Genomic DNA, 230,686 nt, shown 5'->3' with positions numbered 1-230,686 from the left:
TTATCCTTTTCCATCAAAACAACTCTGTCACGCTGAACTCGGGGCAGTTTCCTGCTCCAGCCAGCTCAATCGCTCAAACGCCTCCTGGTCCGTGCTGCCACACATCTCTTCCGAAGCCTGCAACCCGCTGCATACATCGGGGCGCTCTTTCTGACCAAAGATTCCGCAACGATTGTCCTCCGTCAGCTGTACACAGCGCACACCTGCGGGCTTGCCATTAGCCATCCCGGGTATCGGCGATGAGATGGAAATCGCGATACAGCATGCGGCACAGCCTGTCCTGCATTCCATAATTATTGTCCTCCCTTCATATCTGACATTTAACTTGATCCACGATTCACCCACGTCCACGTTCGAGCCAAACCCTGTGCAATTCTCCGATTCATGGTTCCATTCGAGAAATATCCACCATGACTCAACGGATTCCAGCTCCCAATTACACCGCCAGAGTTAATTTCCACGTCTTCGTTGACCGCTGCCTCATAGGCCGGATCAATAGGTCGCAGCGGGTAACCCAGAATATCATCCCGATCATAAAAGTTAATCCATTCCCCTTCAAGCCCAGGAAAGTACTGCCCTGCCAACGGTGAAGGTACCTGAATCGGCCGGCTAAAATCATGATACCGTAAGCTCCATAATGGCAATGTCGTTCCAAAGGAATAAAAGCTCGTTAAGGTATCTCCCCGTTCCAATGCGGAAGTAACATCCACGATGGAGGGCGTGCGACTAGACGGATATTGCAGATCATAGAAGAAATTACTTGCAATCACAGCTCCCAAACTATGTGCAATGATACAGAGTGGAGCTTCTGGCCCATTTCGTTGTGCAAGTGCGTGCATCGCCCGATTCAGCGTATAATGTACCGCATCATAGTTATGCCCTTGATTTTCCACAGGTTGATACGCGACGGCATCAGCCAGATAATGTATAACAAATCGACGCAACACTTGATAGTTCAATCCCTGAGAGCTGACAAGCTGCTGAAACAGCGCCTCTTCCCGATCCTCAAATACGTCAGCCCAAAATACGGGCTCAATATCCAGCATCTGTTTGGCTGCTCCCGGCAACACCATAACCTGATCCAATTCCTTATGCAATCGCGAAATCAGTGTATCCGCATAATTTTCCTTTTGCATACCCAGACCATGAATGACCATTACCGCAACACGAGTCATGGCTCTCCTCCTCCGTCCATTGACTAGCCACTCTCTTTGAACCATATGAACTTCTCAACCTGAACATGCATAGTCCTAATGAACAAGCTTTCCGATCGTTGCAAACATGAGATTTTGCCACATGTATCCTAGATACAGTTTACCACGTAACCAATAAAAAAAACGAAATCCATAAAGAGTAAACCCATACAAATTGGTATGTGATCAGCTTGGTCTCGGTATCGAGATGAAAAAAGAAGCTGCGAATATCGCAGCTCCCCATTTGTTCGTGTACTTAACCTTTCAGATGTACCTTAAGCACACCGTTCTGATTGGATGTAACATCACCTGTAGTGACCTCCACCCGATCAACCATGTCCTGACCGTCCGGAATAATGATTGGCGTAATGAGCGGATATCCCGCAGCTTCAATCACTTTACGGTCGAATTCAAGCAACGTTTGCCCGGCTCTTACCTTCTCTCCAGTTTCAACATGCATGTTAAAACCTTCGCCTTTGAGCGATACCGTATTAATTCCGACATGAATCAGAATCTGCAAGCCACTCGCGTGCTCAAGAATGACAGCATGTTTGCTCTTGATGACATGGGCAACCTGAGCATCAAACGGGGCAACAACCTGATTGCCAGAAGGTTCAATGGCAACCCCTTCACCCATTTGTTTTTCCGCAAACGCCGGATCAGGTACTTGTTCAAGCGGAACAGCTATACCAGTTAATGGTGCCATGATTTCCAGTGTATTCACAGGCTCATCCGCCACCTGAGCAATACTGCGTGTGCGTGGCTCTGCAACTGCATTTGTTGTAGTTGTGCTAGAAGCTGATTTCGCTGTAGGTGTTTGACCACCAGCTACAGTAGCTTGATCTGCGTTGCGGTCTTCTTTTCTCAACTTCGCTCTTCCGAAAATAACAGTCAATACGAACGGAACAACCAGTACAATCGCCATACCGATGAAGAATACTCCCCATTTGTTCGGGAAAATGGACAAGAATCCAGGTACGCCACCTACACCGATAGAGGTTGCCTGAACATTATTCATCGTAAGCAGTACACCGCCGATCGCAGAACCGACCATACCGAAGATAAACGGATAACGATAACGGATATTCACCCCGAAGATCGCCGGCTCGGTTACCCCGAGGAAGGCTGAAACGGATGAAGTTGCCGCAAGTCCTCTCATTTTCTTCTCACGAAGCACGAGCATCATAGCAAGTGCGGCAGAACCTTGCGCGATATTGGACAGTGCCAGCATCGGCCACAGGAACGTTCCGCCTTGGCTACCAATCAGCTGTACGTCTACCGCTAGGAACGTATGGTGCATTCCTGTAATAACGAGCAATGCGTACAGTCCACCGTAGATCAGACCGCCCAGAGCCGCATATGAATCGTAAATATAGATCAAGCCGGATGTAATTCCATTCGCAATGGCAAATGTAACTGGACCAATGATTGTAAATGCTAGGAATCCGGTAATCAATAAAGTGACAGGTGCAACTACAAGCAGTTTGATCGAATCATGCACCCTTTTGTTCAGGAAAATCTCCAGCTTAGCAAGCAGATATGCGGATACCAATACCGGCAGAACCTGCCCCTGATAACCGATCTTCTCAATATGCCAGCCGAACAGATTCCACGTAGGCACGGTGCCTTCGTTGACTGCATTGGCGTAGCCATAAGCACTCAGCAGATCGGGATGAACCAGGATCAGACCAAGTACAATCCCGAGCAACGGACTGCCGCCGAACCTTGTTACAGCGGACCAACCAATTAACGCAGGCAGGAAGGTAAAGGCTGTGCTCGCAATGGTATTAATAATAGATGCGAGATCCTTCCATGCCGGATATACATCCACCAGTGATTTTCCATCAAAGAATATGCCTGGTCCTGTCAGAATGTTATTAATACCGAGCAAGAGACCGGCCGTGATGATGGCTGGCAGGATCGGGATGAAAATGTCCGATAGCGTTTTGATCGCACGCTGAATCGGGTTTTGCTTTTTACCCGCAACAGCCTTCACGTCATCCTTGGAAGCACGTTCGCCCCCGGTAATCTGAATCATTTCATCATACACTTTATCCACAAGCCCAGGTCCGATGACCACCTGGAATTGTCCTTGTGAGGAGAACTGGCCTTTGACCAGATCGTTCTGTTCCAGACTTTCCGTATCTACTTTACTTTCGTCGTATAGGGCGAACCGGAGGCGTGTGACACAATGCGTTGCAGCTTCAATATTATCTTTGCCGCCGACCGCGCGAACGATCTCCTCAACCTGTTTTTTATCAATTGCCATATTGTCACTTCCCATTTATATAATGTGAATTAGTCCTGTTGCGGTACAAGCCACATATAGGATGAATACGGGCTCAGGGAGATTTCTTGCTCAAGTGCAGGCGATACTTCCGTATTGCCAATCAGCAGCTCTGCGGATTTACCCGCAATGTGGTCATTCCAGACGGCTTCAGAGAAAGCAAATTTTACGTCCCGCTTGCTGAAGTTGGATACCACAAGCAGCGTCTCGCTTCCATTGGTCCGCGCATATGCGAATACGTCTGGGTGTGCATCGTCCAAACGTTCATACAGACCGTCGGTCAGCACACCAACCTGTTTGCGCAGAGCAATCAGCTTGCGATAATGATAATAGATCGAATTCGGGTCTGCCATCTGCTGGGCCACATGAATCGACGGATATCGTTCGTCCACTTTGATCCACGGTGTACCCGTTGTAAATCCGGCATTTTCGCTTCCATCCCATTGCATCGGTGTCCGGGAATTGTCCCGGGAACGCTCTTTCACAATTTGGAATGCCTCCTCAGCGGATTTGCCCCGTTCTTCCTGAAGCAGTCGGTACATATTGGTCGATTCAATATCACGGAACTCGCTAACGTCATTCCAGACTGGATTCGGCATCCCGATCTCTTCGCCTTGGTATACGTAAGGTGTTCCCTGCATGCCATGAATGGTCGTAGCGAGCATTTTGGCACTCTCAGCACGGTAATCGCCATCATCTGCGAAACGAGACAACGCCCGCGGTTGATCATGGTTGTTCAAGAACAACGCATTCCATCCCCCACCTGCCTGCATTCCTGTCTGCCACTCACTAAATAACTGTTTCATCGCTTCAAAATCGTAAGGCATCAGTTCCCACTTCTGTCCATTCGGATAATCCACTTTCAGATGGTGGAAGTTAAACGTCATGGAGAATTCCCGGGAAGCAGGGTTTGAATATTTGATGCAATGCTCCAGCGTAGTGGAGGACATCTCCCCAACCGTTACCATATTGTGTGGTCCAAACACCTCTTCATACATCTCTGTAATGTACTCATGCACACGTGGTCCATCGGTGTAGAACTTACGTCCGTCGCCTGGGGAAACGCTACCATCATCGTCGGGGAAACGCTGGTCCTTGGAGATCAGATTGATGACGTCCATACGGAAACCATCTACACCCTTCTCCGCCCAGAACTTGATCATGTCCCGTACTGCCTTGCGTACTTGCTCATTCTCCCAATTCAAATCAGCCTGTGTTTTGTCAAACAACGTCAGGAAATATTGTCCTGTCTGCTCATCATACTGCCATGCAGGTCCGCCGAACTTGGATTGCCAGTTATTCGGCACACCGCCGTCCGGAGCAGGGTCCTTCCAAATATAATAATCACGATATGGGTTATCCTTGGAAGAACGTGATTGCTGGAACCACTCATGATCCGTAGAAGAGTGATTCACCACGATATCAATCATCAGCTTCATGTCACGTGCCTTCAGACCTTTAAGCAGTTCGTCAAAATCTTCCATCGTACCAAAATCAGGATTAATCCGATAATAGTCCGCTACGTCATAACCGTTATCATGCTGTGGAGAAACATATACGGGCTGCAGCCACACGATATCAATACCGAGATGTTGCAAGTAATCCAGCTTTTCGGTCAATCCCCGAATGTCTCCGGTACCCGATCCAGTTGTATCGTTGAAACTCTTGGGATATACCTGATACACCGTGGAAGTCTTCCACCACGATGATGAAGTTGTGTTGGTTGAACTCATGTTAACGCCTCCAATAAATTGTATTGCTTATGTGGTTCTCTTGGCCTAACTCCATTTATATATTACATAACTAAACATGTATATACAAGTTGAAACTTCAATATGCTATCTTTTTCCTCTTCTACACATTCCCCATTAATGATTCCTCTGTAACAATTATTTTGCTGTTTGCGTTCGAGAACTCCATGATATCTGTATCTTAAACGAAAAAACCGTCTGTTATCCCATGATTTCATGCGGGTAAACAGACGGTTCATATTCAAAGATATGATGTGTTAAAAATTCATACGGATCTCGTTTAATTCCTGTTTCTTACAGTATGTCCGTTGAAACCATTCCTTTTCCCTGTTCCCTTTTGTTCAACTTCACCGAGGACAAGGATGCTTGTTCTTCTCTCTCCAGCTCTTCTGCACTAATCTCCCCGGAAAGCACCGCCCGCATACGTTTTTGGTCCAACAGCCCTTCCCATTTCGCCACGACAAATGCCGCAACACAGTTGCCCATCAAATTCGTGAATACTCTCATGGTATCCATGAAGCGGTCTGCACCTAGCAGTAAGGCAACAGCCGCTACTGGGAATGCATTCAGGGCTGCAGCTGTAGCAGACAGAGCAAGGAATGCGGAGCCAGGTACACCCGCCATACCTTTGGAGCTAAGCATTAACACCAGTAAAATCGTAATCTCTTGTCCCAGTGTCAGATCAATGCCAACCGCCTGAGCCAGAAAAACCGTCGCTAGCGATAGGTAGATCGAGGCTCCGTCCAGATTGAACGAGTACCCTGTCGGGACAACGAGACCGACGACAGCACGGTCACATCCTGCCTTGGTCAACTTGTCCATCATGCGGGGCATAACGACTTCCGAGGAACCTGTACCAATCGCAAGCATCACTTCGGAACGTGTATATTTTACAAATTGCAGAAAGTTCAGCCCTGTGATCCACCAGGCAGCCAGTGCAAGCATCACCAGAAACAGTAACGCTGCTCCGTAACAGGCAATAATCAGCAAACCGAAGGAGGAGAGTGTGGATGCCCCATACGCTCCAACCGTGTACGCCATGGCGCCGAATGCTCCGATTGGTGCCAGTTTCATAATGTACCCAATAATGCGGAACAAGATTCCCAATACATTTTCAATCAACGTCAGTACATTCTCCTTCGCCTTACTTTCCGTTGCTGCCAAGGCTACCCCAAACAAACAGGCAACGAGCAGCACTTGCAACAATGCATTTTGTGCAAAAGCATCTACAACACTTGTTGGAATAATATTCATAATAAAGTCGACCACATGTGGCAGTTCAGAGCCATTGGTTTTGGCTTCGATGCCACTTGCATCAAGGGTCGAGGGGTCCACATTCATGCTTGCACCCGGACGAAGCAGATTGGCTGTGCCAAGTCCAAGGACGAGGGCAACCGTCGTTGCGATTTCAAACCACAGAATGGCTTTGAATCCAATGCGTCCAACCGATTTCAGATCACCGATTTTGGCAATGCCTGTCACGATAACCATAAAGATTAATGGAGCAATGATCATTTTGATCAACTTGATAAAACCTGTTCCGAGCGGCTGCAGCAGACTACCCAGATCAGGCCACAAAATGCCTACACCAATCCCGATGATAACCGCTACAATAATTTGAAAAAACAATGATTTCACGAATGACATGAACGCTCCCCCTGTTTTTAGGTCAATTCGGATTTCCATTTGGTTTCCGTGTAATTTTTTATAACATTTGAGCATGAACTTCAACAATGGGATTTCACGGTTTTTGTTATTCAGACCAACTATGGAGTACTAAATTGAACTTGAAACCGAAAAAAAGACGAATATCACGTCAGTTATCTTGACGTGATATTCGTCTTTAGCTTTGTATACCTTTTATGATTGAACAGTGATTAATAGAGCATTACAGGGTAAGGGATTGTCCCGGTGCCAGCACACGGCCTTCCAGACCTTTGGAAGCAAGCTGCTCCACAAACTTCTCGGCATCTTGACGAATAACCGGGAACGTATCATAATGCACCGGAATCGTCAGCTTGGCATTGAACCATTCAGCAGCCTGCAGTGCATCCTCCGGTCCCATGGTGAAATGTCCACCAATAGGCAATAGTGCTACGTCGATATCATGGCGGTCACCAATCATTTTCATATCACCGAACAGGCTAGTATCTCCGGCATGCAAAACGGTTTTGCCACCAATGTTAATAATATATCCTGCAGGCAATCCTGCGTACATGATCCGTTGTTCCTCTTCCAGTACGATACCGGACGTATGGAAAGCCTGAATCATTTTGGCTTGCGCAAAGCCAAGATCCACCGTTCCACCCATGTTCATGCCAAGGGTGTCCAGGCCTTTCCATGACATATATGTAGCCAGTTCCACAATCGCAACCACCTTAGCATTGTTAGCCTTGGCGATGGGTTCAGCATCCAAAATGTGATCCATATGTGCATGTGTCAGTAAAACGGCATCGGTCTTGATGTCTTCCGGTTTGGTGACAGCAAGTTCATTGCCACGCAGGAAAGGATCAATGATCAACGACTTCTCTTCTGTGCCCAGTTGTACACTGGAGTGTCCGTGGTAAGTAATATTCAACAACTTGGTATCCTCCTGACATATGCGTTCGTTTGGTTTGATTTTCAACCCATATTATAATTCAAAACTCTTCGCCAAAGCAAAATGATGTCTCATCTCTGCATTCGATAAACCCTTGCTTCATATGGCTGAAGAAGTATCGCACCCTTATCGGTGGAATATCGTCTGCTGACATTGCTAATGACCGTCTTGGCATTTTCATCGTTCCAACCCTCAGGCCATTGCATCTCAGGCTCATGTTCACGGAAATTCAGAATAACAAGCATCTGCTCATCATCCAGCGTCCGGGTATAGGCATAAATATCGGGATCATTGGGCAAAAGCAGCTCGTATTCCCCATAGATAAGTACTTTATGTTGTTTGCGAAGAGCGATTAGTTTACGGTAATAATGCAAAATGGACTGGGGATCACGTTCGGCATCCTCCACATTAATCTCAGGATAATTCGCATTCACCTGAATCCATGGCTCACCATCGGTAAATCCGGCATGTTTCGTATCATCCCACTGCATCGGTGTACGGGCATTATCACGACTCTTGCGCCAGATCGCTTGCATGACTTCATGTTTCGCTCGCCCTTGTCCAATATGCTGCCGATAATAATTCATCGTTTCAATATCCCGATAATCCTCAATATTAGGGAAAGCAACATTGGTCATGCCGATTTCTTCCCCTTGATAAATGTAAGGCGTACCCTCAAGGGTGAGCATCCAAGTAGCCAGCATCTGGGCAGAGCGCACCCTGTACTTTCCATCATCACCGAAACGGGATACCGGACGCGGCTGGTCATGATTGCCCATATAATTGGCATTCCAGCCTCTGTCATGCAGCACGGTTTGCCAGCGGCTCATAATTTCTTTCAGCTCGGGCAGCTTCCACTCTCGATAGTTCCATTTGCCGATTCCAGATGATTGAGCGTCCACAAACATATGCTCAAACTGGAACACCATATTGAGCTCATTCCGATCTGTCCCAACATAAGCCAGCGCCTGTTCCGGTCCAAGCCCGGAAGTCTCTCCAACAGTCATTGGACCATACGGCTTCAGGATCATGTCGTTAAGTTTATTCAGAATCGAATGCACCTGCTCGAGGTTGGAAAAAAGCTGGTACGCAGGAACGACCGGCAGATTATCCGGATTATGTGCGCTGGGTAACCCCTCCGCCTTGCCGATATGCGCCACCGCATCGAAACGGAAACCATCCACACCCTTTTGCAACCACCAATGCACCATCTCATACATCTCTTCTGCCATCTGTGGATTGTTCCAATTCAGGTCAGGCTGGTGTTCTGTATAGAGATGCAAATAATATTCATTCGTCTCCGGATCAAGCTTCCACACAGATCCCCCAAAGTAGGACTCCCAGTTGTTTGGAACCTGACCATTTTTGCCTGAACGCCAAATATAATAGTCCCGTTTCGGGTTCACTTTCGATGAACGTGACTCGGCAAACCACGCATGTTCATCCGACGTATGATTCAGCACCAGATCCATCATGATCTTGAGACCGCGCTTGTGCGCCTCAGCCAGCAAACGGTCAAAATCCTCCATCGTGCCATACTTACGTAAAATGGAGTAATAATCACGGATATCGTATCCGTTATCATGACCAGGTGAATCGTAGATTGGACAAATCCAAATTACATCCACGCCCAGATCAGTCAAATAATCGAGCTTGTCATATATCCCCTGCAAGTCACCCTGACCGTCCCCATCCGAATCTTTGAAGCTGTTGGGATAGATCTGGTACACCACACTCTCTTTCCACCAAACGATATAGACCACCTCGCTTTCATCACTCTTTACTATATAACCCGTTAGTATGTTTTATCCGAAATGTCCCTCTTATAAACAGAAAAGATCCATGAACACAAAAAGACCCGATCATTAACTGCTATTCGCAGTTCATTTTCGAGTCCTTCTCTGTGAGAAGATGAATAAGGCAAACCCTATGTATCCAATCCAGGCACCCACTGTATTCAAAATAATGTCATCGACATCAAACGAACCAACACGGGTAATCAATTGCATAATCTCAACAGCTAACAAAAGTAAGACGACAATACCTGTAAATGGTAAAAACTTTCGGCACCTGCGGAATAACCAGGGAATCCATATCCCAAGCGGGATGAACAAAACAATGTTCCCGAACAGATTCTTCACCCAGGCTTCCGTATGGTATCTGTTCTTCTGAAAAAGAAGAGGCTTGATTGTCTCTAATGGTACCAGATTATATTGATAATTCACGCCAGGCGTTCTCCCGCTGACAAAGAGCAAGTTACCCATAATCAACACATATAACAATGCCATACATGCGACGATTGTGAGCATCCACCTGGAGTGGAGCCACGAACGTTCGTTCATTGTCTGAATTCCTCCGACCTTTTTTCCCGCGGAGCGGTAAGGTCTATTTTAAAGGGATATAGATCTTCATGTCCAGCTGCTCAGGCGTGGAGTTCCATACATCCACCGTGAACCCGGCATATAAACCGCCAGGAATTTCAATGGGAAAATAGCTAGGCTTCAGTACTTTTTTTGTCATTTTCCATGCTGTTCATCAAGAGAGGAAATATAATATGTTTTTTTTACTAGAGCAAGCCCTTCAACTGTCTGCCTCATCCTACCCCATCGTTACCTAAACAGAACCTAAACTACAGCAGTGAAAATTTAGCTGGTTTTTATCCATTTCGTTAGCTTCTATTTAACTTGGGCAACTAGAATTGTAAATGAGGCAGCTGTCGGCACTGTTTCCAAAGACTTAGCGGGACTATATCTTGACTTAATCGAAGTTAAAATCATAAGAAAACAAGAGCAAATGAAAAAAATATTAATGTATAGTGGGAGTGTTTATCATGTCAATTAATAGGGACAAGCTGCAAGAAACTTTGGACCCTGCCCTTCGGGTTCGTCCCCGCGTAGGATGGGCAGTTCTCACATATTTCCTCTACAGCGCAGTTTTCTACGCGATCTTCTTGCTCAACGGCATCGACTACACGCGAGTGGGTGAGAGTGAGCAGACCCTTCTTCTCTGGTATATAGCACCGCTGTCCGGCGGTGCAGTGCTGACCATCACAATGGTCACGATCTACGGATGGTGGCGTCCTAGCCTAGTTGAAAGGCGGCGTCTTTCTCGATGGACAATGACTCTGCCGATCATCATGATGGTCATCGCGATCGTGAATATGCTGACCGGCGATTTCAGCCGGGTCACCCCCCTCATGTGGCTGTATCTCATTTTCGGCAGTATCATGGTTGGCTTCAATGAGGAGATGATCAACCGAGGTCAGTTAATTGTTGCTCTGCGCAGCCGATTCGGCGAAACCGGGGTCTGGCTGCTCTCAACAGCGATGTTCGCAGTCTTCCACCTGCCGAACATGTTCTGGGGTATCGGAGCGGGTGCCCTGTTCCAGGTAGTGATCGCTTTTGGCCTTGGTTCGATCTTCTATCTTGCTCGGCGGTCTACCGGATCACTCGTGGCCTCCATATTCCTGCACGGGTTCTGGGACTTGAGCGTCTTCTCAGCGAATGGCGCATCGGCGTTACCCATCGCTGGTTTACTAGCTCCGTTGTTGGTGATCGCTGCAGTGATCATGGTTCCGATCATCCTTCGTCGTGAAAAGCGGCGCGATAACGCACAAAGTGTGTCACGACCAGTCGGCTGATTCATACAAAAATCCCCTTGTGCAATAAGGAGTGATCTCTGATGAAGGTATATGAACTCAACAGAGATCAACCTAATGTACAAGGGGATTTCATTGTTAAATACTACTTATTTAAGCTTTCCAGTGTCCGGACACCGGATGGATGCCCCAGATATCAGTCGCATACTCACTGATGGTACGATCACTGGAGAAAATGCCGGAATGAGCCGTATTCAGCACTGCCTTGCGTGTCCAGCCCGATACATCGCGGTACGCCGAATCAATGGCAGCATGCGCATCGGCATAGGCAGCAAAGTCACGTAACACAAAGTACTCGTCACCATGAGCCAGCAAGGAATCATAGATATCCCAGAATTCACCATCACGCTCACAGAACACTCCTGGGTGTACCAGCTGCTCCACGACCTCACGAATTCGTTCATCCTGCTGTACAATCTCATTCGGCCGATAACTGCCGGATCGGTAATATTCAAGCACCTCGTCTGCACTCAGACCAAAGATAAACATATTGTCTTGACCAACCTGCTCTGCCATCTCGACATTCGCGCCGTCCATGGTACCAATAGTTAACGCACCGTTCATCATAAACTTCATGTTCCCCGTACCGGAGGCTTCCTTACCTGCGGTTGAAATCTGTTCGCTGACGTCCGCGGCTGGAATGATTTTCTCGGCAAGAGAAACCGAGTAGTTTTCCAGGAAAAATACCTGTAGACGATCTTTCACGGCCGCATCGCGATTAACCGTATCTGCCACCGTGTTAATCAATTTGATAATTTTTTTGGCAAAATAATAACTCGGCGCTGCCTTTGCTCCAAAAATAAATGTACGTGGCACGATATCAAACGAAGCATCGCTCTTGAGACGGTTATACAAATGCATAACATGCAGAATGTTCAGCAGCTGCCGTTTGTATCCATGCAGCCTTTTCACCTGTACGTCAAAGATGGAATCCGGATTGACCGCCTTTCCGGTATGATCCAGGATGTACGTGGCCAGTCGCTCCTTATTATTACGTTTAATGGAATGGAACTGCTGCTGGAATGAAGCATCGTCCGCAACGCCTACCAGCTCATTCAGTCTGCCCGGCTCCCTAATCCACTCACTTCCAATCGTATCTGTGATCAGATTCGACAGCTTCGGATTGGCATGCATCAGCCAGCGGCGATGGGTAATGCCATTGGTTTTGTTATTGAAGCGCTCGGGATATAGAGCATAGAACGGAGCCATCTCCCGTTCCTTCAATATTTCGGTATGCAATGCCGCGACACCGTTGACGCTATGACTGCCCACAATCGCCAGATGAGCCATTCGCACCTGATCATTCGCAACAATCGCCAAATGCTGGATACGATCCTGGTCTCCGGGAAAACGTTCGAGCAGCATGCCACAGAAGCGTTTGTTTATCTCTTCAATAATCATGTAAATGCGCGGCAGCAGCTTGCTGATCATGGCTACAGGCCACTTTTCAAGCGCCTCACTTAGCGTTGTATGGTTGGTATATGATACGGTGCGGGTCGTAATATCCCATGCTTCATCCCATCCGTAGCCTTTGACATCGATCAGAATGCGCATCAGTTCGGGAATCACGAGTGTTGGATGCGTATCGTTGATATGGAACGCCACTTTATCCGGCAATCGATCATACGAAAGCTCCAGCTTATTAAATGTACGCAAAGCACTCTGTACGCCTGCCGAGCACATGAAATATTGCTGTTTCAGACGGAGCAGCTTGCCCTCGTATTGGGAATCATCCGGGTACAAGAACTCCGAGATCGATTCTACCGAACGACTGTAATCCAGATATCCGTAATAGTTCGAAGGGGTATCGAGTGAAGTCTCCCGCTTGGGCTCCGCACTCCACAATCGCAAGGTGTTTACATGGGGCTGGCCATAACCAATCACAGGCACATCATATGGTACAGCTACCACTGATTCGGCATCCTTCGTGACAAATTGATAATGCCCATCCTGTTCATAAGCCTCCACACGGCCCCAGAACTGCACTTCCACCTTTTTGTCCGGACGACGCACTTCCCATTCATTGCCCTTCTCAAGCCAATTATCGGGTAATTCCACCTGATTGCCGTTAATAATTTTTTGCTCAAACAAGCCATATTTATATCGGATTCCGCATCCATGTCCTGCATAGCCAAGGGAAGCCAGTGAATCCAGAAAACAGGCCGCGAGTCTTCCCAGACCTCCGTTGCCGAGCCCTGCGTCCGCTTCCTGTTCTTCCACTTCTTCCAAAGAGAAACCCAATTCAGCCAGACTGTCACGAACGAGTTCCAATTCATTCACATTTAACAGGTTGTTGCCGAGCAGACGTCCAATCAGGAATTCCAGCGAGAAGTAATAGACCTGTTTATCCTGGCGCTGCTTAAACCCCTGATTCGACGCCGCCCAATCTTGACCCGCATATTCGCGGATCATGCTTCCAAGTACGTGATAGACATCTTCCTGCGTTGCTTCTGCTAGTGGTTTGCCCAATTTGCTGACCAGATTGCGTCTAAAAATACTCTTGAACGTTTCCTTGTTGTCAAACAAAAGAAGGTTCCTCCCGGTGAAATCCTGTAGGATGTGGCGGTTCATACACCAAGTGCTCAACGTTCTGCAAAGTGGCCGTTCCGGTTACGAATCGTTCTTCCGATCGCTGTTGTCTCTCAATTTCTTGATGAACCTTATACATGGTTGAAATTTGGAGACAAAGGCGAACGCTACGCTTCTCCAGAATCGATTTCGTTCCCTCTACTACGTTTGCACGTTGGCAAGCACAATCGAAGTTGCATTTCAACTTTCGCTCATGAACCTTAAATCCATCCTACAGGATTTTTATTTTATATATATTTATAGATGATATCGGTTAAGTGTTGATATTAGATAATAGTACTCTTCGCCAGAATATAAGGGTTCGACGGATCGCCGATCAGCGTCTGGCCGCCGCTTAGCTTCACATCTTTGTCGAGAATGACGTTCTCCAGAACGGCACCTTCTCCGATGTAGCATTTTTGCATAATAATGGAGCCTTTAATTTTGGCACCTTTCGCCACATGTACCCCACGGAACAGGATGCTGTCCTCCACTTCCCCACCCACAATACAGCCGTTCGCGAGCAAGGAATGTTTAACCTCAGCAGAGTCCAGGTATTTGGCAGGTGCCTCATATTTAATCTTGGTTTGAACAGGCTGTTCCTTGAACAGCTGCTCATACAATCCGCTATTCAACAATTCCAGACTGTTGCGGTAATAGCTATCAATCGAATTGATCACGGCGTGATAGCCATCATAGGCATATGCAGCAATGTTCAAGCCATCCGGATTTTTCTGAATCACATCACGGAAGAAATGGCTTTCGCCATGAGCGATGCAGCGCTGCACCTGGCGCAGGAACAGTTCTTTTTCCATAATGAAAATTTCTGTATATATATTCGGGTGATCGGCGCTTTGGTGAATGTCCACCACATTACCGTTCCCGTCATCTTCAACTTTGACACAGGCGTCATGTTCAGGCAGCAGTTTATCCACTTTTTTGCAGACCAGCGTTACATCCGCGCCCTTGCTCATATGGTACCTGTACACATCCTGCAGATCTGCTTTGGTTACGTGCCGACTACCTGCATGGACAACATATTGCCCTGAACCCCGGCGGAAAAAATCGAGATTATTGTGAAAATGCTGCAAATCCCCTTGTGACGTATCGGTCGGATCGTTCCAGTCCGGTGGCAAAATAAACATGCCGCCATGCTTGCGATCCAAATCCCACGGCTTACCGTCTCCCAGATGATCCATGAGTGAACGGTACTTGCGACGCACAAATACACCGATACTCTCAATGCCAGCATTCATCATATTGGATAATACAAAATCAATCAGACGGTAACGCCCGGCATAAGGCACCGCGGCTCCGCAGCGAAAGTACGTCAATTCCTTCAATTCCTCAAGCTCATGGTCAAGGTTAATAACTCCGATCAATGGTTTCATCGCATGCACCGTCCTTTGGGGTTTAGATTAGGCTTTACTTGTCATTCCCTCGAGAAGCTGACGTTCCAGCTCTTCCTGATCGACCAGTAATATATCACTCTCATCCTCAGGGGCGGGTGACAGATGTACTCCATCCGGGATCACCAATCCTTCGGCAATAATAGCTTTGTGAATGCGTACATTTTGACCGATCTTCACTTTTGGCATGATCACTGAATCGGTTACGGAACTGTTCTCTCCCACCTCAATACCGTAGAACAATACCGAGTGTTTAACCTCACCATGTACCACACTACCTTCACTGATGATGCAATTCCGTACCTTCGCCGATGGTGAAATATATTGCGCAGGCTGATTCGGATTACGAGTATAGATACGCCAATCCGGATCGTTCAGGTTAAACGGCGTTTCCTCATCCAGCAGGTCCATATTGGATTCCCACAGACTGTGGATTGTACCGACGTCCTTCCAATACCCTTCAAATGGATAAGCGTATAGTGATTTTTCATTTTCAAGCAGCAAGGGAATGATATCTTTGCCAAAATCATAGGAGGTGGATGCCTGCTGTTCGTCCTGGATCAGGAAGCGTTTCAGTACATCCCACTTGAAGAGATAGATACCCATGGAAGCAAGCGTGCTCTTGGGTTCAGGAGGTTTTTCTTCGAATTCATAGATGCGATAATCATCGTGGGTGTTGAGCAACCCGAACCGGCTGGCTTCTTCCAACGGAACGTCAATGACCGATATGGTGCAATCTGCATCCTTTTCTTTATGGTATTGAAGCATTTTCTCGTAATCCATTTTATAGATATGATCCCCTGACAAGATGAGCACATGCTCAGGATCGAATTGTTCGATAAAATTCAGGTTACGGTATATCGCATCCGCCGTACCGCGGTACCAGCTACTGCCGTCTTCACGTTCATGAGGAGGAAGTACATATACCCCGCCATTTTTGCGGTCCAGATCCCAATCACTGCCAATGCCGATATAAGAGTGCAGCACCAGTGGTTCGTATTGGGTCAATACACCGACCGTGTCGATGCCAGAATTGGAGCAATTACTTAGAGGAAAATCAATGATGCGGTAGGTTCCGCCAAAATAAACAGCAGGCTTGGCCAGTGATTTGGTCAGTCCCTTTAATCTTTTGCCTTGCCCTCCAGCGAGCAGCATCGCTACAACTTCTTTTTTTGCCATCATTACAGCCTCCTCCATGTGCATTCGTTCTAAATCATTTCAGAGCCCATAATCCGATATGCTGTTGTGTGGACACTTTTGTCATGATTAGGAGCATGCTGTACAGACTATGTTGCTCGGAAATTCCAGCCAAACGTTATTCTTTGTAATGTCTGAAAGTAGATGATACATGCAGAATTGCCTGTACTTGTTGTGTAGAGGTGATAGGTGGATGTAAAAATCAAGGTGTACCCCGTGTAAAATGCAATACACTACTCCTATATAACATTAAACACGAAACGGGCTGAGGAATCTTGCTGGAAAACTTCGACAACAAGTTACGGGTGAGATTACCCTTTCTCGTGCCGCTGTTATTTATATTGTATTCGATAAAAGGGAATCAAACTCCTTTTTGGAAAATTCATGGTAAAAATGCAAGGCTCATGGATCTATATACCTAGAAAATTGTACAAAAAGGGCATTTGTATCAAAAATTATAATGATTTTTGTAAATTTTTAGAGGAATACATAGAAATGTGTCGAATGATTGATGTGGTATAAAAGTAGGACTTAGAATTGCATTGAGCAATCAATTGAGAAATACATACTAATAACTATAAATTATTTGGAGGTTTTGTTATGGAAGAAGTTGAGAATTTGATTAAATTTTATAATGATATGGATAATATGAAAAAATATCCTGATATCATGTGTGTTGTATTCGTTTTCAACAGCATAGATACTTATCAAAATGATATACATAAATCTGAGTGTATCACTAGTTATGAGCAATCTGAGATCGTCAATGCCTTTCGTTCTGTGTCGGATTATGTAATTTCATTCAATAGTGAGGACAAATTTATTGCAGATATTCATAATCTCAAACAAAAGTTCAAGTATGTATTAGTTTATTCAATGGCCCAGAATACTAATGGTATAGGAAGAAGATGTCTTGTTCCATTAATTTGTGAGCATTATGAAGTTTACAATATTGGCGCAGATTTTTATTCTTCTGTTTTGGGTGGTAATAAATCGCTTATGTATGAAAAGATCGAAGATAAACTCGGAGTGTATTTTCCGATTACATATATATTCAAAAATGAAGAGGATTTTAGCAATATTCAGGATTTTTATCAAAATAAGAAGGATTTTTTGCTGAAACCTAATTCAGAGTCAGCTAGCATTGGGGTTGTTAAAATTGATGTGCAAGAAACCACATATAAGAAAGCAATTGAACTGATACATTCTCATTATGAGATGTATGGGACATTGTTAATTCAACAATACATTGAAGGCAAGGAGGTAGAGGTCCCCGTTATTCATCATAATAATGCATACTTCGCTCCAGAAGTTGTAGAAATCGTTTTTCTAAACGATGAAAAATATCTTGATTATCAAACGATTGCAAATGAAAATTATGACTTTGATATTTACAAGGGACCTCATGCCAAGATTATTGCATCAGTTGCCTGTCGATGTGCAGAAATACTAGGATTCTCAGCTATAAGTCGAATTGATTTTAGAGTGAATGAAACAGATATTTATATTATTGATATCACACCAAACCCGACAATTTCTTCTAAAAGTTCGGCTCATCTTTTGTTTCAACATGTTTTTAATGGAGATGAAGAAGCTGCATATAGAATGCTTGTTTTTGAAGCAATTAAGAAACATCGATTACTCGAACCACCGCTCTATGCCTCCAAATAATATTAATTGCTTATAATGTGTGTAAGTTTTTTCAGGATACTTTGAATTCAATTCGTTAACTAACAGCTCTACCATTTCGCTAAATTGCAGGTCCTGTGCAAGTAATATTCTCATTGCAGAAAATTTATTATTAAAAAATTGAAAATACGGCTTTAATAATTTCGGGAATTTTCTCTGCCAGTCACTTTTATAAAACGAATCAAATAATTTTAAGTTTCTTTCTTTAAAATATAAATAAAGGATATTATGAAAAGCGAAGAAACTATGATAATGATCTGGATCATTTAGTATAGAGCCTAAAGATTGCAACGCAGTTTCTCGGTGAATATCAAGTTGTGCAGCTGCCAAATTGTTTTTAATAATTGTTGCATCACTTGAAGCTTTACTATCTATTTGATTTAATAGATTTTCAAATTTTTTCATAGCCTTTTTATTCGTTATCTTACCTGATAAAATTTGAGCAATAGTATAATTGTTGTGATAAGAAAGGTACGTATCTTTATTTATGATGTTTAAGTCAAAGGAACTTTTTTCACCTAGCACCTTATTTGCGGTTTTGTAACATCCCAAGTAAATCAGGGAGAAGCTGTAATTGATCTTGGCAAGTTCATATTCATAAGGATAGTTTTTGGATTCCCAGTAAGCTTTCTCTGTTAACTTGATTCCTTCCTCAGTATTTTCGATATAGATTGTGTTCCCTACACGCAAAAATTTGAGATAATTAGAGTCTTTATGACCGCTATTTTGTTTAAAAGTTCTTAGTAAGTGTTCTATTTGATTCTGTGAATTTCGTATTGATTTGCCTCTCAAACGGGAAGGAGGGTCATCAAAGGATGCTGCTAAAAGGATTTGATTGATATAGAACTCATTCTGCCAGTAAAGAAAACTATTACAATTTTCATCATTCAAATTTTGAAGTTCTAAAGATATTTCAGAATATAGCTTATATAGATTATTTAGAATTTTTTCATTTTCAAATAAGTAGCTCGCTAAAACGGAGTAGCAACAAAGTTTGGCAAGAGTACTTAAATTACTTTTTTTTGTTTCGTAAAAAAGTCCGGTTATTTCTGGATCAAGATATGTTGAGTCTTGAAAATTATTAATTCTCACAAGTTCCATTTTGTTGACATAATATTCACCAATATTATTCTTTTGCATTACAGAAACTATTTGATTGAGTTGTGTCTCCATCCCTTCTTTCTTAGAAAAATAATATGCAACAATATAAGCAGAAGTAACATCATCTTTATTTCTGCTGAAATGTTGTTGCAGCTCCGCTAAATAAAAATATTCGTGAGGATAAAGTTTGTTTAAATAAGAATAAATTCTTTTAATTACAGGGCTCTGGAGCGTGTTTTTTGCTTCATTATAAAAATAGTTTCGTATTGCAACTTCCAAAAAACTATACTTATTTTCTTGAATTTTCCCAATAAGTTTTGCACTCATGGCGGGTGCAATAAATTCAAGCATGGAAGGATCTATACCATCTTCTATATCAAATTTTGTGAATTGAATCATAAAAAGACTACACTGATACAAAAAGAGATTCAATTGTTTTCTGTAATCGGGGTTGTCACTCGATGTAGATAGTGTTTCATCTATTATTTTTTTGATAATTTTTTCTACGTTTTCGAGCTCAATTTGATTCGATTGAATAATAATTTCTCTGTACTCTTTAAAGAAGTCTATTCCTAATGATTTTGTGAGACTAACAACATGTTCTCCATAATTTGTGTTTTTCTGAAATACAGATTGTAAATCAACTTCAGTTATATCAAAATGTCTAGAAGTAATATTCGAAAATTTTGATTCATTTGATTTTAGATCAATAAAATGAATCACGACAATCGTATCGTTTATTTTTTTGGACTGTACATAGCTAACAATTAATTTTAGAAGTGATTGTTCCTGATTTGTTAGAGCCAAATAATCTTCAACTACAATGATTCTTTTCGTTTTTTTATATTTCTTGTAAGATTTTTTTCGAGGTTTTAGAGAGTTAATTACCGGATTAAACTCTTTTTCCCAGTTAACAGCTATTTCCGGTGTGACTCCGGTAATCTCTTTTAAATCTAGAGCGAGCGGAGAGACACCACCATTTACAAGAGAAAATATCGATTGGAATATTTTAAAAAAATCAAGTTTAATACCTCCTGAAATTTTCAGTTTGGCAATAGCAGGAGTCATACCTAACATCTCTTTGAACTCAATTTGATTATAACCATCCAGTTGACTCGAATAACTTGCTTTGATATCAAAACGACTGTTCGTAATGATACCTATAATGTTGCTCGTTCTATTACTGGATAGTGCTTCAGTTACAAAACTCTTAATTTCTTTTTGAACTGGTAACTCCACTGGTCTATTCAACCTCCAAATAATTTATAGTTATTTGGAGGTCTTACTCTACACCTTTAAGTTATTTCTCGGATTGAACCTCGACAACACATCCTTCTTCCTTTCCACAGATACTTCTGTATATATTTGCGTCGTGCTGACATTGGTGTGTCCAAGAATCTCCTGCACTGAGCGCAAATCTGCCCCGTTGTTCAGTAGGTGTGTAGCAAAGCTATGTCTGAGGTAATGAGGTGTTGATTTTTTACTGACTTTAGATAAGTCCCTGTATTTCGAGTAAATATCTTCTATGGAATATATCGAAAGGCGATCGCCATATTTGTTAATAAACAGCGCATTGGAATTGGGATCGAAATGCTCACGTTGATGCAACCAGGCTTTAATCTTGAGGATCACCTCATTACTGGAAATATACAATAAACGCTCTTTACGACCTTTACCAAAGATCAATACCGTTTTTTCCTCCAGATCTATATGTTCAATATCGATACCCACTAATTCGCCGATACGAATTCCGATCACGTAAAGCAACTCGATAATAGCATCATTGCGCAGGTTAATTCGTTTCCTAAACTCTGTACGTAATTGCTTCATATGTTCTTGTGGAGCGTTTAACAACCTTTCAACCTCATTCACAGAGAGAGTCTTCGGAATACGTTTTGCTGTTTTGAAATTTCTTCCGAAACCAAAAATAGGGGATTCAGCAATATCCCCTTCCTGTACCAAATAATTAAAAAATGCTTTAAAGCATATGTATTTTCTTTTAATGGTAGAGTCTTTAAGCGTTTGCTCACTTGTTAATTGTTCTAGATACTTTCTTAAATTATCTCTGTTAACATCACATATGTGATTATCATTAAACCATTCAACGAGTCTGTTGAGGTCAGACAGATAAGCTTTTATCGATTTTTGGGAAAGGTTTCGTTCTACACTTAAATAGATTTCATATTGCTTGATGTATGTATTCAAATCATGATTGCCGAGTTTCATAGTGCCTCCTGATGTAGATATAATATGTCGCATGGCTCGACCTACATTATTACGCATGCCAGCTTATTTGTGAAGATGTCCAAAGTGCTATAGACTGGTTAATACTGATTTTCTTGCAAAAAGAAAAAACGCAGAAACCAAGTTATGGTTTCTGCGCTCCAATAATTACGGATACGATGCTCTCCTGCAGCTGATCTGCATTTTCCGTTTGATACGGATCGGCATTGAAAATAATAGCATCGGCAATATAGCCTTCTGCAATCTGTCCCAATTCGTTGCCACGACCCAGAATATCAGCAGCGTTTGACGTCGCAGATTGCCACGCCTCTGCCCGGGTCAGGCCATAATCGATCAGCGTATCCAGTTCTTGCAGATTATAGCCATGCAGTGAAGGTGTGGCGTAATCGGTACCGAAACCGAAACGGACTCCTGCTCTTTTGGCATATCCGATGGCTGTAGAATGAGCTTCAGCAGCGCGCGCTGCACGATCACTGATGACAGTAGGCAACGCCAGCACGCCTTTTGGATCTGCGGCAATACGATATATCGATGTGGTCGGCACAAAGGCCGTTCGGGACTGCGCAAGCCTGCCCGCCTGATCCTCCGATAAGAACATTCCATGTTCCACCGATTCCACCCCGGTCTGAATAGACCAGTCTATCGTCACTCCACCCCAGGTATGAACCAGCACCTTTTTATGGTTGGCATGGGCATGTCGAACGATGAACGCAAACTCTTCCTCCGAAAATACAGGATCTAGCACTTGTTCCGTAGGGGCTCCCAGTCCACCTGTCGCCATGATTTTAACCCATCCTGCGCCTGTATCAAAAATTCCGTTCAGCCGTTGTTCTAGATGCTTCACACCACGGGCATCTGCCGCTCCCAGCATTTCACTGCTGGTTTCAACTCTTAAGGGGTGTTGATAGTGCTGAGCGAGATGCCGAGCGGTGCTTGGTAGCATTCCACCTGCATCACGAGCCGTAGTTACTCCCGTCCGGAGGGTGGCTGCAAAAGCTTGCGCCTGCATCACTTCGATCTCATGGCTGTCACGCTTTAATTGATCCGCATGGTCAAAGTCTGTCCAGGCCAGATGTGTATGAAGATCAATAACTCCGGGACTTATCCATATATCTGTACCCGGAAGCGATGCGTTATCATTCTGCGGCACGGATTCTGTAACAGATGCAAACCGGCCATTCTGAATCGAGATATCGAACCGTTTGCCTTTAATGCCTGCTATAAAGATATGTTTGAAGCTTTGCTCTTCCGATTTTACCTGGGTCATATTCATTTCCCCCAAACGAGGCGAACAGCCTGGACTGCATGCTCATGGTCCTCATTCAATAATGCCGCAATGGTCGCAACAGCTTCCTCCACTCCTGCCAAGGACGCATTAACTCCAAAATGATTAATTCGCAGAAGCTGACCAAAAAGTTCTCCATCCCCCGGAGCAACGATGCCGATCGGCTGATCGATATGCAACTTCTCCTCCCCGGAAATTCGAACCGTGGTTGTGAGAGTCGAATAAGTTCTGTTATCTTTTTGCCAAGGCTCCAGACCCAGGGCCTGAATTCCCGCTATAGCAGATAACGCAGCCTGTTCATGACGCTTGATCACCTGCTCCAAGCCTTCAGACTCAATAGCTGTCAAAGCCAAAATCAGTGCTCTGGCTTCCAGCGTTGGAATGTTGGGAGGAACGCGGACGGGTGCAGCCCCATCGCCTGGTGGCTTCAGATCAAGCAAAGACAGGATGGAGTTGCGCGGTGCATGTGCATTGGATTCGAGAAATTCCCATCCACGCGGCGAAATGCTTACTGCGCTGATGCCGTTAGGCCCGGCCAGGGCTTTTTGTGCACCCACAGCTACAAAATCAACGCCCCATTCATCTACCAGCAGAGGCTCTCCCCCAATCGCTGATACAGAGTCACTCACCGTAATCAGGTTATGGGCACGCGCAATCTTTATAATTTTTTCTGCGGGATTCGATCCACCTGTAACCACCTCTGCTTGAACAAAGGATAGTGCGGACGGTTGATACTTTTCAATCGCAGCAGCTACCTTCTCCACAGGTACAACTTCATCAAAAGGAACTTTGACTTCAATAACCGTTGCCCCTCCACGTTCAAGCCACTGACCAAACAAACTGCCATAAGGCCCTGTTACGACATTAACTATCGTACGACCCGGTGCAGATATTCCAGCTGCCACGGCCTCTATGCCCAAGATGGCCTCACCCGGGATGATCACCGGAGGATACTTTGTATTCAAAAGGTTGGAGAGCAATTGCGTAAGTGTATCGTATTCCGACAGGGTAAGGGGTATGTTTCCTTTATATTGTTGGCTCATATAAACCTCCTATAGAACTTGATTTCGGCATCTTTGGAACTGCGGACAGCAGCTCTCGGCTGTATGCCGTTTCAGGTCGTGTGAAGAATTGATCTTTGGGACTAATCTCCACCAGCTGACCCTGCCACATGACTGCTACCGTATCGCTAATGGCATGGATAACTCCAAGATCATGAGAAATGAACAGAAACGTAAGATTAAGTTCCCTCTTAAGTAAATTGAACAAATCGAGCACACTCCGCTGCACAGAAACATCCAGTGCACTTGTCGGCTCATCCGCAATTAGCAGACTCGGCTCTACGCTTAAAGCGCGTGCAATGGCGATCCGTTGGCGCTGACCGCCGGAGAATTCATGCGGATACTTGTCCAGTGCCCTGCTTTCCAACTGAACACGGGCCAAGAGATCTCTCGATCTTTTCTCCACCTGTGAACGGTCTACAATGCGATGAAACAACAGCGCTTCAGCAAGAATCTGCCGAATGGAATGTTTGGGATTCAGTGAAGCATCCGGATTTTGGAAAATCATCTGTATGCTTTTATACTGCTCACGACTTCTCTTCTTCTTTAATTGCTGATCTCCCAGCAAAATCTGCCCCTCATCTGGCGTAATTAACCCGGCAATGACTCTCGCAAGGGTAGATTTGCCCGAACCGGACTCACCAACAAGACCAAGCGTGGTATGCCTCTGAAGATTTAGTGTGATGTTATCCAGCGCAGTAAAGTCACCATATTGAACCGTTACATTCTGAACCTGCAAAGCTAGTTCCATAGTTATTCGCTCCCTTCTAGCTTCGGTAAAGGAAGCACCGAGTTAATAAGCATCTCGGTGTAAGGATCTTGCGGGTTTTGCAAAAGGCCAAGCGAATCCCCGTGCTCCACGATCCGCCCTTGCTTCATCACGCACAGCTTCGAGCACAGCGTCGCTGCAATCGCCAGATTATGTGTTACAAACACCATGGCGAATCCCAGTTCACGCTGCAAACGTTGGATCGTTTCTATAATTTGACGCTGCACAGTAACGTCCAGTGCCGTTGTTGGCTCATCACAGAGCAGAATGCCTGGCTTGCACGCCAGAGCCAATGCAATGACTACCCGCTGACACTGCCCACCTGACAGCTGGCTAGGGTATCGATCCTCACGCTTCAATGAGTCGGGAAGCCCCAACAGTTCAAGTAATTCCAGCGCTGCTACCCTGGAGGCCTTCCTGCTTACCTTTTGCCTGTAATAGACAACTTCCGCCAGCTGTTTAACAACGGGACAGAGCGGATCGAGCGCACCTCTCGGGTCTTGAAACACCATGGCGCTGTTCACATCACTCCGAATGGTTCCACCCGTCTGCTCCACACCGCTTGGTAACAGTCCCAGAATGGAACGAAGAGTTAGTGATTTACCGGAGCCGGATTCACCTACTAATCCCAGGCTCTCCCCTCGCCCAAGCGAGAAATGTACATCTTGAACTAATTTTTGATTTGACTTGGTTGACAGAGATAGTGCCTTGACTTCAAGAATCGGTTCAGTGGACATTATTTTTTCCTCCATACATCGGCCAATCCATCACCGACAAGCGACAAAGCAATTCCCGTGTAAACGACTGCAAATCCCGGAACTGCCGAGAGCCACCAGGCTGTCGTGATAAAGGATTGTCCATCCGAGATCATCGTGCCCCAATCCGGGGTCGGTGGTGCGATGCCAATGCCCAGGTATCCAAGTGTAACAATCGCCACCAGCAGCCCCACCATATCCGTCATGAGGACAACGATCGCCTGAGGTAATACATTGGGCAGGAGATGACGAAGGATAATCCGTATTCCCGGCAAGCCCAACGTCTGTGCGGATGCGATCCATTCCTGCTTGCGGTACGATGCACTCAGCCCCCTGACGACACGTGCAAAGACAATCCAGCCAACGAGCATAAACGTAATATAAATCCCCCGCTCACCTGCTCCACTGGCAAAAGCCACGATAATGACGATGAGATAAAAAGGGAAAGCGATAAATGTATCGGTGACCAACGATATGATCTTATCAGTCCATTTTCCGTAATACCCTGCGAGCATCCCTAGAAATACGCCCATGCAAAAAGGTACAATTTCCGCCAGCACCATAATGCTCAAATCGGTTCGCGCGGCATAAATCAGTCTAGTGAACAAATCGCGTCCCAGTTGGTCTGTGCCCAACCAATGTTCAGCAGATGGAGGTTGCAAAAAGGCACTCAAATTTTGCTCCGAAGGGTCATAAGGACTAATCCACGGTATGATTACAGTCAAGATGATCAGCACGGCAAACATCACACTTCCCACAAGAAGGGAAGGAGTTTTCAATATACGATTCATGAGACTGGTGTTTTGGCTGTCTTCATATAACTGAGGTTCTATTTGTATCGTTTTCATGGTTTTCCTTTCGTTCTGGGATCAAGCCACCTGGAAAGAAGCTCTATCAGGAGACTGATGATCACGACAGATACAGCACAGTAAAGGGCTATGCCTTGAATGACCGGGAAATCCCGTTTGGAAATGGAACTAAACAAAAGACTGCCAATTCCTTTGATACCAAATACCTGTTCAACGACCAATGTGCCGCCAATGAGATAAGAGATATTAACGCCAAGAAGAATCAGCGTCGGAAGCGCCGCATTGCGCAGGACATGTTTGAATAGAATGACCCGGCTCGGTAATCTCGCAGCCTTCAATGTAACTACAAAATCAGATTCCAGTACTTCAAGCATCTGGGCTCTCAATGAACGGACCAATGTCGGAATCTGTGAAAAAGCCACGGTTATGGCGGGAAGTGTCAAACTGTATAAGGTGCCCCACCACCCTTCCCCAACTCCACCAACGGGAAACCAGTGAAGATGAACACTCAGCAGCAGAATCAAAAGGATGCCAACCCAGAAGATTGGCATACCTAGCGTTACCGTAGGAAAAATACGTATCAAATGATCCAGCAGCTTATCCTTGTGTGTAGCGGCCAATGTAGCAAGCACGAGTGCAATGACAATTGACAATGCACATGCCATGCCAATGAGCAGCAAGGTAACGGGTGCCCGATCAGCAATCAACTCTCTAGTCGAGGTTCCGTTAATAATGGAATTGCCGGTATCCCCCTGAGTGAACAGTGTCTTCACAAACCGTATAAATTGTTCCCCCAGCGGCAGATCCAACCCGAGAGCATGGTGCATGCTCTCCACGGCCTCGGGGGTGCTGTACTCGCCAAGAATCATTTTAGCAGGATCTCCTGGTACCATTCTGATGAGAAAAAAGACTGCTGTCATCACACAAAGGATCACTGCCAACGCTCTTCCCACAGTACTGATCAACCAGAACTTATTCATTTCTGAATACGAACGTCTTCAAAACGCACACTGCCATTAGGCAAAACAACAATGCCATCTACTGAAGAACGAACGCCAATCAGAATATCCGGATAATAAAGCGGAATGTAAGGCACTTCATCGGCAAGCGTTTGAAGCAATTTGGAGTATATTTCGGCACGGCCATCGCCGTCCGGTGTTTGTTGACCTTTATACAGAAGCTTGGTTACTTCATCATTGGTGTAATGCGTCCAGTAAGATTTGCTGAAGCCATCAGGGTCAGTCTGGAACGCAACGATTGAGTTCGCTTCCGGAGAATCGGCTTGCCCACTGTTCAGCATCGCTGCGAAATCATAAGCAAAGAATCGTTCACGGAAGGTAGCCAGTTCAATCGATTCAATCTCGATATTAATGCCAATTTGTTTTCCCGCTGCCTGAATGATTTGCGCTTCTTGCGCTCTGGTGCTGTTGCCGGAAGCTACAAGCAGTTTTGTAGTGAATCCATCAGGGAAGGCCGATTTGGCCAGTTCCGCTTTGGCTGCATTTACATCAAAATTTAATGCCTTGAGAGTATCATTCGAATTGTAAGGAATCGTTGTAGGCAGCAATGAATTAGCAGTCTGTGCGTAACCAAAGGTAAGCGCCTTAGTCAGACCGTCACGATCAAGTGCCAGAGCCAATGCCCGGCGAACATGCACATCGGAAAAATGCTTATCCAACGTATTAAAGAACAATTGCTCTGTCACCCAGCTGCCGTTGGTTACAACGGTTGTATCCGCGCCATTTTTGATTTCATCAGCATTTTGCAGAGCCAGCGACTCAATCGCATCTACTTCTCCCGCCTTCAACTGGTTGATTGCTTGGCTGTCATCTTCTATCAGCTTGTAAACCAGCTTATCAACCGATGGCTTTCCTTCTTGCCAGTAGTGAGTGTTCTTCGTAAAGGTCACATCGCCTGCAGGGTCCCACTGTTCAACCACGAACGGTCCAGTACCTACCGGCTTCTTGAAAAATTCTTCCTCGGTAACTCCGCCAAAATTGTTCGGAATAATACCGTTCGAGAAGTTGGAAAGCTCAGAGATAAATGGCGTATACGGCTCTTTAAGCGTAATCACCAATGTATGGCTATCCGTTGCTTTGACAGTGTCTACCTTGGCCGATATTGCCAATGGGCCACCAACCTTCAAGTGCCGCTCCAGCGAGAATACGGCATCCTCTGCCGTAACATCTGTGCCGTTGGAGAACTTCAAGCCATCACGCAACACAAACGTATACGTCAAACCGTCATCACTGATGTTATGCGACTTGGCAAGCCAGTCCACAATCTCGCCCTTGTTGTCAAAAGCAACCAAAGGTTCAAATACTTTATCAATGGCAAAAGCATTGTTCGATGTAATCTGATTATGCAAATCAAACGAGGTTACGGAAGCCGGCCGACCATATACAAAAGTCCCCCCGTTGCAGTCTCGTCCGTCTTTGAATTTTCATCCGTACCTTGGCTCGTGCCTGGCTGGGCTGCTGCATTGGGAGCAGGATCATTGGTCGATCCGGAGCAACCGCTAACGATTACCAATAATAGAACGGCTAACGCTCCTACCCATAATGACTTTCTCGTTGATGATTTAAACTGTGACATGACTGACTCTCCCCTTCCAATAAAGCTTATGTGTTTAGTATGGATTGATTATGGATTAAAGCACCCCCTCTGTCAAACAAAAAATAATGACTATTGCGAGATAAAACTATTTTATCCAATGAAGGAAATGAATCCGTATTTATAAGGCTCAGAAGCACGTGACACATCAAAAAAGCCAGAATATATTCTGGCTCTCTCTTTGTTCTTAACTTTATATGATTTTGCGGAATAGCTCCATCACTTCATCCCTGGAAGGTTGATACGGATTGCACGGTGCACAAGCATCTTTCATGGCATTATCCGCCAGCAATTCAACATCAGGGTCTTTCACACCCAATTCTGACAGTTTCTCAGGAATGCCTACCTCCTTGGAAAGCTGACGAATGGCTTCGATCACGTACTCCGAGCACTCCTCATCCCGTTTTCCTTTTACATCCATACCGATTGCCTTGGCAATATGACGGAATTTACCTGGTACATGCTTTGCATTCAATTCCTCTACATAAGGGAGCAACATCGCGTTACATACCCCATGCGGAAGGTCATAGACTCCACCAAGTTGATGGGCCATCGCATGTACATAGCCCAAGCCTGCATTGTTAAAAGCAATCCCGCCAAGAAAACACGCATACGTCATATGCTCTCTTGCTTCCAGATCACTACCATCCCTGACCGCTCTGGGCAAATATTCAAAGATCAGCTCAACGGCAGCAGCCGCTGTAGCGCTCGTCACCGTGAACCCTCCAGGCGTCACCATGGCTTCCACCGCATGGGTCAATGCATCCATGCCCGTGGCCGCTGTAAGATTGGCTGGCTTGCTCAGCATCAGTTCCGGGTCATTCACCGACAAGTCAACGAGACTGTTTCGATCCACCATCACCATTTTCACCTTACGTTCCTCATCTGTAATCACGTAGTTCATGGTCACCTCACTCGACGTGCCAGCCGTTGTATTAATGGCAACAAGCGGCACGGACTTGTGTTTCGATTGATGCAAACCTTCATAATCACGGATATGCCCACCGTTAGTTGCTACAATACCAATCCCTTTGGCAGCATCCTGAGGTGAACCTCCGCCTATCGATATAATGGCGTCACAGCCATGATCCTGAAATACCTGAAGTCCGTCATCTACATTCTGACAGGTGGGATTGGGCTGAACCTCATCATATACCACATAGTCTAACCCTGATTTTCTTAGTATAGACAGCACTTGTTCAGCAACGCCGGAAGAGATCAATCGACGATCAGTTACGACAAGCGCTTTGCGAATACCCATATTCTCAATCATCTTGCCTGCTTCGTGTAAACATCCTCTGCCTATCAAGTTCACGGGCGGAACATAATAAGCGTGTGTTGCCATCTGAACCAGCCTCCTGTTACACCTGATTTACTGTCTTTATTGTAACTGAATCCGTTTTCAGATATAGTGAAATAAATCACAACCGAGTTGATAAATGTTTCATTTGGACGGAATTATCTAAGAATTATCCAATAATCATGAATGCTCTTCAGTAACTTGCTTATCTGTGCTTGAATTAAAAAGGGCAAGTTGATCTTGGATTCACAGGTTTCACAAATCCAATCAAAAAAACAGGGGCCGCCCCAGGTCATTTTCATGACTTCGGGACAGCCCCTACAGATATTCAGTAATTTAGAAGCTCCTGAATCGGCATGTAATAGACGGGATAAGCTCTGCCTTGATCGAAACCAAGCTTACCCGCTATCGCGATGGAATCATGACGGAATTCCTCTGTCGTCCAGTGTGGAACACAATTCCGTTCTAGAACGGATTGCACATAAGCGCTTGCCATGGCCGTAGCCAGGCCCTTGCCACGGTGTATCGAATCGTAGGTGTTGATGCCTGTTTCATGGTGAATGTCACTGACAAACACTGAGATACATGTACCTACAACCTGCCCTTCATATACCGTGCATGTGCCTGCTCCGTATCGGAAGAAGTCCTCCACCGAATGCCAGAATTTCAAAATTTCCTGTTCAATGATACAGCTTTTGTCGTCCTCCAGCATTACAGCTCGATCGATAATTTGAAGCTTATATCCCGGAGGAACGAACAAGGAGCTGGAACTGCGTTCCATCCACTGTTCATACTTCGCAAGATTGAATTGAAAAGGAACTCGCAATCCTTCTCGCAAACGCCCATTGAACATGTGATCCAGGACGGGAGACCAATCTGAGCCGGGCTCGGGGTAAACTTCAAGATTCAGCATGTCTTCGCCAGCATCTAACGCTTCAGGTAATAGCTCCTGAACAAGTACCTCCCTAACAAGGCTATTGAACTGTTCATTATCCGATCTTCCGATCAGATAAAACATTTCGTTTTCGGCCCAAATCAGGGCGCTTTTCGGCGCATGAAGCTGGTCTGCATAGACACGGCCGCGTTGAAGTCCCGCAATCACTCCACCCATAACCACATGCCCGTACGTTCCCGTGATGAAGGGCGCTAATTGCTTCCTTTGGGACGGTTGATCCAGTAAAACCAACATGGTATAACCTCGCATTCTTTGTATAGGTAGGGAAATGAATACATTCAAATCCGCCCTGCCTCAGAATGCTGTAACGTCAGGTTTTTTCCTCGTTCCCTTTCACCTCTTCGACCTTTATTTTTATTTTTCGCTTACAGTGCTTTATCGTCTACTGCGTCCAACCAGGCTTCGATATCGCCGATGACGGAGGATACGCAGCCGTCTTCAAACGGAGAATTCAAACCTGCCAGTTCTACCAATCCTGTGAAGGACAGGCTTCCTCCGGCTTTACATAATGTCAGATAGTCAGCCCATGCGGACTTCATATCCTGGTTACTGCGTTTCCAGAACTGGAATGCACAGATTTGTGCCAGTGTGTAGTCAATGTAATAGAACGGCGACGAGAAGATATGACCCTGTTTGTGCCAGAATCCGCCTTGTTCCAAATAGGCGTTATCTTTGTAATTGATGTGCGGCAGATAAGTCTTCTCAATATTGCGCCATGCCTGTTTGCGCTCCGCTGGTGTTGCATCCTGGTTTGCATAGACAAAATGCTGGAATTCATCGACTGCTACGCCATAAGGAATAAAGAGCAATCCGGAAGACAGGTGATCAAATTTGTATTTGTCCGTATCTTCCTTGAAGAACAATTCCATCCACGGCCATGTAAAGAATTCCATGCTCATGGAATGGATCTCTGCGGATTCATACGTCGGCCAGTTGTACTCAGGTACTTCGAAGTGACGACTCTCATATACCTGGAACGCGTGACCTGCTTCGTGTGTCAATACGTCGATATCGCCTGATGTACCGTTAAAGTTGGAGAAAATAAACGGCACTTTGTAATCGTTCAGGAAGGTGCAATAGCCCCCGCCCTGCTTGCCTTTTTTGCTCACCAAATCCATCAATTCATTGTCGGTCATCATCTGGAAAAACGTATCCGTTTCCGGTGACAATTCAGCGTACATTTTCTTACCATTGTCAATGATCCAGTCTGCATCGCCTTTAGGTGTCGGGTTCCCTGTCTTAAAGCTGAAGCCCTGATCATAAAAATAGAGGGTATCCACATCAATCCGGCTGCGCTGACGCTCTCTGAGCTTCGTCGCTACAGGCACGATATAATCACGGACTTGTGCTCTGAAATTGGACACCATCTCCGCGTTGTAATCCGTACGGTTCATACGGTCATAACCGAGTTCCACATACGTTGGATATCCCAGCTTCTTCGCGATCTGTGTACGCACTTTCACCAAATCGTCGTAAATGCGATCGAATTCAGCCTCATGTTCAGCCATGAACGTATATCTTGCTTCCGATGCACGTTCCCGCATGGAGCGATCCGTGGACAACTCAAAAGGATGCAACTGCGGCAATGTGCGTTCTTCACCTTCAAACGGAATTTTGGCCGAAGCAATCAGCTGGTTGTATTCCGTGGAAAGTTTGTTCTCTTTCTGAAGGTCCTCGATAATTTCAGGGCTGAATGTTTTCAGGGACAGATCCGCCAGCTGGAACAGCTGTGAACCCCATTTTTGTTCCAGTTCAGCACGAAATTTGGAGTTTACCAATGCCCGATAATAATCGGTGATGTATTCTTGAATGATTGGAGAGCTTTCATCCAGAAATTCATTTTCTTCTTTGTAAAATGTATCATTGGTATCAATCGAATGACGGATGTAGACCAATTGTGCCTGAGTCTCAAAGTCACTTCGCAAAGCGTTAATCTTGTCCATATATCCACTCTGCTCTTCAACCGTAGTCGCGGCTTCAAAACCACTCAGAAGCTCACGGAATGACGTTTTGATTTGTTCCAGATCGGGACGTGTATACGTATACTCACTAAATTTCATTTATGTACACCCTTTCCTGTTAGGCATATTTCGGGATTCCCCGAGTTGAACTAAACCCTATTATACAAAAGAGCAGCCTAAAAATCCCAACTTTACGAAAAATATTTGTCCATCGGTCAAATGCAGCTACATCACTCGTTACCTATGTTACGCATGAATGTTAGGTCCAATACACAAGTAAAAGATGCTGCGTCAGCAGGAAATGGGTTTTCCTCCGAGCAGCATCTCATTAAATCAGGAATAAGCGTATAAACAGAGCCGTTACTGCACGTTCACATACCAGTTAGAGTAATTGATCTGGCCGCTGCCTTTCGTAATTTCGGTTCCATACTCAACACTGCTTACATATTTGCTGTTGGTAAAGTAACTTTTGGAGATCAGATAATCAGTGAAGTTTTTGACGTTGATGCTAAAGTTGTTAGGGGATTTTGACTTCTTCAGGAACGAGTATACCCACCATTGATGCACTCCGTTGTCGGTAATCTCGCCGCGATACAGATCATAGGTTTGTCCACCAATGGATACATCCGAGAACACTTTGGAACCAATAGGACCTACACCGGAAGTCCAATCGTTCCAGATCATAATCTCCTCGGTGGGTGTGCTTGACCAGGTCGCATTGCCGATGTCATGCAGCCAGATATCATACGCATTATTATATTCCCCTGTAGTGTTGGACGCCTTAGAATAACTTACTCCGGTATTGATACTTTTGTTCGCAGACAATCGCGTTGGCAGCCCACTGCCTGGCGTGAAACCCTCAGTCCAGTGCCAGCCGCTGACAAGAGAAGGATAAGCTTTGACTCCACCGGCAGTCGTTGGCCAGTTCCAAACGTAACCCAGATCAGTATTACTGTTCACATACACGGACTGGGACCAGCCACTGACACTTGAGCTACCCCAGCTATTGTTGAATATATAATACTTGTTGTTGCTGAAATTAAGTTTGGCATACGCTGTGGAATCCGATGCTGCGCTGGCTGTAATTGGAACGGCCGCAATCAGTAATGACATGACCAGCAGCATCCATGCTTTCTTGCCTGATCTTTTTTTCATCTTCAAACCCATAATGTTAGCCTCCCGTAAATTTTAATGTAAACGCTTACAGATGTAAGTGTAAAACATTTCCATGTACAAGCATACCACTTAAATCCGACATTTTTTCATGCTATATTTAGACTTTTTGGCATTATATACAAATAAGCCCGCCTCGCATCCATTGCGAAGCCAGCTTATAGGCTTGTCTTTTCACGTTTCTTTTCAATATACCCTAGTGTTGATCGTTGTCCATAATCTTGTAGAACCAGCCCATTCCGACCATTCCCACAACCATAATGATACCCATAATAATGATATATGTCATGAATGTAACCCCCCTGCTCCGTATTTCTTCACACTACTATCAGTTTACACGGTGAAACCCATTTTGAATTGACTGAACATTGACAAAAATACGAAATCTTCATTTCCACTCCATATATCGTGTCCTTTTTCATTGTAATTCCAACCGGTTTGTCATTCATTCGATTATTCCACATCACCGGATCTGCATCCAAATGTTCACTTGCTGTCATTATCCAATCTCTCCTTTAATGCTTCGGAGCCTACTTTTTTACTCTAATTTTATAGATATATCATATCATAGCGTACGATCTACCTTGCTCTTATAGTGAACAAAGTTTCATCCGCCATCCTTACGGTGTATACTATACTTCTATGAATTGGAATTGGATCATACGCAGAAAGGTTTGAACTGAATGTCGACTCGCATACCCTATTATCGTCAGCTATTACTCGCTTTTTTACTAACTCTTATGCTGTTTATACTATCCGCCTGCGCTGATGGTGAAGCACATGTCACGGTTAATATGGACGGTTCATCCGATCTGGCCCTGAATCTCAGCGTAACCGACTCAGCCCTGGGAATGATGGGACAAGACAATCTCATGACAATGCTCGCAAATACGTTGAAGCAGAATAATTTCCAGGCCGAAGTTTCGGACCAGGGAGATCGGACACAACTCAAAGCGACGACCCATTATGAGAAAAGTAATACCGTCTCTACCTTCAGCACGTCGGATCTGCCTGATGGAATCAAAATGGAGCAATCCACTACACCTGGATTTTTCACTTCCAAATTGCATATTGCTGCGGAAGCAGACCTGATGCAGACCATACCCGATGGTGAGGTCAAAGACCAAATTAATAAGGTCCCCGGATTTCTCAAAAACCTGCTACTGAAAGATGTCAATTTTGATTTCAAGCTGACGCTGCCAATCAAAGTGCAGGATTCCAATGCAGATCTGGTCGAAGATCACGGAAAAACCCTAATTTGGCACGTCTCACCACTGAATACGAATAAGCTAGATTTGACCGTACAGGTCCCGAATATTCGGAACATCATAATTACGGGGGGCATTGCCTTGGTGCTGATCATTGCATTACTTATCTGGTTCATGGTCCGTCGCAGACGAACCCGACAGAGTCGGAATGTATAACTAACTTAACTAACCACAGCGCAAGAAGCTTGGAGGAGATGACTACTATTTCATTTCTGACTTGCCAAATGGTGTTATGGATAGTAGAATACATCCGTACTGTGTGAACGGTTAACTTAACTATGGAAAAGCTAAAGAGGTGACAGGTTTCATGAATATCCGGGAATGCCCATTGCCTGGTATCGGAGTGAAGTACCAGTTTGATACAAAAAGCGGTAATAAGTTGGTCATTATTGTCCACGAAGACGGACGCCGTGAATTATTCTCGGTGGACCCCAATGACAACGAAAAACTTACCCTAATTGCAGAACTGGAAGATGACGAGTGTGTAACCCTTTCGGGATTAATTGGAGGATGGTCCTGACATCTGTCAGGCTACTACCAACACCCACGGAAGACCAAAATAACCTGCCCTTGAATTTCAGAGGCAGGTTATTTTTTTTGATAACTTGAGACATGCAGCCCATCAGCGCTCATGCTGGGAGCGTATGTACGGAACCCATGTGTTTAGCACACGACTTATTTCCGTAGAGCTGAACGGTTTGCTGATAAAGTCCTGCATACCGCATTTCAGACAAGCTTCACGGTCGTTCGCTCCTGCAAATGCCGTGATGGCAGCAATGACCGGAATTTCAGGGTGGGTTTGCCTAATCCGGCAGGTCGCTTCAATCCCATCCATAACAGGCATTTGGATATCCATAAAGAGAAGGTCGTATGTTTCCCTTTCCAATGCTTTCACCGCTTCTGCACCGTTCTCCACGATATCACATAGACCGCCGTGCTTACGAAGCATTTCCTCCAGCAAATGGCTGTTGAATGACTGATCCTCAGCTATAAGAATTTTGATCCCCGCTGCCAGACTTGTTCGATCCAGCTTCAGGTTGTGATCAGCCACCTCTTCAATCTGATCCGTGGACTCATCTTGCCATCGTTCAAGTAACAGGGTGAAGTGGAAATCCGCCCCCTCACCTGTCTCACTCTGTACACCAATGGCGCCGCCCATCAGTTCCACCAGCTTCTTGCTGATGGCCAGCCCCAGACCTGTGCCTCCATATTTGCGATTGATAGCCGGATCGAGCTGTGAGAAAGACTGGAACAGTTGATGCTGCTTATTGAACGGAATGCCAATCCCCGTATCTTTGACCGAAACGGACAAGATCAGATGATTCTCATTGTAAAATTCCGCTGGCTTAACGTTCACGTGAACCTGAATGCTTCCCTTCTCCGTGAATTTGATGGCATTGCCTACTAGATTAATCAGAATCTGACGAATGCGAGTTTCATCGCCTCGTACGCGTTCGGGAATCTGCTCTGACATTTCACAGTATAGTTCAATATTCTTTTCGGAAGCTCTAAGCGCAAATAGTTCCATGACCCCGCCAAGAACCGATTTAATATCCACTGGCTGGCGTTCAAGATCCATTTTTCCTGCTTCAATCTTACTGAAATCCAAGATCTCATTCAGAATGTGCAGCAGTGATTCACCACTGTCGATGATGATATCGGCGAAGCCGTTCTGCTCCTCATCCAACTCTGTTTCTTTTAACAGATGGGCCATGCCCATAATTCCATTCAGAGGTGTACGAAGCTCATGACTCATAATCGCCAGGAACTCGGACTTGGCTCGGTCCGCATGTTCTGCCACTTCCTTGGCACGAATGATGTCCTTCACCGATGTCATATCGCGGAAAACCAGTACAGCTCCACGATTCTCCCCCTGCTCCATTATCGGTTTCAGTTGGAACTCCGCCAGGAAGCTGGAGCCATCCTGCTTCCAAAATACAGACTCAGATCGCGGCAGGCTTCGCCCTTCACGTACAGCTTGAAGAATAGGAGTGCTATTGGACGGATAAGGTATACCCTCACTTTGCATTTGTAACATGATCTCTTCAAGTGGCTTGCCATTCATCTCAGACGGACAGAAATCCATCATCTCCGTTGCAATCGGATTGGCAAATATCAGGTTACCATTCTGATCGAGGCCAATGACTCCCTCAGACATGGCATTGAGAATCAATGCTCTTTCGTAACTGAGATTTTCAATTTCCTCTACATACCTTTTAGACTCCGTAATATCACTAGTTATTCCATAGACGCCCACGACACGATCCTCGAGCAAAATCGGAACATTAATCACACTTGTTTCAATGCGCTGTCCGTCTTTGTGAATCAACCCCACTTCATAGCTCTGTGCGGTTCCTTTTACGGTCTCTTCAAAATGATACCTCGTCTTATCCAGGTCCACCGGGTCAATGAGATGATCAAAGGATGAACTAAGAAGTTCCTCCTTGGTATGGCCTGTCAATTGCTCTTGACCTGCATTGGCCTTAAGCAGGTTTCCGTCCAAATCCAATGAAGCAACTCCAAGAGGGTTACTGTCGAACAATGATTGGTACTCCTGAAGACTTAATTGCTGCTGCTTGCTCGCTGTAATATCACGGGTCACTCCAATCATTTCCTGCAGATTTCCCTGTATGTCATATACATAATGAGTGATGGTATCCGCCCATATAACAGAACCATCCTTATGCTGGAGCCGATAGCTAATTCGATCAGGTGCAAGGCCCTGGATTTGACCAGCCACGAAAGCTTCAACTAGACGCACGTCGTCGGGGTGAATGCAGAACAAGCCAGGTTGACCAACAACTTCTTCTGGATCATATCCCAACATACTTTTGCTGGCTGGAGATACGTACTTGAACGTCCGCTCCGGATCGGCATGGTGTATGGCAATCAGATCAAGCGAGGATTCGGCCAGCAATCTTGAGATTCGACTGCTCTCCTCCAACTGCTTGCGCTTTATAATCAGTCGATTCTCCGCGTCCTTCTGCTTCGAAATATCCGCTGCCTGAACAAGCAAATAAAGCGGCTCGCCGCTCACTTCATCCCTGACGATGCAGGCTCTTACCGTCGCCCAGAGAAGAGAATCATCCTTACGCTTAAGCCGTAACTCAGTTTCATACATCAGACTTAATCCATTGGTCATATCCCAGAAATGGGATCTGAACTCCTCCATCTCTAAGTCTTCCTCATAGATCATATGTACAATTGGTGAGTCAATCAATTCATCTTCACTGTATCCCAGCATTTCACAAAATGCCGGATTAAGCTGAAGCCAACGTCCGTTCACATGCGAAGTAACAGCAATGCCGATCGGTGCATGTGTATATAACTGCTCGAACAGAGAGCGATTCTCTGCAATTGGATTCGACACCACATATCCTCCTTTATGGGGAATCTGAATATATTCCGTATGAACAGATCGACCTGAACATAACTTCATCTATAAGAGTAGTACCCCAAATGTCATGATTTATAAACGAGATCAACAAAAATTCCAGGCAATAATCGACATTCTTATCGTGTGTTCATGCTGTCTGTACTTGTAGACATACAAAATCGCATAAGTGTCGTCATATACTACAGAATACGCGTGCATACCGGTTTGTACAAGGCTGAACATCCAAATGATACTGGAGGTTATGATTATGATCATTGTTGCGAATCAACCGATTGAGCTGGTACGTTCGGATTGGTCTGCTTTTGCATGGCATTGGTTACAGCAACTACAGAACAGTCCAACAGTATACACATATCAATCCATGGATCATCTTCACTTTGAATGGACGTTGCGCGAGTCTCTGGTGGATGCAGCAGAAGCACTCGATCGAAGCGGGGTCAGCTTTGCCTCGTTCGAGAAATCCAGATGTAATCCTGCCTATTGGAACCGAAATGCTGAAGGTGGCTTTGAACTAAGATCTGAGGTAACGCCTGCGGAAGGAATCCGGGACATATGGAAGAATGGTCATTTGTATGCCTTTGAATGTGCAACAGCGACTGTGATTGTCCTTTATGGCGGAGTATTGAACAGTATTCGGGAAGATGATTTCAATTCACTGTTCCGCAACCTGCTGCTCTACGACTGGCACTATGACAGCGATCTGCGATTAACGGAGAAGAACGGCAGCGACTCTGCGCTTCCTGGAGACGTATTGTACTTCAAAAATCCGGACGTTTCCCCTGAAACACCAGAGTGGCAGGGAGAGAATACCATTATGCTGCGTGAAGACGTATATTATGGTCATGGAATCGGGATTGCAAGCGGGGAAGAAATCATTCGTTCACTGAATCAAAACCGCATTCCTGGAAGTACAGTGTCAGCCTATTTGATGGATACGGTAATTTATCCGGACTTTCTATATCTATCCCGCTACGCCAAGAACAGTAACTCGAATTCACAAACAGCCTCATCTACTCCGGTCTTGCCGGGACAGTTGTATGTACGCATCGGCGGCAGCCGTTACTTGCGAGTCTAAACAGCTTGAAGCGTGAGTATCATTAGGAGTACAGAATTGCTATAACGATATTTCATGCTGAAAACCCCGTAGAGCAGCAGGTCAACTGTTGCTCTACGGGGTTTTTAGAACATTAGGAAAAGCCAACCTAATAACAACCGGATTGTCCCACAGTTCCTTGTTATTTAGCTGAATTCGTTCATCTTTGTTATCCAATGGGGTCTAACTGTACAACGACCTGTTTGCCGCTCACCTGAATACCTGTCGTTTTACTGCCATACTCAGCCAGAGATTTGCACAGCTGTTCTGCCCATTCCTTGCCTGCTGTTCCTTCCTTGGTTCCATGCACCTGGATGACGAGCTTCACCGAGTCCCCCTTCGTCAGGATACGCTCTGCCTGAGATTGCTTGGTCTCCCGATCGTGGTCTTCCATCTGCAGGTTCAGTCGGATCTCCTTCACTTTACGTTTATCCGGGGATTTTACCGCCTTCTTCTTCTCTTGCTGCTTTTCCTGTCTCGCTGCTCCAGCGCCCATCAGTTTGCATGGTGGCGGGCTGGTCATTAGAGACATACAGATCAGATCCACCTTATGCTGCTTCGCAAGTGCAAGTGCGTCACGAGTAGACATGATGCCGAGATCTTCACCGTTCAGGCCGGTCAGCTGGACTTCAGTCGCTTTAATTTTTTCATTTTTGATCATGGTACATCCTCCTCTACAACAAAAGCCTGTCCTGACCTATGACAGATCAAGAGCAGGCTTGGATGTTGTAACTGAATATTCATCATATATCTGGACGTAATGGTTATACGTCGGTTTTGTGCATCTTACAACGAGTTGAACGCTTCGGTCAGAACTGGAACAATTTGCGATTTGCGGGATACTACGCCTTTGAGCAACGCTCTGCTATCCGACAATGTTACATTGTACGCTTTTTCTACAGCTTTGGTGGAAGCACCATAAGCCAATGCAACGGAATCGTTGTTCAGGATGTCGGTTACGACAAATACGAACAGGTCGAGACCTTTGCTGGAAATAATTGCTTCAATCGCTGCTTCAAGCTCAGGTTGTTTCACAAGCACATCATTCACGTCAATCGCGTTCACTTGTGCAATTTCCACTTTTGCTTGGCCCATAGCGAATTCTTTCGCATCCAGGGAAATCAGTTCAGCAATCGTTTTCTGACTCAGGTCCGCGCCCGCTTTCAGCATCTCCAGACCATAGCTATCTGCATCCACACCAGCAATGGCAGCCAGTTCACGTGCTGCTGCTACATCTTGCTCTGTGCATGTTGGGGATTTGAACAACAGGGAGTCGGAAATGATTGCGGACAGCATCAGACCAGCAATCGGTGCGCTGATTTCCACACCGTTTTCTTTGTACAATTTATTCAAAATGGTTGCTGTACAACCTACAGGTTCTGCACGGAAATACAGAGGCTGGCTTGTCTCAAAGTTCGCGATCCGGTGATGGTCGATAACTTCAACAACAGTCACTTCCTCAATATCGCTGACACTTTGTTGACGCTCATTGTGGTCAACCAGGATGACCTTGTTCACTTCGTTAGCTGCTGTTTTGATCAGACGTGGCGCTGCCACTTTGAATTGGTCCAATGCAAATTGAGTTTCGCCGTTTACTTCGCCGAGACGAACAGCTTCAACGTCCTGACCCAATTTTGTTTTCAAGTCTGCATAGGCAATGGCCGAGCAGATCGTATCCGTATCGGGATTTTTGTGACCGAAGATTAATGCTTTTTCCATATTAATAGCCCTCCGTCAATTCTGATTTAGATTAATAAAATGTAATAATTCAAGCATACCCTTACTGATTATAGCGTTAATAAGGCTTAATTCCAATCCCTTTACAGCGAATTAATTACAAAATCATGTCAGGGTCTTGCCTTTATACTCCGTAAACCAATGCACAACTCTGCCGTTCCGCCAGCTTCGATCCATTGTCGGTATGTATACCAATCCACATTCTCAAGAAAGTAAAAGGTTAGAGCTTCAACGGGATTTAATTTATACTTTTGTTTAAAGAGATTTATTTGAAATTCGCCGCGTGGATTAAACCTCGGGACCCTGACGGGTCTCTCCTCTTTTCACAAAAAGAGTCTGTAGACTCCCGTCTTCGCTGATCTCCAGCAAGTTCAATCGAGCACCATAAGCACATCCGCCATCAATGCCAATCTTGTCTCCACTGGGGTCAAACCAGACACCTGGCTCGTTATGCAAATTTTTGACTGGAGTATGACCGAATACCACGGTCTCCTTGAGCGATGTTGGTCTTGAATAGAACGGCTCCCGAATCCAAATGAAGTCACGCTCTGACTGAGTCCGCCAATCCTCCACATCCGGATTAATCCCGGCATGTACAAAGATATAACCAGGAATTTCGTATACAAGGGGAAGCTGTTCCAAAAAACGAAGATGATGCTCATAGTGTGTACGGAGCCACTGTTTGGCTTCAGTATAAACATCCCAGTCCAACTGCTCATCATCCAAAGAAACCTCAACATAGCTGGCCAGCGTCTGTAAACCTCCATTACGAATCCAGTGTTTGTCATAGTCCTCGACATCATGGTTCAGCGCCTTGACCATCATCGCATCATGATTTCCTTTGATCGCAATAATGTTGTACTGCTCGTGCATCTGCATAATCTGTTCCACGACCTCTTTACTCTTCGGTCCGCGGTCGACATAATCACCTAACAAAATCAGCTCGTCCTGCTCCGGATCGTATGCTGCCTGCTCAAGCAGAGCATTGAATTCGTCGTAACAGCCATGAATATCACTAATGACACATCTGCGAATGTGAATCTCTCCTCTCCCTGATCACGCAAGAGTATAACCGGAACCTTGCTAAGCAAGGCTCCAGCCATTTCAGAATACTAATTCCCGTTCAGTACCGATTAATCCTGCTTTATACCAAAGGCTTCCGCTATCAGGCTGAATGAACGCAAACGATCCTCGAATGAGTGAATCGCTGATGCAATAATAACTTCATCCGCTTCATAACGTTCAGCCATTGCCGTAATTTTGTCTTTTACCTGATCCGGTGTACCTGCAATAGAAAAAGAACGGCGTTGACGGATCTGTTCCATCTCCATGGCCGTAAATGGATAGTTGTTCACCGTTTCCAGGGATGGGAATGAGTTCTGCTCCAGACCCCGGCCAAGCCGCAGGAAGAATAATTCATTGCTGCGAGCCAGTTCAGCGGCCGCTTCTTCAGTATCTGCACAGAATGCCGACACCGCAATCATGGAGTGTGGTTTGTCATTCAGGATAGAAGGCTTGAAATGTCTGCGATAATGCTTCATCGCTTCCTCTCCACCCGGCGTTCCGAAAAATTGGGCAAACGCGTAAGCGGTCCCTTGTGCTGCAGCAATTCGTGCACCTTCGGAACTGGAGCCGAGAAGCCATACTTCGGGAACAGTTGGTACGGATGGTCCGGCTACTAAGGATGCAAAACGATGATCTTCCGGCAGCTGTTCATGAAAGTATCCACCCAGATCGGCAATCTGCTGCGGGAAGAATTGCACATTCGATGACTTTCCTTCATTCAGAGCCCTGCTGGCAATCGGCATGCCGCCCGGTGCTCTACCAATGCCAAGATCGATTCGGCCAGGGTGTAGTGCTTCCAGCAAACGAAAGTTCTCGGCAACTTTATATGCACTGTAATGGGGCAGCATAATGCCTCCCGAACCTACGCGAATTCGATCGGTATGTGCTGCAACGTGTGCAATCATAACTTCCGGACTGGAAAATGACAGTGCCCCGCTGCCATGATGCTCCGACATCCAGAAGCGGGAGAAGCCCAGTTCATCCGCATGTTTGGCAAGAGTTACCGTCTCCCGAAGGGTATCCTGTACCGTCCGTCCTTCATTAATATGTCCATGTTCAAGTACACTAAGTTTCATCTATATTCATTCCTTTCGTCATCTGCGTTAGTGGCTGCATCTTCCATTGTAACATTATTGATTACAGTTTCAAAGGATATCTGCTTCTCAGTTACACGTTCATTACACGTTTCGATTTACGATGAATAAACAAATAACGCCACCAGCTCGTGAGCCAGTGACGTTATAGTATTTCATACATTTAAAAATTCAATTACGGTGCACGTTTGGGTAACAGCTTCACATACTCGTCAGACAGCTTCATCAAGCTGAGCACGTGCTCATAGTCAGAACGATACGGTTCAAGATCCGTGACGGGTTCATACGTTTTTAACGAGTAGGCTGTTCCATCATCAAAGCCCGCACCCGGAATAAACATAATGTCATTGTTCACAAATGAACCTGTCGGCAAGTAATACCGGATACCGAACGCATTATGGTCCATGTTAAGCAAATCGTGTCCAAAGGCTGTGAATTTCTCTTCCTTCAAAGAGACACCCATCAAGTTCATCACCGTTGGCAAAATATCCAACTGACCACCAGGCTGTTCTATGACTTGACCTTTCGCCTGTTTCGGTGTGTGGATCAAGAGCGGGATGTTGAAACGACTAACTTTACCGTCATAGGGCACGCCCAGATTGGTCTGAATCTGCTGAGTAATCTCATCGTTTGCCGGCAGACCAAAATGGTCACCATATATAACAAGTGTTGTGTTGTCCCATAACCCGTTTGCCTTGAGTTCATCGATCAGCTGACCTACTGCATAATCCGTATAATTGATCGCTTGCAGGTAATCATGCAGTAACGTATTGGTGATTGTGGCCGGGATGGTAATTCTCGCCCGGTCCGCAGGAACCGTGAACGGTGAGTGGCTGGATGCTGTAATGAACTGAGCATAGAACGGCTGATTAGCAGCCTGATGCGCAGCCATTTTTTCCACACCTACACGATATAGTTCCTCATCCGATGGTCCAAAATCATTAAACTTATCATTCTTGAAGCTGGGTTTGTCGAAGTACCGATTGAATCCAAGCGCAGGATACATTTTGTTCCGGTTCCAGAAGGTGACGTCATTAACGTGGAACGTTTCAGATTCATATCCTTCTTTCCCAAGCAGTTTTGGAAGACTTGGCAGATCACGGTCACTATACCCTGCTGACATAGGTACAACTCCGGTTGGATAGATGGATGTGTTCGACATGAACTCTGCATCCGATGTATTTCCCTGTCCGATCTGTTGGAAAAAATGAGAGAAATAATAGCTTTCTTTGGCCAGATCATTCAGAACCGGGGTTAGTACTTGACCGTCGAGAGAAGCATTAATCGGGAAGTTTTGAAATGACTCCAGTTGGAGGACAATCAGGTTGCTTCCTTTGGCCTGACCAAAATATTTGGTTTTGATAGCTGTGCCTTGACTCGACTTATCCTGATACGGATACTTGCTAACCAGTTGATTAATCTTGTCGATGGTTTCGTTAATGTTGCCATTCGCAATGGCTTCATTCTCTTTGCTCGTCAGGATCGCCGATGACACCTGGTAATTCAGAAAGCCCAGATTTTCGGCACGAACCAGTTCATTATCAATGGTTTCCCCTTTGACAATGAAGCTGCCGGACAGCACGATGCAAAAAGCAGCCGTAAGGGCTACACCCAACTTGCCCCAATACCGTCTCCGGCTTCTGCCGAAATGGAGTCCACTGTCACGATAGCTGCTGTTACGAGCTGAGGCACGTCGACTGCGCAAGATAAACCATACGGGCAGAGCGAGTACGATATCCACAAAAAACAGGAAGTGCTCAGGTCGCACCAAAGGCCCGATACTGCCCCTCACTTGGGCGACTTGGCCCAGTTCGCTGAGTGCCGTATATGTGGGAACCGAACTGAAATGTACGTTATAAAGTGTCGCCGCGAACAATACCAGCGAGAACAACACATTAAAACCTGCGTACACTGAACGCTTCCACCCTTTGGGCACGATCAGATCGAGGATGCATACCACTGTCAGGGCCCCCAATGCGTCAGTAACGAAACCGATGCCAGACAGACCCTGGAAAAAGAAATACCGCAAAAGCGACAGCTTCAGCAGCATAAGAATAAATAACACGGCAAATAAAGTCCGTGATGAGGTCCGCTCATTTTTGGAATTAAACATGGTCGCTTTCAACCCTTATCTGAAATTTTTACGTTCCTTTTACAAAACGCATATTTCAGTATAACAGTTTTAGGGTTGGTATTCCATGAGGGGATATGGAAACATTACGCAATCGTCGATATATCGCCGTCCTGCCTGTTTTCGTTTGGGTCCTGCTTCTGAGCAAGGAGTGCCGCCTGTGCGGCAGCGATACGGGCAAGCGGTACCTGTTCTGGCAGACAGCTCACATAATCCAGACCAATCCGGTGGCAAAAAGCAATGGAAGCCGGATCGGCTGCATTCTCGCCACAGATGCCTGCTTTTAGATGAGGTTTCCGAATTCGGCCCTGAACGAGGGCCATCTCCACCAACTGCCCCACTCCGTCAATATCCAGTACCTGAAATGGATTGCTGGGCAGTGAGCGTTGTGACTCAATAAAATGAAGGAAAGGCTTCTCCGTATTATGACGACTGTAACCAAACGTCATCTGTGTCAGCTCATCGGTGCCAAACGAGAAGAAGTCCGCATGACGCGCGATAGGAGCTGCAGTCAATGCCGCTCGAGGAACTTCAATTCGTGCTCCCACTCTGTAAAGACAGTGACGCTTCTCCTCTCCAAGCACCTGGTCCGCTACATGATCCACCAGATCTCTCATGACTTGAAGTTCATTGGCATTGCCCACCAAAGGAATCATAATCTCAGGCCGCACCCATAACCCTTGGCGGATGCCCTTCACCGCTGCACGAAAAATGGCTTCAAGCTGCATATCGTAGATTTCCGGGAACACAGTTCCCAGTCGACAGTCCTGCTGTCCTAGCAACGGATATTGTTCATGCAATTCCAGCACCCTGTGAATGACACGCTCAAGCTCCTGCACTTCGGTGTTATTTTCCTCTAATTTCCTGAGAGCCAACTGCTCACGTCGTTCTTTTAACCTTTCAATATCAGGCAGCAGCTCATGCAGCGGCGGATCAAGCAATCGAATGGTTACCGGATAACCATCCATCGCTTCGAAGAGTTGTTCAAAATCAGCCTGTTGCATCGGCAACAGACGTTCCAGTCCACGTTTGCGCTCTGCTTCGCTGTCTGCCAGAATCATTTTCTGTACAAAAGGAAATCTCGAAGCAGACAACAACAGTTGTTCTGTCCGACACAATCCAATGCCCTCAGCCCCTAACGAGCGAGCCTTCACGGCGTCCTTTGGATGATCCACATTCGAAAGTATTGTAAGCCCCTTCATTTCATCTGCCCATTCAAGTAGGAGCTGTAACTCGGATGATAAATTTGAAGATGCTTTCAGCAATTCCGTCACATGCCAAGGCTGGATACGTAATATGGCATCCTCTTTGGTGATTACCTCTTCATCCACAAGATCTACAGTACTCCTCAGCGTCGCCTGTGAGGTTAACCTTGCTTCACTAATTTCCACAAGATACAAGATCCCAGAATCCACAACAAATTGAATCTCCTGTACTTCTCTCGTGTGAGACTCCAGATAACCGCAAGCATCCTGCAAAAGACCATACAGTTCAGACTCTTCATTCCGCAGTTGATCCAGTCCTTCATTCGAACGCCGAGAAGCATCAGTTGAAATGTAATCCCCTGTCATACCTCGTTCCCCGGTACCTGGATGACGAGAATATACCGTTCCGAACCCGCTGCGGTCACCACGCTCGCCATTGACCATCACCTGTATAAGAACAGCTGCTCCTTGAGTTTCATCGGAGAAATGAGAAGGATTACGAAGAAGTTCTTGTTGGGAGTTGGGCCTTATAACACGTTGTGAATCAGAAACTGCACGCATCACTTGTTTTAACTGTAACTGCACATCCTGAGGGAACGGATGACGTCCTCTCTCTTCTATTAAACGTTTATATTCCGCGATGGTGAATTCTAGATTCGCTTCATCGAGTATCGAGATGTCTTCCAATTTTTCTTCAAATAGATCATACGGAATGTCGTACACCAGTTGACCATAATCTTGTAATAAAATTCGATAACAATTAAGGGCATACTGACGATCATTCGTTTGCTTAGCGAGCCCCTCCACCGTCACATCATTCAGTCCTACATGAAGCAAAGCATGGGATGCCGTATTACGGGAACTCGATTCACTTGACCGGACGGAAAGCAGCAGCGGTGTTAAGGAATCGCCGAAGAATTTGCCGGATTGCTGCTCAAGATGCTGAATTGCGCTGCCAATCTCTTGGGTTCCTTCAGCTGAAAGATGTGCAAGACGGGTACAGAATGCGCGACAGCCTTCCTTTGTTACAATGAATCCGGCCGGAACGGGCCAACCTGCCTGGAGCAACTCCGCAAGTTCAGCCCCTTTAATACCCATTAGCCCTTTCATCTCTGCCGTACCTTCTTCCAATAGAACTACCCGTTTCGTCATTACAGCGCTCCCATCTGCCATTACATGGCTGTGCTTAAAAGGCAATTCGTTCGCTCGAATTGTCCTTTATCTAATGGTATGTCGCAATGCGGCAGTCAAGGACATATGCTTCCTCTTTTTGTGCTTGAATTGAAGTTGTATGACAGGTGCTCATATATGGTAATATAAAGCTTGACTCTATCTAAAAAGATACATCCCAAGGCATACCTGCTTCAACCATGATCAACTACGTATATAAGGAGTGTAAATCAATGTTTACTCAAGTCGGACAAATTATGTTGTATGTAAATGATCAGGATAAGGCTCTTCAATTTTGGACAGAAAAAGCAGGTTTCCATATCGTTAACGAAGTCAATGGGAATGGAATGCGCTGGATCGAGATTGCTCCTGTGAAGGATGCTCAAACCACCATTATCCTGCACGACAAAGAATTCGTTGCCAAAATGTCCCCTGATTTAAACCTTGGCACACCATCTCTTATGCTTTTCACAGATAACCTGGATCAACTTTACACTCACTTATCCAATAAACAAGTTACGGTTGGCGAGATTGTAACGATGCCTGGCGGAAGAGTATTCAACTTTGCAGATGATGAAAACAATTACTTTGCTGTTATGGAGAAAAACTAAATCTCCTGGATCACCTGAGTAATACCACACCAAAAAGCCCGTTCAGTAGTGAACAGGCTTTTTTCTATATATTTTGCTCATATGCAAACCTGCCTGCATACGTTGCTGTTTTCCCATGTTGTTTCGCATAAACTCCACATATTACCCGTTTCTAACGTTAAAGATTTGAGTTAAATTACATACTATAGCGTTTTAAAGGAGGCTTCGATATGTGCGGAAGATTCACGATTACAGATCCAATTGAAGAAATTATGGAGAGGTACTATGCTTCTATTGCTGAAGGATTTGAGTACAAACCTAATTACAACGCTGCGCCTATGCAATTCATCCCGACAATTATCGGTAGCAAAGACGGTAATCGATTGGGGTCGCTCCGATGGGGTCTAGTTCCTAATTGGGCCAAGGATGAAAAAATAGGCAATAAGATGATTAACGCCCGTGCAGAGACACTCACAGAGAAACCAGCCTTTAAACGCCTCATCAGTTCCAAGCGTTGTATTATCCCATGCTCGGGATTTTATGAATGGAAAAAGGATGGATCCGTAAAGCAACCAATGCGGATTTTAATGAAAGATGACTCCATCTTCTCGCTTGCTGGCCTATACGATACTTGGATTGATCCAGAAGGTAACAAGCTTTCAACTTGCACTATCATTACTACGGAACCTAACAGTCTTATGGCGGACATCCACGATCGTATGCCAGTCATTCTCCGGCCGCAAGATGAAGCGGATTGGCTAAACAAGGAATCAGACAAGGAAAGCGTTCTGAGGCTTCTCAGCCCGCATGATGCCGATGAAATGATAGCATACAAGGTGGATTCTGCAGTAGGTAATGTGAGAAATAATAACGAGGAATTGATCAATGAGGTCAGTTAAGAATAAAAAGAAGCAGCGAGATTATCCCTCTGCTCCTTTTCATAATGAATTAATTGAGATATATCATTAAGCTCTAATGCTTCCATAATCTTATTCTGGTTGTCAGGCGACCACGCCTTTGATTTATTCTCAGCCATGTCAGCGATTATGTGCGATCGAAAACAAGACAACTGCCTTCGTCAATTCGCTAAATGCTGTTAAGAGCAAGAAAAAGAAAAAAATGAAATAAAAGGATTGGGAATGCAACTACCTTGGAAGTATAGTGGTTCAGGAGATTTTACATTACTCAAGTCTAATTCAGGCCATAAATCGCAATATATCATCGATCTTCTTCCCATGGGATATAACACCATAATTCATCCAGGTCATAAAATCCACCTCATATACGTGACCACTTTTTACTGCAGGCAGCCGTTCCCACTCCTCTCTCTCCAGGAGCTTCCGTTCCTCTCCGGGGTAGGCAGAATCCATATTATCAAATGTGATAAAGAGATGATCTGCCTCAAGCTGACATAGCTTCTCAAGCCCAATACCGACTCTTCTACTTTGACTCGCCCATTGCTGAACACGAACATGCGGGGTTAATCCGAGATCCTGATACAGCACAGGTCCTACGTAACCGTACTGATTTCCATAGAGTGTAATTTCCGATGCAGAAATACGCAAAAAAGCGACGGTTTGGCCACGCATATGACGTGTCAAACGTTTCTTGGCTTCCTGCGCCTTTTCTTCATAATCACCTATTACATCCTGCACCCGACTTACCTTTCCCAGCACATCCGCTGTGGATTTCAAAATGGAACGCCAGTCCTCACCCTCGTGCTCCATATAAAACGTCGGTGCTACTTGCTCAAACCGATCCAGATTCCAGCGTTTATACCCGTCGTTCAACATAATAAATTCAGGCACATTCGTTTCATTAAAACCTGCATCTATCCGAGTAACATCGAATTCAGGGATATCTTCCATTCCCAAATAATGCTGCCTGCCCCATGAGCGATGGGAGCACTGCAACACGGGTTTTATTCCAAGAGCCAGAACAAAATCCTCTAGATACGGTGCAAACACACGTACTTCTTGACGGTAATGGCGCCGATATACCCCTGGTGAAACACCTGCATATTGCTTGAATCGGCGGCCGAAATAATACTCGTTATTAAATCCCACATTCTGTGCAATATCATGCAAGCGATCATCGGTCATCTGTAACAGCAGTTTGGAATGCTCCAATCGTACAGCATTTACATAATCAAGCGGAAGCTTGCCTGTGATCTCCTTGAATCGTCGGGTATAACTGGATCTGGTAAGCCGGATCTCTGCTGCCAGATCATCAACTGTTATGGGCTGATCGTAGTGTTCGCGAATATAACGAATCGAGCTTTGAAGCCGAGCACGGTCATCCGGCGATTCAATCTCGGGATCATTTTGCCGAAGCAGCACTCGGAACCACTCCTGAAAACGCAGTTGCATCTCCCATTGATCCAGCCAATCATGAGCAGTCTGCCCACGCGATATCTGTTCTACTGATTTCAGACAGGAACTCCATGGACTATAATTCAGCTCAATAAGAGGCAACCGATCTGGATCTGAAATCAAGACTGGAAGCCCTTGTTGCGCCGTTTCGTCTTTTATACTCAACCTACTGGACGTATCTTCTTTTACCTCAGCTACCATCAGTTCAAGTCTGTAATATTGCAACTCACTGGAGCCTTCAATCACAATGGTACGTCCAGCCGGAACAAACAGAATCATCCCTTTTTCCAGGCGAGTGTCCCTATTATCCAAAGAATCTATTGAGCCATGCCCACCCGTCACTACGAAAAGAGCGTGTGATGATGTCATGTTATATGTCTGCCTATTGGCGATATTGACTTGGCTATAATCCATGTATTTCATATGTTGAAGCATGCATAACCAGGGCTTGGGAATCAGTTGTACAATCGTGGGACACATATTCATCTTCCTTAATTGAGAATTGTTATCATTTACAATAGTGTAAACGAAAAAAGAAAGCTCTTCAACCCTGAGGGAAGAACTTTCTTATGGAAAAGGCTTATGGCGTCATTTTTTGCAAGAGATCATCAATCTTCAATGTGTTTGCCGTAATCGCACCTGATTGCCAATACGATCTTTCCATCATGTATACATGGTTGTTTTTGACTGCCGGGAGAGATTTCCACAACTTGCTATCCAGCACCTTCAAAGCTTCCTTGTTCTCTGGAGATGACCACTCTCCATTGGATGGAAATACAATAATGTGATCCGCATCAAGCTCTGGAAAAGCCTCTTCGGACAGGATTTCCTGATATTCTTCCATGTTGCCGACCAGTGGATGAGGTGTTAGACCAAGCTCCGAATAAATAAATCCGGTAAATCGATTTTTCACACCGAACAATGCCAATGTATTATTGCTGATATTCAGTCGGACAACCGCTACGGTCTCATCCCCAACGGCTTCCTGAAGCTTCGCCTTAGCGTCTGCAATCTTGGCTTCAAATGCCGCAACAACTTCTTTACCCTTGTCCGGTTTACCAACAACATCCGCAATGGTCGTTAAAATTTTATTGGAATCCTGTAGAATATCTTCAGGCAGGCGATACGTCGGTGCCACCTTTGAATACATCTCATATTTCTCCATGTCCACTCCGCCATCCACAATGATGAGATCTGGATCATATTGCAACAAAGCCTCAATGCTTCCTGTAGTATCAAATTGAGGCACATCCAGATCCAGATATTCCTGCACTCCCCACAACGGGTGATACCATTGAACTACAGGTGTAATATCTAGTGCTTTCAGATAATCCTCCACATAGATACCAGCAATCCGCTGCGGATGCACCGGAATCGTCACATCGCCGAATTCATCCTGAACGACACGTGTCTCAGCTTCTTTTTCTGTTGTTTCAGATGTACTGCCATTTGATACTGCGGTCCCAGATGCAGGAGCCTGTTCTGCTTTTGACTCAGAATTTGCACTACAGCCCGATATAACTACAACCATGAGTAGCAGTATGATCGTCAACCCTTTGAAGCCTTTACTGAACCTTACCATGATACCCTTCACCCCTATGTAATCTGTTGTTGTATCGGTGAGAACATGTTTTATAAATAATGATTATCATTCTCACTCAATGCTTAGATGAATTGTACCTTATGCTGTGCAAAACTCACAATACACATTCGAAGCTATTTTTTTATACAAACGAAAAGAATATACAACCGTCACCCCCGCTTAACGCAGGGGTAATGTACCTTGTTGATAACGTTCAAGTAATTGCTTAACAAATAAATTCTGCATTTCATCCTGTAATAGAGCAGCACCAATCAAACCAATATCATCACTGACATATCCCGCTAGTTCCGGATCGCCCGCAAGAGCAATCGTTCGTTTGAAAGCCAGTTCCCTGCAAACACGAAGCAATTCTTCTTCCACGACGTCAGAATTCTGAGCAATCCGTTCAAATGCCTGCATCCACTCATCGGCAAATTCGGAAGCATCCCGTTGATCCAGATAGGCTTCCACTTCCAGTCCTTCGAATGTCTGCTGATTAATCATCAGCCCCGCATTCAAATCAGCCAGCAATTTATCTGCATCCACTCTACTCATCTGGCTTCCCTCCTCCATTCGACGCTGTCAAATACATCTCAGGAATCACAAAACGCTTCATCACATGTTTCCCATCCGCAGTAAAATGATCCAATTCAAGAGCCTGATATTCATTCAGGACATGTTCGAAAATACGAGCAATCACACCACAATCGGCCAAGGCATTGTGCCTGTGAATTCCGTCTGTATTCAGTTCATAATACCGGATCAGGAAATCGGTAGAGATGACCTCGGAGATTTCAGGATGAATATATGTAAACATCGCTTTTGTATCCAACACCGGATTGGAAAACATCATCAGCCCATTCATATCACAATGTCGTTTCAATATGGGCAAATCATACTCATAACCCGCCTGCGTGACTAATACCTTATCCCCGATGAATTCCAGAAAAGCCTGGTATGCTTCTGCAAATGAGGGAGCCTGGATCATATCCTCATTTGAAATACCCGTTAACTTCGTGACCGCTTCCGGAATCGGCCTAGAGGCGCGTACAAGTGAAGTGAACGTTGAATCTAATGATTCTCCTTTTTTGTAGTTCATTGCACCAAATTGGGTCACACTCTCCTCTGCCGGGTTAATTCCTGTGCCCTCTAGATCAATTATGCAGTACATCCTATCTTGCGAGTTAGGGACTTTTAGCTCTTCAACAGTGTACGTATCCGGCATAAACGCAATCTTCATTTGGCTCTCCCCCTTTTTCATCTAGTCCAGCCGTGTAATTCGCGTCATTTGCTGTGTTGGTGTTATCCAGCTTCGACATACAAAGTACTGGGGAAGTTGATTTACGAATGACTCTATGAAAGGAACACTCGGCGCATAGTAGAAGGAACCTCCTGGTTTTAGCGCTCTTAAAAGCTCCATATATTTCTGAGCGTATACTTCCGGTTCGCCGTCTGCCTTGAGATGATGATGTGTAAAATGGTTGGAGAATGCCAAATGGGATATTATTGTCCCCCACTGTTCTTGTTCAAAAGAAGATTCCATCCAGCACACACGTCGCAAAAACGGCCGCTCTTCCGATTCCTCCACCTGTCTGTCCATCCCATAAGCTTCTATCTTTTTTCCACGTAAAAATTGGACCAAATTGGCCTGCGGGCCGCAGCCAAGATCAAGCACCGGCGGATGCAGGTGCTCTATATCCAAGCCGAGCCAGGATACCTGCAGATCCGCCGAATACTCCTCACAAGGCACCCAGAACAGAAGTGGATCAATTGTATATTTTTTAAACAATTCCTCGCCATTGGTCTGTATTAGAAATGTTCTTAACTGTTGATAATGCTTCTGGAAAAATTGCTGTAATACCTCTTCCTCTGCCCTCTCATTCTGCAAAAGAGACCAGATCCGCATAAATTGATCTTTATATAATTCTGCCAATTGCAACTTGTCATTGCTCGTAAACTGCATAAACTGGTTCACCTGGATAAAATGGCGGACTCCTTGCTCTGCTAGTTTAATTGTAAAATGATTCAATAATCCATCTGTAAAAATACGTTCTAATGCTTTTGCCACTTGAGCGCGATATTCCATTAGCCAGCACAACGTTCGCGGAGATGGCCCTAATGTAGACTTGCCTCCATTATAAAATAAACTTTTATTGTCATTAAAACGGATTTGTTGCTCCATAAAGGACTCTACCAACTTGAGGTTCAGTATCATCGCCTCCTAACGTCGTTAGAACGTGTTACCTAGAGAAACTACACCTGCTCTTCCCACAATCGTGTTACCTGAACCAACCTACCTTCACGATCAAACTCCAGCTTGTAGATGTCCGGCATCGTTGTATTTGCCCAGAAGTCATAACCGTAGGACGAATCAAAATAATTGAAAATCAACGTCATGATATCCCCATGGGTGCCAATCACTATTTTTTGTCCCGGATGCCTATCCAGAATTCGCTGTATAACAGCAATTGCCCGCGCCCCAGCGACTTCGCCGGATTCTCCACCTGAATAAGCGAATGCAGGATCATCATAGAGCCTTTGTTTGGCTTCCCGAAAATGTTCATGCTTCACTTCAGGACCTGACAGCTTACGCTCACGCAAATCCTCTTCGGTGACCACAATGCCACCTGACACTTCGGCCAACCCCTGAATCGTATCCACGGCCCGTCTATACGGACTGGAATAAAACAGCTCGATCTGCTCCCGATGGAGCAAACCCGCGACGGTCGCCGCATCCCTTTTTCCTTGTTCCGTCAGACCTCGCTCACGTTCCTGCCCTTCCATATATTCAGATTCCGCGTGCCTTACAAAATATAAAGCCGTGTTGGCTTCATTCGTCATCTGTCCGCCATTCCTTTCTTCTTTTCAATCACAATCAGGCAGGTGCTGTCTGGCAAAGGTGCAGGTTGACCCTGTTCATCCATAAATATAATTCGTTCTCCAAGCGCCTCCGTATATCCTTCTTGAAGAAAGTGTCTAAATGTAATAATCTCGGCTTGCTCACCCAGCGCTTCGCGAATACTTTGCTCATATGCCGATGGGGTAAATATGCCGAATTGTTCCTGAATCTCATGGACATATGCTTCTTCGCCCCATGTATAGGTGTACAGAAATTCCATCGCATCGTTGATATCCAGCAGCGCTTCGTCCTCAGAGATTCGCTCGAATTCAATGATGCGTCCCTGGAAATCCTGCGTATACCGCTCCAGCCATCGCATCCCATCCGGTTCAAGGAAACGAATTCGACGCTTTTGCGCTTCGGGTTCAGTCATGATGCCATCCCTGATCAGAATTCGGCCCCCGGGGGATAACACGTTAAATGAACTTCTTAGCGCAGCAACGACCGTATCCCTGTTAAATCTTCGTCCGTCACGTTCAATATACGAATACAGTTCATGCAGAATGGATGAAAAAATAACCGTATCCACCGTGCCTGGCTGCACGTATTGATCCAGTTGGAGAGCATCTCCCTTCAATACTTGCCAGCGATGTGCCTCCCGCTGCTTTTTGCGCTCCAACGCCTCAATAACATTCGCTGAAATATCAATGCCGATTGATTCCATCTCAGGTCGTTCCTGCTCAATCAGATCGAGCAATATTCCACCGCCGGGACCGATATCGAGCACACGTTTGCCAACCATGTAATCCAGCAGTACTTTCTTGTAATCACCTGAGCTGTTCATGTCGGCCAGATACGTCTCTTCATTATGGAACCGATCATACGCATCCCGACGGAGTCCAAATAGGTCAAATAACAACAGCACAGCCTTTTCGTATAACGGAGACTTTTCTGCTTCAATACAAAATGCAATTAGCTTCTCGGCCGCCGGGGAAAATTCAAATGTCACAAATACCGTATCCCGCAAATCCGGGTGCCGCTCAATCCGATGTGTCAGATGGGGGTAAGTAATCGTCTCACCTGCTTCAATCTGCTCCCACGAATATTGCTCCAAATACTTTTCAATCATTCGTTTCTTGTAAACATTCAGTTTCTTGACACCTTTATAATCGTAATACATCGTGTTCATTAATGGTTCGAAGCTGATATGCCTTACCATATCCCCTTGTTGCTCCTGTGAAGTCGAGTTCAAGCCCACTCCTTCTTCTTCGGTTACTCTGCCTATGCCTGTGCTGTTCATCGTCAAATCATCTACAGATAACATTCCCTCACTGTGTAGCGTCAAAAGGAAGATCTTAACCATCTCCTGCAATGAAAAATCATGCATCGCTGACTCCACATACCATAAGGTCCGATGAGCCAGAGGAGCGAGAAGTTTCTCTATCTCAAGCTGAGCTTGAAGTTTCGCATATGCTTCATCCATCGCTTCTCCCTGACGTATAGATGAGCTCCGTAAGCGTGACAGCCGCTCCTTCACATTCCAGTCTGTATGATCCGGCTTTGTAATAATCCAACCTACGATACGCTGCACTTCAGCCTGAACTTGATTCCACAACGCTGGATCAACACCAGCAATGATACATTCATTTAATGCGATCAGGATGGCCTGCATTTCATTTGCGGTCAGCCACCCTTGCGTTATGAACGAGTGCAGTGGGGCATTTTCGGCAAATGGAATTTCTCCTCTTATGTACTGACCAATAAGTCCGTGTGTGGCAATAAGGGTACGAATGATCTCATGCCGAGGTGTGGGTGAACCATATGCAGTTTGCGCATTTTGTGTATTACCGCTTGGATCATCATTTGATAAATCACGTGAGGATTCTGATCGAGATGAATGTTCCTCCTCACGATGGCCTTGCTTGCCATGCAAATTTCCAACACTTCCATACATGTCATATAGCTGTGCTGAACCGACATTGTGCACGAACAGGTTAACCCCCTGTTTCTGCCATTTTCGCCGCTGTTTCGGTGATCCTGCCTTGGCCGTTTCCGACCAGACCAACACATCCTCCAGAATTTCTCGCATCCAAAAAGAAACCTGAAGTTGCTCCAGCACCAAGATTGTACGTTCTACGTAATCCAGTACCGGATTCGTGCCTTTCAGTTCAGCTATAGAATGAATGCGTTCCAGGTTAATATTCGGCTGCTCTGCCGCTGCCAGCAGCTGCAGCCACAGTGGCTGCTCCCCCTCCGGGAGATGGCCTGACTTGTAAGATTGTATGGCCTTTAATGCGTTCAGCATGAATTTCTTCACCTCGTTATCCTTGTTAGTTACACTAAATATGTCATTTCAGCAGACGAATACGATCCTGCACAAGCTTGATTAACTGATCCGCTTCCACTGCAGGTAACCTCTCGTCTAGACGTGCAGCCGCGACAGGCAAAATCCAGGCATCCAGCTCCTGGCGAGATATCCCGGAAATCTGGATGTAATGTTGGATATAATGATCCAGCATTACATTGCGAGCCAATTCAAATCCCTTATGAACAGCCGGGTCTGTATCCTCCGGCAACGTGCCGCTCATTAATATTACCCAGCTTCGTGCCACATCACCCGCTGGATCACCCGACATGCCTGTCATCCAGTCTATAACCCAATATTGATCTCTCATTTCATTTAACATGACATTATCGGGATGAAAGTCGCCATGACAAATTTGCTTTCGCTCCGGAAGCGACGACATATAATTGATAACCTGCACCTTATCTTCTTCCGGCAATAGAGAGGTATTGCGAATGGCCCCAGTAAGAATCTGCTTTTGTGTGGGGAGTGCTCCTTCATCATCCTGTTGGGCGTGAAGGCTATGATGACAGACTGCCATTTGACGCGATAGTTCTTCGATCAACACGGGCTCCTGAATCATGAGGGATAACATCGTGTTGCCTTCAATCCGTTCAAATATAATCCCTTTACGCGATTCATCATCCATATACAATCTTGCCTGTGGCACAGGTAGGCCCTTTTGGAATACTGCCTCGGTAATTCGAAACTCATTCTGGACAGCTTCGGTTGAAAAATCCGCATGGTATAATTTCATAATCTGATTTGATGGGTACTCATAGATCTCAGCCGTTCTTCCTTGCCCAATCCGTCTCATTCTTCACTCTCCCTAACATGAGTAGACTACCTATTGCAGTACGATCCCTGTTGAACACTACATATTCAACGCTGTTTATCGCTGCTGATGTTCACCCACGGCTGCCATCAATTCATTCATGATTCGTTGTCTCCCCAGTGGAGTCCAGCTCATTACAAACCAATTGGGAATACGCTTAACTTTTCCATCCTTCACCGCCGGAATCTGGGGCCATGCTGCCGTTCTGGTCAACTGGTCATACATTTTGTCACTACCGGCGAGAATATGATGATGATGAATTAACAAATGTTCCGTCTCCAATACAGGCATGGCCTCCGGTTGCAGCTCCATACGCCACAGTTCTGCTGGAGCCTGATTACCCGGGCGCAGACCAAGCTCGCCGTATACCAATTCATTGAGCGGATGATTCACCCTGCCCTGAATGCCAATCGTCCGGTGGCTCACTTGCATGATGGTCATCCGTTCCTGGCCCAGTATCCGGCGCAATGTCTGGCCTGTTGTCTCAGTCTGCACATCCAGACGAGTCAGCATCTCCGCAGCCTCACGTTCCCGGTTCACCAACTCGGCAATTTTCTCAAAGTTTCCTTTCCAGTCCCACACAGAGAAATCCAGAAATACAGGCGCAGCCGTTTGTTTAAACTGCTCTCTGAACTCTGTATGATAATGATCGGCAATGATCATATCTGGATTGGACTGCTCCAATTCCAGCAGTTGGCTGTGCAATTGTTCCGCATACTGTTCATTGCTCTGTCCTGGATACTGGAATAAATCCACCACACAGACCGGCTCGATTCCAACAGATTTCAGATGGTCGTCGAAACCGAGCGAGGATGCTACAGCCACCTTTAACTTGCCTCGCTTCATATATAATGTAGGGGATACACCCACCATGCGCTGAAACATGCGGCTAAAGTAAAATTCACTACGAAACCCGACTGCAGCTGCCACTTCCTTCACTCGACTGTTCTTCGTATTCAGCATCTGCTTGGCCCGGGTCATGCGCACATTGCTCAGGTACTCGACTGGTGGCAGACCTGTTTCACTTCGGAACAAACGTGAAAAAGCAACCGGCGGCATGCCACCTGCTGCTTCAGCCAGCTGTTCAATGCTTACTTTGTCCGTATAGTGCTGCTCCATATAAAGGATGCTGCGTTCAACCCGTTCATCCATTACGGTAGTCGGCTGTTCCGTTTCATTTTTCATAATATTCTGGATCAATTGCTCTAACTGAATTCTCAAATTCAATGAATCCCGATTTCGTTCCTGCCGACTGTGATGATACAACTGCACGATCTGTTGGAGGATCTGTTGTGGATGATGCACGAGAATATGTCCTGGTGAGAGTGCTCCGGATAAGGATAAGGAAGGCAATGCTTCATATCTACCTCTGGTCTTAGTTAGCCGGATCGGTTCAAACCATATGCCATAGTATTCAAACGTGCTGCCTTGTTCCGGGAATTCCACAATCATGCCGGGTACAAGCAAATATAACTGGAGAGGACGAACCTTCTGGAGCGCACCATCCAGTACAACAACTCCTTCGCCCTCTGTAATAAAGCATAATATGTATACAGGGACCCGAACATGTTTGGCTTGTCGGGTCATGGGAAACTTTCGTTTACGTACTGAAGATAAAAGATAGATTAGATTGGCTTCGTTCACATATGATGGCATGAAAAAATGCACCAGCCTTTCTTGCATTCTGAATCCTTTTCTTCATTATATCCCTCTGCGTCGTAACAGCAAATACATCATATATGGAGCCCCGATAATCGCCGTAATTAATCCGGCTGGAATTTCATACGGAGTGAAACATGTCCGTCCGGCGAGATCTGCGAGCATGACGATCAGTCCTCCAAGCAACGCTGCAATCGGTAAACGAACGAGACTCCGGCTTCCTGCCAGATGTTTTGCCATGTGAGGAGCCATTAAGCCAACAAAGCCAATCGTTCCTGCCATCGACACCGCGGACCCGGCGAGCCCTACACTCATCAGAAGGAACAACACCCGCATAGTCTCTACCCGCAGACCCAGTCCAGTTGCCGACTGGACATCGAGCAGAAACATATCCAGCCGTCTGGACATCCATATTAATAGAAGAAACAGGAGCAGCATCCACGGCAATAAAGGCCAAAAGTGTCCCCACGTTCGTCCGTATAGACTGCCTGCCATCCACACGGAAGCCTGAGAGATCCGGAATATTTTGCCCACCGTCAGCAAATAGGTGATTAATGCGCCAGCCATTGCAGAGATGCCCACACCAATCAGCAGCATGCGAACCGTGGAACTCGCCTCTCCTTTTCTCCATGACAATCCATAGATTACCGTGGCCGCGAGAAAGGCTCCAACGAATGCAATCCAAGGCATATGCCGCATTGGAAAGGTAGGAACCAGCACCATGACGGCAACCACCGCAGCAGCCGCACCCGAATTCAGCCCAATTACGCCAGGTGATGCCAGAGGATTCCTTGTAATGACCTGTAGGATTGTACCCGCCAATGCCAGACCGCACCCAACCAGAAAACCGGTCAGTACCCGGGGCAGCCTTAACTGATGAATGGTGAAGTGATATTCCTGATCTCCCCTTCCCATCAAGCTACGCAATACTTCTCCCGGAGGGATGGAGCGATCTCCTAACATCACATTAAGCACAAGCACCCCCACATTCAATAACAACAGGATCAGAATAAGGGTGATTGCACGTTTCTTTATAATAGAAGAAATCATATCGATCTCTCCTTTCTTTGGGCCAAATAGATGAGGAAAGGAGCACCGAAGAAGGCTGTAACCACCCCAACAGGAATTTCCTGCCCAGGCAACACAAATCTCGCTCCAATATCTGCTGTGAGCAGCAGTAGTGCCCCCAGAACAGCAGAGTACGGAACTACCCAGCGATAATCACTGCCTGTTATTGATCTTGCAATATGCGGAACGGCTAACCCGATAAATCCGATTGGTCCGGCAAGTGCCACGGCACTGCCAGCCAGCAGAACAATCGAGATAATACAGATGATCCTAATCATCTTCATTCGCTGTCCTAATCCTTGAGCCACTTCATCACCTAATCCAAAAATGTTCAATTGACTGCTTAATGCAAACGAACCGACGATGCCAAGGATCAGATAAGGCAGAATTTGAATAAACAGATCGAGATCTCTGCCTGTCAATGAACCCGCCAACCAGAAACGCATCGCATCCAAAGACTGCTCATTCAGGATAAGAATGCCTTGTGTCAGTGAAGCAAATAACAAATTTAATGTAGCCCCTGCCAGAACTAGTTTTACGGAAGTTAAGGGTTGTCTGCCCGTGGAACTAAGAAGGAAAACCAGCACGCCTGCAACCGCCGCCCCCAACAGCGCAGACCATGCAAATAATTGTAGAGACGTCGTTCCCAGCCAAAAGGAAGCAAGCACCGCGGTAAGTGCCGCGCCATAATTAATACCGAACAGTTCAGGACCTGCGAGGGCATTGCGGCTAATCGCCTGCATCAGGCACCCGGCCACAGCCAGTGAGCTGCCAACCACTGCGGCAATAACCGCTCTTGGCAGCCTGACGGTTTGAATGATCAGGTGTTCACGCGAGCCATCAAAGGCATAGAACGTATCCACAACAGAACGCAATGGAATCTGTACGATGCCATACATGATGCTGAATAGAAACGCGAGAAGTGTCAACACGATGATGGTTGCTAAACCAGTGATTTTAAACCTGGTGTTTGTGTTCATTTTTCTACGCCTCCAACCTGCATGCTGCTTGATTTATGTACTTCAATATGTTGTATAAATCACTTGAAAAAACGAACTGTCAAAATTTTTCCTTCTATTATATAAGAACAAATATAGAGCACGAATATAACATGGAACGAACCCTATGCAGAAAAATCAGAAAAATTGGATCGTCACATTCGACGACCCAATTTTACAGTTAAGCTATGACCACTTGGAAGCATAATTGCAATTGATAAGTGCTGAATCCCAATCCATTGCCGCTAGAAAAGGTCCAGCATGTTTTGTGTTTAGTTGGCTACATAGGTGTTCAGGTCATCCACGACCTTGTTTACAGCCTGAATGCCCAGGCCACTCATCCAGTACTCCCAGTCAACCGGGTGCACAGCTTCATTTTGGACTCCTTTCAACGTTGCCCACAATTTACTTTTCTCCAGTTTGGCGAATGCATCCGGCTCACGGTTAAACCAGAAGACTACGTCACCATCAAGATCAGCAATCTGTTCTTCCGTAATATCCTTGGAGAAGCCTGCATCCTGCTGTGCTGCGGGACGAACAATTCCGGAATCTTCCATAATCGTACCTGCAAATGTTTCTTTCAGATAGACCTGAATTTTGTCTTCACGGGGACGGAACAGCGATACTTCCTTGGCATCTTTGCCTGCAAGCGTAGATTTCAATTCCTCAATGCGCTGCTGATATGTATCCAACAGCTTCTTGCCATCTTCCAGCTTGTTTACAGCATCGGCATGAAGCTGCAGATTTTCTTTCCAGGTAACCCCAAGTGTTTCTACAAACACCGTAGGCGCGATTTGTTTTAACTGATCATGGATAGCATCGTGTGTATCTTTATTACCAATGATCAAGTCCGGCTTCAGTGCATCGATAGCCTCCAGGCTTGGTTCATTCACCGATCCGATATTCTCAATGCCTTCTGTGCCTTTTAGATAAGCCGGATACGGATCGCCTGCTGCCAGGATGGAAGGTGCGCCTATAGGTTTAATGCCCAACTCGAGCAAATTATCCAAGGCCCCAATGTCCAGTACCACAATTCGACTTGCATTGGTTGGAACCTGTACCTCACCATATGCATCTTTGACGGTACGTGTATCGCCAGTATTGGCTACGGTTTCTTCTTGCTTTGGTTCGGTTGGAGCGGTTTCCGCTGCTGAACCATTGGCTGCACCCGATCCCGAATTTCCACAACCCGCTAGCACCAGCATCAGTACCGCCAGCATAGCAAAATGTACCCATGATTTCATTCCAATCCTCTTTCTCTCTACTTGCATCCCATCCAACCCCCTGATCCTATTTAATAACCTAATCAATAATGATTATCATTATTAAAACAATATCCCACAATTCCAGTTTCTGTCCATGCAATATTCTTTTGATCTCATATACTATTTTTTAATTCATCCTCATTAGACCCATATTTATCCATAATCGTGTGCTCCAGTGGATTCGGAACTTGATGAATACGCAATTCATGATCTGGAAACAAGCGCCGCTTCGTCAATTGCTCTACTCCGATCTCAGGATCAAACAAGGAATACAATTCGTACCGTTCATGAAATTCAGGGAAACGCTGTTGATAGTCGGTAATGATCTTACGAACACTGTTCCAGAAGGTCTGCTCTCTGATCTGGTAATGCTCCTGCATGAACAAAGCCAGCTCTCCAAGATTGATAAAGAAAAAGGCATCATGTATGAAATCCCGAACTTCTGTCGGTTCTTCCGTCTCCAGGAATGAATTACGGTTCACACGACGATGATATTCCGGCACCTCGACAAGCGCTGGACAGAGCTTTGGATCGGCAAGTGCCTCTCTTGTAAATCGAATTCCATCGTGAAAATCCTTCAGCGCAACGCGTGAGGGTCTGCCTTCCCGGTGAATTAGCAGCATATTCTGTGCATGAGACTCTAGCGCAATCCCATGAGCGAATAACCAGTGAATGAGCGGTCGTACCGCAGTTAGCAACAGCTCGGACAGCCATTCATCAGCACCCAACTTTTTCACCCAAGGATCAATCACCGGGCGCCCCGCATAGTCCAGTGTAGACAATGCATTAAACGGAATCGCTGATTCACCCGGTTCCAGCCGGGAATGTACACTTTCTCTCCAAACGCAGGACAACACACCATACGAGAGTGGCTTCAAAACATCCGGTATCTGATGATTGTCGTATGCAACGCCAGCAATCTCTCCCAAAAGAATGACACGCAGTTCATCCCTCAAGTAGGGATCTTGCTTGCTAATTCCCTGCAGCCAGTCGGTAATGCGAGGTCCATTCTCAACCGTATGTGGGGCGATCACCCTACCAGTTGATGTGTTGATCATACTCAGCGAAAGCTTCAAGTACGGTGAATTGGGACGTGATCGGTTAGCTAGCGTGCGAATCGACTGTTGAGCAGTATATCGGTCTTCGCTGCTGCCAAGCGGTACGATGCTTCCGTTACGAATATCTTCTGCAAGTACAGAACTGATCGTTGTTCGCCATTGCCACGGATGGACTGGCATCATCACATACTCTGCCGGATCAGCACCCATTTCCTGTAGTGCCGTGAGGAAGCGTTCCAACACTTGTTCGCTAAGTTGATCCTGAAGCCATTCCCTTGTAGCCGGTCCATGTTCATTCGTGCCATGACTTATCCGTGCGTTTTGCTTATGAATTCCGACCCATATCGGTTTAATACATCCGCCGAACTCGGGGCCATATTCAAGCTGATCTTCAATTCGGAAGCCGATACGGGATTTATAACTTGGATGGTATGGGTGACCCTCGATAATTCCACTTTCCCAGTCTTCATCGGGAAGAGCATGTAGATCAGTCTGCCGCTCAGCCCGTACATATCGCGCCAGTGTATCATTGATCAGCGTCTGCTCCAGTTCTTTAACAAAATGTAGCAGCTTCCCTTCATCGGCGCCTATCGCTGGTCCAACTTCCAGCAAAAATAGAGAAATCGACTCCGCTTCTTGGCCGGCTGTAGTTCCAGGCAGAATAGGTTCTCTCTTTTGAATGCTGTTACTTTTCGAAGCCGGAGCCTCATCCACATAGACACGTCTTGTAATGGGTTCATGGTTCAACCGCAAACGACCAAAGGTAAGATGCCCTGTTCCCTTGCATGCGTAGATGACCCGTTCACCATTCAGCCCTGTACCCTCCATTTCCCAAACGTTGAACCCCTGCTCCTCCCTTGAGGTATATTCCATAACACCTTCGTACATCAAAGATTCAACCAACTGTCTGAATATGCGTCTGCGTGCATCGGTATAGTGGTATGAAGACAGCGCTGCGGTGTACAGTTTTCTTTGTTGATTTTGCCAATGCTCCTTCTCCACTCCAAGTCTAGAACTTGCAACAACATTTTCTGGATGGCTAAAGGAGTCCTCTTTGCAAAACGGTTGCCTCTCCTGATCCTTATCATGGCTCTGATATTCAGATATTCTCGTACTTTCCATGCGCATGCTCTCCTCCCCCCTGATTAATTCTGCCGAACTGGCCTGTAGACATGCAGTGGATTACTTACCCGATGCACACAATCCCCCGGCCCTTCATGAATTCGCCGTCTAGTCAGCTGTTCCACTTCGATCTCGGGTGCAAAAACGTCAAACTGTTCAAATCGCGCCAGTAACTCCGGGAACCGCTCCTGGTAATTCAAAATCACTTCGGCAGCCATGCGCCACCATTGCTTTTCGCTCAGGTCAAAGTGCTTCTCCAGAAAAAATGCCACTTCGGTCAGATTGATAAAAAGTAACGCGTCCAATATAAAGTCTTTCACCTCGGAAGGGTCTTCTTTCTCCACAAACGAATTGCGATTCACCCGCTGATGGTTGGCAGGTGGATATTCAATTTCCGGGTAGCCAAACGGGTGAGGAATGGATGGGCAGTAACGGATACCGTCATGAAAATCCTTAAGCGCAATCCGGCTGGGCCATCCTTCTTTCAGCACGATGATCATATTTTGCGCATGTGATTCCAGCGCCGCCCCATGTGCGTACAGCAGATGTATCAGCGGTACCACCGCAACATTTAGCAATTGCCGGGCCCAGCGATCCAGGCCATATTCGTTTATCCACGGTTTAATGACCGGAGTGCCCTGCTGATCGAGATGACACAGAGCATTGAATGGCAAAGCCTCTTCTCCTGCCATTAAGCGCGGATGCAGACTTTCCCGCCAGATAGCCCCGAGTGATCCGTATATTTTTTGCTCCAGCATATTGGGCAGTTTCTGGTGATGGTACGATACCCCCGCAATCTCCTTCAGCACAATCAGACCAAGCTCATCCTGTAAAAACGAATCTTCTGCCACCACACGACCAAGCCAATCAGAGATACGGGCCGCATTCATGATTGTGTGCTGTGCGAGAATTCGTCCGGATGATGTATTCACCATATTCAGCGGCAGTTTGACATACGGTTTATCGCGATGACTCACATTCGTCAATGTGCGAATGGATTGTTGAGGACGGTAGGTGTCACCTGCTTGACCCAGATACACAATCTCCCCTGTTCGAAGTTGCTCCGCACACGCCACCGATATGATTCGCTTCCACTGCCAGGGATGCACAGGAACAAATACATATTCATCCACACTTGCATCCCCATCCGTATTCAACTTCACCTCGGCATCAGCAGCCGAGTTCAATTTCAAGTTCGCAGATGATATAACTTCCTGCAAAATCAACTTGAATGTCTGTAGCTCCTGCCCCAGCTCGTTATGGATAAACTCAGCATACATGTCCAGTGAAGACGAAATAGATATTTGGGCTGCATCCTGTTTAATCGCAATCCAGACCAGCTTGAATTCCGGTCCGAACTCCGGTCCATAGGCTTCATTGTCAGAGAGCGTGAATCCAACTCTGGATTTGTAACAAGGATGATACGGATGCCCTTCAATCAGGGCAGATTCCCACTCGTCATATTCCGATACCCGAGGTTCGGGCTGACCAGCACGCCATCGCACAGACAGCGTGTCCTTCAGATGGGTTTGCTGAAGCTCATCCATGAATTGCCCCAGCTGAGCTTCGGATGTGGCAATATGCGCAGCCATCTCCAGTAAAAAACGAGGAATGGAATCTGCTTCCGCTCGATCTTTCGATGTTACCCGCATAATTGGTTTATCTGACAACCGAATGCGGTTAAAGCTCTCTTTTCGTACAGCCCAAAAGGTGTATTCCACCTTCTCTCCTGTCTCCGTCTCCCCTCGCAGTGTATACTCTGCCTCCGCATAAGGCCCGATCACCGGTTCATTCAAGATTTGCTCATACAGAAACGACTCCACCAATTGCCTGAAAATACGTCGCCGCACCATTATCCACTCATCGGACCTGACCAATGCTGCTGTTAGACCGTTCATATGACACCTCCCATGATTGCACTGCCTCAAACCGTTTACGTGTTAATGCAAATAAATGTGCTGCGGATGTGGATGACTCAAAAAGTCATGATGCGAGATCGCCCAGCCATAAGCACCCGCATATTGGAACAGCAAAATATCTCCTGCCCGAACCCCGCTTGACGTAATATCACTTGCCAAAATATCTTTCGGAGTACATAGCTGGCCTGCCACTGTAAAAGCGTTTTGCTTCACCTCGGGTCTGTCATACGGATGCGTCCAGTTCTCCACCTCAATCACCTCGAACGGATGACTGTGCTGCCAAGAAACGGGTAGGCGAAAATGATGTGTACCGCCACGCACGATGACATATGTTTTGCCGTGGTTGACTTTAACGTCCAGCACCTCGGTTGCATAATACCCACTCGATGCCGTAAGGTAACGCCCACATTCGAACAACAAAGTCGTTTCCGAAGGCAGTTCCTTTTGCAATACCGGTGCAATACCATTCACAAATGTGTTCCAGTCGAACTGTTGCTCCAGATGCGCATAGTTCACACCAATTCCACCCCCGGCATTCAAATACCGAAGCGTGAAACCATATTGCCTCGCCCAATCCCGCGCGATGGTGCAGTAATACTCAATCAGTTTCACATGCTGCTCCGCATCTAGATTGTTCGAAAGGGAGTGAAAATGAAACCCTTCCACCTGAATATGTGGCAAGTGTCGGAGCTGGTTCATGACTTGTGGCAGCATGACCTCGTCGATTCCGAACTGGGTCGGACGACCGCCCATCGCCAGTGTCGCCTGAGGCAGTGGACCTTTCAGGTTAATCCGCAGCAATACGGATACCCGAACGTCATTTTGACTCGCAATCTCGTTCAGCTTGTTTATCTCATGCATACTTTCCACATGAATAAGCTGCACTTTATGATCTATCGCTCCCCGAAGCTCTGCTTCTGTCTTGCCTGGTCCACCAAACAGAATCGGAATATCCGCTGAGACTTGTCTCACCTTCACCATCTCGCCCAAAGATGCCACTTCAAAGCCATGAACTACAGGGGCCAGCGCTCGAAGCACCTCTTCTTCCGAGTTGGCTTTGATGGCATAGAACAGCTGACTAGATTCCGGCATGGATTGTACACGCTGATGCACATGAGCGACGAGTGCTGTTACATCCCGGATGTAGGCACATACCGGTTCGGTCTGTTGTTCTTTCAGTGCCAATAAATGCTCACGGACTCTTGCAACCTGAGGCATACGCCCTGTATTCAGCTCTATAGCCATAAACGTGTGCCCTTTCCTTGTTCAACGGCTCTTGCATACATCTCTGCCGCACTGGAAATATCCTCAATCGCCATCCCCATCGGGTTCAGCACAATAATCTCATCCTCATGTTCGCGTCCTGGCTTTTCCCCTATCAGGATCTCGCCGAGTTCAGCGTGAAGCTGCTCACGGGAGAATTTGCCCTCCAGCACCAGCTGATTAATAATCTTTTTCTCCCGGTTGGATTGATCCCAATCGTCCACGACTACTTTGTCTGCCTGCGTAAATACATCCTTGTGCAAATCCATAATCGAGATGTTGCTGACAAATGTACCTTTGGCAATCCATTCATACGGAATATGCGGCGATGAGGCTACCGTAGCTGTTACGAGTACTTCCGCTTGTCGTACCGCTTGTTCTGACGAATCTTCCACCCGTACTTCAACCTGATCAAAACGCGAACCAATTTCATCGGCAAGCTGGCGGGCCGTATCGGCATTCAGGTCATACAAATGGATGGTCCGAATGGAGTCAAATTGTTCAAGCAGCGAGGTGATCTGCATTCTGGCGATCACCCCGCAGCCAATCACGCTCACTGTGCGGAAACCTTCTCTGGCTAAATACCTTGCCCCGATAGCTGTAACTGCCGCCGTACGCATCCCGCTGATCACGCTGCCTTCCATCACCGCCACCGGATAGTTGCTTTCCGGATCATTGAGGATAATAAGAGCGCTTGCACGTTCCTTATGACGCTTGGCCGGATTATCATGTTTGCTCCCAATCCACTTGAGACCACTGATCGCTACATCGCCACCCACATACGCAGGCATCGCAATAATGCGATCGGCAATATGACCGCTCTCCTCGTTAACCCGCAGATAAGGCTTCAACGGTTGCACGATATCCCGCTTGGCATGAAGCTCCAGTGCACGGGTTACTGCTTTGACATATGGCTGTGAATACAGCCCTCCCAGATCTATAATATCCTGTTTACTCATATACAAAAGGCTATGATCCTGAACGGTACTCATATCTGATCTCTCCTCCGAGATAATTTTTTATATACTCTTGATCGTTTGGCTTGGCGGCAATTGATTAACCCATTGCTCGTCATACACACTGTCCAGATAACGTTCTCCACGATCTGCGAAAACAGTAACCACCTTGGCTGAAGGCCGCAAGGTTGGAACCAGTTTTTCCAGTGCAGCAACCAGTGATCCGGACGAACCTCCTGCAAAAATGCCTTCCCGTTCCAGCAGCTTCTGGCAGCCCAGCACAGATTCCCGATCGTCCACATGAATAACTTGGTCAATCTCGTTCGGGCTGAATAACTCAGGGACACGGTTGGCGCCGATACCCGGCAATTCACGCTGACGTGATGGTGTGCCAAAAATGATCGAGCCAACTGCATCAACGGCTACGATTAGCGCATGCGGATTTGCCTCTTTCACACGGCGGGATATGCCCAGAATACTTCCAGTCGTACTCACTGCACACACTAGTACGTCTATCTGTCCATCCATCTGCTCCACAATCTCCTGACCTGCACCATGATAGTGAGCTTGCCAGTTCAAAGGGTTGGCATACTGGTTGATCCAGTAACCTGCCGGGTCCTGACTGGCTAACTCCTTGACCCTGCGAATACGGGATTGCAAATAACTTCCGTGTTCGTCCGGTTCAGTAACCATGTCAACCTGTGCCCCGAGGTAGGTTATCATTCTCAGATTCGTTGATGTGATTTTTGGATCAACCACACAGGTGAATTTCAGGCCATATCGTTTGGCGGTTAATGCGAGACCGATTCCCAAGTTTCCTGAAGTGCTCTCGATAAGATGCGTATCCGGTTTGATCGTTCCGTCTCGCAGACCCTGCTCGATAATGTATCTTGCAGGTCGATCTTTCATGCTGCCGCCGGGGTTCATCATTTCCAGCTTGGCATACACCGATGCTCCTGAAGATCCGAACAGGGAATTCAAGCGAACCAGTGGTGTTTGACCAATACAATCGATAATGGAATCCGCAACTTTAAGCGAGCGATCCTTGATTTGCAGGGTACTTTGTTCCATGTGTTTACACCAGCTTTCTGGGCATATTGTTGTCCAAAATCGCTTTATTGATAATGATTATCATTTTCACATTTGGACACAGGGCCTATTATGCATATCCTTTTTTTTCCTGTCAACACTAAAATTTTTGGAAAGTTTTTGAAAAAAATAAGATTGACATTGAGAATCATTCTTGATAATCTGATCAGCAATTGGTTTCAAATTGCCAAAATCAAGGTGGTGAAGTGGACACATGATGTCTCAAATGGCATGGAAACAGAGCGTCCGCATTTTGTGGGGTGGGCGCTTTCTTTCCAGTGCCGGGCTGACTGGAATCAGCCCTTTTATACCGTACTACATGGAGCATCTGAACGCGGGAACGCCGGAAGAAGTGCTGATGTGGACAGGTCTGTCCGTATCTGCACCTGCTCTATCCTACGCACTGCTAACCCCTTTTTGGGGTAAGATCGGAGATCGTTGGAGTCGAAAATGGATGGTTGTCAGAGCGCTGGTCGGACTGGCCCTTAGCATGTTTCTGATGGGCATTGCCCAGACGCCCTTTCAATTCTTTTTGTTCCGTCTCTGCCAGGGGGCTTTCGGTGGCATATCTGATGCGAGCAGTGCGTTTGTGGGAACCCATGCCCCTGACCAAAAACAGGGTTCTGCGCTCGGACAGTTGGAGCGGGCATCGGCAGCAGGTCTGCTCGTGGGACCACTGCTAGGAAGCATATGTGTAAACACATGGGGAAGTCGTCCGCTATTGTTCATTACGGCCTCGTTGACGTTGAGTTTTGCTGTGCTTGCCGCAATCGTATTAACGGGGGCGACGACGCATCGGACTCGTACGGCCAAGAACAATACTCAAGTATCTCCTGTGGAACAGCACCAGCCTTCGGTCGCTATGTTGAACAACCATAGAAAAAACAAAAACAAGAGCGGAATTATCCATGCCTTCGTTTCGCTGATTACACATCCGATTGCCCGAAGACTCGTTATCGCAGGCATCATTTTCAAGCTCGCAGATTTTGCAACATTTACGATGTTTACTCCGTTTATTCGTGAAATCGTCCCTTCCTCAGGTGCAGCTGCACTTACCGTCGGGGTTCTGCTCGCGATGTCTTCGGTTGGTGAATTGGTTGGCGCATCGTGGTGGGGTAAGCGAAACGATCGTTACTTACCCGAACGCAATCTCCGGCTGGCTGGTTTGTTATGCGGCTTGTGCCTGCTTGCACATACACTTCCACTCGGGGTGGCCTGGCTGCTGGTTGTACGTTTTCTGCAAGGATTCTTCTACAGCGCCCTATTGCAGACGGTCATGCTCAACGTGCTCAAATCCTCCACCGATCAGGATCGGGGCGTGCGCATCGGAGCTACCAACAGCATGTTAATGGCTGGTCAGATTGCCGGTCCGTCCATTGGGGTTCTAATCGGAGGTATCTGGGGAATTCCAGCTGTATTTCTTGTCATGGGGACAGTCATGCTCGCCGCTTCGCTTGCTGTACGCCGCCCAGCGGTTCATGAGCCAAAAGCTCCCGTACAACTGCCACTCCAATAATTTGTGAAAGGATGATAATCAATCATGACCAAGGATAACGTCACCATCGATCCATTCCAGCAGACTGTTCATCCCTCTTTAGTATCGCCGAGCGGAATTGCCCGTCAGGAGATGCTAAGCCGTATATTGAACGCCTATCTTCGAGAAACCGAACAGCATGATCCTTATGTTCGAATTGCCACGCGGCCAGACCTTTCGCTTGTTATTGAGCTTCCGCGTACTGGTCAGAGGATATATGGAAATCTGCTTCATCGTTCCGCCGCTGGACATCATGTCTATGGCGACAAGTTTCACATTGCAGAATCAGGCGGGGCACAGCCCGATGGTTGGAGAGAAGTTTCTTTTGAACAAATAACGACGCTGTTGCTCGATGAAATATCATCTGTAGAACCCAATCTAGAAGCCCGAATGTTGAAAAGAGTAGAGCTGGAGCAGATGGTTTACAACAGTTTGGAGCATATGACCTCCTATTTGGAGCACGCGCTGAACACAACCTCTCCTGTAACATTGGATTTTCGCTATCTGGAACAGGCACTGCTATGTGGTCATCCATTTCATCCAACTCCGAAAAGTCTGGAGGGCTTCAGTTCTTCGGATTCGCATGCCTATTCGCCAGAATTTGGCGTTAGCTTTCCTCTCAGCTGTTTTGCGGTCACACCTGAACTCGTGTTGGAGGATTGGCTGGATACCGTGGACTATGGCAGTGAAGCACCATGGGTTCCTGCGGAAATGGCCGAGGCCGCTTGGAAGCACCTCTCTCTGGAAAGCAAACAGTATGTCCTGCTCCCTTGTCATCCTTGGCAGGCTGCCTATTTGCGGACACTTGAACCTGTAAAATCCTTATTACAACAAGGTACCTTGATTGATCTGGGCACTACCGGGCCTTCCGTGTATCCTACCTCATCGGTGCGCACGGTCTGGAATCCGAAGGAAGGTTGTTTCTACAAGCTGTCTCTTCATATTCGAATTACAAACTTTATTCGCGAGAACAATGAAGAGCAGTTGCTGCGCACACTGGATGCATCCAGAATAGTACAGCAGATTCAGGATCGCTGGACGTCAGAGAAATTTCAAATTTTGCTGGAAAAAGGCTACCGTAGCTTGAAGGTTCCAGAGATACCTTCGTCTACTCAGGATGCGCTGATCTCGGGATTCTCCATGATCCTGCGTGAAGCACCAGAGTCTTGCCGCTCTGCTTCAGGGGCGCCTTATGTTGTGGCCTCTCTCATGGAGGTGCTTCCCGGAGAAACTGAACCGCTGTTGTTCCGGGCTGTCCGGGAAAGTCTCCAATCATCTTCGTCGCCGGATCGTGTAAATGATACGAGGGTGCAGACAGACTGGTATGAATGGCTTCGTCAATATTTGGAGTTGTCCATGGTTCCACTTGTGGAACTGTATGCCGAGACAGGCATTAGTCTGGAAGCTCATGTACAGAATTCCATGCTGCGTCTTGAAGACGGCATGCCTGCCACATTTGTGGTTAGGGATCTGGAGGGCATCAGTGTCAATCGAGCCTTAGCGGAACAGCAAGGTTGGATCGATCAGGTTGTCAATGCCAACAGTCCTGTTTTGTATACCGAAAAAGAATCACGGCATCGATTGAAATATTATTTTTTTGTCAATCACCTCAGTCATGTGGTCCAACGTCTGGCATACTATACTGGTCAACAGGAGCAGCCATACTGGAGGGTGGTGAGAAATACGTTGGAGGAGCTTCGGAAAAAGACAGCCGAGTCCTCGCACATCAACGACGTCATTCGTGATCTGTTGACCACCGAGACCTTACCGGCCAAAGCCAATCTGCTCAGCCGGTTCCATCAGCGTGGTGAGACGCCGCTATACGTCAACATTCCCAATCCAATGAGGTAAGGAGGTTCCTTTTATCTGCTCCAATTCATTCAGCTATTAAGTACCTCCCAGCCTCCAATATTTGCACACCAAAAAACGGCCCTGGAGAACAACACAACGTGTTCTTCCAGGAGCCGTTTCTTTCTTTTTTCTTTCAAATCATTTTCCGATTCATTTCTTATCTCAATTCAAACATTCTATTCGAACTCATCGCCTCTTACTTTGGCATACACCATCATATCTACTAACGTACCTGTACTGTCACGCCGCATCTTGCGCAGTACACCTTCAAGCGTATAACCTGCGCGCTCAGCCACTTTGGCACTTCGCACATTGCGGGCATCACAGCGAATTTCCAGCCGATTCGCCTCCAGATAAGATATTGCGAACCGCTCTATACCTCTGACTGCTTCCGTCATGAGACCCTCACCGGCACGAGAAGTTCTGACCCATTAACCAATCTCGAAACAACAGGCATTCCAGTCGATTCGATGCAGTCCACTGCTGCCCACGAATTCATCCGTAAATCGGTCACGTAAATGAAGCATCATGTCGGTACGCTCCAGAAATTGCAGTCTGGCTTTGCGAGCATTCGTTTCCGATTCCTCCAGTGAAGGTATGTTCTCGGCAAAAGGCAGCCACAAACGTAATTGCTCCGCACTTTCACGAATGGCCTCATTCACTGCCGCTCCATCTCCCCACCTCGGGGCACGAATAGTCAAACGCGGTGTTTCGAAACTTTCGGGAAAAGACAGCATTAACGGATTAATCGAAGCTGGATTGGTCATGAATTCTACTCCTCCACCTGGAATATCGAGTCAATGATCAGCGGCAAGTTATCCCTTATGGATACAGCACCAAATACGGAACGGGCGTGTACTCCCTGTTCTCCGAACACATCCAGCATGAGATCCGAGAACCCGTTTAACACTTTATGGTGCTCCTCGTACGAGGCAGTGGCATTGATGAACCCCTGCACTTTAACCACCCGTTTCACCCGATCCAGCGAACCAAGCACTTCCTGAACAACAGCCAACACCTCGATGGCAGCATTTCGGGCAAATTCATATCCCTGCTCCGTCGTAAACTGCTCCCCGAGTTTGCCACGCTCTCGCGTATCCGGCCCTTTACCGGACACATACATGATTCCATTTACAATCACCGCATTGGTATACTTTGCTGCCGGCGTACTTGCTTGGGGCAATACAATGCCCAATTCGTCCAATCTGGTCTGTATCATCGGCTTCTCCTTTATGTACAAAAATGTCTTTACAAGCTATCAGTCTTTCAAATTATTCCTAATTTAGTTAAATCTCAATATACGCCGGTTGCTCCTGAACCGCAAGATGTAAAATGGGCTGAATAGATATTTTCCTACTATATAAGTAATTAATTACATTCCAGATTTCGATCAGCATTAAATGCTCCAAACTAGAACACAGGGTACAGTTTACGATGTAAGATTTTTAATTGAAAGATTTAAATGAATTAACAAATATATAATTCCTTAAATATTGAAAACGTTATATTGTAATTTCAAATCATTTCTTTTACGATAGAAGCAATAACTCTCAAAATCAATGGGATTGAATATAAGGAGGAATCATCATGAGTGCACCATTGTTTCGTGATCCCATCTTTGATGGAGCTGCTGATCCGGTCGTTGTATGGAATCGTTCCGAGCAAACCTGGTGGATGATCTATACCAATCGCAGAGCCACAGCCGGAGGGCCAAAGTTCGCCTGGGTGCATGGCACGGATTTGGGCGTAGCTTCTTCAGCTGACGGTGGACAGTCTTGGACTTATCGCGGTACGTTAACCGGGTTGGAGCATGAATGGGGACATAATACGTTCTGGGCTCCAGAAATTTTCTGGCATGAAGGCAAGTATCACATGTATGTCAGTTACATTCAAGGGGTGCCCCATGACTGGGCGGGCCATGATCGGCACATTTTGCATTACACCAGTACGGATCTGATATGTTGGACTTTTCACGGCAAACTGGAGCTTAGCTCGGATCGTGTGATTGATGCGTGTATTTACCCGCTGCCGAACGGAAAATTCCGGATGTGGTACAAGGATGAAGCTAATTCGTCCCATACGTATGCAGCAGATAGCCCGGATCTCTATCAATGGGATGTGATTGGACCGGTTATTGCAGGACGTGCGCATGAAGGGCCGAACGTATTTCGTTTCGGTGATTCGTATTGGATGATTGTTGACGAATGGAGAGGACAGGCCGTTTACAAATCGGATGACCTGGAGAATTGGGAATGGAACAGTCTGATTCTCGATCAGCCAGGAAATCGTGAGGATGATGGTGTAATCGGTTTGCATGCAGATGTCGTCGTACAGGATGATGAAGCCTATATCTTTTATTTTACCCACCCGGATCGGTTCGAAGGTATCGATCATGCCAGCGAACCCGCACGTCGTTCCTCCATTCAGGCCGCACGTCTCGATGTCATTGATGGTGTGTTGGTCTGTCCACGGAATGAAGAGTTACAGATGAAGTTGCGACCTGAGAACGATACAAGTAATATTTCGGTTTGAGCTGCGTTGTTCCTAAAGTGAGATTTAAACACTGTTTTACAACGTCATAATAAAGGACCTGAACCAATGTCTGCGCACGCAGGATTGCTCAGGTTCTTTTTTTTTTTTTACATGTTCGACTTTGGATCGCGTGTCTTCAAGAATTTCCTTCCTGTATTTACCTATAGGTTTAAGTGTCGTTACATGTTATTATGTAGAACTCTATTTTCAAAATGGGGAACATACTAAATACATAAACAAGGACGTATTTATGAGTACAAAAACACGACATATTATTCTGATTTTATTTACTATCATTCTGATTATTGCATCCATCTTTTTTCATAAGTATCGTGAACTCAAACATCGTATCGAGTCTTCTGCCGACTCAGCTTACCGCAGTGTTATTCTGGAAAGTATACATTATAAAAAAGAGCTGGATCGATACATCAAAAGCAACAAAACAACAGATGAAACAAACCTGAGCATCTATACGAACAATATTAAGAACGCTTTCGAATATTATGGGCTCATTACTAATATGGTCGATGGAACTGCCCAAAGGTTATATACTGAACGAAGTGACCTTTTCCATCAGTACTGGCATGTGGTCCCTCCAGCCTATGCGAAGCTTTCATTGAAAGAATTACAAAAGGTAAGTGATAAAACAAACATCATTATTAAGGGACTCCAACGTTTGAAATAAACCCACCCTATCTCAGCACTCTCGTCGAACCTACTTCTCTAAACTCCTGTCGATATGTCCTCGGTGACACCTGAACCGTACGCTTGAACATCTTCCCGAAATGTGAAAAATTGCTGAATCCCGCTCTCAGAGCGATCTCGGTTATTGAATCCTCGCTTTCACGCAGCAACCGCTGTGCCTCCTTCACCCGAAGCAGATTGAGGTAATCGCTGAACGTGAAACCTGTGGTCTGTTTGAACAGACGGCTGAGGTAATGGGGACTAATTCGAAATAATTCAGCAACCTCCGGCAGCGCTAAATCCTGATGATAGTTATCGTTGAGATAACGCACCACTGCCTGTGCCTTGGGATGCAGAACCGGCTCACTATCGGCCGAGTGCACGGTGCCCAAATGTTTATTGCGGTAAGCAAACAACAGGAGTTCAACGGATCGGTGACGCAGCAGCAGGCTGCTTCCAGCTCTGTTATGGACCATCTCATCAATCATTTCACTGACCATTCGTTCCGCTGTTTCACTTACCTGTGAAGGAAGCCTCAGAATGGGAATATTCCAGCCGAATGGCTCCTTAAGGCCCTCTGCCAGCTCAGGTAAAATGGCCAATTCGGTGAACAGTTCTGGCTTGATATACAGAACAATTCGATCATGATCTGGCCTTCCACTCTCCATCGTTTTATGAACGGTATTCCGGTTAATGAATACGAAATCTCCGGCTTGGACCCGGTAAGTTCGATCCTTGATGAAGTATATACGCTCACCCGATAGCAGGTAGTACAGCTCATAATGGTCATGCAGATGGTCATCCGTCATGGAAAAATATCCAATGCGGCGATCATATTCGATATTCAAATATCCGGTGGGATCATGGTAATCCGCTCGAAATGTCTGTATCATGCAGCTGCCCCCTTTAGTTGAATTATAGCAAAATAAGCGGCATTTGAAAGCGATTACGCACAAAAAGCGGCGAAAGAAGTGCTTCCTTGTTATAGTCTAGAGCTATATTCAAGGAGGCGATAGACATGAGTAACAAAAAACGCTATGTATTGGTCGGAACAGGCGGCCGTGCTGAATTTTTCTATGGAGCATTAGCCCAAAATTTCAGGAAAACATCCGAACTTGCAGCTTTTTGCGATATTAACCAGATACGCATGAATTACGCCAATCAGTTGCTGAGGGAAAAATATAAATACAATGAGGTGCCAACCTATACTGCAGATCAGTTCGATCAGATGATTGAGAACGAGAAGCCGGACTTCGTCATTGTAACCAGTATCGACCGCACCCACCACAAATACATCATTCGAGCAATGGAGCTTGGCTGTGATGTTGTGACTGAGAAGCCCATGACCATCGATGAGCATAAATGTCAGGATATTCTTGATGCCGTCAAACGGACTGGACAAAACATACGCGTCACCTTTAACTACCGCTATGCGCCGCACCATACCAAAATACGGGAATTGATTCAGAATGACACGATCGGAAAAGTGACTTCGGTCCACTTCGAATGGCTGTTGAATACGCGCCATGGCGCAGATTACTTCCGCCGCTGGCACCGGGACAAGCGTAATAGTGGCGGACTGCTCGTACACAAATCCACGCATCACTTCGACTTGGTCAATTTCTGGATCGGTTCGCAGCCTGAGACCGTCTTCGCATTCGGCGATCTCATGTATTATGGTAGAGAGAACGCAGAGGAACGAGGCGTGACCCAGTTTTACACTCGTGCAACAGGCAACCCGCTTGCGCAAGAAGATCCTTTTGCCCTGCACCTGGATTCGGATGCATATCTCAAAGCCATGTATCTGGATGCTGAGCCGGAAGACGGCTACCAGCGGGATCAAAGCGTATTCGGAGATGGCATCAACATCGAGGATACGATGGGCGTTCTTGTCCAGTATCAGAATAAAGCCATATTGACCTATTCACTGGTTGCATACCAGCCGTGGGAAGGTTATCGCATCGCCATTAACGGCACCAAAGGCCGGATCGAAATGAATATTGTGGAACAATCCTATGTTAACTCGCTGGGTGACAAAAATCTTGAAGGTGCATTGATTGGGAAAACACTGCGAGTCCTTCCCATGTTCGATGCTCCATACGAGGTTCAGGTCGAGGAAAAAGAAGGCGGCCATGGCGGAGGTGATCCTGTACTTCTGAATGATCTGTTTGGAGAGCCAGCGGAAGATCCCTACCACCGCGCTGCCAACCAATTCGACGGAGCAAGATCCATCCTCACCGGAATTGCAGCCAATCGCGCTATCGCAACTGGTTTACCTGTTCGCATCAACAATCTGGTTCGTTTCTAGGAACGCAAGGCAGCTCCAACCACATTTAATTCAAAGACTGCGTATAATACGCAGTCTTTTTCCCATTTTGACGACGGTCTTGAAGTCTATTCGCTTAAGGAGGAACCCATGTTTTTCTCATTAAAAAGCCGCCTGATCGCCTTTATCGTTGTGCTCTTCGTTCTTTGTTTTGGCACACTCTCCTTCCTACTCTTTAAGGAATCACGTACCGTGATCCGCTCTTACATTGAATCCTCTGCTCTTGAGAAGATGGAGGAATACGGCTCCTATGTCGATATGGTTCAAATGCAGATCTATGATGTAGCTTCTCTTGTTTTCAACAGCGATATCGCCAAGAACTGGGATAACGCGATGAGTGACCCCAACCTTCCTGAAGGGGAAAAGATGCTTGTCAATCTGGCGATGAGCCGTTTTCTGACCCAGGCTACGAACAGCTACACCAGTATCTCCGATGTATCCATCTATCGACGAAACGGGCTGAGGATTGGCAGTGAAAATCAAGTAACGACCGACCCTCTCTTCTTGCAAGAATTATGGTACAAAAATTTCTTTATCTCAGGGAATCACTGGCTGCCTGCACATACCGATCAACATGAAAATATAAGGGATCACGGCAACCCGGTAGTTAGCCTGCTGATGCCCATTGGGACCTTTCACCATGCTACAGCCCAAAATGTGATGAAAATTAATGTCAGCGAATCTTACTTTCTGGAACCGCTTAACCGAATCCATCTGGCCGAAAGCAGCACTATTTTTCTGCTGGGCGAACAAGGAGGCCCTATTCTTTCCCAACAGGCCAATCAGCTTGGTGCCGAAGCTTTAGCAGAAATCGATCAGATTCGGAACAACTCGCTCAAATCGGGTGTGGTGTACCTGAACAATGATGAAGGACAGCGTGACATTCTGGTATACAAAAAGCTAGGGCGTACGGGCTGGATGCTAGCGGGTCTGGCACCGGAAAAAGAGCTATATTCTTCTCTTCACAAACTTCAGAGTACCATTCTGGTGGTCACCATTGTTCTCATTCTCGTCTCTTTGTTTGCCGCTGCCTGGCTCTCTTATGGCGTCACCAAACCTTTAACACGACTGGTATTGGCCATGAGACAGGTACAACGCGGCGCATTCGATCAAGCAGAGTCCCTTCTACCTCCGGACAAAAATGTAAAAAGCGAAGTCAGTTATGTCATCTCCACTTTCCGCTACATGATCAGCCGATTGCGACAGCACATCCAGAATGAATTCGAGTTGAAGCTGCTCCGCCAGCAAGCTGAGTATAAAGCGCTGCTCATGCAGATTAATCCCCATTTTATGTTTAACACGCTGGAACTGGTGAGCAGTCTCGCCATGCAGCGCCGAACAGATGATACAGTTCAGGTCATTGAGGATCTGGGCAAAATGATGCGATTCTCCATGAATACAAGTGACGACAGGGTACAGCTTGCAGAGGAACTGGCTTATATCCGGCACTATATCTCCATTCTGCAAACCCGTTTCGGTCATAAGCAGGACATTACTCTGACACAGGAAGGCAGGCTGGATTCCCTGGTCATCATCAAATTTATTCTTCAGCCGCTTATTGAGAATGCCGTCAAATACAGCTTCCAGCATCAGACGACGGCAGAAGTACACATCCAGATCTCCAGACGGAATAACCGCCTGCATTTCAACATTTCAGACAATGGGCCCGGGATTCCAGCCGAAATCATCCAGAAAATTCATGATCCTGTTGAAGCATCTCAGCTCGAACCCCTATTGCGAAGCCAAAGCTGGCACATTGGGCTCGGTAATGTGGTTGCACGCTGCCGCTTGCATTACGGAAGTCTGTTTAACATTCAGATCGAGAACGGAGAGCATAACGGCACGTCTATTGAACTGATTCTACCCGCACAGGAGGAATATGATGTACAACGTATTGATCGCAGATGACGAGATCGAGGTTCGCGAAGGACTAAAATTGAAAGTGAACTGGCAAGACATGGGCTTTATCATTTCAGGTGAAGCAGCAAACGGCATCGAAGCGGAAGAGCTTCTGAAAGCTGAACATTTTGACTTGTTAATTACAGACATGAACATGCCTGTCATGGATGGCGTCCAATTACTGGACGTTTGCCGAAGCCTTAATCCTTCCATTCAAATTATGATCATCACTGGATATGAAGATTTCCACTATGCCAGAGCAGGTGTGCGCAGCCAGGCCATGGACTATTTGCTGAAGCCTGTAACCCGGGATGAACTGAAAACCACTTTAAATAAAATCAAAGATGAGTTGGATAAAAAGAAACAGCTTCACGGCGATTCCGAAATGATGCAATGGCGTCTCTCCCAGTATTACAAAGAAATGAAGCAACGTTTCCTGCTTGATCTTGTTAGGGGGCATCGCCTCCCACCTTCTTCACTGCCAGAGCGGATGCGGCTGTTTCATCTGGAATCCTGGCAGGATCACAGCGTCTGTTTCATCACCGCTGGCATGCGAGACTCCGGTATACAGACTGCCTCAGTGGAACGTATTCCCGAAAAGCTCTACCTTGCCTTTGAGCTGCTTTGTCACGAAATGGCCCAGTCCTATCCAGATAATGTGCAAGTGTTCCATGACGGAGCCCACCCTGGAATTATGCATTTCATAACATTGGAAGGTATTCAGCACGAATTTGCTCAGCAGATCACAGCACAGACCCGCTCTGTTTTAACGATGGATGTACAAGTTGGATTGGGATTGTCCGTGTCTGGGTTTGAGCGCTGGAAAGAAGGCTATATTCATTCCCTATTGGCATGGAACTCTGCTGGACGCAAAGGTGCACAGGACCGTGTACCCGAAGTAGATCATAGTCCATTACTGCCTGAGGAAACCAGTCGCATGCTGCATCGTTGCCTCATTCGTGGAGAGCTGGATACCTTCCGCAGCGTGATTCGAAAGGAGCTTGCTTACTCATTTCGGATATCCACTTCCCATATGATCCGAAGCCTTTTTCAAATTTCATTATTGTTCGAACAGGAATCCTCGTGGATTTCCCCGGAATGGGTGCTTTGGCTAAAGACTCCAGACCAGGCAGAACTGCTGCTGATGCATTGGGCGGAAGATTTTGTGAATCAACAGCAGCCATCCGAGGTTGGAGAAGATACGGTCATTGAATCGGCCAAACGATATATCGAGGAAAATTACATGCTGGAACTGACATTAACTTCGTTAGCTGAGCAATATAACTACAACTCTACCTATTTTTCAGAGATATTCAAAGAAGCTGCCGGCATCTCTTTTATTCAATATGTAACCGAGGTGCGAATGAAACATGCCATACGTTTACTGAAGGAAACCCAACTAACCGTTTGGGATGTTACAGAGCTGACAGGCTTCCGTTCCCCAAGCTATTTCAGTTCAAAATTCAAAAAAATGTTCAACATAAGTCCTTCGGATTATCGTTTGCTGCATTCCGAAAAAATTGATAATCATGATCCGAAGAAATGAGATTCCGGCTTCTCCCTCTCCCCGGTATGATGAATTTACCAAGAGAATCACCGTAAATATTGTAAGCGGATTCAATTCTGCGGTGATCACGAATTCACATCCAACCCTGAAGGGAGGCCTATGATGAGAAAGCTGTCCAAGCCGTTATACGGCCAGCAGAATATGACTGCCTATTTGTTTCTGCTGCCCTGGCTCATCGGACTTTTCTGTCTGACACTCGGACCGATGGTTGCGTCGCTCTACCTGTCCTTGACGAAATTTAATTTGTTAACATCACCAACGTGGACGGGGCTCAGCAACTATGTCCAGATTTTTACCGAAGACGATACCTTTCGCAGATCTTTGGGGCTAACGTTTTATTATGTATTTCTATCCGTTCCGCTAAGGCTTGCCTTCGCCCTGCTTGTAGCGATGGCGCTGAACAAAGGGATTCGGGGACTTGGCTTATACCGGACCGTGTATTACATCCCTTCCCTATTGGGAGGCAGCGTCGCTATTGCGATCGTCTGGCGTCAGATTTTTGAGGGAAGTGGTTTGGTCAATCAGTTTCTGAGCTGGTTCGGAATTACCGGACCCGCCTGGATTGCCCATCCCGATTATGTGGTCTATACGATCGTCACACTCTCTGTATGGCAGTTTGGTTCGGCCATGGTTATCTTCCTGGCTGGCCTAAAGCAAATTCCAGCCGATTTATATGAAGCTTCGGACGTCGACGGGGCAGGAAAGGTACGCCAATTCTTCGGCATCACACTTCCGATGCTCTCGCCTGTTATTTTTTTCAACCTGATCATGAGCATGATCAATTCGTTTCAAGCCTTTACACCCGCTTATGTGATCGGGGATGGACGTGGAGGCCCGCTCGACGCCACAATGTTCTATACCTTGTATCTGTATCTGAAAGGCTTCTCGTTCTTTGATATGGGTTATGCTTCTGCCCTGGCGTGGATCATGCTGGTCATTATCGGGGTATTCACCGCAATCGTCTTCCTCACCTCGAAATTCTGGGTGTTCTACGGCGACAATCAGGAAGGGAGATAGTACACATGCCACTAAAGCGACGTTTGGTTCAAGCCGGGAGGCATGTCGCCATTATCCTCTTCGGTCTATTGATGTTGTATCCGGTGTTATGGTTAATTCTCAGTTCATTTAAACCGAATCATCTCATCTTCACCAATAGCAGCCTGATTCCAACCAGCTTCACCCTGGATCATTTTGTGAATGGCTGGAAAGGATTGCAAGGGGTGTCGTTTGGCCGCTTCTTCGGCAACTCGGCACTGATCTCAGTCATGAGTGTGTTGGGAAATGTGATTTCTTGTTCCCTTGCAGCCTACGCCTTTTCCAGATTGAAGTTCAAGTTCAAAGGCCTGTGGTTCAGCATTATGCTGGTCACCATCATGCTTCCTTACCATGTAACCCTGGTACCTCAGTACATTCTGTATAACGAGCTGCATTGGATTAATACGTATTTCCCGCTCATTCTGCCCAAGTGGCTGGCACAAGATTCCTTCTTCATTCTGCTCATGGTTCAATTCATCCGTGGAATCCCACGGGAGCTGGACGAGAGTGCAACCATTGACGGTTGCGGGCAATCCCAGATTTTTTTCAGAATCGTGATGCCTCTTCTCGTTCCTGCACTGATCACAACAGCGATCTTCACCTTCATCTGGAGCTGGGATGACTTCTTTAGCCAGATGATCTACCTGAGCAAAATTGATCTGTTTACCGTACAGCTTGGGATTCGGTCATTGTTTGATCCATCGGGACAATCGGATTGGGGCGCACTGCTCGCCATGTCCACGCTGTCTCTGCTGCCTGTGACCATCATCTTTCTGGTATTTCAGCGTTATTTTCTAGAGGGAATTGCAACGACTGGGCTGAAGTGATTACGAAATTACGAAAATACCTGTCCAGACGCAATACGTGTACAACAGATATTATTTTTTTCATTATCCATTGTCAGGGGGATTTCTCATGTTCAAACGATTAATGATCACTGTTATAGCTTCACTCCTGTTATTGGTGACTGCCTGCTCTGGAACGGATCATACCGGCGCTGATGAGCAGACAGGAACAAAGACCGCTGAAGACGGGCAAGTCGAACTGCGCATGATGTGGTGGGGCGATCAAAAACGGGCAGATATTACGAACGAAGCCCTGAAGGTTTTTCAGGAGAAACATCCGAATATTAAAATTGTAGGTGAATTTGCCCCTTCCTCCGGATATTTCGACAAGTTGAATACACAGCTGGCGTCAGGCACAGCACCGGATATTTTCTTCCTTGGGGGTAATGTGGTTGACTACGCCAAAAAGGATGTGCTTTTGAACCTGGACCCTTATGTCGGTAGTGAACTGAATCTGGATGGCATGGATGCCACCATGGTTGAATATGGGCGTCTTGATGGGAAGCTGCAGCATATTTCCGCAGGTGCGAATGCACGGGGTATTGTCGTTAATCAAGCGCTATTCGATCAAGCGGGAATCCCTTTGCCAGCTTCGGATTGGACTTGGGAAGATTATGCTGCAATCAGCAAAGAGCTGTCCGACAAGCTCGGTAAGGGCTTTTATGGAACCTATAATTTCACAGTTGACGGTATGGACATCTTTTTGAAACAACGCGGCAAACAGCTATATGATATGAAGAATGGCACGCTCGGATTTGCAAAAGAAGACATTTTGGAATGGTTCACTTACTGGGAGCAGGCTTCCAAATCCGGAGGTGTGGTCACGCCTGAATTGCAGGTTTCCAACCCACCGGATGATACGAGTAAATCCTTGCTTATTACGGGCAAGGCGGCTATGAGCCTGCTTCCTTCGAATCAACTGGCTGCTTTCCAGAGTCTCACGGAAGATAAGTTAATTCTTTTGCCTGTACCACGGGGTCCAAAAGGAACTGGGGTTGTATTTGAATCCAGTCAGGGGTTGTCCGGTTATGCGAATACCAAACATGCAAAAGAAGTCGCGATCCTGATGGATTTCTGGATTAATGATCCGGACGCAGCCAAAATTCTCGGCAACGACCGCGGCGTGCCCGTTACGGAAGCCAACCGCAATCTGCTTCAGCAAGAAGCGGGACCTGTTGAGGAGATTGTATATAATTACACCAGCTTTGTATCTGAAGCTACAAAAACGGAGCCTTTTGACGTGAGCTATAATCCACCGGGATTCGCTGAATTCTCCAAGCTGGCCCAGACAACCAACCAGGAAATCGGCTTTGGCCGAAAAAGTGTGGAGCAAGCCGTGACTGACTTCTATAATGGCACCGTACGAATTTTTGAATCCAATCAATAATTAACCGCTTCAAGGAGGTCAACATGACAGAAGCCCTGCTGAACAAGCTGCGGCAGATCTCGATCCACGATCATGTGCAGCCAGGTAAACCGGAAGATCAAAAGTTAATACAGGAATGGCAGGCGTCGGGTGTTCAATTCGCGGCAACTGGTGGAAGACTGGAAGCAACTTATTATTCCGCATTGGAGAAGTTACTGACTTGCATTGTGCCCCTGAACGGCATTGAGCCCATTCTTCAGGAAGGTGGCATCTATCTGGGTTGCTGGCTGGAGAGTACGGGCACCATTAATGCGGAACTGCTGTCACGTCTGATTCCTTCCGTATCGGAAACGACCTATCTTGCTTTTGCCCGACACCAAAGAGAAGATGGATTGCTACCTTATAAGCTAACGGAGAACGGTCCATCCTTTCGCCAGATTCAGCTCGTTACACCATTGGCACGAAGCGTATGGAACCACTACCTGCTTCATGGAAAGAACCGTTCCTTCCTGAAGACCATGTACAAGGCCATGGTACAATACGACGAATGGATTGCAACGTATCGCAATACCCGAGGGACCGGCTGTGTGGAGGCATTTAGTACCTTTGATACCGGGCATGATCTGTCCCCACGGTTCTGGCATGTCCCGGATACACCTTATATGAATGATGCTGCGTCCTACCATCCGGACTCTCCGGTCCTGCCTTTTTTGGCACCAGACTTAACCGCCAATATATATTGCCAGCGCATGTATTTATCCCGAATGGCTGAGGAACTTGGGGAGTCTGGTGGTGATTGGAAAGCAAAAGCTGAAGCCAGTCTGGAAAGTCTCTTCCGCTACTGTTATGACGAAGAGGATATGTTCTTCTACGACAGGGATCGCAATGACGAATTCGTCAGGGTACAGTCCGATGTGCTGCTGCGCGTGATGGCCTGCGAGGTGGGCGACCGTGAATTGTTTGATAACATGCTGCGCCGGTATTTGCTGAATACAAGTAAGTTTTTTGCCAAATACCCGTTCACCTCCATGTCGATGGATGATCCACGGTTCGATCCGTTCTCCTCTTATAACAGCTGGGGTGGAGCATCTAACTTCCTGAGTCTGATCCGTGCACCACATGCTTTTGAATATCACCATCGCTATGTGGAATTGACCTGGGTACTGCAACCCATCTTGTCGTCCCTTTCCAAAGCAACGCGCTTTGCGCAGGCTTTAAGCCCATGGACCGGGGAGGAGGGTTTTACGGAAACCTATTCCCCCTCCATTCTTTGCCTGCTTGATTATGTGGAACGGTTATGCGGCATCATGCCGGTTGGATCGGACCAACTGTGGTTTACCGGTCTTCTCCCCATCGACATGGATCATGGCGAAGAAGTCGCTGGTCATACGGCGTACAGCCGTACGGTGAATGGGCTGCATTTTGAATTGGTGAACACGCCAGAACGGGTAACGGTATATCAGGATGGTAAGATTCTTATGGAGGGGCCAGCAGGAATTCGGTTAATTACGGATCAGGGTGGACATTTGGAAGGCGTCATCGGAATGAGCGTGCGCACGATTGAGGGTGAACTGATCTATCGAGGGAATTCCATTCCGATTCGAATCAAAGGAAATGAACTCCAGCGGTATATAGAGGGAAGCTTGAAAACAGAACGAGATATCGGCATCATCTATCCTTCCTATCGATAGTGCGTTTCCCGATGAATAGTTGCAACGCCAAAAGCGCAAGTGGCAAGGGTAGCTCCCCTGTACTTGCGCTTTTACGATTTTACTATCCTAATGGACTGTCCACGAAAATGAGCCTTCGCTTATGCTTTCCGCTCCCACGCAGGGTGGCGATAGAACTCAATCGTATCTATATAGTTCACCGTGTACTTCTGTTCAACTTCCGAAAGCTCCAGCAGCTTTCTGTCCATTTGTTTCAAACCCATGACCACATCATGCCGGAGAAGGTCCATTGCAATTTTGCCTACAAAGCCGCCTTCCATCTCTTTATGTTTATTACGAAATTCTTCATTATAGATCAGTTCCGGTGTAAACGATGCTTCAACAAATGCGTTGACAAGCGTAAGCTCATTACCCTCTATCTGTACCGCGATATAATAGTTGCCACGTTCATCCCGAATGAGGTCTTTATACATTTCCACGTCCATCTGAATCACTCCCTATATCTTAAGTTGTACCTTATCATGAGTAACATGGGCGCCATTTCGCTCACCTCTTGCCTTCGTCCATTCATATAGTAGGTATAAATGGCGAACGGAGGATTGCTTATGAATTGGCACCAACTTCATACAGGAAAAACACTTCAACAGCGTCTGGCCGAGTTCCAGGGACATCTGGCAGAATTGAATGCTCCATTGTCTGGTCTGGAACCTGGAATAATTAGAAAAGTATTTCCGCGCAATTTCATCAAAGTCAATCGGCAGTTATTTATTCCACTCAGTTTGTTTTCCATTCGTGTATTTGATGTACCACGAGCACGGCGAGGCATACGGGTAGGCATCCGCACGGTATTCCCATCCGGAAACGCATTTAACAATATCCGACTTGTTGGTGTTGGACTGGATTACATTGAGCTGCAGGGAAAAGGTAAATTCTCCTCACGTATTCTCTTTCCGCTAACTCAGGTCGAATCGATCTATCGTCCAACGAATAAAAAGAAGAAATAATGAGACCAGACATCGCTGAATTCATATCTGTGCCAGCAATCGCCCAATGAGAGAAACGATCCATGCCCTGGGTCAACCCCATGTCATGATATGCATATTTCTATTCCCTAGTATAACTCATACCTGCATTGGTCTGCTCGGATATTGTGCCATAGCAAAAAGCGGTGAGCACAGAACCTTTCTGTGTCTCACCGCGCAGATGCCTATCAATAATCATTGGAATCAGGAACGTATCACTCAGATGCCTGTCCACACATCCTTGGCATAACGACCTTCCTGCTGCAAACGTTCTAACCACGCATCGGCTTCCTCTGTGGAGTTGCCGCTGACATCAGTGTACGCTTTCTTGAGTGTTGCTTCAACATCAGGTGCCATCTTGCTGCCATCGCCGCAAACATACAGATGTCCACCCTGTTCGAGCAGAGGAATCAGTTTGTGGGCATCATCTCTCATTAGATGCTGCACGTAACATTTCTCTTCCCCGTCCACGCGGGAGAAGGCGGTATGAAGCTGGACAAGGCCCTCTTGCTCCGCAGTTTCGAGTTCATTTTTATATAAATAATCATGTTCAGGGTTGCGACATCCAAAATACAGATGGGCCTCGCCAACCTTCTCACCCTGTTCCTTCAGTACACGTCTTGCCTGCAGGAAACCACGGAATGGAGCTACGCCCGTCCCCGGACCAACCATAATGATCGGAGCCTCTGCATTTTCTGGCAGTTCGAACCCGGACTCAGGCGTGCGTATGAACATGACAACCTCTTCACCCGGCTTCAAGTTCGCCAGATAGTTGGACGCTATACCTTTATATTCTCCCTGACCACTCCACGCCGGAGCACGCACTACGCTGACGGTTATGCTGGCCTGCTCAGGCTGCACTCGCGGTGAACTGGAGATTGAATAATATCGGGCTTTCAGGGAAGGCAGCAGTTCCAAAAACCGTTCGAAAGGCAGCTCACATGCTTCGTATTTCACCAAATAATCCAGCATGGATATGCGTTTCTTACGCACTTCTTCCATGTAAACAGACTCATCAAGAAGCGCTTCGAGCTCCTTCTTATGCGGTGGGCACACCGTGTACGCCGCCAGCTCCCTCAGTTGGGCCCGAGTTGCCGCTTCCTGAAGCTCCACACTGTGACTGAGCAGATCGACCAGACTAACCGGTTGGTGCAATGGCAGATGAGCTGCGCTGCGACCAGAGGCATCCAGAACCAGATGTTCCGTACCTGTGAATCCATATCGTTTCAGTACTCGTTCTACGAGCTCAGACGGGTTTTGCGGCAAAATGCCCAGGTGATCGCCTTCTTTATACGTTGCGCCTTCAGGCAGTTTAATCTCCAGATGACGTGTGCTTCGTTCACTGCCCGCATCATGAAGTTCCCGATTCTCAAGCACTTCAGCAACATGTGCATCATACGTATCCGCGAGCGGCGTTACCGCCAGTCCGCTGACAAACTGTACTGACAAGGAACTGCGCTCACTACCTGAGCTTGTGTTCAACTTGAGGCCCAGAGTTCGTGCCAAATCCGGCCATAGTTGCTCGGTCCAGTCTCCAACCTGTTTCTCAAAGTCCCCGCTGGCATCACTTTCTCCGATCGGTGATAACCGTTCTGCTCCTTTGGAAGATAACTGCTCATCAATCAAACGCGGGATACGCTGGTACGTGCTGGCCCAGTTGTGATCCCCACATCCGAGAACGGAGAATCGAACGCCTTGGAATTCCCCTGCATCCGCATGTTCAATCCACTCGACGAAATCCTTGGCATTGCTTGGTGGCTGACCATTGTAGGATGCGCTCACAATGATGACGACGCCTTCCTTCGGAAGTTTGCCTACACGATCATCCAGGGTAGCCACCTCGCTACGGAAGCCCTGGTATCTTGCGGTATCTGCGATTTCACGCGCAATGCCTTCCGCTGTCCCGAGATTGGATCCATACAGGACAAGCATCGGGGTGTGATGGGCATTTGCTGTATCCGGCTCTTGTCTTTTGGCAACCGGAGTCGGTTCCTCCACGGCAACACCCGGCACAGCCATGACCGGTTGACCCCCGCGTGCACGAACACGAATCGTGAAGTTATCGGGTTTGAGCGTCAACGTTTCTTTCACTTTCAACTGATAGTCCGCATGATCGATGAATTCAAAATGCTTCAGGACCATTCCTAGCACAAGTGTTGCTTCCTGAAGGGCGAACTGCTGACCGATGCAGGCCCGCTGGCCATTACCAAATGGTTTATAGGCGTCATGTGGTACCTTGCTCGGATCTTCGAACCGTTCCGGTCGGAATTCCTCCACATCGTCACCCCACGCGTCGCGGTCCCGATGCAGCTTGGGAATGAGTACACTGACACTATCCCCTTTTTGCAAAGGATATTTCCCGTCCAGAATAAGGTCTTTCTTCGCGTATAAGGAGAATGCCGGAGCCGTAGGCCACAACCGCAATGCTTCGTTCAGAACCATGCGAACATATTTCAGATTGCGGACCTGATTGTATGTTGGAACCGGATCTTTCAGAATCTGATCTGCTTCAGCTTGAGCCTTGGCAAGGGTATCCGGGTTTTTCATTAAATAATAGATGGCAAAGGACAACAGGCCACTCGTCGTCTCATGTCCAGCAATCAGGAAGGTGATGATCTGGTAACGGATATTTTCATCGTCCAGCGTTTCCCCGGTTTCCGGGTCCTTGCCACTAAGCATATGGGACAACAGATCGTCCGCCCCTTCCTGGGGCTGCTCCTTGCGCTCCGCAATAATATGATCCACCAGAGAGTACATCGAACGGATATCCTGCTCAAACTGTTTCTTTTTGGTGATCATCAGCTTGTCTTGCAGACGCAAACGCTGCAACGAACTCATCGATTCGTCTAGTGCTCGAACCATACTGGTAATGAAGGGATGCGGTTCTTCCCGGTAAAAGCTGTTAAATCGGTAGTTGAATCCACACAATCCAATCGTATCCAGGGTGAGACGAGTCATATCATCAGGTACGTTAACCGTCTCATCCGGGTTTAATCTGGACCACTTCTGTACGAGCTGTACAGCGAGATCAATCATTTTGTTGTGATATCCCTGCATTGCACGCTGGCTGAAGCTGGGCAGCAACACATTGTGAGCTTTTTTCCAATTCGGTTCTTGAGTCCAACTCGTAAACAGGCCATCTCCGGCAAATGCACGTACCTTCTCCAGCGGTGCCCATACACGTTTATCGAATTTGGATTCGTCGGTTACCTCGGCTACCAGTTCGTGACCTGAAATATACAATTCACTTCGGCCAGGATAATCCATTCGAAAAATGGGGCCATACTCTTCAGCGAGTTTCACCAGGGATTGTACAGGCTCATCGGTATTTAACTGTGGTAAGTTTCCTAAAGGCCCAAAAGTTTTGGGTTGGGGAACTGAAATTTGCGCCATAATACTCACTCCTCTTCCAAGTGTTACGTTCGACTAAAAAATAATACTTTTGTTCAATTACGACTTCAGATCAACAGACATGACTACATTTTCTGCAAATTTTCATATTTCATCCAGATAACCTGAAATTCATACCGGAACCAACTGACCAAAACGGTATATTGGTCAGTTTAGATTAAAAAAAATGGGTTCCTTCGTTATCTTTCTTTTACCCTAACATTTCCAGTCCTAATCTTCAACAGTCTCAAAGTCTTAGGACCAATGGGTATCCATCCGAATTGGCATGAGTAAATTTCCCCTTTGGTCCCTCCATATAGAGATTATTTGGCTCTGAACGTAAACTAGAATTTCGAAGATACACAGTTCATTAAACTCCAACTAGGCCTGTCTCAGCAGGTTCCGAATCGCTGACTCCATCTCTATCGGTGCAACCGTAGTCTCATAGCGACCACTCACTTCCCCGGTTCGATTAATCAGAAATTTGGTAAAATTCCATTTGATCCCGTCTCCCCGGTATAATTCGGGATGTTTCTCCTCTAGGAATTGATCCATCCACCGACCTTCTTCCGATTCCATGTCATAACCCTCAAATGGGGCTGTATCGACCAGATAGCGAAACAAAGGATGTATGGACTGTCCGGTAACCTCGATCTTCTCAAAAATCGGAAAGGATATATGAAAATGATTCCTACAATACTGAGCTATCTCATCATTGTTGCCCGGCTCCTTCTGATTAAACTGATCACAGGGAAACGCCAGGATCTCCAGTCCTTGATCACGATACTGCTCATACAGGTGTTGAAGCTCCGTAAATTGTCGAGAGTAACTGCACTTGCTGGCTGTATTCACGATAAGTAGCACTTTCCCCTCAAAAACAGATAAATCGCCCACGTGTCCATCCATGAATGGAACCTGATAAGAAAATATACTCATTCATAACGCCTCCTTGGTCGGTTCTCACATGAACCTATCTTGAAATGGATTATACGCCGCTTCTCTTGATAGGTTAAATATATAATAATTATAATATTAATAGTTTTTATCTATAGAATATTTTTATCTACTGCCATATGATTGAATGGCTCATTATCCCTTTCATAATGGACATACTAGACATAGAAAAAACTGCCCTTCGCAGACAAAAAGCTGCTTTTGGACAGTCATTCGTGAGGTTATGCATTTAGAAATGGTGTTATCCCATAATAAGACCATATACAATCCCCGGTCCATGTACCCCAATGGTCAAATCATTTTCAATATCAGAAGAACGACTAGGACCGGAAATAAAATGTATGCCTGCCGGAAGATTCTCTCTTCCCGCTTCATCGAATCGATCAAGCGTTTCACCAAGTCTGGTGTAGAGCCGTTCAATTGGAATAATAATGATGAGTACGGTCGGCAATAGACTCACTGAGCGCCCTTTTTCTGGCGAAGAAAGCACCGTGACGGAACCCGTATATGCTGTGGCATAATCCGCCATCACTACACCGATATCTGCCTCGGCTGCCCGTGCCTTCCAGTTCTCCTCTGCTTGGCTATTCCATACAGAAATCTGCACATCGGGAAGTTGCTCTTCTAATCCAAGATCCGTAAGCGCCTGTTCATTCTGGCGTATGATATATTTCGCACTCAATTCATGAGATTTATTAGCGATAAAGTCCGAAGCTTCGCCAATGTCTCTTACCCGTGCAATATGAGCACCTACACTCACAAAATTATCGGTAAATGCCTGTATGCGTTTATCTATGTCCCAGTCCAGATCCTTCCAGAATGCGGGTGCACCTCGAAAAGGTTGGGTCGGAGCATGTGTCTGCCGTGGTCTTCTCAATTTGGACGCAATGTCATTCATAAAGTGTTCCTGCTTCGCACGAGATTTTTTCTCCAATTGCTCCAGCCATTCCTGATGTTCAGTGTTCATGTTGACCACCCCCCCCCTCGCGCTCACGCAGAATCTGTTCCATTCGATCCCGAACGGAAGAATCCATTTCTTTCTTCTCCTGATTCAGCTCCTGATCCAACTTGTTCCATTGCTGCCGGAAGGAACGCTTCGCGAGGCTTGGCGCAACCCGATAGCTGTTCCAGCCTTTGAGGGGCCCAAGTTTAAGTGAAATTCCGTTATTCCGAACAATGACTTTCTGACCAATCTGTCCGAGACGTATAGCCGCTCCGAATCGTTTAGAATTGGATACAACCGCTGCAAAACCTTTCATACCAGCGCTCTCAAGCTTATTGCCATGGCCCTTTTCCACCTTGCGTCTACGTAAATATACGAGCATATCATGCAGCGGAATTTTGACAGGACAGGCTTCATAACAGGCTCCGCACAGACTGGAAGCACCCGCGATGTCGTTCCATTCATCGATGTTGCCATTGAGTGCAGGTGTAAGTACCGCTCCAATCGGTCCACTGTAGGTTCCACCATAGGCATGCCCGCCGATATGACGATATACCGGACAAGCGTTCAGACAGGCTCCACAGCGAATACAGTTCAACAGCTCCTGAAACTCGGGATCACCCAACTGAAGTGAACGTCCATTATCCACGATAATAATGTGCATTTCATCTGGCCCGTCCCCGTCTTCTGTTCGGCGAGGGCCGGTTATACCTGACATATACATCGTCAATTTTTGACCTGTCGCGGAGCGTGGCAGTAAGGTTGCCATCACCTCGAGATCCGTCCAGGATGGAATGATACGCTCCATGCCCATTAAGGTAATCTGTGTTTTTGGCACGGTGGATACCATACGGGCATTGCCTTCATTTTCGAATAGGACCATGGAACCCGTTTCCGCAATCGCAAAATTGCAGCCGGTCATGCCTATATCTGCTTCAAGAAACTTCTCACGCAGCTTTTTGCGTACAAATCCGGCAAGTACGGTGGTGTCCGGTTCCAGAATTTCTCCCGCTTCCTTGGACAACAGGTCCGCAATCTGGTATCGATTTTTGTGAATAGCCGGAATGACGATATGGGATGGGGCTTCACCCGCCAATTGAATGATATATTCGCCCAGATCGGTCTCTATTGCTTCAATACCTGCGGATTCCAATACATGGTTGAGATGCACTTCCTCGGACACCATGGACTTGGATTTTACCACGGTAGAAGCCTGCTTGTGAGCCGCAATATCAAGTGCAATCGCTGCTGCCTCTACCGAAGTATCCGCAAAATGAATATGAACCCCATTGGCACGTGCATTATTGACGAATTCATTCAGGTAATAATCCAGATGTGCGATCGTATGCAGACGAATCTGACGTCCACGTTCGCGCCATTCTTCCCAGTTGCCATGTTCTTCGGATGCGGACTTCTTGCCATTACGCAATCGCTCTGTCGTAAACTTGACGGCTTTCCGCAGGAAGTCATCATTCAAAGCCAGTTCTGCACGTTCTTTGACGGTAACATCCATTACACCGGGTTGACTCATCCTGTTTGCACCCCCTCATAGAGCAGTTCGGCCAAATGCATCACACGCACTGGTTCATTCCGATACCGCAGATTACCTGCGATATTCATTAGACAGGCCATATCCAGTCCTACCAATACTTCAGCTTCCGTTTCTTTGATGTGATCTACCTTTTCTGTGACCATGGCACCAGATATATCCGGCATTTTGATGGCAAAGGTACCACCAAAGCCGCAGCAATCCTCTCCGTAAGGAAGGGGAACAAATTCCAAACCTTTTACTGCCGAAAGTAATGCCATAGGCTCATCCTTTACGCCTAACAAACGGCTGCCATGACAGGAGGGATGGTATGTAACCTTATGCGGAAAATGTGCACCCAAATCCGTGATGCCAAGCACCTGAACGAGGAACTGCGTGAATTCGTAGGCTTTGGCTTCCAAACGTTTAGCCTTCTCCAGCCACACAGGTTCATCGACAAACAGCTCGGGATAATGATGAATCATGTACGTACAGGAGCCCGAGGGACAGACGACAAAATCACTATCATCAAAGGCTTCCAGAATCGTTTTGGCGGCTACCCGTGTCTCATCCCAATACCCGCTGTTGTAGGAAGGCTGACCGCAGCAGGTCTGCACGGGCGGGAAATCCAACCGAACGCCATGAGCGGCGAGCAATCTCACCATCGCCTCCCCCACGCGGGGATATATGGCATCGCTGAGGCAGGTAATGAATAAGGAGACCTTCATGATTACACGCTCCTATAACTGATGAATTGTTGTTATAACGCATATAAGTATCAAATACCGTATTGTTTTATACCCTTGTGATTGAGATATCATAGCTGTTCAGTCGTTCTATCAAATCATCATCAAGCGACTGATCTGTGATCACCGCATGAACCGCATTTAACCCGGTTACCCGGGCAAATGCACGAACTCCAAACTTGCTCGTATCTGCAAGCAAAATGACCTGGTCGGATATACCGACCATTTTCTGCTTCAACCGTGCCTGAAGCTCATTGGATTCACTGATTCCGCCACCTTCCAGATGCACACCTTTACAAGACAGGAACAATTTATCGACATGATATGTCTCCAGAGAACGTTCGGCGAGCGGTCCAACAAAAGACAGAGATCGTTGGGCCAACTGGCCACCAGTCGAAATGACTTCAATCTTGTCCCTGCTGCTAAGTTCAGTGGCTACCTGTATGGAATTGGTTAATACAGTCAATGGCATATCCGGCATATTGGCCGCCATATACCCTGCTGTCGTGCTGGCATCCAGTAGAACTCGGTCACCCGGACGAATCATGGATAGAGCCGATTGGGCAATTCTTTTCTTTTCCTCTGCATGTGTTGTTTCCCTTACCCGGTAAGGGATCTCCGGCTGCTCTTCCTTCACGCTGACAGCGCCACCATGGGAACGGCGCAGTCGCCCTGCTTGCTCCAGCCGGTCGAGATCACGCCGAATGGTCTCTTCTGTTACCCGGCAGAGCTCACTAAGCTCGGATACACGCATGCTGCCCTTAACATTAACCATCTCCACAATCCGGTCATAGCGCTCTGCTGCCAGCATGCTACACCTCGCTCCCGGCTTGTGATTTGGGCGAAGCCGTCAACCTTAGGAATCTGCCGTAGGCCTCTTCCCAGATGGGTCTGTCCTTTGGTTCATAATCAGTAACTGGGAATGAATCACGAATGACCTTGCGGGCTTCCCATATATCCTTAAAGGCTCCGCTTGCCATCCACTGTACAGCCATGTTCCCGATCGCACTACCTTCTGCTGGCCCCGCCCATACCGGTTTGCCAATGGAATTGGCTGTCCACTGACATAACAAGCGATTCTGAATGCCACCACCGACCATATGCAATCCATTAAAAGACTGTCTGGACAGTTGTTCTGTCCATTCCAGCACTCGCCGATACTTCAGTGCAAGGCTCTCCAGAATAGAACGGGCAATAGCCCCCTGATCTTGCGGCTCAGTCTGCCCTGTATCACGGCAATATTGTTGTATGCGAGAGGTCATATCCCCTGCTGGCATAAACCGCTCATCATCGGGATCAAACAGACTCGCAAATGGAGGAGCAAGTTCCGCCCTGCTCAGTAACTCCGCATAGCTAATTCCCTGTCCCTTCCGTTCCCATTCACGCATGCATTCCTGCAAAATCCACAAGCCCATGATGTTCTTGAGCAAACGGAACGTACCGCCTGCCCCGCCCTCATTCGTAAAGTTGAGCGCCAGACTCTCGGAACTGATGGCGGGCTGATTAATCTCCGTTCCCATAAGTGACCAGGTTCCGCAGCTTAGGTAAGCAAATGAACGCTCTGTTGCCGGAACAGCCACAACCGCCGAACCTGTGTCATGCTCTGCAACCGCAATAACCGGAATGGCAGATAAGCCAAGATCACTGCAAATGCTGCTGCGCAGCTGCCCCACTCGAGTACCTGGCATGACTGCTTCTCCGAACAGTGTCTCCGAAATACCGATATGTGCAAGCAGTTCACTGTCCCAATGCCCTATGGTTGGATTGTATAGCTGTGTTGTGGTGGCGTTGGTAAACTCATTCACCGCTTCACCGGTCAGAAAGTAACGAAGCAGATCGGGGATCATGAGGAAACGCTCCGCTTCGTTAAGCAGTGGGGAGCCTTTCCGCTTAAGCGTAGCCAACTGGTACAGTGTGTTAAAGCTAAGAAACTGGATGCCTGTGCGTTCGAAAATTCGCTGAGAGGTCAATTCCTTACGCACCTGATCCATCATGCCGTTAAATTGTGCATCACGGTAATGATATGGATTGCCCAACAATTCACCATGACTCCCAAGTAGTCCAAAATCAACCGCCCAGGAATCAATCCCCAGACTTTCAGGCTGCTCTCCCTTTTGTTTAACAAGGTTCAGCCCTTCCAGCAATTCATGGTGCAGCCTCAATATATCCCAGTGCAGCCGCTCCCCCGCTTTTACCGGTTCATTCTTGAACCGATGGATCTCCATCGTTTCCATTCCCCGATCATTCAGATGACCCAGCAGTGCTCTCCCGCTTCCAGCACCCAAATCATACGCCAGCACACTCACCGCTCTTCACCAGCCCTTCATCCCATACTATATTTTCGCTCTTGAATATTTCTTGATTTTAATCATAGCTGCTCTGCACTTTATTCTTTATTTTGTTGTTTGTTTATTTTTGTTTTATACTGTTTTGCTTTATTTTACGAGTATATCATCATTGTAAGCGTTTGAATACCCTGTGATTGGTTTCTTTTACCCATACCAAAAACGACTCTCTCCACTCGGGAGGAGCCGCCTTCCTGTTATTTTACGTATAAAAGCTGTTTTTACTAACACCGGACTGGGGCTGCACATCTCTTTCAAAATGCTTAAACCTGGTCCCCTGATATGTCAGCATGCCTCGGTCATGTTCCACAAGCATACCGTAGTCACTCCCACCTACGTTCAGTTCTACCCGTTCACCGTTGTCGAGCTCAAATGTAATGTAATAGTAAGTGGAAGCCCTGCTGTCCCCTGTTCCCCCGCTAACTCTAGTTCGCTTTGCCACAATCGTTGAATGCAAGGTTAACAGCGCTGATGCATTATTCGATGACCATGTGCGTACCCCTGAAATAATGGCATAAACAATGACACCAGCAATGATGAGAAAAACGCCACCGATAAAAATGGATCCAAACGCACTCATTGCTCCAAACTCATTGAATCCAGCAAAAAAACCACTCTGATTGCCCTCAAATCCCGGAACATCATTCATGTCATCAAAAATACCGAAGCCATCCATGCTTAACCAGCCCAGTGATGAAGATATGCTCAATGACGTCATTCATCATCGTTCCCTTCTCCCTGCAAATTAAGATGCACCGCCCCCTGCCAAGGAGACGGTGCACGCAGACAACCCTACAAGCCTTGTCCGTATACTATATGAACCTGATTACGAATACAGACGTTCAAGTTCATCGACCAGACTGCCAACATAGGCAACAGCAGCACGAATCGGCCCAGGTCCAGACATGTCCACACCCGCAAGCTTCATCAGCTCTTGCGGATCAAGGCTTCCTCCCGCTTTCAATGCATCAAGCCAGCGATCCACGGCAGGCTGCCCCTCTTCCCGAATCAGCTGTGCAGCAGCGGTAGATGCCGTCAGACCTGCTGCATAGGTATATGGATACAATCCCATATAATAATGAGGCTGTCTCATCCAGGTCAATTTCGCCCCTTCATCAATCACCAGATCAGGCCCCCAGAACTCGGAGAGAATGTTGCCTTTCAGCTGACTTAACGTCTTCGCTGTGATAGGTTCATCCTTAGTTGCGAGTGCGTACACCTGACGCTGCAATTCACCTTCAAGCAGATGCGTAACAAAGTTATGGTAATACGTATTGAGCAATTGCAAAATGACCCAACGACGCATTCTCGGATTATCAGAACGTTTCAACAAATGATCTGCCAGCAGCATTTCATTCATTGTCGAAGGCGCCTCTATGAAATAGAGGGACGGTCGTGTATTCGTAAGACGTTGGTAATGCCCGGCAAGCATGAAATGTCCAGCATGTCCCACTTCATGGGCAAGTGTAAATGCTCCGCGCATATTGTTTGCCCATGAGATCAGGATATAGGAATGAGAACCATATATGGACGAACAAAAAGCTCCTGTCGATTTGCCCGCATTATCTGCGTAATCTACCCAGCGCTCACTAAATGCACGCTCCACAATGTCGCCATATTCCGGTCCCATCACGGCAAGAGCTTCACGAATGAGCGTGCAGGCTTCCTCATATGTAATGGCAGGGCTGAATTCAGGGTCCAGTGGTGCTTTCAGATCACAGAACATCAGCTTGTCCAGACCTAACTCACGTTTCTTGAGAGCTGCCAGTCTGCGCATGTGAGGTGCGAGTTCCTGCTGGATGATGTCCAGTACATTGTTATACATCTCTTTGCTTACCTGCTGCGGGCTGAGCAGCATATCTGTAACATCATCATATCCACGCAGCCTGGACATGACGACCTGTTTCTTCACTTCGGTTGCGTAACCTTCAGCAAACGTATTTTTGTAATCATTCAGCTTGGAGCTGAATGCAGCATACGCAGAGCGGCGCAGCTTTGTATCCGATGACATTTCATAATTATTCTCATAGAATGACCAGGACAGCGGGCGGTTATTGTCATCGCCATCAAGTGCATCGTCAAACGTCATGTCTGCTAATTTACCACGCAGATAGATCCGGTATGGCGAGTCCAGCACTTCCCCGAGGGAAGCGAGTACCTTCTCCGTTTCGGGCGAAAGACGATGTGCCTTTTCCTGAATTAGACGATCCAAACTGCGGGCATACGGCTGCAAACCCGGAAGTTCTTCAATATAACGTTTAACCGTTCCATCCGGAAGATCCACGATCTCGGAATTCACAAAAGACAAGGACGACGACAAATTCGATAAGATGTCTCCCGCCTTGGCTGAATTCTCAATATTCACGGGATTGGTACTGTCCTCCGACTGTTTCAGCCGGGCATATGAAGCTGTTTTGCTAATGCGTTCCTGCAAAGCTTCGCGGGCATCCAGACAGGCCAGCAGCTGCTCAGCGCCTTCGCCCAGATGTCCTTTAAATGTTTCGATATGGGCAGCAGCTTCAGGCAGTGATCTAAGCTCCTGCTCCCACTCTGCGTCTGTCCCAAACAAGTCTCGCAAGTCCCAGGTAGTCTCTTGGTTTACTTCATCGCGTGTACGTATTTTTTCCATCGTTAAATGTCCTCCTCCTTGCATTTCCAATATCTCTCATCGTATCATATTCGGAGCATTTATGCCTTACATATCCTAAAATGAGCCTTTTGGTTCAAGGGATTATACATTGGACTAAAAAATATTCACACTTACCACTCCGACGGAAGAATAACCTTCCGATCGCTGTTATCCCCAGATTTTTTGATCCCTTTTCTAAAGGGGAAATCCGGGGATAAGCATATGCTTCCGATGCAGCTTTCTTTCAGAAAGCTTTTAGGCGAACGCTTCGCTTCTTCAGGCTATTTCTGCCTTCTACGTTTCAAGAAAACTTTTTTAAAACTGTCAGTGAATTAGAAGGAAAGAAAAACCGCCAGGTAATGGAAGTGTCCATTTACCAGGCGGTTCGTCTGACTATAACTTATTCTGATTTCCAAATTACATTTTCACCATAGTTTTTACCCCAGTTATACATCGCATGCAGCACGGGCATCAGGCTCTGTCCGTGATCCGTCATCGTATATTCCACACGAGGAGGTACTTCTGCATACACCTTGCGCTCAATTAGCTTGTCTTCCTCCAGCTCACGCAACTGGTTGGTCAGCATCTTTTGGGTAATATGAGGAATCAATCGCTTCAATTCACTGAAACGTTTGGTGCCTTCAAGACCCAGATGCCATAAAATAATCAGTTTCCATTTGCCGCCAATAACAGCAAGGGTCAATTCTTTCTCACAGTTGATCTCTTTCAAGTTGATGCGTTCCTTGACTTCGGTTGCCATGGCTCCGAGCCCCCTTTTCTTCCACTCAATATTATATCGCTAAAATGCATTTCGCATATCACAAGAACACTCCGCAACAGGAGAACTTGCCGCTCCCTTGTATCATATAACGGGTTCATTGGTTCGATACAGCTTGTATACATTCTACTACAGCAAGACTCTGATGTTAAGCAAACCCCGAATCAGACCACAAACAACGATAGCAGAAAAGACCGGAACTCCCTCTTGTTTAAGGGTATTCCGGTCTTCCATCTATAAGTTGAACTAATGAATATTTACACTAGCCACTCCGATGACAGAACAATCTTCCGATCGCTGTTATGCCCAGATTTTTTCATCCTCTTTATCAAAAGTGAAAATCTGGTCATAAAGGCGAACGCTCCGCTTCTCCAGCTTATTTCTGTCCTCTACGTTGTTGTGTAAATGTTTAGTTCAACTTATATATTCTACTTCATCAAGTTTATGACATATGGTCTATTCCAGGTTGGCATGACGCCCAAACATGTCTGCTCCAGTCATACTCTTCAATTCCATCATGGTGAGCACCAGTGCATCCATGCTCAGCAGCAGCCCCTGTTCAAACAGAGAGCCCATCGGCTGAATGGTCACTTCGGTTCCGGCGGTCGCCGTATCCTCTTTGGCAGAGGCAGGGAGACGAACCACGGTATCGGACAGCTGTCCAATGGTGGACTCTGGTTTAATTGTGATCAGACCCACAGGAGCACCTGCTTTACTGGCCTTCTGAGCCATCGCTGCCAGACTGCCTGTCTCCCCTGAGCCTGAGCATAACAAGAGGAAGTCTTTCGGAGAGATCCCTGGCGTAACGGTCTCCCCAACTACATATACCCGCAGACCCATCTGCATCAATCTCATCGCAAAAGCCTTTCCCATCAGACCGGATCGGCCTGCGCCTGCCACAAAAATCTGTTCGGCAGCCAGAATATGTTCCGCCATGGCCTGCATCTCCGAGTCGTCGATCTGGCTTAGCGTACGTTCCAGCTCCTTCAAGATGTCCACTGCGTATTGTCGGCTGCTCATCTGTCTTACCCTTGTTGAACCAAACGTTGCATCTCAGCTGCTACTTTAGCTTTGTCTGCTTGTCCAGTGATACCGCCACCCACAATCACCAGATCCGGTTGTGCTTTGATCACTTCAGGCAATGTTTCCAGCTTGATGCCACCAGCTACAGCTGTTTTTGCATTTTTCACGGCTTGTTTGATCGTTTGCAGATCTTCGAACGGGCTTTGTCCTTCAGCTTGCAGGTCATAACCTGTGTGTACACAGATGTAATCTACGCCAAGCGAATCAACTTCTCGAGCACGCTGTTCAAGATTAGGCACGTTTATCATGTCCACAAGAACTTGTTTGTTTTGTTTCTTCGCTTCTGCTACTGCACCTTTGATCGTACTATCATTGGTTGCCCCAAGCACAGTGATCAGATCCGCACCAGCTTCAGCTGCTTTCATGATTTCATAACCACCAGCGTCCATAATTTTAAGGTCTGCAAGAACTTGCAGATTAGGGAATGCTTCTTTCATCGCTTTTACCGCGTGCAAACCTTCATTAATAACGATTGGCGTACCAATCTCAACGATATCGATATATTGTTCAACTTCTTTAACAAGTGCAATACCTTCAGGGATGTTTACCAAGTCCAATGCCAATTGCAATTTCACGATTCATTTCTCCTTTTGCTGTTCGAGTATGAGTATATCCTGTAAAGGATGTTAAAAGATTTAGCCTGCACCGTTCAGCCAGTTCAGATGCATGCAATGTTTGTCATGGCTACTCATTCATTGTAGAACCTGACTATCCGTTAAGGAAGTACGCACTTTGAAGTCAGGTAGTTACTTGCACGATACTATTGATTGAATTACATTGTTATATGAACTTAAATTTGAAAATAAGTTGTCGTTCACAATCCACATATGTGGTTATCTGCGAATTCATGCGCTCCTCTTCTCATCAAAAAAGACCCCGCCACAAGGACAGGGTCTTTCCAAAGTATCAAGTCAACAAGATTATACAAATTGATCCTGAAAACGTATTTAAACCTCTCGGTTAATCATTCAAATCTTGGATTTACAGATAAACAGGTTTCACGCATACCGGCTTGGATACACCTGTGCTGTGGCCTGTGTATTTCAGACGCCCGCTCTCCTGATCCACTGTAAAGGAAACGATATTGTTGGTATCGCGGTTAGCTGCGATCAGCAGTTTGCCATTCGGAGTCAAAGCAAAGTGACGTGGGTGTTCACCCTCAGCAGATACATGCTCAACCAGTTTCAAATGTCCTGTTTCAGCGTCTACTGCAAATACCACGATGCTGTCATGCCCGCGGTTCGAACCGTATACGAAACGACCATCGTTTGATACGGCAATTTCAGCTGTTGTGTTTTCACTGCCATCATAGCCGTCAGGCAATGTGGACACGGTGGAAACCTCTGTCAATGTGCCTGCTGCTGCATCATAACGGAAAGTCGTAATGGAAGAATCCACTTCGTTAATAACATAGGCGAATTGACCGTTCGGATGAAATGCCAAGTGACGAGGTCCTGCACCCGGATGTGTTTTGGTTTCACTGTGCAGTACGAGTTCATTCTTGCCTGCATCAATGGAGTAGATTGCGATTTTGTCCGCACCCAGATCCTGTACCATCATGTATTTGCCATCCGGGCTGAAGAATGCAGAATGCACATGCGGCTTGTCCTGACGTTCAGGATGCGCACCTTTGCCTTCATGTTTCTTCTCATCCAGAAGCACGCCAACTTCACCGTTATCCGTCAGGGCTTGCAGACCCACCAGACCACCGTGGTAGCTGGAAAGGATCAAGTAACGTCCGGAAGGATCACGTTGGATATGACATGGTGGAGCCGAAATGGAGTCATGACGATTCAGCAATGACAATTTTCCTGTTGAAGGATCAATGCTCAGAGCTACAGCTTCAGACATTTTATTGCCTTCGGCAGACGCCGTCTCACCGATCGCATACAGTTTATTACCTTCAGCATCCACGTTTACAAACGTTGGATTTTTCACGCCCGCGATGCCGTCAAGCTTGGAGAGGTTACCTGTATCCTCATTCAATTCATATGCGTAAATGCCCTCATTTTCCGCTTCGGCATAAGAGCCGACCAATACGAGCAAGCGTTTTGATTCACTCATTACAGTTTCCTCCTCTATGTGTATGTAATCTGGTTGCACCTCTTCTATAATAAATCTGCCATATCAAAATAGCAATCCACCGCCCCTGCGCATCCATCAAAGAAGTGGCCTCAAACATATGCTCATTATGCAAGTCAATACCAAAATCCATTCCCGACAAAGGTCAACTTCTGCTATGATAAAATAGGTTTTTCATCCAGAAAGGACTGAATTTCGATTGTTTAATTCATTTCTGCTCACGTTATATCATGTATTTCTGCCCATATCGCTTCCCGTAATCGGAGGCATATTGTTAAAACGGTTCAAAAATTGGGATACTCGGCCGCTGTCGACCTTTTCCCTCTATATTTTGAGCCCTGCGCTTATCTTTGATACACTGCTGCATGCTGATATTACATGGACAGACGTAACCGGCACATTCTGGTTCTCCATCATCAATCTGATCGCCCTGTGGGCACTTGCTGAACTGCTGAGCCGAATATTCCATCTTGGGGCAAGCGAAAAAGCGGGACTTACCCTTGTCTCCACGTTTACGAACTGCGTGAATTATGGGCTCCCGCTTGTGTTGCTTGCCTTTGGACAGCTTGGATTGGATAAGGCTTCGGTATATGTCATCGGACAGATGATCATTGTAAACACAGTAGGTATCTTTTTTGCCGCCAGATCTGAATTCACGGTCAAAAATGCGATTCTGTCCGTCTTCCGTATGCCTTCCATCTATGCTGCTTCGATAGCCATCATCCTGCGTGCATCCAATCTGAGCTTGCCAGTGGCACTGGATGGAGGCATCTCCATGCTCGCAGCCGGTTACTCCCCTGTCGTACTAGCCATTCTCGGTGCACAGATGCTCAGAGCGCGTGGTTCCGTCGAACCTTGGAAACCCAACGTCCGCAAAGCGTTCTGGACCGGACTTATAGTACGGCTTGCTGCAGCGCCAGTACTCTCATATCTAATCCTGACTGCACTTCAGATTGAAGGAACGTTATTCAGTGTGCTGCTGATCCTAGCGTCCATGCCGACCGCAGTGAACGCCGTAATTTTGGCCGAGCAATTCAATGCGTCTCCGCAGTTTGTGTCCCGCTGTATTCTGTGGACAACTGCTGCGTCCATGGTCATTCTGCCGATCATGATTGTGATGTCTTCCTGATCAGCACGGAAGCTGAAGTTGGAGACATCGCTGCCTGCTTGCGTTTCTCCAACCGACGTTCAAAGCGACGTTTGAGTGCTCTGACATAGAAGAACTTGACGACAAAGTAAGAAATCACACCCAGGATGACCCCAAAGACGGACATGCCTGCCAGAATATCCAGACCACCCCGCAATAGTTCACTTAGCGCGGACCAGTTACCGCGAAACAGCTCCATAAAGGCACTCTCATGAACAAGCCCCTGCCCCATGCTGTGCGCCGGCAATATCCAGGAACCAATTTGCTTGGCAAGTGGCATCAATATGATAGGCAGGAAAGTTAGCTTGCCGACCACGTTGCCCACAATAGCCGCTGGCAGTGAACCACCGGACAAACGTACAATCGGATAGAACACGAGATATACCAGTGATGCTGTGGAAATGACGATCAATTCCAAACCAAAACCCAAAGCAAATCCGGTAGATACTTTATGTGCCCCGCCGGGAGCACGTAACAATTTGAGAAAATTAAGCTTCAAAGCACGTGTTAAACGCGCAAAACGTGAGTTTTTGCTTTTCTGTAGGTTCATACCGAACTTCCCCTTATCTTACACAAATGACGGCTGAAGCCGCCTACTCTTCAGTATATCACACCGCGTTAACGCCTGCTGTTATAATCACTGGCTGTGTCTCAATGGCGACGTTACCTGCTACCGCTCTGGAGATCATGCAGGACTCTTCAGCTTTATGTGCCAAGCGCTCCGCCTTCGTTACATCAGCATCAGATGCATCCGCTTTGAGCACAATGCGAGGTCTGTGTGTGATCCGTTCGTACGTAAATACGTTATTGGTAACATCCACCGTCGCTTCAGACTCCAGTGTCAGTTCATCTGGTGTAATATCCGATCGCTCCAGCATTGCTGCCAGTGTAATCAAATAACAGGTGGACGCTGCACCCAGCAGCATTTCATCCGGATTGGTTCCAGTACCCGGACCACCCATCTCCTGTGGAATCGAAATGACTGTTTTTAACCCGCCTGCATCAATATGCCCTTCACTGTTACGTCCACCATTCCAAGTAGCTTTCAGGTGAAAAGGATGTTTCATTATATTCATTCCTTTCTAATTAGACACGGACACATGCTATGGATTGTTCATTCAGTGCGCTAACCTGCTCTTCCTCTAAGCCCAGATCCGTTATTACTTTTGCCACACTACTGAGTTCAGCCACTCTTGTAAAAGCCTGCACGCCAAACTTGCTCGAATCCGCCAGCAATATAACTTCATCAGCGATGCTGATCATCTTCTGCTTCACCAGCGCCTGCAATTCATTCGACTCACTGATGCCCTTGGTCAAATGTACACCTTTGCAGGATAAGAAAACTTTATCCACATGATACGCATCAAGCGACCGTTCAGCTAGCGGCCCTACAAACGATAGGGACTTCGAAGCAAGCTGCCCGCCTGTCGCGATTACACGGATCTGTTCCTTGTTACTCAGCTCCGCTGCGACCTTAATGGAGTTGGTCAACACGGTGAGTGGTATGTTCGGCAGTCCAGCCGCCATATACCACGCAGTTGTACTGGCATCCAGCGCTATCCGGTCACCGTGCTCTACCATTTTCAACGCTTCGTCCGCAATTCTGCGTTTCTCTTCTGCATGAGTTACAGCCCGCTCCGGATAAGGGATCTCCGACTGCCCCTCTTCTTTATATTTTACGCTGACAGCCCCGCCGTGGGAACGTCTGAGCCTTCCCGCCTGCTCCAGCTTGTCCAGATCACGACGGATCGTCTCTTCCGTCACACCGCAGCGCTCACTCAGCTCGGTTACGCGCATACTTCCCTGGGAATCTACCCATTCCACAATTTTCTCATAACGTTCAGCCACGAGCATCTTCATTCACTCCAAACCGTTGATTATCCAAGATGAATCCTGTTCATCCCATCATACCACAGTGCCCCCGGAAGTAGAATTTCATCAAGGGCGCAGAGGGTGCAAAAAAGAGGGAGCTTACGCTCCCTCCATTTCGAATGAAATTGTGTCTTATTTATCGTCAGCCATAGGGAACCAGCCCGGTGTGTGAATAATTGCATTCCACAGACCGTCAGGGATAACCAGACGTTCCTGATCCGATTTGGTGAGAATCGTCTCAATATCTTCTTCACGTCCGCTTTCGATTTTCTCAACCCAGTCAGGCTCGATAATCAGCTCACGGCCAATCGCAAGCAATGGCACACCACTCTGAAGAGCTTCGGCTGCCTCATCTGCCGTATGGATGGCCCCTACACCAATGACAGGCAGTTTACCGTCCACGCGATCAATGATAAATTCAATTCTGGAGCGAGTATCTGCTTCACCACGTCTTGGCTTGGACCAGAACTCGTTGACGGATACATGCAGGTAATCCAGATTTTTATCTTTCAGCGCATCAACCAATGCATACGTCTCTTCCATGGTCAGTCCCGGTGTTTCCGGCTCTTCTGGGGAGAAACGGTATCCAACGATAAACGGCAATTTCGTATGTGTAGCTACAGCCTTCTGGACCTCATCCACCACAGCCAGTGGGAATGTGAGACGTTTCTCGATGCTTCCACCCCAACGATCTTCACGTCGGTTGGAATGCGGAGAGAAGAACTGCTGAATCAGATAACCGTTCGCACCATGAATCTCAACACCGTCGAAGCCAGCTTCAATGGCGCGGCGGGTTGCTTCTCCAAAGTCCTTGATGATGGACGTAATTTCGTCATCAGACAACTCTCTTGGTACAGGAGATCCCGGACGCTCACTGGCAACAGCGCTTGGAGCAGCGACTTGACCCGCTGGCACCGCTTGTTCTGGCGTGAGACGACCTGCATGGAAAATTTGCAGTACGGCTTTGGAACCTTGCTGCTTAATCGTATCGGCCAGACGTTTCAGACCGGGAATAAAGCTATCGTCATAACTTCCAAATTGAGCCGGAAAACCAATTCCATTCGCAGTTACATGGGTTACCGCTGTAACAGACATACCAGCACCGCCAGTACGACGTGCATAATAAGCAAGTTCAGCGTCTGATACAGTACCATCGGGATTTGAGGACATATGAGTCATTGGAGCGAGCACGATCCGGTTTTTCAGCGTAATGCCGCTTGGCAGTGAAACTTGTTCAAACATTGGGCTATACTTTGGATTCATTCGTGGTTCCCTCCTGATTTAATATCTCTTTTAATAGATATATGAATATATGCGTTCGCTTTCTGTAATGATTATAGTTACGTTTCACTCACATTGCAACTTTTCATTTTCACCCCTTATCCATTCGATGCTTAAAGCTCACTGCTCCATTCACTCTCCGCCTTTTGTCCATTACACTTTTTTCTTCTTTCTCAACCCAAAAAGACGGAGTGTCTTACAACTCTCCGCCTCATAAAACTGCTTGGTTAGCTTAGAAACTGCGTACGTATGCCAGCTTCTGGTCCATTTCTTCCACACATTCATAGCAGTCATGCTCATCATTGGCTACCATCGGAGTAACCGGATACAGATTCATCTCTGTACTGTTGTAGGATTTCAACAACGGCAGCAGCTGTGTCACGCGTGTGTTCGCCGGATCCAGCCAGGTATTGATTTCTTCTTCAGACAGAATCGCCGGCATTTTGCTTCCAAACTCCCGTGTAACCATGTTCGCTCCCGCCATCAGCATCGTGCAGGTACGCAGTGGCTGTTTGCGCGTATCTTTCCATACCTCGTATAATCCCGCTATGCCAAACAATCCGCGATCCGGCATAACCACTCGGACTGCATAGCTTTTCTTGCCTTCTTGACGCCAGTAATACAAACCATTGCATGGGATAACACAACGCTTCGTCTCTACCAGCTTGTAGTAGGCTGGATTCTCATGCACCGTCATGAGATTGGCATTGACTGCATCGCGTCCCCAGAACGGAATGAATCCCCATCGGAACTCGTCCAATACCCGCTCACCATCCTGATGCAAAATAATCGGTGTATGCTGGGTTGGGCTGATATTGTAACGGTTTTTGTAATAATACATCACCCGTTGAATCTTAAAATGATCCCTGACCTCATCCAAATCGGCTGCCAATGAAAAACGGTTACACATGCTCAGGCACTTCCTTTCCCTGCTTGAATTGAATTTGATTGTATTGTTTGTAATAGCAGGGAAATTATGCATGCTTGTATGGACAGCAATCGACTTTTTCAGACGAAAAGAAGGTCTTATCCAGCAAAATCCTTTGTTTTTAACACGAAAAAAAGACTTAAGACTCATTTCAATCGCTCTATTCCTTGTTACTATAATAGAGAAAAAATACAATTATTGGAGGTTTTAAGTATGAAAAGGAAGTTTTTAATGAGCATCATGTTGTTTTCAGCCATCGCGATGTTCGGCGGTACCATCTATGCGGCAACTTTTCTAACCTACGGCTACCCGAGCTCCACCATCCCGATTCGAACTTACAACTACGCCTCCGCGTGGCAAACCCCAATGGATGCCTCCCTCAGCAACTGGAACAATGCCGGTGCCAAAGTACAGTTCACCAAAACGAGCAGTTCCCCCAACACCATTACGGCCGGAAACTTCAATAACACGGCCTATGGTGTCAACTACGCCTCGGTATCTGGCAGTCAGGTCGTGAGCTTCCGCATTGAATTGAATGCAACCACCATTACGGCTGATGCAACCAACTTGTCCAACTTTATTCAAAGCGTATTCGTTCATGAGCTCGGACACTCCGTTTGGCTCGGGGACAACCCATCCACCACCAGCCCTTCCATCATGCTCTACTCCCGTAACCGGAACACAATGACACAACCTCAAACCTTCGATATCAACAACGTCAGATCCAAGTACTAATCCACTATTCTCAAATCCCTAAATCCAAGGAGGATTCCTGCCCATGAAAAAAATTCGAGTATTGACGATGCTTGCCTCTTCCATTTTCATTTTATCTGCCCTAGGCTGCTCTTCAGCAACGACAAATACGGCTGCCACCAATAATGAACCAATCACGATGATTGCTTCCGAGGACTTCCCGAGTTACTCAAGTATCGGTGATCTCTCCGAGCGAGCAAACACCATCGTTAGAGGCAGTGTAATCCAAACACGCGTTGAAGCATTGAATGATATGGTACAAGCCCCTGCTGTAAATGAAAGTGCTCTGGATGAGCAAACGAACCCGGGCGGTGAGGATATTGTTCCTTTTGATAAAATCTATACGATTTATACCATTAAGGTTACTGAATCCTTCAAGGGAATTCATGCTGCCGGGGACACCATTGAAGTGAAACAGCTTGGCGGACAGCTGGGCAATACCGAGATTATTAACGATGACAATATCAAATTCATTCCCACCAAAGATTATGTACTCTTCCTGGAAACCTATGAGGACACCCCCGCCAGCCTGCTGAATTCCGTGCAAAGCTTGTATGTGATCAAACCCGCAGCTAAATCCACTCAACCAGGTGAGCAGCAATCGAAGTCCGACGTTATTGTGAGCGCGAACCCCGAGAATGATCTCAAGTTAAGCATTGATGAGCTGCAGGAAATCCAAAGCGAAGATCAGAACAAATAACCTCGTTGGACATGCATCTATCCACCCCCTCCTACTGTTCAGTCATATAGCAAAAACGTGCCGCTCAGTAGCAACTGGGCAGTACGTTTTTTTTGATTATTAATTTAGACTATGCCTGTTTGGTTCGTGATAACTTATTCACATATTTATTGAGATCATATTTATTTATGCCCCACTTATCCCTCTTATCCCCCGCTTCCCGAACTGTACAATGATCTGAATTGCTGCGGGGTCATCCCGATATAGGTCCGAAACATGCGAATAAAATAACTGCTGTATGTAAATCCACACTGAGAAGCAATTTGTTTCACGGATAGTTCCGAGTCTACGAGCATTTTCTTCGCGGCCAGAATGCGGCAGTCCAGCAGATACCTGCCGGGCGGAACACCCATGATACTCTTGAACATGCGATTAAAATAATACACGCTGTATCCCGCTATATCCGCCATTTCAGCAAGACTTAGCGGTTGTGTGCAGTGACGACGAATATAATCGGCTGTTGAGCGGATTGTATCCTGATGGTTCAGTAATGACGTCCCTTCGATTGACTCCGAATTTCGTGCCAATTCAACTAGCAACTCATACAGTACCGCCGACAACTTCGGTTCATGCACACTCTCATAACCTTCACCGAGCTGGCATAATTGTTCATGCAACTCCTCGAAACGTTCCTCGCCAGAGAATGAAAAGAGCCACACTTTATCCGGATTCCGCAAGCCTAGCAGCCGCTCCAGATCGTGGGCTTGCAGATGAATCCATCTGATATCCCAGGGATCAGATGGATCGGCATAATACTGTTGCGCCTGTCCCGGCGCATATAGAAAACCTTGTCCAGCCGTTAATCGAACGCTACCCTGCTCGGTTCTCACTTCACCCTGTCCGTTGAAAACCAGATGCAAATTATACTCTCGTATTCCGTGCGGACGATGTTCCTTGTGCTCTGGATCGAGATATCTTCCGTAGGCTACTGGATAACATGCATACCCTGCATGCCCGAGCTCCGGCATAAACCAATGGTTTCGCATATGTTCTCCCCCCAAAAATAGCAAGATCATGATACCCTATCGCAACATGTTATTATATTCCCCTCTCATTATCCATTATAAAATGAAATAGACTCGACACTCTTCCACAAGATGATGATAGTGGAGTCATTAAGCACTGGCTTGAGCGTGCATGAAAATCATTATGTTCCAGACCAAAGGAGATTAGCATACATGAACCAAAACCGACCTATTCAAATGGGTGTTGATTATTATCCTGAACATTGGGACCCTAATCTGTGGGAGCAGGATGCCCGATTAATGGCCGATAGTGGTGTACGTATTGTACGTGTGGGTGAATTTGCCTGGAGTCGAATGGAGCCTGCCGATGGACAATTCGATTGGACATGGCTTGATCAGGCGCTCGATACCCTTCATCGCAATGGGCTCCAGGTGGTGATCGGTACACCAACGATGACACCACCACGGTGGCTCACCAAAAAATGTCCTGATATTCTGCCAGTGCTGCCAAGTGGACAGTTGTACCATGAAGGAGTCCGCGGCCACCGCTGTTATAACAGTTCGAGCATGCGGACGTACAGTGCACGAATGGTTCAGAAGCTGAGCGAGCGATATGCAGGACATCCGGCTGTGATTGGCTGGCAGACTGATAATGAATTCAGTTTCACGGATTGTCAGTGTACTGCTTGTTCAGAGGCTTTTCGCGAGTGGGTTCGAGCCCGTTACATTTCACTAGGGCAGCTCAACCAGGCTTGGGGTACTGTTGTCTGGAGTGGAGAATACAGCGATTGGGAACAGGTGACGCCACCATATGGCGGCTCTCCGTTTCAGAATCCTTCGTTCCTGCTGGACTACTCCCGTTTTCAGTCGGATTCCATTGTGGCTTTTCAAAGCATCCAAATCGAGATCATTCGGCATAACTGTCCCGATCATTTTGTCACTCATAATTTTCATAGCTATCCGCAAAAGGCAGATCAATATAAAATCGGTCAGGATCTGGATTTCGCTTCTTTTGATTACTATCCCAACCCTTCACCTAACAAAACGGACACCGCACCTTACAGTGGCGCTTTGTCGCTAGATCTAACACGTGGCATCAAACGCCGCAATTTCTGGATTATGGAGCAGCTTAGCGGACCTCCAGGATGCTGGTTTCCGATGTGGCGTACACCCCAGCCCGGCTTCTTGCGTGCTTACTCATGGCAGACTATTGCCCGTGGAGCGGATGCGGTCGTGCATTTCCGCTGGCGCAGTGCCACTATAGGAGCAGAACAGTTCTGGCACGGACTGATTGATCACAGCAATGTTCCAGGGCGACGGTTCAAGGAGTTTCAGCAACTGTGTACCGAAGTGAACAGTCTGGGTGAACGTCTGCAAGGCTCAACATTGCAGAACGAAGTCGCCATCCTGCATTCGCATGATCAGTTAAACGCTCTACGAATTCAGCCACAGGCGGAAGGACTGGAGTACTACGAAAATATAAAAGTATGGCATCGTGCCCTAACCAAATGGGGAATTAGTACAGATGTTATCCATTCCTCGGAAGCGCTCGATGGCTACAAAATCATCATCGCACCGCACTTGTATCTGCTGGACGAGAGCACCACGGAACGTCTGCAAGCTTTTGCAGCGGATGGTGGCATGTTGGTCTTAACGCATCGCACCGGTGTCAAAAACGATAACAACGTCTGTGTCATGGAGCCACTTCCAGGTATGTTATCTGCTTGCTCGGGCGTGCGTGTTACCGAATATGACCCCATCGGTGGTGACCAAATTCAGATTCGGGATGAGAAGGGCAATACATATGCTGCCTCACAATGGGCTGATGTGTTGGAACTGGACACGGCACAGGCGATTGCGGTTTATGCGGATCAATTTTATGCCGAAAGTGCGGCTGTCACCCAAAACAACTGGGGTAAAGGCGCTGTCTATTATGTAGCGACCCAGCCGGATGAAGCTTATCTGAGCCAGTTACTGCAAAACATCGCTGAACAATGTGGCCTGTCCGGGATTCAAACTCTGCCAGACGGTGTCCAGGTGACAACCCGCTCAGGACCGAATGGAACGTTTCGTTTCATCCTGAATTTAAGTCCTGAATCTGTCTCCATTCCGTTGCAAGCATCATACAAAAGTGCATTGGATGGAACTATGAAAGGACCTCGATTGGAACTGGAGCCGTATGATATCGAAATCTTGGAGATTCAATAATATGTAACATCTCTGCGCTTAAAACAAAATGAACCATGAAAAGGCCCGGGTATGCACATCAAGTGCATCCGGGCCTTAAAGAATTGGGCGTTAACAACGTAAACCAATCTTACTTGATTACAATTTGATAAAGTCGGCCATGGAACGAACCTGGATGGCCCCCCCCCTTGGAGACAGCACCAACAGATCCTTGCAATTCCCCTCTGGCGGTGAACTTGACCTTCACAGGAATACCCGGAATGAGGTCGAAGAAATTGTCCGAGAACACCCCTTCTGCCTCAGTAGAAATCCATACTTGTTTTGCAAGTACATCGCTTTCCAGGACCAGATGCACGCCATCATTCTCGGTAACTTCGGTTACCTTAATTTGCGCTGGTTGCAATGCAATATCCTTTGAAGGTGCAAAATAATGTTCCTGTGTGATGTCGGATGCCCCATCCTGCTTCAGATCAATACGCAGCAATGTTGTTGCAGCATCGCGACCTTCCAGCCATTCCGCCTGGCTCAATGACAGCACCTGTTGACCAGAGTTGGATGCCAGAGCAACTTCATGCTCTTCCTCACGATATATTGTGCCATCAAAGCCAATCAGGCGTACCTGGAGTTTGCCTTTCACAGGTTCAAGCTGATCCGAGACCAAATAAATGTCTGTCACGTCATCCTTCGTACCATCTACCGATACCAAGATATCGCTGAAGCTGCGTTTGGCGTAATATTGCAACGCTTTCCAACGTCCAAAGTAATCCATCCCCGCCCATGAAGCCACCGGCCAGCAATCGTTCATCTGCCAGTAGAGCGTTCCCATACAGAACGGTTTGCGACGACGGTGAGCCTCAATGGCTGTTTTCATCGCCTCAGCCTGAAGCACTTGGCTCATATAGAGGAAGGATGGGAAATCTTTCGGTTCATGCATGTACATATCCATGTATTGTTTGATCAGACGATTACCTGCCCCGTTCTTCTGATGCGCCAGCATGACTTCAGACTCCAATGCCAGATCCTCTTCCTCCGCATACTTGCGAACCGAATCGTATTCAGGGAAGGACTGGAAGCCATACTCACTCATGAAGCGACCAACATGAACGTTGTAGTTCTCAAAGGGCTCCACATTATGCCACACACCCCAATAGTGGATATCCCCTTCTGATGTGGATGGGTGAGCATGCTGTTTCTCGTCTCCCGACAGTGATACCAGTGGTGAAGAAGGCCAATAATCCACACCAGGAGCATAGGCTTCCACCACTTCCGGCAAAAGATCATGGAAAATAGCTTCGTAATCCGCCCAAATGCGTTCTCTTTGCTCCGCGTTGTAATCTTTTTTCCAACCCCAGCCGCCATCCTCAATGTAATGTGCCCACGCTGAATCAATCTCGTTATTACCACACCACAGCACAATGCTTGGATGATTACGCAGACGTTTCACATTATCAATCGCCTCATGCTTCACACTATTTAGGAAAGCCTCGTCTCCAGGATACATGCTGCATGCAAACATAAAGTCCTGCCATACGAGCAAACCATATTCGTCACACAACTCGTAGAATACGTTTTCTTCATAGAAGCCACCACCCCATACACGGAGCATATTCATGTTCGACTCGGCAGCAGATACAATCTCATGCAGATAGCGCTCACGTGTCACTTCTGTTATGAAGCTGTCATTGGGAATGTGGTTCGCACCTTTGGCAAACACAGCAACTCCGTTTAACTCAAAATAAAAGGATGCTCCCGCTTTATCTTTGTCACGAACCAGACGAATGGACCGAATACCCGTTTTGACTGTAGACTCAGCCACAGCCTGTTCGCCCTGAATCACTTCCGTATGGAAAGAATACATATGCGCGTCACCCAATCCGCGGCTCCACCACAACTTCGGCTCAACAATAGAGATTGGAACCTCCACAGTTTGGACGCCCGGTTTCAGGGTTACAGCCTGCTCCCAACTCTGTTCATCCGTTCCTACTCGAATAACTGTTTCTATCGATTGCGTAGACTCCACTTCCACGACCGCAGTGAGCGAAGCGGAAGCAGCGGTTACTTCATTTTGTTGAATGAATACATCATTAATTCGTACGTCCGTCCAGCCTTCAAGGCGTGCTTCGCGCCAGATTCCGCTGGTTACAAAACGTGGACCCCAGTCCCAACCATAGTGGTACGGGGCTTTCCGTGCAAAAATACTCACTCTTTTATCGCCTAATCCCCCCACGTCAGATTGATCATTCGATGCAGGCAGGGCATATCCTAGTTTCTCCAGCTTCGGCAGATCTTCATTGATCGGAGAACGAAAACGTATTCGGAGTACGTTGCCACTTGCCTTTACAACAGATTTCACGTCGACTGTCCACACCCGGAACATATTGTCTGCCGACAACAGATGTTGTTCATTCACATACACATCTGCATATGTATCCAGACCATCAAAGACCAGCTCCAGATGCTGCGACGACAATAGTGCCTCATTCACATCAAATTCCGTGCGATATTCCCAGTCTTTCTTATCGACCCATTGAATTTCTTTTTCGTTAGTTCCATAGAAAGGGTCCGGTATTTTACCCAGTTTCAGCAAATCCGTATGCACACAGCCGGGTACGTGAGCCGGCATCCATTCCTGATCCTCACAAGCCTTGAACGTCCAATTCTGAAAAGTCTGCGATTGTATTTTGCTCATGACAGCCTCCGTTATCATTGAAGTATTTTTCAAAAAAACATTTTGTTATGTTTTGTTATTATAAAAACAAATAACTTACAAAACAAAATTAACATGATATGCTCAATTCAGTCAATCTGTTTTGTGGATTATTTCAAAAAAACATATCCGATAACAAAAAAAAAGACATGAAGCCCAATCTCTCCATGTCTTTTCACCCCAAGTTTATAGCGTCCTGGCGTGTGTTATTATTAACATTTCTAAATTCACGTTCGATAGCTTCACGGTAAAATAGCATTGTACTCATCACGAATGATTAATTCCGAATAGATCAGTTTTCTTTCAAAAGGCCCGTCCGGATGCTCCAACCGCCATAATAACTGGTCCACCGCACGTCTGCCCAGATTCTCCTTATTGATATGCACCGTAGCAAGAATCGGCTCTTCTGCACGGGTATTATCAAACCCGGTTACTGCACAGCGCTCTGGCACCTCGATGCCCCTGCTTTGGAGTGCACCAATCACAACAGCGGCCATGTGGTCGTTGGCACATACCATCACTTCGGGGATATCCTCCATCTTCATGGCGATAATCGATTCCCGAATGTGATCCAGATCAGGTCCCAGCAAATCTGCTTGCTGCGAGACTTGCAGCTGCATCTCTTCCAGTACCGAACGATAGCCGAGCCATCGTTCTCTGAAACTGGCTGCATCAGGCAATTCGCCAGCAAACTGTAGCCGTCTGTAGCCCTTTCCAACGAGCATCAACACCAGTTCCTGCATACATTTCATGTTATCTGTAAACACCGTATCTCCATGAATTGCCGGGTCTTCATGATCAACCATCACAAGTGGAATATGCAGTCGATAAATCTCGAGCAATACGGATGTGGAAATGGAACCGACAGTTATAATACCGCTGATGGCTTCAGGATTCAGCACCGAAAACATGCGATCTGAGGAAGGTTCCGTCAAGGTAAGGATATCCATGCCCTTCTCATTCAGGCGTGCAGATATTCCGTCAAAGATGGGACCCCAGTACAGGGAGGATCGATTCTGCGAACGAATGTTAGGAAACAAGATCAGAATAGTCCCCTGTCTGTCTATCTTCATCTCCTGTTCAGCAGGGGTTTCCACTAGGAAACGTTTCGGTTCAGCTTTGAAATATCCGAGCTGTCCTGCCGTTCTGACAATCATCTCCCGGGTATGTTCACTGACACCGGGTTTACCGGTCAACGCACGAGAAACTGCGAATTTGGATACCCCCGCAGCATCGGCAATTTGCTGCATGGTTACTCTTTTGGCCATCTTTCTCACCCGTTTTTCCTTTATTTTTCATTTAGTGTAGCATAAAAAAAGGGATTCAACAAAACAAGTTATGAAAAGTTTCATTTTGTTAGGTTGAGGATTTGCTATAGATTCTGAATCTCTGCTGGATAAATAACAAAAAAGTTCCTCCACCTGCTTCACAATGAAGTTGATGGAAGAACTCTTGCTTTATTTCAAAGTTATACGCCCGGTGCTCCCTGATCTCCCAGTTCAGTCTGTAATGCTGTCCGCTTTCTGCGCCAGAATAACGGATAAGGGACTCTGATCTCTGTAATCAGAACACCAATGAGCATAAGTGCTGCACCCGCATACCCTTGCAGAGTAAGGGACTCCCCTTGAAAGGTAAACGCAAATGCTGCTGCAAACAGTGGTTCAAGTGAAAAGATCAGACTCGTTCTCGTTGGTGAAGCATGCCGCTGGGCAAGAGTCTGTAAAATGTAGCCAATGCCGCTGCACAGTACTCCCAGACCCAGAATGGCCGCCCAAGATTGAGGTGTGTCAGGTAAACGTGGTGTCTCCAGCACAAATGTAGCAGCCAGCCCCCACAGGGCTGCAACGCCCAGTTGCACCGTTCCCAGCGTTAGTGGATCATGCTTCGGCGTATACTTGCCAGCAATCATAATGTAGATCGCGTACATTAATGCTGCGAGAATGCAAAGGATATCCCCCATATGCAGGCTAAGCTCATGTTGGAGTGTCAACAATGCGAGCCCAATTACCGCCACGAGAATACTTATCGTTAACCGCAAGTCTGGCATTCTGCGATGCAGAATTGTCGTCAGGATGGGCACAAAGATCACTGCCAAACTGATCAAAAATCCTGCCTGGGAAGCCGTTGTGCGCTGTACTCCATAAGTGATAAATACAAAGGCCGCAAATAACGCTGTTCCCATAATAGCCCCTGCTACAAGCGTTCCTCGATCCATTCTGAACAGTCGCCGATGGAAAAGGACAGCTGCCGCGATAAAGGCAATTCCAAACCGGAAAGCGACCAGATTCAATTCCTGCATGGACTCCAGTCCTGATTTCATAAATAGATAGGATGATCCCCATATTACCGTTGCGAGCAGCATCTGCAAATCTGCTCTTCTTGATGCCTGACCTTGTGGTGCACGTACTCCGTTCATCTTGCTTCTACCTTCATTCTATGTATTGTAATCTAACCGAGGCTCTATCGAACTAACTCGCCTTGGCAAGTATAAACGATCTCTTTGCATTATAAAAATGAATATTTATAATAGTTAATATGAAATAAACTCATGTATTAAATGAAGAGAGGAACGGAATCTTTCATGTCATTGGTCAAATACGAAATTTTGAATGCCGTAGTGGAATACGGCAGCCTCACCAAAGCAGCAGAAGCATTGAATATTACCCAATCAGCGGTCAGTCATGCGATCGCCAGTCTGGAGACCGAGTGTGGTTTTTCGCTGCTGAATCGAGGCCGCTCTGGTGTACGACTTACTGCTGAAGGGGAACGTATTCTGGGCTATACTCGTGAAATTTTGCGTTGGACGGAACTGATGAACCAGGAAATTTCATTAATTCGCGGCGCCGAGATTGGAACCGTTCGTATTGGCACATTCGCCAGTGTATCCACGCAGTGGCTGCCTGGCATCCTGAAGCAATTTCGCCTCGGTCATCCCGGAATAGAGATTAAGCTGTGGGAAGGGGACTACGCAGAAATTGAAGGCTGGCTGGCTGGAGGCGCCATCGATCTTGGCTTTCTGTCCCTTGGCGATTCTTCGCCTTTTGAGACAATTCCATTACAAAAAGACAGGATGATGTGCATCCTGCCTCTGGAACATCCACTCGCTACGGAGAAGTCTGTCTCATTTGATGTATTGCTGGAACAGCCCTTTATTTTGCCTAAATGGGGTGGTGATAACGAGATCGAACGGTTGATCCGACAGCATGCGGCCAAGCTGAATGTGGTCTATGAGGTCGCCGAAGATCAGGCCATCATGGCGATGGTTCGAAACGGTCTTGGCATCAGTCTTTTGCCTGAAATGGTTCTTCAACACCATACGAACGAGCTCGCTCTTGTTCCACTCACTGGAGATCCTTATCGTACCATTGGCATCGCTTGCCCGTCTCTCACCAATCTGTCCCCCGCTTCGCGTCGTTTTATTGAAGCGGTACAGGAATGGCTAGCTCCATCGTTATAATCGGTCCTCCGTTGACTCAACTGCCACTACTAATAAACTGTATAATGCCAATGACCAGCATGAGAATAAATACAACGGCAATCACAATTGCAAAACCAATCAGAAAGCGTACACCGGGTGAGCGTCTGTTCGCCTGTTGAGCTTCTGCTAGGTAATCCAGCTTCTGCTCAAGCCGGTCAAGTCTTTCGTGCACCTGTTCTTGTTCGTGATTCGAATTCATCCAATCATCTCCTTTAGATTAGGTGTTATCGCTCGAATACATTAGGTTTAATCCCATACCCGATCCAGCTGGTCTGCATAGAAACGGATGGCTCTGCAGTAGTCGGTTATTCCCTTATCCTTTGATGTATCAGCCAGTTGTACCAGCAACCGCTTCATTGCCTCCGCATGCTCGCCCAGATTGTAGAGCACCATGGCAAGAAAAACTTCAAATTCCCGGTTCTCCGGGAATTCACTTAATCCCTTTTCAAACCAGGCCTTCGCCTGCTCATACTGCCCCAGAGTCCGATATGTGCTGCCAAGTCCGAGTATGGCACCTGTCCTGTCCTCAACCGAAAGCCCTAGACTTAGAGCCTTCTCATAATGCGGTACCGCTGCCCGCTCCAGTCCAAGTGAATCATGAGCCCAAGCCAGCTGGTACCAAACCTGTGCATTGTCTGGTTCCTGTAACGCCAGTTCCTGCAGCAGCTCTATCGCCTCCTGCATTTCCCCCTCCGTTCTCAAGAGGATAGCCTGCTGTAAATCCTTCATCTACTCCACTTCCCATTCTTCCAAAATCATTTTCCAAAGTATAATTATAGCAAAAAAACACCCCGAGAAGTATGCCGGAACAACCACAGGTTGTCCAAGCCTATTCTACAGCGTGCTTTTTCGTAAGGTGCCAGCTAACCTGGCACCTTCATATTCGAATATTTTACAAAAGTGATGTTTCGCTCAGGACCAGGTTGTGTTTGCTACCATGACAATGAATACAACCATGAGATAATTGACGGAGATCAGAAAGTTAACTTTGGCCCATTTCTCATCATCCTGAGTTTTCAATCCGCTTAGTGTATGGACAAACCAGATCAGACCACCAATGACGGATACAAGCAGAAACACAAGCCCAACGTAGTTGTAGTAATACAACAGAAATACAGCAGGAAGCAACAGAAATACATAAGGAATCATCTGCACCTTTGTGCGCTTCACACCTTTGACTACCGGCAACAGTGGGAAACCGGCTGCACGATATTCTTCCACTCTGCGAATCCCGAGTGACCAGAAGTGAGGTGGCTGCCACAGAAATAACAGCGCAAACAGCAACCAGGCACCTGCGTCAATCTGATTGGTTACCGCACAATAACCGATTACAGGCGGCATCGCCCCCGCAATTCCACCCAATGATGTACTCCAGGTCGAGCTGCGTTTGAGCCACATCGTGTAGATCACGATATAAGCAAACCATCCGAGCAGTGCCATCCAACCGGATAACGGATTGACCAGGAAGTACAGCAGCACAAAACCAACTACACCAAGAACAATTCCATACCCCAATACAAATTTGGGTTTAAGATGATTGATGTAATCAATCCGTTTTTTGGTGCGCTCCATCTTCTGATCCAACTCACGATCCCAGTAGTTGTTAATAACACATGCCGAAGCGATGACCAAGGTTGATCCAATCAACACCATGAGTAGAGATATCCACGAGATATCCCATTTTGAAGCGACCCAGAACCCTACCGCTACCGCAAACACATTCAGCCGCAAAAGTCCGGGTTTCGTTAATGCAATCATGTCTTTAAGCATGAGAAGCCTCCTGAACTATGTAAAAACACCATTCCTATAATGATACATGTACATACCATGAATTACAATCTCCTTTATGAATTTGTCATAACCAAAAAGCATCCCTGCCAGTTCAATGGAACCGGAGGAATGCTTAACCGTTGCATTTTGATCTAATTTTATGGAATGTATTGCTGTACAATTTTGATCACTTTTCCATCCTGTACAGTGAGGTGATACGGGAATACGGACAGATCAAGAATATTGGTATTGTCATACAAAGATTCGAATTTGCTGAGCGCCACTGACTCATTCCATTGAATAGTGGTGCCCGAAACTGTACCATCACGATCATATAACTGCATCAACACTTCAGCATTAGCACTTACTTCTACCTTTTCCTGCTCTTTGCTGTCATTGACAATATAATAACCATCAGGAGCACCATCTATACCAGAGCCCGGATTGCGTTGTTCAAAAACTTTATCAGCCTCTGCACCTTGGTACCAGCCAATCTTGTCTACAATCAAGTACAATTTACCATTCTCATGCTGTATGTCTTCCACATACGCTGTAAACATCTCGGAGTTTGCAGCCTGCGCTTTGGCAGAAGCCTGTACAGAGTCCGTGCTCTCCTCAGCGTTCGCTGGTGTAAGTAAATATGTAGCAAGCACAATCATGCCAAGCAAGGCAACAGCCGCACCCAGCATTCGTAATTTCCATTGTTTCGCCGCGTTCTTCATAGGCAGCATCTCTCCTTATTATGAACGTTACTATTCCTTAACCGGAAGGCTTTCTCTTCAAACGCTCATATAAATATTTAATCTTTCTTTTACTCTCCCTATCATACTGGGTGTACACACTGCAAAAGTATCAGCCAGATGAAAAATAGTTACAATAGGTGTCATCAAAAAGAAACCCTGAATGCCATGGCATCCAGAGTCTCTATTGGCTTAGCTTTTAATTTCAGCTCAATCTTAATGATTCGGGGTTGAACCTTGTGCCAGACGCACTAGCATATGAGCCAGCATATGGCGCTCTTCCTCTTTCCCGACATTCCACAGTTCTTGCAACAACTTCTCTTCACGGTTACGCGGCTCTTCCCGGGCTGCCAAATAGTCGGCTACTTTCTCAGCGATTTTGGCCATCTGCTCCTCACCCAGTCCAATCGATTCTCCCATTGCAATTCGTTTGCCCAGATATCCTTTAAAGGCATCAAAGTTCTGTAAAATCTGTTCCCGTTCCTCCGGCGCAATCTTATCAATCGCATTGTCTACCTTGTCGGTTGAAACTTCTCCATCTTTATGGATAACATGATTTTGTTCATTCATCTGAAAAACCTCCTTGAGAATACTCGCTTTGTGGAATGTAAGCAAAATGCTTAATCATACCAGGTTATCTATAATATAAACTTCTCGCTGGAGATTAATCAGACCATTTCTATCCTTTAGCCATCAGCTGCTTCCTCAGAAATGCTTCGTAATCGCCATACTGCCAGAGCTCCCCACATATACAGCATGGCACTCAGATAAAATAATACATCGATCGTCAGCCAATCAATCAGCACACCGCCAACAATAACCGCAAATCCTGAAGCAGCAGATGTCCAGAAATGATAGTTACCTACAGCTGGGCCCCGTTGCCCAGCCACCGTATAATCGGCGAGCAGCACCCGTTCACTCATTCGCTGCATCGCATTGCATGTCCCCATCATCATTTGCAGCAGCAGCACCCAGATGTAGGAAATGACCCACGGAAATGCAATCATGGCTGCGGCCATCCCCACCGAACTTACAATGAGCCACTGCTTGGCGTGTCGATCCATCCGGGGAGCGAGCCATTGCGAAGCAGCAGCCGAACTGATTGTAAATACGGCAAAGGCAAGCCCATATTTGGAGAAGCTGTTACCCAGATTTTTGAGAAACAAAAGATAATACGGATAAATCATGCCCGAAGCGAGCGTAACGATACTTTGAGATCGAACAAGCCACTTGATATTCATGGATGATTTCCTCCATACTGCTCCATAAAATAGTTCATAAATAAATGATTTGGATCCACCTTTTCTTTGGCTGCAAAAAACTCATTCTTCCGAGGATAAGCCTGTTCGAATTGCTCTGAAGTTGCATAACCTGCATAGGGCAGATAATATGTTCCGTTATATCGAAGGACTGCATCTATCAGTTGCTGCATACTACCCTTGAACTTCTCTTGTTCTGCCTCGGATAATGAAGCGTGAAATAAACAGACGAGACCGAACATATCCTGCGTCGCATAGGAAAGCACAGCTTCTTCATCATGTTTCACAAACCTGACTGTAATGTTGAGCAAATCCAATTGCTCCTGGGATACAATCTCTCCCATCTCCTGAACAAATGCGGGGAAGACATCCACCGGAATAAAATATTCCTGCAGCAGATCATTTTCACCCGGCTGATGATACTCCATGAAGGCAGACGCAGAAGCCATCGCATTGTTGCGGCTGAGCCTCTTTCCATCCTGTGACTCGAAATACCGCTGTTGCAGCGGCCAAAACCAGGCCCGCCCCCATTGGAACTCACGGTTCAGGTTGAACAGAAGTTTGCTGGTAAGCACGCCTCTTTCACGTTCATCCAGACGATCATAATCATCCAGTGAAGCCATTGGATCAGAGGCATAATTCAATGCGTACATCTCGCGAAAATAGCCTTCACCGGGCTGAACTGAAATTCGGACCAGATGCATACGCATCATCGAGCCTCCCAGGACATTCTTTTGAAAATAAGTCGGGTAGTCCTCAACCTGCACCTGCTCAGTTGTGAGACGATAGACTTCGTCATCCGTTAACGTCAACGTAACGTCCAAAATCACGCCAAACAGTCCGTAACCCCCAAGCACAAGCGGGAAAAGCTCTGCATTCTCTGTGCGACTCACTTGCCGAATCTGACCATCTGCCGTCAAGAGACGAAAGGAATCGACACTTTCAATCAAGGAACCCTGATGAAGCTCCCGACCATGTGCATTTACACTGATAGATCCGCCTACGGTGAAAATATTCTGGGACTGCATATTTTTGACGGCCAGTCCATATGGGTTAATGGCTCGCTGTACGTCAGCCCAGGTCGCCCCAGCCTGCACACGTACCTTTTTGGCATCGTTTTTGACTTCCAGCACTTTGTTATACGAGGTCATGTCTATGACAATGCCGTCTTTATAATAGGTGTGTCCTCCCTGACTATGGCGCTGCCCAGCAATCGATATCGTCAGATTCTGCTCTCGGGCTTCTTTGAGCAGTTCAACGAGCTGCTGCTCTTCATGACCCTCGACCACACGTTCAACCTTAACCGGATGAAGGCGGCTGTAGTCGGTAATCAAATACGGATTCTGATCATCGCTATCCGTTCTCCAATATGTCCACACACATAAAATCAGAAGTAACAGGAGCATGCTCGTTTTTTTGAACAGATGAACTCCTCCTCCCCTAACACCTAGCGTTTCAATTTGATTTGATTGGTTAATCGTTTACATATACATCACAAGGATTGGATATGTTAAGGAACACCTTAAACATACCCGAATAAGGAGGAATTTTCCATGAATGAACATAAAAAAGAACGAAAAAACAAAGATCTGCAACCTGGTGTGAATACAATTATTCAACCCGACCCGAACAACCCCGGCCCAACGGACATGATTGAAGAAGCCGTAGGAGAAATCGTAGACAACATCACCCACCCTCACAAAGCCAAAACAACAGAGACCCGCAATACAAACAGCAAATAATTTCAGACCATACTTTTGTAAACAGCTTGCGTACAACGCAAAAAGTCCTCCAACCTTAGTCACAACGGTCGGGGGACTTTAAAATTGTTTTTTCTATGAATGGGGCTGTTCACCATCTGCATTTTAATTTGCGTTTAGATCTGCTTCACTTTGTTTTCCTTTTTCATCTGTTGCAATGCCTTGTGAATCCAGATCGCGGCAATCGAACCTTCGCCCATGGCAACCGTAGCTTGTTCCGCGTGCAGGCCCAGGTCCCCGGCAATCCATACATTAGGCGCAGCTTGCATGTTTCGCGCGTTGGCCTCCACGTGTTTATTATCCGCGATGACGGCTCCAAGCTGCTCTGCCAGTTCATAATGTACACGATTGCCTCCAAACGCAACAAATCCACGCTCTGACTCAAAAATCTGTCCATCTTCCGTCAGCACACCCGTAATATGGCCATCTTCCATCTGTTGCACTTCTTGGACGGCGGCCTCAAGGTAACGAACTCCTGCCTCTTTCATGCTTCGATGAAGCTCAGCGGAGATTGGCGACTGCTCATGGTTGATGTACAACAACTCATTGGTACGTTGAATCAAAACCATAGCCATGTTTGCACCGGCTTCGCCTGCACCCAGCAATATGGTGCGCTGATCCTGAATCTCATATCCATCGCAATCCGGGCACACATATACTGTTCTTCCCAACGTAGGCCTTAATCCCGGAATCGCCGGTATCCTGTCCGTTAGTCCAGTTGCCAGTAAGACTGTTTTCGCCATATATTCAGAGCCGGAAGAACCGAACAATTGAATCTGTTCTCCCCGGCGTCCTGCCTTAATGATACGGTCTTTCTCAAAATTTACTCCAGTCTGCTCAGCCTGCATTCTGCCTTTGGAGCGCAGCTCTTCACCGGATACTCCATCGGGGAAACCAAGAATATTATGATAGGTTCGGCATAACGTTGATCTGCCTTCTCCTGCGTCCACTACCAACACCCGATGAGAAGAGTAACGCCCCATCTGAATAGCTGCCTGAAGTCCTGCGAGTCCTCCACCTACTATAATGCAATCATACTCTCGCATGCTCCATCTCCCTCCTATGCTTCTATCTCTTATATTTTATTGGACAGTTCACTATCCTTCTATCCATTTACACCGTTCAACCAAAATCAAACGTAATCCGTTACAACTTAGCTTTTACCAAAATAAAATAACCCAAACCATCCGTCTGAATAACGGTGTGTTTGGGTCGGTTTAAGAAAGAATTATAATTTCGGAATTTAGAAAATGTATGATTCAAATCGTGAAGCGTTCGAAATGGCATTCCATACATCTGCCGTCTCTCCGCCCATATACCAGTAGGCCAATCCGGCAATATTACGCTCTCCGCTCATCATTACTTTCGCGGACAATGAACGACTGTCCTCTGCCCATATATATCTCGGCGTACCGTTACTGTTATAGCCGATGACATATTGGACCAGATCTGCATCCCATCGTCTCACGGAACCTGAAGCTCGTGCACGAGTTCCCTGTTCTGCCAGGGTTATATCCCATGAACTGGCTGCCGGATTAGCGGAAGACCAATCCCGTGTATATAAGGGTAGAGCCAGAATTGTTTTGGCGCGAACTACCTCAGCGAGCATCGTATCCAAAGCCCTTTCAACCCAAGGAAGAGATGCCACAGACCCTGCTTGCGGATCGCCGTTCCAATGTTCCTCATATCCCATCAGTACCATGTAATCCGATACAGCGCCTAATTGCGCATAATCAAATGCATCGGTCCAATCTGTCCCCAGATCGGGTGATACATCTACAGACACAACAGCGCCTAGCGCATGCAGAGCCGTTGCCAGGGAAGTAATAAATGCGGTCATTCCTTCACGATCAGCTGGCAGTACGTTCTCAAAATCCACGTTAATACCATCCAGTTTATATGTTTTCACCAAAGAGGTGACCTGTGAGATCACCGACGCCCGGTTGGCTGTACTCGATAACATCTGGTGGGTAAGGTCCGGGTTCGAACGATTGCCAAGCAACGGCCATACCTGTCTGTTCGTAGCAGATGCCCATGATAATAACGATGTGTCCGTGAGATCCGTGACTTTCATGCTACTATTCAGGAAGAACCAACGGGGAACCAGTGTGTTGGCTTCCGATTGTTCGATCTGTTTCTTGAACTCAGCTGTAGAGGCGTTATATTGCCATCCCAGCTGAATACCGAGCTGATCCTCACCTTTCAGCTGGTCTGACCAGGTTTTCTTTTGCAAAATGGCATCCAGCATCACTGCTGCCTCTTCTCTAGTCACTTGGTCATGCGGGCGAAACTTGCCATCACTGCCGCGCATCAATCCAAGCTGATATACGGTCTGCACATAAGGACGTGCCCATTCAGATATCTCAGCTGCATCGTCATATGTGGATGAAAGAAGGTTCGTTGATTTGGAAGATTGTTTCAGCATCCTCACCAGCAGTGCAGCCGCTTCTTCCCGAGTAATGGAGGCGTTTGGCTGGAACACGCCCTGACTCTTGCCCTCAAGAATGGAAAGATTGGTCATGGCTGCAACGTTGCCGTAATACCAAGCGTTCATGCTGACATCGTTATAGGGATTAATATTGTTTTTAACGGGCTTCAAACCTAGCAGTCTCACGGCAAATGTTGCAAATTCAGCACGAGTGACTGCCTTTTTGGGTTCAAACGTATTCTCGGAGGTTCCGGCAGCAATTCCCGCCTTTACCAGATGTGCAATGGCATCCTTGGCATAACTGGAGGTTGTATCCTTGAACACCTGCTGAGCCGATGCTGCCTGAGCTGTGGAGTCACCGATGGTGATTGATCCTATCGCCAGTACGCCGCACAAAATAGCATTCCATAGCTTTCGGCGGGTACGTTTGTATATTCTATTATTCACATCAAAAAGCCTCGCTTCATTGGAGTACGATCTACATCATCGTATCAAATTGAAGCGAGGCCGTATGTGGTTAAATAATGGGAAATTCGCTGAAACGAGGCACCTCAATCTTTTCAATTAAGGTCGACGTTCGATCCAGGTAAAAGTCTTACTTGTGTACTTTTACACGTTGTTCAATCGGTTGGAATTCTTTCTCGCCTGGTGTTGCTGTTGGTTTGCCGAATGGCATTTGAGCGATCAGTCTCCAGTTCTCCGGAATGTTCCATTCCTGTTTGACTTTCTCATCAATCAGCGGGTTATAGTGCTGCAGGGAGGCGCCCAGACCTTCTTGTTCCAAAGCAGTCCAGATCACCAGTTGCAACATACCGTTAGATTGGTTCGCCCAGATCGGGAAGTTATCCGCATAAGCTGCAAAATTTTGTTGTAGCTGCGCAATCACATTGTTGTCTTCGAAAAAGAGTACTGTACCATATCCGCTGCGGAATCCAGCCATTTTTTCAGCTGTAGATTGGAAAGCTTCTGCATTGCCAACCACTTCACGCAAAATTTCTTCCGTGTGATTCCACAGTTTATCGTGTTGTTCACCGAGCAATACTACGGCACGAGATGTTTGTGAGTTGAATGAAGTCGGAGTGTATTTTACCGCTTCTTCCACGATTTCCTGGATTTTAGCATCCGAGATTGTGGATTCCTTGCTGATTCCATAATAAGATCTTCTGTTTTTCAACGCTTCAAAGAAAGATTTAGACATAAATATTCGCCTCCCAAAATGGTATTTCCTAAATTGCCAACATAGTAACTATAATATAGTAACATACATTAGTCAACAAACTATTTTATTTTCACTAAATGTACATTTAGTCATTCCCTTTTGAATAGGGGGAATTAAGTACTCATTTTTAACAGCAATTGAATGAATATGATCACTGCGATTCGCGATAATCTGCTCGATACTTCTCTTCCGATGACGAATTGCTCTTGGTCTGATCCTTATTCTTCTCTTCCTGCTTCTCCATATTCAGATCTTCCATTGGAATGGGGTCCACCGTCTGCTCTTCTTCATGCCGGTCAAGCAAACTTTCCTGCTCTGTTGGATACTGCTCCGGATTATCATGGGAACGATCCTTATGTGCATCCTTGTTATTTTGATCCGGTGTGTGCTGTTTCATTCGTGATTCCTCCTCAGTTTTCATTTACCCTTCTTTTACCTTTTCTGTCTGGCTTCTAAACACGAGCGAATTATGAGATGAACGTAACAGGTGCATCTATATCTGCATCAGGAGGTAAAAATAGAAAAAAGCCAACCAGAACGGACTGGTTGACTTCATCTACTTGTATTCAGTTCCATTTCATTGATCAATGGGCGAGTCAGTTGAGTCTCCGAGACTTAATTTGGCTTCAAAAATAATGCTCTCATTCTCTTCAGCCAATCTTCCTCGAACCCACACAGCTCCCTCTGTAACCTCTGAACGCTCAACAATCATTAACTCCTGCATACGAATCTCACGATGATATGAAATTTGCAGACGGATCATACCTACAGCCAGTTCATCCAGTGTTAATGCATCACAACAGACGTCTGCATACCGGGCGTTGTTCATATGCCCATTACTGTCTGTGCTGCTGTATTGTACAGTTAAACGATATTGTTCCTGCAAGCTGAGTTCAGAAGGGACCGTCACTTTAGCAGGGGCTTCACCTAAGGATAAATCAGGATGCGATTTCACTTCAAAAGGTAAAGCTGATGGTCTGACGACTCTGCGTCTCTTCAGATCGACCAACGCCCAAGCTGTACGAGCCTCAGCCAGATGTGTTCCCTCTCGATCTGTAAGGATATAATCCCTTAACCATGTCACACCTTTATTTTCTTTATGCCACGTCTGCAAGGATACTTCTTCTTCCAATCGGGCTGGGCGCATGATTGTGACATCTGTCGTTAATAGCATCCAGCCCAATCCCTGATTCAGTATCTGCGATACGGTAACTCCCATACCTGCTAAATCACGGTCTGCTGCCAGCTGCATATGCTCCAGTAAAGCAGATGCACGACATTGTGATTTGTAATCGGCATCGGCTGATCCAATTCGGTAATCAAGCTTGAATGGTTGTTCTGATTGCATTCAGTAACCTCCTCAGGCTGTGCAGCATGTAAAATTTTTGATCCGTAACGCTACATTAATCAAACGAACGATGTAATCGACTACGGTACAGATCTGGTGCACACCCTACACTTTGTTTGAACATTCGACTGAAATGGGATAAACGTTTGAACCCTGCCAACCGGCTGGCCTCTGTCACACTGATATCCGGCTGGAACTGGAATAACAGCTTGGCCTGATTAATGCGACGGTCATACACATATTTAAATATGGTGCTACCCGTCATTTCTTTAAACAATCCGGCCAGATAAGGCTTGGACAGATGAAGCTCACTTGCCAGATCATCCAGCCCAATGTCCTCCATATAATGAGTTTCGACATAAGCAATGATATGCTGTACATGCCGCTCCTTCTCGGAAGAAGGAAGGTGGTCCTCGACCCTGCCTCGGCAGATTCCAGCTATAACATACAGCAGGTCACATAAACGAACGTTCATGCGTTCCTCTTTGAAATCCCCCGAATTCACGGTAAGCTGATGCAGACTCAACAGCAAGGCTTCGAATTCAGAGCGGATATTGCCTGTCAGATTGATCCGGCAGTTTCTCAGTTCTTCGAACGGCTTTAACACCTCGCTCACTCGGTCCGGATGCAGACTGCTGCGGATGGCCGAGGGATCGAAGTGCAGCGTCGTTCGCACATACGGTCTGCCTGGCATGGGATGTGGCCGATGAAGGGTCATGCCATGCATCAGGACCAGATCACCCGGTTCAAGGTTGTACACTCGATCTCCAATCAGATAGGTGCATTCGCCCTCATGAAAATAGTACACCTCATATTGTGGATGCGAATGAAATCCGTCCGATGCTCCAGGGTCGTACGTGCTGGTGGAGCGATAGCTATATTCCAATGGACCACTAAATTGCATTACACTTGGCACGTTCAAGTACCTCCTGTTCTGGAGAGGTTTCATACCATTTTACCCGTTTCACATCATGTCGGATAGTACTGGATAGACTTTTGAAATATAGAAGGCCATGCACATATCCGTTTGTTTGCACGGTACGTGTCATGGCCTTTTAGGAATGTGAAAGATAAATTACAGTAGCTGTTCAATACTCGCCTGGATCTCGTCAATCGAATCAACAGGTTCAAAACGTTTAACCACATGCCCTTCGGCATCAATCAGAAACTTAGTAAAGTTCCACTTGATCGCATCACCATGCAACCATTCCGGTGCTTTGTCCGCCACCATCAGCTTTAGCAGTTTCGCTTGCACATCTGACTCATCAAAGCCTGCAAAAGGTCCCGACTTTTTCAAAAAGTCATACAGCGGATGCGCCGCTTCTCCATTGACATCCATTTTGGAGAACATGGGGAATTTCACACCATAGTTAATCTGACAAAAGGACTCCGCCTCTTCACTGCTTCCCGGCTCTTGCTCCGCAAACTGATTACACGGGAAACCAATGATCTGAAGCCCTTGCTCTTTATACCGATCATAAAGCTTCTGCATATCGTCGAACTGATGTGTGTACTTGCACTTGCTCGCTGTATTTACGATCAGTACAGGTTTTCCTTCGTATTGATAGAGTGGGAAACGTTCTCCACTCGTTTTGGTTACGCTAAAGTCATAGATGGTTGGCATAAGATTGGTGCACCTCGCGATGTTATGTAGTTATACAGACTCATATGAATTTCTATTATATACGAAATAGCAGATTCTGTATCGTAAAAAAAGCCTATAACTACCATAGCGCTACAAGTACATCCATCTCCTTTTCGAATTGATATCGTTCATCACAAATTTTAAAATCATTCATCTCAACATCCGTTCCAACACTCTCGCAACTCCGTCAGAATCATTCGTATCAGTGATCTCTTTCGAGAGAATCTTCAACTCTTCAATTGCATTACCCATGGCTACCGACCAGCCACATATTTCAAAAAGCCCGATATCATTAAAATCATCACCAAAAACCATTACATCTTCAACTTTTATTTTCATTGCCTTACACAAAATTTTCAATGCATTTTCTTTGGAGGCTTTGATTGATGAGATTTGAACAAGATTACCACCGTCTGTAACCAAAACATTTAATCTAGATGCAAACTTCTCTCTGAGAAAATCTATATCCTTGAAACCCGTAAAAAGTACTTTTGTTGCAGCAATACCTTTGAGCTCTTCTAATGATTTTATCGTTGGGTTTTCTTTAACTCTCATAAGCGTTGTATAATCATATTCTTTGAAACTAATCCATTGATCCTCCACTTCAAGGCTTAAACCCAGTTCCTTGTTATTCTCCATGCCAAAATTTATTAATTCAGCAGTGATCACAGGGTCTATGTGTTCATATTGTTGAATACCAGTGTAATTGCAGTGGATATAGGCTCCATTGTAATATATAAAAGAACCGCTATGGAGCAATTCCTCAGGTAAAAGCAACCTTACTGCTCTTGGTGGACGTGCTGTAGCATAGATGAATCTGATCCCTTGTTTAGAGCATGTCACTATTGCCTCATAATTCCGTTTCGAAATTTGTTTATCTGTGTTGAGTAATGTTCCATCCAAATCTAATACTACTATTGGATACTGTATAGAAATCCCCCCTATGCCACTCAAGTTCGCTCTATACTTTCGTTGCGTTATTGAATCTATGTATTCCAAATTCTTTGAAATCCGATGTAAGTATCGCCTCTCTCAGTGGGTACAGATTTGGAGTAAATCTGAGTTCAATTCCTTTTTCAAATAATCTCTCTATTAAACCCTCCATGCGGTCTATATGTAGAGGCTTTGTAACCTGATAAGAAATATAGTAGCCCGCCGTTGGATCAAAGAGTTCAAAATTGGTGTCATCGAAATGGTACCTGTATATAACCTGATTCATAATCCTCGGATACCATGAACTTTCAACCGTAACGATGATATCCGCATTAGAATGTTTAAAAAACTTCTCATTATTCTCATCACTTATCGTGTCAGTCTTTTTACAAACGATTCTTGGGCAATCTCTTGGAAAGTAATATGAATATTCATGCTCTTCATCAATGGCCCACACCACTGCTGGAAATTCAGCTCTGTTTTGTTTCTCTCTTGGAATAAAAACTTGGATATCTGAAACCTCGCTAAAATGATAAAGCATTCAGGCACCCCACATCATTTAGTGATTTTTAAGCTTCGGAAAAAATACTCTTACATTCCAACAGCGCCCCACTTCCCGTCACATAAAACGACAGAGGTTTCGATTTGTCTTTCGGGGACGTTCCAGTATCGAGTTAATAACTGCTTCTTCTCATCCGATGAAACTAGGGTAAAACCATTTTTCAAATAGAATTTTATAGCCCATTCTGCGGAATCCCAGGTTCCTATTAATATCGGTTTATCGGTTGATGCCACCAGATGAGCCAACAGCTTTGTGCCTATTCCGCTCCCCCGTTGGTGAGTTCTTACATATGCGTGCCTGATTAAAGCAACATCACCTTTATCCTGAATTCCCATAACGCCCCATAATCTATTATTTTCTTCAAAGCCCCAGAATACGACGCCATCACGGATTTCCTGATTCAATTCTTGCAATGGCATATAGGGTTCATGATAACGATCCTCAGGAATTACACCCTGGTATGCCTTTGCTGCATCATTAATGATCTCAACCATTGCATCTGCGTCCATACTGTTGCACAATCTGATCATGGAACAAGCCTCCTGAAAGTTATAGTCTATTAATTGAACTATCGTAATGGATATACCAATTCAATAGGTTCATTGATCAATTCCTCTTTGAAAATATAATTATGATCTGCTCCCACAACACATAAAATTTTCTTACCCGGATTCGAATGATACGTGTTCTTCACACGTTGAATCATGATCTGATTTCGTACGATCCATCTAAAGTTATTTGCTTTTGGATTAATCTGATCCATCCATTCATATTTTTGTTTGGTCATAGTATCAAACGCAACCGAATTAAAGGGAATCGCTCCAACGTCATGTGTATTCATTTGTTTAGCAAACCATTCATCATCGATCTTCTCCAACGCTTTTCGCTGCTCTTCTAAGAAGCCGTTAAATGGATCAAAATCATTCCAGACATCTAACTCAAACCAGTCAATAGGCACAAACTCTATATTCCGTTCTTCGCATAATGGAAAGATAAGCTCCCAATACTCACTGGCTGGCTCCCCCCAATATCCCTTATCCTGTTTATCCTTGATATACTTCATCCAACTCTGGGGATGCACTTCACCGCAGATAATATCCGGGTTGAATTCTGTAATCAGATCCTCATACAAGGTAAGAGAACTATTATATTTTCCTCTTAATTCTTGATTATGAATTGTCCCCAATATTCCAACGACCGTCATATCATTTCTCCTTTATATATGTTATATGATATTTTTGAGATTCCTATGTAAGTCTATAATCTTTTCTTCAGGAAGTACTGAATAATCCCTTCCGGGTATTCATCTATCATTCCAAACACTTCATAACCCATCTTCTTGTAAAATTCAGGAGACTGATAAGAAAATGTACTTGTATGTGAAAGTTTGCAGCCCTCACTAACAGCAATGCTCTCTGCTTGCATGATTAATGATTTCCCATACCCATATTCTCTGTATTCTTCATCAATCCAAAAGTTATCAATATATAATGTATAGCAGTACGTAGCACAGAAGATCCCACCTACTGCTTTGCCAGTCTTATCCCTTAGAAACAAATTGATGCTTTTTCCAGGTTTTTTTAACAAACCCTTTTTTTCTCTTAAATTGTATTGATACAGATTGCTACATACAGCATGGTAATCCTGTTCATGATCTTCAAATACAATTTTCAATTCATCGTTAACAGCAGGGTTATTCATTTTCAACATCCTCACGATTTCATAGTATTTGTCTTCACTTCTTCAATAAGAGCCTAGCTAAGAGCCTAGCTCCAACGTTATTTGAGTTTAAATGATCTGTATATAAAGAAACCTATGGAACTAAATAAAACGATAATGAATATGACAACGGGCAACCAATTATGATGAGTGACTTTATCCGCACTTGAAAACTCAATAATCATCCAACTGATATAAATAAAAAATATAGATATCTCCGTCTTCATCAGATTAATCATGAGCCGTGCATTTTTATATTGTCTCTCCGCATTCTCCATATTCAAATTGAGGTAATTATACGTATGAGGATACTTCTCCAGTTGCGAAAGTCCAATCCATAAAATAAGCCCAATGACTAAGGGCAGCCATACTCCCCACTTTCCTCCCCAGCCATCAGGCTCCCCCTTCATATTAAAATGAATCGGTATCTGATCCGGTAAGGTCATCCATTGTTGCAAGCAGTATATAATGCCAATAATAAATAAAATGATGGTTGTGATATCTAAAGTTTTTTCCAGTAACGTTTTTGGGATTGTTATCTTCGGACGATCTTTGATTTCCAATTTCCTACCTCTTCTCCATTTACACACCGTATGATTACATGTTAACAATTATCAACCTCTTTTTCCAATGATTTCTGAGTATCCTTGAGGAATGAAAGCATAAGCAAAAAAGGCCGCCTTTGCAGGCAGCCTTTACTTAATATAACCTTATTTACGAACGGAGAGAATGAACTTCTCCAGCGATTCTGTATTGGTAATGCTGTGATTACATCCTTGGTTCTCCATGCATACGTATTGACCAATCGCAGAATAATTATCCGGTAAAGCGTTCTTGGTCTTGACCGTGAAGAATGCAAGCTCTTGATGCCGATTACAGAATAGGCAGTACCCCTTCTTGTGTGTCGGCGTTATTCTTCCCTCAATACCGATAAACTGTCCTTCGAACGGATATACAACGAATAATTTGTTCGTCGCAATATCTACCCAGCTCAGGTACGTTACATATCGAAAATCAATGGATGGTAGATCAGGCATTTTCATCTTTTTGTTCTTCGGAAATAACTTCTGAATTTGTTTCAACGTAATCGATGGATACAACTCCAGATATGGTTCCAATGCTTTCATATACCGTTGAAAATCGTCTGTTGTCTCCAGCGACGAGATTTGCTCCAGCATTTGCTGCTGGTTCTCTGTCAGATCCGTAAATGCTTCAACGATGTTTGTTGCAGCACTGTATCTAACAGTCTCCAGGACCCTGCGATCCGAGGCGGATTGCACGGTTTTGCGAACAAATTCCGCTTGTTTTTTAATCAAATTATATTGGTGGTTTCTAATAAATGGTGTACTCATAGCTTTCAGCTCCTTATTTTTCATAGAAAAAAATCAATAAGGGCAAAGCCTGTTATTAGAAACGATAAAATTAAGTATGGGCGAAAGAATCTAAGCTATCGCGCCCCACGCAAAGTATCGCCCCCGATCAGGCTTTGCATGAGTTATTTCTAGCTAACGAGCAATTCAGCATTGCCATCTGAGTAACCCCCAATCAAATATCATGCGAAAAGTATATCAGAGAACTTCACATGGATCAATTGAAATGGGTTTTCATGGATGTTCTTTTATTCCGTTGCTTTTGATTGTAATATCTGATCATTCACGAATCCTTGTAAGAAGAAAAGCTCATTGTCATTGGCTGTTCGATTATTGGCTGCTTCAAAACGCTCGATAGCTGCTTCTAATGACGTCGATTTCACAGCATCATTGGCTGAGATGAGCTCTCTCCAAAACGTATCCATCTCCTCCACGTCACAGATCGACTCATGACCAAGCAAGAAATGAACGGCATCATATTGCTGAATGTCCTCAATCATAGGCAATAACTTGTCTTGCTTAATATGATATAGCGAATTGGTAGTTGTATTGTAAGCACTATCGCCCAGAAAAATGACCTTTTCATCCGGAATATATACAATGGTTGAATCATCGGTATGGGTGCTACGAATGGTTTCAAGCACACAAACTTTATTGCCCAAGTCCAAATGGAGTGACTTTTCAAAAATAATATCCGGAGGACATAACTGAAATGTGTCTCTCTCCGGTATTTCATTTTGTATCGTCTCCATACAATGTGAAGTCATCTTCTTGGAATCCACATACTCCTGTAGAGAGCGATCATTATAAGAATAGTTCCGCCAATCATTCATCTTTTGGCTAGTTAGACTATTCATAATAATCGTAGCTCCGTATTCATTCATTCCTAAAAAATGATCCCAATGGGCATGAGTAATGACCACATATTTAACAGGCGGAACATTTAACTTCTCTATCTCATGTAAGAAATCCCTGGCATGTTGAACCGAATTTCCAGCGTCAACGACAAGGCTGTAATTATCACCGCAAACTAACCCCAATGTTGGTCTTTCTTTATCATTTTGGTTAGATAGATAATAGATCGTTTCACTTAATTGATTTAGCATGTTCATTCTCCTCTATGATAAATTCTTGATCCATAAGAGAGAAAATCTGCATGCTTATTTAAATCAACATTTAGATTTTCTCATTTTATTTGTTTACCAATGGAATCACCTCCTTTGTTTTTCACATGAACTGAATGTTCCTCATCTCACCGGGTGCTCATTCTTCTTTTGTATTAAAAAATGTATCATTGTTGATCTGAATTATTCTGTCTATTGCCTCATGGTTTATCGGATCCCTGACCAACATACTAAATATTTCTCTAAGTTCTTCTATTCGTGATAAGACTTTGTCTTTGGATCTTTCCTCTCTAAGTGAGATATATAATTGGTACAAACTAATATCTAAATCATCATTCAGTTTCCCGAAAGAAGTTAGTTCCGATATCGCAGCTGCATTAGACACACTTGATATGATTGATCTATACGTGTAATCATTAACAACCATACTAAAGCTGTGCTGGACATTACTTATTTCATATCTGAATGAATTATCAATAGAATTCTGAAGCTCTTTTCTTTGATTTTGAGATTCAACAAATTTAGAACCAAGAATGATTAAACTCAATGTTAATAAAACTATAATATAAGTACTTATTTTCTTCATTATTGAATAGCTCCTAATAACCGAAATTTTAACGATGCTATATATTAGACGCTCTTCCAATGTTATAAGTTCGGCTTTTTCTATGAGCTGTTAGCTGTTCAAAGGCAAATGCAATACGAATACCGCTTTCTCATCATTCTTTAGTAAGCTTCTTGATACCATCTTCGAAGTTGATTAATGTGAGCTTGATGATAACGACTGTGGTCAGCGATATGCCACATACCCCAGCATACGGTTGCTTGCTTCTCATTTTCATGCCCAAAAGTGACAATCCTCGCTAGATCATCATCCGTTAATTGTGTACACGCGTCCTTCAACATGGTTATGACACCTTCATATGTCGACATAAGTGTACTCAAAGATATTCCTTGAACCATCGGAAGACTGCCATTTTCATCAATCATAGGGCCATGTTGCTCTTTTAAGTTTTGAGGAAGTGGTAATCCCTTTATTCGATAAGCCCAATTCAGATCGACGTAGGTGATATGTTTTATTAATTGAGCGGTACTATTGAAGTTGTTATTAGGTCCTTTATAATCTATTTCTTCTTGCGACATACCTTCCGTGATTCGTTGGAGTCGTTGGCTGTTTTCTATAACCGCAGCAAATAACAACCCAACAACAGGTGACATATTGGCTTCGCCTTTTAAATCATAAAGCACCCTAACGCCTCCTTGAGGTTGTCTTCATCGTTCTTCCCTTAGAATCTCCTTGATTTCTCTTAATTCTTGCAATATTTCTTTGTTGTACTGATTACTCTTGGAATTATCCATTCCGATTTTCACAACAAAAATACCAAAAAACAAAGACACTACCAACATTAATATAGTCCCAATAATAACCATCCTTTCCTCAAGCAACAGAAACCCGAGAGATTAGAAACAGCGATGCTGCCCCATTCCAAAAGATCCACTCGGGTTAATAGTTGATTAATTTAACTGTGACTACTCATGTACTGGAACATACATCGTTTGTATCTCTTGAACGCCAGGAACAAATCCAAGATTAAAATAAACTGATTCGGCATCATTGCCTTCCATGACATATAACCTTAGAACTGAATACTTGTCTTTAAGAGAAGTCAGTGCTCTTTGCAGCATGCGTGTAGCTAGTCCTTTTCCTCTGTAAGCAGAGTTGACTCCGATGCTATATACTGCTGCTTGATTATCCTGCAAACATAGGCGACAGTTGGCTATGAGCTGTCCAGTAACCTTATCATATACAAGCGTAGAAGCTTGAGTTAGGTTCTCATTGGTAAAATAGATTTCTTCGTTCGGGATAAAGTCTTCAAGGGATGTTTTCTTTCTGCGTAAGGCTTCAAAACCTCCTACAAAGCTGTCAAAGTCACACTGAGCGATTTCATCTTCATTAATGTATTGCTTAGCACCTGTTTCATTCTCGATAATTTCGGGGCTCTTAACTATAAAATCATGATCCCAATGCACATTGAAATGATCTGTCGGGCGCTGCATCCAGCGACATCTGAACTCATCTGGCCAGAATCCAGCCCTCGTAAATAAATGTACTTGATCGGGGAGAATTTCATATATCTTGATACGTTGAGTTGCATCAGACCATTTTATGAGTATTGTTTTAAGAAGTTTCAGTACCTCAAATGAATCATTGAATGGGGGCATAAAGAATAGATGATATAACGTATTGGGTGCCATCCTTACCCCACCGATTTTTGACTCTCCTTTATAAATCCAAAAAGAGTTATTCCGCGAAACATTGAAGTAGCCTTCCTCTCTAAAAAATCCAGTATAGGCCATATTATAATAGACTGAACAATACAGTCCCCATTCTTCGGGCTCAGCCTTTTGAATGGAATACTCATTTGATAAATCATAAGAATTAAGTTCCTCAGACCAATTATTTAATTCCATGCGTCATTCCTCCTCATCAATGCTAACTACCTATAAAATATTTAAGGCGTGTGTTATCTAAACATTTCTAGTCCCCCTCATTAAATAACATGTCCTTTACTATTTACTTGATCGATTCCATCATTAATCTTATTTTTCAGCAGCTCATGAAATTTACTTTCTTCCTTCTTTAAATGTTTCTCAAGGAAAGCAGAGATATACTTATTAATAGTGGAATGCTTGTGTTCTATCCCATCTTCGTTGTAATGTATCGGGATATCGCTAAAAGTCATATGATGAGCACCGTTTAATTTAATAAATGGACTATTCAGATCACTCGAGTTAAACAAAGACTCATACCCAGTCAGCAACAAAGGCAATAGGTCTGGAGAGATTTCATTTTCCAGTTCTTCAAACGAGCATTTCTCTTGCCGAGCTACCAATAACGGCACAGATACTCCCTCTTCCTTATTCGTGGTCATTAAATGGAAACTAGGATCTAATAGAATGCTAGCCTTAATTCTCTTTTCTCTTTTAAGCAATTCATAAGCAGCAGCCCCACCTAATGAATGACCAATGATCCCCATTTCATTCACATCGACTATGGCCCTAAGATCCTTATCTGAATCCAAGACCTTATCTACGTTTTTCATAACCAAACTCATATCTTCTACTCTAAGCTTCAATAATTGTTTCCAAGAATGAATATCTAAGCTGTCTATTTCAGATATCACATTGGATTGCTGGACAAAACGTCTGTCAGGAAAAATGGAAAATATAGATTCATGAGTGGCTCCTATAGTAATGACAACAAATCCGCACCCCACTAAATGTTCTACACAAAAGGAATACATATCTCTAACTACACCAAAAGCCGGGGCTACAAAAATAATGGGACAGTTTTTAGCCGTAATATCAACACTCTCATCATTATGTATTTTTGTATCCAGATTACAAATATAATTCCTATCCACTCCCATACTTGAGAGCATATCAACAGCGGAAGAGATATTAGGTTCAAATAACGAAATATACTTCGACTCATGCTCCACTGGATTGGAAGGATAGTATATACTAATGAGCACTTCTCTGGTTTCATTACTTATCGGATCAATACGTGATTTTTCCTTTAAAACAAAAACCTTTCTTCCAACAGTCATCGCGTTCACCCTTATACTATTTTTTCGTCACTACAACGCATGTAGATTGAATTGAATATACGCTGCCTCCAAAACTTATCGATTTCCGAGGTTGCGTATTACGTTTGTGAATCCTTGCCCTCACCAGTTTATTCTTCAAAGAAACGGCAACGATGCTTTTAAGCGGTGAGGGCAGCTTAATATTTTCACCTTATGCTTCTGGATAAAGGTCTGTTGATAAATATCGTTCCCCTGTATCCGGGAATAGTACAACTATACTTTTATTTTTATTCTCTGGCCTTTTTGCAATTTGCACTGCTGCATATGCAGCAGCACCAGACGAAATACCGACTAATAATCCTTCGGATTTAGCTAAAAAACGAGCTGTTTCAAATGCATCTTCATTTCTCACCTGTACGATCTCATCAACTACAGATCTATTAAAATTGTCGGGAACAAACCCGGCACCAATTCCTTGAATGGTATGCACTCCTTTAGTTCCTCCAGAAAGTACCGGGGAATCCGAAGGCTCTACAGCTATAATTTCCACATTTTCTTTTCTTTGTTTAAGTGCTTCGCCAACTCCTGATATGGTTCCGCCTGTACCAACACCACCAATAAAAATATCCACTTTACCTTCAGTATCTCTCCAAATCTCCTCTGCGGTTGTTACCTTATGTACTTGTGGATTTGCTGGATTTTTAAACTGTTGAGGTATAAATGAATTAGGGATTGTAGCCGCAATTTCTTCAGCCTTTTTGATGGCTCCAGACATTCCTTCTGTGGCGGGTGTAAGAACTAGTTCTGCTCCCAGAGCGATCAACAGCTTCCTACGTTCTACACTGAAACTCTCAGGTAGTGTTATGATTAATCTGTATCCTAATGCTGCAGCTGCAAAAGCAAGTCCTACACCTGTATTTCCGCTAGTCGGTTCTATTATCACTGAATTTTGGTTAATTAACCCCTTCTCTTCAGCATCTTTAATCATTCCATATCCGATTCTATCTTTTACACTACCTGCTGGATTAAAGTATTCCAATTTAGCAATGATCTTCGCCTCGACTTGATACTTTCTCGCAAAATTAGAAAGCTCCAATAGCGGTGTATTTCCAATCAGATCTGTGAGATTCTTTGCGATATTAGTCATGATCATACCTCCAAAATACATTTCCAACTAAATTAGTTGGTTTTAATATCACGTTATCATGTATGGTAAAATAATACAACTATTGAACTTCTATTTTACGACATAGGAAAGCAAAAGCTATTAGATTGAGCGTGAATCTTTGTTATAAAGTCCCCCTCTAAAAATAGAATTCAAAGTTCCAATACTGTTATGAGCTCGTCATGGCACACTTCACCATTTTCATGGAATCCTAAGCTCTCATATACCTTTTTGGCAGCCAAGTTATCAGGACTATATGGAATCCAACAATAACGTGCAGGTCCAGCTGGGAAAGTTCGAATAAACTCCAATATTTTCTTTAATGCTTCCCGGCCATAGCCCATGCTTTGGTGCTGCTTGTCAATCATCAGTCGCAAAATACAATAGCTATTGTCAGCAATCACAGGAAGATCATAACCCGTGATTCCGTAAGTTATCATTACAAAACCTACAGGCTGCTCATCTGCGTAAATGGCAAGTGGAAACGGTGAGCCGCCATTGGTTGCAAGAATATAACACGATGCAACACTTGAAAGGTTTGATGCAACATATTGTCGCTGCTCTTCTGAAACTTCCAGGTTAAATATAGAACGTCGGTTATCCAGTGTTATTTTTCTGAGCGTTATCATGCAGACTCTCTCCTCACCAAACATCATAGATTTAAGCGGTTTCAAGATAATACCTAGATACTCTGTTTGATCTTCTTTCTCATATACAAAGCTATTTCTTCGTTTTGGCTATGATTATTTGAATATAGTGATACATCAATTCCTTCAATTTGATAACCACATTGCATGTAAAAATGAATGGCTGGAACGTTCGTATTCTGGGTTTCTAACGTGATCGCTCTGAAGCCTTGTTCCTGGGCAATCTCATTCACTTTATTGATCAACAATCTTCCATATCCTTTTCTTATGTATTTTTCATTAACCTGAAGATGCCATATCATCAGCGTATTATTCCAAGTTTGTGGTTCACAAATTGCGAGCGCTATGATTTTCCCATCTATATATATTCCATAAGAAAATCCCAGTTGTATGATTTCTTCATATCGTTCCAAATCATCTGTGCTGTTCAATTCTTCTTTTTCGTAGATGTCATCTAGATTTATTAACGTTAAAAGCATACTAAAGGAACCTTGTGTCTCCTGTTTGGTAAGCTCATATTTTTGAGTGGATTTATATCCAAAGCTTCCAAGTTGAAGCCAATCATCATTGGATAGATTCTGTATTTTTTTGATCTCCATTACTTCACCCCAGAAATAATATACTTTGCGACTTGTTTATAAGGTTATTGAATTCTTGCTTATATCTCTTCTTTCGACCTTAATTTCCATATTCCTGCATCCTTACTTATTGTTTCCTATCCACAAAATTATGGACTGTCAAAGAAAATAATAATAATCCCGACAGGACAAACCTGGCGGGATTTCGTTTGAATAGATATCGAAAGACGTTTTTAGTTATTACGTAGCAACCACATGCTTCATCTCTTCACTTGCCATAAAGTCAGAACAATTCACGTAATACAAATCATAAATTTGTTCCGTATTGTTTATCAACTTATACACTTCGTGGTATATATCAGTGGCTAATTTGACATAAGGCAATTTCCCAACCGCTTTCTTGGATCGAATGTTTTGTTTTCGAATTTTAAGAAAGACTGTTTCAATTTCACGTTGAAGAAACAACTCAGCGAAAAAGGCTTCCTTTGCTCGTTGATTGTAACCTTTTCCGAAATAAGGGGCTCCAATCCATGTCGCAAGAAAACCTGTCTTATGTTCCATGTGATATAAATCAATGGTTCCGATGGGATGTCCCAGCTCATTAAGGATCGTTCTGGAAATACATGTGTTTTGCTCTTCTTCATCAATCACCTGTTTAGTTGCAAATAAATATTCCTCATAAGATCGGCACTTATGACGAACGTATGGAAAAACAGCGGGGTCCACCATCAAATCATACAGTGAGTGGCATTCGTGCAAGTCTCGTTTTTTCAACATTTAAACGACCACCTAGTCCTTTTAGTTCGCTGAGTCAAACAAACTAAGTATATAAAAGGACGTGTGGAATTTAATGAATTCTATATTGCTTTTATGTAAAATTCATCATAGAAATGTTTTCCAGATTACTTGACTGAACGTAACGAATATCGCCTGTTTACTGTGTGATTTTTGGAATCATTGACCCATCGAAACAACCTCACTATCATCGGTTTAGCTGGTCCACTCATCTTCGCTAACATCATTTCATGCCCATGGATAAATTTTTTGGTTCGAGGAAACATTAATCATACTACTTATCCTTGGGAGTGATGTTATGCTGTACCTTATCAGCTTTGTGCTCATGTTTGCTGGCTTAGCCTGTATCAACATTATTTTTTCATATCAAAGCAAGCATATTGACACTCAGTTCTGGTCCACATTTAAATTCCATCTTTGGATGCTGCCTTTATTTCTAGCCGCTAATCTGAGCGTAGGATACGGCGTCAAGTTTGGAATGAAAGCTGTCAGTCAACTGGGCTATGTCCTGGTCATTGCCAAATGCATAGAAGTGCTCATCTCCATATGGATGGGATACTGGTTCATGAAGGAAGTTCCTTCTTGGAAAACGTGGATTGGACTTGTGGTCATCATCATCGGTGTTGTACTGGTTAAGCAGAAGTAGGAGTAAGTTAAAATGCTTTTTAAAAAACGAATCGATATACAATTTCATCATCATATACTTCTCCGGTCTCTGAAAAACCCATTTTATCATAAAGCTTCCTGGCAACTTCATTCTCTGCACATACCGTTAAATTCAAACACTTGCTATGGACATAGTTCTCTTTTATATAGCTAATTACTGCATCTATCGCTGCTCTTCCATATCCTTTACCTTGATAGCTTACATCGATCATAAAACCATTCAACCAATAGGACCAAGCTGTTGTTTCATCGACTGTGATCATGACAAAACCAACTAAGCTATCCTCCGTGTTATATATGCAAAATGGCATATACTTGTACTCATCCCCATCTGGAAGAATGTGCACCTTCGCTAGGGACTCGGCTACTGATGGAACATAATGATTTTGATTGGCTTGAACTTGTAAGTTTAATGCATCTTTCCAGTTCTCTCTTGTAGTAGGTATTAATCTGATCACAATAATATCACTCGTTCCGTTTCGTTTTTTTAAGATCCGATGGAAGTTCATTTTTAGTTACATTTTGAACAGGATAATCAAGGCTGGCCCACAGCCTGTTAATGATGTTGTCACTGGTTATTCTACCTTTAAATCCGGTGGAAGTTGTGAGTGTTCCTTGCTCATACATATATACAAGTTTGGAGCCATCATTCTTATTAAATATAATGGAATAATCTCCATCCAAAGATAATCCTTTGTCCTTCGGCTTTATTTCACTTAAGTTGGTTAATACGTGGGCGATATCTTTTGTCTCAGTTACATTAATCATTTGGAGATCACCTTCATTAGAAGGTAAAACAAAATTATATATTTCAGCATTAACAACTTCGTCAGGCTTAATTGATATAGTGATTTCCTCTCTTGCTTCAGTTAAAGAAACAATGAAAACAACAATAGCAATACATAAACCAAGTATTAAATAACGCTTTTTCATACTACTTCACCTCTAACGACCACAGCTTGATTCAAGCTGAATCATCTTTCCCATAATTACTTCTATAGCATAAAACGTTCAATTAACTCCAATCACCGAAATGCTTCTCAAGGAACCTTACTTCCTTCTCATAATGAGCCAAATGACCCTCTTCAATCATTTTGATAAAAGCTGTTTCTCCAGACACCGCCCGATCAGATAGTGTGGTACACATGAAATGAATTCGAGAAATCACCCATTCCTTCAGATCTGTCGGCACATCCATACCATAAGCGTTAAAAAATAACGCTATACGTCTTTTCCGCTCAGATGCATGATCCTGTTTATTATATGGACCAACTTCTCTTTCATCTTTACCCGGTGAAAAACCTGCTAATGGGACAGAGGTATACAAGCTGTAAACAATATCCCATAGACGCGGACCAGGCCCTGCCATGTCAAAATCAATGATTCCTACAGGAAGCCGATCTTTAAACACAACGTTATACAATGCAAAATCGTTATGGCAGACTACTTCTTCCTTTGAAGATACCTTTGGGCAGTTATTTAAAGAAACCGTAGATGAAACAAAATCCATTGTAGCATCATGATAGCTTTTTAAAAGCCTCGCTACTTTGTCTAAGGTCTCATCAGACCACATATAACTTTCAATCTCAGGATAGTCATTTCCCGAAACCACACCATTCAGGTAAGAAAGGATTTCTCTGTCCTGCTCATCTACTCCCAAATATCTAGGGGAATGCGCATAGCCCACCTTTTCAAGGTGCTTAAGCAATTCATATACATACGGATTCGGTATAGCGTCACGACGAACTGTGCTACCTACTTTTACAACCTTATTCACATTGCCTCCGTTTAGGGCTTCTTCGTACTCAGGCAAAATGAACCCCTCCTAAGATCTGTTTTGTGTGTACCTATTTGTTTTATCCTTTCTGGGATTCCCAGGGAATCCAGCAATCAATAACACAAATCCGACGAAAAATAAGAAATATACGAGAAAACCCGTGAAACCATTATCACTTGCTGGGATTATCTCGCGTGTTTTCCCACCTGAAGCGTAACCCGCTTCCACTATGGCTGTAGATATTCTCACGGAAATTCTATCTAAGGTTGAAATAAAAATACTGCTAATCATGAGAACCGCACCCAGGATTTTATTGGTATTGTTCATGAGCTGCCTCCTAATTCAAATTGATTCTTATCTTTCAGTCCATGCTGTTCGGATATATCCCAATTTCATGCCAACATGCTCCATATTTCGATGGCTTTGAGATAAAAATGAACATTGCCCTACCACCAGATTACATTCCTTATTCAAGGCTTCCGTTATTCTTCTATTCAAAAGCTGCTGATGTACACCCTGATTTCTAAACTCAGGTAATGTTGCTGCAAAGGTTAAGGATGCCTTTTGATTTTTAATAAACAGAACACTTACCGCTGCAGGGATGTCATTGACATATGCGATGTAAAATTTCCAACCTGGACGGTGATAAAGAACCTTATTATTCTGGGCGACGTAAGGGATACCGTCATCCGACAAACCGGCCCCCCTGCAATGAATGGTCGCGTATAGCTCGAATTGATCCTCTTCAAGTTCTTGAATTTGGATATGATCTGAGTGATTCTTTTTTTCTTCTGGTTTGATGATCAGAGATGAATGAAATCCCGATGTATACATGCCTAAGTCGGTTAAACGTTTCAAGAAGTTCTGATCCACCACAGATGGAATAACTTCGAACTGAACCTTTCGATCACGCTGTCTATAAAAATCAATGATTGCATCCAGGTGTTCCAGATCATTATTTGTTAAGCCCTTCACCGTATTAAACGTGGGCCATGGCATGGTCTTACTGTAGAAACAGACGGCATTTCCAAACTGCTGAATATCAATTCCTTCTGGATTTTTGTCCCGACTCTGTATAGCAAGCATGCGATCTGTCATATAATCGATTTCAGAGAGTTCAATTTCTTTAATTAAATCTATGGATGGAATCAGTCGATTCATGTCTTTACCTCCAAATAAAAGTACGGGAACTCCATTTTAATTCCCATCAAAATAATTCATTACATGGCCTATACTTTACAATGGTTAGATGCTCCCACTCCCTATACAGCTGCTCTTTAGAGAGTATCTTCCACGGGTTGAATATCGTTTGCCCATCTTTATTGAAATATAGTTCTTCTCCCAGATGATATGCTGCATGTTGAATGATCCCATTCTCATCTGTCCATAGGACAACGTCCCCATGATGTAGTTCGTCAGTTAATAACTCCTCGTATTGATACTGTTTTAATTTCTCAAGAAACGTTTTTTGATGTACCCATTCATAGATAAACCACTCCTGTTTCCCTTTGGAGATTGCAAACAAAACTGCTGCGAGGCAATTTGCACCTTGGAAACTAGCAAACGAATTGGCATATGGTTTTAGAAAATCAGGTAGCGACTCAGGTGGCTTCTCACATTCCCCTTTATCCCACCATTCGTAAACCAATGTCGTAAGTATCTGTTCTTTATATGATTTGTTCAGCTTCTCCCACATGAAGCGCTGAAGGATAACATGTCCATCAATCAAATAGCTTGCAGGTATTTCCGTCAAATCATGTACAAATGTAACAGGGAAAACAAGCCCTCTTCCACTTTGCACTTGTGCATTTAATAAAAATCGTTTCTTATCTTCAGGAATGGTTTCTATCCATTCTTTATCCGCAATGATTACATAATCAACGTTCTTAATATTCCAGTACTCATAACCATTCACATAATTCACTTGCCTATAAGTGCTGTGGTTATAGAACTCCTCTTTTGGCATTAATAGTACATCGGTAAAGTCAAATTCATAATCAAGATGTTCTTTTGATAGGAAAAACAAATCTTTGTCCGGCACATAACAATTCATCCACGAAAGTAAAACTTTTTTACTCGGTTTAATTATCAATATGTATTCCTCCACGTTGGGTTTGAAATTTATTCTTTCACCTTATTTCTCACTACTCCGTAGTAAATCAGATCTTCATACCAGTCTTCTTTCTTGACATGATCCATCAGTACTCCTTCTTGTATCATGCCAATTTTCTGTATAACTTGTCCGGACGCCGGGTTAGAAGCAAAGTGCCGCGCGTATACCTTATGATATTTTTTCACATCAAAAGCGAAGTCTAACATGGCTTTAGCTGCTTCCGTTGCATAACCTTTTCCCCAAAACGGCTGACCTACCCAATAAGATAACTCCCCGTTATCGTAACGTTGTTGATTAGATAATGCTATTGCCCCGTATAAATCACCTGTTTCCCTATCACAAATAGCAAATTCATATAATTTATCCGCATTAAAATTTTCTTTATGTTGCTCTATCCAAGACACTGCACAATCTAATGTATATGGGTAGGATAATGTGAGTGTGCTCTTATAAATGTTGTAGTCATTACATAGTCTGGTAACGGTTTCAGCATCTGATTTCGTAAATAATCTTAACAGCAGCCTTTCTGTGGTCATCGTTGTAGTGAGATCGTTGTACACCATACTATCCCCGCCTTTTACATGAAAATGGATCATTGCACCTTCAAAATGACCGATTTCTGTTTATTTCAATTTCATTTTATATACGACTTCACCATCCTGATTTTCCAATTCCTGATCAATAAATCCTATCTTCTCATATAAGGCTCTTGCATGTGCATTATTTTTTTCTACAGTTAGTGAGATGATTTGGCATTGTGGGTGCTTGTTCTTGATGCATTCAAGTATCGTATAAAGTGATTTACTTCCTAATCCTTTTCCTTGATAGTTCTTATCTATTTGAAATCCTCCAATCCAATAATTATCCGTACTAGCTGGTGTGTACGATAAATAGAAAAAACCGAAAGCTTTATCGCCTTCACGCAAAAGATATGGATCAAAAGCTGCATCCCACGGCTTCACGTAGGCATATGCTAAAGATTCGATGACCGTCGGTACAAGATTTACTTGCGTTTCAAGTAAAGATATTGCGATCGCCTCTTCCCAATTCGTTTTATCGATTGGTTCTATAGTAATTGGGTTCATTCAAATATCCCTTTCGTTTGCCGAATTATATTTCGTTGGAGTAGATTAATGAGTTACTTGAGTCCATATTGTTTAGCTATGATTTCAACTGTATCGATTACGTTATATTTTTTAAAATCATTTAAAATAGTTTGTGGTAAATAGTCATATAAATCTGATCTGGTTGCCCACATATACTCGCTATGTTCTTCTGAAAGTATCACTCGGTCATATATTGCTCTGCACAAATATGTCAGTAATACGATCTGTCTATGCGGATCCGTAAAAAAAGTAGTAGCAAATAGTAACTTCTCAACACTCACTTTAAGCCCAGCTTCTTCTTTCACTTCACGAGCCAAAGATTCTTCTAATTCTTCTCCAAAATCGATCTTTCCACCAACGGTTTCCCAGGTCCCAGCGGCAACTTCATCTGCACCTGAACGTTTTAATATCAATACCCTGCCTTTATTTTCAATGACTCCCTTAACCACAACAACGATGTTGTTTTTCAAGATACCTTCATGTGAACCCACAGTTTTTATCACCCATCTCTACGGACCGTTCCAAATGAAATCTTCATGCTGGCTGCATAAGTCAACCAAGATTCATTAACAAATACTTTGGAAAATGTTAATTCCGCTTCATACTGCGCCTTTGCTTCATTTTGCGTTAAGCCCCGAGTTGATAATCGTTTGGTTACCTCTACTGAATCGCCAGGATCCTGTCCTATACCATCTTCTTTAATTGAGTGATAGAGAATGTTTTTTTGGGTAGAGTCCATGTTTTGATCTAGAAAGTTGACCTTATCACTCATTCTACATTCCACATTCGTTAATCCCAATTGACTCATTAATATAGGTAATCGCATTCCAATATTTCCATCTTTACCTGTACGTATATGATCTTGTTCAAATAATCTCTGTAAAACGCCTAGTTTAATGATTTCACTTTGTTCAACGCCCTCCACATGATAGTTCGCCATACTCCCAATCCAATGAGGTTCAAAACAGATGATTCTTCCACCCTCCAGTACACTTTCAATCATCTTTTGGAGTATTTTCACAGAGTCATCCATATGTAATAAAAAAGCATGACTCAATGCAATGTCATACTTCCTCTTCAATACAACGTCTTCTATATCCCAAGTAATAAACTCTGTTTCATAGGGAAGTTGGGAGAAGATCGTCTTAGCTTCATTGATTAATGTTTCACCCTTATCTACTCCAGTGTAGGTTGACCCTTTTGGTAACAAAGGCAGCAGTTTAAGACCCAAATAACCAAACCCACACCCATAATCGATAACGCTTACAGGTTTATCTATCTTCCAAACAAAATGCACTAAAAATTGAAGGTAATCGTCATTATAGTAAAGCCATCTCGTATTTTTAAGGTATTCAATTTTATTATCCCAATAATATTCAGACATTCGATTATGCTCCTTATAGTTTCTTTTGTAGCAATACTTCTTCCGTTCTGGCATAGTTTGATTTTTCGTATGTCTTTATAGCCCTTTCATTACTTTGGCCTGTCAGAATTTTTACACTGGTAACACCTCGTGCTTTGAGTTCCTCCTCTATAAAAGCAATTAGTAACGTAGCTAATCCTCTTCTCCGGGCAACTTCGGTAATATACATTTCTGTGATTTCTCCCTGGAGTGCACGATAACAAAAAGATTTAAAATATTGAGCACAAGCGAATCCAACTGCCTGATCGTCAATCACAGCTAGAGCAATCAACTCATTAGATAAAGCAAGGCTATCTATTACTTCTTCTACGGATGTACCTATGCCATTAAAAGCATCATTGAGCTTAAGAAGGTCCTCTGCATCATTTTCGTTCGCCCAACGTATATGAATGTTCTCTTCTTTCATCACGTGACCTCCAATAATAACAGTGTACAGAAATTAATGATCCGGATAGGTTTCTTTCAAGAACTTGATGGATTGGTTGATCAACGCTTGTAATACATCTAAATTGATATCTGCAACTTTATTGACGTATACACATGCTTTTCCTGTCGTATGTTTTCCAAAGTCCTTTAATAGATTCTCTCGTTCTGCATCACCTGTAGCAAAATACAAACTGATTTTTGCTTTTCGAGGAGAAAAGCCCACCAGTGGTGCATCTCCTTCATGACCAGATTCATATTTATAATGATAGGAGCCGAATCCAATAATACTCGGTCCCCACATCTTTGCTTTATACCCTGTTGTTTCAGTGAAAATATCCAATAGTTGATACGCGTCTTCACGCTTTTTGGGATTCTCAACACTTTCAATAAATTCAATGACACTTTTGTCTGTTTCTTTTGTTTTAAGTTTATACATTGATAAAATCCCCCTTCATGTCTTTCGTAGCTTTGACGCAGGAAAAAGACTTAATATCAGACCAACAATCAGAAACAATATCCATTGTGCGTAACTAATGATTAGAATCAGTTCCCAAAAGCTTGCTGGCCCGGAGTTTGGTTCATCACTGTAGGGATAGTCAAAAATAGCTGGTATTACTCCAAGGGCTATAAAAATTATCCCGATGATCAAAGAAAGAAAATAAACAGCTCTCTTCAATGTCATCACGCCCTCAAATAATCAGGAAGTCTTATCATGAAGCGTTCACTATTTCTATTAAATTGATATTGTTCATATAATTCATGTGCATCCAATGTTCCGAGTAACCCCATTAAATCTTTAAAGCGATCCGATTGTGTAATCACTTCAATTAGTTTCTTACCAAATCCTTGGCCCCTATATTCCTCATGAATAAAAACATCACAAAGCCAATACATTGTCGCATCATCTGTGACAACCCTTGCAAAACCAACTTGAATTTCTTCCTTATAAATCCCAAAACGTACTGAAGAATGTATGGACTTCTCAATTTTTTCATCGGATCTCTTATTGGCCCAATAGCTTCTAGCTAAGAAACCCTTTACCGCATGGATATCCATAAGTTCTTTGTTTTCACTGATAAGATATTCTCCATATATAAAATCCATCAATCCCAGCTCCTCTCAAAATCCTTGATGATTCAAGTAATACTTAATTCCAGCACGATCAACATCAGAAAAATCTAATGGATTCTCCATTAATAAATCTCAACTGCTCATCAGTTTCAATGTTTTGACCTTTTTTTGATAACCTAAGTCATTCGTTTTTCATAAATCACAATTGTCATCTTGTCGTTAATTTGTTTCGTATCTCCCTTCTGTCTATATCCTAATTTCTCATAAAGGTAACAATTCCTCTGCTCTTCTGAGATTGTAGCCAACTCCCATATTCTCGCATCGCTATACCTATCTTCAATTATTGAAAATACTTTTTGTGCAATCCCTCTCCCTTGATAGTCGGGTAAAATAAATATAGGGCTTACTCGATAGATTTTATTCTCTTTTTTTACTATTCTAATGGCCCCCACAGGAATATTTGCTTCTCTTATTAGGTAATAATCTGTATAGCTTTGATTTATTCGATCTTCTATTTGTTCTACCGTTTGATTTGCTGGGCTTGTTTCATAGTCTTTATATTTATTTAAAAGAGGCATGAATGCTTCTATTTGCATTTCGTGAATGATTGAAGCTTCTTTAAGTCCTGCTTTGGATAATGAGATTTCCATTTCATATCATCCTCCGTTATTAAAGCTAATTTAGTGTTTTGCTTCTATGTTAGTTCCCAACAATACACGTATAATATGCGGTTTCGTTCTTCTTGAATGCATTCTAAATCTTTAACTTCATTTGTATAGTTATTATTTTTTGTTCATCTAAATTCGTTATTCGCATATCGATGGGTTCAAATCCTTGCTTGTGATAAAATGCTAGTCCTCTTGAATTCGTGCTATGACATGATAATAATAAGTGTTTAACTTTATAAATCGATTTTGCCTTCATTATCATCGTTTCCAACAAATAATTAGCAGCACCTTTTCCTCTAAAATCCTTGGATACAATAACGTTGTCTAACCAACATACTTCTTTCTTTATTTCTAGAGTTACGACTGTCGAATTTTTTTTAAAGCGTTTGCATTTTTTCTAATTAGATCTTCGATTTCACGACACATCACTTATTCTTCATCAATATAATTTAAAACGTTATTTAAATACATCTCTATAGGTTGTGACGAATCAACACGCAAACATTGAATATCATTAGGTCTCTTACTTTCATTAACATTATTTTTAAACTCTTCTTCAGATGTATCCGAAATCTGACTTATAATCCGTTCTCGATTTTGTAATCTTTTACTTATTTCCTGATAGTCATTCAGGTAACATTCAACGTACTTATAATTAGCATTATACTTCTTACTTAATGACGAACCTCTTTCAATCATCTCAGAATAAAAGCATGGACTATCGAATATTACGTCATAGCCTTGGGAGAGATAAAACTCTATCAGGGCCCAATCAATATTATATGAAGTCATACCTAAAACTTTTAATTCTAAATTACTATCCCCAATGGATTTTAATATGGAAGACTTTGAGATATCATGATCAATAATTATGGCACCTGTTATTTTAGCTATCCGTCTTGAAAGTGTTGACTTACCAGAACCAGGAAATCCCGACATTTGAAGAAAAAACATCTATGAAACCACCTTTCCCTTGGAGATTTCCAATTCATATTTAACTTGCGTTTTACTGTGCCCTTCTATGGTTTCAATCATTTCTTCTATTTCTTTAAATCCACTTTTCTCATAAAATGCCCTTCCTCTATGATTCTCTTTTCCTACCCAGGCAAACAGTTTATTTATTGGGTTTAAAACTTGAATGAATCTCTTAATGAACTCTTTACCTATTCCCATTTTGTGATATTCAGGTCGTATATAGATTCTTAGCAATTCGTATTCTTCTTCATTCACTTGTCTTGTTTGAGCATATCCAACGACTTCGCCATTATATTCAGCTATTAAAAAACTCCGTTTGGCACTTTGAAGCTCTCTCTCGACTGTTCGACTTAAATTCTCAATTGAATATGCTCTACTTAGAAAGTTTTGAATGTAAGCTTCAGAGTATATGCCTTTATAAGTATAATTCCATGTTTCATGAGCTATGGATTGAATGTGTGGGATATCCTCATTTGAAACAAATCTAATTGTAATCATCTGGTTATCCTTCTTTCGATATTAATTAATGAACTTTAAAATCTTGCTTAAGAAATGCATAAATGGCATTATCAACAAATCGATTCTTCCAATAATAATTCCCCTTCAATATGCCTTCTTCTTTGAAGCCGATTTTCTCAAGAACCTTTCTTGATCCCACATTCTCTGGTTCTACAAATGCTTCAATTCGGTTTAAGCCAAGCTTATTGAAGCCATATTCAATTACCTTTTCAACCACCTCAGTCATATAACCTTGATGCCAATATTCTGGTGTTAGTTCATATCCAATGACAGCTTTATAATGATTTTTCATCCATCCATGAAAGCCACATGTTCCAATTACTTTGTTTTCCGACTTCAAAGTGATTCCCCAACGAATAGCTTGACCTGATTCAAATCTTTCATTCCAACTTTGAATTAATTCTTCTGCTTGTTTAATGGTTGTAAAACTCTCCACATCATAAAACTTCGTAACTTCATCCAATGAAAAAGATTGAAATATATCTCTGGAATCATTCTGTGTTAGTTCTCTTAATACAAACCTTTTTGTTTCTAACTTGGGAAACTGCGACATTTAGTTCTCCTTAATGGTTTAAGTAGTTCACTCAGCATCTCTAGGATTCAAATAAATATAATCCATAGAAACTAGGCATCCATCATGTCCTTTAATCAGCAAATTATATGCACTAAGTACTAACCATATTATTACATATATGAAGTAAATCAAGCAAAAAAAAGCAGATGGTTTCTCATCTGCCCTGAAATATGGAGAAAGTCGTGCAACTGATTTAAAATCCCCCTCCATGCTCTTGATCTTAATTTTCCTCGACTGCCAATCTCCAGTCGTTACATCGTATGATATTCCCAATAGGATATTCAAAATCACACTCGCCAATATACGAAAAGCCCAGCTTGCGACAAATGGCATTTGAAGCGGGATTCTTGGTTTTAGGAAAAGCGTGAATGAATTTATGTTTCTTCTTTTCAGAACGGATAGAAGCTATGGCTTTTGCTGTTGCTTCTGTTGCTATTCCTCTACCTTGATAATCCGATAAAACACTCCAACCTATCTCGTAAATAGATTCTTCTTTCCAGGTCTGATCCCAATACCCTACACTACCCACGACTTCAAGATGCGGAAGCAAGAGGATCTTAAACATTTTCCCTGTTCCATTTTGTGCGATTTCATAATAGCGCTTATGACGATCTAGGATTTTCTCCTCAGTCTCTGGTCCTCCGAAGTGTACTGTCATCTCAGGCGAATTTAATTGGCGAAGCAAATCTAAATCTCCTTCGTCCCATAGTTCAATTCTTACCTCTGGCGCATTCCTTTGTTCCATCTCACTCACCTCACTGTTTTTATTTGTAACCAAATTTAGAGGAAGAGACTTACTATTCTCAGTTCAATTATATCAGAACATATATTCTTATTCAGTAAAAATTTATCATTATCTTTTAAATGGAATGCCTGATATCTTTTAAGCCAAGTTCACGGTTTATAGATCTTCTATGTACTTACAGACCAAATCCCCAAATGTTTTGATATCCTCAAGATAGTCGTACCCTAACGGATTTTGTCCAGTCTGATTATACATTCTTACCGCAACAGTTTTACACTTAGGAATGACAAGACAGGCACATCCAGTGGCGCCCAGAGACTGGAAAGAACCGTGTGGAAGTTTATCACCTAATTCTGTAAAAGACCGTGGTTGATCTTGCACAAACCAAAAAAAACCGTTTCTCGGCAATTGTTGTTCCAGATCAGGAGGACTAATTATAGTGGTTGTCTGCTCAAATATTTCTTTAGGAAGTATCTGATTCCCGTTTATAGCTCCCTTATTCAAATGCAGATAACCCCAATATGCTAGTTCCTTTGTGCTCATAAATAAGTTGGCCTGGTTACCTTGATCATCCTTATATTGTTCATTGAGCCATACTAATTTTTCATTATTTTCCTTCCTCCATCCTGTTTGGTTAAAGCCCATAGGTGAGAATAAACGCTCTTCGAGTAATTGTGATACAGGGATTTTATATAATTTCCGAATAATCTCGATTAGCAGATTAACACCAGTATTATTGTACTTCCAGTCGGTTCCTTGAAGAAACATTCTATTATGCAGATCACCTAAACCATGAGTGTGGGTTAACAATTGTCGTATTGTTATATGCCTTAGTGCTTCCCTATCTAACTCATTCAAGTAGTCCACAACAAGATCATCTATACTTCTGACCTTACCTTCATGTAATGCAAGACTAATAGCAAATCCTAAAAATGTTTTTCGAACTGAAGCAACATTAAATTGTGATTCCTCATCAACTAATCGACTAGGTTTAGAATTGTCATGTACTCCTGAGTACCATTCATTCACGATACGATCATTATGAATAATATATGTCGCAGCAGCGGTAGCAGATATTTTATTCTTTACCTGTAAGACATAATCATTCAGTTCAATGAATGCTTTATTATTTGATATTTTTAGGTTAAACAATGAAAGGTGCACCTTCTTCACTATGTTTATTGTTGTTGTTTTTTCTTCATGAAATTTTCAAGTTCTTCCCTCGTCTTTGGGTGTAATATTATACTTTCAGATGTCATCATTCTTTCTGGTAAATTAGTTTCTTTAACTTTACGCCCCCATTTTCTTGAGAAAGCCCGCCAGTCACATACCATTTCTATCAAATATTTCTTTGGCATTGGTAAGGCTTCTCTAGTATTTTTATTTACTATCCAATACTCCCAGTGGTGTTTATTATGATTTTGATGGTGCAGCCACGCATTCTTCCATCTCAGCTCGGTATCCTCGTCCTTCTGATTTGAATAGAATTTACGTGCATAAGGAAAAAATTCGTGAGGAGAGAATTTAGACATGTCATGGATTATCCCCTGAAGATATAATCCTTCTTTCCAACATTCGATAAGAACGTTTAATTTATGATCCAAAACATAAAGATAATACCGCAAATATACTAGGAGTATAGTGACCATCTCCTTCGGTTTTAAAGTTTTTTACTCAATTTAGAAACAATTGGTATATATCCCCTTCAAAATGAAATTGATAGCTGTTGTCTATACGTATATATCCGTAAATACAATGTTCTCTATTCCTGTAAACAACGCTGGAGAAGTTTTTATTGTCTTTGTTACCTTCTGCAACCAATAATCGGTTTCCCTCACATGCCAAAACAATTCCAATATGATCATGAGAATTATCGGATAGAAGCTTTTCAAAAATGACAATATCGCCACGCTTTGGTTTAAAACCCTGGTATCCATCTTGATATAAAAAATTTGTTTCAGGTAGCTGAGCCCAATCTAACCAGGCGCCAACCCCAGCTAATCGATAACTGTGATTCGGGTATCGAATAGGGAGTATGATGCCAGCCTGCATACAGCAATGATATACGAATGCGGCACACCAATTTGATTCCAGTACTTTATAGATATCCGAGTCAGGCCAGTACTTGCATATTTCCCGATAGCCTTCATCCTCTGGAATTCCCATAACCCTTTGAACTGCAAGCGTTTCCGCAATTTCAGCCAACTTAAGACGTCTATCTTCAGTTCCTTTGATTATCGTTTCTCTGTTAATCTTGTGCTTTGCCTCTACGTGTTCTATTGGAATCCCTAATTCAACAAGACCTTTTTGTAATCTATTTATCTCAATATCAGAAAAAAACTCTCCTCCGGATTCTGAACGTACATCTGTATAAGTATGGCATCTTTAATAATTTCTTCATATGGTCCATGGACCTGATGTTTATCGTTTTGATAAAAGATCGATCGAAGAATGACATTTAGCTCTTCGTTGGTAAAGATTTGGGTGCTACGCAAAATCGGTCTTACCGAATCTGCACTGTTAAGGCCAGGGAAGTATTTTATGCCGGTTTTATAGAAATAAAAATCATGGAGCAACCCTGCGATCGCAGCAATTTCCGAATTTTGTTCTCTTCGTATGGCAAGTAAAGAAGCCAAGCTAGAAACCCCGAAAAGATTAAACAATGCTTCTTCATTCTTGGAGGTTTTCTCTATAGTATGTAGCGTTTCAAGAACAAGAGTACGAACAAGTTCAACCCGTTTAAGCTTTTTATGTGAAATCAAACTTTCGCCTCCTGTCACTATATTAGATTTAGATAGCTACTATCTAAGGTCGGCTCGCATGTCGTCAGAGTCAACTTCCCTGATTGTTCATTGAATGAAAAGGGGCATAAGCACCGCTGTAAAAAGTTTAATCTCGGATGATATCATATACTTTCTATAAAAAGTACTAATCCAATATCCATTCATTGGCTTTCAATCCATAGATTATTCTATCTAGAAACCTTCCATTGATATACTCGTAATCTCTTAGTTCACCTTCACGTTTAAACCCTAATTTCTCAGGAATTGCACGGCTCTTTAAATTGTTTGTAGCTACTCCTATTTCAATTTTATTTAATTTCAGTTCGTCAAAAGCATGATTTATTAATACTTTAATAGATTTAGTAATTAATCCCTTACCCTCATATTCTTTACCTAGCCAATATCCAATTTCAGTTTTTTTGTTCTCTTGATCTAAATATAAGTAACCAACAGAACCCACAAGTTTATCCTCACTCCATATTCCTAACCAGTAACCTTCTTCCTTGGCATATCTTATCCGTGTTCTTTCTATAAAGGTTTTTGAATCATCCGCTTCTACAGTAATACTAGGAAACTTCAGCCACTCACCTATATGCTCCCTATTACTGTTAATCAAATTATATAATTGTTCTGCATCTTTAATTTTCAATAGCGATAAATAAGAAGAATCATCCATTTCGTATTTAAACATTGTCGCATTCTCCCTTATTCCTAAGTAAGTACCCATCTTCTTTGAATAAATATTTTAATTCCCTTGATTCTTATAATGCATTACAATTTGCTTTGTCCGTTTAAAACCTGACAATTCGTAAAAACCACCCAAATCCTCTGTACAAAACAAACTAATAACGTCAATATCTTTTAACTCATCTAAAAGTCTTTTGACCATTAGTTCTCCTATTCCTTTATTTCTGTACATACTTAATACAACAACATCTTCTACATAAGCCCGATATATTCCGTCTGAAATAGACCTACAGAAACCAACTAATATATCATCTTTCCAAGCTCCTACTGCAACACCACTAACAAGTAGCTGTAATATTCCATTCTCATCTCGGTTAGGCCACCAACCAGCATCTTGATAAAGACCCATTAGTTCAGATTGTAGAATCGGTTTCTCTGTATGTAATTTTATCGTTAACATGAGTAACCCCCATAGACTCAAAGTTTTCTTGCTTTGATAACGAAGGTTACAGGAAACATCTTCGCTCTTTTTACGAGATCATTATTTTCATCATGCAATTGGATTATTTCCTGTTCGGTTTCTTCAATCATTTGTTCAATAACAAACCCTGCTTTCGCTAACGCATTTATATAGGTTGATAGTTTACGATCAGACAAAGTTAGCTCGCCTTGAACAAAATCAGGAGCGACCGAATACCAAGATTCATCAAAATAAGACTTTTTAAAAACCAATCTATTATTCTCTTCAACAACACATTTGTGAATTGGATGAGACCAACTAAAAATAAATATGCCATCTTTTTTTAAATATGAAGCGATCCGACAAAAGGTACCTTCTAGGTCTGTTGTCCAGCCTATGGCGTAAATCGAATAAACAAAATCAAAATAATCCACAGGGATGTTAGATTCTTCTTCCATAGGAGAACAAATTAATTTTGCTGAAAGACCACACGTTGTCAGATGTTGCTTCGCCTTTTCAATTTGATTTTCTGATATATCCATGCCCCATAGTTCAGCAGCCTTACGCTCTCCCTGATATTGCAAAGATTGACCATCTCCACAGCCGATCTCTAACATCTTTTTTCCTGAGACATCGCCAAAAAGTTGGCATTTTTCCTCTGTTACAAATGCTCCATAAAAAGGAAGCACGATTGCTCCTAAAAAGTCATTTCCTTTCGTATCCCAATAGGAGCTGTTTGTTTCATAAACACGGTGTTTGTTCATCCTGATAACCCCCTCTTTTGTTCGCTGCTCATTCGTTTTACTAATGCCCTTTGTAAGCACGATCTTGCAGTCAGCATTCCTTGACCAACAAATATTATGTTTTAATTGTTGGGACAATAAATTAATTTACGAAATTCTTCTCTAATCTCATAATTCAAACATGTCCCGTTATTTAAACAGGCTACCTTATATCGGTAGCCTGACCCGTATTAAATATAAATTAACAAAAGATGCTCATATCATAATTCAAAATGCTCACAAACTAATCTGAATTGTTCTTCTATACCCAAGTCAGGTGTTCTTTCAAGTGTTTTGATATTGTTATTAACGCAGGCATTTCTAATTTCATTGGAGAATTTCACCATTGTTTTGTTGCCATGTTTAATCGTTTCCGCTGGATCTGATGTAAGGTTAATAACATCCAAAATCATCTTATGGTCTTCTCTAAAGTAATATAGCTTTTCTATTTCATCATCAGATGTATAAAGACACATCATTTTTTCTTTAGGAATAAAGGGTAAAATGTGTTCAGGCATTATTCCTAAATCGATAATGATTGGTTTATCCGTTGGCATCTTTAATAAATCAATAACGAAAAATTCCATCATTTCTACAACAATTTCACAAAGCCATGGAAAAGACACATCAGTAGGCCTATTAAACCACTCTTCCCAGTTTAAACCAGGATGGGGATATTGAAGAGCAGGATATTCAGTCGAATTAGTGAATGGTCTATACTTCAAGACATTATCGCTCAATGTTTGAAATCCTAACTCTGCAACAAATTTCTTTGTCATCGTTGTCTTTCCCGCGCAACAACCACCATTTAACCAATACACATGCTTTAATTGTTCTTTTAAATAATTGTTATTTATTCTCATTTTATTTCTCCTCAATTTTTAATATTGAGGGTGATTACGGATTCTTATCGGTTTTTTATACACACAACAAAACCACATAATATAATCCTCCTTTTCTTATTTATACCTAAATAGTATTCGGTGAATTATAGTTCACTCCTTCATTTACCATTAATCTGTCCGTTAGAGCCACATGACATTGCGGGTTGACTTGCTCTCATATCTTTAGATCGAACAGCTACCATGCGGGTGCGATACGTGGATGCATTGTTAAGGGACACCTCAGACTTCACAAAATTATTTACAAATTGTACTTTATCTTTATATACTTCATATTCAATATTCCCATATCGACTGATGTCTCTATGTATCCAATGATCTGCTCAAAAGTAAAAACATTAAGGGTTTCATTTAAAATTTCTTTGTCATAATTCAAATCGTCAGATACATATGGCACAAACTTTTCGACATCTGTAGATTTAACTTCCTCTAAATCCGGTATTGTTGGAATGTGATTGAGCCTGTTTCTTAATTCCTCTTTATATCCATAATGTTCAAGCAACTTCCCATTCATTAATCTAAAGTCGTTATGATAATGTTTATATAATTCCTTATTAGCTTCCATTCTGTTCCTTAACCAAGGTAAATTAAAACCTTTCAACCATATATCATCTGCAATTAAATGTGTGAAATAACCTAGAACATAAAGGTCTTCTGCCTGTGATCGATACTTATGTAAAAATCCTTTATAGTCTACGTTCCTTGAATAATCCTGAATTTCACCAGCAAAAAAATGTGATGAATCTTTTGTTGTAACAGCATCCGGTGCAATATTTCCAAGTAAAAAAGGCGTTTTATCTACTATAGATAAGGAATTTGCGATTCTATTTGCCACAATCAGATGCATTATTCTTGAACCCATACTTCTTCCTCCCCTTAATGAAAGTTTGAAGTCTGTTTACCTGATTCTGCTTCCTTGAACTGATATTTTCAATCATTAAATTATTTTTTAAATACTGATGTGATAATCATTTCTGCACATTCTTCCGGCGTATTCAAACTCGTATCGACTGAAAAACTATAGTGAATGTGTTGGGACATTATTTTATTTTGCTCATCGGATTGATCTTCTCTTCTGTCACCACGTTCTATATTTCGCTTACGACAAAGAACTAATGGGCAGTACACCTCAACGATATCCAAAGGATATCCATCAAATATATCTTGGACTTTATCATAATGCGGCTTTAATTCCGGTCTTTCAACAATTATCCCATCGATTAAAACATTCTTTCCATGATCCGAAAATAATTTTGCTGTATGATACATTATCATGATCGCTTCACTTAAATACTTCCAGTAGTCTGTTTGCAAATGTTTATCACCAATCGTATTTTCAAAAAGATCATTGGCCACAACATAAAAAAAGGGTTCATCGTAATTTTGCATCGCTTCTACGATTGAAGTTTTACCTGAACTGGTTACGCCATTCAAAAATATAATTTTCCCTTTATCCATTTTCTTATCTTCCTTTGCACGAGTTATATTTAAAGTGTCTATGATTCTTATGATCTCCACTAAAAATGTACTTCCGAACCCCGCCTTCACTGATTCAACCAGTATTTCCAGTAAAAATTAATTACTCTGGTCAGCAATCGATTTACCATATCGAACGAGTATATGCCACATGTATTTTAATTCCTGAAGCACTTCTTCGTAATTACCTCTGTCAGACCAAAGATCAGGATTGCATTTCAAATCGTTGACAGCATTCCCGATCACACTTACGTCGATGTGACCATTCCTTGCAATTCGCTTCGCTAATGATGGCATGTTTGGACCCTAAAATCAGAGGGCACTTCCTCTGCACGCATCGCAAATCCCATATGCCAAAATAGTTCAATGGAATATTTGATGCAGATTTGCTCTAAATAATTCCCTATTTCCGTTCCTTTGAACGATGGGTCAGCTACTAAAATTTCCACATCATCTTCAAGATATATATATCCATGAATTTGAGTTTCGATAAAATGGTTAAGATTCCGATGTGGGGCCATTTTTGACGGATCCTCTAACGGACGTTCCAGATTGTACAATAGCTGATCTATCAATTTTTTAGGAGTAAGCTCTCTTTCTCCAATAGCATAATCCCGAAAGAAAGCATCCGTAAAAAGCGCAGATAAAATATCGTCTAATTCCTCATACGTCCCCTTTTCCTTTGGAGCATCTTGAGAGCCACCGTAAGTGAACGTACAGCGATATGAAGCATTCGGTTTTAAAAGAAAATAACAAGAGCCGAATCGTGGAGACGGTCCATCCGGATGTAACAACAAATGAAGAGCACCATACTTTGGCCGTTCAAAGTTGGTTGCACCTTCTAACTGATATGCTCCGCCAAATAGTTCTTCCTCCCAAAGATCTCTTGCACCACCTACGTATGCAGATACGCTCCCATTGGATATGAAAGTCTCGAACTGACTTTTATAGATTCCCTGCTCTAATAAAGATTGAGCTACACTTTTCATATCTAAAACCGGACGATCCGGATGAAAATGCAAAGCCACCCTTGCATGGGATTTAATCTTATGAACTGCTTCTTCAAAGGTATTCCAAGGAATATTCGAAAAACGAAAAATTTCTTTGAGTGATGCTTGAGCTTCTCTTTTTTGGGATCTTGCGTCATTACTTATATATTCAATCGCTGCGTTCTGAGATCTTGTAAGTTGTCTGTTGTTCGACACAAGAAACACCATCCTTTTCTAAAATTAAGACCTCAACCTACTTTTAAAAACAAGGCTATTAGGAGCATCATCATTCCCTGCAGTAACGCATAATTTCATAGCCTTTATGTAAGCGTTCGCAGTTTTTTTAAGTCGCAATGTTTAAGTGGCTTTAGGCAATTAGTGACAGGTGGCTTTGCCAATTAGCAGGTTGAAAGTGTCCGGTGAATCTGCTCTTCCGGACCACGAACCCTGCTGCCCATTAGATGATGTCACTCATTTCTTCGAGTTACATTCAGAGTAATTTTATTCTTGTTTCCATTTATGTAATTCGAGCAGTTTTCCGGTTTCATAAAAATACTTTATGGCTTCAAGCATGGGAATTAATTCTATACAAATGTTATCACAATAATTGCCTAACTGACCACCAACAACCAGGGGAATTTCACAGTTATCCTGTTTATCGTTCATAAGAGTATATATAGTATCATCAATTGTAATAGACACAATGAAATATTCAGGTCGCCCCCAACTAATGCTGAATCGGTGTCTGATACCTCAAAAAATACTAATGTAAATTTATCTCCATCGAGTTTTCTTAAAAAACTTAAAGTGTCCGTCCATGTAGGATTCACAATGACTTCTTCCTTAAATGTGGTCCCATTCCATGCATCAATACTAATAGATTTTATCATTTTTTCTTTTTACTCTTCTTAGATGTTTTTATTTTATTTGGATGCTTTCATCTAACGTTCCTGTACTCACGACGCCGAGAGGCTTAAGGACCAAAAAATCCGGCTGCGCTTGCTCAGTTTGCCTCTCAGTGTTGTCTTCCTGCTCACACTTCACCGAATTGCTTCCAGCAAGACCAAGGCAGCGTGAATACTCTGACATGTAATGTCACATTTTTCTTTATATACCTTAGGAAATCTAATCATTCCACATTCTTGTTACTTCTTCTAATTCTAAGTCCTCGAATTGCATTTTATAAATATCTGGTTTCTTTAATTGATTCAAAAACTCCAAACCAAAAGCTGAATCAAAATGATTCATCATCAAAGTCATCACAAGACCATGAGTCCCGATTGCTATTTTCTTCCCTCTGTTCTCTTTTAGTAAGGGTTTTAGAACTGAGAGTGCTCTTTTCTGACAATCAGCATTGGACTCTCCACCCGGCAAGGTATAATCAAAATCATTAAAACTCTCTCTGATACTAGACATTAACTCTGCATTTTCAATATTATAAGATGCAAAATGTCGTTCTCTAAGATCTTCAAATGCTTTAATATCTAACTTTAAGTGCTTGGCCAATCCTTCAACACTCAGAATTGCTCGAGTATAAGGACTTGATATAATCATGTCTATTCCTTCACCTATAAGTAACTTCGTTACTTTTTCAATATCGATCTTTCCTTTTGGGGTAAGCCCTCTTGTTCTTTCATTTCCTTCGTTGTATGGTGATTCTCCATGCCTAACCATATAGATAATTGTCTTCATACAAGCCTCCTTTAGATGCTTTCATTAAATATCACACTATGATTTCACATAAAGTTGATATATTCGCGACGTCCATTCACTTGTGTTTTACTACCCAGCGTATGCTCCGACTCCTTTCGGAACCAGGGCGAATACCCGCAGCGTGAATATAATGTTATACGCAGTAACTGACCTCTTTGAATTAACTTTCAAAAGATTGTTCAAATATGGTTATATTCCTGTTCCCTACTTCTGACAGCTCAATCTTCACTAAACTCATTCTTTCTATGATCCCATCCATAGGTTCAAATTCCTTTACTACATCATGAATTCCCTTAGCTATCGCTTCTCTACTTAATTGTGTTCCCAGGGTACAATGTGGATTCCATTGATCTGGACTATAATATATACTCGCTTGATTATTATATTTGTCTAACTTATTATAATAATCCTTATGTAAACGTTGAAGTTCCTCCGTCATGGTTGGAGCTAAAAATATCGTTCCCGAGGTCGGAAAGGTAGCTACGATATCAAATCGTAAACGAAGAGGAGAAACATTATCAAAATAGATTTCCAGTTGTTCTTTAAATCCTTTCAAATCGGAAATATCCGTATATACGGCAAGTGTTATATGAGGACTTAAGTTCTCGAATCTATTCATAAAATAACTGATTCCCTTTTTGTCAAAGTGCATCCATACTTTTCTGACGTACTCATCGAATTCTTTGTTGAAGAATAATTCTACAGCAAACAAACGAACCACATCCTTTCTTTTGTATTCTTATTCATTGGAAAATCGTATGACTAATCTTACATTTTTGCTTGGTTCTCCTTAATGATGAGTTGAGACCACTAAACATTAAAATCATGAAAGATATTCATATGTGTTTTCTTTATTTCAGGTACTGAGCTGCATTCGAATCACTTCAAAATTCCATGTGGGAGACAGGCATGTACCCCTTTAACCCCATTTACAATTTGCGTTATACGTAGATCAACAACAGAACTCCCTAAAGCAATAGCTTCAACACGATTTAAACCATACAACTCACCCATCAAGGTAAGCATTCCATCTAAAGCTTGAACGGTTGCTTCATTAAGATCTTCATGAAACCCAAAAGTAATCCACCCTGCGGGAGTATTAGCTCGGGGGTTTAACAAATCTATGCCTTCAATCAAATTTACAGTTATATCAACAACTTCCATCGGACATTCAATAGCCTGGCAACTGATTTCTCCATCCCCTTGCAAAGCATGACCATCTCCAATAGCAAGGTAACCCCCATCGACAGAAATAGGAAGATACAATTTGCTGCCTTTCACAAGCTCTTTACAATCAATATTTCCACCACAATATCGTGGCGGCCAAGTAGAGTGAATTCCTATGTCATCTGGAGGCATTCCAATAACGCCCATGAAAGGTCGTAATGAAACCGAGAAGGAGTTGCCGTTGATTTCACATACTCCCACCATGGATTTATTATCGAGTTTCCAATCAAGGCTAATTTCCTTAAATTCGGTCAAATGTAACTTCTGGTTTTGCCAATTAGGATATTGACCTGCAGCAGTAAAACCATATTGCCCAGGTATAATATCATTAAACTCAATCTCTAAAGTCATGCCTTTCTTAGCACCTTCAATATAAATAGGTCCCACCAAGGCGTGGCCTCCATCAATTTTTTCTTTTCTTGAAAATGGTTTCCTTCTCTCACTATTACTTCTCCCAGTACCCCAACCTGCGTCTAATGTTTCAAAACATATGGAATCACCAGATGACACTGAAATGATTGGAGTTACTTCTTTAGTAAATGAACCAATTAATATTTCTTGGGATAATTCAATTTTGTGTACCACCATAATATCGCCTCCAATGCGGTATTATCTTTATGCCAATTTTGTATAACGTTTCGTATTCGCGACGTCACCGACTTAAGTCTCCGTCAGGAGCTGGCCGCGAAGCAGTTAGTCGGTGAAGATGTGTCCGACTGCTTTCATTTCCCCGAAATGCATCTGCCGTATCAAAGGCCGAATGGCGCGAAACTTAATATTTTGTTATACGAAGCACTTCTCATCATTGAATTACATTCAGAATCTCAATTACTAAAATTGCTTCTTCTTAATATCCTTCAAGATCGTTTAGATTAATCCACTCAGGTTCATTATCCCTAGATTGATTGATAGAATCTAATTACCACATCTTCTCCTTGGATTGTAGAACTTAGAATCAAGATACAATTATCCCATTCAATAAAATTGGGATTTAATAAATCCGAATTTATGAATTTATTTGATTGAGATAACTCATCCAATAAATTCTTCATTGCCTTATTTGTTTTCATGTTATTCCCGCTTTCGAAGTGTTTCGTATATGGTTCGGGTATTCACGACGTCCTATCGACTTTAGACAGCAAAGCTGCCGGGTACACATCAGCGCACTTAATCGATTGGATGTGTCCGGCTGATTCCACTTCCTTGCTACTGAAAAACTAGCCCCGAATATTCCTCTAACTTCTGCCGGACCGAGGGGCAAATGCCCCGAAGCTTGAATATCGTGTTATCAGATGGTTTAGCCTTCTTTGATATTAAATTATATATTTGCGTATTTTCCGATAACGTTTCTGTATTCATGAACCCTGCGAACCTTAAGGCAGCTTCAGCTGCCTTAAGGTTCGCAGGGTTATCCGCCTGATTCTGCTTCTCTGTCAAAACATTATGACGGATCAAGGTTCGGCTACAGCCGAGCCGCGGCATGAATATAATGTTAGCTGATGTTCCTGCCTTCTTAGAAATACTAATAATCACATTTCCTAAAGAAACCACTCATACATTCTATCTTTCATTTTTTTAGCTGTATCTCGATCTCTTCGATAAATCCATTCAAAAAGTCGCTTATCAATGAAATCTTTCAAATCATATTTGGATTTCTCAAGACAAGATAAAATTTCTTCAAACTCAAAATCAATATGGAAAACGTCCGATCTATCACTAGAATCTGGATCATCAGACCAGACGATGGCCATGTTACCCTTATAAGTTATTCCCGGTGAGGGATCATGTCCAAGCCAAGGACTCTCTCTATTAAGAATAGAATTATAAATCTCCCTAAATTGTTCTAGACCACAGCAACAACTTGGCATAATAAATTTTTCTTCACTTTCATAAAAAGCAACACCACCCAAAATAGCTACAGAGTCATTTGCAAATAGTTCATTGAAAGTGTCTTCCATTGATTGATCTATATTTATATTGCAATATCCAAATAAATGTATTAAAAAGAGTTCAACTTCAGAAGATGTGCACTTGCCCGAAAGCGTTAGTAACTCTGAACGATGCACATCATTGTCAAACCATTTTGGACAATCATAATATGGTTCTCTAATAACAGGTTTTGTATAAGACATCTCTGAATTTACACCTCTAAATAAATAATTGCTGGAATTCTAGCTAATGTTTCTGTATTCATGACGTCCATTCCCCTTAGATAGCTCTTATCTTAAGGGAATGGATGTATCTGCCCGATTCTTCTTCCTCGAAAACACTCCTGGAACAGATCAAGGGACGAATGGCCCGCAGGTGAATATTTTATTATATGGAGGATATGCCGTTTCGAACAACTAACAAAATTACTTATTGCCTTCGTTAAAATATGTTATTTCATATCCATCTATTAATCTTCTTATTCCATCTTTATAGTAAGGCATCAATTGTTCAGCCCTCTCTATATCAATCCAAGCTATTTCAGAAATTTCATTAGGTCTAACTATTTCTTCATTCCCACCGATTACCTCACCTTTAAATGTTATAAATATTACATGTTCTTCTTTTTCCGGAAATTTACATTCATTTACTGCCACTATTCCATGAACTTTAATATCTAGTCCAGTTTCTTCTTTAGCTTCCCTTATTGCTGCTTGGTCTAATGATTCTTCTCTTTCAACAGCGCCGCCTGGAAGTGACCATCGGTCACTAGAATCATCTACATTCCTTACCATTAATATTTTGGAATTGGTTGGGTCAGTAATTAAGGAATAAGCTACATCGACTCTGATCATTATGTTTGACTTCCCTTCTGATTTAGATCTGAATATCTTTCACATAACGCTCTTGTATTCACGAAACGACCCAGCCTTAGATAGCTCTTATCTTAGGCTGGCTCGTTTGTTGTCTGAGTGTTCTTCCATGATTATACATCTGGCAGCCAAGGAGTGATATCCCCGCAACATGAATATATTGTTATGCGCCGTTACTGTCTCCTAAGCATCACCTAGAAACCTTTGATCAAGATTCCCACTCTATTTTTTACTTTGGTATAAAAACTCAACTTCACTATCTAGCAAATATCGATATTCAAATAATTGCATTGTTCTTTCCCTAATCCTCTCCCGTATAACCGTGCCTAGGCTTACCGATCCTTTTGATCCAAGGTAACCATTATTAATAAATGTCTTCTCTACAAATGTTGTTTCCCTTAAGTGATACTGTAACCATTCTTTCTGCGATTCGATTAGTGCTTCTCTTGGTTCTCTATCCAACTTAGAAAGAAGCTTTTTATATATTTGATTCAACTCTTTATCCCAAATTTCTGTATATTTGCTTTCCAACGATCCCCATCCCATTGTTGTAATAATCTCTTTGGAATTTTGAAATTCATTAAATTCTACTTCATAATCATGATCTATAGGATTTCGAAGCATTTCATCATAAAATTCTCCTTTCAAATCGTAGTTCCCAATTCTCATGGATAACACTTCATTGTTAGAAGGCTCTGATCGACCTTCAGTTATTTCTTTCGATTCTGTTCCATTACCTTTACTCTCTACATCAGGAGGCAGTTCAGAATTCATTATTGATTTAGTTTCGCTATTCAAAGTAGTCGATTGACTAATATTTTGACAAGATGAAAACATTATCGTAATAAAAAATAAGAAGAGTATCTTACCTTTCATAAATTATCTCCTTAAAGATTATCTTTAATATTTACCGGTAATGGCGCATAACGTTGTTGTATTCACGAACCCGAGAGGCTTAAGGTCCGCTAAGACCGGGTGGCTCAGCCACTTAGCCTCGCAGGGTTGTCTGCTGAATCCACTTCTCCGAAATGCGCCTTGCAGACCAAAGACCCATCAGGGGCCGCAGCGTGAATACGGTGTTGTCTATTTAGCATTTCCCTTTTAATAAATGCATTAATAAATGGATTATAGCTATTTCAGTTATAAAGAACTGCATATCCGCATTGATATTTGAACAAGGTTTTCTCTTATTTCTGATTTGCTATTCCAACTTCGACTATCCCATTCGACACCACTTAAATCATCACCGCCATACAAGATAACACCTAATTTTACATTTCTAAATTGTGAGACAGCCATAAATGCTGCTGCTTCCATTTCTACAGTTATACACCCTTCTGCTTTCCGCAACTCAACCTTTTCTTTAGTCTCTCTATAAAATGAATCTGTCGTCCAAGTTTTGGCCTTAATATACCTTATATTATGTATATTAAAATCGTCCTCTATGAATTTTAATACCTCTAGATTACATTCAACTTCTCTTGATGGCTTAATGTAATGGTATGATACTCCTTCATCTCTCACTGCCGAAACTGGTACTATTACATGTCCAACAGCAATGTCTTTTTGTAATACACCTGCACCACCACATACTATAAATTTCTGAAAACCATAGGCTATCAGTTCTTCTAAGAATCCTGCTGAACCTGCAGATCCTAAATACCCCAAAGTAATATGTACTTTTTTTCCTTGATAATATGTTTCATATATTGGCAAATCTACAGTCTCGCAATGTAGAGATGCAACTTCTTTCAACTTTCCCTCCGTTTTCATTTTTTCAATTACATCTCGAAAAAATGTTATTACACAGTATTCAAATTCTTCTTTTGGCTTAATAAAATTAGTTGCTTCTATTATTGCAACTCGCGATTCATCAAATTCCAATATCGGGAATTCATTACTATCGATTTTTCTGCTTTCCATCTCGACTTACCTCCAAAGTAATTTAAATTTTTTTTATTATTTCTTTGCAGCTATTACATATAACATTCCTGTATTCACGACGTCCGACGGAGTCGGAAGTGTCCGCCTGCTCCTGCTTCCCTGAAATCCCTCAGCCGCACCGAGGGCGTATGCCCGATGTGTGAATATTATGTTAAGTGGAGTTACGAACCTCTTTGAATTGCTGTCTAGGTATTAATTGTCTTTGTATATGTTTTTACTGAATCCGGAAAAGCTCCTTTAGACTCTGCTTCTTTACTTTCATCACTTATCTGTCTCGCAATTATCTCCAATCCATCAAAACATGCATTTTCTTTGTACCAATCAATTAATTCAAATAAAGATACACTTTCTTGCACCTCCTTATCTTCATAATGCGATACAATTGTTATTGTAAATGCCGGGACTAGAGCATCCGCCTTCAAGTAATACATAAAATTTTTACCTGTGTAGTGCTTCATAAGGTATATCTCAATTTCTTTCTCAAGAAAAGAAAACACTTCAATCAATTGATCTGATGATATTCTATTATTCTTTATAAGTCTATTGAATCCATGGATGTACACGTAATTATAATTTGCTTCATTTCTGGTTAGATTAGGGTCACTAGAAAACAAAAAAGTTGGACAAGTTATTATTGAAGTAACCTCTCGATAAGCCTTCTGAGCATATTTATCTAAATATTCTAAAATCAAGTACTTTGCCTCTCTTCAGTAATTTCACTTAACATCTAATTTATGTACTTCATAAACAACACACAATCAAGCCAATTTCTGAACTACATACATAATAAACCATATTGTTCCATTTGCGAAGGTACTACAACAAACAAAAGAGCGGCCTTTACATCAGGCCGCTCTCCACCTACATATTCTATTACTATCTTAAATAAAACCCTTTACTTCCCACCACTGCTCCTTACCACTCTCTCACTCATTGCCTTATGCTGTGCAATTAAGCAGAGTTCTGCCGCTTTAAACGCATGCTCCTGTGTCATCGCATTCTCTGTTCGATCCAGACAATCCCGGATCAGTTCACCGAAGAATGGATAACCAACCTTTCCTTTGACGCTATAACGGTATTCCCCTTCATGGTTAACCAGGTACACCTGATCACCCTCAGGCTCTCTGGCCACGTCGATATACTTACGCAGCTCAATGTATCCGTCCGTTCCCAAAATAACCGTTCGCCCATCGCCCCATGTACCCAGACCATCCGGTGTAAACCAGTCTACGCGGAAGTAACCGGAAGCCCCGTTGTTGCCGATAAGTGATGCTTCGCCAAAGTCCTCTAGTTCTGGGAATTGTGGATGATTGAAATTGTTCACCCGACTGAAGGCCACTTCTGCATCGGTACATGAAGCAAAGGTCAGAAACTGCTCGATCTGATGACTTCCAATATCACAGAGGATGCCGCCATACTTTTCATGCTGGAAGAACCATTCAGGCCGACCACCCGCATTCAATCGATGCGGTCCTGTCCCCATAACCTGTATAACCTTGCCGATCGCTCCCTGTTCGATCAGTTGTCCGGCATAGATCGCACTTTCCACGTGCAGACGCTCACTGTAATAGACCATATACTTCTTCCCAGTGCGTTTAACCTCTTCACGCGCAAAGGCCAGTTGATCCAGTGTAGTAAAAGGAGCTTTGTCCGTAAAATAATCTTTGCCTGCGGCCATGACTCTCATGCCGAGTGGCGCACGCTCCGATGTAATGGCTGCTCCGGCTACGAGCTGCACTTCATCATCAGCAAGTACCTCCGCTTCAGATGCCGCGATCTGTGCCTGCGGGAACTGTTTCCGAAAAGCCTCGACTTTAGCTGGGTCAGGATCATATACCCATTTGAGCGTTGCCCCAGCCTCCACCAGCCCGCCAACCATACCGTAGATATGTCCATGGTCCAACGCTACAGCAGCAATGGTAAACTCACCTGGACCGCATACGATCTCTTTTTTCAGACTCTTTGGTGCATAAAACATGCCGTCTTTAGCCATACCTTCTCCACCTTTCCAATTCAATTGGATTTTCCGTTTATCGGTTCAGTTATCCTGTACACGCCTTAAGTTCAGCCTGGTGTATAAGTTCCACTTACTTAAATGTCTTTGACAGATCAGCAGGTTGACTGCCACTCTCTGCCTTGTCTTTCTTTGTATTTGAACTGGCAATCCGCTGCTGCAAATGCTCATAGAACAAATTCTCATTGATCGGCAGATCTACCCAGTTATCCGTCCAGGTTGACAACAGCATGGCATTGGACAATGTTAAACCATGGATACCCTCTTCTCCCGGAGCAATGAGCGGTGTCCCGTTCAGGATGGCATCGATCCAGTTGCGAATCAGGCCAGGATGTCCGGTTTCCACACCTGTAATCGGCACCTCGCATTTCCAGCATTCCGGCTGTCCAAATCCTCCGGTAAATCTCTGATTGAATTCAGGCTCGGGTTCACGAAGACGCCAGAAGGTTAACTGACCATCTTCAATGACAATTTTGCCGCGATCCCCGTTGACCTCGAACCGGTTGGTGCCTGGTGCTTCACCTGTCGTGGTCACAAATACACCTGTTGCTCCATTTTCATACTCGACATATGCCGTTACATCATCTTCTACTTCAATGTTCCGGTATTTGCCGAATGAACAGAAGGCACGCATACGCACCGGCATCATGCCGATGGTCCATTGCCATAGGTCCAGTTGATGAGGGTCTTGGTTGATCAGGACACCGCCCCCTTCACCAGCCCACGTTGCCCGCCAGCCGCCTGAATCATAATAGCTCTGAGAGCGATACCAGTTCGTAATAATCCAGTTGGTACGCCGTACCTCACCCAGTTCTCCCGAGGCAATTAGATCTTTTAGTTTGATATATAAAGGGTTGGTTCGCTGGTTATACATCATGGAAAACACTTTGCCGCTGGTAGCCGCGGCTTCATTCATCTTGCGTACCTGTTTGGTGTATACTCCGGCAGGTTTCTCAATCATGACATGCAAACCATTCTGAAAAGCCTGAATGGCCTTTTCGGGATGGTCATAATGCGGGGTTGCTATAATTACCGCATCAATCGTCCCTGATGACATCATCTGCTCCGCATCCTGCCAATAGGTGACTGAAGCCGGAAGATTGCTGGATACCCAGCTCTCCATTTCTTGTCTCACATCACACACAGCCACCAGTTCTGCACCAGGTACCTCTCCTGCTACCAACGTTCTGGCATGGGCTGCACCCATATTCCCAATTCCAATAACGGCTACTCGAACCAAACTCATACCTGTACCTCCTCGTCCACACGACGTTCAATTTCGGCAAAAACATCTGCAAAATGCTGTAACATCGCCTTCGATTGCAAGACCCCACTAAAATCCTCAATCCCGTAATATCCATCATACCCAACGGATTTAAGGTCACGGAATACTTGCAACCAGTTCACCACGCCTTCAGTCAAGGGGGCCCACTGACAATGCCAGTTTGATGTTAGCAAGATTTCTGTATTTTGTTCATTCACACTGGAATTCGAATTCTTGTTTGATTCATCCTTGAACCAAGCCGCATTCTTCACATGCACATGTGCCAGATAAGGTCCCAGTAATTCCAGTCCCATACGATGGTTCTCATATCCTTCATGCACCATGTTGCCTGGATCGTACAACACCCCTACATGCTGTGAATCCAGCGATTGCACGAGCCGATAAGCTAGTGATGCAGTGGGGGCAATCGTTTGATGATGGGTTTCTACTACAGCTTTTACCTTATACTGTTGGGCCATCTCTTGAACCTCGTTCAGATAATGCACAGCTTGTTTGTATAATTCAGGATAGCTGGTTTTGCGATCATAACCGGGAACCCCAACACGCATTATGGATGCTCCTAAGGCTTGTGCAGTTTGAAATGCTTGCTCCGTGGCAAGCAGATCTCCACAGCTCAGATATGGCACCAATGCAATCGACTGTCTGCCATGCTTTTTTGCCGCTTCACGAAATTCCGGTACCTGTTCCTCCCATTGATCCGGATCTATCGAGCAACGATTATGTCTCCAATAAGAAGGTTCTTCGGACAAAGCATCCGCCGGTATTCCACGATATCTCCATTCGATCCCTTCAATGCCTGCTGCGGCTGCAGCAGAAGCCAATTCTTCTGCGGTCAAGTCCGGTGTGGCAACAGTGAATACAGACAATTTCATCAACATTCATCTCCTTATGTAAACGTATTCAATTTATTGTTGTAAACGCATTGTATCATTCATACGAAGGCCACCATAGGGGGCAACGAGAAGAGATGAATGACAGATAAACAGCGGACCATATTCCCCATTCAGAGATAACTTGCAAGTTCCCTTTTGAATGCATACATAACAAAAAGCACCCCGAATAACAGAAGATCCTTCTGATTCGAGATGCCTGGTTTGCAACTTCTATTTTACATCATAAAAAACATGTTCCGCCTGCAATTTCCCTAAATTTGTAGTCATGATACCAAAAGAATATTGGGGCTGAAAGCGCCGATCCGTAGGAGAGCCCGGATTAAATATCAGCACATCATTGACCGTATGCATCACTGGAATGTGCGAATGTCCAAAAATCACAGCATCCACCTGCTGTCCTGCAAAAGTGTGAATCGCATTCTGCTCTGTAGACTTCGATCCCAGATGACCATGTACAAGACCAAGACGCAAACCGTCCGCTTCAACGATGCGGGAGAACCCGAGTTTTTGACCTATTTCAGGCGGGTCCGTATTGCCTGCAACACCTTCAATGGGGGCGTAAGCGCTGAGCAGCTTGTGTACACTCCAGTCCGACCAATCCCCGGCATGGAGAATCAGATCAGCATCTGATAGCGCCTCAACCAAGGGATCGGGTAACTTACGTGCTCTTCGAGGTAAATGAGTGTCCGAGATGACAATAATTTTCATAGTACAGCACACCTTCCCTTTCCCTTACATTACGCTTTATTCGGCATGTGATGGAACTTCAAGCTGGGAACAGGAACGCTCCATATCTTCAAGAGTAATGGATGCGAAGAACTGTTCCACCTTTGCTTCGGCAACCTGATACAGATTGGTCAGAAGGCTGTCAATACGAAGACCAACATCACAATTCGGATTACAGTTACCATGAATCGGAAACAATGGCCCTTCATCCTTGGCAGCCTGATAGATCATGGCTAATGTGATTTCGCTTGAGGGTTTGGCGAGGTAAAATCCTCTTGTTCCTGGTGAGGAGTCCACAAGTCCTGCCTTTTTCAACCCACCGAGAATACGTCTGACCACGACAGGGTTGGTATTCACACTACCTGCAATCAGTGCCGAAGTGATTCGTTCAGGCGCGCTGAAAGACAACAACAACAAACAATGCACACTGACCGAAAAATGAGTACTCATGATTAACCACCTTTTATTTCAGCATTATAATGCTAATTTTATATCATCCCGGATGTGTAGACTTACTCGGAGAACAGGTCCTGTTCAGGGCGTGCCCGGATTTTTAATTGCCGAACGCTGTACTCCAATTGTTTCACAATATCATCCAGTTGTTTGCGATCAATCTTCGTTGGATCTTCCACTGGCTTCGCCGACGACTTCAGATCCCGAATCGTTAACTGCTGCTCTTGCCACTTGTCCATCAGATCCGCTATATTGGCATAGAAACGTTCGTAATCTTTAATAACCAAATCAAGATAGGCATCCACCTCATCCGGATCATAACCACGAAGTTTATAGTTGAATTGTTTTTCATGAATCGATAAAGCGTCGAGCTGCACGCCCAATTGCTTGAACAATTGTCTTTGTTTGTCCAATCTTCGTTTCATATGCTCATCCATATTGACAACCCTCCATTATCAAACGCGCCGCGGTAAGCACAAGAAGATCTTCGATACCGCCGCATTTTCTCTCTATATTTTTTATAACACATTATCCGTCAGATATAAAATCGAACGAACCTCTTTGCACACGAAACTGATTGCTTCTTATGAAATTCGGGTAAGGACTGACTACAACCCCATTGCGGGAAAGGAGCATGTCCTTATGAGTACATTAACCAAAGATCAACTTCAAGAGCTGAAAAACGCTCTTTTGGAACAACGTGAAAACCTACAACGCCATTTTGAATCCAGCATGGAAGACGGTGCTCCAGCCGAGTCCCTGAAAGATTCAACTGGTGAGCTGTCATCATACGATAATCACCCGGCAGATGCTGGTACGGAGACGTTTGAGCGAAGCCGTGACTTGGCGATAGATGATACGTTGACCGACGAGTTCAATCAGGTGAATGAAGCGTTGGAGCGAATCGAACAGGGAACGTATGGCTCCTGTGTGACGTGTGGTAAGGATATTCCTTTTGAACGACTCGAAGCGATCCCTTACACAGCCTACTGTATCGATGATACGCCTAACCGCGAGTTAAGCAACGAACGGCCAGTTGAGGAGCAAGTCATGACGATGCCGCCGAGCGGTGCCGGAGAAGTAAGACAGCGCAATGCTGGCAAGTTCGATAACGCTGATGCCTGGGAAGCCGTCGAGGAATATGGCACATCGAACTCCCCCGCAACCGCAGCCAAACGTGACGTGAAAGATTATGATGAAAACATGTAGTTTATGAACGAATTAAGGTCATTTTCGCAATAATAGGTACATGTTTTCCATCATGCCAAATTACGCATGAAAAAGCCGCCAATGGCGGCTTTTTTCTTGGTGGCATATCATCTTTACACAGATGAAACTTCAATATGACGATGAATATGCTTCGATTACTCTTCCGCCTGACCACCAGACGAGGATTCCTTCTGCTTTTTAGCAGGTCTTGACGTTTTCGCAACAGACTTGCCCTTATCGGGTGAAGCCTTCTTTTTCAATTTCCCAGCGGTTTCCGAAACGGGCTTATTCACCGTATCTTTGGATAGGGAACTGAATAAATGAAAGACCTCTTGGTCCGCATCATGCCTGTCTTTCGTTAAATAGGGTTCACACATCTTCGTAATGTTGTTGTACAACTGCTCTACTTCTTCCCGGCTAGCATACAACGTCATATCTGAGATAAACATACGGTCCCCGTTTTCCGCCTGATTCATAAATCTCCGACGGCTCTGCTCAAACATTTCATTTAACAATTTGAAGGTTTCGGAACGAAATACCTCCTTCAAAGGTGAGTTCTCTTCATCTTCGTTACGGAGCTGGATTTCTCCCTTGAAGGGCTCATAATATTTGGCGATGATTCCATTAATTTCACGAGTGGATACGATGGTAAGCAGACCGATTTTCTCCAGTTTCTTCACATGATAATGTACCTTGGCTGGCACTTCGCCCATCTGGTCTGCGATCTCTTTAACCGTAGAGGGTCTGCCCTGTTTATTAAACATATTCAAGATCTGTATCCGATACGGATCGGAGTAGACCTTGATTTCTTCAATCGTTGAAAGTACTTTGCGCTGCATACCTGTATCCTCATTTCCGGGGTACCTGTTGCCCATCATGTGTATATTATACCGTCCGGACAGGGTTACGGTCAAAACAGGCTAGCGATAACACGTTTGAGGAAGCCTTTTTATAGAACGGTGCGGAAAGTCTTGCTTAGAAGCACCAAAACGGCTGACATGGCAAGCAAAACACCAAACACGATAAATAGAATCGGCAATGCCACCCAATCGGCAAGGGCTCCTGAAACCAAGCTACCTAATGGAGCAACACTCACGACGAGCATAGTTTGAAGGGCATACACTCTGCCAAGCATCTCGGAAGGCGTAACTTCCATGAGATAGGACGCAAGGGGTGTTGTAGCAAGTGGAATCCCCATACCCATCATCAGACAAAAGACAGCAGCAACAGGCAGCTGGTAGGACGTCATGTAAGCCGGGAGTGCGGTCATGGCATAACTGAGCCCCAACATGACAATACCTACAATGACCAGCACACTTTTACGGTAATTCGATCCTCGATGAGACAGCCACAAGCCACTCAGTACCATGCCTGCCACAATCAGCCCACTGAGTAGACTTAAACCTCCCGCTCCGGCGTGCAACGTTTCAATGACATATGGCGTGCGAAGAACATTGAATGGCATCAGACAAAAGTTAACAAAGGCGAACAGAATGGAGACGATCAGTAACAACACATGTTTACGCATAAAATGAAAGGCTTCTGTCATTTCAGAGAATATACTTTTTCTTGCTGGAGGAGAATCAGATGAATCAAATGACGTATTATCATTGTTAGGTGATGTTGAGGTTTTCGGGTACCCCACACGGCTCATCAGGAGTGCACTTAAGGCAAACAAGCCCGCATCTATCAATATCGTCCACGTGATCCCTGCCGTTGCAATTAACGTTCCCGCCACTGCAAGTCCTGCGAGTTCTGCAACCCGGGTTGCAGATGATGCCATGGCATTACCAGACAGCAGCATTGATTTGGGAAGTAATCGCGGTACAGTGGATACCTCAGCGGGTGACGCGAAACATTCCAGAAGGGAATTCAGAATGGTGATGACGAACAGATGCCAGACTTGCAGCTCACCCAGACCAAATAATAGTGCTGTAATGCCAACAAATAAGCCTCGACCAGTATTCGTGAGCACAATCACCTTTTTGGGCGACATGCGATCAACCAGTGCGCCGACAAACAGCCCCAGAAAGATACTTGGCAAAAAGTTAACTGCCAGCAGTGTTCCCATCAGCAGCTTTGAACCTGTCAAAATGTACACCATCCAGCTATAGGCAATGGAATCAATCGAATCGCCGAATCTGGATACTACCTTGCTCACCATAAACTGCACATACGGTTTAATCCGAATTAATTCCCCGATCCCTTGTTTGCGTGCGACTGTACCTTCGCTCATGATTACTCCGCCTTTCAACGTGAAAATATTTTTAATGTTAATTTTATTTTAACGTATGATATGCGAAAATCAACCCTTTCGTGAAAATATTTTTAACGTTGTGTATATCCCTATAAACACAAAAAAACAGACCGAATGGTCTGTTCTCTTTGCACCAAAATTTGCTGCTATGATTCGTAGTTCATGTACTAGTCCTCAGTCTTGAATTGAAATCCGATACTCTCTTCTTTTGCCTCCAGCATCAACTGGTACACCTTCTCTGCTTCACTACCCAGCCGTTCCTTGCTGCTCTGGTAGTTCGTCCAGGTTAATTCAAGCGGCAGCTCAATCATGCCTGTAAGGCAGTCCCACAAGGCGTCCAGATTTGCACCATAAAAGTCTGGCAGTTCAAGCTTTTGCTTCAATAGCTCATGCAGTTCTGTTGTGCTGTAAAAGTCCTCACCGTTAAGTACTACCCTCTTCATGTCTGTCCTTCCTTATTTCAAGCGAGTAAAGGATGCGTAGTGGTCTGTCGTTTTGTAAATCAAGCCGTCACTGGAATACAGGATGCGGTCCGAATTACGGAAACCGGAAGTGTAGTTGATATCCGCTTCACGCCAAGTACGGCCACTCGCTGCTGGAAGCAAGCCTTCCCGGTTGCTAAACACGTCTCCACCGATACTTTTGCCCGGAGCAACCGTAGCGAGGTTGCCTTGAGAAGAAACCCAGCCTAGTGCCGTTGCCTGTGCTTTGGTAATGTAGTTACATGGCAGTTGCCCGTTGGCGCTGAGATAGTTGGCTACACCAGTAAACGTATTGATAATGGTACACGTTGCAGCTGAAGCCTTCTGCTGTCCAACCGGAGCGATCTGTGAACCTGTGAAGAAAACAATCGTTAACATAACCGCTAACAGAGCTGTAGACAAAAACTTTTTCATAAATCCAGCCTCCCAATGACTCTAAAATGGATGAACGTTGCCACTATGTAAGTGATATGAGATGTGAATTCTGCCAGGATGTACGTTCTGCTAGATTATAGTGAACAAGCCATCTATTTACTATTTATATCACATCATTTTGGAGGAAAGATCAAATTCAACTGCTATTTTTGTAAAAATATATAAATATAACATTTAAATATAAAAAAAGACTCACATCCCGGGGGATGGAGTCTGCCATTTCGATCATTTCCTATCATCTATCATGCTAGCATGTTAGCTCCTGCTTTAATCCACTAATTGCACCCGTTGACGGGTTCGCGCCGATTCTAGGCATGCATCAATGACACGCATATTCTGAATGGTATTTTGCGGACTGAACGGTAGCGCTTTTCCTTCAAGCACTGCGGCTGCAAAAGTCTCCACCTGCAAAACATAGGAGTTGGATACCGATACACGTTCCTCACGGCTGACGGAATCGGTGTGCACGATAATCTGTGGTGGAATATCACTATTCTCCCAGCCGAACACCTTAGGAAGTTCAATCCGCCCATCGGTACCGAGAATCTCCATCTCGGCTCTTCCAGAGGCCCACATGCCGCAGTCAAACGTTAATGCTACTGAATTGGGAAACTCCACAAGTCCTGAAGCCATCATATCGACGCCATCATGTTCTTCCGAAAAAAGAGCGTGTACCGTTACCGCTTCCGGCTCCTGCCCCAGATACATGCGGGCTGCCGAGATTGGATATACGCCAAGATCAAATAATGATCCTCCGCCCATCTCCCTTTTGAACCTTACATTGTCTTTATCCTCAGCGGTATTGCAGGTGAAATTGCCATGGAGGGCTCTGACCGTACCAATCTCTCCACTGGCTATTATCTCTTGCACACGTCTGTGCTTTGGATGGTATCGATACATGATGGCTTCTGCAAACAGTACGCCGTGCTGTTGACATACCTCAATCATTTCCGCCGCTTCTTCTGAATTCAGAGCAGCCGGTTTCTCACATAATACATGTTTTCCAGCCTGAGCAGCCTTAATCGTCCACTCCTTATGCATATGGTTCGGCAGAGGAATATACACAGCTTCAATATCCGGGTCCGCAATGAGTTCATCATAGCTGCCATACGCTCTGGCAATGTCGAGTTCATTCGCAAGAGCTTCCGCCTTCTCCTTGCTGCGGCTGGCTATCGCCAAGACCTCACCCCGTTCGGATTGTTGAATCGCCGGAATGACTGCATTTTTCGCGATTGTGGATGTACCAAGTACTCCCCACTGTAAGTGTCTGTCCATGCTTATCTTCCTTTCACTCCGTAATTGTCCTCTTCTGCCTTGTGTAACATGCCGAGACAACGATCGAGATCGGCCTTAACCTGTTTTTTATATAATTCAGCTTTCTCCGCACCATCATCCGTGAAGTGATATAAAACGATTTCCTGAAAATCGACTTTGGGATCACTGCCCTTCAGCTTCTTTGTCCGATAAAAGACACCCTGTTGAACCAATTCATGCAGCGCCCGGTATATCTCGCTCTGGGGTGGTACATAACCGTAGGCTTTGAATTCCTGCTTCATTGCCTCCAGCATTTCATAGCCGTATCCCCTATGCTGTTCAACCATCGTAATCAGATACAGCTTAATAAATGCCCGCTGCGCAATCATAAAAGCCACGTTCATTCCCCTCCTGTCAGCTCTATATATCTAGTATTATAAAACTTATGTTCCCCTTCTGCCATCTTTATCCGTCCTTCTCCCTTTAATCCATGGGCGTTGGAAGGCAAGAAGGAGAAATGATGGATAGGCAGAAACGTAAGGTAGAGCGGGATTTGAAGTTTTCTGTTATGAATTTTTCAGGTAATAAAATTTTAAAATTTATTTCAAAAGTGTTCGTCGTGGTATTGGCGTCACTTTTTTTTCAGGTTACTGCCTTCATTTTTATCGGTCCTCTTTATCGGCCTTCAACTCACTGTTGTTCTGAATTTTTCATATAATGATGTATTCACCTGTTAATCAGGTTTGGACTTCGGTACAGTTCCCACAATCCACTTGCCCCAGCTTACGCGAGAGATGAGCCATGTGAGTACGCAGGATAACGTAAGCGCCAGCAGCCAGGTGATGATCATGCGCACTACGGGGTTTAAACCCAATGCCACATAAAACTGTTCATCCGGAATGTAGCTGTAGCGCAACATCAGCATGTGCATCAGGTAGCCCCCGTACGAAACCCCGCCAATCCACGCCAGCAATCGTGTTACTCTGATATTGTGGAGCTTGCCAGCCAGCTGGTACATCACCATGATGGAAGCAATGAGGAATAAGATCATATCCGGCCGGATGAGACTGACGGTATAGAATGTAATCTGTATGCCCTCCGGCTTCTGGAACTCTTGCATTAACTTATATATAAACCGAAGACCAAGGACTATAAACACGGTCCAATATCCCCAGCGCAAACGTTGAATCCACTCATTCCAGCGTTGAACCGATAGCCCGGCTGCCGCACCAAGCACAAAATAAAAAAAGAAATACAGAAAATTTCGATCGGCATAGGTTGTAAAGGCATCGGTCAGCACCGGGACATTCAACCATTCCATGAACCTGGCGATATTTCGCAATTGATCCGCGAGCACAAGGTACACCACACCGGAAATCAGAAGAGCTATTGTGCGCCCCTTCGCCTCATATCGGTTATAGACATAACGGATTGCCCGCAAAAACAGGGGAAACAACAGATAAAACTGAATAAGCATAATAATGTACCAAAAATGCGAGCTCGTCTTACCCGTGATTAATTTTAAACCAAGGTCAGGAATATCCTGCCAACCAAATCCGTTCCAGCCGCGAGGCGCGAGTGTGAAGTAGATCAGTGACCAAATAATATAGGGGACGATTACATCGGTTAATCGCTTTTGCATGAAACGACCATAATTCAACTTGTCTCCTGTATTATAGAAAAGCACCATGCCTGTGATAAAAATAAATAGAGGTACTGCAAATTTGGACAGCATCAGCAGGATGGCGAGCAATACGCCATCTTCCAGTCCCGCTTCTGGGACCAGGGAATAATGTGCTATGGAATGCTGAAGGACGACCGCCGCAAAAGCAATTCCCCTCAGACTCTCGATCTCTGTAATTCGTTCTTTACGAGGCATAACAAACAGCCTCCTTTCTTGGTTTTGCCATGAAAACGACGTACAATGAAGCCATATATTGATGAACGGGGTGATTCACATCTCAGATACAGACCAAGACATAACTACCATTGACTCTAAATATGTACAACAGCATCTGGCTAACGAGCGGACCTTTCTGGCTTGGGTTCGTACCGGCATTGCCATGGTTGGCATTGGCTTTCTCGCAGCTGGCTTCGGCTTCAGTTCAACGGCCTATGATCGGATGGCCCATATCGCAGCAATCATCATTGGTATTACTTCCTTAGTCAGCGGCATTCTGATCATCCTGTGTTCTGCAGCCGCTTACCACCGAAAACGCAATCAGATTAATTCACAAACATTCCAGGCATCCACGAAATTAATTCGGTTCCTGACACTGATGTTGCTGGTGATTGGACTGGCCCTGGCCGTATTACTGTATGTATTGTTATTCCCTGCTTGGCAGGTTTAACACCTGAACCTCTGACGTTCATTTATGCATCATACACAGGAACAAAAGCCGGCTTCCTCTAAGGAAACCGGCTGATGACCACCTGGTGGTTCACATATATCATTCCAGTTGAAGAATCCTGTCTTTGGTGATCCGATTTATTATAGAAAAGTATTGTTGCCAAGTCGAGCGGCCTTATCCCGAGCTTCCAATCTTTGATTTTCCATATCGTGATCCGTGCGCTCAACCGTAACATCATCCCGATTGACATCGATTCTGTCCCGGTTCACATAACTGTTATTGCTGAACACGTCATAAACATCCGTGTCCCGATCCGTAGAGTCCACGAGTAGCAGGATTTTACCACTTTGCACGTATTCCTCATACTGTCTTGCATCCTCTTCCGGAATGCCGAGACCCACGAGTCCACCTACAAGTCCGCCTGCTCCTGCACCTACAGCGGCACCAGTGAATGCTGCGGCAATTGGACCAGCCGCCAGAATAGGGCCTATGCCTGGAATCGCCAATGCCCCAATGCCAGCGAGCAATCCAGCTACTCCGCCGAGTACCCCGCCTGTTGCCGCACCTGCAGCTACACCTTCGGGTGCTTTTGTACCCGTCTCTTCGCGAATGGCCTTCAGTTCATCCCGATCCTGTGTGACGACCGAGATTTCGTCTGAAGTGAATCCTTGCGCTTTCAGTCCCTCGATTGCGGATGATGCCTCACGTTCTGTATTAAACACACCTACGATTTTCTTCTGCATAGTGAATCCCTCCTCATCTAATTGAGTGGTTCGCTATGTTATTACCCGCTTTGTTTTCTTTCAAACGCTTCCACCACAATATCATATCCTTGAAGGCCTAGGAGGATGGCCGACCATTGATATGCAGCGAGTCACCGCGCTAGGGCCTGCACGTGGTTCGTTAGTGCTCAAAACGCCTAATCCGCCGATCGCATACTCGCTCATTCAGAGCACGTTCAGACCCAACTTTCAGACCGAGGCTGGCAAACACATTCTAGCTAAACTCGTGGTTTAGCTCGGTTAGTAGCAATCGCTTCCAGCGGGTCATCCGGCCAATAATGTTTGGGATAACGACCTTTCAAGTCTTTCTTGACCTCAAAATAAGTTTCCCGCCAAAAGTTCGCCAGATCTCGTGTGACCTGTACAGGCCGCTGCGCCGGGGAAAGCAAATGTATGGTCAGTGGTACTCGACCACCGCCAATACGCGGGGTCTCCTGCTGTCCAAACATCTCCTGCAGTCTCACCGCGAGCGTAGGATCTTCAGGTCGGCTATAGTCCACCGGGATACGTGAACCACTAGGCACCTGAATATGTGTAGGCGCTTCACGATCCAATTGCTGTCGCTGTTCCCAGCTGAGTCCGCCGAGCAGCACATCCTGCATCGACAATTTCTTAAGATCCGCAGCAGATCTCATGCCTGTCAGAAAAGGGCTGAGATGTTCTGCCAGTTCTTCGGTCAGATGATCTTCGATGAGATCAGGCCATTCTGGCAAATGATAATGTAAAAAGCGCATCCTGTCCGCCAGCTGTCGCGATGATTTTGTCCAAGGCAAACAATCCAGCCCTTCGATACGTATTCCCGAGAGTAATGCTTCAAGCACCTGATCTTCGGGTGGCTGTGCAATGCCGTTCTCTTTCAACGTAATGGCTCCAATTCGCAGCCTTCTATGTGCCCGCACACTGCGGGTGTTTCTATCCCAGGCCACCTGAACCTCTTCATGCAGCAGATGTGGACCAAAGTCCAGCAATCTCTTCTCCTGCACTGGCGCAGCCAGCAGGATGCGCGCATCCGCGCCCTGGTCGTCGGCTTCGGCTGCGACCAGATAGGCTGAACGGCTCAGCGATTCTGTCGCTGCGAGCCGTACCCCGCGGCCGCTGCTCAGCAGATAGCGGCCGTCCTCCCGGCGTTGCCCGATCCGGTCCGGATAAGCGAAGGACAGCAGCCATCCGCAGCTGTCCTCATCCGGCCGTACCGGATCGGCCGCCGGGCCGAGCGCCGAGCGCAGCTGGCGGCTCTCCTGGAGCATGCGCCGCACGGCAGCACCGTCTGCGACAGATGCTGCCGCTTGTGGCATGCCGCTGCTGTCCGCAGTCAGCAGCGCTTCCACGCGCGGGCGCAGATCGGTGCCCGCGCCTGCACTGCCACTGCTGCGGAGGCCGGCAGGCTCCTGCAGCAGTGCCGCCAGCATGCTGGCGTAGCTGGCCAGCCCAAGCTCCGCCGCGCGGAGCAGCATGCTGGCCAGTCGCGGATGCACGCCAAGCGTGTTCATCCGCCGCCCGAAGGGCGTGATGCGGCCTGCCTCGTCCAGGCCGCCCAGCTGGCGCAGCAGCGCCTGTGCCTGGCCGTAGGCTGCGGCAGGTGGGGTGTCCAGCCACTGCAGCTCTGCAGGGGACTGGACACCCCAGGCGGCAAGCTCCAGCGCCAGCGGCGCAAGGTCCGCGGAGGCAATCTCCGGCTTTGCTGCATCAGGCAGTACGCCATGGGCCTCTTCGCTCCATAGCCGGTAACACACGCCCGGTGCAATTCGCCCCGCGCGCCCCCGCCGCTGATCGGCTGACGCCTTGGACACCGGCAGGGTGACGAGCCGACTCATGCCGGTCCGCGGCGAGAATACCGAGGCACGGCTCAGTCCCGCATCCACCACGACTTTAACTCCAGCCAAGGTAAGACTGGATTCAGCAATGGACGTGGACAGTACAACCTTCCGTTTACCTTCATCTGCGGGTCGCACAGCTTCATCCTGCCGTTCTACAGGCATGCTGCCATATAGTGTATGTACCTGAACATAAGCAGGAAGCATGAGGTTTGACAGCTCTCGCTCTGTGCGATGGATTTCTTTTGCACCCGGTAGGAAAACTAGCACATCCCCTTCCTGTTCTTCCAGTGCCTTAACAACAGCCTGAGCTGTAAAAGTCTCGATCTGCTCGGATACCGGTTTGGATACATATCGGGTTTCCACCGGAAACGTTCGTCCAGGACAGGCAATCCATCTCGTCCCCTCACCAAGCAGCGCACAGACAGGAACAGGGTCCAGCGTGGCCGACATCACCAGCAGTTTCAGATCAGGACGCAGCATGGCCCGGGATTCAAGCGCAAGCGCCAGACCAAGGTCACCATGCAGATGCCGCTCATGAAATTCATCAAAGATAATCATCGCCGTGTCTTCCAGGCCCTGGTCCTGTTGAAGCATCCGGGTCAATACACCCTCCGTCACCACTTCTATGCGAGTGGATTGACTTACACGCGTATCCATCCGCACCCGATACCCTACGGTCTGTCCTGCTTTTTCACCTAGTGAAGCTGCCATTCGTGCAGCTGCCGAGCGAGCGGCGAGTCTGCGGGGCTCCAGCATAATGATTTTCCGTCCAGTAACCCATGGCTCCTCCAGCAGTGCCAGCGGTACTACGGTCGTTTTACCCGCACCCGGCTCCGCAATTAACACACCTGTATCCTTCGCCTGAAATAACTGCCTTAGTTCAGGAATAATCTGTTGTATCGGTAAATCCGTCTTCATCTCATCTCTCCTAATTAATGTTCCACGTGTCTATTCGAATGTTAGCATTATAACAAAAAAAGCCGTTCCAGAGGAACGACTTCATACATACATCCATTTCAACATTTTACATCCTTCCATTTAACTCGCTCAAAACGCTGATTGAAAGTAGCTCTATGGATGAATACAAAATGCTCATTTAGCTCAGCAGCGACTCTGCACCGTCAATGACAATTTCCGCACCTGTGATATGTCTGGACTCCGCAGAAGCCAGGAACGCTACCAGATCAGCGACGTGCTCTGGCTGACCCGGTCCGTCCGCAAGCGGTTGCTGGCCTTCCGGGAATTCCATTGGAATGACAATTTGCTGCAACTCATCCGTTTTGACCGTACTTTGGTCAATATTCGTTGCAATCGCTCCAGGACAGATGACATTGACACGAATCTTGAACTTCGCCAATTCCAGCGCAGCCATCTTCGCAAAAGCAACTTGCCCCGCCTTAGATGTACTGTACGCCGACATGCCGAAGCTGGAGAAGCGCTGATTACCGTTAATGGAGCTCGTGATAATGATACTGCCGCCACCACGTTTCTTCATATGAGGCAGTGCATATTTGATCGTAAAAAAAGTCCCGTTCAGATTCGTCGTAATAATCTGCTGCCAATCCTCAACCTGAATTTCCTCAATTGGTGCCGATACGCCATTAATACCTGCGTTGGCAAAAACGATATCCAGACCACCGAACAATTCGATGGTCTCCAGGACTGCTTTTTCCACCCGGGCAGGATCGGAAATATCTACATCGAAAGCTCTTGCCGCACCTGCACGCAGCTTATTAATTTCGGCTTCCGTCTCCGAAATCCGATCATTAACCAGATCAAGCAGCGCAACATGTGCTCCCTCACTCGCCAGTTTGAGCGCTGCCGCTTTGCCAATTCCCGAACCAGCACCAGTAATAATGGCGACTTTGCCTTCGAACCGAGACTTGCCGTTATGTTGTGTCATTATCCATTCCACTCCTTCTCGCTCAGTAATTATGTAAGAATGTACGTTCATGCAATATCTGTAAGTAGATTCTTCACAAGATTACCCAAAAAGAGTGTCTTTTAAATCAATACGGACAAGTTTTTTCGTAGGTGATGCTCACCATTTTTAGCAGCATGATTAGATCATCCTGTAATGCTTCACCCGATCTCACCATTCCAGCTCAATGAAAGCGGCATCATCTTCAAGCCCACCCGTATGTCTGGCATCCAGCAGTACCTGGATGTGCTCATCCGGTATATAAGCCTGAATCGCATCTAGGTCATTCAGGCCATCCGTGTACAGTTGAAGACGAACTACTTCATTGGCAGACAGTTTAGCCTCATAGATATGCGGTTTGCCACCAACCGGACCCTCCAGTGTAGACCAACGTTCATTCGTAAGGCAGTTCACCTGAAATGCTGCCGATTCCTCCTGACCGTTACGCCAAAGACGGATGCGGGAGTCCCCCTGCCAGGCTAGCCACACCTTGCTTTTTCGATTGCCTTCCGTGAGCTCGATGCGTCCACACACATACATGGCCTGACTTCCCTTGCTCCGCTTCTCCATCAGCACTTCCCGCAGCAGTACAGGCGAATTTTCCAAAGGTTGCAACTTCTCCAGCTGTTCGGATGCCGGACTGGTCAAATCATGAAGCAGACGTTCCATAACATCCAAAGAAGGATACTGAGTCGTTTCCAGCCACTCCAACAAGGCGTTTCCCAGAAAGCGTGCAGCAAAATCACCAAGGTAACTCATGCCTACCCCATCACATAATACGAAAGTACACACATTACCATTCATGCGAACAGCAGCAAAATCCTGTCCGGTGTCTCCCTGATTAACGGTCTCCGCCGCTCTTCCATAACCGTACCTGCACTTGAATGTACCTTGATAACGGGTCAACGGCTGTTCCCCCGTCTGGACACTCACATAGCGAAAGTTGCTCTGATAATGGTCCGCACGGCTTCCCTTATCTCCAGCAGACAATGTTGCCAAACGCATCGCTCTCATGATTTCCCCTCCTATCTCACAGGCGTAGCAGCGGACATCTGAAACCCGATGGATACCAGTTCTGCACAAGTACCAGGAAGCATCATCAGTGCACCAGGTGAAAGCAAATAATCTGCCTCAACCAGCATTTCACGATAACTTTCCGGCAGAACCGAGGACATATTGCGCAGCTTCTCCCCATGTTCATCCTGAAGGACCGTCTCCTGGGATATTCCCTTCCATCTTCGGGGCTCCGAAATAGGGCCTTCCAGCAGATGATCGGATATAAAAATATTCTCGACGAGTACATTGCCATCAGGCACACTCATACCCATAATTCTTTTGGCAATAGGCTCCGGATCTTCACCTGTAGCTACCCCATCAGTCATATGACATACAAGCGGCGCAGGACAATCTTGCATATTGGGAATTTCAGCCTGTAGAATCTTCTCGGCTTGCAGGAAAGCCTTCGCTGAATCCGAGAATCTTTTCGGCGTTAAGTCCGGCAACGAACCCACAGCAGCAATCTCGTCGATGCCCTTAATCCCGTTCAACAGATCGTACACATCATCGCTGTATGCCAGAATCGCGATCCTGTAACGGGGTGTCAATCGGTTTCCCTTGGTCGAACGAAACACCATTTGGCGAATAGCCAGAGATAAGGCATCATAGACGACATCAATCCGCCGACGGTTGTCCAGAACCATATTCATGGAGGCGCTAATATCAATTAAATAGATAATCAGTGCAGGTGTGCGCTGGGATGCTTGAATTGTGTAGTTCATCTGGGATGTGTCACCTCCGTCGTTCCCATTATTTTACAAGTTGGGTAATGTATAATCCGTATTGCTTAGGAATTTATTGATCGCATTCATTCGTGCTGCCACTTTACCGACACCTTTGAAATAGGTCGCGTCGGTGTTGTACAGATTTTTGAAATCACGCGCGTATGATTCCGCATTCTCAATTTTTCTGCCTTTTTGCGCATTATACGTTTTATTGTAATGGGCAATCAGTGTGACGACATTCTGGGCACGTTTTTTCTTGAGCGCAGCTTTCTGGGCTACTTCCTGTTTGCGTTGAGCCTCGGCTGCTGCCTTACGCTCGGCTTCCTGCTTCGCAATTTTAGCGTCATTTTCTTTTTTCCAGACTAGATAGGCTTCATATTTTACCTGTTTGTCGTACTTTTCCTGTTCAGCCTTCTTGGCTGCTTCAAGCTTCTCTTGTTTCTGCTTGGCCAGATAAGCCTCATATTTCGCTTGCTTATCATACTTGGCCTGAAGCGCTTTACGCTCTTCTTCTTTCTTCTTGGCCTCTGCCTGCTTTTTCTCCGCTTCAGCCAGCTTTTTCTTTTCCTCTGCATCAAGTTTCGCCGCATCTGCTTCTTTTTGTTTCTTTTCTTCTTCCTGCTGCTTCAGAGCAGTCACCCTCGCAGCTTCGGCCTCTTCCGCAGCCTTTAGTTCGGCCTGCTTGGCAGCCGCCTCCTGCTCCTTCTGTTTAACCTCGGCCTGATCAGCCAATATTTTAACCGTTGGCACGCTTCCAGCTAACAGAACAATCAGCACAGCCGAAGAAATCATAAACTTTTTGGATCGGTAAAAAGGAATCTTGGCTGGCTGAGCTGCATCATCATGCTTGGGATTTAGCTTCGCGTCCAGCTCTTGAATCGCAGCCTCAACTTCCATCTGCATCGCACTGTTATCCGGAATGAAATGATGTAGTGAACGATACACTTCGAGCGCAGCAGCCGGTTTGCCTTCATTCTCCAATGCTCTCGCCTGAAGGAAGAGACGATTCACTACCGCTTCCTGACCAGGAGAAGGTTCCACAGCGGGCACGTTCTGATCCGTATTTCCCTGCTTATCCGCTATACCGCTTGCTGCTCCTGTCCCTTTGATCTGGTTCGTCTCGACTGCATTTATCTGGTCTGAAGCCTTGACTTCAGATTCTACAACAGATGCTGCACTTGCCAGATGGATGTCCACAGCAGCCAGCGCCACAAACCATTCGCCAAACGTAGGGCAACTGCTGAGATCATGACTCTCCCAGGCACGAATAAACAGATCGGACACCTTCGAGCCCCAGCGCTTCTGCAGCGACTCTCTCATGGCATAATAACGTTCATTTACTGTCTGCATTTCGTGCTGGTCAAAATAACTTTCTCCCCATGCTTTCTCCACAATCGCTGCATCAGACCAACTTAACATCTCAGCAATGATAACTGCTCCGGCAAAACGATCGGCATACGCACTCCACAAACCGCTGTGCACTGTCCGATGGGCCGCATACCCCGGTGAACCGGCAAGCAAAGCATCCGGACGATCCATTCTGGAACCATACATCTGCTCAACATCTACCAGTTCAACTGCTGAAACCCCTCTCAGGTTCTCCACTTCGGAAAAAAACGGAATCATCACATTGGGTGCGGACAAATCACAATGAGCCAGCCCACGCTGTTCCATGGCCGAGCCGATCCCGGCCAGAGCTCTCGCCAGCTTCAGACTTTCCTCTGCTGTCAGCTGCTTCTGATCGCTGATTACATCGAACCAGGTCAGACCATGTACCCACGGCATCAATACCGCGTACAACAGATCAGGATGTTCTCCAATGAGCGCTCCGTTTCTTTCCGGAGTGAGCACATCACGCTTGCATACCTGCAAACCTGGCAGTTCACTATAAGACTCCATATGCTCAGACTGATACACCATAGCCGGAATACGGAATTTAGGGAAAAATACTTTTAGTGCTTTGGCCCCACTTACGGAACCGTTACGGGGTAACAACTGATAGACGATACCCTGCCTTCCAGCTTGGGCGTAAGCCAGACCAGGTGCAGCCGGATGCTGCCCAATGATATAGGCAATGTCGTTAATCACCACTTCATCCCCGGGATTTGGTTGAAAAGACATGCTCATCCCTCTCTCTGTCATTCTGTCATAGTGCAACAAAAACCGGGTGTTGTGAAAACGCCCGGTTTTTGCTGTAGTTGTAAATCTTCAGCTTGCTTCCTGCATATGATTCTGGGCGAATTCGGATATGGAACCTGCCCGAACTATGTATCGCAGATTAGCGAGCTTGGTCTGCCGTACGGAATTTGTTGGCAATAGCCGTCAGTTCCGCGCTGATGCTATTTAGCGTTTGAACGAAAGATTGCATTTGTTTGCTGGCTTCCTGGAATTCCTGGAAGAAGCGTTGTTTCGTCATACCTTCCCATTGTCCTTCCATACTTGTGATGGATTGAGTCAATGTAGAAACGATTTGCTGACTTTGCTCACCGCTTTGTTTAAATTGGTTGGAAACCTGATCAAGCTGTTCTGGGGTAACTAAAATACGTCCTGCCATTTGTAAATTCCTCCTTGGTTTGTGCAATTAAATTCACTTGTTCAAATTGTACTATACAAGGATCGATCGGACAAAAGCCGAAGGACCTAATCCTATTTACCCCATTTTTAGCATTCGAAACTTCGCCTAACAGCCTATTTATAAAAAAAATTCACTTTCTGCTGTCTTGCTTATTCAGCCTTGTACCCGTGAGCTCAGGAAACCACAGGTTCGGTTCCTCTTCTCCCACGAAAGGAGGGATCTGTGAATCTCCACGCCACAGGTTCAGGCTGCATGGCCTGAATCAGGGTCGCCGGTGAGCCATCAGGCGGTGCGGCATCCTGTACACGGTACACTGCCGCTACCGCGGAAAATGGATCGGATACAACAGCAGCAGTTGCCGAATGCGCAGGCATAATCTCTCCTGCACGCTCCGTCTGAAGAACATTCAACATATTGACCGCATTGCCATAGGCTGTGTTCACATGACTCAACACTGTACGATACTCCATGTCCACTTGCTGGAATAACAAGGCCTTGCGTCCCAGCTGTACGCTCAAGTCCATAAAACGACGTACTGCTGCTTCACAGAGTCGCTTACTGTGATTCCATTCATTCATGATCGCGGCGCGGGCTTCAAGATCCCACTCCAGCGAATGAATGGCCTGATCCAATACTGTCATCTTTTGCTGTATTTGCTCCGCCGCATACTGAATCTGCCTGCTCAGTGCCCGAAGCACATCCGGTTCCACACGAATGCGCATTTACCATCACCTTTCCTCTTCCCCTGCAGGCTGTTTAAGCCAGTCCAGCAGCATCTCGTGAAACTGTTCTCTCGTCGTCAGTGCTGCAACAAGCCAATCATCCGAAGCCGATGTACTCATGCGAAACAGCCAGTTGGATACCGTACTTGCAGCGAAAGCCGCAGACTGTGATTTCCATCCTTCTCCGTTCCATACAAGCAACCGTAGTTCCCCTTCTGATTCCTTGTTCACCAGACAGCGCGCAAGTGCAAGTGATCCCTCGGGATCGCTCGTCTCTTGTACTAACTCATCAGCCACTGCCTGTAATTCTTTGTTCTTCAGATCATTCATCACATCATAGAATTTTTTCTTGGAGCACATCAGAGCCGGCTTTTCCGCCGGAGAATGACCACTCCAATTCATCCTTTGAATCAGAAAATCAATCGCTTCACGAACATTCCCCAAATCACTCAGCCGGAACGAATCCGGTTCGTCTGCAACACGGGATACTTCAACGACCCGTTCATCCGTGCAGTGCACATAACTTTCATACGACTTGCCGCTGTGCGTGTAGCGAATCCAGCAAGCCCTGTCGGACAGTCCCGCAATGGCTACCCTGGAGAATACGGTCGGTGTCATGATCAACTCATTGCTGTCCTGATCCTGAATCAGATATCCTTTGTCGAGCAGGGATGTTTTTACACGTTCCCACTCCAAAGCAATGTCTTCCGCCATATATCCGCGGAACGGATCTTCCACGCCAAGCAATCGGTCTGAACCGAGAATACCGGCCAGGAAAAAAAGCTCTTTTATTTGCAAAGTGACTACCTTTTGCTTGGAATCATGAACCGTCAACATTATGAGCCACCTCCCCTCAAACTACAACATGCCATCGGTCACGAATTTCAGAAATCCAATCGGTCATTTTCCAGGTGCCATCACATGGAATTGCACCTTTAACCCTGGAATATTTACGTTTAACATAATAACCTTGACCCGGAGGCAGTACCTTCAGCCCAGTTGAACTCCCTCCGGATTCCGAATAAGGTATACGGAAGAACGAGAGATCATTAGGGTCTAAAGTCCCGAACAACAATCCGCTCTGGGAAGCCTTCACATCGTTCACCCAGTCAGAACCAAAGGTTGGGAAGTCTGCCGGAACTCCTGACAGAATCACATGTATGCCTCGATCCCTTCCTTGACGAACGATCGCTCCTAATTGATCCTTCACATTAAAATCATTTAATTGCTTGGATAACGTATCCGCATCGTCGATAACGAGAACGATCTCCGGTCCACCGGTTAACTCGCCTCTTTTTAGAACTTCATCGTACAACTGTTGGATCACAGGTGCAAGCTGTTCTTCACGGGATACATGTCCACGGACATGGGGTAAACTGCTGATTTCCCCCAGTCCTCCGGAACCATACCGCATATCTACCGTGTATATTTGCACGTCTTCAGGAGACGCATGATAGGCAAGGGATAACATCCAGGTCAGCAAAAATGTCGTTTTGCCACCTTCCATCGGACTCGTAACCATGAAATGTGGCCCTTCACGCAAATTTAACTGGAAGGGTTCCAGATCATCGGTTAGCAAACCTACGGGTACTGTTAAGGATGATACGTCTCCAACTTGCCCGAAGGTTCCTGTACGGATAAGCACATCTTTGAGCTTAACCTCTTCCGGGAGCGGCGCAATCTGCGGCGCTTCTTCTCCGTTCCAGCTTTCTCTGATCTCTGCAATCGTGCGGCGCAGAGCGGAAGAACGTTTGCCTTCATCTGCTCCGGATGACGGCAACGCCGCCTGGAACATCAATGGAGGAACCTGTCCTTTGACCAGTCCTCTTCCTGGTGGAAGCTGGCTAGGTGCCTTGGACGGCCGACCCACTGCGTAATAATAGTCGCTTGGATCAGATAATTCAAACGAAACCGCATTGGGAATATTGCTTCTGAATTTCTCAAATACATCCGTAACACGGTTGGCCGTGAGGATAAATGTGATTCCCAGACTGCCGCCTTCACGAAGGATCGTTTCCAGAAGTTCATTCTCCTCGGGATACGCATTTCGGAAAGAAAGATAACCATCAATAACAACTACAATTTGCGGCACAGCTGCATGGGCTGTGCGACGGTAGGCTGATATTGTCTTAACCCCGGCTTCCGAGATCATGTCCTTGCGTTGTGCCGACAGTTTCAGGATGTACCGGAATAACCGCTTGATTCGATCTTCCTCTTCAGACATCATTACCCCACCGATCTGAGGCAAACTAGCGAAATCCTTCATCATCCGGCCCATATCAATAATATAGCCATGCCAAGGTTCAGTCCGCTTAGAACGGGCCAGTGACATAAGCAAGGTTTGCACAAACGTCGTTTTCCCCAGACCAGGCATACCGTATACAACCAGATGTCCCTGATCCACCGGAAGTGCGAGCGGCTGCTGTCGTTGATTAGGCAAATCATCCAGCAGACCAACTACAGGTTTCAGGCCACTGGCACCCCCGTCAAGCAATGCCTCACGATTCTCTTCTTCCTGCCAGTCGTTGAGACTTTCCCATTCCAGGGTCTCAGGCAAGGGTGGCAACCAGGGTCCCGGTAATCGGGTGATCCCCGCCTCTGCTGCCGCTTCCGCCACATAATCAATGAATACCTGAAGCTGCTTGGGCACATCCTCCCCTTTGAGCACAGCTCTGCGCTCTCCAGTCAATAGTGGCTCACGTTTCCCATTCAAACGAACTTCCATAACAGGCAGTACCGTCGTTGTATCTTCCTGCTGATTATATGGCGCACCGCTCCAGGCGAATTGCATTTCCTCAAACACTTCATCACTGCCTACCTGGAAGTATCCACGACCCGGCTTGGTGATCCAGGCCGCATTCGGAATTTTGATCATATCCCGACTATCCCCTTCGCTTTGAACGCGAAGACAGATACGGAAACGCGAATTGCTCCAGATTTTATCATCGACCACACCTGCAGGCTTCTGAGTTGCCAGTATAAGATGTACACCTAGTGTCCGGCCGATGGCCGCTATGCTGATTAATTCATCCATGAACTCCGGCTGATCCCGCTTCAATTGCGCAAACTCGTCAATGATGATAACTAAGTGCGGCAGAGGCTGTTCATGTCTGGAACGCAGAATTTTGTAGTACTCATCAATGTGCTGGAGATTTCCTGCATCATTTAATATTTTTTGCCTTCTGACCAGTTCGGCCCGCAGTGAGATATTGGCTCGTTCAATCAAATTCCCATCCAGATTGGTGATCGTGCCGACGACGTGAGGCAAGCCCACAAATGTATTCGACATCCCGCCGCCCTTATAGTCAATTAACATAAAAGCCAGATCATGCGGATGGAACTCGGCAGCCAAAGAGGCCACAATCGACTGGATAACTTCACTTTTGCCTGAACCCGTTGTCCCTGCGATCAGGCCATGCGGGCCATGGCCCTGACGTTCAATTTTATCATGTAAGTTAATCGCAATTTTCTTACCCCCAGCTCGCACGCCCATAGGTACGGGAAGTGTGTCCGGGTATCGTGTTTGGCTCCAGCGTGCGACCACGTCCAGATCCTCTACTCGTGATGTACTTAACATGTCGAACAACGGAAGCACCTGTGGTATATCCGAAGCGGATGATCGTTTCAGACGGATCGGTGACATATAACGCGAGAGCGCCTCTGCGGACTCTCTGGAGATCACATCTGGTGTGTACGCTTGCCTGATCACGTCGGCATCCTCGGTTTTTTTGATATAAAGCCCTTTGCCTTTGGAAGCCTCCATAATTAACTGACAATGCATGGGTAGCGATTCCTTACGGTTTGCCAATATGATGGTACATACATCGATCTCCTGAGCTGATTCCAGCAGCAGAGGAAGCAGCGGCTCTTCTTCTATTAATTGAGTATCCGAGAGAACCACCACATAACATGGAGTTTGCACGGTTTTCTTGTAGCGATCTTCCTTATTATTGCGCCTACGGTTCAACACGGAAAACAAGCTGTCCGCCAATTGATGCGCACCGCTGTGCCTGTCGGCCATATAGCGTTGTCCTTGATCTTCATCCCAAATGTGGGGCAGCCAGCGTAGCCAATCCCATTCCTTCGATTCCTTTTCTTCATAAAAGGCAGCAATCTTCAATTCATCCGGTGAATGACGAACGGTCAGTTGTGAGATAATCACTCGAAGTGAAGAAAGAACTTCCTCACGATTGCCGACCAGACCCATCACTTTCGATTGAAATAAAGGCAGTGTAATCGATGCTTCGGGCACCGTCTCGAATTCAGCTGCCAATTCATGAGCCGCTTCAATTAACTCATCCTTTTCGTAACCGTCCACACGAGGAACCTGAAGTTTGATCCGAAACGGAATCTCGCCTGTGCCAATTCGTACCTGCAGGAAATCATCATCTTCAGGAGAACGTTCCCATAACGAACTGTTGCGATTCTTCACCAACTGAAGACATACATTCGGATCACCATGAATTTCGTACAGACTCTTCACTTGCTCCGCTTGAGCTTCCTTCAGCTCTTCACGATGCTTCTCCAGTTGTGCTCGATACATAGTAGTACGCTCTTCCAGCTTTTTGCGATAGGTCTTCTTGTTGCTCAGATACACAAAAAACGGAATCGTGTATGACGTAAGCATCATCATAACCGTCATCATCTGAAACATCATATAATTGGGATTGTTCATTTTGCCGCTCATATTGATATATACGTAGAAACCGATGCTGACCATCGTCATCATGATCGGTACAATAATAGAAATCATTGAAAACGTAGGTTTGTTTGGTTCTGCCGGAGGCCTCAGAATTTCCAGCCTTTCTTCCTTGAGAACCGGTGTCATTCTTGGAGAACGCTGATATAACACATTCACGAAGAGAAGACCTCCTTATATTTCATTGCCGTAATCAATATATACGTCTAGATTGTTCATTCGTTGCTGTCCTGTTGAAACAATGAACGTCTTCCATACACAGGTGCTTCTTCAGAAGTGGTAGAGAACGCCCGCTGGATTCGCACACAGCTTCCTTGACGCAGCCCTGTTTCCATTAACTGTTGTGCGTTCTGTGGCGAGAACCACAATCCTTCCGGAAATTTGGCTTCAAGGATGTACTGAATGCCCTCTCCCGGTGCCTGCCCGAAGATGCGGACTCCCAGCAATGTCTTCAGATGTTCAATAGTACATTCATCCGGGACCTCGATGTCGAACCACTCGCCTTCCTCCCGGCCGGAATACACGGTAAGAATCAAAATAATCCCTCCCATGGTCTCATATGTAAATTGTCCTAGTGTCAAATTAAATCAAAAAAATGCAGATGAAACGATATTCCATCCCTATTTTCTTACATAAACACCCTGTTTGCAATGTGCAACCTGTAATTTTGTTACATATGACCCACGTATATATTAAAATATCGTCCATTCGACTCAGAACTTTCGAGGCAGTAGTCACGTTAATTATTGCAAGGATGCGAAACTACATGTCTTTCTTCCATATAAATGGAATCTGTAAATTGATTTTTCGGGACTTTTTAATGCTTCGCCCACAATTGAATTGTGAACACTTTTCAAACATTGCACACCTTTATGTTTTCATAAGCTGATTTTAAGGTAATTTTAAGCATTGGAATTTAATATAACCAGTAAGAAATAACTCTCGTGAGGTGATTTCTAGTGAGAACACTAATAACTTTTCAAAACAAATCAATCCCTGTATATTTCAATCAAGAAAACAAACAACCTGTACAAAAGACACTACGATTGCTTAGCAGTGCACTTGAGAACAAAATTAGCAATGGTAAACGTGCTTTACAGAAATGTCTGCAATCATTGATTAGTATTGAGATTGTCGGTGGTGAAGCCATTCTTCACAGCCGTAGCGAAAATGACTCCCTCGCCTTATCGCTTTATTAAGATGAGTCAGTTGTTTAATTCAACATGGAAACTGCGAATTCATTCATTCGCGAACATAAGGAAAAGGAAGCTTGCCGCTAAGGACAAGCTTCCTTTTTTTGTGTACAGAATCTCTTTTATCTATTTCTAATGCAATCGGCTGACGACATAAGCATTTTCGTGTTCTTCTTCCATTTCGGCCTTTTGGATTCGAATGACAAACAACCGAACCAGATTATCACGTGTATTTTCTTCCTGACAAGTATTCAGCTTTCTCAGAATGAAACGGTCAATGGACATGAAGTTCAGGCCCCTTTACCTTTTGGATTTACGGATCTGTTCTGCCCGTGTATCCATAAATAACCAGATTACAGGTATACCAAACAGCTTTTTCACACCATTTCCTAACCTATTTTTCAAATGTGTAAAAACATGCAAAAGGCCGCCCCATCAAGCTTGAGGCGGACTCTGCGCAATCTTTGTCACTCTTTCTCGAACCCTATCTGATTATAAAATAAAGTGTTTTCTAATCCATGTTCACTGTCGAACTATTGCACTCCCGGATAATCCCGATATTGATGCTGAATGCTGATCCAGCGTGTCCGCGTGAACTTTTCAATAGCCCAATCGCCACCGAAACGGCCAATACCCGATGATTTTTCACCACCAAACATCACATGAGCCTCATCGTTCACGGATTGATCATTTACATGCACCATGCCCGATTCAATCTGCTGGGCAACTTGATACCCTCTTTCCAGATTTCCGGTGAATACGGAACCGCTCAATCCATAAGGCGTATCATTCGCCAAACGCACGGCCTCCTGCTCATCCTGCGCTTTCATTAATACCGCGACAGGTCCAAACAGTTCCTGTTGCACAATATGCTGCTCTGGTTTCACATCCGCGAGCACGGTGGGCTCCAGCACATTGCCTTTGCTAGTGCCACCCAGCAGCAATCTTGCACCTTCTGCCTCGGCTCCCTTAATCAAGTCCAGCAGGCGCTCCACTTCCTTCTCACGAATGAGCGGACCTACCAGCGTTTGGGCACCAGCAGGATCACCAGCCTGAATTTTTTTCGTTTTGTTAACAAAGGACTCCACAAACTTATCGTAAATATCAGCATGCACAATAATACGATTAAGTGCCATACAGATCTGCCCCTGATGCAGGAATTTACCGAACACCGCAGACTCTGCGGCACGTTCGATATCCGCATCTTCCAGGACAACCATCGCATTGTTGCCGCCAAGTTCAAGCGCAGTTTCTTTCAGATGCTCACCCGCCAGTTTGCCGATGCCCTGCCCCACCTCTGTGGAGCCTGTAAAGGAAATGACTTTGGGTACCGGATGTGCTACAAAATAATCCCCAATCTCACTCCCGCTACCAGCAACCACATTCAGTACACCTTCAGGCAATTCAGCCTGCTCGAATAGATCAGCAATAAGCCAACCAGCTGTAATCGGCGTATCGGACGCAGGCTTAATAACGACTCCATTACCCAAAGCAATAGCCGGAGCTACGGAACGCAGACACAGGTGCAAAGGAAAATTCCAAGGACCGATAACGCCGATAACTCCCTTGGGCTCCCGCACAACACAATTCTCTTTCCCTGGTGTGTTTGAAGGTAGAATCTCCCCCTTCATCCGGTAAGGGAACGAAGCAGCTTCATCCACAATCCGTTTCGCAGAAGCAAACTCCGCCTCGGCTTTGATGCGTGTGCTCCCGGATTCCGTAATCAGCAATTTTATAATTTCCTCTTTGCGCTCTACCATTAAAGCCCAAACTTTGCGAAGCACACCCTCTTTTACCGCCGGCAGGGATTTCTTCCATTCCACCGAGCTCTTTCGGGCCGCCTCATATGCCTGATCTATATCTTCCTTGTTCGAGGATCGCCAGGTTGCGATGACCTCTCCCGTGTACGGATTTTTATTTTCCACTATTTTCTCGCCGGAGCCTTCTACCCATTCGCCATTAATAAATTGTTTCGTCCATGTTGTATGTTCTGTCTCCATTAAAGTCATCTGAATAACGCCTCCCAAACAAGATTGAATGTCTCACCTCAAAGCAGTGTAGTAGTTCATTAACCTTGTTAAGGATTGCGCAAACGTGAAAAATAGCTGAATCCTTTCATCCTCTGACGGGAAAATGCTCCTCAATGCCCAACACATTCAGCCAAATTTGCATTTATTCAACTACCGGGAACCGTCTTTTCTCCAAAAAGAGTCAAGTCCTCCCAACCATAAGCAACCTCTAACAGATCTTGTCCGCCAATCCGGATATACTGTGTTTGGACAGGGATTCCGCCCATTTTTTCATAGAAACGACAGGCTGAATTTTGCTCCAGTGCCCAGATCAACAAGTTCCTCATGTCCAGGGAATGGAGATAACGAACGACGTGTCTCGCCAGTTGCTGACCTATACCCGTTTGTTGCACTTCTTTCAGTAAATAAATAGCATACAACTCAGCATCGTAAGGCAATTTGCCTTCACGTTCCTTTCCACCGCAGGCGAATCCGACAATGTTCCCATCTTCCTGTTCAGCTACCACCAGAATCTGATCCTTTTCGCCAGAACGGATATTTCGTTCCCATTGGGACAACCTTGATTCCGTAGTCAGATTGTCCAAAAAATCATCCGGCACGATCCCTCGATATGTCGTCTTCCAACTCTCTGTATGTACATGGGCTACGGCTTCCGCATCCCCTTCACGCGCTGGTCTGATTCGCATGTTATTACTCCCTTTCTCTCGGCCACGCCGTGACTTTAGAATCCCTTCTTTGGATAAATCCGGCCCTAGGGCCGGATCGTTACTTGTGTGCCCACTGACACTTTGGAAGACAGATCCAACACATCCGAGTTATACATGCGTATGCATCCATGAGAAACGGACTTACCAATGGACGAAGGATCATTGGTTCCATGAATCCCATAATGCGGCGCCGACAACCCCATCCAAAGAACGCCAAATGGTCCCCCTGGGTTCTCTTGTTTGTTAATAATCGTAAACACGCCATTAGGCGTCTGCGTGAGTATCTTGCCTATAGCGACAGGATAACCCTTAACCACCTGCGGGCCATCCAAAAGATATAACATGTGATCCGACAGGTCTACGATGATGCTGTAATCTGGCATGATGACATCCCTCCTTACCTATCCTATGCAGGATACAGAGGGATGCCCACCAGGCCTCAGGCCTCTTCCCAGTCTTTTGTACTGCGGACATGTTTCGGTTTGCGGGAACTGACGGGTTTGCTTGAAGCAGTCCGTCGTTTGGATGCGGCCTCTTCCTTGCGCTGCTGAAACTTCAGTTCCTTTTGCATTTTCAAGTAGTTGCCCAGCCTTTTTTCATCCAATGAACCTTCCTGAATAGCCTCTTTCACGGCGCAACCGGCTTCCCGGGTATGCGTGCAATCCTGAAACCTGCATTCCGTTGCAAGCTGCTCAATTTCACCAAAGGCATGTGACAAACCATCCTGACCTTCATCCCACAGATTGAGTTCACGCATTCCCGGCGTGTCAATCAATACCGCTCCCTGCGGCAGTACAAATATTTCCCGATGAGTGGTCGTATGTCGTCCACGGCTGTCGTCCTCACGAACGGCCTGCGTGAGCTGTACACTCTCGCCCATCATCCAGTTGACCAGAGTAGACTTGCCACTACCGGAAGAACCCGTCAAGGCAACAGTTGTGCCTGGAGACAGAAATTTTTCAAGTAAAGATTTGCCCTGGTCCTGAACAGCCGATATCGCCAACACTTCAATCCCCGGAGCAATGCCTTCCACCAGCGAAATTTGTTCTTCCACATTCTCGCTCAGATCACTTTTGCTTAGAATGATGACTGGTCTGACTCCACCATTCCAGGCCATCATAATGTATCTTTCGAGCCGTCTCAGATTAAAATCATGATTAAGAGCGGCAACAATCAGCAATGTATCCACATTCGCCGCAATCAATTGCTCTTTGGTCACTGGACCAGCGGCTTGTCTGGATACCCTGCTCTGACGTGGCACAATGCTGTGAATGATGGCTTCTTCTCCAGCTTGCCCTGTAACAGCGACCCAATCCCCAACGGCTGGTACAATGCCCGTCTCCTCATGATCATGACGCATCCGACCGGATACCCGTCCCCAGCATTCTCCCTCAGCCGTAATCAGGCGAAGCAATTGCCCATGATCCGCAATAATTCTTGCTGGTTTTCTTAATTGTTCTTCCATACCCGTCTGCTGCCACAACTCCTGCCACTTTGCAGACCAGCCGTATTTCTCCATCGTGTTATTCAAAATAAAAATTCCTCCCGATAAATGGTGTGTTATCCTTCATTGACATTGACAACAATCAACAGTGAACGCTCCGTTCCGGCATCAAAACCAAATAAGCCACGAGCAGCACTGCACCCGCGGCAATAAGAAGTTAGCCGAATGGATGATTGTTTGTATGGCATTCATATCGGACGCATCATTACGACAATCCGATACTCGTTATCCAGAAACAACCCATTTTCGGCATACAAAAAAGCCACGGGTACGTCACCCGTGGCTTCATCTGTGCATGTTATTCTGTGTTACGTACATATGGACAATATTGCGAACAATACTGCCCAACTGCCGTAAAATTACATGCATTGATCCGTTCCGGAGACGCTGTTCATATTCAAATTAACGTATACTGCCATTAGATTTGTCATTTAACATCGCCTCCCTTGTAGAATTATCCATCATGTTACACAGCTTCAACCGCTTTTGTCAAGTCTAATTATTTTTCACTTAATTTACTTGATCCCACCGTGTCCACATTTCCTTCGGATTCAGTTCATAGATCCCATCTTCCCGGTACATGAACTGGTGCATGATAAACTCCCGACGAATAGTGGCAAAATCCTCATGATAGTTTTGAATGAATGCATTAATCTCTTTCTCCGTATATTTCCGTCCGAATTCAAGCTGCTCTACCAAATGACCCAGTACAATCAGCTTTTTCTTGTATTGAGCCGGGATCTGACGCAATCGTCCATCCTTCGAGAAGAAATTCCGCATCACCGATGCCTTCAGCGTCTCATTCACATCACTCATATCGGCAACCTCCTCTTGTCTAAAAATAAAATCAACTGAAGCCTGCGCGTGCTCCCGGATAAAATAGGGGTTGAGTGAGAAAAACACCGTATTTTTCTCTCTGCGTTCCTTGATTAGCGCCGCTTCTCTTAGCTTGGATGCATGATGCGTAACGGTTGGCTGAGACAAGTTAAGCTTCTCGGCAAGCGCTTGACCATGCAGTTCTCCCTGGGATAACAGCAGCAGCATCCGAAGTCGGGTCGGATCAGCCAGGGCTTTATGGTAAGCCACAATCTTCTCCAGTTGCATTTCGTTCAACTCGCTTTCGTTTAGATAATCATCTAATTTGATACTAGTCTTTTTCCTCTTCTAAGTCAATTCCCCAGGATCAAGATCAATTCTTTACGTCCGTATCCTTCTTGAACTGGCATTAAACCCATATTTACGGTAGGATTATAGTGCTTGAAATAAGGAGGATTAAGAACATGGAAGATGTCATTATTATCGGCGGAGGCCCATGCGGTCTATCTGCTGCCATTGAATGCGAGCGGCTGGGACTGTCCGCTGTAATTGTTGAGAAGTACAATATCGTCCAATCTATTTATCTGTATCCAACCCATATGCAGTTTTTCAGTACAGCGGAATTGCTTGAGATCGGGAATGTTCCGTTCAGCACACCGAACGACAAACCATTTCGTTACGAGGCACTCGCCTATTATCGCAAGGTAGCCGAACATTTCGGCCTGCGTGTTCATAACTATGAGGAAGCCCAAGAAATCAAACGCAAAGACGATGGCACGTTCGAGATACATACGGTCAATCGGCGTGGGCAGACAATCGTTCATGAAGGACGAAATGTCGTTGTTGCTACAGGTTATTTTGACCATCCTAACTATCTTGGCATTCCCGGAGAAGACAAAGATAAAGTCACTCATTATTTCCGTGAAGCTCATCCTTACACACGTACACGTGTCGCCATTATTGGAGGCAGTAATTCAGCTGTCGATGCTGCCATGGAACTGGTTCGTGTCGGTGCACATATTGACATGGTTTATCGTGGGAGCGGTGTTTCGGAACATATTAAACCCTGGGTTCGTCCATTGTTCGAAAGCATGGTGCAAAAAGGAAAAATCTCACTGCACCTTGGCTCACGTGTAAATGAAATTTTGGACGATTCCATTCGTTTGCTGCATTCTGATGGATCCACAAGTGAACTCGACAACGACTTTGTGTTGGCCTTGACCGGATTCCGCCCTGACCGCAAGTTGCTTTCTTCCGTAGGTGTGGAGATGTCTGAGGATATGGATAAACCCGTATATGACCCACAGACAATGGAGAGCAGCGTACCAGGCATATACGTTGGTGGAGTAATTGCATCAGGCCGCAATGCCAATGAAGTGTTTATTGAATCCGGACGCTGGCATGGAAGATATATTGCAGAACATATTGTAGGTCGTCATCGCGGGCAGACCGAAGGGGAATGAAATCGATGGATATGACCTCACTGCTGTTGCTCGTGTTTGCCGCGCTAGGTATTATCAGCAGTAATACACCCGTAACCGTAGCCATGGTATTTCTGTTGTTGCTGCGGGTGCTGAACCTTAATCAGGCTTTTCCGTGGCTGGAAAAGTATGGACTTACGATCGGTATCATCATCCTGACCATTGGTGTTATGGCACCTCTCGCCAGCGGCAAGATCAGTTTGCAGACGATTGGAGAGTCTTTTCTGCACTGGAAGTCGCTGCTCGCCATCGGTGTAGGATTACTTGTCGCTCATCTGGGCGGACGAGGAGCTACGCTGATGAGTACACAGCCTACCGTCGTTGCCGGGCTGCTTATTGGTACGGTGCTTGGGGTTGCCTTGTTCAAGGGTGTACCGGTCGGTCCCCTGATTGCAGCAGGAATTTTATCCTTACTGCTCGGAAAATCATGATCAAAGTTGGGACTTGACATCCTTCTGCTGACTGGCTGTTTTTCCCATCGTTGTATGATATACTTCTATTCATGCAATTCAAGCACTCAAGTCCATAGCAGAGAAATCAATTTGATGATCCTTCATACAAAAAGAAAATTGATTCACCTCGCAACTATTAATGGCCGCAGGAGGATTCAGGAACCATGTCACGTCAGTTTGTAACAGAAGCCGTGATGGTGGCTATTTACGGTCAATTACTCGCGCCGCCGGCGCCTGTTGAATATATTGTTCCTTACACCACCATCCTTGAGTTATATGAATTTCAGACCAGCCCTGACCCTTTGATGGATAATCCGGCGGATGACCAGCATGTGAAATCCAAGATTAACGAAATGATTTCTTATTTTGAAGAACCGTTGAATAAGAAAAAAATAGAGCGCGCCCTGGCTATTCCCTGGGCTAAGAGTCCGTCCATTCTGTTTGGTGATCAGGTCTCCATCGCCATCATTAATGCGGTTGATACCGCACAATATGGTGAATATTTTGATCCCATTGAGACTGAACTGCTTCTCACTTCACAGCGTTTGGATACCCCCATACTTACCGATCAGGTCGAATTGATCGCACGTATTATTGAATCGGCATCTCTTGTGCAGGTCTTTGATATTGACGACTTTGATTTTGCGATGGATGATGAAGAACCGCTTGATCAAGTCTAGTTAGGACCGGGGCCTGCTGTTTCACAAGAATGATCATCGTAATCATGGATATTAGGCCATAGATTACTGATTGCCACAACAAAGAAGACGCCTTCCCTTCAGGAAAGGCGTCTTCTTTGTTGTGTTTATTCTATTTCGGAAAACCTGAGCAGTAAGCGGCTAAGATCATTCAGCCTGGGCAATGATTTGAGATCAAAAAACTTCAGCCCTGCTTCGCTATTTACTCGGGATTCTACGAGCGAATCCTGAACAATTTGTGCCCTGAACATGGCAATGACAAAATATTCTTCATCCCCACTGGCATGCAAATGTCTCAGATTCGGACCGGAATGCAAACCTTCAAGTGTCATATGATTGGTGGTCCACCCCGTCTCTTCCCACAGTTCCCTGTGCGCGGTGTCCTCAATGGCTTCTCCCGGGCGCATCTGTCCCGCAGGAATACGCCAATGTCCGTGTTCAGCATGCTGGATCAGCAATAATTCACCTTGTTCATTCTCGGCCCGAACCGCCGCCTTAACAACAATATGAGAGCGATTCGCGATATACTGGGCCAAATCTCGGGCTGGCGGATTCATGTCGTATCTCCTCCTGTTCGAAAATCGGTGCGACCGGTGATGAGCCATTCTTTATACGCAGAGATATTACGTTAAATCTCGGTGTAGCGATATTCGATATCCTGTCCTTCTTCAACGACATCTACATGTAGTTGATGACCCTTCAGATACCAGTAATCATGATCTTCCATAAAAAATTGGATACCCGATACCTTCGTTTGATCAGCAGGATGTCTCGGTTCCTCCACGGCGATTCCGAGGGAGAAGCCTGGATGAAGACCTCCGCCGGAGCTATAACGGGCGAAGAAGCGAATGCTGTCTCCTTCGTTCAAATTCAGTTCTTCCTTATACCAGCGAGCAGCGCGGTCAGATACATGTATGGTACTCATTTGGTGTCAGCTCCTTCTCTATATATATGTTCCATCATATCGCTACAATGGCCTGATTACAAACCTCATCCACCCCAAATACGCAAAAAAAGTTCATTCACTTGTCATAATTCCATCATAATGCGCAGCATCTTCTGTTTTGGAAAAACGTTTGACAGATTGTAAAAGTCGGTGTTAAGATGCAAACATACGAGATCTACATGCAATTTATTACCAAAAAAGAAAGGGTGGTTACGGTGTTTAACAATGACGATCTACATCAATTCAGCATACAACTAAATACCGGAGCACCCATGAAATCGTTATTCCGTTCATAAGACCGCATCACAGAAGCCTCTAATCAGGTTTGCTGTTTTGTACTCTCACAATCGAACTTTATCTACGGTGGTGGCTCTGCTCTCGGAGCCATGCTGCCGTATGAATGATACCCAAGACATACCGCCTGCGTGCGGTATGTCTTTTTTTGTGGGCTCAAATGGCTAAACATGAACGGAACATGCATTTCACGAACTTGAAAGGAAGGGATACCACTTGTTCTCTGTACTTAAAAATCTAGCCTGGTTTTTCCGGCTGGAGCGCAAACGATACCTCATTGGTGTCACCTTGCTTATTATGGTGGGCATCATCGAACTGCTGCCACCTCGTCTTCTGGGCAATGCCATTGACGAGATTGTACGCGGTTCCATCACCGGCGCCTCACTTACACGTTACATTTTACTTATTCTAGGATCGGTCATCATTATTTATCTGACAACGTACATATGGATGCACAAACTGTTTGGCGGTGCCAATCTGGTTGAACGCTTGCTGCGGTCACGCTTTATGGACCATTTGCTGCGAATGACCCCGCCCTTTTTTGAGAAAAACAGAACCGGCGATCTGATGGCGCGTGCCACAAATGATCTTCGTTCCATTGCTACCACAGCAGGCTTCGGTATGCTGACGTTAACCGACTCCACTGCTTTTCTGGCAACCGTATTATTCGCCATGGGTTTTCTAGTTAGCTGGAAACTGACCCTAGCCGCAATTCTGCCTCTGCCTTTTATCGCCATCGCCATGATGATCTATGGTAAAGCCGTCCATCAACGATACACATTGGCACAGGATGCATTCGGGGATATGAACGATCAGGTGCTTGAGTCTATTGCCGGCATTCGAGTCGTGCGTGCCTATGTTCAGGAACGTCTGGATGAGAAAAGGTTCGCTGATGTCACCGAAGATGTATACCGCAAAAATCTGGCCGTTGCCAAGATGGATGCACTGTTCGAACCTACCATCCGGTTATGTGTTGGACTCAGTTATGTGATTGCACTTGCCTACGGCATTTATCTTGTTTTTCATAATGAAATTACCCTAGGGGATCTCGTATCGTTCAATATGTACCTGGGGATGATGATCTGGCCAATGTTCGCTATTGGCGAATTGATTAACCTGATGCAGCGTGGTAGTGCCTCACTCGATCGGGTTAACGAGACGCTATCTGTAGAACCTGCCGTGAAAGATGTTGAGCAACCTGCTCATATTACTAATCCGGAAGAGATCGCTATGCAGGATGTTACCTTCCGTTATCCTAGTTCTACCATCGATAATCTCAGTCATGTCAGCTTTTCACTTCGACGTGGGCAGACACTGGGGATCGTGGGACGTACAGGTAGCGGCAAGTCCACCTTGCTCAAACAATTGCTTCATGAATACCCGGCTGGATCTGGTAAGTTAAGCATCTCCGGTCATCCGATTCAGGATATCGCCAAAGATGACCTGCACAGCTGGATTGGATATGTTCCTCAAGAACAGGTGCTGTTCTCCAAATCAGTCCGTCAGAACATTCAATTCGGCAAGCCGGGTGCTGATGATAATGTGATTATGGAAGCGATTCGCACCGCAGCCTTTGACGGAGATCTGGGCACTTTATCCGATGGTCTGGACACACTCGTTGGTGAAAAAGGAATTGCGCTGTCCGGTGGACAGAAACAGCGTGTATCGCTGGCGCGTGCCTTTATCGCCGATCCAGACATTTTGATTTTGGACGATGCTCTATCTGCCGTCGATGCACGAACTGAAGCTAAAATTATTGAAAATATACGCAATAAACGCTCGAGCAAAACAACGCTGATCTCGACTCACCGCCTGTCCGCTATTGAACACGCTGACCGAATCATCGTACTGGAGCAAGGGAAAATAACGGAAGAAGGAACCCATCAGGAACTGCTTGCTATGAACGGCTGGTACCGTGAACAGTATGAACGGCAGCAGGTGGAGTCTAATTTGTCCACGTAGGAGGTCAACGCTTTGAAGTCTAATACAGGCAAACGGCTGCTTCAATACGCCCTAAAAGCCAAAGGTACGTTTATTGCCGCTTTAATTATGCTTACGATTGGAGTTGCGGCTGAACTTGCCGGCCCTTTCATCGCCAAGTCCATGATCGATAATCATTTGCTCGCTATTGAGCAACCTTTCTATGAGACTACAGCTTCAAGCGAAGCGGCGGTCTACAATGGAAAGAACTACAAACGTGAAGGCCGGTTTGAACCGGATGAAACGAAAGGTACCGAGGTACGCGTACTGCAAGCCGGTAGAAGTTTTTATTTTGTGAATGAATCCGTAAGTGCCCCCGATGGAGATCGAACCTACGCTGACGGAACACTGACAGTTACACGCGCAGGCGAAGTGACGGGTCAATATGCGGCGGTGCCTTTATCCGCTGGTGAACTCTTTGCCTTTTACAAACCGGAAATGCCAAGCATCTATCAACTGATTGTGTATTACATGATCTTCCTTGTTATCTCAGTCATTATGGAGTTTGGTAAAACATACTGGCTGCAATCATCTGCCAACAAAGTCATCCAAAGACTTCGTAACGATGTGTATGCACATATCCAGCGATTGCCGGTACACTTTTTCGATAACCTGCCCGCAGGTAAAGTGGTCTCTCGGGTTACCAACGATACCGAAGCCGTCAAGGATCTGTTCGTTGCGGTTCTTTCGAACTTTTTCTCAGGCATCATTACGATTACTGGAGTGTACATTGCGCTTTTCCTGCTGGATTTCCGCCTCGGATTGATCTCGCTGTTCGTTGTGCCGATGCTGGTTCTGTGGATTGTGCTTTATCGTAAAATCGCCACTCGTTACAATACGATTATTCGTTCACGTCTGAGCGAGATTAATGCGATTATTAACGAGTCCATTCAAGGGATGTCCATTATCCGGGTATTCCGTCATCAGAAACAGACCAAGCAGGAGTTCGAGGATCTGAATGATGATTATATGAAACACCAGAATAAAATGCTTAACCTGAACGCTTTCACCTCACACAACCTGGTTAACGTCCTGCGGAATATCGCTTTTGCAGTTGTTCTGTGGTACTTCGGTTCCAGTGTGCTGGACGGTACGAGTATCATCTCACTGGGTGTGCTGTATGCATTCGTTGACGTTCTCGGACGTTTGTTCCAGCCAATTACAGGTATGGTGAACCAACTCGCGAACCTGGACTCCTCTATGGTATCGGCCGGACGTGTATTTGAACTGATGGATGAGAAAGGTGAACCGGTAACCGATGGCTCAATGCCGAGATACAAAGGAAATGTCGTGTTTGACGATGTATCCTTTGCTTATAAAAAAGATTATGTGCTGAATAACATCTCGTTCAAAGCATCACAAGGTCAAACGGTCGCCCTAGTGGGCCATACCGGTTCCGGTAAAAGCTCGATCATCAACCTGCTGTTCCGGTTCTATGATCCACAGAAGGGCAAGATCACGATTGATGGTCAGAACGTGAAGGATCTGCCTAAACAGTGGATTCGCGAACATATGGGCATTGTACTGCAAGATCCGTACCTATTCACGGGTACCGTTGCTTCCAATGTCAGTCTCGGGGATGAGCAGATTACTCGTGCACAGATTGAACAGGCGCTGCGCGATGTAGGTGCTGAGCGAATTCTCGCCCATCTACCGCAAGGATTCGACGAGCCGGTTATCGAAAAAGGAAGCACATTATCTGCCGGACAACGGCAATTGATCTCCTTCGCTCGTGCACTGGCATTCGATCCAGCCATCCTGATTCTCGATGAAGCTACAGCGAACATTGATACGGAAACGGAAGCATTGATTCAAAATGCACTCGAAGTCCTCAAAAAAGGACGGACCACTTTCATCATTGCCCACCGTCTGTCCACCATTCGTTCAGCAGACCAGATTCTGGTTCTGCATCGCGGACGGATCGTTGAACAAGGTGCTCATGATGAATTGATGGAACTTAAAGGTCGCTATTATCAGATGTATCAGTTACAGCAAGGTGCTCAAGCAGCACCGGATACGAATGGAAACAACCCACTGGGCGAGGCCATTCGAACCACTTCTTCCTTTGCTGGAGGCAGCGTGTAAGTAAAACAGGAATAAATGTAAATACACTTCAACAACCAACCGATATGCCCGCGGACCTCTTGGTCTGCGGCAGATCGGTTTTATTTTGTCCATGACGCAAAATCCGAAACAAGGTTGGTTGCTCAATCTACTTTACTCTGGTCCCACTTTACTTTTCTCCGCGCTTATTTATCTTTTCTTGATCTTACCTTTTCTCAATAAACTCAAGATTTGATCGATATAAACTTCCTTCGTGTATTCACTCCTTCTGATTTCCTCTTATTGACAATGGAAACATCTCTCTGTATTATACATACCAACGGTCGGTATCTAAAATATAAGGAGGTTATTATGGCCAGAAACAAGCACCCTGAGCAGACGGTACAGCAGATTCTGAACGTCGCTGCGCAGTTGTTCACAGATAAAGGATTTGAAAAGACGAGTATCCAGGACATCATTGTTACCCTAGGCATGTCCAAGGGAGCTGTGTATCATCACTTTAGATCCAAAGAGGAAATACTGGAGGCGGTCATGGAGCAACAGTTCAACTATACGGCTCAAATGCTGGATCACTTAGTTACAAATACAACGACCACCCCAGCACGAGACAAGTTAGTTCAGATTTTGGAGCATGTCGTCTCTGATCAACAGGCTCATTCCTTGGATCGCGTACTTCGAGCCCAGATCAAAAATCCAGTGTTCATTGTACGAGGGATTCAACAAGCCGTGCGAATCGATGCACCGGTGATTGCAGCGATTTTGCGTGAAGGCATTACAGATGGATCTATCCATACCGAAGATCCCGAAGCTTGTGCAGAAGTATTCATGATGCTGGTCAATATATGGATTAATCCAACACTGTTTGACCGCAATTCGACCGAAACGAAGCAACGTCTTTATTTTTTACAGCGGTTGATGAACATGCTTGGTGCCGATATTGTGAGTGAATCGCTAATTGAACGTATTCTAGACCAACATGCTACGATGGGCGCTTATCCTATTCTGGATGAAGAGGATGACAGAAATGAGGGATAACCATTTTGAAACCTAATAGACATATGATTTGCAAAGAATGGTTGTCCGAAGAACCCCTTCTCGCCCTTTCTCTGGAATGGATGCAAGGCGAAGTGCATATCAGCCAAGGTACAGAAGCGGTTATTCGTGTTACTCAATGGGGCTCCGCTCGTTTTCCAAGAACTCGATGTTTTGAAGCTAACGTCAGCCACGGTTTATTACATCTGATCGATGGACGAAAACAAGCTTTTCCGCTGGGCATTAACTTTCACCGCACATCGCTCCACATTGTACTGCCGCCTGCGGTCTTGAAAAGGTTATCGATCAACGGAGTTGGTTCCCACTTTCTTGTAGATAACGTTTCTTCGGAACAATGGGATTGTGACTGTACATCCGGCAAGCTCACCTTAACTGGCCATGCCCAGCATATCCGTCTACGATCCGTGGGCAGTCGGGTGACAGCAACAGACCTCCATGCAGAACATATGCAACTGCAATCCACTTCTTCACCTGTTCAGTTATCCGGTCAGTTCACCCATATTCAATCCAAAGTGACAGGCAGCCAACTCACTATTCACTCCTCAACGATGCTTCAATCTCTGGATAGTCGCTCCACAGGTTGTAACGTTGAAGTGCGAATCCCAGCAGAAAACGATGGATTCAAGTTAGACTTCAAGCAGACTGGGGGGCGATTCAACAGTGATCTCCCGCTTCAATCCAATCATAATCAACATACGTATCGTAACGGTATTTATCCATTTCAAGCAGAGGTCAGAGGTGGGAAGCTCACCATAGGGAGCTCTTCTTAACATTCCATATAGAGGAGGTAAACATATGAGCATCGGCTGGATTGTTGGCAGCAGCTTGGCTACCGTGGTATTACTTGCGGGGATCATCAGTTTGTTCATCGATATACGTAAAAACAATCATCGGCGCTGGCCTTGGTGGTTCATCGGTTTTGGGGTGGCTGCACTGGTTAGTGCAGCGATTAATTATCCCGGAACATAGAAACGTCGGGTCAACATACGCAAAAAAAAGACAATCGCGCAGACCAGTCACTTTCCGTGCTGCTGCGGATTGTCTATCCATCCTTTGACCATATATCCCATATATAATATTGTTTCTCTTGCCAGAAAAGGAAATTGGCTGCGCCAGGTCTGGTAAGCCGTCGTTCGTGTTGGGGACGGGACGGCATCCATGCCGAGTCCGCTAGCGAGCTTCATCGCCCGTTTCATATGTAGCGGGTCACTTACAATGGTGTAGGTGCGAAACCCTGCCTGTTTCCCAACGCTAAGCGAGTTCACCAGATTCTCCTCCGTAATTCTCGACTCCGTCTCCATTTGAATATCTGCCGGATCTACACCATGTGCAACAGCATAATCTCGTCCTACTTCGGCTTCGGCACGCTCTCCTGCACTGCCAGAACCACCAGTAAAGAGCAGGTGGCTGATCGTCCCCTGGCGATATAATAAAATGGCATGCTCAATACGTTCGCGAAATACGGGTGATGGGTTGTCCCCTTCTACGGCTGCACCAAGGATAATGGCTGCATCACTCTGTCTGGATGATTCCTCATCGGTGTAGGCCCAGATGAGCGATGCTGTAGTTATTGTCCATATGACTCCTATCAGTACTAGCGATGCAATGGAGATTACAAGCCAGTGTCTGCTTTTTATTTTACGTATCCGGGACTTGCCTTCCATCACAATGATTCATCCTCTTCCAGTGCCCGGGCGTGCATGCTCTCTGCATGCATACGTTCGAGTGTCTGCAGCGCTGCCGCGGATTCAGCATCCAGCCCCAGCTCTGCAATCCAGGCACCTGTGTACTGCTGAAGACTAATCTCCAGTTCCTGTGCACGGTCTTTGAAATCTTCCAGCTCCTTGATCATACGTGATCGTCCTTCAGGACTGAATGTCTCATGAATTCGTTCCTTAAAATAGTGATGTACAATGCTATTACGCTGCTTCCATAGTTCATTCAACTGACGAGTCTCTTCCTCCGAAAAAGTAAAATGATGACGCACCTCATGAATGAGTTGTCCGAGTGAACTGCTCATCTTCCGTTCGTACAGATCTTCCAGATCTTCTTCGGAAACAACTTTGCCCTGGGACATTTTCATTAATAAAATCAGATTGACCAGTTGCTGTTCAAGCGCCTGTCCATAATATACAGCCAATCCATAATATGCAAACAATTCTCTGGAGTGTTCGCTGTCCAGCATGTCACCATGCTGCATGTCTGTCTTTTGCATAAGCGAGCCCCCTTTATCTCCGTACAATACATTCCATTCTAACGTCCCTCTATGGTAACGAAACATGGACCAACATTCAAGTTAAGTGGAATAATAGCCTCTAACTCCGTATATCCCTTCTTCCCGATAACCATATATGAATGATGAGTAGAACTATGGCATAGAGTATAGCCCACACTGTTGTCAGAACAACAGCCCCTAACTTCGATTCTTCAAATAACATCATCTCACGCACTAAATAAAATGCCGGAGGCAGAATCTTGACAACCCACTGTATGGATTCAGGCAAACGTCCGCTTAATGAACCTTGGACAAACGATAATAACATCATCACAATGAAAGGAGGCATGCTGCGGCTCAGCATGGGAATGTATGATTTTTGGAAGAAAACACTGAGCCCCAGCCCCAAGAGCGACAACGCCAAATGTCCGGCCCAAGCCATGATCCACTCTCCAGTACTCGGTAGCCTCCCAAACATGCCCGTAACAACCGGATATAACACGGTAATTGCAGTCAGGCCGAACTGCATGGTCAACGCACAGATCAGTTGTGCGAAGACAACCTTGCGTTTGCTTCCTGCATGCAGAACAAGCAATTGATACTGCCCCGCAGGTTCCGTATTCAATACCGTCAAGCCCAGCCAGGCCGCACCAAAAAAGAGCAGCATGGCCGTAACGCTATAACTGTCCGCAACCGGATTAGGTTTGTAGGAATAGATAAGCAGCATCGTAATGATATAAAAGATCACCGGCGCAACATATTTCTGTGAACGTATGTAATGTTTTAACAAATAACGAGTCAAGTAGATCATTGGAGGTCGCCTCCTGCCGTAGATATGGAGGAAAGGTTCTCAGCAACTTCCCTGCTTATAACCTCACCCGGGTGCCGCCCCTCCATCAATCCTTCCATATTTAATCGGCTCTCTTCCGGCTGTACAGACACAATGGAACCGCCAGCTGCCAGAATCATTCCAATAATCCGATCTGCCGAACTGCGAGACACCTTCCAATCCCATACTTCTCGACCATAATCCTGACGAACCATGCCGCGATGGCATGCAATGATTCCCGGTTGATCAACAAGCAGCGATTTGATAACGGATTGTTCCAGCCCTTCCATCACACTTTGGATACTCACAGCGGGCTCACCAGCTTGCTGCAAATCTTCCTGACTCCAGCGACGCAGCACCGTTCCCTTCTGTAACACGATGACCTGATCTGCGAGACGTTCTATCAGCAATGGCTCATGGCAAGCTGTAACGATCTGGCTTCCTTCCTTTTTCCACTGTCTGAGCAAAGCTACAATTGCTTCCTGTGCCGGAACGTCCAGACCGGACAATGGTTCATCAAGCAGCAATAACCCATCAGGTCCAGGCAGCAAAGCCTGAATCAAATTCACCTTCTGCAAAGTACCTTTGGATAACTGAGGCAGGTTCTGATCCAGCGCCGTGCCCACGAATAACAGCTCACTCAATTCGCCTATCCGTTGTCGCAATATTTCAGGGCGCATGCCTCGAATACGTCCCATTTCCCACAGGTACTCTCTTGATGTGAAGGGCAGGCGTGACAGTCCATCCAGTGCATACATAATCCGTCCATGCCTGGGCTTGCGCAGCGAGCCTGAGTCAGGCAGTAACATACCCGCCAGCACACGCAGCAACGTGCTTTTGCCTGAGCCATTCCTGCCCACCAGGACGATACATTCACCCTGACCTACTTCCAGATTGATATCATTCAATACCTGCACATCCCCAAGTCGTTTGCTCACCTGTTGTAGCGATATGATTCGTCCGTTTAAGTCTGCTGTTGCTTTTCCTGCTTTATCGAATAATCTACTTGTCCTCCATCCCATAGAGTCACATCCGTTCAGGGGCCTGAACGCCCAGTAAATATAGGCTGTAGGCAAGACGCTCCGCCGTACGCTCTGTTAACGCCACCCGGAAGGGTTTGACGTCAGCCGGCGCATCCGCAATTCGTTCCGCATGGTAAAAGCGGTTGAACGCTTGGGCAACATCTATCGCATACTTGGCAATGACCGAAGGCTCGTTGCGATGAATTGCTTTTTCCAGATACTGCGGATAATCCGCCAGCAGTTTCAGCAATGCCCATGAAGTGTCACCGACCATGACCGGCTTATTCTGAGTGTTGGCCGCAGCATTGTTACTAACACTGCTAGGAACATTCTCTAATTGATTTTCATTTTCCACATGCCCCGCCTCTGCTGCCTTCGCAAGCACACTGTTAATCCGGGCATGTGTGTATTGCACATAAGGTCCTGTCTCGCCTTCAAAGCTCACCGCATCTTCGAGCGAGAAATCGACGTCGTTCAACCGGTTATTGCGCAGATCTCCGAATACAATCGCACCTACACCAACCGCTTCCGCAACCTCCTGCGAATTCGGCAGATTTGGATTTTTCTCTTGAATAATCTGTAATGCCCGAGCAACCGCCTCGTCCAGTACCTCCTGCAAAAAGACAACTTTTCCCCGGCGGGTAGACATCTTCCGTCCTTCGAAACGCATCAAGCCAAACGGAATATGTTCACAAATCTCAGACCATGCATACCCCATCCGGGATAATACCGCAAAGACCTGACGGAAATGAAGCTTCTGCTCTCCCCCGACTACATACAGCATTTTATCTGCCTTCATCACATCATGACGATAAACGGCTGTTGCCAAATCCCGTGTTGGATAGATGGTTGTTCCATCGGTTTTGATAATCAGGCAAGGTGGCATATTCTCCTCCTCCAAACGTACCACCAATGCGCCTTCGCTCTCTTCGAGCAATCCTTTTGCTTTCAGTTCTTCAACTATTGCACCCATCTTGTCGTTATAAAAGCTCTCACCCAGCGTATAGTCAAACTGTACATTCAGACGCTCATACATCCGATTGAATTCTTTCATGCTCACTTCTACAAAAAAGGTCCATAACCGCTGCGCCTCTTCATCCCCTTGCTCCAGCTTGCGGAACCAATCTCGTGCCTCGATTTCCAGAGATGGATCATTCTCCGCCTCATCGTGAAAACGCACATACAGCTCCAATGAGGTACGAATTGGCGCAGCCTGTAGCGCTTCATCATTACCCCAACGTTTGTAGGCTGCAATCTGCTTGCCGAATTGCGTTCCCCAATCCCCCAGATGATTCACACTGACCGAAGTATAGCCTGCCTCGTTATATAACCGATACAATGCTGCCCCAATCACGGTGGAGCGCAGATGACCGATTCCGAACGGCTTGGCAATGTTAGGCGACGACATGTCGATCACGACGCGTGCACCTGCCCCCAGCTGCAGCTTGCCAAATGTTTTATGTCCCAGTTCTTGCAGCAGCTTCGGCGCCAGATCTTCCCGATTGAAACGTATGTTTACATAGGGTCCTGCTGGCGAAGCATCCAGCCCAACGGTCTGTAATTCGGCTGCGATATCCGCGGCGATAACCGCGGGTGCTTTTTTCAACGACTTGGCCAGAATAAAGCAAGGAAAAGCCGCATCTCCCATCTCCGCCTGTGGTGGAACCTCCAGTAATCTCAACACCTCGTCTTGCTTCAATCCCGTTAACGGAGCAAGTTGTGCTGCTGCCTGATTCATCAACATGTCGAACACTCCTAGTCATTATCGTATTTAGCCATGCTATAGAAAACAAAAAAAGCCCTCGTCTCTATATCAGAGACGAGAGCTGATCTTCACAGTTCCCGCGGTACCACTCTAGGTGAGCCTGCAGCAAATGTACATCTTAGTACATTCACAGCGTGCTCCGCTCGTTGCGATTAACGGTCGCCTGCCGGATTGCCCTCTAGTCCATGCTCTACACCCTCTCAAGGATGTAAACATGCCTTCGGACAACCATCTCACGGGTGCGCTTCACTCAGGTCATGTCATACCGGCTTCCACCTGCCCCGGCTCGCTGTTATGCATGGATTCTGGCTACTCTCCCGATCACGGATATTCATCGTTTCAATTCTTTGCCATCATTATACAGATCAAGCTCTGCTTTGGCAACCTGTTACATGCATTTCCCAATGGAGAGCCTGCTGGCGATAGAAGTTCTCGCCTGCGATGGTGAAGAATGTTACTATGCTATATACATAAAAAATCCCCTCCAGCAGACAACGTTGAAGTACATCTTATCGGATGTCTTATTACGTTGTCTTCTGTGAGGGGATTAGCCTGGCATCTTTGCAGATTGCCCGGGCTTTTTATTTTCAATCAAATTAAATTCAATCGAGTTATATTTACGCTACTGCGGCCATCATGCGGCAAGTCTCTGCACATTTGCGGCAAGCTTCTGCGCAAGCCTGGCAGTGATCATGTTGATGTTTGCCACACTCAGCAGCACAAGCTTCACATGCTTTCACACATAGTTCGCAAATTTCGGCGATGAAATCACTTCCACGTGTCATGGATTGAGCAGCAAAATTGCAGATCTCTGCACATTCCCGATCCAAACGAATGCAATCGCGCAGCATCGCCAGATCATATTCTTTCAGACTCGATATGTAACATACGTTGCAAGCATTCATACACTCCAGGCAAGCATCGATACATTGTTGATATTGTTGTTGTGTCATTTATAGTTACCTCCCAGACTAAGTTTGCTATGCTTCTTAATACCCCGTCTGGAGGAACCTTGAATCATTAAACCTGATTTGCCGCCTCTAATTCCAGCAATTGGTTGCGAATGACCGACTGATCGAAATGTTCACCTATAAACACAGCGACGTTAGGCACATCCCCTTGAGGTGTGATCTTCATATAATCCGATTCCCGGTAAGCATATTGGAACCAGAACCGGCTGGACGTATCGCTAAAAGATAAAATCCCTTTTGCCCGGTACACGTCGCGTGGTAACTCAGCTATCAAGCGCTCAAAAGCCTCACTGTTCACCGGCTGGGTGAAATAGTGTGTATATACCATGACATGTTCATGCGAAGCATGGGGATGGGGATGGGCATGATTATGACTATGGTTGTGGTCATGAGGAGGTTCATGGTCATTCCCCTGAGAATGTTGATGTTCTTCGTGATCATGATCCACATGCTCATGATGTTCATGTCCATCATCGTGGTTGCACCCATGCTCTGCGCAAGCCTCGGAATGCACGTGATGTTCCTTCTCCGCGTGTTTACTCGTCTCCTCAACAGATTGATAGGCATGCACATTGTCTCCGCTACGAAGCAGCACATCCATATCGACTTCACACTTCACCGTAGGCAGAACCGGAGCAAAACCGTTCCAGCGTGCCAAAAGGTCCTGCAGATCTGCCAACTGCTGCTGATTCACCCGGTCCGTTTTATTCAGGAGAATTACAGACGCACAGCGAATCTGCTCCTGCATCAGCTTGAAGGTTTGTCCCTTCTGCTCCTGGTACAGCCCTGACAGATGCGCGGCATCTACTACAGTAATCAGGCTTCTCAGTTCAAGTCGCATATAGAGGGATGTTTCCGTTACTGCATCCAGAATCTCCATCGGGTTGGCTGCTCCTGTTGCTTCGATGATAATGACATCAGGCGATTCCTCCTGCACAAGATCAGCAAGTTGCAGCCCCAAGTCACCGCGCACGGTACAGCAAATGCATCCTCCTAACATTTCCGTCATGGGCACGGAAGCATCCACAATCTGACCATCCAGATTGACTTCACCCAATTCATTCATGACAACGGCGGGCCGGAGACCTTGTTGCTGCCAATGTTCAATCAGTTGAACAAGCAGTGTCGTTTTGCCACTGCCCAAAAAGCCTGACAATATATATACAGGTATGGATGATTCATTTGTTTTTAATTCACTCATCGTTGTTCACCTCTCTATTTATCCAATGGAACTGGTCTATCTCTATCCTAGCGAGTGTACACTATCCTGCAATCTTTGCGCAATCCTGGCCTTCTATTTGCATGTCCATTGCCTCATTCTACTGAATGGTCTATGCTATGAGAACATGTTGATTGGAGGAGGATGTATTATGACCAATTCAGTGGAACAACATCGTCAGGAAGCCCCTGACACGGTATCCTGTATGATTGTAACCGTTTCAGATACCCGTACCAAGGACACTGATACAAGCGGACAACTTATGCATAAGCTGCTGACCGATTCAGGCTACCAGATCGTCGAATATATCATTACACCGGATGAAACTGAAACCATTCGAAGCATCCTGCAGGATGCAGCCGTTCGTGACGATATCGAAGCCGTGCTGCTCAGCGGTGGGACCGGAATTGCACCCCGAGATACAACATACGAGGCAGTGTCTTCACTACTCGATAAGGAGCTGCCGGGGTTTGGAGAAATCTTCCGCTTCCTCAGCTATACCGAGGATATCAGTTCTGCTGCCATTCTTAGCCGCGCAGTAGCAGGAACCATCGGGCGTACAGCCGTATTCTCCATGCCAGGCTCCAAGGGAGCTGTCAAGCTGGCAATGAATAAACTCATTTTGCCTGAACTGAGGCATGTCATGCGTGAAATATATAAACCCGTCTGAATAATCAGACGGGTTTATCAGATTTATTTTAGTGGAGTCGATTACTTCAGTTGCTCAAGCACATGCTGGAATATCTGCATGACGTCTTCTTCATAATCGTCCTTTTCTCCACCTGAAGCCGTATAGACCAGTGACACGTAGTCTTTGCTGCGAATCGTTGTTTTGCCAAGTACATTTTCCATCACAGCCTCATCGCCATCATTACCGTACATTTCGTTCATCCGGGCTACTCTTGTAGGGGCATCACTGAAAATATGGACCTTTACAATATGTCTGCCACTTCCATTCAGCAGGTACATATAAGAGATTCCGTCCTCACCATCATCAGCGGACATATTATTCATTAACTTTATGCCTTTTGCAGCAAAAGCTTCATCCAGCTCCTGAATTAATGGACCATTTAACCCGTGACCCTGACTCTTTGCCCGAACATTTCCTTCATCTGTCGCTTGTCGGGTATATATTTTCCGTTCCTGCTCCACATTCGATGCTGAACACGCTACTACCGATATTGTACATAGCACCACGACCATACTGACCAAGACAGACTTCACACGTCCAGATCTATAGTGCAATCCTTTTCTGTTAACACGCATACTCATCCTTCCTTTCCCGCCACATGCACGGTGACGCTCTCAGGTAGAGTTAGCATGTCTAGGAGAAAAGGATCTTATTCGGCAGGCGTATCGGACATCGTATTAACTACCGTACGACCTACAGCACCGCCCTTGAGGATCGTTTCGAGTGTCTGAGGCAGTTGTACCCATGAGATTTCCTGAATCACCAGCTCCAGCGCCCGATCCGGCTTCCATTCTCCGCCAAGCAGCTTCCATATCCGTTCCCGCCGTTCCATCGGGCAATAGACTGAATCAATCCCAATCAATTGAATCCCCCGCAAAATAAACGGAAATACGGTGGACTCGAATGCAGCCCCTCCGGTTAAGCCTGATACGGCGACAGCGCCTCCGTATTGAATCTGTTTCAGACGTTCCGCCAGTGCCGGACCTGCTGCCGGATCAATTACACCTGCCCAGAGCTGTTTGCCCATTGCTCCCTTGGCTGGCGCATCCGCTTCTTCGCGTGAAATGACGTGTGAGGCACCCAGATTTCGAAGCAGCTGCTCCTGTTGATCTTTTTTGCCTGTACTTGCTGTCACTTCAAATCCCAGCTTCGCCAGAATAGCTACTGCCATACTCCCTACTCCTCCGGTTGCTCCGGTCACCAGAATATTGCCCATCTCCGGAGTCACTCCAGCCCGCAACAAAGCATCTACCGAAAGTGCCGCAGTGAACCCTGCCGTTCCAATTGCCATCGCTTCCTTCTCACTGAGTCCATGCGGCAGAGGAACAAGCCATTCGCTGCGCAGACGCGCATATTGACTGTACCCTCCAAAATGAGAAACGCCCGGTTCGAAGCCTGTGCTGATCACCCGATCCCCCGGTGCAAACCGACCGCTCACGGATTCCTCTACAATCCCTGCAAGATCGATCCCCGGTACGATCGGATATTCGCGAACCACACCGCCCTTTTCAGTTGTGGCGAGACCATCTTTAAAATTGACGCTTGAGTATTGAACCTGTAGGGTTACGTCACCATTAGGCAAGTCCTCTTTCGTCAGCTGCTCCATAGCAGCCTTCACGCCACCCTGTTCTTCTTTACGCACGACATAGGCAGGAAAAGTATTCTTCATTCGTTATCCTCTCCTCAGTTATAAATTTACTTATTTTTCTATTCATATCATGAATTGTTCGCATTCAATTTAAACAAGTATAAGGGCGACATCCGTCGAACTCAATCTCTCCGGCTGGTCATCAAATAAATGAGCGGACCTATCAATGGGATCACCCCTGCAACTGCCCACCCGCGAGAACGACGATTGTCAAAAGCATCCCTGAACAATGCGATCACGGAAAGCAAAGTTAGGATGACGAAATCAATTGTCATAATATGTACAAAGGAAGACTCCCTGAACGCTTCCATGTATACATCAGGATTGCCTTGAGTCACTGCATAGAAGCCTGTGCCCAATGTAAGCAGCAGCAGAACCACATGGGTCAGCTTATGAGCTGCCACACGTCCAATACCCGATTCACGCTGACTACCAAAGGAGAGGCGTTCGTATCCCGAACCTCTGTGTGTTTGCGAGGACCACGCAAAATAAGGCAGCAGCGCAAAGGCTCCCAAACCAAAAGACAGCAACACAAAAGGCCACGCCGGTACATCAGATCCTCTCGCTTTCCTCCCTGACCTCCTTAACAGCAGGCAAGCGAAAATAGCCGGATAAATCCCAAGCCACGAAAATACCGTTAGTAGCCAGGGTTCTTTGCTTTGCAGTGTGACCAGCTCTTTAAACACAGGGTCACTCCCAAGAGGCTGCCCAGGTACCCAAATCCAGGCGTACGCAATGAAAGCCAGCCAGGTCAGTGCCAAAATCCATTTCATGGTTGCACCTCCTCTTTCATTCATCCCCGGCAGATACGCAATTGAAACAGCCATAGAAACAGATCCTGTCGAAAGGCACGCTCGGAAAGATGCAGTATTTGACGTCTCCTGCGCTTTCCCGAGAAATAATGGCTTCATTTCCCTGTAAACCTGCGTCCGTTGAAGGTATAGTATACCGCAGTTCAAGAACTGTCTGTCCATGATGTTTCACACACCATCCATTCGTCATGCGGGACAATCAGCAAGAAAGAAGAAACCAAAAAGGCATAACCCGGTCTACGTCCTTCCGGTTATGCCCCTTTATTTGATTTATTCTTCGGTGGATTGCACGTGCTCAGCAATGAGCTTCTGCTTCATATTCCAGGCCGCAGGGCTGATATTTACGCGGTAAATCTCAGGATTGAGTTTCCGCAGATATTCCGGCCAGAAGAGATCCATCTGCTCGCGGTGATAACTTCGAATTTCATCCAGGGTAGGCAGCTCATACACTTTGCGCCCATTCACAAAGATCGGTTCCAGCATGTTCACTGCTTCGTAGCGGGTTACCGTCTTTTTCAGATAAGGGTGTAGCGGGTTGAACAGCTTGAGCGGCCCGCCCTGTAGCGGCTGCTCTTCTCCTGGATAGCAGATATAATCTGCAATCGCCTTGCCATGTTTCGGATCAATGATCCGGAAGACTTCTTTTTTACCTGGTGTGGAGACTTTTTCGGGATTGGCCGAAATTTTGATCGTAGGCAGCATGGCACCATCCACTTCACGCTCCACCAATTTGTACACGCCACCCAAAGAAGGTTGGTCGGAAGCGGTAATTAGCTGTGTGCCCACTCCCCATGTATCGATGCGAGCTCCTTGCGCCTTAAGGTTGAAAATTGTATTTTCATCCAAATCGTTGGAAGCTACAATCTTGACGTAATCCAGTCCGGCATCGTCCAGCATCTGCCGAGCTTGAATGGATAGATACGCAAGGTCCCCGCTATCCAGACGAATAGCGTTCATCTTTTTGCCCTGACTCTCCAGCTTCTTGGCAGTCTTGATTGCATGAGGAACACCACTGTTCAATGTATCAAAAGTATCCACCAGCAGTGTCACTTGATCTGGCAGCACTTTGGCATAGACGTCAAACGCCTCCTGCTCACTCATAAAACTCTGCACCCAGGAATGGGCATGTGTCCCTGCTGTCGGAATTCCAAAGCGCTCTCCAGCCAGCATATTAGACGTTGCATGGAATCCTGCCACATACGAGGCACGCGCCCCCCAAATGGCCGCATCCGCTTCCTGGGCACGTCGTGTTCCGAATTCGAGCAACGTGTCCTGACTTGCCACCTGTTTGATCCGGGAAGCCTTCGTTGCAATTAACGTCTGATAATTCATGAAGTTAAGTATCGCCGTCTCCACCAGTTGTGTCTCCATAATGGAGCCTTCTACCCGAATGAGCGGTTCATCAGGGAAAACGAGCGCCCCTTCCTTCATGGAATGAATCGTCCCCTGAAATGAAAACTGGAGCAACTCTTCCAGAAAGACCGGATCGTAATTTTCCTCTTGTTTAGATAAATATTTGATGTCCTCCATCGTAAACCGAAGCTGGCTGATATAATTCACAATGCGTTCCAATCCGGCAAATACGGCATATCCGTTGCCAAAAGGAAGCTTGCGGAAATAGGCTTCAAACACCGCTTTCCGTTTGTGAGTTCCATTCACCCAGTGGGCGTACATCATATTGATTTGATATTTATCCGTATGTAAAGCCAGGCTAGTCGTCTGCATTTGTCTCATCCTCTCTGACTTCCGCTTGTGTCGGCAGGTCTAGCCTTGCAGACACGGGTCAACATGTGGAGACT

General features: G+C 45.1%; 228 protein-coding genes and 2 pseudogenes. 41 read left to right on the top strand and 189 right to left on the bottom strand.

What is annotated here, in order from left to right:
- Positions 1 to 27: 27 nt before the first annotated feature.
- The 9 genes from PTQ21_RS18065 to PTQ21_RS18025 form a co-directional block, all read right to left on the bottom strand.
- Complete coding sequence (locus PTQ21_RS18065; RefSeq protein WP_079694491.1) at positions 28 to 291, bottom strand: YkgJ family cysteine cluster protein; 264 nt, start codon at positions 289 to 291, stop codon at positions 28 to 30.
- A gap of 29 nt (positions 292 to 320) precedes the next feature.
- On the bottom strand, positions 321 to 1,175 hold the full coding sequence (locus PTQ21_RS18060) for a chemotaxis protein (protein WP_079694492.1): 855 nt from the start codon (positions 1,173 to 1,175) through the stop codon (positions 321 to 323).
- A 274-nt stretch (positions 1,176 to 1,449) separates the two neighbouring features.
- Positions 1,450 to 3,462, bottom strand: a complete 2,013-nt coding sequence (gene treP / locus PTQ21_RS18055; protein WP_079694493.1) for a PTS system trehalose-specific EIIBC component — start codon at positions 3,460 to 3,462, stop codon at positions 1,450 to 1,452.
- A 29-nt stretch (positions 3,463 to 3,491) separates the two neighbouring features.
- On the bottom strand, positions 3,492 to 5,213 hold the full coding sequence (gene treC / locus PTQ21_RS18050; RefSeq protein WP_079694494.1) for an alpha,alpha-phosphotrehalase: 1,722 nt from the start codon (positions 5,211 to 5,213) through the stop codon (positions 3,492 to 3,494).
- Positions 5,214 to 5,525: 312 nt separating this feature from the next.
- Positions 5,526 to 6,878 (bottom strand): C4-dicarboxylate transporter DctA, encoded by a 1,353-nt coding sequence (gene dctA, locus PTQ21_RS18045; protein WP_072732559.1) that lies wholly within the window; start codon positions 6,876 to 6,878, stop codon positions 5,526 to 5,528.
- 241 nt (positions 6,879 to 7,119) lie between these two features.
- The gene (locus tag PTQ21_RS18040; protein ID WP_064638869.1) at positions 7,120 to 7,812 is read right to left on the bottom strand and encodes a metal-dependent hydrolase; all 693 of its coding nucleotides are present in this window, start codon (positions 7,810 to 7,812) and stop codon (positions 7,120 to 7,122) included.
- An 89-nt stretch (positions 7,813 to 7,901) separates the two neighbouring features.
- Entirely contained in the window at positions 7,902 to 9,593 is a 1,692-nt protein-coding gene (locus PTQ21_RS18035; protein WP_063563388.1) for a glycoside hydrolase family 13 protein, read from the bottom strand.
- 120 nt (positions 9,594 to 9,713) lie between these two features.
- On the bottom strand, positions 9,714 to 10,172 hold the full coding sequence (locus PTQ21_RS18030) for a VanZ family protein (RefSeq protein ID WP_090949437.1): 459 nt from the start codon (positions 10,170 to 10,172) through the stop codon (positions 9,714 to 9,716).
- A 43-nt stretch (positions 10,173 to 10,215) separates the two neighbouring features.
- Positions 10,216 to 10,350: a hypothetical protein gene (locus PTQ21_RS18025; RefSeq protein WP_274566570.1), complete on the bottom strand. Its 135-nt coding sequence runs from the start codon at positions 10,348 to 10,350 to the stop codon at positions 10,216 to 10,218.
- Between the two features lie 310 nt (positions 10,351 to 10,660).
- On the opposite strand from PTQ21_RS18025, the gene PTQ21_RS18020 reads away from it, so the two are divergent.
- Positions 10,661 to 11,470, top strand: coding sequence for a CPBP family intramembrane glutamic endopeptidase (locus PTQ21_RS18020; protein WP_274566569.1), 810 nt, complete (start codon positions 10,661 to 10,663; stop codon positions 11,468 to 11,470).
- Positions 11,471 to 11,581: 111 nt separating this feature from the next.
- On the opposite strand, the gene PTQ21_RS18015 is transcribed toward PTQ21_RS18020, so the two are convergent.
- From PTQ21_RS18015 to PTQ21_RS18005, 3 genes are all read right to left on the bottom strand, one after another.
- The gene (locus PTQ21_RS18015) at positions 11,582 to 14,014 is read right to left on the bottom strand and encodes a glycogen/starch/alpha-glucan phosphorylase (protein ID WP_274566568.1); all 2,433 of its coding nucleotides are present in this window, start codon (positions 14,012 to 14,014) and stop codon (positions 11,582 to 11,584) included.
- Positions 14,015 to 14,343: 329 nt separating this feature from the next.
- A complete protein-coding gene (gene glgD / locus PTQ21_RS18010; protein WP_090949430.1) occupies positions 14,344 to 15,447 on the bottom strand; it encodes a glucose-1-phosphate adenylyltransferase subunit GlgD in 1,104 nt (367 codons plus the stop codon).
- A gap of 27 nt (positions 15,448 to 15,474) precedes the next feature.
- On the bottom strand, positions 15,475 to 16,644 hold the full coding sequence (locus tag PTQ21_RS18005) for a glucose-1-phosphate adenylyltransferase (RefSeq protein ID WP_090805747.1): 1,170 nt from the start codon (positions 16,642 to 16,644) through the stop codon (positions 15,475 to 15,477).
- A gap of 618 nt (positions 16,645 to 17,262) precedes the next feature.
- Between PTQ21_RS18005 and PTQ21_RS18000 the strand changes: the two genes are divergently transcribed.
- Entirely contained in the window at positions 17,263 to 18,333 is a 1,071-nt protein-coding gene (locus PTQ21_RS18000) for an ATP-grasp domain-containing protein (RefSeq protein ID WP_274566567.1), read from the top strand.
- On the opposite strand, the gene PTQ21_RS17995 is transcribed toward PTQ21_RS18000, so the two are convergent.
- The 14 genes from PTQ21_RS17995 to PTQ21_RS17930 all read right to left on the bottom strand — a co-directional run bounded on the left by PTQ21_RS17995 (position 18,301) and on the right by PTQ21_RS17930 (position 34,371).
- On the bottom strand, positions 18,301 to 20,691 hold the full coding sequence (locus PTQ21_RS17995; protein WP_274566566.1) for a hypothetical protein: 2,391 nt from the start codon (positions 20,689 to 20,691) through the stop codon (positions 18,301 to 18,303). The two genes, PTQ21_RS18000 and PTQ21_RS17995, sit on opposite strands and share 33 nt — an antisense overlap.
- 48 nt (positions 20,692 to 20,739) lie before the next feature.
- Positions 20,740 to 21,678, bottom strand: a complete 939-nt coding sequence (locus tag PTQ21_RS17990) for a tyrosine-type recombinase/integrase (protein ID WP_274566565.1) — start codon at positions 21,676 to 21,678, stop codon at positions 20,740 to 20,742.
- A gap of 142 nt (positions 21,679 to 21,820) precedes the next feature.
- Positions 21,821 to 22,963, bottom strand: coding sequence for an amidohydrolase family protein (locus PTQ21_RS17985; protein ID WP_274566564.1), 1,143 nt, complete (start codon positions 22,961 to 22,963; stop codon positions 21,821 to 21,823).
- Between the two features lie 2 nt (positions 22,964 to 22,965).
- Positions 22,966 to 24,024, bottom strand: coding sequence for a pyridoxal-phosphate-dependent aminotransferase family protein (locus PTQ21_RS17980; protein WP_274566563.1), 1,059 nt, complete (start codon positions 24,022 to 24,024; stop codon positions 22,966 to 22,968).
- On the bottom strand, positions 24,008 to 24,793 hold the full coding sequence (locus tag PTQ21_RS17975; protein WP_274566561.1) for an ABC transporter ATP-binding protein: 786 nt from the start codon (positions 24,791 to 24,793) through the stop codon (positions 24,008 to 24,010). Before PTQ21_RS17975 ends, PTQ21_RS17980 begins: the two co-directional genes overlap by 17 nt.
- Positions 24,794 to 24,795: 2 nt before the next feature.
- Complete coding sequence (locus tag PTQ21_RS17970) at positions 24,796 to 25,548, bottom strand: ABC transporter ATP-binding protein (protein ID WP_063563379.1); 753 nt, start codon at positions 25,546 to 25,548, stop codon at positions 24,796 to 24,798.
- Positions 25,548 to 26,414 carry an ABC transporter permease gene (locus PTQ21_RS17965; protein ID WP_090805739.1) on the bottom strand — a complete coding sequence of 289 codons (867 nt, stop codon included), beginning with the start codon at positions 26,412 to 26,414 and terminating at the stop codon, positions 25,548 to 25,550. The genes PTQ21_RS17970 and PTQ21_RS17965 overlap by 1 nt, the downstream gene beginning before the upstream one ends.
- The gene (locus tag PTQ21_RS17960) at positions 26,411 to 27,295 is read right to left on the bottom strand and encodes an ABC transporter permease (protein ID WP_274570522.1); all 885 of its coding nucleotides are present in this window, start codon (positions 27,293 to 27,295) and stop codon (positions 26,411 to 26,413) included. The genes PTQ21_RS17965 and PTQ21_RS17960 overlap by 4 nt, the downstream gene beginning before the upstream one ends.
- A gap of 56 nt (positions 27,296 to 27,351) precedes the next feature.
- Positions 27,352 to 28,743 (bottom strand): ABC transporter substrate-binding protein, encoded by a 1,392-nt coding sequence (locus tag PTQ21_RS17955; RefSeq protein ID WP_274566560.1) that lies wholly within the window; start codon positions 28,741 to 28,743, stop codon positions 27,352 to 27,354.
- Between the two features lie 11 nt (positions 28,744 to 28,754).
- A complete protein-coding gene (locus PTQ21_RS17950; RefSeq protein WP_274566559.1) occupies positions 28,755 to 28,970 on the bottom strand; it encodes a hypothetical protein in 216 nt (71 codons plus the stop codon).
- Positions 28,971 to 29,181: 211 nt separating this feature from the next.
- The gene (locus tag PTQ21_RS17945; protein WP_274566558.1) at positions 29,182 to 30,333 is read right to left on the bottom strand and encodes an iron-containing alcohol dehydrogenase; all 1,152 of its coding nucleotides are present in this window, start codon (positions 30,331 to 30,333) and stop codon (positions 29,182 to 29,184) included.
- Positions 30,334 to 30,616: 283 nt separating this feature from the next.
- Entirely contained in the window at positions 30,617 to 31,477 is an 861-nt protein-coding gene (locus PTQ21_RS17940) for a GNAT family N-acetyltransferase (protein WP_177031104.1), read from the bottom strand.
- Between the two features lie 131 nt (positions 31,478 to 31,608).
- Complete coding sequence (locus PTQ21_RS17935; RefSeq protein WP_274566557.1) at positions 31,609 to 33,303, bottom strand: M3 family oligoendopeptidase; 1,695 nt, start codon at positions 33,301 to 33,303, stop codon at positions 31,609 to 31,611.
- A 261-nt stretch (positions 33,304 to 33,564) separates the two neighbouring features.
- A complete protein-coding gene (locus PTQ21_RS17930; RefSeq protein WP_231952556.1) occupies positions 33,565 to 34,371 on the bottom strand; it encodes a glycoside hydrolase family 12 protein in 807 nt (268 codons plus the stop codon).
- A gap of 689 nt (positions 34,372 to 35,060) precedes the next feature.
- Here PTQ21_RS17930 and PTQ21_RS17925 point away from each other — a divergent pair.
- A complete protein-coding gene (locus tag PTQ21_RS17925; protein WP_090805728.1) occupies positions 35,061 to 35,801 on the top strand; it encodes a hypothetical protein in 741 nt (246 codons plus the stop codon).
- Between the two features lie 151 nt (positions 35,802 to 35,952).
- A complete protein-coding gene (locus tag PTQ21_RS17920; protein WP_274566555.1) occupies positions 35,953 to 36,165 on the top strand; it encodes a cation:proton antiporter regulatory subunit in 213 nt (70 codons plus the stop codon).
- A gap of 102 nt (positions 36,166 to 36,267) precedes the next feature.
- On the opposite strand, the gene PTQ21_RS17915 is transcribed toward PTQ21_RS17920, so the two are convergent.
- Positions 36,268 to 39,015, bottom strand: coding sequence for a hybrid sensor histidine kinase/response regulator (locus tag PTQ21_RS17915; protein ID WP_274566553.1), 2,748 nt, complete (start codon positions 39,013 to 39,015; stop codon positions 36,268 to 36,270).
- Positions 39,016 to 39,289: 274 nt separating this feature from the next.
- On the opposite strand from PTQ21_RS17915, the gene PTQ21_RS17910 reads away from it, so the two are divergent.
- The gene (locus PTQ21_RS17910) at positions 39,290 to 40,117 is read left to right on the top strand and encodes a protein-glutamine gamma-glutamyltransferase (protein ID WP_072732542.1); all 828 of its coding nucleotides are present in this window, start codon (positions 39,290 to 39,292) and stop codon (positions 40,115 to 40,117) included.
- 187 nt (positions 40,118 to 40,304) lie between these two features.
- Here PTQ21_RS17910 and infC read toward each other — a convergent pair whose 3' ends face one another.
- From infC to PTQ21_RS17880, 6 genes are all read right to left on the bottom strand, one after another.
- On the bottom strand, positions 40,305 to 40,796 hold the full coding sequence (gene infC, locus PTQ21_RS17905) for a translation initiation factor IF-3 (protein WP_274566552.1): 492 nt from the start codon (positions 40,794 to 40,796) through the stop codon (positions 40,305 to 40,307).
- Positions 40,797 to 40,921: 125 nt separating this feature from the next.
- Positions 40,922 to 41,854: a manganese-dependent inorganic pyrophosphatase gene (locus tag PTQ21_RS17900; RefSeq protein WP_063563370.1), complete on the bottom strand. Its 933-nt coding sequence runs from the start codon at positions 41,852 to 41,854 to the stop codon at positions 40,922 to 40,924.
- A gap of 306 nt (positions 41,855 to 42,160) precedes the next feature.
- Positions 42,161 to 42,853 carry a metallophosphoesterase family protein gene (locus PTQ21_RS17895; protein WP_338020326.1) on the bottom strand — a complete coding sequence of 231 codons (693 nt, stop codon included), beginning with the start codon at positions 42,851 to 42,853 and terminating at the stop codon, positions 42,161 to 42,163.
- 152 nt (positions 42,854 to 43,005) lie between these two features.
- Positions 43,006 to 44,013 carry an LLM class flavin-dependent oxidoreductase gene (locus PTQ21_RS17890; protein ID WP_274566551.1) on the bottom strand — a complete coding sequence of 336 codons (1,008 nt, stop codon included), beginning with the start codon at positions 44,011 to 44,013 and terminating at the stop codon, positions 43,006 to 43,008.
- Between the two features lie 193 nt (positions 44,014 to 44,206).
- Positions 44,207 to 46,144 carry an LTA synthase family protein gene (locus tag PTQ21_RS17885; protein WP_274566550.1) on the bottom strand — a complete coding sequence of 646 codons (1,938 nt, stop codon included), beginning with the start codon at positions 46,142 to 46,144 and terminating at the stop codon, positions 44,207 to 44,209.
- 104 nt (positions 46,145 to 46,248) lie between these two features.
- Entirely contained in the window at positions 46,249 to 48,519 is a 2,271-nt protein-coding gene (locus PTQ21_RS17880) for a putative PEP-binding protein (protein WP_274566549.1), read from the bottom strand.
- A gap of 251 nt (positions 48,520 to 48,770) precedes the next feature.
- Between PTQ21_RS17880 and PTQ21_RS17875 the strand changes: the two genes are divergently transcribed.
- Together PTQ21_RS17875 and PTQ21_RS17870 are read left to right on the top strand one after the other, a co-directional pair.
- A complete protein-coding gene (locus PTQ21_RS17875) occupies positions 48,771 to 49,148 on the top strand; it encodes a VOC family protein (protein WP_072732536.1) in 378 nt (125 codons plus the stop codon).
- Positions 49,149 to 49,357: 209 nt separating this feature from the next.
- Positions 49,358 to 50,026 carry an SOS response-associated peptidase gene (locus PTQ21_RS17870; protein ID WP_274566548.1) on the top strand — a complete coding sequence of 223 codons (669 nt, stop codon included), beginning with the start codon at positions 49,358 to 49,360 and terminating at the stop codon, positions 50,024 to 50,026.
- A gap of 297 nt (positions 50,027 to 50,323) precedes the next feature.
- Here the strand turns inward: PTQ21_RS17870 and PTQ21_RS17865 are convergent, their stop codons facing one another.
- From PTQ21_RS17865 to sbnA, 17 genes are all read right to left on the bottom strand, one after another.
- Positions 50,324 to 51,868 (bottom strand): AraC family transcriptional regulator, encoded by a 1,545-nt coding sequence (locus PTQ21_RS17865; protein WP_274566547.1) that lies wholly within the window; start codon positions 51,866 to 51,868, stop codon positions 50,324 to 50,326.
- Positions 51,869 to 52,079: 211 nt separating this feature from the next.
- Positions 52,080 to 53,081 (bottom strand): ABC transporter substrate-binding protein, encoded by a 1,002-nt coding sequence (locus tag PTQ21_RS17860; RefSeq protein ID WP_274566546.1) that lies wholly within the window; start codon positions 53,079 to 53,081, stop codon positions 52,080 to 52,082.
- Between the two features lie 180 nt (positions 53,082 to 53,261).
- A complete protein-coding gene (locus tag PTQ21_RS17855; protein WP_274566545.1) occupies positions 53,262 to 53,636 on the bottom strand; it encodes a hypothetical protein in 375 nt (124 codons plus the stop codon).
- The gene (locus PTQ21_RS17850; RefSeq protein WP_274566544.1) at positions 53,629 to 54,321 is read right to left on the bottom strand and encodes a 3'-5' exonuclease; all 693 of its coding nucleotides are present in this window, start codon (positions 54,319 to 54,321) and stop codon (positions 53,629 to 53,631) included. Before PTQ21_RS17850 ends, PTQ21_RS17855 begins: the two co-directional genes overlap by 8 nt.
- Positions 54,322 to 54,342: 21 nt before the next feature.
- Positions 54,343 to 55,296 carry a class I SAM-dependent methyltransferase gene (locus PTQ21_RS17845; RefSeq protein ID WP_274566543.1) on the bottom strand — a complete coding sequence of 318 codons (954 nt, stop codon included), beginning with the start codon at positions 55,294 to 55,296 and terminating at the stop codon, positions 54,343 to 54,345.
- A gap of 38 nt (positions 55,297 to 55,334) precedes the next feature.
- Positions 55,335 to 55,922 carry a histidine phosphatase family protein gene (locus tag PTQ21_RS17840; RefSeq protein WP_274566542.1) on the bottom strand — a complete coding sequence of 196 codons (588 nt, stop codon included), beginning with the start codon at positions 55,920 to 55,922 and terminating at the stop codon, positions 55,335 to 55,337.
- Complete coding sequence (locus PTQ21_RS17835) at positions 55,919 to 58,225, bottom strand: class I SAM-dependent methyltransferase (protein WP_274566541.1); 2,307 nt, start codon at positions 58,223 to 58,225, stop codon at positions 55,919 to 55,921. The genes PTQ21_RS17840 and PTQ21_RS17835 overlap by 4 nt, the downstream gene beginning before the upstream one ends.
- A gap of 43 nt (positions 58,226 to 58,268) precedes the next feature.
- A complete protein-coding gene (locus PTQ21_RS17830; protein WP_274566540.1) occupies positions 58,269 to 59,081 on the bottom strand; it encodes a phosphotransferase family protein in 813 nt (270 codons plus the stop codon).
- A gap of 75 nt (positions 59,082 to 59,156) precedes the next feature.
- Positions 59,157 to 60,743, bottom strand: coding sequence for a helix-turn-helix domain-containing protein (locus tag PTQ21_RS17825; RefSeq protein WP_274566539.1), 1,587 nt, complete (start codon positions 60,741 to 60,743; stop codon positions 59,157 to 59,159).
- Between the two features lie 57 nt (positions 60,744 to 60,800).
- Positions 60,801 to 61,808 (bottom strand): FecCD family ABC transporter permease, encoded by a 1,008-nt coding sequence (locus PTQ21_RS17820; RefSeq protein WP_274566538.1) that lies wholly within the window; start codon positions 61,806 to 61,808, stop codon positions 60,801 to 60,803.
- Positions 61,805 to 62,806: a FecCD family ABC transporter permease gene (locus PTQ21_RS17815; RefSeq protein WP_274566536.1), complete on the bottom strand. Its 1,002-nt coding sequence runs from the start codon at positions 62,804 to 62,806 to the stop codon at positions 61,805 to 61,807. Before PTQ21_RS17815 ends, PTQ21_RS17820 begins: the two co-directional genes overlap by 4 nt.
- A 290-nt stretch (positions 62,807 to 63,096) precedes the next feature.
- Complete coding sequence (locus PTQ21_RS17810; RefSeq protein ID WP_072733454.1) at positions 63,097 to 64,068, bottom strand: ABC transporter substrate-binding protein; 972 nt, start codon at positions 64,066 to 64,068, stop codon at positions 63,097 to 63,099.
- Between the two features lie 134 nt (positions 64,069 to 64,202).
- Complete coding sequence (locus PTQ21_RS17805; RefSeq protein WP_274566535.1) at positions 64,203 to 66,269, bottom strand: IucA/IucC family protein; 2,067 nt, start codon at positions 66,267 to 66,269, stop codon at positions 64,203 to 64,205.
- A 23-nt stretch (positions 66,270 to 66,292) separates the two neighbouring features.
- On the bottom strand, positions 66,293 to 68,167 hold the full coding sequence (locus tag PTQ21_RS17800; protein ID WP_274566534.1) for an IucA/IucC family protein: 1,875 nt from the start codon (positions 68,165 to 68,167) through the stop codon (positions 66,293 to 66,295).
- Between the two features lie 42 nt (positions 68,168 to 68,209).
- Positions 68,210 to 69,433 (bottom strand): type III PLP-dependent enzyme, encoded by a 1,224-nt coding sequence (locus tag PTQ21_RS17795; RefSeq protein WP_274566533.1) that lies wholly within the window; start codon positions 69,431 to 69,433, stop codon positions 68,210 to 68,212.
- On the bottom strand, positions 69,424 to 70,443 hold the full coding sequence (gene sbnB / locus PTQ21_RS17790; RefSeq protein ID WP_274566532.1) for a 2,3-diaminopropionate biosynthesis protein SbnB: 1,020 nt from the start codon (positions 70,441 to 70,443) through the stop codon (positions 69,424 to 69,426). The genes PTQ21_RS17795 and sbnB overlap by 10 nt, the downstream gene beginning before the upstream one ends.
- Positions 70,444 to 70,470: 27 nt before the next feature.
- Positions 70,471 to 71,478 (bottom strand): 2,3-diaminopropionate biosynthesis protein SbnA, encoded by a 1,008-nt coding sequence (gene sbnA / locus PTQ21_RS17785; protein ID WP_090805673.1) that lies wholly within the window; start codon positions 71,476 to 71,478, stop codon positions 70,471 to 70,473.
- A 244-nt stretch (positions 71,479 to 71,722) separates the two neighbouring features.
- On the opposite strand from sbnA, the gene PTQ21_RS17780 reads away from it, so the two are divergent.
- On the top strand, positions 71,723 to 73,012 hold the full coding sequence (locus tag PTQ21_RS17780) for an MFS transporter (protein WP_274566531.1): 1,290 nt from the start codon (positions 71,723 to 71,725) through the stop codon (positions 73,010 to 73,012).
- Between the two features lie 24 nt (positions 73,013 to 73,036).
- Positions 73,037 to 74,881, top strand: a complete 1,845-nt coding sequence (locus PTQ21_RS17775; RefSeq protein ID WP_274566530.1) for an IucA/IucC family protein — start codon at positions 73,037 to 73,039, stop codon at positions 74,879 to 74,881.
- A 176-nt stretch (positions 74,882 to 75,057) separates the two neighbouring features.
- Here the strand turns inward: PTQ21_RS17775 and PTQ21_RS17770 are convergent.
- Together PTQ21_RS17770 and PTQ21_RS17765 are read right to left on the bottom strand one after the other, a co-directional pair.
- Positions 75,058 to 75,648 (bottom strand): annotated as a pseudogene (locus tag PTQ21_RS17770) (GNAT family N-acetyltransferase).
- Positions 75,649 to 75,653: 5 nt separating this feature from the next.
- A complete protein-coding gene (locus PTQ21_RS17765; RefSeq protein ID WP_274566529.1) occupies positions 75,654 to 76,100 on the bottom strand; it encodes a RidA family protein in 447 nt (148 codons plus the stop codon).
- Between the two features lie 368 nt (positions 76,101 to 76,468).
- Between PTQ21_RS17765 and PTQ21_RS17760 the strand changes: the two genes are divergently transcribed.
- Positions 76,469 to 77,413: a glycoside hydrolase family protein gene (locus PTQ21_RS17760; RefSeq protein ID WP_274566528.1), complete on the top strand. Its 945-nt coding sequence runs from the start codon at positions 76,469 to 76,471 to the stop codon at positions 77,411 to 77,413.
- Positions 77,414 to 77,663: 250 nt separating this feature from the next.
- Entirely contained in the window at positions 77,664 to 78,098 is a 435-nt protein-coding gene (locus tag PTQ21_RS17755; protein ID WP_063563348.1) for a hypothetical protein, read from the top strand.
- 7 nt (positions 78,099 to 78,105) lie between these two features.
- Here PTQ21_RS17755 and PTQ21_RS17750 read toward each other — a convergent pair whose 3' ends face one another.
- The gene (locus PTQ21_RS17750) at positions 78,106 to 78,990 is read right to left on the bottom strand and encodes an AraC family transcriptional regulator (RefSeq protein ID WP_274566527.1); all 885 of its coding nucleotides are present in this window, start codon (positions 78,988 to 78,990) and stop codon (positions 78,106 to 78,108) included.
- Positions 78,991 to 79,115: 125 nt separating this feature from the next.
- On the opposite strand from PTQ21_RS17750, the gene PTQ21_RS17745 reads away from it, so the two are divergent.
- The 7 genes from PTQ21_RS17745 to PTQ21_RS17715 all read left to right on the top strand — a co-directional run bounded on the left by PTQ21_RS17745 (position 79,116) and on the right by PTQ21_RS17715 (position 88,826).
- A complete protein-coding gene (locus PTQ21_RS17745; RefSeq protein ID WP_274566526.1) occupies positions 79,116 to 80,405 on the top strand; it encodes a Gfo/Idh/MocA family oxidoreductase in 1,290 nt (429 codons plus the stop codon).
- A gap of 108 nt (positions 80,406 to 80,513) precedes the next feature.
- Entirely contained in the window at positions 80,514 to 82,331 is a 1,818-nt protein-coding gene (locus PTQ21_RS17740; protein WP_274566525.1) for a cache domain-containing sensor histidine kinase, read from the top strand.
- Positions 82,303 to 83,868: a response regulator gene (locus PTQ21_RS17735; protein ID WP_274566524.1), complete on the top strand. Its 1,566-nt coding sequence runs from the start codon at positions 82,303 to 82,305 to the stop codon at positions 83,866 to 83,868. The genes PTQ21_RS17740 and PTQ21_RS17735 overlap by 29 nt, the downstream gene beginning before the upstream one ends.
- 123 nt (positions 83,869 to 83,991) lie before the next feature.
- Complete coding sequence (locus PTQ21_RS17730) at positions 83,992 to 84,906, top strand: carbohydrate ABC transporter permease (protein WP_063563343.1); 915 nt, start codon at positions 83,992 to 83,994, stop codon at positions 84,904 to 84,906.
- A 5-nt stretch (positions 84,907 to 84,911) separates the two neighbouring features.
- Positions 84,912 to 85,751 (top strand): carbohydrate ABC transporter permease, encoded by an 840-nt coding sequence (locus PTQ21_RS17725; protein WP_269056600.1) that lies wholly within the window; start codon positions 84,912 to 84,914, stop codon positions 85,749 to 85,751.
- 88 nt (positions 85,752 to 85,839) lie between these two features.
- Positions 85,840 to 87,156 (top strand): ABC transporter substrate-binding protein, encoded by a 1,317-nt coding sequence (locus PTQ21_RS17720; protein WP_269056599.1) that lies wholly within the window; start codon positions 85,840 to 85,842, stop codon positions 87,154 to 87,156.
- A 23-nt stretch (positions 87,157 to 87,179) separates the two neighbouring features.
- Positions 87,180 to 88,826, top strand: a complete 1,647-nt coding sequence (locus tag PTQ21_RS17715) for an MGH1-like glycoside hydrolase domain-containing protein (RefSeq protein WP_274566523.1) — start codon at positions 87,180 to 87,182, stop codon at positions 88,824 to 88,826.
- Between the two features lie 119 nt (positions 88,827 to 88,945).
- On the opposite strand, the gene PTQ21_RS17710 is transcribed toward PTQ21_RS17715, so the two are convergent.
- Positions 88,946 to 89,290, bottom strand: coding sequence for a hypothetical protein (locus PTQ21_RS17710; RefSeq protein ID WP_063563339.1), 345 nt, complete (start codon positions 89,288 to 89,290; stop codon positions 88,946 to 88,948).
- A 120-nt stretch (positions 89,291 to 89,410) separates the two neighbouring features.
- Here PTQ21_RS17710 and PTQ21_RS17705 point away from each other — a divergent pair, with 120 nt between their 5' ends.
- Positions 89,411 to 89,809, top strand: a complete 399-nt coding sequence (locus PTQ21_RS17705) for a hypothetical protein (RefSeq protein ID WP_064638911.1) — start codon at positions 89,411 to 89,413, stop codon at positions 89,807 to 89,809.
- Positions 89,810 to 90,046: 237 nt separating this feature from the next.
- On the opposite strand, the gene PTQ21_RS17700 is transcribed toward PTQ21_RS17705, so the two are convergent.
- The 13 genes from PTQ21_RS17700 to PTQ21_RS17640 all read right to left on the bottom strand — a co-directional run bounded on the left by PTQ21_RS17700 (position 90,047) and on the right by PTQ21_RS17640 (position 106,287).
- Positions 90,047 to 93,220, bottom strand: a complete 3,174-nt coding sequence (locus tag PTQ21_RS17700) for a bifunctional cytochrome P450/NADPH--P450 reductase (RefSeq protein WP_274566522.1) — start codon at positions 93,218 to 93,220, stop codon at positions 90,047 to 90,049.
- A gap of 378 nt (positions 93,221 to 93,598) precedes the next feature.
- Positions 93,599 to 94,153: a glutathione peroxidase gene (locus PTQ21_RS17695; protein WP_274566521.1), complete on the bottom strand. Its 555-nt coding sequence runs from the start codon at positions 94,151 to 94,153 to the stop codon at positions 93,599 to 93,601.
- Positions 94,154 to 94,412: 259 nt separating this feature from the next.
- A complete protein-coding gene (locus PTQ21_RS17690; RefSeq protein WP_274566520.1) occupies positions 94,413 to 95,138 on the bottom strand; it encodes a LutC/YkgG family protein in 726 nt (241 codons plus the stop codon).
- Complete coding sequence (locus PTQ21_RS17685; RefSeq protein WP_274566519.1) at positions 95,128 to 96,645, bottom strand: LutB/LldF family L-lactate oxidation iron-sulfur protein; 1,518 nt, start codon at positions 96,643 to 96,645, stop codon at positions 95,128 to 95,130. Before PTQ21_RS17685 ends, PTQ21_RS17690 begins: the two co-directional genes overlap by 11 nt.
- The gene (locus tag PTQ21_RS17680) at positions 96,642 to 97,370 is read right to left on the bottom strand and encodes a (Fe-S)-binding protein (protein WP_063563333.1); all 729 of its coding nucleotides are present in this window, start codon (positions 97,368 to 97,370) and stop codon (positions 96,642 to 96,644) included. The genes PTQ21_RS17685 and PTQ21_RS17680 overlap by 4 nt, the downstream gene beginning before the upstream one ends.
- A gap of 67 nt (positions 97,371 to 97,437) precedes the next feature.
- Positions 97,438 to 98,199 carry a DeoR/GlpR family DNA-binding transcription regulator gene (locus PTQ21_RS17675; RefSeq protein WP_274566518.1) on the bottom strand — a complete coding sequence of 254 codons (762 nt, stop codon included), beginning with the start codon at positions 98,197 to 98,199 and terminating at the stop codon, positions 97,438 to 97,440.
- A 1-nt stretch (position 98,200) separates the two neighbouring features.
- Positions 98,201 to 99,694, bottom strand: a complete 1,494-nt coding sequence (locus PTQ21_RS17670; protein ID WP_274566517.1) for a rhamnulokinase — start codon at positions 99,692 to 99,694, stop codon at positions 98,201 to 98,203.
- Positions 99,695 to 99,935: 241 nt separating this feature from the next.
- Complete coding sequence (locus PTQ21_RS17665) at positions 99,936 to 100,451, bottom strand: DUF2500 domain-containing protein (RefSeq protein ID WP_240321300.1); 516 nt, start codon at positions 100,449 to 100,451, stop codon at positions 99,936 to 99,938.
- Positions 100,452 to 100,559: 108 nt separating this feature from the next.
- On the bottom strand, positions 100,560 to 102,362 hold the full coding sequence (gene pepF, locus PTQ21_RS17660) for an oligoendopeptidase F (RefSeq protein WP_063563330.1): 1,803 nt from the start codon (positions 102,360 to 102,362) through the stop codon (positions 100,560 to 100,562).
- A gap of 400 nt (positions 102,363 to 102,762) precedes the next feature.
- Entirely contained in the window at positions 102,763 to 103,122 is a 360-nt protein-coding gene (locus PTQ21_RS17655) for a winged helix-turn-helix transcriptional regulator (protein WP_063563329.1), read from the bottom strand.
- Between the two features lie 474 nt (positions 103,123 to 103,596).
- The gene (gene hxlB / locus PTQ21_RS17650) at positions 103,597 to 104,160 is read right to left on the bottom strand and encodes a 6-phospho-3-hexuloisomerase (RefSeq protein WP_090949316.1); all 564 of its coding nucleotides are present in this window, start codon (positions 104,158 to 104,160) and stop codon (positions 103,597 to 103,599) included.
- Positions 104,161 to 104,165: 5 nt separating this feature from the next.
- Complete coding sequence (hxlA, locus tag PTQ21_RS17645) at positions 104,166 to 104,798, bottom strand: 3-hexulose-6-phosphate synthase (protein ID WP_063563327.1); 633 nt, start codon at positions 104,796 to 104,798, stop codon at positions 104,166 to 104,168.
- Between the two features lie 406 nt (positions 104,799 to 105,204).
- The gene (locus tag PTQ21_RS17640) at positions 105,205 to 106,287 is read right to left on the bottom strand and encodes a lactonase family protein (RefSeq protein WP_072732503.1); all 1,083 of its coding nucleotides are present in this window, start codon (positions 106,285 to 106,287) and stop codon (positions 105,205 to 105,207) included.
- 217 nt (positions 106,288 to 106,504) lie between these two features.
- Between PTQ21_RS17640 and PTQ21_RS17635 the strand changes: the two genes are divergently transcribed.
- Complete coding sequence (locus PTQ21_RS17635) at positions 106,505 to 107,434, top strand: AEC family transporter (protein WP_063563325.1); 930 nt, start codon at positions 106,505 to 106,507, stop codon at positions 107,432 to 107,434.
- Here PTQ21_RS17635 and PTQ21_RS17630 read toward each other — a convergent pair.
- The 5 genes from PTQ21_RS17630 to PTQ21_RS17610 all read right to left on the bottom strand — a co-directional run bounded on the left by PTQ21_RS17630 (position 107,412) and on the right by PTQ21_RS17610 (position 111,515).
- Complete coding sequence (locus PTQ21_RS17630) at positions 107,412 to 108,002, bottom strand: DUF2062 domain-containing protein (protein ID WP_063563324.1); 591 nt, start codon at positions 108,000 to 108,002, stop codon at positions 107,412 to 107,414. The genes PTQ21_RS17635 and PTQ21_RS17630 overlap by 23 nt on opposite strands.
- 58 nt (positions 108,003 to 108,060) lie before the next feature.
- Positions 108,061 to 108,519, bottom strand: a complete 459-nt coding sequence (locus PTQ21_RS17625) for an OsmC family protein (protein ID WP_274566515.1) — start codon at positions 108,517 to 108,519, stop codon at positions 108,061 to 108,063.
- Positions 108,520 to 108,538: 19 nt separating this feature from the next.
- Positions 108,539 to 109,306 (bottom strand): DeoR/GlpR family DNA-binding transcription regulator, encoded by a 768-nt coding sequence (locus PTQ21_RS17620; protein ID WP_090805633.1) that lies wholly within the window; start codon positions 109,304 to 109,306, stop codon positions 108,539 to 108,541.
- Positions 109,307 to 109,456: 150 nt separating this feature from the next.
- Positions 109,457 to 110,587, bottom strand: coding sequence for an NADH-dependent flavin oxidoreductase (locus tag PTQ21_RS17615; protein ID WP_274566514.1), 1,131 nt, complete (start codon positions 110,585 to 110,587; stop codon positions 109,457 to 109,459).
- Between the two features lie 250 nt (positions 110,588 to 110,837).
- On the bottom strand, positions 110,838 to 111,515 hold the full coding sequence (locus PTQ21_RS17610) for an SOS response-associated peptidase (protein WP_063563320.1): 678 nt from the start codon (positions 111,513 to 111,515) through the stop codon (positions 110,838 to 110,840).
- 231 nt (positions 111,516 to 111,746) lie between these two features.
- On the opposite strand from PTQ21_RS17610, the gene PTQ21_RS17605 reads away from it, so the two are divergent.
- Both PTQ21_RS17605 and PTQ21_RS17600 read left to right on the top strand, forming a co-directional pair.
- Positions 111,747 to 112,268 (top strand): zinc metalloprotease, encoded by a 522-nt coding sequence (locus PTQ21_RS17605; RefSeq protein WP_064638927.1) that lies wholly within the window; start codon positions 111,747 to 111,749, stop codon positions 112,266 to 112,268.
- Between the two features lie 43 nt (positions 112,269 to 112,311).
- Positions 112,312 to 112,986 (top strand): hypothetical protein, encoded by a 675-nt coding sequence (locus tag PTQ21_RS17600; protein WP_274566513.1) that lies wholly within the window; start codon positions 112,312 to 112,314, stop codon positions 112,984 to 112,986.
- 185 nt (positions 112,987 to 113,171) lie between these two features.
- Here the strand turns inward: PTQ21_RS17600 and PTQ21_RS17595 are convergent, their stop codons facing one another.
- On the bottom strand, positions 113,172 to 114,011 hold the full coding sequence (locus PTQ21_RS17595; protein ID WP_274566512.1) for a helix-turn-helix transcriptional regulator: 840 nt from the start codon (positions 114,009 to 114,011) through the stop codon (positions 113,172 to 113,174).
- A 192-nt stretch (positions 114,012 to 114,203) separates the two neighbouring features.
- On the opposite strand from PTQ21_RS17595, the gene PTQ21_RS17590 reads away from it, so the two are divergent.
- Positions 114,204 to 116,198, top strand: coding sequence for a beta-galactosidase (locus PTQ21_RS17590; RefSeq protein WP_274566511.1), 1,995 nt, complete (start codon positions 114,204 to 114,206; stop codon positions 116,196 to 116,198).
- Positions 116,199 to 116,307: 109 nt separating this feature from the next.
- Here PTQ21_RS17590 and PTQ21_RS17585 read toward each other — a convergent pair whose 3' ends face one another.
- The 3 genes from PTQ21_RS17585 to PTQ21_RS17575 form a co-directional block, all read right to left on the bottom strand.
- Positions 116,308 to 118,866, bottom strand: coding sequence for a beta-mannosidase (locus tag PTQ21_RS17585; protein ID WP_274566510.1), 2,559 nt, complete (start codon positions 118,864 to 118,866; stop codon positions 116,308 to 116,310).
- Between the two features lie 260 nt (positions 118,867 to 119,126).
- The gene (locus PTQ21_RS17580) at positions 119,127 to 120,152 is read right to left on the bottom strand and encodes a LacI family DNA-binding transcriptional regulator (protein ID WP_274566509.1); all 1,026 of its coding nucleotides are present in this window, start codon (positions 120,150 to 120,152) and stop codon (positions 119,127 to 119,129) included.
- A 200-nt stretch (positions 120,153 to 120,352) separates the two neighbouring features.
- Complete coding sequence (locus tag PTQ21_RS17575) at positions 120,353 to 121,300, bottom strand: DMT family transporter (protein WP_274566508.1); 948 nt, start codon at positions 121,298 to 121,300, stop codon at positions 120,353 to 120,355.
- Between the two features lie 165 nt (positions 121,301 to 121,465).
- Here PTQ21_RS17575 and PTQ21_RS17570 point away from each other — a divergent pair, with 165 nt between their 5' ends.
- Complete coding sequence (locus tag PTQ21_RS17570; RefSeq protein WP_274566507.1) at positions 121,466 to 122,341, top strand: LysR family transcriptional regulator; 876 nt, start codon at positions 121,466 to 121,468, stop codon at positions 122,339 to 122,341.
- 16 nt (positions 122,342 to 122,357) lie between these two features.
- Here PTQ21_RS17570 and PTQ21_RS17565 read toward each other — a convergent pair whose 3' ends face one another.
- The 7 genes from PTQ21_RS17565 to PTQ21_RS17535 all read right to left on the bottom strand — a co-directional run bounded on the left by PTQ21_RS17565 (position 122,358) and on the right by PTQ21_RS17535 (position 127,537).
- The gene (locus PTQ21_RS17565; RefSeq protein WP_076289659.1) at positions 122,358 to 122,561 is read right to left on the bottom strand and encodes a hypothetical protein; all 204 of its coding nucleotides are present in this window, start codon (positions 122,559 to 122,561) and stop codon (positions 122,358 to 122,360) included.
- Between the two features lie 47 nt (positions 122,562 to 122,608).
- Complete coding sequence (locus PTQ21_RS17560) at positions 122,609 to 123,091, bottom strand: tetratricopeptide repeat protein (RefSeq protein ID WP_274566505.1); 483 nt, start codon at positions 123,089 to 123,091, stop codon at positions 122,609 to 122,611.
- A 183-nt stretch (positions 123,092 to 123,274) separates the two neighbouring features.
- Positions 123,275 to 124,132 (bottom strand): heme o synthase, encoded by an 858-nt coding sequence (gene cyoE, locus PTQ21_RS17555; RefSeq protein WP_063563312.1) that lies wholly within the window; start codon positions 124,130 to 124,132, stop codon positions 123,275 to 123,277.
- A gap of 158 nt (positions 124,133 to 124,290) precedes the next feature.
- Positions 124,291 to 124,854 (bottom strand): hypothetical protein, encoded by a 564-nt coding sequence (locus PTQ21_RS17550; RefSeq protein ID WP_063563311.1) that lies wholly within the window; start codon positions 124,852 to 124,854, stop codon positions 124,291 to 124,293.
- Between the two features lie 234 nt (positions 124,855 to 125,088).
- Positions 125,089 to 125,442 (bottom strand): DUF3243 domain-containing protein, encoded by a 354-nt coding sequence (locus PTQ21_RS17545; protein ID WP_274566504.1) that lies wholly within the window; start codon positions 125,440 to 125,442, stop codon positions 125,089 to 125,091.
- 116 nt (positions 125,443 to 125,558) lie between these two features.
- Entirely contained in the window at positions 125,559 to 126,113 is a 555-nt protein-coding gene (locus tag PTQ21_RS17540) for an MFS transporter (protein ID WP_064638937.1), read from the bottom strand.
- Positions 126,110 to 127,537 carry an FAD-binding oxidoreductase gene (locus PTQ21_RS17535; protein WP_274566503.1) on the bottom strand — a complete coding sequence of 476 codons (1,428 nt, stop codon included), beginning with the start codon at positions 127,535 to 127,537 and terminating at the stop codon, positions 126,110 to 126,112. The genes PTQ21_RS17540 and PTQ21_RS17535 overlap by 4 nt, the downstream gene beginning before the upstream one ends.
- Before the next feature lie 147 nt (positions 127,538 to 127,684).
- Here PTQ21_RS17535 and PTQ21_RS17530 point away from each other — a divergent pair, with 147 nt between their 5' ends.
- Positions 127,685 to 127,873 carry a hypothetical protein gene (locus PTQ21_RS17530; protein ID WP_063563307.1) on the top strand — a complete coding sequence of 63 codons (189 nt, stop codon included), beginning with the start codon at positions 127,685 to 127,687 and terminating at the stop codon, positions 127,871 to 127,873.
- 134 nt (positions 127,874 to 128,007) lie between these two features.
- Here the strand turns inward: PTQ21_RS17530 and PTQ21_RS17525 are convergent, their stop codons facing one another.
- The 24 genes from PTQ21_RS17525 to PTQ21_RS17410 all read right to left on the bottom strand — a co-directional run bounded on the left by PTQ21_RS17525 (position 128,008) and on the right by PTQ21_RS17410 (position 146,996).
- Positions 128,008 to 128,937, bottom strand: a complete 930-nt coding sequence (locus tag PTQ21_RS17525) for an NAD(P)/FAD-dependent oxidoreductase (RefSeq protein WP_274566502.1) — start codon at positions 128,935 to 128,937, stop codon at positions 128,008 to 128,010.
- Positions 128,938 to 129,134: 197 nt separating this feature from the next.
- Positions 129,135 to 130,766 carry an S-layer homology domain-containing protein gene (locus PTQ21_RS17520; protein WP_274566501.1) on the bottom strand — a complete coding sequence of 544 codons (1,632 nt, stop codon included), beginning with the start codon at positions 130,764 to 130,766 and terminating at the stop codon, positions 129,135 to 129,137.
- A 148-nt stretch (positions 130,767 to 130,914) separates the two neighbouring features.
- Entirely contained in the window at positions 130,915 to 131,517 is a 603-nt protein-coding gene (locus PTQ21_RS17515) for a nitroreductase family protein (RefSeq protein WP_063563305.1), read from the bottom strand.
- A 172-nt stretch (positions 131,518 to 131,689) separates the two neighbouring features.
- On the bottom strand, positions 131,690 to 131,935 hold the full coding sequence (locus tag PTQ21_RS17510) for a hypothetical protein (protein ID WP_063563304.1): 246 nt from the start codon (positions 131,933 to 131,935) through the stop codon (positions 131,690 to 131,692).
- A 180-nt stretch (positions 131,936 to 132,115) separates the two neighbouring features.
- On the bottom strand, positions 132,116 to 132,886 hold the full coding sequence (locus tag PTQ21_RS17505) for an acyl-[acyl-carrier-protein] thioesterase (protein ID WP_274566500.1): 771 nt from the start codon (positions 132,884 to 132,886) through the stop codon (positions 132,116 to 132,118).
- Positions 132,887 to 132,941: 55 nt separating this feature from the next.
- Complete coding sequence (locus PTQ21_RS17500; RefSeq protein ID WP_274566499.1) at positions 132,942 to 133,802, bottom strand: AraC family transcriptional regulator; 861 nt, start codon at positions 133,800 to 133,802, stop codon at positions 132,942 to 132,944.
- Between the two features lie 159 nt (positions 133,803 to 133,961).
- Positions 133,962 to 134,510 (bottom strand): glutathione peroxidase, encoded by a 549-nt coding sequence (locus PTQ21_RS17495; RefSeq protein WP_109999975.1) that lies wholly within the window; start codon positions 134,508 to 134,510, stop codon positions 133,962 to 133,964.
- A gap of 171 nt (positions 134,511 to 134,681) precedes the next feature.
- Positions 134,682 to 135,530 (bottom strand): HAD family hydrolase, encoded by an 849-nt coding sequence (locus PTQ21_RS17490; protein WP_274566498.1) that lies wholly within the window; start codon positions 135,528 to 135,530, stop codon positions 134,682 to 134,684.
- Positions 135,493 to 136,005: a DUF6886 family protein gene (locus PTQ21_RS17485; RefSeq protein WP_274566497.1), complete on the bottom strand. Its 513-nt coding sequence runs from the start codon at positions 136,003 to 136,005 to the stop codon at positions 135,493 to 135,495. The genes PTQ21_RS17490 and PTQ21_RS17485 overlap by 38 nt, the downstream gene beginning before the upstream one ends.
- A gap of 50 nt (positions 136,006 to 136,055) precedes the next feature.
- Positions 136,056 to 136,556 carry a GNAT family N-acetyltransferase gene (locus PTQ21_RS17480; protein WP_109999972.1) on the bottom strand — a complete coding sequence of 167 codons (501 nt, stop codon included), beginning with the start codon at positions 136,554 to 136,556 and terminating at the stop codon, positions 136,056 to 136,058.
- A gap of 38 nt (positions 136,557 to 136,594) precedes the next feature.
- On the bottom strand, positions 136,595 to 137,230 hold the full coding sequence (locus PTQ21_RS17475; RefSeq protein ID WP_274566495.1) for a hypothetical protein: 636 nt from the start codon (positions 137,228 to 137,230) through the stop codon (positions 136,595 to 136,597).
- Positions 137,231 to 137,283: 53 nt separating this feature from the next.
- A complete protein-coding gene (locus tag PTQ21_RS17470; protein ID WP_274566494.1) occupies positions 137,284 to 137,727 on the bottom strand; it encodes a GNAT family N-acetyltransferase in 444 nt (147 codons plus the stop codon).
- Between the two features lie 77 nt (positions 137,728 to 137,804).
- On the bottom strand, positions 137,805 to 138,308 hold the full coding sequence (locus tag PTQ21_RS17465) for a DUF1648 domain-containing protein (protein ID WP_063563296.1): 504 nt from the start codon (positions 138,306 to 138,308) through the stop codon (positions 137,805 to 137,807).
- Positions 138,309 to 138,455: 147 nt separating this feature from the next.
- A complete protein-coding gene (locus tag PTQ21_RS17460; RefSeq protein ID WP_274566492.1) occupies positions 138,456 to 139,097 on the bottom strand; it encodes a FusB/FusC family EF-G-binding protein in 642 nt (213 codons plus the stop codon).
- 266 nt (positions 139,098 to 139,363) lie between these two features.
- Entirely contained in the window at positions 139,364 to 140,221 is an 858-nt protein-coding gene (locus tag PTQ21_RS17455) for an MBL fold metallo-hydrolase (RefSeq protein ID WP_274566491.1), read from the bottom strand.
- 157 nt (positions 140,222 to 140,378) lie between these two features.
- Complete coding sequence (locus tag PTQ21_RS17450; protein WP_072732482.1) at positions 140,379 to 140,825, bottom strand: hypothetical protein; 447 nt, start codon at positions 140,823 to 140,825, stop codon at positions 140,379 to 140,381.
- A 140-nt stretch (positions 140,826 to 140,965) separates the two neighbouring features.
- A complete protein-coding gene (locus PTQ21_RS17445; protein ID WP_072732481.1) occupies positions 140,966 to 141,487 on the bottom strand; it encodes a DinB family protein in 522 nt (173 codons plus the stop codon).
- 24 nt (positions 141,488 to 141,511) lie between these two features.
- Entirely contained in the window at positions 141,512 to 141,646 is a 135-nt protein-coding gene (locus PTQ21_RS17440; protein WP_274566490.1) for a hypothetical protein, read from the bottom strand.
- Positions 141,647 to 141,769: 123 nt separating this feature from the next.
- The gene (locus PTQ21_RS17435) at positions 141,770 to 142,711 is read right to left on the bottom strand and encodes a GNAT family N-acetyltransferase (RefSeq protein WP_072732480.1); all 942 of its coding nucleotides are present in this window, start codon (positions 142,709 to 142,711) and stop codon (positions 141,770 to 141,772) included.
- An 80-nt stretch (positions 142,712 to 142,791) separates the two neighbouring features.
- The gene (locus PTQ21_RS17430; RefSeq protein WP_274566489.1) at positions 142,792 to 143,850 is read right to left on the bottom strand and encodes an alpha/beta hydrolase; all 1,059 of its coding nucleotides are present in this window, start codon (positions 143,848 to 143,850) and stop codon (positions 142,792 to 142,794) included.
- Between the two features lie 190 nt (positions 143,851 to 144,040).
- Entirely contained in the window at positions 144,041 to 144,976 is a 936-nt protein-coding gene (gene cysK, locus PTQ21_RS17425) for a cysteine synthase A (protein ID WP_274566488.1), read from the bottom strand.
- A 170-nt stretch (positions 144,977 to 145,146) separates the two neighbouring features.
- Entirely contained in the window at positions 145,147 to 145,623 is a 477-nt protein-coding gene (locus PTQ21_RS17420) for a GNAT family N-acetyltransferase (RefSeq protein WP_269055567.1), read from the bottom strand.
- Positions 145,624 to 145,676: 53 nt separating this feature from the next.
- Complete coding sequence (locus PTQ21_RS17415; RefSeq protein ID WP_072732477.1) at positions 145,677 to 146,240, bottom strand: GNAT family N-acetyltransferase; 564 nt, start codon at positions 146,238 to 146,240, stop codon at positions 145,677 to 145,679.
- A gap of 219 nt (positions 146,241 to 146,459) precedes the next feature.
- Positions 146,460 to 146,996, bottom strand: a complete 537-nt coding sequence (locus PTQ21_RS17410; protein WP_274566487.1) for a GNAT family N-acetyltransferase — start codon at positions 146,994 to 146,996, stop codon at positions 146,460 to 146,462.
- Between the two features lie 316 nt (positions 146,997 to 147,312).
- Here PTQ21_RS17410 and PTQ21_RS17405 point away from each other — a divergent pair, with 316 nt between their 5' ends.
- Entirely contained in the window at positions 147,313 to 147,660 is a 348-nt protein-coding gene (locus PTQ21_RS17405; protein ID WP_063563286.1) for a hypothetical protein, read from the top strand.
- A gap of 19 nt (positions 147,661 to 147,679) precedes the next feature.
- On the opposite strand, the gene PTQ21_RS17400 is transcribed toward PTQ21_RS17405, so the two are convergent.
- From PTQ21_RS17400 to PTQ21_RS17180, 45 genes and pseudogenes are all read right to left on the bottom strand, one after another.
- The gene (locus tag PTQ21_RS17400) at positions 147,680 to 148,138 is read right to left on the bottom strand and encodes a GNAT family N-acetyltransferase (RefSeq protein ID WP_338020280.1); all 459 of its coding nucleotides are present in this window, start codon (positions 148,136 to 148,138) and stop codon (positions 147,680 to 147,682) included.
- Positions 148,139 to 148,145: 7 nt separating this feature from the next.
- A complete protein-coding gene (locus tag PTQ21_RS17395; protein WP_090949245.1) occupies positions 148,146 to 148,613 on the bottom strand; it encodes a hypothetical protein in 468 nt (155 codons plus the stop codon).
- An 82-nt stretch (positions 148,614 to 148,695) separates the two neighbouring features.
- Entirely contained in the window at positions 148,696 to 149,493 is a 798-nt protein-coding gene (locus PTQ21_RS17390) for an aminoglycoside phosphotransferase family protein (protein ID WP_090805571.1), read from the bottom strand.
- A gap of 12 nt (positions 149,494 to 149,505) precedes the next feature.
- A complete protein-coding gene (locus PTQ21_RS17385) occupies positions 149,506 to 149,784 on the bottom strand; it encodes a hypothetical protein (protein ID WP_063563283.1) in 279 nt (92 codons plus the stop codon).
- A gap of 27 nt (positions 149,785 to 149,811) precedes the next feature.
- The gene (locus PTQ21_RS17380) at positions 149,812 to 150,618 is read right to left on the bottom strand and encodes a GNAT family N-acetyltransferase (protein ID WP_274566482.1); all 807 of its coding nucleotides are present in this window, start codon (positions 150,616 to 150,618) and stop codon (positions 149,812 to 149,814) included.
- 46 nt (positions 150,619 to 150,664) lie between these two features.
- On the bottom strand, positions 150,665 to 151,549 hold the full coding sequence (locus PTQ21_RS17375) for a hypothetical protein (RefSeq protein ID WP_274566481.1): 885 nt from the start codon (positions 151,547 to 151,549) through the stop codon (positions 150,665 to 150,667).
- Positions 151,550 to 151,578: 29 nt separating this feature from the next.
- Positions 151,579 to 152,106 (bottom strand): GNAT family N-acetyltransferase, encoded by a 528-nt coding sequence (locus PTQ21_RS17370; protein WP_420800334.1) that lies wholly within the window; start codon positions 152,104 to 152,106, stop codon positions 151,579 to 151,581.
- Between the two features lie 87 nt (positions 152,107 to 152,193).
- The gene (locus PTQ21_RS17365; protein ID WP_274566480.1) at positions 152,194 to 152,655 is read right to left on the bottom strand and encodes a GNAT family N-acetyltransferase; all 462 of its coding nucleotides are present in this window, start codon (positions 152,653 to 152,655) and stop codon (positions 152,194 to 152,196) included.
- A gap of 53 nt (positions 152,656 to 152,708) precedes the next feature.
- Positions 152,709 to 153,146 carry an NUDIX hydrolase gene (locus PTQ21_RS17360; protein WP_274566478.1) on the bottom strand — a complete coding sequence of 146 codons (438 nt, stop codon included), beginning with the start codon at positions 153,144 to 153,146 and terminating at the stop codon, positions 152,709 to 152,711.
- Between the two features lie 29 nt (positions 153,147 to 153,175).
- On the bottom strand, positions 153,176 to 154,060 hold the full coding sequence (locus PTQ21_RS17355) for a class I SAM-dependent methyltransferase (protein ID WP_274566477.1): 885 nt from the start codon (positions 154,058 to 154,060) through the stop codon (positions 153,176 to 153,178).
- 13 nt (positions 154,061 to 154,073) lie between these two features.
- Positions 154,074 to 154,505: a GNAT family N-acetyltransferase gene (locus PTQ21_RS17350; RefSeq protein WP_090805557.1), complete on the bottom strand. Its 432-nt coding sequence runs from the start codon at positions 154,503 to 154,505 to the stop codon at positions 154,074 to 154,076.
- Positions 154,506 to 154,538: 33 nt separating this feature from the next.
- A complete protein-coding gene (locus tag PTQ21_RS17345) occupies positions 154,539 to 154,961 on the bottom strand; it encodes a DUF1801 domain-containing protein (protein WP_274566476.1) in 423 nt (140 codons plus the stop codon).
- A gap of 245 nt (positions 154,962 to 155,206) precedes the next feature.
- Positions 155,207 to 155,629, bottom strand: a complete 423-nt coding sequence (locus tag PTQ21_RS17340; RefSeq protein ID WP_274566475.1) for a GNAT family N-acetyltransferase — start codon at positions 155,627 to 155,629, stop codon at positions 155,207 to 155,209.
- Between the two features lie 143 nt (positions 155,630 to 155,772).
- Entirely contained in the window at positions 155,773 to 156,246 is a 474-nt protein-coding gene (locus PTQ21_RS17335) for a GNAT family N-acetyltransferase (protein ID WP_274566474.1), read from the bottom strand.
- A gap of 103 nt (positions 156,247 to 156,349) precedes the next feature.
- Positions 156,350 to 156,580 carry a GNAT family N-acetyltransferase gene (locus PTQ21_RS17330; RefSeq protein ID WP_274570519.1) on the bottom strand — a complete coding sequence of 77 codons (231 nt, stop codon included), beginning with the start codon at positions 156,578 to 156,580 and terminating at the stop codon, positions 156,350 to 156,352.
- 113 nt (positions 156,581 to 156,693) lie between these two features.
- On the bottom strand, positions 156,694 to 157,218 hold the full coding sequence (locus PTQ21_RS17325; protein ID WP_274566473.1) for a P-loop nucleotide/nucleoside kinase family protein: 525 nt from the start codon (positions 157,216 to 157,218) through the stop codon (positions 156,694 to 156,696).
- A complete protein-coding gene (locus PTQ21_RS17320; RefSeq protein ID WP_063563267.1) occupies positions 157,219 to 157,737 on the bottom strand; it encodes a GNAT family N-acetyltransferase in 519 nt (172 codons plus the stop codon).
- Between the two features lie 25 nt (positions 157,738 to 157,762).
- The gene (locus PTQ21_RS17315) at positions 157,763 to 158,311 is read right to left on the bottom strand and encodes a GNAT family N-acetyltransferase (RefSeq protein WP_274566472.1); all 549 of its coding nucleotides are present in this window, start codon (positions 158,309 to 158,311) and stop codon (positions 157,763 to 157,765) included.
- A 241-nt stretch (positions 158,312 to 158,552) separates the two neighbouring features.
- Positions 158,553 to 159,077 (bottom strand): GNAT family N-acetyltransferase, encoded by a 525-nt coding sequence (locus PTQ21_RS17310; protein WP_274566471.1) that lies wholly within the window; start codon positions 159,075 to 159,077, stop codon positions 158,553 to 158,555.
- 156 nt (positions 159,078 to 159,233) lie between these two features.
- Positions 159,234 to 160,229, bottom strand: a complete 996-nt coding sequence (locus PTQ21_RS17305) for a serine hydrolase domain-containing protein (RefSeq protein ID WP_274566470.1) — start codon at positions 160,227 to 160,229, stop codon at positions 159,234 to 159,236.
- Between the two features lie 26 nt (positions 160,230 to 160,255).
- A complete protein-coding gene (locus PTQ21_RS17300) occupies positions 160,256 to 160,726 on the bottom strand; it encodes a DUF5662 family protein (RefSeq protein ID WP_090805532.1) in 471 nt (156 codons plus the stop codon).
- Positions 160,727 to 160,751: 25 nt separating this feature from the next.
- Positions 160,752 to 161,282: a CHAP domain-containing protein gene (locus PTQ21_RS17295; RefSeq protein ID WP_274566468.1), complete on the bottom strand. Its 531-nt coding sequence runs from the start codon at positions 161,280 to 161,282 to the stop codon at positions 160,752 to 160,754.
- Between the two features lie 113 nt (positions 161,283 to 161,395).
- Positions 161,396 to 161,839, bottom strand: coding sequence for an HD domain-containing protein (locus PTQ21_RS17290; RefSeq protein ID WP_274566467.1), 444 nt, complete (start codon positions 161,837 to 161,839; stop codon positions 161,396 to 161,398).
- Positions 161,840 to 162,005: 166 nt separating this feature from the next.
- Entirely contained in the window at positions 162,006 to 162,551 is a 546-nt protein-coding gene (locus tag PTQ21_RS17285) for a GNAT family N-acetyltransferase (RefSeq protein WP_274566466.1), read from the bottom strand.
- Positions 162,552 to 162,605: 54 nt separating this feature from the next.
- The gene (locus PTQ21_RS17280; RefSeq protein WP_274566465.1) at positions 162,606 to 163,007 is read right to left on the bottom strand and encodes a GNAT family N-acetyltransferase; all 402 of its coding nucleotides are present in this window, start codon (positions 163,005 to 163,007) and stop codon (positions 162,606 to 162,608) included.
- A gap of 17 nt (positions 163,008 to 163,024) precedes the next feature.
- On the bottom strand, positions 163,025 to 163,771 hold the full coding sequence (locus PTQ21_RS17275) for a class I SAM-dependent methyltransferase (RefSeq protein ID WP_274566464.1): 747 nt from the start codon (positions 163,769 to 163,771) through the stop codon (positions 163,025 to 163,027).
- A 239-nt stretch (positions 163,772 to 164,010) separates the two neighbouring features.
- Positions 164,011 to 164,652, bottom strand: coding sequence for a DEAD/DEAH box helicase family protein (locus tag PTQ21_RS17270; protein WP_274566463.1), 642 nt, complete (start codon positions 164,650 to 164,652; stop codon positions 164,011 to 164,013).
- A gap of 280 nt (positions 164,653 to 164,932) precedes the next feature.
- Positions 164,933 to 165,553: a zinc dependent phospholipase C family protein gene (locus PTQ21_RS17265; RefSeq protein ID WP_274566462.1), complete on the bottom strand. Its 621-nt coding sequence runs from the start codon at positions 165,551 to 165,553 to the stop codon at positions 164,933 to 164,935.
- 80 nt (positions 165,554 to 165,633) lie between these two features.
- The gene (locus PTQ21_RS17260; protein ID WP_274566461.1) at positions 165,634 to 166,149 is read right to left on the bottom strand and encodes a phosphotransferase-like protein; all 516 of its coding nucleotides are present in this window, start codon (positions 166,147 to 166,149) and stop codon (positions 165,634 to 165,636) included.
- A 117-nt stretch (positions 166,150 to 166,266) separates the two neighbouring features.
- A pseudogene (locus PTQ21_RS17255) lies at positions 166,267 to 167,384 on the bottom strand (DUF3626 domain-containing protein).
- Between the two features lie 273 nt (positions 167,385 to 167,657).
- On the bottom strand, positions 167,658 to 167,858 hold the full coding sequence (locus PTQ21_RS17250; protein ID WP_274566460.1) for a hypothetical protein: 201 nt from the start codon (positions 167,856 to 167,858) through the stop codon (positions 167,658 to 167,660).
- Positions 167,859 to 168,281: 423 nt separating this feature from the next.
- The gene (locus PTQ21_RS17245; protein WP_274566459.1) at positions 168,282 to 168,848 is read right to left on the bottom strand and encodes a histidine phosphatase family protein; all 567 of its coding nucleotides are present in this window, start codon (positions 168,846 to 168,848) and stop codon (positions 168,282 to 168,284) included.
- Between the two features lie 181 nt (positions 168,849 to 169,029).
- Positions 169,030 to 169,581, bottom strand: coding sequence for a 2'-5' RNA ligase family protein (locus tag PTQ21_RS17240; RefSeq protein ID WP_274566458.1), 552 nt, complete (start codon positions 169,579 to 169,581; stop codon positions 169,030 to 169,032).
- 167 nt (positions 169,582 to 169,748) lie between these two features.
- Positions 169,749 to 170,684 (bottom strand): acetamidase/formamidase family protein, encoded by a 936-nt coding sequence (locus tag PTQ21_RS17235; protein WP_095205943.1) that lies wholly within the window; start codon positions 170,682 to 170,684, stop codon positions 169,749 to 169,751.
- A gap of 950 nt (positions 170,685 to 171,634) precedes the next feature.
- Positions 171,635 to 172,228 (bottom strand): hypothetical protein, encoded by a 594-nt coding sequence (locus PTQ21_RS17230; protein ID WP_274566456.1) that lies wholly within the window; start codon positions 172,226 to 172,228, stop codon positions 171,635 to 171,637.
- 222 nt (positions 172,229 to 172,450) lie between these two features.
- Positions 172,451 to 172,879, bottom strand: coding sequence for an NUDIX hydrolase (locus PTQ21_RS17225; RefSeq protein WP_274566455.1), 429 nt, complete (start codon positions 172,877 to 172,879; stop codon positions 172,451 to 172,453).
- Positions 172,880 to 173,119: 240 nt separating this feature from the next.
- Entirely contained in the window at positions 173,120 to 173,773 is a 654-nt protein-coding gene (locus tag PTQ21_RS17220; RefSeq protein WP_274566454.1) for a lysozyme inhibitor LprI family protein, read from the bottom strand.
- A 264-nt stretch (positions 173,774 to 174,037) separates the two neighbouring features.
- Positions 174,038 to 174,820 carry a nucleoside phosphorylase gene (locus PTQ21_RS17215; RefSeq protein ID WP_274566453.1) on the bottom strand — a complete coding sequence of 261 codons (783 nt, stop codon included), beginning with the start codon at positions 174,818 to 174,820 and terminating at the stop codon, positions 174,038 to 174,040.
- 206 nt (positions 174,821 to 175,026) lie between these two features.
- Positions 175,027 to 175,533, bottom strand: a complete 507-nt coding sequence (locus PTQ21_RS17210) for a hypothetical protein (protein ID WP_090805490.1) — start codon at positions 175,531 to 175,533, stop codon at positions 175,027 to 175,029.
- 203 nt (positions 175,534 to 175,736) lie between these two features.
- Complete coding sequence (locus PTQ21_RS17205) at positions 175,737 to 176,834, bottom strand: Gfo/Idh/MocA family protein (RefSeq protein WP_274566452.1); 1,098 nt, start codon at positions 176,832 to 176,834, stop codon at positions 175,737 to 175,739.
- 94 nt (positions 176,835 to 176,928) lie between these two features.
- The gene (locus PTQ21_RS17200) at positions 176,929 to 178,101 is read right to left on the bottom strand and encodes a Gfo/Idh/MocA family protein (protein ID WP_274566451.1); all 1,173 of its coding nucleotides are present in this window, start codon (positions 178,099 to 178,101) and stop codon (positions 176,929 to 176,931) included.
- Positions 178,098 to 179,012 carry a sugar phosphate isomerase/epimerase family protein gene (locus PTQ21_RS17195; RefSeq protein ID WP_274566450.1) on the bottom strand — a complete coding sequence of 305 codons (915 nt, stop codon included), beginning with the start codon at positions 179,010 to 179,012 and terminating at the stop codon, positions 178,098 to 178,100. The genes PTQ21_RS17200 and PTQ21_RS17195 overlap by 4 nt, the downstream gene beginning before the upstream one ends.
- Positions 179,013 to 179,243: 231 nt before the next feature.
- Complete coding sequence (locus tag PTQ21_RS17190; protein ID WP_063563239.1) at positions 179,244 to 179,741, bottom strand: metallophosphoesterase family protein; 498 nt, start codon at positions 179,739 to 179,741, stop codon at positions 179,244 to 179,246.
- Positions 179,742 to 179,777: 36 nt separating this feature from the next.
- Positions 179,778 to 180,209, bottom strand: coding sequence for an Rrf2 family transcriptional regulator (locus PTQ21_RS17185; protein ID WP_063563238.1), 432 nt, complete (start codon positions 180,207 to 180,209; stop codon positions 179,778 to 179,780).
- Between the two features lie 62 nt (positions 180,210 to 180,271).
- The gene (locus tag PTQ21_RS17180; protein ID WP_024630343.1) at positions 180,272 to 180,649 is read right to left on the bottom strand and encodes a DivIVA domain-containing protein; all 378 of its coding nucleotides are present in this window, start codon (positions 180,647 to 180,649) and stop codon (positions 180,272 to 180,274) included.
- Between the two features lie 205 nt (positions 180,650 to 180,854).
- Here PTQ21_RS17180 and PTQ21_RS17175 point away from each other — a divergent pair, with 205 nt between their 5' ends.
- A complete protein-coding gene (locus PTQ21_RS17175; RefSeq protein WP_063563237.1) occupies positions 180,855 to 181,421 on the top strand; it encodes a TraR/DksA C4-type zinc finger protein in 567 nt (188 codons plus the stop codon).
- 155 nt (positions 181,422 to 181,576) lie between these two features.
- Here the strand turns inward: PTQ21_RS17175 and PTQ21_RS17170 are convergent, their stop codons facing one another.
- The 7 genes from PTQ21_RS17170 to PTQ21_RS17140 all read right to left on the bottom strand — a co-directional run bounded on the left by PTQ21_RS17170 (position 181,577) and on the right by PTQ21_RS17140 (position 187,728).
- Positions 181,577 to 182,260 carry an ArsR/SmtB family transcription factor gene (locus tag PTQ21_RS17170; protein ID WP_063563236.1) on the bottom strand — a complete coding sequence of 228 codons (684 nt, stop codon included), beginning with the start codon at positions 182,258 to 182,260 and terminating at the stop codon, positions 181,577 to 181,579.
- A 110-nt stretch (positions 182,261 to 182,370) separates the two neighbouring features.
- Positions 182,371 to 183,657: an MFS transporter gene (locus PTQ21_RS17165; protein ID WP_274566449.1), complete on the bottom strand. Its 1,287-nt coding sequence runs from the start codon at positions 183,655 to 183,657 to the stop codon at positions 182,371 to 182,373.
- Positions 183,658 to 183,845: 188 nt separating this feature from the next.
- Positions 183,846 to 184,121 (bottom strand): barstar family protein, encoded by a 276-nt coding sequence (locus PTQ21_RS17160; RefSeq protein WP_072732447.1) that lies wholly within the window; start codon positions 184,119 to 184,121, stop codon positions 183,846 to 183,848.
- Positions 184,122 to 184,133: 12 nt separating this feature from the next.
- Positions 184,134 to 184,574, bottom strand: a complete 441-nt coding sequence (locus PTQ21_RS17155; protein ID WP_064639004.1) for a ribonuclease — start codon at positions 184,572 to 184,574, stop codon at positions 184,134 to 184,136.
- A gap of 288 nt (positions 184,575 to 184,862) precedes the next feature.
- Positions 184,863 to 185,870, bottom strand: coding sequence for a Gfo/Idh/MocA family protein (locus tag PTQ21_RS17150; protein ID WP_090949178.1), 1,008 nt, complete (start codon positions 185,868 to 185,870; stop codon positions 184,863 to 184,865).
- Positions 185,871 to 185,872: 2 nt separating this feature from the next.
- Positions 185,873 to 186,247 carry a replication termination protein gene (locus tag PTQ21_RS17145; RefSeq protein ID WP_063563231.1) on the bottom strand — a complete coding sequence of 125 codons (375 nt, stop codon included), beginning with the start codon at positions 186,245 to 186,247 and terminating at the stop codon, positions 185,873 to 185,875.
- A 335-nt stretch (positions 186,248 to 186,582) separates the two neighbouring features.
- Complete coding sequence (locus tag PTQ21_RS17140; protein WP_274566446.1) at positions 186,583 to 187,728, bottom strand: acyltransferase; 1,146 nt, start codon at positions 187,726 to 187,728, stop codon at positions 186,583 to 186,585.
- A 61-nt stretch (positions 187,729 to 187,789) separates the two neighbouring features.
- On the opposite strand from PTQ21_RS17140, the gene PTQ21_RS17135 reads away from it, so the two are divergent.
- Positions 187,790 to 188,200: a YidH family protein gene (locus PTQ21_RS17135; RefSeq protein ID WP_063563228.1), complete on the top strand. Its 411-nt coding sequence runs from the start codon at positions 187,790 to 187,792 to the stop codon at positions 188,198 to 188,200.
- 140 nt (positions 188,201 to 188,340) lie between these two features.
- Here PTQ21_RS17135 and PTQ21_RS17130 read toward each other — a convergent pair whose 3' ends face one another.
- Positions 188,341 to 188,943, bottom strand: a complete 603-nt coding sequence (locus tag PTQ21_RS17130) for a general stress protein (RefSeq protein WP_274566444.1) — start codon at positions 188,941 to 188,943, stop codon at positions 188,341 to 188,343.
- Between the two features lie 121 nt (positions 188,944 to 189,064).
- Here PTQ21_RS17130 and PTQ21_RS17125 point away from each other — a divergent pair, with 121 nt between their 5' ends.
- On the top strand, positions 189,065 to 189,217 hold the full coding sequence (locus PTQ21_RS17125) for a hypothetical protein (RefSeq protein ID WP_274566443.1): 153 nt from the start codon (positions 189,065 to 189,067) through the stop codon (positions 189,215 to 189,217).
- Here the strand turns inward: PTQ21_RS17125 and hrpB are convergent.
- From hrpB to PTQ21_RS17075, 10 genes are all read right to left on the bottom strand, one after another.
- Positions 189,201 to 191,717 carry an ATP-dependent helicase HrpB gene (gene hrpB, locus PTQ21_RS17120; RefSeq protein ID WP_274566442.1) on the bottom strand — a complete coding sequence of 839 codons (2,517 nt, stop codon included), beginning with the start codon at positions 191,715 to 191,717 and terminating at the stop codon, positions 189,201 to 189,203. The genes PTQ21_RS17125 and hrpB overlap by 17 nt on opposite strands.
- Before the next feature lie 178 nt (positions 191,718 to 191,895).
- Positions 191,896 to 192,702, bottom strand: coding sequence for an SDR family oxidoreductase (locus PTQ21_RS17115; RefSeq protein ID WP_063566319.1), 807 nt, complete (start codon positions 192,700 to 192,702; stop codon positions 191,896 to 191,898).
- A 189-nt stretch (positions 192,703 to 192,891) separates the two neighbouring features.
- The gene (locus PTQ21_RS17110; RefSeq protein WP_274566441.1) at positions 192,892 to 193,734 is read right to left on the bottom strand and encodes a hypothetical protein; all 843 of its coding nucleotides are present in this window, start codon (positions 193,732 to 193,734) and stop codon (positions 192,892 to 192,894) included.
- An 11-nt stretch (positions 193,735 to 193,745) separates the two neighbouring features.
- A complete protein-coding gene (locus PTQ21_RS17105) occupies positions 193,746 to 194,498 on the bottom strand; it encodes a vWA domain-containing protein (protein WP_063566320.1) in 753 nt (250 codons plus the stop codon).
- 33 nt (positions 194,499 to 194,531) lie between these two features.
- Positions 194,532 to 196,622: a serine/threonine-protein kinase gene (locus tag PTQ21_RS17100; protein ID WP_072732442.1), complete on the bottom strand. Its 2,091-nt coding sequence runs from the start codon at positions 196,620 to 196,622 to the stop codon at positions 194,532 to 194,534.
- 157 nt (positions 196,623 to 196,779) lie between these two features.
- The gene (locus PTQ21_RS17095) at positions 196,780 to 197,055 is read right to left on the bottom strand and encodes a WXG100 family type VII secretion target (protein WP_017689071.1); all 276 of its coding nucleotides are present in this window, start codon (positions 197,053 to 197,055) and stop codon (positions 196,780 to 196,782) included.
- Between the two features lie 194 nt (positions 197,056 to 197,249).
- Positions 197,250 to 197,798, bottom strand: a complete 549-nt coding sequence (locus PTQ21_RS17090) for a WXG100 family type VII secretion target (RefSeq protein WP_063566322.1) — start codon at positions 197,796 to 197,798, stop codon at positions 197,250 to 197,252.
- Positions 197,799 to 197,804: 6 nt separating this feature from the next.
- On the bottom strand, positions 197,805 to 198,635 hold the full coding sequence (locus PTQ21_RS17085) for a hypothetical protein (protein ID WP_063566323.1): 831 nt from the start codon (positions 198,633 to 198,635) through the stop codon (positions 197,805 to 197,807).
- Positions 198,636 to 198,651: 16 nt separating this feature from the next.
- Entirely contained in the window at positions 198,652 to 202,656 is a 4,005-nt protein-coding gene (essC, locus tag PTQ21_RS17080) for a type VII secretion protein EssC (protein WP_274566439.1), read from the bottom strand.
- A gap of 56 nt (positions 202,657 to 202,712) precedes the next feature.
- The gene (locus tag PTQ21_RS17075; protein ID WP_063566325.1) at positions 202,713 to 203,033 is read right to left on the bottom strand and encodes a hypothetical protein; all 321 of its coding nucleotides are present in this window, start codon (positions 203,031 to 203,033) and stop codon (positions 202,713 to 202,715) included.
- A 423-nt stretch (positions 203,034 to 203,456) separates the two neighbouring features.
- Here PTQ21_RS17075 and PTQ21_RS17070 point away from each other — a divergent pair, with 423 nt between their 5' ends.
- On the top strand, positions 203,457 to 203,696 hold the full coding sequence (locus PTQ21_RS17070; RefSeq protein ID WP_063566326.1) for a hypothetical protein: 240 nt from the start codon (positions 203,457 to 203,459) through the stop codon (positions 203,694 to 203,696).
- Positions 203,697 to 203,822: 126 nt separating this feature from the next.
- Here the strand turns inward: PTQ21_RS17070 and PTQ21_RS17065 are convergent, their stop codons facing one another.
- The 5 genes from PTQ21_RS17065 to rsgA form a co-directional block, all read right to left on the bottom strand.
- A complete protein-coding gene (locus tag PTQ21_RS17065) occupies positions 203,823 to 203,975 on the bottom strand; it encodes a hypothetical protein (RefSeq protein ID WP_170867771.1) in 153 nt (50 codons plus the stop codon).
- A 248-nt stretch (positions 203,976 to 204,223) separates the two neighbouring features.
- Positions 204,224 to 205,699, bottom strand: a complete 1,476-nt coding sequence (locus PTQ21_RS17060; protein ID WP_274566438.1) for an aldehyde dehydrogenase family protein — start codon at positions 205,697 to 205,699, stop codon at positions 204,224 to 204,226.
- Between the two features lie 167 nt (positions 205,700 to 205,866).
- On the bottom strand, positions 205,867 to 206,406 hold the full coding sequence (locus PTQ21_RS17055; protein WP_090949161.1) for a GNAT family N-acetyltransferase: 540 nt from the start codon (positions 206,404 to 206,406) through the stop codon (positions 205,867 to 205,869).
- A gap of 65 nt (positions 206,407 to 206,471) precedes the next feature.
- The gene (locus PTQ21_RS17050; protein ID WP_063566329.1) at positions 206,472 to 206,810 is read right to left on the bottom strand and encodes a L,D-transpeptidase; all 339 of its coding nucleotides are present in this window, start codon (positions 206,808 to 206,810) and stop codon (positions 206,472 to 206,474) included.
- Positions 206,811 to 206,866: 56 nt separating this feature from the next.
- Complete coding sequence (rsgA, locus tag PTQ21_RS17045; protein ID WP_256337825.1) at positions 206,867 to 207,958, bottom strand: ribosome small subunit-dependent GTPase A; 1,092 nt, start codon at positions 207,956 to 207,958, stop codon at positions 206,867 to 206,869.
- A gap of 138 nt (positions 207,959 to 208,096) precedes the next feature.
- Here rsgA and PTQ21_RS17040 point away from each other — a divergent pair, with 138 nt between their 5' ends.
- Complete coding sequence (locus tag PTQ21_RS17040; protein WP_063566330.1) at positions 208,097 to 208,288, top strand: hypothetical protein; 192 nt, start codon at positions 208,097 to 208,099, stop codon at positions 208,286 to 208,288.
- 153 nt (positions 208,289 to 208,441) lie between these two features.
- Here PTQ21_RS17040 and PTQ21_RS17035 read toward each other — a convergent pair whose 3' ends face one another.
- Positions 208,442 to 209,035, bottom strand: coding sequence for a DUF2087 domain-containing protein (locus PTQ21_RS17035; RefSeq protein WP_063566331.1), 594 nt, complete (start codon positions 209,033 to 209,035; stop codon positions 208,442 to 208,444).
- Positions 209,036 to 209,211: 176 nt separating this feature from the next.
- Between PTQ21_RS17035 and PTQ21_RS17030 the strand changes: the two genes are divergently transcribed.
- From PTQ21_RS17030 to PTQ21_RS17020, 3 genes are all read left to right on the top strand, one after another.
- Positions 209,212 to 210,210, top strand: coding sequence for a YpdA family putative bacillithiol disulfide reductase (locus tag PTQ21_RS17030; protein WP_090805465.1), 999 nt, complete (start codon positions 209,212 to 209,214; stop codon positions 210,208 to 210,210).
- A 5-nt stretch (positions 210,211 to 210,215) separates the two neighbouring features.
- On the top strand, positions 210,216 to 210,659 hold the full coding sequence (locus PTQ21_RS17025) for a DUF441 domain-containing protein (protein ID WP_024630316.1): 444 nt from the start codon (positions 210,216 to 210,218) through the stop codon (positions 210,657 to 210,659).
- 185 nt (positions 210,660 to 210,844) lie between these two features.
- Positions 210,845 to 211,360, top strand: coding sequence for an ADP-heptose synthase (locus PTQ21_RS17020; protein ID WP_072732434.1), 516 nt, complete (start codon positions 210,845 to 210,847; stop codon positions 211,358 to 211,360).
- Positions 211,361 to 211,485: 125 nt separating this feature from the next.
- Here the strand turns inward: PTQ21_RS17020 and PTQ21_RS17015 are convergent, their stop codons facing one another.
- Both PTQ21_RS17015 and PTQ21_RS17010 read right to left on the bottom strand, forming a co-directional pair.
- Complete coding sequence (locus PTQ21_RS17015) at positions 211,486 to 211,935, bottom strand: NUDIX domain-containing protein (RefSeq protein WP_063566334.1); 450 nt, start codon at positions 211,933 to 211,935, stop codon at positions 211,486 to 211,488.
- A 71-nt stretch (positions 211,936 to 212,006) separates the two neighbouring features.
- Positions 212,007 to 212,303, bottom strand: a complete 297-nt coding sequence (locus tag PTQ21_RS17010) for a HesB/YadR/YfhF family protein (protein WP_024630313.1) — start codon at positions 212,301 to 212,303, stop codon at positions 212,007 to 212,009.
- Positions 212,304 to 212,834: 531 nt separating this feature from the next.
- On the opposite strand from PTQ21_RS17010, the gene PTQ21_RS17005 reads away from it, so the two are divergent.
- From PTQ21_RS17005 to PTQ21_RS16985, 5 genes are all read left to right on the top strand, one after another.
- The gene (locus PTQ21_RS17005; RefSeq protein ID WP_072732433.1) at positions 212,835 to 214,580 is read left to right on the top strand and encodes an ABC transporter ATP-binding protein; all 1,746 of its coding nucleotides are present in this window, start codon (positions 212,835 to 212,837) and stop codon (positions 214,578 to 214,580) included.
- A 12-nt stretch (positions 214,581 to 214,592) separates the two neighbouring features.
- The gene (locus tag PTQ21_RS17000) at positions 214,593 to 216,683 is read left to right on the top strand and encodes an ABC transporter ATP-binding protein (protein WP_072732432.1); all 2,091 of its coding nucleotides are present in this window, start codon (positions 214,593 to 214,595) and stop codon (positions 216,681 to 216,683) included.
- Positions 216,684 to 217,013: 330 nt separating this feature from the next.
- Positions 217,014 to 217,697, top strand: coding sequence for a TetR/AcrR family transcriptional regulator (locus PTQ21_RS16995; RefSeq protein WP_274566435.1), 684 nt, complete (start codon positions 217,014 to 217,016; stop codon positions 217,695 to 217,697).
- A gap of 23 nt (positions 217,698 to 217,720) precedes the next feature.
- A complete protein-coding gene (locus tag PTQ21_RS16990) occupies positions 217,721 to 218,485 on the top strand; it encodes a DUF4097 family beta strand repeat-containing protein (RefSeq protein WP_274566434.1) in 765 nt (254 codons plus the stop codon).
- A 25-nt stretch (positions 218,486 to 218,510) separates the two neighbouring features.
- Positions 218,511 to 218,684 carry a hypothetical protein gene (locus PTQ21_RS16985; protein WP_274566433.1) on the top strand — a complete coding sequence of 58 codons (174 nt, stop codon included), beginning with the start codon at positions 218,511 to 218,513 and terminating at the stop codon, positions 218,682 to 218,684.
- 47 nt (positions 218,685 to 218,731) lie between these two features.
- On the opposite strand, the gene PTQ21_RS16980 is transcribed toward PTQ21_RS16985, so the two are convergent.
- The 5 genes from PTQ21_RS16980 to argS form a co-directional block, all read right to left on the bottom strand.
- On the bottom strand, positions 218,732 to 219,379 hold the full coding sequence (locus PTQ21_RS16980) for a YdcF family protein (RefSeq protein WP_274570518.1): 648 nt from the start codon (positions 219,377 to 219,379) through the stop codon (positions 218,732 to 218,734).
- Positions 219,379 to 219,930 (bottom strand): hypothetical protein, encoded by a 552-nt coding sequence (locus tag PTQ21_RS16975; RefSeq protein ID WP_063566340.1) that lies wholly within the window; start codon positions 219,928 to 219,930, stop codon positions 219,379 to 219,381. Before PTQ21_RS16975 ends, PTQ21_RS16980 begins: the two co-directional genes overlap by 1 nt.
- A gap of 100 nt (positions 219,931 to 220,030) precedes the next feature.
- On the bottom strand, positions 220,031 to 220,741 hold the full coding sequence (locus PTQ21_RS16970) for a hypothetical protein (RefSeq protein WP_274566432.1): 711 nt from the start codon (positions 220,739 to 220,741) through the stop codon (positions 220,031 to 220,033).
- The gene (locus PTQ21_RS16965; protein WP_274566431.1) at positions 220,738 to 221,781 is read right to left on the bottom strand and encodes an ATP-binding cassette domain-containing protein; all 1,044 of its coding nucleotides are present in this window, start codon (positions 221,779 to 221,781) and stop codon (positions 220,738 to 220,740) included. The genes PTQ21_RS16970 and PTQ21_RS16965 overlap by 4 nt, the downstream gene beginning before the upstream one ends.
- A gap of 4 nt (positions 221,782 to 221,785) precedes the next feature.
- The gene (gene argS, locus PTQ21_RS16960) at positions 221,786 to 223,525 is read right to left on the bottom strand and encodes an arginine--tRNA ligase (RefSeq protein ID WP_274566430.1); all 1,740 of its coding nucleotides are present in this window, start codon (positions 223,523 to 223,525) and stop codon (positions 221,786 to 221,788) included.
- A gap of 130 nt (positions 223,526 to 223,655) precedes the next feature.
- Between argS and PTQ21_RS16955 the strand changes: the two genes are divergently transcribed.
- Positions 223,656 to 223,994: a hypothetical protein gene (locus PTQ21_RS16955; RefSeq protein WP_274566429.1), complete on the top strand. Its 339-nt coding sequence runs from the start codon at positions 223,656 to 223,658 to the stop codon at positions 223,992 to 223,994.
- Positions 223,995 to 224,163: 169 nt separating this feature from the next.
- Here the strand turns inward: PTQ21_RS16955 and PTQ21_RS16950 are convergent, their stop codons facing one another.
- Entirely contained in the window at positions 224,164 to 224,499 is a 336-nt protein-coding gene (locus PTQ21_RS16950; RefSeq protein WP_079694658.1) for a four-helix bundle copper-binding protein, read from the bottom strand.
- 67 nt (positions 224,500 to 224,566) lie between these two features.
- Positions 224,567 to 225,718: a CobW family GTP-binding protein gene (locus tag PTQ21_RS16945; RefSeq protein WP_274566428.1), complete on the bottom strand. Its 1,152-nt coding sequence runs from the start codon at positions 225,716 to 225,718 to the stop codon at positions 224,567 to 224,569.
- Positions 225,719 to 225,884: 166 nt separating this feature from the next.
- Between PTQ21_RS16945 and PTQ21_RS16940 the strand changes: the two genes are divergently transcribed.
- Positions 225,885 to 226,406 (top strand): MogA/MoaB family molybdenum cofactor biosynthesis protein, encoded by a 522-nt coding sequence (locus PTQ21_RS16940; RefSeq protein ID WP_274570517.1) that lies wholly within the window; start codon positions 225,885 to 225,887, stop codon positions 226,404 to 226,406.
- Positions 226,407 to 226,447: 41 nt separating this feature from the next.
- On the opposite strand, the gene PTQ21_RS16935 is transcribed toward PTQ21_RS16940, so the two are convergent.
- The 4 genes from PTQ21_RS16935 to PTQ21_RS16920 all read right to left on the bottom strand — a co-directional run bounded on the left by PTQ21_RS16935 (position 226,448) and on the right by PTQ21_RS16920 (position 230,612).
- Positions 226,448 to 226,981, bottom strand: a complete 534-nt coding sequence (locus PTQ21_RS16935; protein WP_161490618.1) for a hypothetical protein — start codon at positions 226,979 to 226,981, stop codon at positions 226,448 to 226,450.
- Between the two features lie 95 nt (positions 226,982 to 227,076).
- The gene (locus PTQ21_RS16930) at positions 227,077 to 228,096 is read right to left on the bottom strand and encodes an oxidoreductase (protein WP_274566427.1); all 1,020 of its coding nucleotides are present in this window, start codon (positions 228,094 to 228,096) and stop codon (positions 227,077 to 227,079) included.
- Positions 228,097 to 228,197: 101 nt separating this feature from the next.
- The gene (locus PTQ21_RS16925; protein WP_274566426.1) at positions 228,198 to 228,848 is read right to left on the bottom strand and encodes a hypothetical protein; all 651 of its coding nucleotides are present in this window, start codon (positions 228,846 to 228,848) and stop codon (positions 228,198 to 228,200) included.
- A gap of 309 nt (positions 228,849 to 229,157) precedes the next feature.
- Entirely contained in the window at positions 229,158 to 230,612 is a 1,455-nt protein-coding gene (locus tag PTQ21_RS16920; RefSeq protein ID WP_063566350.1) for a nicotinate phosphoribosyltransferase, read from the bottom strand.
- Positions 230,613 to 230,686 lie beyond the last annotated feature (74 nt).

It is taken from the genome of Paenibacillus marchantiae (assembly GCF_028771845.1).
GTDB lineage: Bacteria > Bacillota > Bacilli > Paenibacillales > Paenibacillaceae > Paenibacillus > Paenibacillus marchantiae.
Note: the sequence above shows the minus strand (reverse complement) of the source record. Positions and strands in the feature narration are given on the sequence as shown.

Excerpts from the sequence above, each read along its gene's own strand:
- PTQ21_RS17405 (WP_063563286.1), top strand. The coding sequence starts at position 147,313 with ATGCTGTACCTTATCAGCTTTGTGCTCATGTTTGCTGGCTTAGCCTGT.
- PTQ21_RS17580 (WP_274566509.1), bottom strand. The coding sequence starts at position 120,152 with ATGGCCAAAAGAGTAACCATGCAGCAAATTGCCGATGCTGCGGGGGTA.
- PTQ21_RS17715 (WP_274566523.1), top strand. The coding sequence starts at position 87,180 with ATGACAGAAGCCCTGCTGAACAAGCTGCGGCAGATCTCGATCCACGAT.
- PTQ21_RS17940 (WP_177031104.1), bottom strand. The coding sequence starts at position 31,477 with ATGTTGGTTTTACTGGATCAACCGTCCCAAAGGAAGCAATTAGCGCCC.
- PTQ21_RS17565 (WP_076289659.1), bottom strand. The coding sequence starts at position 122,561 with ATGAATTCGAATCACGAACAAGAACAGGTGCACGAAAGACTTGACCGG.
- PTQ21_RS17275 (WP_274566464.1), bottom strand. The coding sequence starts at position 163,771 with ATGAACAAACACCGTGTTTATGAAACAAACAGCTCCTATTGGGATACG.
- PTQ21_RS17725 (WP_269056600.1), top strand. The coding sequence starts at position 84,912 with ATGCCACTAAAGCGACGTTTGGTTCAAGCCGGGAGGCATGTCGCCATT.
- PTQ21_RS17265 (WP_274566462.1), bottom strand. The coding sequence starts at position 165,553 with ATGGGTTCAAGAATAATGCATCTGATTGTGGCAAATAGAATCGCAAAT.
- PTQ21_RS17135 (WP_063563228.1), top strand. The coding sequence starts at position 187,790 with ATGAACGGGGTGATTCACATCTCAGATACAGACCAAGACATAACTACC.
- PTQ21_RS17985 (WP_274566564.1), bottom strand. The coding sequence starts at position 22,963 with ATGACCCAGGTAAAATCGGAAGAGCAAAGCTTCAAACATATCTTTATA.
- PTQ21_RS17395 (WP_090949245.1), bottom strand. The coding sequence starts at position 148,613 with ATGAAAAAGCGTTATTTAATACTTGGTTTATGTATTGCTATTGTTGTT.
- PTQ21_RS17675 (WP_274566518.1), bottom strand. The coding sequence starts at position 98,199 with ATGCTGGCAGCAGAGCGCTATGACCGGATTGTGGAGATGGTTAATGTT.
- PTQ21_RS17980 (WP_274566563.1), bottom strand. The coding sequence starts at position 24,024 with ATGAGCCAACAATATAAAGGAAACATACCCCTTACCCTGTCGGAATAC.
- PTQ21_RS17245 (WP_274566459.1), bottom strand. The coding sequence starts at position 168,848 with ATGAAGACAATTATCTATATGGTTAGGCATGGAGAATCACCATACAAC.
- PTQ21_RS18020 (WP_274566569.1), top strand. The coding sequence starts at position 10,661 with ATGTCAATTAATAGGGACAAGCTGCAAGAAACTTTGGACCCTGCCCTT.
- PTQ21_RS17735 (WP_274566524.1), top strand. The coding sequence starts at position 82,303 with ATGATGTACAACGTATTGATCGCAGATGACGAGATCGAGGTTCGCGAA.
- PTQ21_RS18060 (WP_079694492.1), bottom strand. The coding sequence starts at position 1,175 with ATGACTCGTGTTGCGGTAATGGTCATTCATGGTCTGGGTATGCAAAAG.
- PTQ21_RS17140 (WP_274566446.1), bottom strand. The coding sequence starts at position 187,728 with ATGCCTCGTAAAGAACGAATTACAGAGATCGAGAGTCTGAGGGGAATT.
- PTQ21_RS17750 (WP_274566527.1), bottom strand. The coding sequence starts at position 78,990 with ATGATACAGACATTTCGAGCGGATTACCATGATCCCACCGGATATTTG.
- PTQ21_RS17100 (WP_072732442.1), bottom strand. The coding sequence starts at position 196,622 with ATGTCTTTTCAACCAAATCCCGGGGATGAAGTGGTGATTAACGACATT.
- PTQ21_RS17510 (WP_063563304.1), bottom strand. The coding sequence starts at position 131,935 with ATGAAACAGCACACACCGGATCAAAATAACAAGGATGCACATAAGGAT.
- PTQ21_RS17495 (WP_109999975.1), bottom strand. The coding sequence starts at position 134,510 with ATGCCAACCATCTATGACTTTAGCGTAACCAAAACGAGTGGAGAACGT.
- PTQ21_RS17225 (WP_274566455.1), bottom strand. The coding sequence starts at position 172,879 with ATGATCAGAGTCGATGTAGCTTATTCCTTAATTACTGACCCAACCAAT.
- PTQ21_RS17795 (WP_274566533.1), bottom strand. The coding sequence starts at position 69,433 with ATGGCTATAGAGCTGAATACAGGGCGTATGCCTCAGGTTGCAAGAGTC.
- PTQ21_RS17840 (WP_274566542.1), bottom strand. The coding sequence starts at position 55,922 with ATGACGAATGAAGCCAACACGGCTTTATATTTTGTAAGGCACGCGGAA.
- PTQ21_RS17880 (WP_274566549.1), bottom strand. The coding sequence starts at position 48,519 with ATGACGAAACGGGTAGTTCTATTGGAAGAAGGTACGGCAGAGATGAAA.
- PTQ21_RS17370 (WP_420800334.1), bottom strand. The coding sequence starts at position 152,106 with ATGACCACAGAAAGGCTGCTGTTAAGATTATTTACGAAATCAGATGCT.
- PTQ21_RS17655 (WP_063563329.1), bottom strand. The coding sequence starts at position 103,122 with ATGGCAACCGAAGTCAAGGAACGCATCAACTTGAAAGAGATCAACTGT.
- PTQ21_RS17570 (WP_274566507.1), top strand. The coding sequence starts at position 121,466 with ATGTCATTGGTCAAATACGAAATTTTGAATGCCGTAGTGGAATACGGC.
- PTQ21_RS17440 (WP_274566490.1), bottom strand. The coding sequence starts at position 141,646 with ATGTTGGTAGTGTCTTTGTTTTTTGGTATTTTTGTTGTGAAAATCGGA.
- PTQ21_RS17335 (WP_274566474.1), bottom strand. The coding sequence starts at position 156,246 with ATGGAAATCTCATTATCCAAAGCAGGACTTAAAGAAGCTTCAATCATT.
- PTQ21_RS17040 (WP_063566330.1), top strand. The coding sequence starts at position 208,097 with ATGGATGATTGTTTGTATGGCATTCATATCGGACGCATCATTACGACA.
- hrpB (WP_274566442.1), bottom strand. The coding sequence starts at position 191,717 with ATGAAGACGGATTTACCGATACAACAGATTATTCCTGAACTAAGGCAG.
- PTQ21_RS17020 (WP_072732434.1), top strand. The coding sequence starts at position 210,845 with ATGTCACGTCAGTTTGTAACAGAAGCCGTGATGGTGGCTATTTACGGT.
- PTQ21_RS16945 (WP_274566428.1), bottom strand. The coding sequence starts at position 225,718 with ATGAGTGAATTAAAAACAAATGAATCATCCATACCTGTATATATATTG.
- PTQ21_RS17855 (WP_274566545.1), bottom strand. The coding sequence starts at position 53,636 with ATGAGTAGAGTGGATGCAGATAAATTGCTGGCTGATTTGAATGCGGGG.
- PTQ21_RS17530 (WP_063563307.1), top strand. The coding sequence starts at position 127,685 with ATGAATGAACATAAAAAAGAACGAAAAAACAAAGATCTGCAACCTGGT.
- PTQ21_RS16965 (WP_274566431.1), bottom strand. The coding sequence starts at position 221,781 with ATGGGATGGAGGACAAGTAGATTATTCGATAAAGCAGGAAAAGCAACA.
- PTQ21_RS18025 (WP_274566570.1), bottom strand. The coding sequence starts at position 10,350 with ATGACAAAAAAAGTACTGAAGCCTAGCTATTTTCCCATTGAAATTCCT.
- PTQ21_RS17765 (WP_274566529.1), bottom strand. The coding sequence starts at position 76,100 with ATGATACAGACCAGATTGGACGAATTGGGCATTGTATTGCCCCAAGCA.
- PTQ21_RS17665 (WP_240321300.1), bottom strand. The coding sequence starts at position 100,451 with ATGACGTCATTGAGCATATCTTCATCACTGGGCTGGTTAAGCATGGAT.
- PTQ21_RS17695 (WP_274566521.1), bottom strand. The coding sequence starts at position 94,153 with ATGAGTATATTTTCTTATCAGGTTCCATTCATGGATGGACACGTGGGC.
- PTQ21_RS16995 (WP_274566435.1), top strand. The coding sequence starts at position 217,014 with ATGGCCAGAAACAAGCACCCTGAGCAGACGGTACAGCAGATTCTGAAC.
- PTQ21_RS17310 (WP_274566471.1), bottom strand. The coding sequence starts at position 159,077 with ATGGAACAAAGGAATGCGCCAGAGGTAAGAATTGAACTATGGGACGAA.
- PTQ21_RS17430 (WP_274566489.1), bottom strand. The coding sequence starts at position 143,850 with ATGACTGTTGGAAGAAAGGTTTTTGTTTTAAAGGAAAAATCACGTATT.
- PTQ21_RS17030 (WP_090805465.1), top strand. The coding sequence starts at position 209,212 with ATGGAAGATGTCATTATTATCGGCGGAGGCCCATGCGGTCTATCTGCT.
- PTQ21_RS17925 (WP_090805728.1), top strand. The coding sequence starts at position 35,061 with ATGTCGACTCGCATACCCTATTATCGTCAGCTATTACTCGCTTTTTTA.
- PTQ21_RS17920 (WP_274566555.1), top strand. The coding sequence starts at position 35,953 with ATGAATATCCGGGAATGCCCATTGCCTGGTATCGGAGTGAAGTACCAG.
- PTQ21_RS17085 (WP_063566323.1), bottom strand. The coding sequence starts at position 198,635 with ATGTTGACGGTTCATGATTCCAAGCAAAAGGTAGTCACTTTGCAAATA.
- PTQ21_RS17560 (WP_274566505.1), bottom strand. The coding sequence starts at position 123,091 with ATGAAGGATTTACAGCAGGCTATCCTCTTGAGAACGGAGGGGGAAATG.
- PTQ21_RS17060 (WP_274566438.1), bottom strand. The coding sequence starts at position 205,699 with ATGACTTTAATGGAGACAGAACATACAACATGGACGAAACAATTTATT.
- PTQ21_RS16920 (WP_063566350.1), bottom strand. The coding sequence starts at position 230,612 with ATGCAGACGACTAGCCTGGCTTTACATACGGATAAATATCAAATCAAT.
- PTQ21_RS17450 (WP_072732482.1), bottom strand. The coding sequence starts at position 140,825 with ATGAAGAAAATAAGTACTTATATTATAGTTTTATTAACATTGAGTTTA.
- PTQ21_RS17890 (WP_274566551.1), bottom strand. The coding sequence starts at position 44,013 with ATGAAACTTAGTGTACTTGAACATGGACATATTAATGAAGGACGGACG.
- PTQ21_RS17775 (WP_274566530.1), top strand. The coding sequence starts at position 73,037 with ATGACCAAGGATAACGTCACCATCGATCCATTCCAGCAGACTGTTCAT.
- glgD (WP_090949430.1), bottom strand. The coding sequence starts at position 15,447 with ATGAAACCATTGATCGGAGTTATTAACCTTGACCATGAGCTTGAGGAA.
- PTQ21_RS17110 (WP_274566441.1), bottom strand. The coding sequence starts at position 193,734 with ATGAGAGCGATGCGTTTGGCAACATTGTCTGCTGGAGATAAGGGAAGC.
- PTQ21_RS17865 (WP_274566547.1), bottom strand. The coding sequence starts at position 51,868 with ATGACATCATCACACGCTCTTTTCGTAGTGACGGGTGGGCATGGCTCA.
- treC (WP_079694494.1), bottom strand. The coding sequence starts at position 5,213 with ATGAGTTCAACCAACACAACTTCATCATCGTGGTGGAAGACTTCCACG.
- PTQ21_RS17585 (WP_274566510.1), bottom strand. The coding sequence starts at position 118,866 with ATGAGCAAAATACAATCGCAGACTTTTCAGAATTGGACGTTCAAGGCT.
- PTQ21_RS17130 (WP_274566444.1), bottom strand. The coding sequence starts at position 188,943 with ATGCAGAAGAAAATCGTAGGTGTGTTTAATACAGAACGTGAGGCATCA.
- PTQ21_RS17415 (WP_072732477.1), bottom strand. The coding sequence starts at position 146,240 with ATGGAGATCAAAAAAATACAGAATCTATCCAATGATGATTGGCTTCAA.
- PTQ21_RS17385 (WP_063563283.1), bottom strand. The coding sequence starts at position 149,784 with ATGAACAATACCAATAAAATCCTGGGTGCGGTTCTCATGATTAGCAGT.
- PTQ21_RS17285 (WP_274566466.1), bottom strand. The coding sequence starts at position 162,551 with ATGTTTAAATACGAAATGGATGATTCTTCTTATTTATCGCTATTGAAA.
- PTQ21_RS17380 (WP_274566482.1), bottom strand. The coding sequence starts at position 150,618 with ATGAATCGACTGATTCCATCCATAGATTTAATTAAAGAAATTGAACTC.
- PTQ21_RS17780 (WP_274566531.1), top strand. The coding sequence starts at position 71,723 with ATGGCATGGAAACAGAGCGTCCGCATTTTGTGGGGTGGGCGCTTTCTT.
- PTQ21_RS18065 (WP_079694491.1), bottom strand. The coding sequence starts at position 291 with ATGGAATGCAGGACAGGCTGTGCCGCATGCTGTATCGCGATTTCCATC.
- PTQ21_RS17550 (WP_063563311.1), bottom strand. The coding sequence starts at position 124,854 with ATGAAGAACGCGGCGAAACAATGGAAATTACGAATGCTGGGTGCGGCT.
- PTQ21_RS17175 (WP_063563237.1), top strand. The coding sequence starts at position 180,855 with ATGAGTACATTAACCAAAGATCAACTTCAAGAGCTGAAAAACGCTCTT.
- PTQ21_RS17900 (WP_063563370.1), bottom strand. The coding sequence starts at position 41,854 with ATGGAAAAAGCATTAATCTTCGGTCACAAAAATCCCGATACGGATACG.
- PTQ21_RS17515 (WP_063563305.1), bottom strand. The coding sequence starts at position 131,517 with ATGTCTAAATCTTTCTTTGAAGCGTTGAAAAACAGAAGATCTTATTAT.
- treP (WP_079694493.1), bottom strand. The coding sequence starts at position 3,462 with ATGGCAATTGATAAAAAACAGGTTGAGGAGATCGTTCGCGCGGTCGGC.
- PTQ21_RS16970 (WP_274566432.1), bottom strand. The coding sequence starts at position 220,741 with ATGATCTACTTGACTCGTTATTTGTTAAAACATTACATACGTTCACAG.
- PTQ21_RS17365 (WP_274566480.1), bottom strand. The coding sequence starts at position 152,655 with ATGAACCCAATTACTATAGAACCAATCGATAAAACGAATTGGGAAGAG.
- PTQ21_RS17740 (WP_274566525.1), top strand. The coding sequence starts at position 80,514 with ATGTTTTTCTCATTAAAAAGCCGCCTGATCGCCTTTATCGTTGTGCTC.
- PTQ21_RS17200 (WP_274566451.1), bottom strand. The coding sequence starts at position 178,101 with ATGAGTTTGGTTCGAGTAGCCGTTATTGGAATTGGGAATATGGGTGCA.
- PTQ21_RS17685 (WP_274566519.1), bottom strand. The coding sequence starts at position 96,645 with ATGAGTCAACCCGGTGTAATGGATGTTACCGTCAAAGAACGTGCAGAA.
- PTQ21_RS17575 (WP_274566508.1), bottom strand. The coding sequence starts at position 121,300 with ATGAACGGAGTACGTGCACCACAAGGTCAGGCATCAAGAAGAGCAGAT.
- PTQ21_RS16950 (WP_079694658.1), bottom strand. The coding sequence starts at position 224,499 with ATGACACAACAACAATATCAACAATGTATCGATGCTTGCCTGGAGTGT.
- PTQ21_RS17975 (WP_274566561.1), bottom strand. The coding sequence starts at position 24,793 with ATGGAACTAGCTTTGCAGGTTCAGAATGTAACGGTTCAATATGGTGAC.
- PTQ21_RS17640 (WP_072732503.1), bottom strand. The coding sequence starts at position 106,287 with ATGAGTGAATCAAAACGCTTGCTCGTATTGGTCGGCTCTTATGCCGAA.
- PTQ21_RS17620 (WP_090805633.1), bottom strand. The coding sequence starts at position 109,306 with ATGCTCGTGGCTGAACGTTATGAGAAAATTGTGGAATGGGTAGATTCC.
- PTQ21_RS17015 (WP_063566334.1), bottom strand. The coding sequence starts at position 211,935 with ATGAATCCGCCAGCCCGAGATTTGGCCCAGTATATCGCGAATCGCTCT.
- PTQ21_RS17170 (WP_063563236.1), bottom strand. The coding sequence starts at position 182,260 with ATGCAGCGCAAAGTACTTTCAACGATTGAAGAAATCAAGGTCTACTCC.
- PTQ21_RS17610 (WP_063563320.1), bottom strand. The coding sequence starts at position 111,515 with ATGTGTAACCGTTTTTCATTGGCAGCCGATTTGGATGAGGTCAGGGAT.
- PTQ21_RS17885 (WP_274566550.1), bottom strand. The coding sequence starts at position 46,144 with ATGTTTAATTCCAAAAATGAGCGGACCTCATCACGGACTTTATTTGCC.
- cysK (WP_274566488.1), bottom strand. The coding sequence starts at position 144,976 with ATGACTAATATCGCAAAGAATCTCACAGATCTGATTGGAAATACACCG.
- PTQ21_RS17600 (WP_274566513.1), top strand. The coding sequence starts at position 112,312 with ATGAAAAAAATTCGAGTATTGACGATGCTTGCCTCTTCCATTTTCATT.
- PTQ21_RS17590 (WP_274566511.1), top strand. The coding sequence starts at position 114,204 with ATGAACCAAAACCGACCTATTCAAATGGGTGTTGATTATTATCCTGAA.
- PTQ21_RS17870 (WP_274566548.1), top strand. The coding sequence starts at position 49,358 with ATGTGCGGAAGATTCACGATTACAGATCCAATTGAAGAAATTATGGAG.
- PTQ21_RS17165 (WP_274566449.1), bottom strand. The coding sequence starts at position 183,657 with ATGAGCGAAGGTACAGTCGCACGCAAACAAGGGATCGGGGAATTAATT.
- PTQ21_RS17010 (WP_024630313.1), bottom strand. The coding sequence starts at position 212,303 with ATGAGTACCATACATGTATCTGACCGCGCTGCTCGCTGGTATAAGGAA.
- PTQ21_RS17065 (WP_170867771.1), bottom strand. The coding sequence starts at position 203,975 with ATGTCCATTGACCGTTTCATTCTGAGAAAGCTGAATACTTGTCAGGAA.
- PTQ21_RS16930 (WP_274566427.1), bottom strand. The coding sequence starts at position 228,096 with ATGAAGAATACTTTTCCTGCCTATGTCGTGCGTAAAGAAGAACAGGGT.
- PTQ21_RS18000 (WP_274566567.1), top strand. The coding sequence starts at position 17,263 with ATGGAAGAAGTTGAGAATTTGATTAAATTTTATAATGATATGGATAAT.
- PTQ21_RS17545 (WP_274566504.1), bottom strand. The coding sequence starts at position 125,442 with ATGAATGAACAAAATCATGTTATCCATAAAGATGGAGAAGTTTCAACC.
- PTQ21_RS17830 (WP_274566540.1), bottom strand. The coding sequence starts at position 59,081 with ATGAGACGGATTGGGCAAGGAAGAACGGCTGAGATCTATGAGTACCCA.
- PTQ21_RS17480 (WP_109999972.1), bottom strand. The coding sequence starts at position 136,556 with ATGATCAGATTGTGCAACAGTATGGACGCAGATGCAATGGTTGAGATC.
- PTQ21_RS17155 (WP_064639004.1), bottom strand. The coding sequence starts at position 184,574 with ATGAAAAAGTTTTTGTCTACAGCTCTGTTAGCGGTTATGTTAACGATT.
- PTQ21_RS17945 (WP_274566558.1), bottom strand. The coding sequence starts at position 30,333 with ATGGCAACACACGCTTATTATGTTCCGCCCGTGAACTTGATAGGCAGA.
- PTQ21_RS17705 (WP_064638911.1), top strand. The coding sequence starts at position 89,411 with ATGAATTGGCACCAACTTCATACAGGAAAAACACTTCAACAGCGTCTG.
- PTQ21_RS17320 (WP_063563267.1), bottom strand. The coding sequence starts at position 157,737 with ATGATTACAATTAGATTTGTTTCAAATGAGGATATCCCACACATTCAA.
- PTQ21_RS17730 (WP_063563343.1), top strand. The coding sequence starts at position 83,992 with ATGAGAAAGCTGTCCAAGCCGTTATACGGCCAGCAGAATATGACTGCC.
- PTQ21_RS17970 (WP_063563379.1), bottom strand. The coding sequence starts at position 25,548 with ATGTCCACTGAACCGATTCTTGAAGTCAAGGCACTATCTCTGTCAACC.
- PTQ21_RS17095 (WP_017689071.1), bottom strand. The coding sequence starts at position 197,055 with ATGGCAGGACGTATTTTAGTTACCCCAGAACAGCTTGATCAGGTTTCC.
- PTQ21_RS17220 (WP_274566454.1), bottom strand. The coding sequence starts at position 173,773 with ATGAAAGGTAAGATACTCTTCTTATTTTTTATTACGATAATGTTTTCA.
- PTQ21_RS17150 (WP_090949178.1), bottom strand. The coding sequence starts at position 185,870 with ATGGACAGACACTTACAGTGGGGAGTACTTGGTACATCCACAATCGCG.
- PTQ21_RS17850 (WP_274566544.1), bottom strand. The coding sequence starts at position 54,321 with ATGAAGATTGCGTTTATGCCGGATACGTACACTGTTGAAGAGCTAAAA.
- PTQ21_RS18030 (WP_090949437.1), bottom strand. The coding sequence starts at position 10,172 with ATGAACGAACGTTCGTGGCTCCACTCCAGGTGGATGCTCACAATCGTC.
- PTQ21_RS18005 (WP_090805747.1), bottom strand. The coding sequence starts at position 16,644 with ATGGCAAAAAAAGAAGTTGTAGCGATGCTGCTCGCTGGAGGGCAAGGC.
- PTQ21_RS17710 (WP_063563339.1), bottom strand. The coding sequence starts at position 89,290 with ATGGACGTGGAAATGTATAAAGACCTCATTCGGGATGAACGTGGCAAC.
- PTQ21_RS17845 (WP_274566543.1), bottom strand. The coding sequence starts at position 55,296 with ATGATACTGAACCTCAAGTTGGTAGAGTCCTTTATGGAGCAACAAATC.
- PTQ21_RS17930 (WP_231952556.1), bottom strand. The coding sequence starts at position 34,371 with ATGGGTTTGAAGATGAAAAAAAGATCAGGCAAGAAAGCATGGATGCTG.
- PTQ21_RS17460 (WP_274566492.1), bottom strand. The coding sequence starts at position 139,097 with ATGAGTACACCATTTATTAGAAACCACCAATATAATTTGATTAAAAAA.
- PTQ21_RS17270 (WP_274566463.1), bottom strand. The coding sequence starts at position 164,652 with ATGAGAATAAATAACAATTATTTAAAAGAACAATTAAAGCATGTGTAT.
- PTQ21_RS17205 (WP_274566452.1), bottom strand. The coding sequence starts at position 176,834 with ATGGCTAAAGACGGCATGTTTTATGCACCAAAGAGTCTGAAAAAAGAG.
- cyoE (WP_063563312.1), bottom strand. The coding sequence starts at position 124,132 with ATGCTTAAAGACATGATTGCATTAACGAAACCCGGACTTTTGCGGCTG.
- PTQ21_RS17180 (WP_024630343.1), bottom strand. The coding sequence starts at position 180,649 with ATGGATGAGCATATGAAACGAAGATTGGACAAACAAAGACAATTGTTC.
- PTQ21_RS17355 (WP_274566477.1), bottom strand. The coding sequence starts at position 154,060 with ATGTCTGAATATTATTGGGATAATAAAATTGAATACCTTAAAAATACG.
- argS (WP_274566430.1), bottom strand. The coding sequence starts at position 223,525 with ATGTTGATGAATCAGGCAGCAGCACAACTTGCTCCGTTAACGGGATTG.
- PTQ21_RS17720 (WP_269056599.1), top strand. The coding sequence starts at position 85,840 with ATGTTCAAACGATTAATGATCACTGTTATAGCTTCACTCCTGTTATTG.
- PTQ21_RS17350 (WP_090805557.1), bottom strand. The coding sequence starts at position 154,505 with ATGAAAGAAGAGAACATTCATATACGTTGGGCGAACGAAAATGATGCA.
- PTQ21_RS17260 (WP_274566461.1), bottom strand. The coding sequence starts at position 166,149 with ATGGATAAAGGGAAAATTATATTTTTGAATGGCGTAACCAGTTCAGGT.
- PTQ21_RS17455 (WP_274566491.1), bottom strand. The coding sequence starts at position 140,221 with ATGCTAAATCAATTAAGTGAAACGATCTATTATCTATCTAACCAAAAT.
- PTQ21_RS16925 (WP_274566426.1), bottom strand. The coding sequence starts at position 228,848 with ATGAAATGGATTTTGGCACTGACCTGGCTGGCTTTCATTGCGTACGCC.
- PTQ21_RS17745 (WP_274566526.1), top strand. The coding sequence starts at position 79,116 with ATGAGTAACAAAAAACGCTATGTATTGGTCGGAACAGGCGGCCGTGCT.
- PTQ21_RS17235 (WP_095205943.1), bottom strand. The coding sequence starts at position 170,684 with ATGGTGGTACACAAAATTGAATTATCCCAAGAAATATTAATTGGTTCA.
- dctA (WP_072732559.1), bottom strand. The coding sequence starts at position 6,878 with ATGTCATTCGTGAAATCATTGTTTTTTCAAATTATTGTAGCGGTTATC.
- PTQ21_RS17410 (WP_274566487.1), bottom strand. The coding sequence starts at position 146,996 with ATGTTGAAAAAACGAGACTTGCACGAATGCCACTCACTGTATGATTTG.
- PTQ21_RS17595 (WP_274566512.1), bottom strand. The coding sequence starts at position 114,011 with ATGCGAAACCATTGGTTTATGCCGGAGCTCGGGCATGCAGGGTATGCA.
- hxlB (WP_090949316.1), bottom strand. The coding sequence starts at position 104,160 with ATGAGCAGCCGACAATACGCAGTGGACATCTTGAAGGAGCTGGAACGT.
- PTQ21_RS17035 (WP_063566331.1), bottom strand. The coding sequence starts at position 209,035 with ATGCAACTGGAGAAGATTGTGGCTTACCATAAAGCCCTGGCTGATCCG.
- PTQ21_RS17965 (WP_090805739.1), bottom strand. The coding sequence starts at position 26,414 with ATGAAAACGATACAAATAGAACCTCAGTTATATGAAGACAGCCAAAAC.
- PTQ21_RS16975 (WP_063566340.1), bottom strand. The coding sequence starts at position 219,930 with ATGCAAAAGACAGACATGCAGCATGGTGACATGCTGGACAGCGAACAC.
- PTQ21_RS17960 (WP_274570522.1), bottom strand. The coding sequence starts at position 27,295 with ATGACAGCAGTCTTTTTTCTCATCAGAATGGTACCAGGAGATCCTGCT.
- PTQ21_RS17215 (WP_274566453.1), bottom strand. The coding sequence starts at position 174,820 with ATGGAAAGCAGAAAAATCGATAGTAATGAATTCCCGATATTGGAATTT.
- PTQ21_RS17625 (WP_274566515.1), bottom strand. The coding sequence starts at position 108,519 with ATGAAACATCCTTTTCACCTGAAAGCTACTTGGAATGGTGGACGTAAC.
- PTQ21_RS17835 (WP_274566541.1), bottom strand. The coding sequence starts at position 58,225 with ATGCTGAACGCATTAAAGGCCATACAATCTTACAAGTCAGGCCATCTC.
- PTQ21_RS17690 (WP_274566520.1), bottom strand. The coding sequence starts at position 95,138 with ATGAACACTGAACATCAGGAATGGCTGGAGCAATTGGAGAAAAAATCT.
- PTQ21_RS17755 (WP_063563348.1), top strand. The coding sequence starts at position 77,664 with ATGAGTACAAAAACACGACATATTATTCTGATTTTATTTACTATCATT.
- PTQ21_RS17820 (WP_274566538.1), bottom strand. The coding sequence starts at position 61,808 with ATGATTTCTTCTATTATAAAGAAACGTGCAATCACCCTTATTCTGATC.
- PTQ21_RS17195 (WP_274566450.1), bottom strand. The coding sequence starts at position 179,012 with ATGAAATTGTCTGTATTCACTGTTGCCACACCGGACTTGACCGCAGAA.
- PTQ21_RS17990 (WP_274566565.1), bottom strand. The coding sequence starts at position 21,678 with ATGAAACTCGGCAATCATGATTTGAATACATACATCAAGCAATATGAA.
- PTQ21_RS17025 (WP_024630316.1), top strand. The coding sequence starts at position 210,216 with ATGGATATGACCTCACTGCTGTTGCTCGTGTTTGCCGCGCTAGGTATT.
- PTQ21_RS17435 (WP_072732480.1), bottom strand. The coding sequence starts at position 142,711 with ATGGAATTAAATAATTGGTCTGAGGAACTTAATTCTTATGATTTATCA.
- PTQ21_RS17315 (WP_274566472.1), bottom strand. The coding sequence starts at position 158,311 with ATGTCGCAGTTTCCCAAGTTAGAAACAAAAAGGTTTGTATTAAGAGAA.
- PTQ21_RS17420 (WP_269055567.1), bottom strand. The coding sequence starts at position 145,623 with ATGATAACGCTCAGAAAAATAACACTGGATAACCGACGTTCTATATTT.
- PTQ21_RS17325 (WP_274566473.1), bottom strand. The coding sequence starts at position 157,218 with ATGTTTTTTCTTCAAATGTCGGGATTTCCTGGTTCTGGTAAGTCAACA.
- PTQ21_RS17935 (WP_274566557.1), bottom strand. The coding sequence starts at position 33,303 with ATGAAATTTAGTGAGTATACGTATACACGTCCCGATCTGGAACAAATC.
- PTQ21_RS17055 (WP_090949161.1), bottom strand. The coding sequence starts at position 206,406 with ATGCGAATCAGACCAGCGCGTGAAGGGGATGCGGAAGCCGTAGCCCAT.
- PTQ21_RS17680 (WP_063563333.1), bottom strand. The coding sequence starts at position 97,370 with ATGAAGGTCTCCTTATTCATTACCTGCCTCAGCGATGCCATATATCCC.
- PTQ21_RS16985 (WP_274566433.1), top strand. The coding sequence starts at position 218,511 with ATGAGCATCGGCTGGATTGTTGGCAGCAGCTTGGCTACCGTGGTATTA.
- PTQ21_RS17345 (WP_274566476.1), bottom strand. The coding sequence starts at position 154,961 with ATGTATAAACTTAAAACAAAAGAAACAGACAAAAGTGTCATTGAATTT.
- sbnB (WP_274566532.1), bottom strand. The coding sequence starts at position 70,443 with ATGAGTACCGTTCAGGATCATAGCCTTTTGTATATGAGTAAACAGGAT.
- PTQ21_RS17615 (WP_274566514.1), bottom strand. The coding sequence starts at position 110,587 with ATGAATCCAAAGTATAGCCCAATGTTTGAACAAGTTTCACTGCCAAGC.
- PTQ21_RS17105 (WP_063566320.1), bottom strand. The coding sequence starts at position 194,498 with ATGAACTACACAATTCAAGCATCCCAGCGCACACCTGCACTGATTATC.
- PTQ21_RS17810 (WP_072733454.1), bottom strand. The coding sequence starts at position 64,068 with ATGAAATCATGGGTACATTTTGCTATGCTGGCGGTACTGATGCTGGTG.
- PTQ21_RS17190 (WP_063563239.1), bottom strand. The coding sequence starts at position 179,741 with ATGAAAATTATTGTCATCTCGGACACTCATTTACCTCGAAGAGCACGT.
- PTQ21_RS17115 (WP_063566319.1), bottom strand. The coding sequence starts at position 192,702 with ATGACACAACATAACGGCAAGTCTCGGTTCGAAGGCAAAGTCGCCATT.
- PTQ21_RS17505 (WP_274566500.1), bottom strand. The coding sequence starts at position 132,886 with ATGCAATCAGAACAACCATTCAAGCTTGATTACCGAATTGGATCAGCC.
- PTQ21_RS17185 (WP_063563238.1), bottom strand. The coding sequence starts at position 180,209 with ATGAGTACTCATTTTTCGGTCAGTGTGCATTGTTTGTTGTTGTTGTCT.
- PTQ21_RS17525 (WP_274566502.1), bottom strand. The coding sequence starts at position 128,937 with ATGCGAGAGTATGATTGCATTATAGTAGGTGGAGGACTCGCAGGACTT.
- PTQ21_RS17815 (WP_274566536.1), bottom strand. The coding sequence starts at position 62,806 with ATGAACACAAACACCAGGTTTAAAATCACTGGTTTAGCAACCATCATC.
- PTQ21_RS17475 (WP_274566495.1), bottom strand. The coding sequence starts at position 137,230 with ATGACGGTCGTTGGAATATTGGGGACAATTCATAATCAAGAATTAAGA.
- PTQ21_RS17470 (WP_274566494.1), bottom strand. The coding sequence starts at position 137,727 with ATGAATAACCCTGCTGTTAACGATGAATTGAAAATTGTATTTGAAGAT.
- PTQ21_RS16990 (WP_274566434.1), top strand. The coding sequence starts at position 217,721 with ATGATTTGCAAAGAATGGTTGTCCGAAGAACCCCTTCTCGCCCTTTCT.
- PTQ21_RS17535 (WP_274566503.1), bottom strand. The coding sequence starts at position 127,537 with ATGCTCCTGTTACTTCTGATTTTATGTGTGTGGACATATTGGAGAACG.
- PTQ21_RS17300 (WP_090805532.1), bottom strand. The coding sequence starts at position 160,726 with ATGGTCACTATACTCCTAGTATATTTGCGGTATTATCTTTATGTTTTG.
- sbnA (WP_090805673.1), bottom strand. The coding sequence starts at position 71,478 with ATGGAACAAAGTACCCTGCAAATCAAGGATCGCTCGCTTAAAGTTGCG.
- PTQ21_RS17910 (WP_072732542.1), top strand. The coding sequence starts at position 39,290 with ATGATCATTGTTGCGAATCAACCGATTGAGCTGGTACGTTCGGATTGG.
- PTQ21_RS17125 (WP_274566443.1), top strand. The coding sequence starts at position 189,065 with ATGCAGCGAGTCACCGCGCTAGGGCCTGCACGTGGTTCGTTAGTGCTC.
- PTQ21_RS17950 (WP_274566559.1), bottom strand. The coding sequence starts at position 28,970 with ATGTCACAGTTTAAATCATCAACGAGAAAGTCATTATGGGTAGGAGCG.
- PTQ21_RS17160 (WP_072732447.1), bottom strand. The coding sequence starts at position 184,121 with ATGAAGAGGGTAGTACTTAACGGTGAGGACTTTTACAGCACAACAGAA.
- PTQ21_RS17860 (WP_274566546.1), bottom strand. The coding sequence starts at position 53,081 with ATGGTAAGGTTCAGTAAAGGCTTCAAAGGGTTGACGATCATACTGCTA.
- PTQ21_RS17805 (WP_274566535.1), bottom strand. The coding sequence starts at position 66,269 with ATGGAAAGTACGAGAATATCTGAATATCAGAGCCATGATAAGGATCAG.
- PTQ21_RS17630 (WP_063563324.1), bottom strand. The coding sequence starts at position 108,002 with ATGAACCTACAGAAAAGCAAAAACTCACGTTTTGCGCGTTTAACACGT.
- PTQ21_RS17230 (WP_274566456.1), bottom strand. The coding sequence starts at position 172,228 with ATGTCTTATACAAAACCTGTTATTAGAGAACCATATTATGATTGTCCA.
- PTQ21_RS17875 (WP_072732536.1), top strand. The coding sequence starts at position 48,771 with ATGTTTACTCAAGTCGGACAAATTATGTTGTATGTAAATGATCAGGAT.
- PTQ21_RS16955 (WP_274566429.1), top strand. The coding sequence starts at position 223,656 with ATGTACATCTTAGTACATTCACAGCGTGCTCCGCTCGTTGCGATTAAC.
- PTQ21_RS17485 (WP_274566497.1), bottom strand. The coding sequence starts at position 136,005 with ATGCTTTATCATTTTAGCGAGGTTTCAGATATCCAAGTTTTTATTCCA.
- infC (WP_274566552.1), bottom strand. The coding sequence starts at position 40,796 with ATGATCAAAAATGAAAAAATTAAAGCGACTGAAGTCCAGCTGACCGGC.
- PTQ21_RS17050 (WP_063566329.1), bottom strand. The coding sequence starts at position 206,810 with ATGCCAGATTACAGCATCATCGTAGACCTGTCGGATCACATGTTATAT.
- PTQ21_RS17760 (WP_274566528.1), top strand. The coding sequence starts at position 76,469 with ATGAGTGCACCATTGTTTCGTGATCCCATCTTTGATGGAGCTGCTGAT.
- PTQ21_RS17700 (WP_274566522.1), bottom strand. The coding sequence starts at position 93,220 with ATGGCGCAAATTTCAGTTCCCCAACCCAAAACTTTTGGGCCTTTAGGA.
- PTQ21_RS17605 (WP_064638927.1), top strand. The coding sequence starts at position 111,747 with ATGAAAAGGAAGTTTTTAATGAGCATCATGTTGTTTTCAGCCATCGCG.
- PTQ21_RS17800 (WP_274566534.1), bottom strand. The coding sequence starts at position 68,167 with ATGAACGGTCTAACAGCAGCATTGGTCAGGTCCGATGAGTGGATAATG.
- PTQ21_RS17540 (WP_064638937.1), bottom strand. The coding sequence starts at position 126,113 with ATGAATATCAAGTGGCTTGTTCGATCTCAAAGTATCGTTACGCTCGCT.
- pepF (WP_063563330.1), bottom strand. The coding sequence starts at position 102,362 with ATGGAAAAAATACGTACACGCGATGAAGTAAACCAAGAGACTACCTGG.
- PTQ21_RS16980 (WP_274570518.1), bottom strand. The coding sequence starts at position 219,379 with ATGGAAGGCAAGTCCCGGATACGTAAAATAAAAAGCAGACACTGGCTT.
- PTQ21_RS17090 (WP_063566322.1), bottom strand. The coding sequence starts at position 197,798 with ATGCGCATTCGTGTGGAACCGGATGTGCTTCGGGCACTGAGCAGGCAG.
- PTQ21_RS17280 (WP_274566465.1), bottom strand. The coding sequence starts at position 163,007 with ATGTTAACGATAAAATTACATACAGAGAAACCGATTCTACAATCTGAA.
- PTQ21_RS17340 (WP_274566475.1), bottom strand. The coding sequence starts at position 155,629 with ATGGATTTTATATATGGAGAATATCTTATCAGTGAAAACAAAGAACTT.